The sequence below is a fragment of the Pauljensenia sp. UMB3104 genome (genome assembly GCF_030217285.1).
In the GTDB taxonomy this organism is placed as follows: Bacteria; Actinomycetota; Actinomycetes; order Actinomycetales; family Actinomycetaceae; genus Pauljensenia.
This window is the reverse complement of the sequence record NZ_JASONN010000004.1, coordinates 1-179,757: the sequence shown is the minus strand read 5'-3', so window position 1 is coordinate 179,757 and position 179,757 is coordinate 1. Positions and strand designations below refer to the sequence as shown.

Genomic DNA, 179,757 nt, shown 5'->3' with positions numbered 1-179,757 from the left:
TGTGGAATCACCACGGGTGCGAGTCGCGGAACAGCAATATGCGTCGGCGTCGGAATTGCCTCGGGCTCGGCTGCGGGAGCGACGATGGGTTCGGGCTCGGGCTCCGGTTCGGGTACGACAACGGGTTCCGGCTCGGGTTCGGGCTCGGGAACGACGATCGGCTTGGGCTGCGGAACGACGATCGGCTTGGGCTGCGGAACGACGATGGGCTCGGGCTCCGGTTCGGGGACGACGACGGGTTCCGGCTTGGGCTGCGGAACGACGACGGGCTCGGGCTCAGGCTCGATAACGGGCTCGGGTTCGGGCTGGGGAACGACGATGGGTTCGGGCTCGGGCTTGGGCTCAGGGACGACAACGGGTTCCGGCTCGGGCTGCGGAACGATGATGGGCTCCGGCTCGGGCTGGGGAATCGCAATGGGTTCCGGCTTCGGCTGGGGGATTGCGACAGGCTCAGGTGCAACGGCATGCCGAACCTTCGGGATCAGCATTGTCGCAGGAGCGTCGTCCTCGTCTACAGGCGGAGCCGGAACTGGGACAGCGGCAGGCGACTCGCCACGCTTGCGCTCGGTCGCTTGACGATCGTGGTGTGCCTCGGCCTCGTGCGTGACGGGCACGGGCGTCGAGACCTGGTCAGTGGAGATGCCACGGGCAGGCGTCGGAATATCCGCAGGAGCAGGAGCAGGCGCGGGAACGGGATCGGCCGTGGCTGCGGGCGCATAGCGATCGGTGTGACGCTGAGGGGCGCCGGTAACCGCAGACGCGTCCTGGCCCTGCGGGACAGCGGGAGCATAGTGTGGAGCAGATGCACTCGGCTCCTGCGCCATCGGCTGCATTTGCTGTGTTGGCTGCGCAGGGAAAACGGCGGGGCGGTGCCCGTTGCGCGAACGCCTACGCTTCGGAGGCTTCGCTGCCTGAACAGGGGCCTCGGGCGCGGGAGCGGCAGGTTCGGGACGCGACTTGTGCTGCCAGACAAAGCCGGTATCACGCGGCTTGGGCTGCGGAAGCGACGCGAGGTCGGGCGCAGAGGAAGCAGAGGAATCGGTCGTAGAGGGACGTCGCGCCTCCTCGGGCGGGACCGCCTTCCCGCGACCCTGATTCATCGCGGGGGCGGCGGCAGCCTGTGTCGACATGCCGGCGGCTTGCGCCGGAGCGTAAGGCCTCGAGGCCTGCGTCCCCTGAGGCGTGGATGGGCGACGTGCGGGGGACGGAGATGCGCTCTGTCCTGCGCCCTGGTTGGACTCCTTCGAGCGCTTCGAACGAACCATGTAAATGACGATGACGACGACCAGCACGATGACGATGAGGCCGACGATTAAGCCGATCAGAAGCCCGAGAGAGGGGCCCGAAGAGGAATCGGAATCGGACGAGGCGGGGGCTGAGCTGGCGGAGGGCGCTTGACTGCCGGGAACAGGCGTTGCGCCCCACGGATCCTTCAGAGCGTTCGCTCCGGCCGCCGCGGACGGATTCCCGCCGGCGGCAAGTGTCCCGTTCACCGTGATGACCTGAGGGACAGTGCCCGTCCACGTCGACACGGAGAGTGCTCGTCCCTCGTAGGTTGTCGCAGAGGTCGCTGCGCCCGATGTTGCAGACTGCACTTCGCCCTCGACGCTTAAAGACACGGAGGCGAAAGTGAGGGAAGCGCCGAACGTTTTCCGATACGTGGCAAGGGTCTGGTCGGTGCGAGCGGAGAGTACGAATGTTCCCGAGTCATGGAGGGTGAACTCGGATTCATCCTGGGCGCGGGTGTACATCAGCTGCATGTGGCAGACGGTGGCATCGTCGCGCGTCACGAACTCGACGTGCTGGTCCGTGGAACTACCCGCGTATGGTGTGCATGCGGATTCGCTCATCGTCCGGGAGGGATCGACGACGGTCAAGGTGTCGACGAGCTGGCCGTCCTTGGTTAGGACGTATGCCTCCGATAGGGTCGGGGCGTCCGCTGCGTGAGCGCCGAATACAACCGTCGACGTGATGAGCAAAGCCCCGAGCGTGGCGCACAGGGCGCGAAAGAATCGCATGCAGTCCTCCTGATATGAACCACTCGATTATCGTCTGTTCGTGGATACAAAGCAACGAGGGGCGCGAGTAGTGATCTAGCCTGACCGGTCGTCAAATAAAAGTGTGGGAGCTGTCAAAGGTATGCGTCCCGTATTGACAAGGTGTGATCGTGTCCTGTCACGTAGTATGACAGGTATCTACCTAAGGTCAGGTTTTCGATGACTGGTTGGGTGAAAAACTGGTGAACTGAGGAGGGGCCCTGTGAAGTGTCGACCTGCCACGCGTGCTGATATTCCCGAAATGACACGAATTATCACAGAGGGATTCCTTGACTATCCCTTGCACATCATGCTCAAGCCCTACCTCTACCGTGCGGAGCATTACCCGGAATGTGTCACTGCAATCAATCGGATGCTTGCGGATTCGTACCAGCGGGTCCGTCATGCCCTCGTCGTTGAGCATGAAGGGCGGGTCGTAGCCACGGCTCTCCTGCATGATCGCAAGGTTGGATTCATTCGCAGCTTCCTCAGTGGGGGGTATGAGTTCTTTCGCTATGCTCCGCCGTTGCTCGTGAAAGAGTTCTCGGATGTTGTCGATTCCGCAGACCAGGTGACGATCGATAAAGGTGACTTCGACTGGTATCTCGATGTCCTCTCCGTCGATAAGCGGATGCGAGGACGTGGTGTCGGTCGTTGGCTTGTCTCGCAGGTTCTTCCCGACTATGTGGCCAAGCGCGGTGGGCGCGCGTATGGATTCGTGACCTCGACCGAGGAGAACGCGCACTTCTACCTCAACGGTGGGTGTGAGCTTCTGGATCGATTCGACATACATCTGCGTGATGAAACGTGTCCCATTTGGTCCTTTCAGAGGCGCGCAGAGCTTCTGTGATGAGTGATCAAACGGGCCAATTGCGCTGCGCTCCGGCCTTTCGCGCGGAAACCTGCTTTTTTGCAGGTCGCGGCGCGTGATGCACGTCCCGCAGTTCCGCTTGACTTCAAGGGCTTGAGGTCTTTTAGGGTGAAGCTATGGCAGGAACTGGCTCCGGGCGCACGTACTCCATCAAGGAGGTAGCGGCGCTCGTTGGCTTGCCCCCATCCACCCTGCGCTATTACGAGGATGTCAGCGTTATTCCGGCCATTGCACGCGACGCCTCAAGTGGGCACCGCACATACACCGAGGATGATCTTGAACTGCTGACGTGGGTGTCGTGCCTGTCCGCTTCCGGGATGTCGATCGCGGACATGCGTGAATATGTCCGTTCTGGCCTGGGTGGGGAGAGGGACATCTCCGAGTTTGTGACCCTGCTGGAACAGCAGGATGCCCGCCTCCAGGAGGAGGGGCAGATCATTGAGCTTCGTCGTGAGTTCTTGCGCACAAAGATTGCCTACTGGCGCGCGATTAAACACGAGGATGCCTCAGAAGCTGAGCGCTTGGATATTGATGCGCGCGCGCTCGCGGAGCGCCTCAAGAAGTGGTCAATGCGTTCGTGAAAGCCTAGTGGGGCGGTCTTCATGCCTGCTCCGAACTCCGCCCCGCTAGGGGGCACGGGGCCGCGTATCCGGGTTGGATGCGCGGCCCTCATTCATGATCGCCCAGGAGTCCAGTAGGGGATGTGTTGTCTCAGGTAGGCCATCTCTCGCTCGATCGTTGGGGCGAGGTGCTCCCAGGTGAGCGCGTCGTCCCCGTGCCATGCGATTTCGCCGACGACGAGGAGTCTGGGGAGGAGGTGGTAAAAGAGCAGGTCTGGGGTCGTCACCGATGTGGACCAGGCGACGGCCTCGACGCCTTTGAGTCGCTCCTTGTGAAGCATTGGCGGGAGCTGATCAGCGAGTTGGCGTGCGGTGAGTGGGGGCTGGGGTGACGAGGGGTCGACTGTGGGGTGGCTGAGGGTCAGCAGGTCGGAGTCTGCGAGCACCCATGAGGCGCCCGATGAGGATGCGGCCTCGTCCCCGGTCTCATTGTGGCGTGAGGAGAGGAGAATCGTTCCAGGTGGGGTGCTTCCATAGGCGCGGGTTGCGCTGTCCCATGCGGCTGCGCGTCGGCCGTGGAAGTGGAGGACTCGCGTGGCTCGGTCGATGAAGAGGCGCTCGATGTCTTGTCCCGAGCCTAGGCCTGCCCGTGCGAGCCGTGGGTCGCGTTCCCACTGGCTCCAGTCGGTCCAGGGGACGCCGATGTGGATGATGGGGGAGGGGAATAGGTCGCACGCGTGGTGGAAGGCTGCCTCGACGAATTGGAGGGATGAGGCGAGGGGCCACAGCGTTGAGTTGTCCTCCTGAGGGGAGACGAGGTTGGGGTTTCCCAGGTGTGGGTAGGCTCGGATCGCGGCGCCGGCAGCGGATGGGATTGAGATTTCCGGAATGATGCGCACGTCCCGCTGTGCGGCGAAGCGGACGAGGTGTCGAATGTTTGCGTCGGAGTAGAAACCCTGTGTTGTGTGTGCGGGCGATGTGCGCCATGTGCCCGATCGCTGAGGTGCGCACGTGCGGTCGTACCAGTGCGCGGGATCTCGTGGGATCTGGGCTCCGATCGAGGTGAGTGCTGGGTAGCCGGGTAGCGGGAGACGCCAGCCTGCGTTGTCTGTCAGATGCCAGTGCAGGATGTTCAGGCGGTAACGCGCCATGACGGTGATGATGAGCTCCATGACGGGCACTGGCCAGAATGTGCGTGCGGAGTCAATGAGGAGGCCGCGCCACGAGCATGCCGGTGGCCTCGTGGGATCGTGAGGGAGGGGAGAGGGTGTCGTCGCCATTGCGCTTCCTAGAAGTGGACTACGCAAAGTGTAACAAGCGTCACTTATGTTGGGGGCGGGTTTGGAGGGTGTCAATCCCTTCAGTTCTGGGGGAAATGGCAAATATCTTCCGACTGTAGGGTTTGTCGTTTAGGGATACAATGTCTCTGCTAATGTGAACCTAGTCATACTCGAAGAGGAGTGTTTCATGCTGTCGACTGACACAGTGTCTCTGAACCCCAACCCGCTCGTGCAGGCCCTCGGAAAGCCCGCGAAGGAGTTTACGAAAGCCGACATCATCGGCTATATCGAGGACAATGGCATCCAAATGCTCAACCTCCGCTACGTCGGAGGGGACGGACGCCTGAAGACCCTGAACTTCGCGATCCAATCCAAGGCTCACCTCGATCGGGTGTTGACTCTCGGAGAGCGCGTCGACGGTTCCTCCCTGTTCACATTCGTCGAGGCGACCTCTTCGGACCTGTATGTCGTGCCGCGCGTGGCTACCGCGTTCCTCAACCCCTTCTCGCACATCCCGACCCTCGATATCCTGTGCGGCTTCTACGATGTTGACGGTCGCCCCCTGGCCTCGGCGCCCCAGGAAATCCTGCGGAAGGCTCAACGAGCACTCAAGGAGGAGACGGGCTGCGAGCTGCAGGCCCTCGGTGAACTCGAGTACTACCTCTTCTCGGAGGAAGAAGAGCTGTTCCCCGTCGAGCCTCAGCGCGGCTACCACGAATCCGGGCCCTTCTCCAAGTGGGAGGAAGTGCGCACGGAGACCCTCGCGCACCTCGTTGCCATCGGTTGCTCGGTGAAGTACGCCCATTCCGAGGTCGGTAACTTCGTCGCCGATGGGCGTCAGATGGTCCAGCAAGAGATCGAATTCCTGCCCGTTGATGCGCTCGATGCCGCCGATCAGATGGTGCTCGCCAAGTGGGTGCTGCGCGAAGTCGCTCATTCCTATGGCATTCATGTCTCCTTCTCGCCGAAGATCGCTGTGGGGCAAGCCGGATCGGGCATGCACTTCCATACCCGCATCGTCAAGGATGGCGTCAACCAGTTCTCGACGGGATCTGGTCTCACCGACACCGCGCTCAAGGTGATCGGAGGCTACCTGTCGCACGCAGCATCGCTCACAGCGTTTGGTAACACCGTCCCGACCTCGTTCCTGCGTCTTGTTCCCCATCAGGAGGCGCCAACCTCGATCTGCTGGGGTGACCGCAACCGCTCCGTTCTCGTGCGTGTGCCTCTCGGCTGGCAAAACATCGACGACTCGATGTTCCGCGATGCGAACCCCCTTGAGCCTCCGATTGCCGACCTGCCCAATGACTCTCAGACGGTGGAGCTGCGCAGCCCCGACGGGTCCGCAGCGGTCCACCTGCTCCTTGCTGGTATTGCCGTCGCCGCGCGTATTGGCCTGACTGAGCCGGGCATGGAAGAGTACGCGCGTGAGCGTAAGGTCGACGGCGACGCATCGCAGACTCCCGGCCTCGATCAGCTGCCAGCCTCCTGCTTCGAGGCCGCGGGTAGGCTCCTCGCCCAGCGTGAGGACTACGAGGCGAAGGACGTCTTCCCCGCGGGCCTCATCGACTCGTGGGCATCGCGCCTGATCGAGCTGGGAGACGAACACCTGCGTGATGACCTGGCGGACTCGCGTGTCTCTGTCGAGGAACTCGTGGAGCGCTACTTCCACATCGGCTGAGGCATCAGTATGTGGCCCCGACTTCATCGCCGAGGTCGGGGCCACTGTGGTCAATGGACGCCTACGAGTGGTCGGGCGGGGAAAAGCGTTCAGTGCCCGACTGCGCGTCGCAGCGGTCGTGGGCCTGCGCGCTCGCGGGTGCGTTCTCCTCGGACGTTGACGAGGTCGGAGCGAGAGACCGCCTCCCGTAGGGAGCGGCAGCGCTCTTTCGTGCAGAGGCGGAACGTCGCTGTGCCTCACGTAGCGCAGCATCACGGTCGAACTGCGCGTCGGCAGCCGCCCGGCGCGAACGTGCCGATCGTCGCGCGAGGCCGGTGATAACGGCCAGCGCAAGGACACCGGCCGTGATCGCCATGATCGGTGTGAGTGAGCGTGCGGTGGAGGCGTGCTCGCGTTCCCGAGGGGATGAAGAAGACGTTGAAACGGGCGTCGACGGTGATGGACCGGTGGAGGAACCCGCAGTGGGCGCATCGGCGTCAACGGTGCCCGTCGCGCTCACGTTGCCGGTGACGCCATGCCAGATGACCGTGCTCGCGTCCGTCTTCGTCGATGCCCCGGGGGTGGTGATCTGTCCGTCGTTCGAGGCCTCGACGATGACGGAGCTATGCGCGATCAGGGTGACGGACTCGATGGACGCAGAAGCATCGGGCGATGCGAAGCCCTCCAGGAGACGCGTTGACGTTGACTCGAAGTGGAACACGCCGCCGTCGTCGACGGAGACAATCTCGGCGCCGCCATCGGCAAGGTCCCACGTGAAACGGCACCCGTCCACGCCGTCGACCGTCACGAGGAGAGAAGAGGTAGCCTTGGTGGCCGTGCCCATCGACTGACACTGCTCGCCAATGAGTGCCTGATCCGTCACCAGCGTCACCTGATGGGTCGCGCTGACGCCCGGCGTCATGTCGTAGACCTCGGTGAGGCGGATCTGCGTTGGGTTGTCGGCGAGCGTTGCACTCCCGCCCGCGGTCAGGGCGAGAGCCCCTGCGGTACCGAGCAACGCTCGCACACACCTCATGCGGCCTCGTCCTCCGCGCGCAGGCGAGGAACCGACGTCTTCTCCGGGCGAATGCCCACCTTATCCGCGTAAAACGCGCGGATGACCTCCATGTCGGCGCGCACGTCGCCCGTCAGCTGGTATGTCGGACCCCAACCGAACGTGCGGGTATTGCGGTCGATGAAGCCCAGCTGAATCGGCACGCCCGCCTCCATCGCGATGCGATAGAACCCGGACTTCCAAAAGTCACGGTGCGAGCGCGTGCCCTTGGGAGTGATGCACAGCGTGAACGAGTCCGCCTCGCGGATGCGCGAAGCGACCTGGTCGACGAGGCCGTGCGCGGCGCTGCGCTCTACCGGGACGGCGCCGATCTTCTTGACGAACCAGCCGAGCACAGGCGCCTTGACAACGGAATCCTTCACCAGGAAGGAGAACGTGCGCCCGGACTTCCACATGGAAATCGCCATGAAGACGCCGTCCCAATTTGAGGTATGTGGAGCGCCAATGACGATGACCTTGTCCGGCAGAGGCTGCGTGGAGAGCTTCCACCGGGAAACGGACAGGTAAGCGGACGCGATCGCGGAAGTGAGAGCCATGAGGGCCTTTCTGGTCGTAGCTGGGGCTAATCCTACCCGTGGGGCGGTCAGTCCAGTGACTCCACGGCGAGCGTCTGCGTCATGATGTGGGGATGCCCCGGCCACAGCGTGAGTGCCCGTTCGCGCACTGCCGCTGTTTCCACGCATACGAAGTTCTGCCACTCGCCCTCACCGATGTCGCTCATCGTGGCCGCGCCCTGCGACCAGGGGTTCCACACGATCGTCGAGCCCGAGCCGTTCTTGTCCACGACGATACGCCGTCCCAGCTTCGGGTCGACGACCTGGACCTGCGCCGTGGAGGTGTAGACGCGGTCGGCCCGATAAAAGTGATGTCGCCGCTCTGGGTGGCGTAGCGTTCGCGGACCTTGTCGTAGTAGCGTTCGCCGTTCAATCCCTCCACCGTCACGTCCTTGACGTCGCCGACGTGCAGGTAGGTGTGCAGGGCCGCTTCGATCGCGAAGGGGTGGTCGTCCTCGTTCGTGAGGGTCAGGGTGACGTTCAGTTCGTCCCCCGCGGATATGTCAAGACGCGCGCAGAACGAGTGGGGGTAGAGGGGGGACGTCTCGCCCGTGTGGTGCAGCTCGAAGGTGAACGAGGCCGGGGCGTCGTCCGCGGGTTGCGTGCTTGAGCGCAGCGTCCACAGCGATGTGCGGGCAAACCCGTGCGCACCTGCACCGTCCCCCGGCCTCGTCGGCGAATCGGTGGGGCTACCGAACCAGGGGAGACACAGGGGGATGCCGCCGCGGATTGCCTTCGTGCCATCGAGCACCGCGCGGGAGGAGAGCCACAGGACGTCGGAATGCCCGGTGGGACGCCATGACAACAGATGCGCGCCGAAGGGGGTGACAAGGGCCGAGGCCGTCGAAACGTCAGCGCTGAGCGTCGCGATGTCAGTCATAGTATTCAGTAAACGCCATCGGTCGGTATCGAGCAAATAGACCGGCCGGAGGGCGTCCAAATGAACGCCTGGCATCCGCGACGTGGTGGAATTCGCAGGATGGGGATCGCATTGCCCGTCGTTCAGCCGATATTCTTGAAGGCGTATGTGCGTGAAATCGATTCGAACCGATCGCCTCCGCGACGTGCTCGCCTCCCAACACGCATAAATCTGTATCCACATTTGAGGAGTCCACATATGTCCACGCGTCCCGACCTGCGAAACGTCGCGATCGTCGCACACGTCGATCACGGAAAGACCACGCTGGTTGACGCAATGCTCTGGCAGTCCGGAGCGTTCTCCGAGCGTGACACGGTCGAAAAGACCGGCGAGCGCGTCATGGACTCCGGCGATCTGGAGCGTGAGAAGGGCATTACCATTCTCGCGAAGAACACCGCCGTCCACTATCGTGGCCCCGCGGCGCAGGCCCTCGGCCTGGAAAACGGCGTCACCATCAACGTCATCGACACCCCCGGCCACGCCGATTTCGGCGGCGAGGTTGAGCGCGGTCTGTCGATGGTCGACGGCGTCGTCCTCATGGTCGATGCCTCCGAAGGCCCGCTTCCGCAGACCCGTTTCGTGCTGCGCAAGGCCCTGCAGGCACACCTGCCCGTCATCGTCGTCGTCAACAAGGTTGACCGTCCCGACTCGCGCATCGAAGAGGTCGTCTCCGAGACGACCGACCTGCTGCTCTCCCTGGGCGAGGACCTCATGAATGAGGGCATCGACATCGACGTGGACTCCCTCATGGACGTCCCCGTTGTCTACGCCTCCGCCAAGGCAGGCAAGTGCTCCCTGGAGAACCCGGGTGACGGCCAGCTGCCCACCGAGGACCTCGAGCCCCTGTTCGAGACCATCCTCAACCGTATCCCCGGCCCCTCCTACGATGAGGACATGCCGCTGCAGGCCCACGTCACCAACCTGGACGCTTCGCCGTTCCTGGGTCGTCTCGCCCTGCTGCGTATCCACAACGGCACCCTCAAGAAGGGCGCGGATGTGGGCCTGGCGCGCCACGACGGCACCATCCAGCGCGTCCACATCTCCGAGCTGCTGGCCACCGAGGGCCTCGAGCGCGTGTCCACCGACTCCGCCGCCCCCGGCGACATCGTCGCCGTCGCCGGTATCGAGGACATCATGATCGGTGAGTCCCTCGTCGACCTCGATGACCCGCGTCCTCTCCCGCTCATCACGGTCGACGACCCGGCCATCTCGATGACCATCGGCATCAACACCTCGCCCATGGCCGGCCGCGTCAAGGGCGCGAAGGTCACGGCTCGTCAGGTCAAGGACCGCCTCGACCGCGAGCTCATCGGCAACGTGTCCCTGAAGGTTCTGCCCACCGAGCGCCCCGACGCCTGGGAGGTCCAGGGCCGTGGCGAACTCGCGCTGGCAATCCTCGTCGAGCAGATGCGCCGCGAGGGCTTCGAGCTCACCGTCGGCAAGCCGCAGGTCGTCACCAAGGAGATCGACGGCGTCCTCAGCGAGCCCATGGAGCGCATGACGATCGACATCCCCGAGGAGTACCTCGGTGCCGTCACGCAGCTGATGGCCGCCCGCAAGGGCCGCATGGAGACCATGGCGAACCACGGCTCGGGCTGGATCCGCCTGGAATTCGTGGTTCCCGCACGAGGCCTCATCGGCTTCCGCACGCGCTTCCTCACTGAAACGCGCGGCACCGGTATCGCCTCGTCCATCGCGGACGGTTACGCGCCCTGGCAGGGCACCATCGAGCAGCGCCTCACGGGCTCCCTCGTCGCCGACCGCGCAGGCCAGGCCACCCCCTACGCCATGACGAACCTGCAGGAGCGTGGCTCCTTCATCGTCGAGCCCTCCTCCGAGGTCTATGAGGGCCAGGTCGTGGGTGAAAACCCGCGCGGCGAGGACATGGACGTGAACATCTGCCGTGAGAAGAAGCAGACGAACACGCGCAGCGCGACCGCGGACGTGTACGAGTCGCTGACCCCCTCGCGCAAGCTGACCCTCGAGGAATCCCTCGAGTTCGCGGCCAACGACGAGTGCGTCGAGGTCACGCCCGAGGCCGTGCGCGTGCGCAAGGTCGTCCTGGACGCCCAGGAGCGCTTCAAGATCGCCGCTCGCGAGCGCCGCGCCAACCGCTGAACCGCGCCTGCTTCCCCCGCTCGCTAGATGGTGGGCGGGGGAGGTACGCGCTTGCCCGTCACCATCGTGCGGGCATCCACGCGAACCGGCCCACGCCTCGTCGCAACCGTGACGTGCGTGGGGGCCACCTCGAGCGCCTCTCCCAGGGCGTCGTGCAGTCCGTCTGCCAGACGGTAGCGGATGACGATCCTCTCGCCGACCCTGAAGCTCATCCACGGCAAGGCGGGAATTGCGCCAGGGCCGCGTGCGGAAATTTCCTCGCGCGCCCCATCCGTCGCGCTCGACTGAATTGGCGTATTTCCGCCGCTTGTGGGGCTCTTGGTGACGCGGGGTGACTCGGGGTTGCTCATACGTGAATAATAGAATCAACGAGTCTTTAGAACTGACCAGGAGGAACGTCTCATGACCTACGTCATCGCGCAGCCCTGCGTGGACGTCAAGGATCGCGCATGCGTGGACGAGTGCCCCGTCGACTGCATCTACGAGGGTGCCCGTTCGCTCTACATCCACCCCGAGGAGTGCGTGGACTGCGGCGCATGCGAGCCCGTGTGCCCGACCGAGGCCATCTTCTACGAGGACGACCTGCCCTCCGAGTGGTCCGACTACCTGCGCGCTAACGTCGACTTCTTCAACGACCTGGGCAGCCCCGGTGGCGCCCAGAAGACCGGCGTCCAGGACTTCGACGATCCGATGATCGCCGCGCTGCCGCCTCAGAATGAGGAATGGAAGGCCGAAAACCTCTGACAGTCGATAGGGTAGGGGTATGACCACGATCCTTCCCCGCCCTCTTGACCTGCCCGAATTCCCCTGGGACCAGCTGGCGCCCGCCAAAGCGCGCGCGGCTGGCCATCCCGGGGGAATTTGTGATCTGAGCGTCGGAACCCCCGTCGATGACACCCCGGCGTTCATCCGCGAGGCCCTGGCTGAGGCGTCCAACGCGCACGGCTATCCGACGGTGATCGGCACCGCCGAGGTGCGCGATGCGATCCTCGCGTGGGGCGCGCGCCGACACATGGTCGACGTTGGTCACGGCGGCGTGATCCCCACGATTGGCTCGAAGGAAGCCGTCGCTTGGATTCCCGCCCTCCTAGGCGTGCGCGCGGGTGACACGGTCCTCGTGCCCGAGGTCGCCTACCCGACCTACGACATCGGCGCGCGCCTGGCCGGTGCCACCCCGGTCGCTGTCGACCCGACGACCCCTGAGCGTTGGCCCGAGGCCGCCCTCGTCTACCTGAACTCCCCGGGCAACCCCGATGGCCACGTCATGAGCAAGGACCAGCTGCGCGCCGTCGTTGCCTGGGCCCGCGCCCACGGCGCCGTCGTCGTGTCCGACGAGTGCTACGCGGCCCTGCCCTGGGCCGAGCCCTACGTGAGCGAGGGAGTGCCCTCCCTGCTGGATGCGGACGTGTGCGACGGCGATGCGAGCGGCCTGCTCGTCCTGTACTCGCTGTCCAAGCAGTCGAATCTTGCGGGCTACCGCGGCGCCCTCATCTACGGTGATCCCGCGCTGGTCGCGCCCATCGTGAGCGTGCGCAAGCACTCCGGACTCATGGTGCCCGCTCCCGTCCAGCACGCGATGGCGGTTGCCCTCCGCGACACTGAGCACGTGGAGCGCCAGCGCAGCGTCTACGCTGCGCGTCGCACGCTCCTCCTTGACGCGCTGACCGAGGCCGGCCTCGAGGTCGACCCTGATACGGCGGCTGGCCTGTACCTGTGGGTCGCCGACCCCGCCAATCCGACGGACTCGTGGGCGCTCGTGGACCGCCTAGCCGATCTCGGCATCCTCGTGGCCCCCGGCGACTTCTACGGCACCGCCGCCCACGGGCGCGTGCGCGTGGCCCTGACCGCCACCGACGAGCGCGTGGCTGCCGCAGCCGAGCGCATCCGAGAGGCATGGAACGTGCGCTGATGGACTCTGTCATAGCACGAGGCCGGGGCCACCTTGCGCACTGCGCGCGGGCGGCCCCGGCCTCGTTGTCAGAACACTCAGTTCGACGCGTGCAGAGCGTCGTTGAGCTCGATGCCCACGACGCCCGCGCGGGCGATGGCCTCGATGCGGCCGGTCTGAGAGTTGCGGCGGAACAGGATGTTCGACGCACCCGACAGCTCGCGCGCGGCGATCGTGCGCGGCTCGGCCTCGCCGGAGGAATCAATGAGTGTGACCTTCGCGCCGGCGGTCACGTACAGGCCGGCCTCGACGACGCAGTCGTCGCCCAGAGCAATGCCCAGGCCCGAGTTCGCGCCCAGGAGGCAACGCTCGCCCAGGCGCACGCGCTGCTTGCCGCCGCCCGAGAGGGTGCCCATCGTGGAGGCGCCGCCGCCCACATCCGAGCCGTCGCCGATGACGACGCCCTGCGAGACGCGGCCCTCGACCATCGAACGGCCGAGCGTCCCCGCGTTGAAGTTCACGAAGCCGGCGTGCATGACGGTCGTTCCCTCGGACAGGTAGGCGCCCAGGCGCACGCGAGTGCCGTCGGCGATGCGCACGCCGGGCGGCAGCACGTAGTTGACCATCGGCGGGAACTTGTCGACACCCTGCACGGTCACGGGGTGGCCATCACGGGCGCGCAGGCGCAGGCGGGTGGCCTCGAAGTCGGCGACGGCGCACGGGCCGGCGTCCGTCCACACGACGTTGGGCAGCACCGCGAAGATGCCGTCGAGGTTGATCGTGTTGGGCTCCACCAGGCGGTGGGAAAGCAGGTGCAGGCGCAGGTAGGCGTCCTCCGTCGAGGCGGGGGCCTGCGTCAGGTCGATCGTCGTGGTCACGACGACGGTGCGCACGCGGCGTGCGTCATCGACGCGCTCCAGCACGGACAGCGAGGTTGCCAGCTCCTCGTCGCTGCCGGGTTCGCCCAGGTGCGGGGCGGGGTACCACGTGTCGAGTGTCGTGCCGTCCAGAGTGATCGTAGCGAGGCCGATGCCCCATGCGGTGCTGTTGTCCATGCCCCTACAGTACGGCGCGACGGGCGGGGGATTGGCAGCGAAACTCAGGGGCGCGGCGCATCCCACAGGTCCGGCCAGAAGACCCCGAGCTCGGTGGCCATGGAGCGCAGCAGTGGCAAGGAGATGCCGACGACCGAGTGATAATCGCCCGTCACGCCCTCGATGAAGGGGCCGCCCAGACCGTCCACCGTGAAGGATCCCGCCACGTGCAGGGGCTCGCCGGTGGCCACGTACGCGTCGATCTCGGCATCCGAGATGTCCCCGAAGTGGACCTGGGTCGAGGCGGAGCGAGTGACGCTGGCGCTCACGGCGCGTCCTGCGGCGGTGTTCTCCTGCGTCGACGAGGCCGGGGCGAGGATGGCCGCGCAGTGGCCTGTCCACAGGGTTGCGGTCGTGCGGCGCATGGCGCGGATGCGCTCGCGTGCGACGTCGGGAGTGTGGGGCTTGCCGAGCATCTGGCCACCGATCTCGAGCATCGAGTCGCAGCCGACGACGAGGACGGGCTCGCCGGCGGGAAGCTCGGAAGCCTGGCTGGGGGCGCTCAAGGCCTCGCAGACGTCCGCGCACTTGGCCGCCGCAAGCGCTGCGACTTCGTCGGCAGGGGTGGTTGCGCCGCCGCAAAAGGCTCGCCCTCCGGGCAGCGCGGCGAGGACTGCGTCCTCATCAACCGTTGATACATGAACGATTGGTGTGATGCCCGCCGCAATGAGGGTCGCTCGGCGGGCGGGGGATGCTGAGGCAAGAACAAGGCGCATGAGGACATTGTCGCCCAACGTGCCTCCGGCGTGCAGACAAGGTGCAATTTGGTGCAGGAATCTCAATTTTCGCAGGTAAACGTGCAATTCTCTAGAGAAAAACTCATCAGACTACTACAATTGTCAATGTGCGAGGTCGCATTCCCGATGTGACTTTGAAAAGTGATCTGATATACCGTTACCCGCTGATGTGGTGTTGAGTCAGCCCAAAGAGGAGGGATTTGCGATGGATGAGCGCGCGGCTTCGTCCCCTGCAACTCCTGATGATCTGACCGCAACAAGCTACGTTCCTCAGCTGCTCGGTGGTCATCTGTCGTATTCCGCCCGCGACATTGCTCAGGCGACGGATACACCGATCGAACGCGTCTTCCGTTTCTGGATCGCCCTCGGTTTTCAGGCCCCTACCGCCGATGACAAGGTTTTCTCGCAGCGCGACTTGGATGTTTTCAGTCGCTGGCATGAGCTTGTCGAATCGGGCGGCATTGATACATCGACCTCTCGGTCCCTCCTGCGCGCGAACGCTCACTTGGCTGATCGTCTGGCTCTGTGGCAGTTCGAGGCTCTGGTTGAGGACTCGATGCGTCGTTTCATGCTGGATGACACGACGGCTCGCATGTACGTGCTCGACCATATGCGTGAGTACATCGATGTCTTCCAGGAAATGTTCACCTACGCGTGGCGGCGTCAGCTTGAGGCGACGCTGTCCCGTTTCGACCGCGAGGTGTCGCAGCGTGGGCACGAGGAGCGCCATAATCGTTTCCCGCTCAACCGCTGCCTTGGTTTCGTGGACATGGTGTCCTACACGTCCTCCTCGACGATCCTCGGTGACGCTCTCGTGGGGCTCATTGAGCGCTTTGAAGAGGAGAGTCGTAACGCCGTCATTGAGGAGGGCGGTCGCGTCGTCAAGATGATCGGCGATGCTGTTCTCTATATTGCGGACGATCTGTCGACGGGCCTGCGGGTGGCTACGTCCCTGGTCGAACGCCTTAATGCTGACGATGAGATGCTGCCGGTGCGTGCCTCGTTTGTGCGCGGCGATGTGTTCTCGCGTTCGGGTGATGTTTTCGGCCCCACCGTTAATCTTGCGTCTCGCCTCGTGGACATCGCGCCGGTGGGTAAAATCCTGACGGATCCGACCACGGCCGCCGCCATTGCCGCCGGCGAGGTTGGTGACGGTTATGAGCTTGAAGAGTTCCCGACCGCGGACTTGCGCGGTTTCGGTCCGGTCTCGCCGTACCTGCTATCAAGCGTTGTTAACTAACGTTCATCTCGCAGTGTGAACGAGTGCCGGATTGGCTCGGAGAACGGGTCAAGAAAGGTGCAAGTTTTGGTTCGGAATTGCTAAGATGAACGCGTGACTACAGTTCTCCTCGTTGAAGACGATCCGGCCATCTCTGAGCCCCTTGCCCGCGCACTGGGCAGGGAGGGTTACGACGTGCGTGCACACGCGACGGGCGCTGAGGCCCTCGCGGATGTCCGTGGCGTTGACCTGGTCGTCCTGGACCTCGGCCTGCCGGACATGGACGGCCTGGATGTCGCTCGCGAGATCCGTTCCTCCGGCAACCGAGTCCCGATCCTGATCCTCACTGCCCGCACGGACGAAGTTGACATGGTCGTCGGCCTCGACGCCGGTGCGGATGACTACGTGACGAAGCCCTTCCGTCTGGCCGAGCTTCTTGCCCGCGTGCGTGCGCTGCTGCGCCGCCAGGCCGCGGAACCGGTCGAGGGTGAGCTGCGTGCGCAGGACATCCGCATGGATGTCGCCGCGCATCGTGCCTTCGTCGGTGATGTGGAGCTGAGCCTGACGGCGAAGGAGTTCGATCTTTTGCGTGTCCTGCTGCGTGAAGCCGGTTCCGTCGTCGCTCGCGACACCCTCATGCGCGAGGTGTGGGGGTCGGATCCGACCGGCTCCACGAAGACCCTCGATATGCATGTGTCGTGGCTGCGCCGCAAGCTCGGCGACGACGCGACTGACCCGCACTACATCACAACCGTGCGCGGGATGGGTTTCCGCTTCGAAAACGCTCGCTGAGCGTCGCTGAGGGAGGCTCGTCATGCGCGCACGCGCGGTGAGGATGATCGTCTCGGTCGTCGCCGTCGTGTGCCTCCTGATGGGGCTTCCCGGCGCGTTTTTCGCGTCGGTATCCATCTGGACCTCCGAACAGCGTAGCCTCGAGGTTCAGTCGCAGCTCATCCTGCAAAATATTGAGCGTCGGCGCGCTGCGGGGGAGGGGAACGACCCTGCGACCCTGGCATCGCTGGTGGAGGATCAAGCGAACAGCCGCGGTGGTGAACTGAGCTATCGCATCAAGGTGCCCAACTCCAACATCGCGACCAACGGCAAGGTTATTTCGGGACGCACGTTGACCGCTGTGGCGTCCTCACCCTCTGGAGTGTCTGTCCAGCTCACAGCATCGGCATCGAACGCGCTGGGGCGCATTGCGTGGACGTGTTCGCTGTTTGGCGGTGGCATGGCCCTGTCGATGCTGATCGGCTGGCTCATGGCGCGTGCCTTGTCGCGTGATCTGTCCGCGCCCCTCATCTACCTGGCTGCCCAGGCTGAGCAGATCGGTTCGGGTGGCGTGCGTGCCCGCGTCGAAAAGTCCGGCATTGAGGAAATCGACCTGGTCTCGGAGGAGCTGGCTCGCACCGGTGAGCGTATGGCGGGCCGACTCGCTGCCGAGCGTCAAGCGGCCGCCGATGCCTCGCACCAGCTGCGTACCCCTCTGACGGCGCTGTCCATGCGCCTGGAGGAGATCGAATTGATCTCCACAGAGGACGAGGTGCGTGCCGAAGCCCGCACCTGCCTCGAACAGGTCGAACGCATGACGAACGTCGTGACGGAGCTTCTCGACGTCTCCAAGCGCCAGACCAGCCAGACCGAAGCCATCCACATTCTCGAGGTCTTCAACACGGCCCGCGAGGAGTGGGAGGACCAGTTCGAGGCGGCCGGGCGCTCGCTCGTTTTCCTCGACGAAGCTGAGCGCCCGATCCTCGCTGACGCCGGGAAGCTCGGTCAGGTCCTGGCCACCCTCATCGAAAACTCGCTGCGCTACGGCGACGGGACGACGCGCGTGTGGGCGCACGCGGGCACGTCCAAACGCGGAGTCGTCATTGAGGTGAGTGACGAAGGCGAGGGCATCGATGAGAGCCTCGCCCCCGATATCTTTGAAAAAGGCGTCTCTGGGCATGGCTCGACCGGCATCGGCCTAGCCCTCGCCCATGACCTTGCGCAGGCGATGGGCGGGCGCCTCGAGCTGAAGACGAACAAGCCCCCCGTTTTCACGGTGTCGGTCGCGGCGATCCCCGCATCGCTGGACCCGGACCGTGTGATGCCCGAAGGGCCCCTCATGTCCATGGGACGCCGCTCGCGGCGCTTCTAGCGGCGCGGTAGATTGAAGGAGTGGAACACAAGATGCGCACACCTCCCACCGTTGCCGTCATTGGCGGCGGTCAGCTGGCACGGATGATGCAGGAGAGCGCGATCGCGCTCGGGATTAACCTGCGCCCTCTTGTCGAGGCCGAGGACGGCTCAACCGGACAGGTGACGGTTGATAAGGCCGTTGGGGCTCCCGCCGACCTGGACGCGGTTCGCGCGCTCATCGACGGCGCGGACGTCCTGACCTTCGAGCATGAGCACATTCCCGCAGCCACTATGGAGGAGGCCGCGCGTGTCGTCTCCGTTCAGCCCCCGGCGAGCGCCCTGCTGTATGCGCAAGACAAGCTCGCCATGCGTGAGCGCCTGACCGAGATGGGGATCCCGTGCCCTGCGTGGGCACGCGTCGAGGATGAGGCGCAGCTGGAGCAATTTGGCGCCACGATCGGTTGGCCGCTCATCGTCAAAACCCCGCGCGGCGGCTACGACGGGCACGGTGTGGCTGTCGCCCACAGTCCCGCGGACGTGGCCTCGTGGTGGGGCAATGGTCCCCTCTTGGCCGAAGCCCTGGTTCCCTTCACCGGAGAGGTTGCTGCTCTGCTGGCGCGCACCCCGTCGGGTGACATCGCCTCGTGGCCCGTGGCCTCCACCGTGCAAGTGGACGGCGTGTGCGCCGAGGTGAGCGCCCCCGCCGTGGGAATCCGACCTGAGACGGCTGCGCAGGCCCGTCGCATCGGCGAGCGTATTGCGTCCGAGCTGGGCGTCACCGGCGTCCTCGCCGTCGAAATGTTCGTCGTCGGGGAGGGTGCAGACGAGCGCGTCCTCGTCAACGAGCTCGCCATGCGTCCGCACAATACGGGGCACTGGACCATCGACGGAGCTGTCACCAGCCAGTTCGAGCAGCACCTGCGCGCCGTCCTCGACCTGCCGCTCGGTTCGACCGACCTGCGCGCACCGGAGACCTACTCCGTCATGGTGAATCTCCTCGGTTCCTCCTATGACCAGCCAGCGCGTGCCCTCGCCGAAGCCTTCAGGGCCGGGGGAGCGGGCGCGAAGATCCACCTGTACGGCAAGGAAGTGCGCCCGGGCCGCAAGCTCGGGCACGTCACCGTCGTCGATCAGGACCCCGCTCTCGCTCTCGAGCGCGCTCGGGCTGCCGTGAGTGCCCTGCGCGGCGACGCGCCCACCGACTGACCTTCTCTCCGCTGACGGCTGAGGGATAGGTACCCCGGCCTCGTTCCCTCCCGAAAGGACCGCTCATGACCACCGAGCTCGACATTCAGCTGACCGCCACCGGCGAGGCCCCGCTCGTCGGCGTCGTCATGGGGTCCGACTCTGACTGGCCCACCATGGAGCCCGCTGTTGCTGCTCTCGCAGAGTTCGGCATCGCCTGCGAGGTCGGCGTCGTCTCAGCCCACCGCATGCCCGAGGACATGGTCGCCTACGGGAGGAGCGCCTCGGCGCGCGGTCTGCGCGTCATCATCGCCGGAGCCGGCGGTGCCGCCCACCTGCCCGGCATGCTCGCGGCTCTCACCGAGCTGCCCGTCATCGGCGTGCCCGTGCCCCTCAAGCACCTCGACGGCGTGGACTCCCTGCACTCCATCGTCCAGATGCCCGCCGGCGTGCCCGTCGCGACCGTCTCCATCGCGGGCGCGCGCAACGCGGGTCTGCTCGCTGCCCGGATCCTCGGCGCGGGTGAGGGTGAGCAGGCCGAGGCCCTACGCGCGAAGATGCGTTCTTTTCAGAAGGACCTGCGCGATGTGGCCAGTGCGAAGGGTGCGGCCCTCGCCCAACGCGTCAGTCAGGCACGCTGAGCGAGGCGAACACAAGGACTGCGCGGGTAGCCCTGAAGGGGCGGCGCGTCGTATCCTGGAGCCATGAGCATTCTCGTTTGTGGCGGCGCCGGCTACATCGGCGCGCATGTTGTCCGTCTCCTGCGTCAGCGCGGGGATCGCGTCGTTGTCGTCGACGACCTGTCGAGTGGCAAGGCATCGCGCGTCGGCGACGCCAAGCTCGTGAAGCTTGACGTGACGCTGGACGAAGCCCGCTCCGCGCTGTCTACCCTCATGGTGGACGAAGACGTGACCGCGGTCATTCACTTCTCCGCACGCAAGCAGGTCGGCGAATCCGTCGAACGCCCCGCCTGGTACTACCAGCAGAACATCGGCGGTATGGCCAACGTTCTCCTCGCAATGGAGGACGCCGGAGTCGACCAGATGATCTTCTCGTCCTCGGCCGCTGTCTACGGCACACCCAAGGACCCCGTGGTCACCGAGGACATGGCCGGTCACCCCATCAACCCCTACGGCGAGACGAAGCTGATCGGCGAATGGCTGATGGCTGACTGCGAGCGCGCCTGGGATCTGAAGTGGATCGGCCTGCGCTACTTCAACGTTGCGGGTGCCGGGTGGCCTGACCTGGCTGACGATGCCGTCATGAATCTGATTCCGATGGTGCTGGACCGCGTTGAGCGCGGCGAGAGCGCCAAGATCTTCGGCACTGACTACGACACCCCCGACGGCACCTGCATCCGCGACTACATCCACGTCCTGGATCTGGCGGAGGCACACATCGCGGCCCTCGACGTGCTGGCCGAGGGGCGTCAGCCCGACCACCACACCTACAACGTGGGGACCGGCCTGGGCACCTCCGTCCGAGAGATCGTCGACGGCCTGCGCCGTGTTATCGGCTGGGACTTCCCCGTTGAGGAGCTGGACCGCCGCGCCGGCGACCCGCCCAAGCTGATCGGTGACCCGCTCTCCATCGGCGTCGACCTCGGCTGGAAGGCCAACAACGGGGTCGAGGAGATCCTCACCTCCGCGTGGGAAGGCTGGCAGGCGGGTCCGCGCCCGATCACCGTCCCCGGCGCCTGAGCGCGTTGACGCACGGATAAAGCCCCCGGCCTCGTTCCCTCACAGAGGAACGAGGCCGGGGGCTTTTGTCACCCATTGGAGGACTGCAGGCCGACTTAGAACCCGTCGACCTGGTTGAGGTCCGACGTCGTCAGCGTACCGGCACGCAGCTTGGCGAAGAAGTCGTCGGCGGTCGTATCGCGCAGCAAAACAGCAGATGCTCCCGCGTTCGTTGTGAAGTTCAATGACTCGATCGGCGGGACGCCCATCATCTGATTCGACGAAGCGGAGCGCAGCGCCCACACGAGCGACGCCACCGTGAACACAGAGGAGTCTTCGTCAACCGTGAAGGACTTGGAGCCCGCGCGCTCCACACGCAGGGTCTTCGCGGGATTAATGAGGGTTGACGGCGAGGCCGCCGAGGAAATGACCTTCGAAATCACCTGGCGTTGACGCTTCGTGCGGCCGATATCGCCCTCGGGGTCCTGGTAGCGCATACGCGAGAACTGCAGGGCCGTCGTGCCGTCAACCGTGTGGCAACCCGCGGTCCACTTCAGGCCGGAATACTGGTCGTCGGCGTCGTTGTCGTAGCACAGCTCAACGCCGCCGACGGCATCCACCATGTCGGGCACGGCACCCATGCCGATCTGAACAAAGTGATCGACCGTCAGGCCCGTCAGCTTCTCGACGGTCTCGACGAGCAGCTGCGGCCCGCCATAAGCGTAGGAGGCGTTGATCTTGTCCCAGCCGACGCCCGGGATCTCCGCGTACGTGTCGCGGGGAATCGAGAGCGCAACCGTCTGCCCGTTCGGGGCGACGTTGACGAGCATGATCGAGTCAGCGCGCTCGGATTCGTCGAAACCATCCTTCACGGCGCCGTCCGCGCGCGAGTCCGAGCCAGCCAGCAGGTAGGTCGTGCCGGGCGTATCGGCGGCGCCCGACAGCGCGCTCACGCGACCCATGTTCGTGTTGGCATCCCACAACAGGAAGCCGCCCCACGCCAGGACGATGACCAGGAAGAGGCACAGGGTCTTCAGGATGGGGTGACGGCGCTTGCGTCGCCTCGGCTTCGCAGCCGGGACCGAAGGGCCCGCAGGGACAGCAGTCGGCGCGGGGGCGGCCGCGGGCGCACCCTGGGCGCGATTGATCGTCACCTGACGAGGCCCGTTCCCGGAGGGCGCGTAGGTGTTCGCACCCGTGGAACGGCCAGAGCCCGGCGCGTAGGACGGGGGATTGGAGGCCGACGCCGGCTGGAACGACGGCGGCTGCTGGGCGGGGGTGCGGCGCGGGAAAATCGACTGAGAGTCGCGCTGTGGCTGGTCCAGCGTGCGCGGCATCAGGGGACGCGAGGCGTCGGCCTCGTCGTCGGAGATCCTCCACATCTGTGGCGCGAGGGCCTCGGGTGGGGGAGTGGGAGCGCTGCCGCGCACCTCTTCACCGATGACGTGAGCGTCGTCGGATCCTGGGCGGCGTCGTTTCGGGTCGGGCGTAAACGAGGGGGGATTGCTCATTGGTTCTTCGGCGGGCAGGTGGCGGCTGTCTGCTTGGCAGCTTCCTCGTTCGCCGCGTTATTCGCGACGGACGCGGACTGCTCGGTGTTATCCGTGGTGGTCTCCTCGGAGCTGGGATCGGTCGTGGGAGCCTGCGTCGGATTGGGTGTCGACGGTGCCGTTGTCGCGGTCGGATCGGGCACCACCAGCTGCGCGCCGTTGCCGTCCGTGAACGTCGTGCCCACGGGCAGAGCCTGATCGTTCTTCAACGCGGTCCACACGTTGCGAGCCATTGGCTCGGAGGGGATACGACGATTCGGATCCCAGGACGGCTCCTCAACCGGCATGGTGACGAACTGGATGTTGGTGCGATCCACCTTTTGCAGCACGTTGATGAGCAGGGATGCGTCCGAGCTGGCGTTTCCGAGGTTGTCGGAGACGTTCACGGCGGAAATCGCGGCCTGCAGGAAGTTAATGAGCGCGCCAGGATCGGTCACGTAGTTTTTCTCCTGCAGTTCGCGCAGCATCGCGGAAATCAGCTGCTGCTGGCGGCCGATGCGCGAAATGTCGGAACCGTCGCCCTGCCCCTTGCGCGAGCGCATGTAGGCCAGCGCGTGAGTGCCCGACAGCTTCCAACAGCCCGCGTCGATGTAGAGCTGGGCGGACTCATCTTCGATGTGCTCGGGGATGTTGAACCAGACGCCGCCGAGCGCATCGATCATGTTAATAAAGCCCGCGAAATCAACGACCATGAAGGCGTCGATGGACATGCCGGAGAGCTTTTCAACGGTTGACTTCACGCAGGCGATGCCGGGGGCGATGTCCTCCTGATCATCCCCGCCGTTCGAACCATAGACCATTGCGTTGTTAAACATGTCGTCGCTGGTCGGCTCGCTGGTGGTGCCGTCGCGGTGCTTGCACGCGGGGATGTCAACCAGCGTGTCACGGGGGATGGACACGATCTGCACGCGAGAGCGGTCCGCGCTGACGTGAATCACCATCGTCGAGTCATTGCGCAGGCCGGGGACGTCATCTGCGTCGCCCGCACCCAGCTCGCCGCTGGCGCCGTTGCGCGAGTCGGTTCCGACCACGAGGATGTTGACGGCACGCCCCTCGAAGGAATCGGGGGTCGCCTTGCTCTGCCCATCAACCGAGTATGCGTCGATGTTGACGACGCGGTTGGCGAACTGGCTACTCAAACTGGCGTACACGAAACCCGCCGATGACACCACGAAGAGCACGCCGGCCAGGAGCACGGCGAGCGCGCCGCGCAGGAGGCCGAAGCGTCCGTAGTTGACGGCCGAGTGCTGGATCGGTCGCAGATTCACGTTACTCATCGTTTGTAACCATATCGTTATCTGGCGGGTTTGTCGGGGAATCAGGGCCGTTAGCGGCGCGTTCCACTTCCGGGCCATCAGTGTGAACAGGAGGGTCGATGGCGTTTTCAGGGGTTGTGTCCTCGGGCGGAAGGACGTGTGCGAGGGCGAGCGAGCGAGCCAGCGTCGCCATGCGTGCCTCGGCCCGGGCCTCGCGCCGGTACCCGGTCACCATCTGCGCAATCAATGCGATGACGAGCCCGTAGACGATCAGGTTGACGCCACGCTCCACGCCGATGGCGCGGGCGACCGTGTTGGCCAGCGACGGCACGAGGATCGCCACGATCGCCGCCGCCACGAGGACGCCGATGCCGATGCGGCGCAGAGCCAGGGACGAGGCCGAGGATACCGGGCGCACGAGCCACCACGCGGTGAGTGCGAGGGCGAGGAGTAGGAGGACACGGATAGCGATGTAGGCGCTCATCGTCCCCCCAACGCCAGGTCGACGGCGATATTGACTGAGTTGAGCAGGGGCTGGCCCTTCGCCCGTGAGTAGTCCGTGTAGGAGATCGTCACGGGGTGTTCCGCGCCGGGCAGGCCACAGGCCGCCAGCTGGGAGACGATCTGCGAGGCGTGGGCCATGCGTGAGTGGGTCAGGTGCACATGAGCGAGGGCATCGGCGCGTATCACGCGCAGCCCGTTATGTGTGTCCGTCAGAGCCATGCCGGTGCGCAGGCGGGCGATGAGGGCTCCGAGGCGCAGCATCGCGCGCTTGACGGAGCCGACCTGTGCATGCGCGCCGTCGCGGAAGCGAGATCCGAGGACGAAAGCGAGGTCCTCCTCGCGCGCCCGATCAACCATCGCCGCCGCATCCGCCGGATCGTGCTGGCCATCGGCATCGAAAGTGACGACGTAGCGGGCCCCACGCGCGAGCGCCGCTTCGAATCCGGTCTGCAGGGCAGCGCCCTGACCGAGGTTGAGAGGGTGGGTGGCCGTGTAGGCGCCGGCCGCGCGGGCCAGGGCCGCAGTGTTATCCGTTGACGCGTCATCGACGACGAGGATATGCGGGAAAAGGGTGCGAACGCCCGCGACGACGCCCCCGATGACGGGCGCCTCGTTGAACGCGGGGATGACGACCCACGTGTCGGAGCGCATCTGCATTCGATTAGTGTCGCACATCGGGGTGGGCACGCGCCTATAGTGAGGGTATCTGTGAGCGCGCCCGCGCGTGCAGCAACAAGGAGAGGGAAGCAGCGTGATCGAGCCCAGCGCCGACGTGGCGCCCAGTGCGATGGTGGCCCCCAGCGCCCGCGTGTGGCATCTCGCCCAGGTTCGAGAAGATGCAACTATCGGCGAAGAGACGATCGTCGGTCGGGGTGCATACATCGGCGAAGGCGTACGCGTCGGGAATCGCTGCAAGATCCAGAACTACGCCCTCATCTACGAGCCCGCCTCCCTGGCCGACGGTGTATTCGTTGGGCCCGCGGCCGTCTTCACGAACGACCATTGCCCCCGCGCGATCAACCCCGACGGGAGCCTCAAGAGCGCGAGTGACTGGGAACGCGTCGGTGTCACTGTCGATCGAGGCGCTGCCATCGGGGCTCGCGCCGTGTGCGTCGCCCCCGTGCGCATCGGCGCGTGGGCGTCGGTCGGCGCGGGCGCGGTCGTCACGTCGGACGTGGCCCCCTACGCCCTCGTCGTCGGCGTGCCCGCGCGCCGTATCGGGTGGGTCGGCGAAGCTGGCGTGCCTCTCGTGGCCGCCGATGAGGAACCGACGAACGAGGCCGGGGACCGCACGTGGGTGTGCCCGGCCACGGGACGCCGCTACGTCGAGCGTGGCGGCGCCCTGTCGCCCGAGGCAGCCCACGCCTCGTCCCCGAGCACACCCGCGACACCCGCCCAGACCCGTGAGGACCAGCCATGACGCAGCCGTTCATCCCGCCCGCTCGCCCGCTCATCGGCGAGGAGGAGATCGACGCGGTCGCGGCCGTCATGCGCACGGGCATGATCGCCCAGGGCCCGCAGGTGGCAGCCTTTGAGGACGAGTTTGTGGCCGCCCTCGTGCCCGGAACCCGAGCCGTCGCGGTCAACTCGGGGACCTCCGCGCTGCACCTGGGACTGCTCGCCGCGGGGATCGGGCCGGGCGACGAGGTCATCGTCCCCTCCTTCACCTTCGCGGCCACAGCGAACTCGGTGGCCATCACGGGCGCGACCCCCGTCTTCGCCGACATTGACCCGCTCACCTTCACGCTCTCCCCGGCCGCCGTCGAAGCCTCGATCACCCCGCGCACGCGCGCCATCATGCCCGTCCATCTTTACGGCCACCCCGCGCCCATGGACGCGCTCCAGGCGATTGCCACTGAGCACGGACTCATGATTTTTGAGGACGCCGCACAGGCCCACGGCGCGACCCTGCACGGGACGGCGGTCGGCTCCTTCGGCAGCTTCGCGGCCTTTTCCTTCTACCCGACGAAGAACATGACCAGCGGCGAGGGCGGCATGGTCACCTCCGCCGACCCCGGCATCATCCGAGGCGTACGCCTCGCGCGCAACCAGGGCATGGAGACGCGCTACGCCAACGAAATTGTGGGCCTCAATAACCGCATGACCGACATCCATGCGGCGATCGGGCGCGTTCAGCTCACCAAAGTCGGGGCATGGACAGCCAAGCGCCGCGAGAACGCCGCGTTCCTGAACGCGCACCTGCGCGGCGTCACCGTCCCTCACGTCGCTCCCGGCGCCACACACGTCTACCACCAGTACACGATCCGCGTGCCCGAGGACCGCGACGGCTTCGCCGATGCTCTGCGCGACGAATACGGCATCGGCTCGGGCGTCTACTACCCGATCCCGAACCACGAGCTGCCCTCCTTGGCCCGTTTCGCCCCCGACGCGGAGCTGCCCGCCACCCGTGAGGCCGCCGCCCAGGTCCTCTCCCTGCCGATTTACCCCTCGCTGACTCCCGGCGAGCTGGAACGCATCGCACAGGGCATCAACGCGCTCGCGGAAGCGGGTGCCTGATGACCATTCGCTTGGGAATCCTTGGCATCGGCTCGATGGGTCGACACCATGTGCGCAACGCGCGCGCGACCGCCGGGGTGGACCTCGTCGCGCTCGCTGACCCGGGCGGTGACCGCTTCGGCGTTGCGGGTGACCTGCCCGTGCTGGGTGGCGTCGAGGAGCTCATCGAGGCAGGTATTGACGCCGCGATCATCGCCGCTCCCACCGCTCACCACGAGGCTGCGGCCCTCGCGCTCGCCGAGGCCGGGGTGCACACCCTCGTCGAAAAGCCTCTCGCCACGAGCGTGGAGGCGGGCCGGCGCATCCGCGATGCCTTCGCGGCCGCGGGCCTCGTGGGAGCTGTCGGCTACGTCGAGCGCTGCAATCCCGCGCTCATCGACATGCGTCGGCGCATCGCGGAGGGCCAGCTTGGCGAGATCGAGCAGATCGCGACGCGTCGCCAGTCGCCCTTCCCCGCGCGCATTAGCGACGTCGGCGTCGTGAAGGACCTTGCCACGCACGACGTAGACCTGGCCGCGTGGGTGGCGGATGCCCCCTACGAGAGCATCTACGCGCGCACGTCCGCGCGCTCGGGGCGCCCCCACGAGGACATGATGGTCGCCTCGGGCGTGCTTGCCGGCGGCATCCTCGTCAACCACCTCGTCAACTGGCTCACCCCCTACAAGGACCGAACGACGATCGTGACGGGGGAGCGCGGCGCGCTCGTCGCAGACACCGCGATGGGGGACCTGACCTTCTACGAGAATGGCCACGCGCCCCTGCAGTGGGACGCTATCGCCGCCTTCCGCGGGGTCAGCGAGGGGCAGGTCGTACGCTACGCCCTCACCAAGCGCGAACCCCTCGCCCTCGAACACGAGCGCTTCCGCGACGCGATCCTCGGAGTGGGCGCCGAGCACGTCACGATGGACGAGGCCCTGGAGAACCTGCGCGTCGTCGAGGCCATCCTGACATCGGCCGACACCGGACGGACCGTCGACCTGTAGAGCGCGGCGCTACCGGGTCACGTCGTCGTAGATCGCACGGAGCTGGCGGGTTGCACCACGCAGTGATCGCTCGCGTGTCACCCACGCCCGGCACGCCGCCGCCCGATCCGCGCGCTCATCCTCCGACCAGGCCAAGGCCTCGTCGATCGAACGGACGAGAGCATTCGGTGAGCGCTCGGCCGTGAGCAGCGAGGCCCCGGGCGCGACCATCTCCGGCGTGCCGCCCGTGGAATAGGCGATGACGGGAACGCCGCACGCCTGAGCCTCGAGCAGGACGAGTCCCGCGGCCTCCTGCCGTCCCTGCGTCGGCTTCGTGGGCAGGACGAGGACGTGGGCGCGGCGCATCCAGGCGCGCACCCCCTCACGATCCAGCGGGCCCGTGAACGTCACGTGGGCGGGCGCGTGTTCGCGCAGTGCGGGTGCCAGCGGCCCGTCACCGACGAGGACGAGGCGATGTGGGCGGCGCCCCACCAGAGCCGACGAAGCCCAGGCCAGATCGTCCACGCCTTTCAAGTGGCTCAGAGCGCCCACGAACAGGACGATGGGCTCCTCATGCGAATCAATGGCTGGCGGGGTGGCTGGCGTCCACCAGTCGGCATCCACGCCCTGATAGTGCACGCTCAGCCGCTGCGGATCGGCCCCCGCTCCCAGTGCGACATCCGCCAGGTAGCTCGAGACGGCGAGTAGTCGCGACGCGCCCTCGAAGGCCGCCCGCCGATTGCGCGTGTTCCACGCGGCACCCGCGCCGCGCCCGAGCCTTGGATAGGCGTCCCCGCCGTGCAGCGTCACCACGAGGGGCACGCCCGTCTCTCGCGCCGCCGCCACGGCCGGCAGAGACCAGGTTGCCTGGTGCTGGTGGATAACGTCCGGATCCCACGCGCTGATTGCACGGCGCAACTGTCCCAGGCCTCGTGCCTGCGCCGCGAATCGAAGCGGGAGCGGGCCGCCGAGCGCGCGGGGCGCGGCCTCGTCGATGGGAATCGTGACGGCCGGATCGGTGACGCGCGCCGCGAGCGTGAAAACCTGCCAATCGAGCTGTGGCATCGCCAGGGCGTGCGAGAGCGCGAAGTAGGTCGGGGGAACCAGCAGGGTTCCCTTCGTCAGGGCGACCCTCACGAGTTCCACCCGGCGGCGGGCGCGGAGCGGGGAGCGGGCATGCCACCATCCTAGGGGCAAGCCGCGCGCCCCAGGTGATTAAATGAGTCCATGATGAACGCACCTGCCCGCCCCGCCCGCTCGGGCGTCCTCGCGCAGGTGCTCACCCTCCTTGGCGGCACCCTCCTTGCCCAGGTCATCGCATTCGTCGCCCAGATCGGCATCGCCCGCCTCTACACGGACACGGACCTGGGCTACCTGGGCATCTTCACCTCCGCTGCCACGCTCGGCGCGGCCGTCGCGGGCGCCCGCTTCGACCTCAGCATCGTCCTGCCCGCGCCCGGCGACGAGGCCTCGGCCCGTTCCCTGGCCCGCCTGGCCTCGCGCTGTGTGCTGGTCGCCTCCGCCCTGGCCACCCTCTGTGCTGCCGCCGCCTGGCCGTGGGTGAGCGCGCGCTACGGGGTGGCGCTTGCGGGTTGGATGCTCGCCGTCGGCGTCTCCGTCCTGTTCCTGGCCCAGGGGCAGGTGTGCTCCTACTGGCTGACCCGCCACCGGCGCTTCCAGGCGATTGCAAGCTCGTCGGTCGTGCGCTCTCTCGGGATCGCGGCCCTGCAACTGCTGTGCGGTTTCCTGGCTGGCGGTGGCCTGGGCGCCGCCATCGGTGCGACGATCGCTGGCCAGGGCCTCGCCGTCGCCTACCTGTCGTGGCGCGCCCGCGACGCCCGCGAGCGCGAGGCTGCGGATCCGACCCTGCGTGAGGTGGCTTCGCGCTACCGCAAGATGGCGCTCGTCGGTGTGCCCAACGTCGTCGTCGATGCGGTGCGCACGAGCGCGATCCCTCTGCTGATTGCCACGTATTCCGTGGCCTCGCTCGGACAGTTCAACATGGCGTGGCTGGCTCTGCAGGCCCCGGTCGCCCTCATCGCGGGGGCCTTGTCGCAGGTGTACTTGCCGCGCCTGTCGGATACGCCCGCTGGGCAGATGACCCGCGTGGTCGTGCGCGTCGGCAGCATCGCCCTGGCTTGCTCGATCCCTGTGTTCGCCCTCCTCGCGTGGGTCAGCCCGGCGCTTTTCCCCCTCGTGTTCGGTGGGCGCTGGGAGGCAGCCGGATACTTCGCGCGTTCCCTGGCCCCGTGGCTGGCCTTGACGGTGGCGACCTCGCCGCTGTCCAATGTGTTCGTCGCGACCTACCACCAGCGGCGCATGCTGGCCTTCGCGTGCGTGTACTGCGCGGCGCCGCTGATCTGGCTCGCGTGCAGCCCCTACGGCGTCGAGACGACGGTCGCGGTGCTGGGGGCGCTGATGGCTGCTCTGCTGGCGGGGATGCTCGTGATGGCCGTCCTGACGGCGCGCGCTTACGACCGCGGGGATAGCGCGCGGCCTCAGACCGCGTGATGGCCCTCCCCAAAAGTCGCACGTAATTTCCATATGGTCCATTTCTGTGTAAGGTTAAAAACCTTGATATTCCGTCATTTTTTGGAATGCTAAGAAAAGTTAGTAAACCCAAATTACGTGCGAGATTTTGGGGGAACTATTGATGTGTCGCTCGCGCGGCGAGGGCTTGCTCGTAGGCCTGCCGCAAGCGCGCCGCGCCCTCCTCCCACGTCGGGATTTCCGGGGCTGAAAAAGCCTCGATGTCCTCTCGCGTGATGGATTCCAGGGCCCCAATGAGGTCGCGCTCCGGGTCCTCCAGCACCCACGTGTCGGCCTGATCGCCCAGGTAACGGCGGGCCTCGGCCAGGGGAGAACACAGCGCGGGCACCCCGGCCGCGAAGGCCTCCATCATCTTGTTGGGCGTGGACATGCGGTGCGACAGGCACCCGGACTCGATGAGGCACAACGCCACGTCAGCCCCGCGCGTCATCGCCAAGACCTGATCCGGCTCCACGGGAGGCAGACGGTGGATGTTCGCGTGTTCCGCTGCGGCCCGCTCGACCTCGGGCAACAGGGCACCCGCGCCGACGAAGACCACGTGCGCGCTCTTCACCTGCTCAAACGCCCGCAGAATCAAGGGAATATTACGCCCAGGCGCCAGGTAGCCCGAATGGAGGTACAGGAGCGCGTCCTGCGGGATTCCCAGCTGCCCGCGCAGGTCGATGACCCCATCCGAGCCCGTCGGAGCGTTCGTCACGACCACCGGATCCACGCCGGGGTAGGCCTCGCGGTACCACTGCGCGATCGACTCGTTGACCACGGACACCACGTCCGCGCGGTGGATGTAGCGGCGCTCAATCACGCGCTGGAGGCGCTGGCGCAGGCCCGCCGATCCCACCGTCTCGGTCTCAAGCTCGTGCGCGTTGTACGCAAACACCGCACCCGTTCGCCGCGCCAACGCGTGCGCGAGGGGCAGCAGGAACAAGTTCTGCGCGGAGACGGCCGCGACGCGCTGCCTCGCGAAGCGGCGGTACACGCGCGCCCCCCACGCCCCGACGACCCTCACTCCGCCCAAGGGCGCACCCAGGGACGCACCCCGAATCCTCGTGAGGTGCACGGTGGGGGCCACGGCCTCGTCCGTGGGGAGCCCGCCCTGATCGATGCCGACGATGTGCGTCTGGGTGAAGAGCGGGGACAGTGAACGCGCGATCTTCACCAGTCGCCCGGGCGAGGCCAGGTTCGACGGGTAGAGCAGAAGGTTGAGCGCGCGATACACGCCCCCATTGTAGGTGGGGCGGGGCACTACACTGGAGGGGAACAACGAGGCCGGAGACGGAAAGGGGACCCCATGCGTATCGCGGTCGTCGGCATGGGCAAGATTGGTCTGCCGCTGGCGGTGCACTACGCGCGCGGCGGACACGCCGTCGTCGGTGTGGACGTGAACCCCCGCGTGGTCGACCTTATCAACGTGGGAGAAGAACCCTTCCCGGGCGAGGCGCACCTCGCCGAGTATCTGCCCTCGCTCGCTTCCTCCGGCGCCCTGCGGGCCACGACCGAGTACGCCGAGGCGATCCCCGGAGCCGACGCGGTCGTCATGGTTGTGCCCCTCGTCGTCGATGACGAGAGCCGCCCCGACTTCGCGATCATGGACGCCGCGACCCACTCCATGGCCGAGCACCTGACCCCCGGTACTCTCGTTTCCTACGAGACGACCCTGCCCGTGGGGACGACGCGCGGACGCTACAAGCCCCTCATTGAGGAGGTGTCCGGCCTGGTCGAGGGCTGCGACTTCGACGTCGTGTTCTCGCCCGAGCGCGTCCTCACCGGGCGCGTGTTCGCCGACCTGGCGCGCTACCCGAAGCTCGTCGGGGGCCTGAGTGAATCCGGCGAGGCGCGCGGCGTCTCCTTCTACGAGGCCGTCCTCTCCTTCGATGAGCGCGACGACCTGCCGCGCCCCAACGGCGTGTGGTCCATGGGCAGCGCCGAGGCCGCCGAGATGGCTAAGCTCGCCGAAACCACCTACCGGGACGTCAATATCGGCCTGGCCAACCAGTTCGCACGCTACGCGGACGCTGTTGGCATCGACGTCGCGCGTGTCATTGAGGCCTGCAATTCCCAGCCCTACTCCCACATCCACCGGCCCGGCATCGCGGTCGGCGGCCACTGCATCCCCGTCTACCCGCGCCTGTACCTGGCCGGCGACCCGGAGGCGACCGTCGTATCCGCAGCACGAGCCGCCAACGCCGCGATGCCCGCCTATGCGGTCGCGCGCGCCGCCGCCCTGCTGGGATCCCTTGCGGGCCTGCGCGTCGCGGTCCTGGGTGCCGCCTACCGCGGCGGGGTGAAGGAAACCGCGTTCTCCGGCGTCTTTGGTGTCGTCGATGCCCTGCGCGAGGCCGGGGCGCGGGTGCGCGTCCACGACCCCCTCTACAGCGATGAGGAGCTCGCCGACTTCGGGTGGGACGCCTACCACCTCGGAGAACCGGTGGATGTCGCCATCGTCCAGGCCGACCATGCCGGCTACCGGAACCTGATGCCCGCGGACCTGCCCGGCGTGCGCCTCCTCGTCGACGGCCGCGCGATCACCTCGCCCGAAGCCTGGGCGGGCACGCCGCGCATCACGATCGGCGGGGGAAGCGCTCCCGCATGCTAGTCACTCTGGCGACCCGCACCTTTACACCCGAGCCCACAGCCGCCGCGCTGCGCCTCGGGGCCCTCGCCCGCGCGCTCGCCGTGGGCGGCGATACGGTCCGTGTCCTCACCTCACGCCTGGCGTCCTCCGTCGCCCGCGACGCCCGAGAAACCGAGGAAACCCAGGCTCCCGAGGACGCTAGCGCTCACGCAGGGGAGGGCCCCGGCCTCGTCGAGGTGCACCGTGCCCCCGTCCTGCGAGACCGCACGGGCGCGGTGCGAGGATACGTCTCCTACATGTCCTTCGACCTGCCCCTCCTCGCCCGGCTCCTCGGCGGCCCCCGCCCCGACGTCGTCGTCAGTGAACCCCCGCCCACGACCGGTGTCGCCGTGCGCCTTGCATGCGCGCTCCGCCGCGTTCCCTACGTGTACTACTGCGCCGATATTGTCTCGGACGCGGCCGCGCTCGCGGGGGTTCCCGGCCTGGTCGTGCGCACGGTCGCTGGCCTGGAGTCTTTCGCGCTGCGCGGTGCGCGCCGCGTCATCGCCGTCTCCGACGGGGTTGCCCGCCGTGCCCGTGAGTTGGGGGCGCGCGATGTTGCCGTCGTCCCCAACGGTGTTCGCGTGCCTGAGGCTGTGGCCACCGGCGTGCCCGACGGATTCCCTACCTGCTCAGGTCCCGTCTTCGTCTACGCGGGAACGGTCGCCCAGTGGCTGGCTCCCGAGGTCTTCGTCGACGCCTTCGAGCGTGCGCGTGAGCGGCTCGGCGACGCGCGCCTGGTGTTCGTGGGGCAGGGGAGCGGGTGGGATGCCCTCGCTGAGCATGCAAGGGGCGTGGCCGGCGTCGACCTTATTCCTGCGGTTAGTGCACACGAGGCCGACCGGTGGATGGCGCGAGCCACCGCCACGCTCGCCTCGCTGCGCCCGGGCGGATACGACTACGCCTACCCCACGAAGATCCTCGCCTCCCTCGCGCAGGGAACTCCCGTCATCTACGCGGGGCCTGGGCAGGCGGCTCGAGACGTGGAGGAGAGCGCCCTCGGAGTCGCATGCTCCCTCGATGTCGATGAGATTGCCGAGGCCATGGTCGCCCTCGCATCGGGGGCCGCCTCGTGGGTCGGACGCGATGGTGCGCGCGCGTGGGTGCGCGAGCACCGGTCGGTCTTAGCCTCGTCGCGCGCAGCGGCCGCGGTGGTGCGTTCGGCGCTCGCGTAGGACTGGCGGTTTCTTTTCTCTGCGGCGCTGACACGGCAGCGTTGCCGCGCGGCGTCCTCTGGGGGCCTCGGCCTCGTCTCACATGCGGAAAAGCAATCGTTTTAGTTCGTATTAGTTTATTCATGTAACTATTCTCATGTTTACAGTTACACCATAAGTACCTACAATCACGACTGTCACATCAGCAACTCGAAGGATCACTATGCGCTCCTCGTGGAGGACCATCGTCGCCGGGCTCGTCCTGGCCCTCGGTGCCGCCGTATCGGCCCTCGTGCCGCCGGCGCACGCAGCTGGCATCACGATCGCCATTGACCCCGGTCACGGCGGCTCAGACCCCGGTGCGGTCGCCAACGGCCTGCGTGAAAAAGACCTGACCCTCGCGGTCTCCCTGGCCCTGAAGGAAGAACTGGAAAGCTACGACGGCGTGCGCGTCGTCATGACCCGCACGACGGACACCCGTCCCTCGGAAAACACCAGCGCCGACCTGTCGAGCCGCGTCGACATGGCAGCTGCGGCGGATGCGGACGCCCTCGTCTCCATCCACTTCAACTCGGGCTCGCCCATCGCGAAGGGCGCCGAGGTCTGGTACGGAAACTCTTCCTCGTACAATTACGCCACCCACACGCAGGGACGTACCCTGTCCAACGCCATCCAGAAGCAGCTCACCAGCCTCGGGCTGGCTGACCGCGGCATCAAGACACGCGACAACCCCTACTACGACTATCCGGACGGCTCCACTGGCGACTACTACGCGATCATCCGCCAGGCCCGCGAAGAGAACATGACCGGCATCATCGTCGAGCATGCCTTCGTGACCTCCGCGTCCGACGCCGCACTCCTGCACGACGCGAACTTCGTGCGCTCACTCGGCATCGCCGATGCCACCGGCATTGCCCAGGCGTACGGCCTGAGCAAGGGCACCTGGCGTGCAGACGGCGACTCCTGGAGCTTCATCTCCAACGGCACCGCTAAGACCGGCTGGTTCTCCACCGGCGGCCGCTGGTACTGGGCGGGTGCCGATAAGCGGACGATCCGCGGCTGGTCCACGATCAATGGACGCCGCTACTTCTTCGACGACTCCACCGCCATGGTGACGGGTTGGAAGCAGGAAGACGGCAAGTGGTACTACCTGCGTCCCGACGGCGATATGGCCACCGGATGGGTGAAGGACGGCGGCTCCTGGTACTTCCTCGGCTCCGACGGTGTCATGGCCACCGGCTGGCTCAAGGACGGTGACAACTGGTACTGGCTGCGTGCCAACGGCGCGGCAGCTATCGGTTGGGCCAACGTTGGCGGCGCCTGGTATCTCTTCGAAGACGACGCGCGCATGCTCACCGGCTGGCAGCTGACTGAGGATGATAACCGCTGGTACTACATGCGGCCCAATGGTCAGATGGTCACCGGCTGGCTCCTCGACGGCGGCACGTGGTACTACCTGGACGGGGACGGCGCCATGGTGACCGGCTGGGTCAAGGTCGGCGGCACCTGGTACCACATGCAGTCCTCCGGCGCGATGAGCACCGGTTGGCTCCTCGATGGCGCCTGGTACTGGCTGGACCCGAACTCGGGTGCTATGGCGACCGGCACGGTCACCGTTGAGGGCCGCGCATCCAACTTCGCGTCCTCCGGCGCGTGGTTGGGCTATGCGGATGGTAGCGGTGCTCCTGCGGCTTCTCGTTCGGCCGATCGTAGCGCCTCCGTGACGAACGCCGCGGGTCAGCGCCTCATCATGAGTGCACCCACCGCCTCGCGCTCCGAGGTCATCGATGAGATGGAAGACGCCTGGGATCAGGCGGGCTACAGCTATCCGAGTGCGCTTGCCGCTGGCGGTGCGCCGACGATCCGTGACTTCGCGTCCATCGTTTACGACGAGGCCGTGGCCGAGGGTGTGTCCCCCGAGCTGGTCTTCGTGCAGGCCATGAAGGAGACGGGCTGGCTGCGCTTCGGCGGTGACGTGAGCGTGAGTCAGTACAACTTCTCCGGCATCGGCGCTGTCGGCGGCGGCGCGAAGGGGGCCTCCTTCCCGGACGTGCGCACCGGCATCCGCGCCCAGGTTCAGCACCTGCGCGCCTACGCGGATTCCTCGGTGACCACGGCGTCGCTCGCGAATGCTGTCGTCGACCCGCGCTTCACCTACGTGCGCAAGGGCGCGGCCCCCGTGGTCGAGTACCTCGGCATCCAGGAGAACCCGAACCGCACCGGCTGGGCCGCTGCCAAGAACTACGGCTACGACCTGGTCTCCATGATGAAGGCGTACTTCTGAGGGCTGATTGACGAGGCCGGGGCCAGCTGCGTGATCGAGCGCGGCTGGCCCCGGCCTCGTTGGTGTACGTGCAAGACCGCTCGCGCTTGATGCCGCCTCCCATTTCGCATGCAATTCCCATCAGGTCTGTTTTACCGTATCGAGAAAACGTTGGAATACCAATGATGTGGTTTCAAAGTTTGAAAGAGGTGTCGGGGAATTGCATGCGAAATTGGTGGGGAGGCGTAGTGGTGGTCTGGGGAGTTCCGGTGTTGTGGGGTGTTCCGGTGTTGTGGGGTGTCCCGGTGTTGTGGGGTGTCCCGGTGTTGTGGGTGTCCCGGTGTTGTGGGGTATTCCGGTGTTGTGGGGTGCTCCGGTGATGCTGTGCTCCGGTTCTTGAGCGTCCACAGCTACCCCTCGATCGTGTGCATCCGGATAGGTTGTGCGCATGCGGATAGGTTATTCAGATGTGGATAGGTTACTAACCTATCCGCATGCTTCTAACCTATCCGTATCGTCGTTACCTATCCGGATGTTGGGTGCACATCCGCGTGTGTGCGCCCGGCTGTGCGACAGTCGGCGTTCAGACGCGTGTGGGGCAGCGTCAACGGTGAGAACAGGCGAAACGGGGGCAACACTGAGCCACATACAGCGAGGCCCCGAGTGCTCGCCGTGAGCAACCGGGGCCTCGTACGTGTGGAGGTCAGCCGCGCAGGGAGGCGACGTAGGAGTCGATGTGCTGCGAGGAATCCTCGGGGGTGAAGCCGGTGGCCTTGATCTTCGTCAGATCCAGGACGGAGGACAGGGGGCGCGGAGCCACCTCGCGGCCTGCGAAGTACTCTTCCGTGGTCACGGGCGTGACGTCTTCCGGATCGCGGCCGCACAGCTCGAACACGCGCTTGGCGACCTGCGCCCAGCTCATGACCGGGCCTTCACCCGACAGGTTGTAGGTGCCAAACTCGGCGCCGGTGGTCAGCAGGTGAATGATGCCGCGCGCCAGGTCGGACGTGAAGGTCAGGCGACCCACCTGGTCGGACACGACCGAGGGGGAGATGCCCTGATCTGCCAGGGATGCCATGGTCTTCAGGAAGTTCTTGCCGTCTCCCACAACCCAGGAGGTACGCACGATGTAGTGCTTGGGGGTCGAGGCCACCGCGGCGTCGCCGCCCGCCTTCGACTGGCCGTACGCGCCCAGGGGAGAGGGGGCCTCGTCCTCAAGGTGCACATCCTGAGTGCCATCAAAGACATACTCAGTCGAAATGTGGACCATCGTCACGCCGTGAGCCGTCGCCTCGCACGCCAGGACAGCCGGGCCGGTCGAGTTCGCCTGCCAGGTCGCACGGCGTCCCTCGGGCGTCTCGGCGCCGTCCACGTTCGTCCACGCGGCGGCGTTGATGACCACGTCGATGTCGTCCCACGGCAGCGCGGCCACCTGCTCGGCGTCGGAAATCGACACCTCGGGCAGGTCCACGCCCGTGACCGTGAAGCCGGCCTCGGGCAGGGCGCGCATGAGCTCGCGGCCCAGCTGACCATTCGCACCCGTCACGAGCGCACGGCGACCCACCGGGGCGGGAGCCGGGAAGGGGGTCACCTCCGCCATGCGCGGGTGAGCCTTATCCTTGTCCGACAGGATGGCGCGCTCGAGCGGGATCGGCCAATCCACGGCGGCCGTTTCGTCAGCCAGGTTCAGGAAGGTGTAGCGCGCGTCCGGCGACCAGTGGTCGTTGACCAGGTACGTGTAGGCCGTGTTCGGCTCCAGGGTCTGGTAGGAGTTACCCACGCCCTTAGGCACGAAGACCGCGACACCCGGATCGATGATCGTCGTGTAGACGGTGCCGAAGGATGGGCCTTCGCGCAGGTCCACCCACGCGCCAAACACGCGGCCGGTTGCGACCGACACGAACTTGTCCCACGGCTCCGCGTGAATGCCGCGGGTTACCCCAACCTCGTCGTTGAACGAGATGTTGTTCTGCACGGGGCCGAAATCCGGCAGGCCCAGCGCGACCATCTTTTCGCGCTGCCAGTTCTCCTTGAACCAGCCTCGATTATCGCCGTGAACAGTCAGATCAATGCGCAAAAAGCCGGGGATCGGCGTGGTCGTAATCCCCAGGGGCTTAGCGGTGGGCGCCATGGTTCTTCCTTACGTGCGTGGATTGTGTGCGGACGTAACATTCCATGTAAATACTATCCGATCTACACCCTCGCGGCGGTGTGCGCCGCCCCATGGGCGCGCGCAGGGGCAAAGTTGTGGAAAAATACTCGGTGATAGGGATAATTGTCAACGACGCGCGACCTACTCGAGGGCGCGCCGGGAAGCGGAGGCAACATGAAAGGCATCATCCTGGCGGGCGGCTCGGGCACCCGTCTGAACCCGATCACGCTGGGGACATCGAAGCAGCTCGTCCCCGTCTATGACAAGCCGATGATCTACTACCCGCTGTCAACCCTGATGCTGGCGGGTATTTCCGAGGTGCTCGTCATCACCACGCCGCATGACGCGCCCTCCTTCCATCGCCTGCTGGGCGACGGCAGCCAGCTCGGCGTCAACATCTCCTACGCGGTCCAGCACGAGCCCAACGGCCTCGCGCAGGCTTTCGTGCTCGGTGCCGATCACGTAGGTAATGACAGCGCCGCCCTGGTCCTGGGCGACAACATCTTCTATGGGCCCGGCATGGGCGCCCAGCTGCGTCGCCACGTCGACCCCGACGGCGGTGCGGTCTTCGCCTACCACGTGTCCAATCCGCGTGCGTACGGTGTCGTGGAATTCGACGAGGAGTACAACGCTCTGTCCATCGAGGAGAAGCCCGAGAACCCCAAGTCGAACTACGCGGTGCCCGGCCTGTACTTCTACGACAACGACGTGGTCGAGATTGCCCGCAACCTCAAGCCGAGTGCGCGCGGCGAGTACGAGATTACCGACGTGAACCGCTCCTACCTCGAGGCAGGCAAGCTCAAGGTTGAGGTCCTGCCGCGCGGCACCGCGTGGCTGGACACGGGCACGTTCGACTCGCTCGCTGACGCCACGGCTTTCGTGCGCACGGTTGAGGCCCGCCAGGGCATGAAGATCGGCGCCCCCGAAGAGGTCGCGTGGCGCATGGGCTTCATTGACGACGAGGGGCTGCGCCAGCGCGCCGAACCCCTGGTGAAGTCCGGCTACGGTGCGTACCTGCTTGAGCTGCTTGAGCGCGAGGGGCTCTGAGTGAGCCGTCCCAGCGCTCAATCCCGCCTGCTCATCGTCATCCCTGCGTGGAACGAGGAGGAGGTGCTCGGTGATGTCCTCGAGATGGTGAAGGTTGAGAAGCCTTCTTTCGCGGACATTCTCGTGGTCTCCGACGGGTCGACGGATGCGACCGCCGATATCGCGCGCGCCGCGGGCGTCGCCGTCCTTGACCTGCCCCTCAATCTGGGTGTCGGCGGCGCCATGCGCGCCGGCTTCCAGTACGCCCAGCGCATGGGGTACGAGTACGCGTGTCAGCTCGACGCGGATGGCCAGCATGATCCGCGCGAGATTGAGACCCTGATCGAGACGGCTTCGCGCGAGCATGCGGACGTCGTGATCGGTTCGCGTTTTGCGGGCAAGGGCGACTATCGTGCGCGGGGTCCTCGTAAGTGGGCAATGAACCTCTTCTCGTTGATCCTCTCGCGCGTGTGCAAGACTCGCCTCAGTGATACGACGAGTGGCTTCAAGCTCTACGGTCCCCGGGCGTTGGCGCTGTTTGCGCACAATTACCCGGCTGAGTACCTGGGTGACACGATTGGTGCGCTCGTCATTGCGGCGCGCTCGCACCTGGTCGTGCGTGAGGTTGGCGTGCAGATGCACCCGCGGGCCGGCGGGGAGCCCTCGCATAATCCGATTAAATCGGCGCTGTTCCTGGTGCGTGCGACGATGGCCCTCGCGGTTTCTCTCTCGCGCCCCGGTGAGAAGGTCGCCCAGGCGCCGGAGGAGAACGCATGAGCCCCACCTATGTGCTTGGACTGGTGTTCGCGATCATCATCTTGGTGATGGTGTTCGTCAAGATGCGTAACTCGGGTCTGAAGGAGCGCTACGGTCTGTGGTGGTATTGCATCGCGTTCTTTACCGCGCTGCTCTCCATTTTCCCGCAGACACTGAAGTGGACGGCGATGCAGCTGGGTGTCGTTGTTCCGCTGAATTTGGGCTACTTTGTGGCCGGCGTGGTGTTGCTGCTCCTGTCGCTGCGTTTTTCGGTGGATCTGTCGCGTTCGGATGAGGATCGTCGTCGCCTGACGGAGGAGGCTGCGATCTTGCGCCTCCAGCTGGAGGATCTGCAGCGCCGTGTTGATGCTCTCGAGGCATCGCGGCAGGGGGATGATCGCTCCCGCTGAGGCGTGCGCTGTTGCAACGATCAACGAGGTCGGAGCCCGTCAGGTGGAAACCTGGCGGGCCCCGGTTTGTGACGTCGGAGCGCTCCCGGGCGGGTGGTCCGCGGGCGGCTCGGTGCGGTTAGCGCAGCAGCGTGCCGTCAGGGCCGAGGCTGAGGCGCTCGGTGGGGGCTGCGGGGTCGACTTCGCCTTGTGCGAGCTTGCGCCGGAGTGCGGAGGCAGGGCGCGAGACGGGGACGGTGGGTTCGCCGGTGGCGTCCTCGTCGGCTTCCTCCGGCGCGCTCGGCGTGGGTTCCGAGGCCTCGATCGGCGAGGCGGAGGGGGACTCGACGGGGGTCAGGGAGATGCGGGCCCCCATCGCGGATGCGTGCGAGGGCAGGAGGGGTTCGCCGTCGAGGTCCTTGGCGAGGTCGTCGAGCATGGCGCGTGCCTCGTCGACGACGGAAGCGTCTTCGGCGTGGAGGCCGTGGACGAGCCAGCGGACGAGGGCGATCTCGCTCATGAGCTGGGCGCGTGTGAAGACGTGCAGGTCGGTGGCGCGGCGCTCGTGGCCGTAGGTTTCGCGGAAGCGTTCGAGGAATGCGTCGGATGCGGTGGCCTGGATCCAGGCGATGTCGAGGGCGGGGTCGCCCACGTGCGCGCTGGTCCAACCGCCGATGGCGAGGAGTGAGCCACGTTTGACGGACAGGCAGTGTTCTTGGATGTCGCCGTGGACGGGAGCGGCGGGGAATCGCCAGAGGGAGACGTCTTCGAGGGCGGCTTCCCAGCGGCTCCACAGGGCGGCGGGAATGGTGACCTCGCGGGCGGCCTCGTCGAGGAGGGCGAGGTTACGGTCGCGGCATTCGATGGCCGTGTAGGTGGGTAGTCCGATCGCGGAAAACACGGTCTCGGGGAGGTTGTGGAGGGCTGCGAGGGCGCGTCCGAGAGAGGCGGGCAGGAGCGGGTCGGTGTCGAGGTCCTCGTCCGTGGGGGCGGCGCCGCCCGGATCGCGGTGGACGTAGACGCTTCCGCCATGTGCAAGCTTGGCCTGCCCGGCCAGTCGGGGCACGTCGAAGGGGATGTAGTCGTGGTCGTGTGCCTGCCCGAGGCGGTCGAGGATTCCGGAGGTCGCTTCGAGGGCGGGGCCTGAGACCTCCTCGTGGGGGCAGGTGACGATCCAGCGGTTGCCGGCGGCATCTTCGATGCCGGTCACGGTAGAGAGCTCGTCGCTGTAGGAGGGCGGGCGCAGGGCGGTGACGCGCATGCCGGGGACGGCGGCGGTGGCCAGGGCTGCCAGTTCGAGGGGGCTCTTCGGGGAGGTCATTGACTTAACGTATCGCGTGTGAGGGCGCGCGCCTGCTTCCCCGCGCGGAGTCGGGGGAGATTGGGCGGGTGTGGGTTTGCTCCTTTCTGAAAAACTCTGTTACTTTCGACACATTGGCTTGGTCTGTAGCAAGGAGGCGCAGCGATGGAAGCCATGACGCGTTCTCTCGCCGCGCGTGTCCGGGAGGGATTGGCTGCGGGCGGCATTGACGCGGCTCGCGATCCTGCGGCGGTGCGCGCGCTCATCGAGCGTGCCATTGATCGGCATGCCCCCGACCTGTTGCCCTCTGCCCGAGCGCAGATCGAAGCGGACCTCATGGACGACATCTGCGGCCTCGGCCCACTCCAGGTGCTGATGGATGATCCGTCGGTGGAGGAGATATGGATTAACGCGGCCTCGCGCGTGTTCGTCGCGCGTGGCGGTGTGGCCGAGTTGACCAGCCTGATTCTCACGGACGAGGATGTGCGGGCCCTCGTGGAGAGGATGCTGCACCACTCGGGACGCAGGCTCGACCTGTCGAGTCCCTTCGTGGACGCGATGCTCGCGGGCGGGGAGCGTCTCCATGTCGTCATTCCACCGGTGACGGGTGCGTCGTGGAGCGTGAACATCCGCAAACATATCCAGCGGGCACGCACCCTGGAGGATCTGGTTGCGGTCGAGATGGTCGCTGCGCCGATGCGCGACTTCCTCTCAGCCGCCGTCAGTTGCGGGCTGTCCGTGCTCGTTTCGGGAGGAACTCAGGCGGGCAAGACGACGCTGCTGCGCGCCCTGGCGGGGGAGCTTCCGCGTTCGCGCCGTGTTATCTCCTGCGAGGAAGTCTTCGAGCTGGGTCTGGCTAACTGGGACCACGTTGCGATGCAGACTCGTCCGGCGGGCGCGGAGGGGACGGGGGAGATTACCCTGCGTGATCTCGTGCGCGAGTCCCTGCGTATGCGCCCCGAATGCCTGATCGTCGGCGAGGTGCGAGGCCCTGAGGCCCTCGATCTGCTGGTTGCTCTCAATGCAGGCGTGCCGGGCATGGCGACCGTGCATGCCAATTCGGCGCGCGAGGCCCTCGATAAACTCTCGATTCTGCCTCTCCTCGCGGGCGAAAACGTCACGACGGCGTTCGTCACACCGACCCTGGCCTCGTCGATCGACCTCGTGTGTCACGTTGAACGAGGAGCCGATGGACACCGCCACGTCGCCGAGATTCTCGCGGTTCCCGGGCGCGTTGAAGGTGATCGGATCGAAACTGCGTCGCTCTTTACGTACGACGGGATCCGCTGTGAACGCGGCAGCGGCGGACTGGACCTGCATGACCGTTTTGCTGCGGCAGGGTTCGACCTGGCGTCCCTGCTGGAGTGGGGGACGCTGTGATCGCCATCGTGTGTGGGCTCGTGTTCGGGATCGGGATCGTTGTGGCCCTCTCCCCGTGGTTCCTCCCCGCGCCCGTGTGGAGGCCGTGGGGGCCGTGGAAGCGCGTGCGTGAGGACGTTGCGCGCGCACGCGTTCCGGGGCTGACGGCGGGGCGCCTCGTCTTGCTCAGCGGTGCGATCGGGGCGGTCGTCGCGGTGCTCGTCCTCGCTGTGACCGGCGCATGGCCGGTCGCCCTCATTGTGTCGCTCGGCGTGTCGTTCCTCCCCTACGCCTGGGTCGTCTCCCGGGTGCGTGCCCACGCCAAGACCGTTCGTGCCGCATGGCCAGAGGTCATCGATGCGATGGTGTCCGGCGTGCGCGCGGGCACCTCGTTGCCCCAGGTGCTGTGCGACCTTGCCGAGGAGGGCCCGGTCCCCATCCGCTTTGCCTTCGAGGCCTTCTCCCGCGACTACAGTGCTCACGGGCGTTTTGCTCCTGCGCTCGATCGAATGAAAGAGGAAGTCGCAGATCCCGTCGCCGATCGCATTATCGAGGCGCTGCGGATTGCGCGTTCCGTCGGCGGTGCCGACCTGACGCGCCTCCTGCAGGACCTGGCCACGCTCCTGCGCGAGGATGCGCGCGTGCGCGGTGAGCTCGAGGCCCGCCAGTCCTGGACGGTTGGGGCGGCCCGTCTCGGAATCGCCGCGCCGTGGGTCGTCCTCCTGCTCCTGTCGGGAGGAGGCGCCAGCGCGAGCGTCTGGAACTCCCCGGGAGGCATCGCCGTCCTGTGTTCGGGTGCCGGGATCTGCGTCATCGCCTATCTGGCGATGAAGGCAATGAGCCGGCTGAGCTCCGATCCGCGCAACCTGGGGGGTGGATCGTGAATCCCTGGACCGTGCGCATCCTCGACGTGGCAGTCAGCGCGCTATTGGTGGGAGGCATTGCCCTCTGTGTGGCAGCCTGGTTCGCACGCCGTCCCTCCTTCGCAGCCCGAGTGGCGCAGGGGCGCGTCAGCGAGGAGGCCCCGTCCCCCGTGAGCGCATGGGCTCGGCGTGTCAGCGCGGCCGCCCTCGAATCCCTGGGGTCGACCACGGATTCCGTCTCGCGCCGTCTCGCCCTGGCGGGAATGACACCGGAGGTCTCCGTCTTCCGGCTACACCAAGCACTGGCGGGTATCGCCGGTTTCATCCTCGCCTGCCTCGCCCTCACGGTGCGCCCGGCCTCTTCGCTGCGCGCCTCGCTCGTGCCCCTGTGCGCGTGTGCTCTCGTCGGCACACTGCTGGGAGTCGCAGGTATGGACCGTTTCCTCACGCTGCGGGCCCACGCCAGGCAGCGCGCGATCGACGTCGCCGTTCCCGACTGTGCGGAGCTGCTGGCGCTCGCGGTTGCGGCGGGGGAGTCGATTCCTGCTGCCATCGAGCGGGTTGCTGGGTGTGCGGGTGGGCCGCTCGGGGTGGAACTGTCCCTCACCGCAGGGCACATCCGCAACGGTACGCCCTCCGTGCGTGCGCTCTCCGACCTCGTTGAGCGCACCGAATCGCCCGCTCTCACGCGCCTGAGTCGAACACTCACGACCGCGATCGAGCGTGGCTCGCCCCTGGCCTCGGTCCTGCATGACCAGGCGCGCGATCAGCGAGAACGATCCCTCGCCGCCCTGATGGAGGAGGGAGGCAGGCGTGAGATTGCCATGCTGTTGCCCGTCGTCTTTCTCATCTTGCCCGTCACCGTCATGTTCGCCCTCTACCCGGGACTCATCGCCCTGGATTTCACACCGTGAAGGAAGGAAAACAGTCATGAAGAAACTATTCCTGAGGAAAACTCCCCTCGGGGAGCGCGGTGACGTGCCCGGATGGGTGCTTATCACGCTGATGACGGCCGCCCTCGTCGTCCTTATTTGGGGAGTCGCCTCGGAGCGCCTCGTGGAGATATTTAATCGTGCGATGGATTCGATTTCAGGAATCTGACGCGCATCCCGAGCGAGGCTCCGAGGTCGTGTCGACAGTCCTCGTCCAGGGCCTCGTCGTCCTCGTGATTCTCCTGCTCGCCCAGATTGCCTTCGCCTCGCACGTGCGCACGATGAGTGTGAGCGCTGCGTCCGAGGGTGCGCGCCGCGGCGGTCTCCTCGGCGGCGATGAAGACGAGGCGAGGGCTCGGACGGGAGAACTCCTCGATTCTCTCGTGGGTGCTCCGAAGGATCGTGAGATCGACGTCGGGCGCGAGGATGACGGCGGAGTCGACGTGCTCGTTGTCACTGTTCGTACGCGCCTGCCCCTCGTTGGAGGCTTTGGGCCGCGGTGGCTCACCGTGCACGGTCGTGCTCTCGTGGAGGGGCCGTGAACGAGCGCGGGGACGCCAGCGTGGAATTCCTGGGCATCCTGGTCGTCCTCGTCATTCCAGTCCTCTACATTGTTCTCGCGGTTGGGCAGGTGAGTGCCGGTGCGATGGCGGTGGACGCGGGGGCGCGTGAGGCCGCGCGGATTCTCGCTGAGGACCCCGCTCGCGAAGCCGACGCGTCCCATGCCGTTGCGCTCATCGTGGAGGACTTTGGGATCGATGCTCAGGCGGACGTGTCCCCAAATTGCGTTGGGTGCGAGGGCGATGGGGGCGTCGTCGACGTGCGGGTGTCCGTGCGCGTCCCCCTGCCCTTCGTGCCCGCGTGGCTGGGAAGCGCAGGTGTGGGTGTGTCCTCGAGTGCGCGCGTGCCCGTCCGGGAGGTGGTGGCCCATGGGTGATGAGGGGCGCGTCGGCGTGCTGATGGGGGCAGGTTGTGCGTTCGTCTGTCTGTTTCTCTTCGTCTCCCTCGCGCTGACCGAGGTCGCGATGCAGGATCGCAGGCTTGTGTCGTGCGCTGACGCCCTGGCGAGCGTTGTAGGTGGCAACGCCTCAAGCGGCTCGTTCTTCGTGGAAGGGGACGCGCTCGAAGTCGACGAGGCGGGGGTGCGTTCTCGGGTCGAGGAGGGCCTTGCGGCGCTGTCGGACACCACGTGCAAGGTGGGTGATGGCGTGACTGTGAGCGCGGTGAATGTCAGTGATACCGAGGTGGAGGTCACAGTGAGTGCACGGCCGACCGTGTCGTTGGTGCCTCCTGTCCTGCGTACGACGGCGGTTCCCGAGCTGATGCGGACCTCGAGTGCGCGTCTTCGAGAGGCTCACGGGCAGCGCTAAAGTGGCGTCCGCTACGGTCACATTGTGGGACGGCGAGGGACGCTCGGGTAAACGAAACGTAAACTTTAGGCCATGAGCAGCTTTGATACATCTCGTCTTTCCCCCGCGCTGGCCTCCGTTTTCGAATCCGTTCAGCGCCGTGATCCCGCCCAGGCCGAGTTCCACCAGGCCGTCTACGAGGTCCTCCTGACCATCGCGCCCCTCGCCGAGCGTCACCCCGAGTACGCCGACCTGGCCATCATCGACCGCATCGTGGAGCCCGAGCGTCAGCTCCAGTTCCGCGTCCCGTGGGCAGACGACAAGGGCAACATCCACGTGAACCGCGGCTTCCGTGTCCAGTTCAACTCTGCGCTCGGCCCCTACAAGGGCGGCCTGCGCTTCCACCCCTCCGTGAACCTGTCCATCATCAAGTTCCTCGGTTTCGAGCAGATCTTCAAGAACGCCCTGACCGGCCTGCCCATGGGTGGCGGCAAGGGTGGCGCGGACTTCGACCCCAAGGGCAAGTCCGATGCCGAGGTTATGCGCTTCTGCCAGTCCTTCATGACTGAGCTCTCCCGCCACATCGGCCCCGACACCGACGTGCCCGCTGGCGACATCGGCGTGGGCGGCCGCGAGATCGGCTACATGTTCGGCCAGTACAAGCGCCTTAAGAACCGCTTCGACGCGGGCGTCCTGACCGGCAAGGGTCTGACCTGGGGCGGTTCGTTCGCGCGTACCGAGGCCACCGGTTACGGCCTCGTCTACTTCGCCGCCGAGATGCTCGCCGCGAAGGGCACCAGCTTCGACGGCAAGCGCGTCGTGGTGTCCGGCTCGGGCAACGTGGCGATCTACGCGACCGAGAAGGCCCAGCAGCTGGGCGCGACCGTCGTCGCCGTCTCCGACTCCTCCGGCTACGTCGTGGACGAGGCCGGCATTGACGTCGCGCTGCTCAAGGACGTCAAGGAGGTGCGTCGTGGACGCGTCTCCGACTACGCTGCCGAGCGCCCCGGAGCCGTCTTCGTGGCCGACGGCTCCATCTGGGACGTCCCCTGTGACGTGGCCCTGCCCTGCGCGACCCAGAACGAGCTGCCGCTGTCCGGCGTTCAGAGCCTCATCAAGAACGGCGTCCAGCTGGTCGCCGAGGGCGCGAACATGCCGACCACCCCCGAGGCGATCGAGGCCCTGCAGGCGGCGGGCGTCGCCTACGCCCCCGGCAAGGCTTCCAACGCGGGTGGCGTGGCCACCTCCGGCCTCGAGATGCAGCAGAACTCGGGCCGCACCCAGTGGCCTTTCGAGGAGACCGACGCCAAGCTCCACCAGATCATGGTCGACATCCACGCGAACACCGTCGCCACCGCCGAGGAATACGGTGTGGCTGGCGACTACGTGGCCGGCGCGAACCTGGCGGGCTTCCGCAAGGTGGCCGACGCGATGGTCGCGATGGGTCTCATCTGATCCGCTTCTTGTTGGTGCCCCGGCGTCTTACTGGCGTCGGGGCACCGTCGTCTCTGCCGCTGGCGGGGGAGTAAGCCCTGCCACCACAGCGCCGTAGCATTCCTCGTTGGCGGCCCGATCCGCTACCCTGGATGGGTGGCCATTGAATTTTCTGAAGAGATCCCGTCCCTGCGCACCACCATGGAGAACATCCTCGCGGTCGTGCAGCCGGACAAGCTGCGCGCGCAGATCGCCGAGCTGAATGAGAAGGCGGCCGCGCCCGACCTGTGGGACGACCCGAGCGCCGCCCAGGCTGTCACGAGCGCGCTCAGCCACCGCCAGAGCGAGCTCGATCGCGTCACGCAGATGAGCGAGCGCATCGACGACCTGGAGGCCATGGTGGACATGGCCGCCGAGGACCCGGACGAGAGCGCCGACATCCTGGCCGAGGCCGAGGCTGATCTGGAGAAGCTCCGTAAGGACTTGAGTGACCTGGAGATCCGCACGCTGCTGGACGGCGAGTATGACGAGCGCAACGCTGTCATTACGATCCGAAGCGGTGCGGGCGGCGTGGATGCCGCCGACTTCGCCGAGATCCTCCTGCGCATGTACCTGCGTTGGGCGGAGCGTCACGGCTACCCGACGAAGGTCATGGATACGTCCTACGCCGAAGAAGCTGGCCTGAAGTCAGCGACCTTCGAGGTCCAGGCCCCCTACGCCTACGGCACGCTGAGCGTCGAGGCTGGCACCCACCGCCTCGTGCGCATCAGCCCCTTCGATAACCAGGGTCGCCGCCAGACGTCCTTCGCGGCCGTCGAGGTTATTCCCCTGATTGAGACGACGGACCACATCGAGATCCCCGAGTCCGAGCTGAAGGTCGACGTCTTCCGTTCCTCGGGCCCCGGCGGCCAGTCCGTGAATACGACCGACTCGGCCGTGCGTATGACCCACATCCCCACGGGCATCGTCGTGTCTATGCAGGATGAGAAGTCCCAGATCCAGAACCGTGCGGCTGCGCTGCGCGTCCTGCAGTCCCGCCTCCTCGTGCTGCGCCACGAGGAAGAGCAGGCGAAGAAAAAGGAACTCGCCGGCGACGTCAAGGCGTCGTGGGGCGACCAGATGCGCTCCTACGTCCTCCAGCCGTATCAGATGGTCAAGGACCTGCGCACCGAGTACGAGTCCGGCAATCCCCAGTCCGTCTTCGACGGCGACATCGACGGCTTCATCAACGCCGGTATCCGCTGGCGCAAGAACGAGCAGAACGCCGCCCAGGACTGAGTCGCGCGTCAACGCATCACCCGGCCCCGGCCTCGTCAATCTATGCACGAGGCCGGGGCCGCGCGCGTGTCCAAGGCGCCCGGGGTGGAGGGCTGAGTGACACACCGGCGGTTTTCCGCGTGTCGCAGCCGGGTTGTGACCTGTTCGTTACCTAATCTGACAGGGACTATTGACCCCGATCGGACGGTCCCATGATTCGTTTTGAAGATGTCACCATGGTGTACACGCCAGGTGCCCAGCCCGCGCTGGACCACGTCTCGCTGGAGGTGGAACGCGAAGAGTTCGTGTTCCTCGTCGGCAAGTCGGGTTCCGGCAAGTCCACGTTCCTGCAGCTCGTCATGCGCGAGATGAAGGCGACCAGCGGCAAGGTGTGGGTGCTCGGCAAGGACGTGTCCAAGCTGTCCACCTGGGCGGTCCCGAAGCTGCGCCGCCAGATCGGCACGGTTTTCCAGGACTTCCGACTGCTGCCCTCCAAGACCGTGTACGAGAACGTTGCGCTGGCCATGCAGGTCATCGGTAAGCCGCGTCACGCGATCGAGACGGCCGTCCCGGACGCTCTCGAGCTGGTGGGCCTGTCCGGCAAGGAATCGCGTCTGCCGCACGAGCTCTCCGGCGGTGAGGAGCAGCGCGTCGCTATCGCGCGCGCCATGGTGAATCGTCCCGAGCTGCTGCTGGCGGATGAGCCCACCGGCAACCTGGATCCGGAGACGTCGCTGGGCATCATGCGCCTCCTGGATCGAATCAACCGCACGGGCACGACCGTCGTCATGGCCACCCACGACGCCGACATCGTCAACCAGATGCGTAAGCGAGTCATCGAGCTTGAGGCCGGCGACGTCATCCGTGATCAGAACCGCGGCGTCTACGGGGCCGGGAGGTAACACCAGTGAAACTTCGTTTTATTCTGTCCGAGGTCGGCAAGGGCCTGTCGCGTAACCGCGCGATGAGCGTTGCCGTCATCCTCGTGACCTTCGTGTCCCTCCTCTTCGTGGGCATCGCGGGCCTGACCCAGATGCAGGTGTCCAAGATGAAGTCGGAGTGGTACGACAAGATCGAGGTCACCATCTACATGTGCGCCATCAACGACGCGGCCGCGAATTGCAACGCGACCGAGGCGAGCGACGCGCAGATCGACGCCGTGCGTCAAAAGCTGGCCTCTGCTGAGATGAGCCCGTACGTGGCGAACGTGTACGAGGAGACGAAGGAAGAGGCCTACGAGAACTTCAAGCGCCTCAACGGTAACGATGCGCTGACCCAGTGGACCACGCCGGACATGCTCCAGTTCGCGTTCCGCATCAAGCTGGTCAACCCCGAGCAGTACTCGGTGGTCAAGGAGGAGTTCTCCGGGACTCCCGGCGTGTCCGAGGTTCGCGATCAGCGTGAGGTTGTCGAGCCCCTGTTCCGCGTGCTGGGGGCTGCTCGTACAGCTGCCCTGGGCCTCGGCGCGATCATGGTCGTCGCGGCGATCCTGCTGATTTCGACGACGATCCGCCTGAGCGCGATGAGCCGCGAGCAGGAAACGCAGATTATGCGATACGTGGGTGCCTCGAACCTGTTCATTCAGGCCCCCTTCATGATTGAGGGCGCACTGGCTGCGCTGGTGGGCGCCGTGTTCGCGATCGGCTCGCTGTTTGCGGGCGTTCACTTCATCGTCCAGGGTTGGATGGCCCCCTCCTTTAGGTGGACGAACTTTATCGGTATGGGCGAGGTGGCGATCATGACGCCGATCCTCGTCCTGGCAGCGGTCGCGCTGGCGGTTATCGCGTCGGCGTTCTCGCTCGCGAAGTACACGAAGGCGTAAGTCTCATGTCCCGTTTCCTGCATCATCGTGGCCGTCGCGCGCTGCGCGTCGGCGCGCTCGCTCTGGCAGTGGCGTCCTTCGCGGCGATGAGTCAGGCGATGCCTGCTCGCGCCGACGACGAGCGCGACGCCGCAGCGAACGCAGCCGCAGAGGCTGAGGCGACGGTCAATGCTTTGCAGTCGCAGCTGGAGGGCATCGACGCGTCGCTCGCTCAGGTCTTCATCGACCTGCAGGCTCTCAACGGGCAGATTCCGGTGGCGCAGGCCGCCTACGAGTCCGCGACCGCGACGTACGACGCGAAGTCGCGTGAGCACGCGACGATCCTCGGCGAGCTGAATGCCGCCCAGGGCGAGCAGAACCGCATTGACCAGTCGCTGACTGCGGCCACCACGCAGGCCGACGACGCGCAGCGCGCGATCGCCGATCTGGTGCGCCGCAAGTACCGCGAAGGCAACGTTGATCCTGTCGCCGTGGCCCTGACCGCGGGTGGTACGGAGTCGATTACCGACCGTGCGGCGGCCGCCGACATGGCGCTGCGCACGGAGAGCCAGACGATGACCGCCGCGCTGGATGTCTCCTCGTCCCAGCGCACGCAGGCCACTCGCCAGAACGCGATCACGGACCGTATTTCCGACCTGGAGGAGAAGGCCGCGCAGGCCGAGGCCGAGGCGAAGGCTGCGAAGAGCGAGGCTGACTCCAAGCTCACGGAGCTCAATAACCTGAAGACGCAGGCGCAGGCCAAGCAGGCCGAGTGGGATGCCCAGAAGGGTCAGGTTCAGGCCTCGCTCGACCAGGCCGAAGCGGACTATCAGGCGCGCAGCGCGGAGCTCGCGGCGATCGACGCCGCAAACATTGCATCGGGGGCCTCCTACGTGTCGGCGTCGGGTTTCCGTAGCCCGCTCGATATTCCGATCGTCGTGACCAGCCCCTTTGGCATGCGCTACCACCCGGTCCTGGGCGTCATGAAGGGCCACTCGGGCACCGACATGGCCGCCGACTGTGGCACGATCATTCGCGCTGTGGCTTCGGGCTACGTCAACGCGGTGTCCTCGGACTACTCGGCGGGCAACTACGTGGACATTAACCACGGCCTCGTCGGCGGTAACTCCGTCATCACCGAGTACCTGCACATGCAGGCCCAGTACGTGTCCCCGGGCCAGTACGTGAACGCGGGCGACGCGCTGGGTGAGGTTGGCTCGACCGGCTACGCGACCGGATGCCACCTGCATTTTGGTGTCATTCAGAACGGAAGCTACGTTGAACCGATGGATTATTTGTAATCCGCGTTAGGATGGACCCTCGTAGCGTTTTGCTACGGGGGTCTTTCCGCACGTTGCGCGGAAAACGAGTCTGAAAGGAGGCAGCATGCCCAAGGATTGGAAGAAGCCCAAGCCCACGGAGGGGCAGCGCGCTAAGGCTGCCTCCGACGCGAAGAAGACGATTGCCCGCAACAAGAAGGCGCGCCACGACTACACGATTGAGGACACGTGGGAGGCCGGCCTGGCTCTCATGGGCACCGAGGTGAAGGCGCTGCGCATGGGGCGCGCCTCCCTCGTGGATTCGTGGGTCGAGATCAACGGGGGAGAGGCGTGGCTCTACGGCGCCAATATTCCCCTGTACTCGCAGGGCTCGTGGACGAACCACGCGCCCACGCGCAAGCGCAAGCTGCTGCTGCACCGCGCGGAGATCGACCGTATGCAGGACCGGGTGGCCGCGAAGGGCTACACGATCGTGCCCCTGGAGCTCTACTTCATCGGCGGCCGCGTCAAGGTCGAAATCGCCCTGGCCAAGGGCAAGCAGGAATGGGATAAGCGTCAGGCGCTGCGCGAAAAGCAGGACCAGCGCGAGGCCGAGCGCGCGATGCGCCGCTACGTGAAGCAGGCCCGCCGATAGGGGAAAGAAGGCGATTCCGTGCGAGGTCCCGTCAGGATTTTTCGTCGTGATCTGCTGAGGCTGGTACGTGTACCGGCCGCGTGGATTGTCATCATCGGTATGGCGTTCGTGCCCGCGCTCTACGCGTGGTTCAACATCGTCGGATTCTGGGACCCGTACTCGCAGACCTCCCACATCCGCGTCGCCGTCGCGAACGAGGACGAGGGCGCGACCAAGGACCGGATCGGCACCGTGAACGTGGGTGCGATGCTGGAAACTCAGCTGAAGCAGAACGATCAGCTGGGCTGGCACTTCGTGAGCGCGGACGAGGCCCGCGCGGAGGTCGAGCGCGGCGATTCCTACGCGGCCTTCATCATCCCGGCGTCTTTCTCACGCGACCTGACGGGCATCGTTGACGGCACGTACGTCAAGCCGAACATCCAGTATTACGTCAACGAGAAGAACAACGCGGTCGCCCCCAAGATCACGGGGGCGGGCGCGACGACTCTCGATCGCCAGATCAATTCCGCGTTCATCTCGACGGTGGCCAAGGTTTTGTCGGAAAAAGCATCCGAGGCCGGGGTGAGCATCGCGAACAACGCTGACCAGAAGCGTTCGGACGTGTCCGCGTCGGTGTCCGAGGCCTCGGCCAAGCTCGGCAGCGCCTCGCAGACCCTGGACGGCATGGGGGAGAAGATCGACGCGGCGAAGGCCTCGGTGGCCTCGGCGCGCGGCACCCTGGGTGAGCTGGATAGCGCGGCTTCGGATCTGTCGGCGTCGCTGGACCAAGCGGACCAGCTCGTGAGCGACTCGCGCACGTCGCTGGCCTCATTCTCCGGCCAGATGGGTGGTGCCCTCGACGGCCTGTCCTCGAATGCGGCGAGCGCCCTGGCGGGTGTCTCGGCCGACGCAGGCACCCTTGACGGTGCGGTGCAGGGCGCGTCCGGGCGCGTCGGTGGCCTGCTCACTGAAGGCACGTCGATCAACGAGTCGGTGGGCGAGGTGCTCGCGGATCTGAACGCCCTGGGGATCGGGAACCTTCCTGCGGCAGGGACGGCTCTGACCGACCTGACGAACCAGAACGCCGCGCTGTCCACGGCCCTGAGTAGCCTGACGACCCTCAACTCGGACCTGTCCGCCACGTCCACGTCGATCACGACCGCGCTCGCGTCTGCATCCGATGCCTCCGCTGCGGTGTCGGCCTCGGTGACGAACGCCCGCAGCGGCGTGTCTGCCCAGCTGCCCGCCATTTCCTCGGCCCTCGATGATTTCTCGAGCGCGTCCTCCTCGATGCGCGGCTCCCTCGATACACTGCGCAGCCAGCGCGACCAGGTGTCGGGGCTGCTCGACCAGCTCGACTCCCTCCTGGACGGGGCAAAGACGGCGACCCAGACGAGCGCCACGAACGTCGCAGCTATCACGACCGACCTGAACTCGGTGGCCACGGACATCTCCTCGCTGTCCTCCTCGAACACGCTGCGCGACCTCGCGGATTCCCTGGGAGTCAACGCCGAGTCGATCGCCTCCTTCATGGCCTCGCCGACGCAGATCGAAACGAAGGCCGTGTACCCCGTGGCCGCGTACGGTTCGGCGATGGCCCCGCTGTTCACGAACCTGGCTCTGTGGATCGGCGCGTTCTCGCTCGTCCTCCTCCTGAAGCTCGATGTGGATGAGGAGGGCATCGGCCCGATGTCCTCGGCAGCCAAGTACATGGGCCGGTGGATGCTACTCGCCTTCTTCGGGGCCATTCAGGGGCTCGTCGTGTCGATCGGCGACCTCATCATCGGCGTGCAGACGGTGTCGCGTCCCGCGTTCGTGGGGACGGCGATGATCATCTCGCTGGTGTTTGTGTCGATCGTCTACATGCTCTCGACCTGCTTCCAGCACATCGGCAAGGGCCTGTGCGTCATCATCATGGTCATGCAGATTCCCGGGTCTGCCGGCCTGTATCCGATCGAGATGCTCCCGTCCTTCTTCCGCTTCCTGCACCCGCTGTTCCCCTTCACCTACGGCATTAACGCGCTGCGTGAGATCGTGGCCGGCTTCTATGGGCACACTTACCTGTCGTGCCTGGCTGTTCTGGGCGCCGAGGCGCTGGTTGCCTTCGCGATTGGCCTCGCGCTGCGTCCGTTCTTGGTGAACCTGAACGCGATGATCACGCGCGACCTGGCGTCCTCCGGGCTCTTCCTGGCCGAGGCCACGCGCGTTCCTTCGAACCGCTATCGCCTGACGCAGATCGTGGCGGCCCTGGCCGATCACGATGGCTTCCAGCGCTCGGTGAGCGGCCGTGCCGCGCGCTTCGAGCGTCGCTACCCGACGATTCGCCGCGCCGCGATCATTCTCGGGGTTATCGTGCCGGTGGCTCTGGCGGTGCTGTCCGTCGCGAACGTCGCGGAGGTGCCGATCATTCTGGGCGCCTGGATTGTCTGGGTCCTCCTCGTCATCACTTTCCTGATTGGACTGGAGTACCTGCGCGAGGCCTTGGCGCGTCAGCAGCTCCTCGGTGCCATGGACGAGCAGGACGTGCGTTCCCTGCTCACCCGCCGCGTGCAGGGCGCGCGATCGCGTCTCGCGCTTGGCGCGGCCGCCGTGGGCGCGTCGATCTCGTCGGCGCTTGCCTCAACCCTGGGTGAGCGCGGGGGAGAGGATGCGGACGAGGCCGACCCCGGCCTCGTCGAGGAGGACGGCGCGGGCGAAGCGTCGGAGGCGGCGAAGGGAGAGCAACAGTGAGGACCATCTGGGCTATCTACCGCGCCGACCTGCGCCGCGCGCATCGTTCCCTGATCGCGAGCGTCGTCGTCTTCGGCCTGGTCGTCATCCCGTCGCTGTTCACGTGGTTCAACGTGGCGGCGTCGTGGGACCCGTTCGGGAACACGAAGAGCCTGCGCATCGCGATTGCGAACACGGACGCGGGCTATAAGTCGGACCTGGTGCCACTGCACGTCAACATTGGTGACTCAGTGGTGTCCGCGCTGCGTAAGAACGACAACTTCGACTGGGTCATCGCCTCCGAGGATGAGGCAGTCGAGGGGACGCGCTCGGGTGAGTACTACGCGGCCATCGTCATCCCGTCGGACTTCTCCCAGGAGATGCTCACCTTCTTTGACGGGGGAGCCTCCTCCGCGCCGATGACCTACTACGTCAACGAGAAGAAGAACGGCATCTCGCCGAAGATCGCCGGGCAGGGTGCCGAGGCCGTGAGCGCCCAGGTGAACCAGATCTTCGTGCAGACGCTCTCCGAGGTTGCCCTCGATACGGCGACGTCGGTGGGGGACGCGCTGTCGTCGCCGACCGCAGTCAACACGGTGACGGCCCTCGATAATCGCGTGCAGACGGTCGCCTCGCGCCTGCGTACCGCGGCCGATAGTGCGGATGCCTACGCGTCCCTCGTGGGCTCCTCGGTGACGCTCATCGACTCGACGACCACGCTCGTGAACGGGCTGGGCAGCGCGAAGGGTTCCGCGCAGTCCGCGGTCTCGAGCGCTCAGGCCGGAGCGAGCGGACTCAGATCCGCTGCGTCGGCGGCGGTCTCCGCGGTATCCGACGCGATCTCCTCCTCGCAGTCCTCTCTGTCCTCCCTGTCGAGCGCCGTCGAGAACGTGTACGCGAACGGCTCGACGAGCGCATCGGACGCGGCCTCGACGCTGCGCTCGCAGGCCTCCGTGCTGGACACGCAGGCCGCCAGCTTCGCGTCGATCAAGTCGACGCTCGAGGCGCTGCCCGGCTCGCCCGTCTCCCAGTCCTCGCTGGACCGCCTGCAAGCCGCTTCCGACCGTCTGACCGCGGTTGCGAACGGGCTGCGTTCCTCCGCCTCCGAGCTGGACTCCAAGGTCGCGAACGCGCAGGCCGGGCATGACACGGTGAACGGCCTCATCGCCCAGGCGCGCTCCGCGGTCGACGGTCTGTCCTCCGACTACGAGACCAACCTGCGACCCCAGCTTGAATCGCTGGCCTCTACCCTGGCCTCGGCCCAATCCTCGCTGAGCGCCGCCCGGACGTCCTTGCAGGGCGCGACCTCCACGGCCTCGAACGGCAGCGGGAGCGCGCGCGAGGGGCTCACCCAGCTGCGCGATAACCTGGCTGGCGCGGCCACGAGCCTGCGCGAGGCGGCCGGAAAGCTCGACTCCCTGCACGCTTCGATCAGCGAGGCGCTTGCCAGTGGCGACCTGACGACGCTCGGGACCATCATCGGGAATAATCCCGAGGCCCTGGCGGCGGCCATCGCAGCCCCTGTCGGCGTGGAGAAGACTCCCGTCTACCCGGTCGCGAACTTCGGCTCCCAGCTGGCGCCCTTGTACACGATCCTGGCGCTGTGGGTGGGCTCGATCCTGATGGTCGTGTCGCTGCGCTCGGACGTCACGGACGCCACCGTCGCCGACGGTCTGCCGGAAGGTGACCCGCTGCGCGCGACCCTCACCGCGAAGCCCGTCGGCCTGGCCGCCGGGTACCTGGGGCGTTACCTGATCTTCGGGACGATCGCTCTCACGCAGGCGACGCTCCTGGGGCTGGGAGACCTGTACTTCCTGAAGGTGCAGCACGCTCACCCGCTGCAGTTCATGGGCACGCTGTGGCTGACCGCCGTCGTGTTCTCCTTCCTCATGTACACGCTGATCGCGACGTTTGGAAATGCGGGTAAGGCCCTGGGCGTGCTGCTCCTGGTCCTGCAGATTTCGGGCGCCGGGGGAACGTTCCCGCTGGCGATCCTGCCCTCCTTCTTCTCGTCCGTTTCCCCGTTCCTGCCGGCCACGCACGCGATTACGGCGCTGCGCGCGTCGATCGCCGGATACGCGGGCCACGAGTACGGGGACGCCATGTGGTTCCTGGCTTCCTTCATCCTGTTCACTGCGTTCCTGGGGCTGGCCCTGCGCCCGCTGCTGGTGCGCAACAATCGGCGCATGGTGGAAAAGCTGGAGTCGACGAAGCTGCTCTGAGGCTTTGGTTTTCCCTTGACGGGCGGGGGATGCGGGCGTAGACTGATGTGTCCGACGGTCTGCGGTAACGCTGGGCGTCGGGGAGTTGAAAACTCAAGAGGGGATGATCGGTTTCGACAGTGGTCGTCGATCGAAGTGAAGCGAGCCGAGAATGTACGCTCATCTCGTTAACGATGCGTGCAAACCAATAGGTGCCGAACAGAATCGCACCGACTACGTTCTCGCTGCCTGATATCGCAGCTTGAACCTTTAGTCCGTCAGCCCGGGAGTTGCTTCCGGCCCGGTGTCTGGCGTCGTCTAGGGAGCCACTGGGAGTCGCCCATGTTGGTGGGGCGCCTCCGACACTTCATCAACTGAGCCTATCCAGCGGTGTGTCTACGCAATGCTGGGGGCTGAGAAATAAAACCGTAGACTGCGCTCGGAGAAGAATTCGGGGCCGGCTGCTGGACGGGGGTTCGATTCCCCCCATCTCCACAAACACCCCGGAGTCTCATTGAGATTCCGGGGTTTTCGTTGCCCTCATGCGATTTTCGCCGTCTACCCATGCGCTCATCTATATATCAGGATGCAGCAGGATATATCATTGGCAGTGGCGCAGGCGTGGCGCAGCGTGTGGAAAAAGATTCTGCGCCACTTCCCCGACGAGGAGACAGACATGAGCGGACGCAGAGCCTTCGGCTCGATCAGGAAGGCTCGAAGCGGGCGCTTCGAGGTCCGATACACAGGGCCGGACGGCGGCAAGTACACCGCCGGGCGGTCGTTCGTCCGCAAGGCAGACGCGAGCGCTTTCCTCGCGCACGTCGAGGCCGAGATCAGCGAGGGCACCTGGACCAGCCCAAAGGAGAGTCGCGAGCGCGAGCGCGCGCAGGAACTCGCCGCTGAGCGTGCGGCGATGACCTTCGCGGCGTGGTCGGAGCGGTGGCTCGCGTCGCTCGAGCGACTAGGCCGGACCCCTCAGACGATCCAGACTCACACCTATCGGATGCGGCATCTCGTCCCCACCTTCGGCGCGAAGCCCCTCGGGGCGATCAGCGTCGACGACGTCGATACCTGGTATCAGAGTGTCTGGCAGGCCAAAGGTCCGGGCGTCGTGCGGCCTCTCTATATGACGCTGTCGACCTGTATGAACGCCGCGGTGAAAGCCGGTCTCATCACAGCGAGCCCGTGCAAGGTGCCCGAGGGACAGAAGCATCGGCCCGTCCGCGAGCGCGAGCGCCAGGTCGCGACCCCCGAGGAGGTCCGCGCCGCCGCCGATGCGATGCCCGCGCGCCTTCGCATCGCCGTCCTACTCGCCGCGTGGTGCCAGACGCGGCTCGGTGAGCTGACCGGCTTGCAACGCCGCGACCTCGACCTCGATTCCACGCCCGCGACGCTCCGGATTGAGCGACAGGTGCAGTATCTAGCGGGTGAGGGGCCGGTCGAGCTGCCGCCGAAGAGCGCCGCCGGCGTCCGCGAGATAGTCATCCCCGCGTCGCTGATTCCGGCGCTGCGCTCTCACCTTGAGTCCTATGTTGAGCCTTCGGGCACGTCCTGGCTTCTAGCCTCCGAGCGATCGCCGCGCCTGCCGCTGCACCCTAATAGCCTGCGCGGGGCCTGGGAGCGTGCACGCCAGGACGCGGGCATCCCCTGGTTCAAATTCCATGATCTGCGGCATACGGGCCTCACGATCTTTGCGCAGCAGGGCGCCACGCTTGCCGAGCTGCTTCACCGTGGCGGGCACAGCGACGTCGATGTCGCGCTGCGGTACCAGCATGCGACCCGCGAGCGCGACGCGGCCTTGGCGGCACGTATGGACTCGCACGTCCTTATCTGAGTGCTATTGTTTTGTAGATCACATTCATTCCAGCTTGCACTATGCGTCGCGCGCGATGTATAGTTAAGTCATCGGGAGGGAACAAGCCCCCCGAACCTCAAAGAAGGAGATCAACAATGTCCACCGTTTCCTATATCACCGACACCAACGCCGACCGTTTTGCCCGCTACCTCATCGTCGATGGTGAGCGCGAGACCGCTGAGGAATGGTTTGAAAAGAGCCTCCCCGGCGATGAGATCGAAGATCTGCGCGAAGCCCTCATTGAAGCCGCCGTCCGCATGAGCGGCGAGGATCGCGAGCTGCTCGCCTCCAACGGCTTCAAGATCGCTGAGATTCCACTGGCTTACACCGAGGCCGACGACGCCCGCGTTTTCGGCGAGTACAACGTCTTCGACGGCGGCCTCGACGGCATCTACAACGCGATCGCCGCCGAGTGCGAGGCGTGGGGCCTGACCGACGGCTACGTCAGCGTCTGGGAGACGCTGACCGTCCTCGAGGAGATCGGTGGCGACGTCGAGCGCTTCCTCGACTGACCCTAACCGCTGAGGCCCCGGGGCGCACGCTCCGGGGCCTCCCCTACGACAGGAGACCATATGCCCCGCAATCCACTTACCCCAGTCGGCCTGCGCTGTCGGCGGGAAGCTCTCGGCCTCAGTCGCGCCGACCTTGCTGAGATCTTCGATGTCAATGAGGGGACTATCCGGTCCTGGGAGATCGGCAAGAGTGAGCCCCGAGACCCACTCAGCGTCCACATGACCCTCGGCAATCTTGAGGACACGGCGCTCGAGTGCCTCGACGAGCTTCTCGCACCCATCGAGGACCAGGATGAGACCGTCCGCAGCCTCCCGACTGCGCTCATCGCCTACTCCACACAGGCAGACTATGAGCAGCACACGCGATGGGCGCAGCGCCTGCCCCTCGCTGCCTATCGCGCCTGCGTCGGGCGCGCTTTCCAGCTCCTCAGCGACGATGACATTCCTGTCGAGATCGTCTCTCCCTACGACTGATAGGCCCATCCATGACTACCGAGTACCTCGGGACCGCTGCTGTCGCAGAGCGCGTCGGACTCACCGTCGCGACCATCCGGTCCTATATCCGCAAAGACCTCATGCCCGATGCCGACGTCATCATCACGACCCCCTCCGGGCCGCTGCGCGGCTGGGCGCCCGAGACAATCGACGCGTGGCAGGCATCGAGGCCGGGGCAGGGAGCGCGCACCGACCTCACCAAGTAGCACACGTCACATTCATTCCAGGTTGCACTATGCGTCGCGCGCGATGTATAGTTAAGTCATCGGGAGGGAACAAGCCCCCCGAACCTCAAAGAAGGAGAGACCAATGAACAACATCGAAACCGCCGAGCAGCTCGCCGAGATCATCGAGACCACCGGCTGCGACCAGCGCTACTCCACCATGAGCGACGTCTGCGACGCCGTATCCGATGCCCTCGGCGACTACGCCGACGAACACGACGTCGCGGCAATCGCCGGCGAGACGTTCGCCTGGTACCGCGCCTACGACCCCGAAGCCAATGTCGAATGGCTGAACGACCAGGGCTACTACCAGGTCGTGACCGACGACGACTTCTGGGCCGTCTGCGCCAACCACGCGCTCTGACAGGACGAAGAAGGCCCCGACCCCACAAGGGGCCGGGGCCTTCCCCCACAGCAGGAGACCACACCATGCGCCAAGACGTCGACGCCGTCATGACCAAGACCGAAGCCCGCGAACGCGGCTACCTGCCCACCGCCGAGGTGCCAGCCCTCCTCGGTGTCAAGCGTGATGTACTTCAGCTCTGCCAGACCATGCGCCGCGAGGGCCTGCGCCCTATCCGCGTCGGCCATGCCTACTGGTGGAGCGTCGCCGCTGTCGAGGCGTGGGCTGCTCAGCGCCGCTGGGTCCGCTCCCCAGGCGCCCCGGCCAACCTATGCTCGGCCCCGGGGTGCGACCGCGACGCGATCTCACACGGCCTCTGTCTCATGCACTACAAGCGGGCGCGAGGCCCGCACGCCGACGAGCCCGCACCCCGCGTCGGCCAGCCCGTCGGCGCCGGGGTCTACGGACGCATCACAGAGGACGAAGAAGGACGGCTCATCTGCCACGAGTGCGGCAAAGCCTGCCTGAGCCTAGCCGCACACATCATGCGCACTCACGGCATGAGCGCCGCCGAATACCGCGAGGCCTACGAGCTGCCGCGCACAACGAAGCTCATCGCCGCCAGCCTCCGCGAGCGGACAGGGGCACGAGCAGCCAGCCCAGAGAACCTCGCTCGGCTCGCCCGCGCCCGCGACCCACAAGCAGCAGCCAACGCCCGCACTGACGACACATTCCGAGCCGTCAGCCGTGCCCAGCGACAGCGGTACGCAGCCCAGCCTGAATAGCGAGAGAGGCCCCACCCCGGCAGGGTGGGGCCTCTCAGCTGCTACGGATGCACACGTGACGGGAAGGACGCCATGAGGCCGGACGCGCCCTTATCGAGCGCCGTCCTCGCCTGTCCCTCGTTGGTGATGATGTGCGCGATCGTCGGCTTCCCGGTCGCGTTGATCCGATTCCACACGTCCGCGCTCGCGGACCACTCCATGCCGATCATGTCCCATGAGCCGAGGTCAGCCGCGGGAACTTCTGCGGGGTAGAGCATTGCCATTGTGCGGTATCCGCGTGCTTTCGCGCGCACCGCGCTCGTCCCCTTCGCGAAAATCTTCCAGATGACGCGGCGCTCTGGGTGCCCACCGAAAGCGGTGTCGAGGTACTCAAAGAGCCGTTCCTCGGCCTGCAGATCAGCGGCGTTCCGCTGATCCTCAGAGGATGTCGTCTTGTGGTCGATCGCCAGGACGACGTCATCAGGGATCTGATCGACGATGTCCCGCAGTCGCATAAACGGGCCGGTCCCCTGCTGTAGCGTCCGCAGTGTGCTCCAGGGAGTAGACCAGATCGGCAGATCCGTGCCCGGCACGGTCCTCGTTGTTTTCCAATCGTGGATCGCGATGAACTCTGCTGGCTCGCCGTTCGGCCCCCGGGCGCAGAGCCGGACGGAGATCTCCAGCGCCTTGAAGCCCGCGCGCAGCGAAGCATCAAGACCCCGCTGCGTAAACTCGGGATACTCCGTACCGCTCATCCTATGGGCAATATAGAAGGGCCGCTGCTTGAGGAATTGCTCGACGACGTCCGTCGAGGCCGGCGTGACCGGAGTCGTCGCCTCACGTCGACGCAGGAGGATGTCTCCCCCGTCGCGACGACGGCGGCGTACGACCCCGGGCACGTCACCGCCGACGCGACGACGGCGATAGATCACCAGCTCATCCACGCGCAATCACCTGCACGCCGATACCATTACTCCCCTGCACGTTCGGGTAGGTCACGACCAGATCAGCAGGCGACGCGGCGGTTCGCTTCGCGAGCGTCACCGTCTGATAATTCAGCCCATCCTGAGCCGCGAATTCCAGCTTCTCCCAGCCCTCCGAGACCGTCACTTGCTCAGACGACTCGCCCGCGCTCGTTCGCTCGAACGTGAAGCCGAGCGCGAGACCCGTGCCCGCGAGCGCGGGCGCCGTACAGGTCTTGGTCTCGACCGGCTCGGCCTGACGTTTCTTGACGGTGCCGGCCTCGATGCGGGAGGCTCCGCGTACGGTGGCTGCTGCCCAGCCGATCTCTGCATTCTGAGACATCGTGATCGTGACCGTTGGTGCCCAGGGGCCGGTAATGATGGTCGCGCTCATCGTGCCGACCCAGTACGGATCGACGAGGGTCGTCCAGCCCTGCGGGAGGCTCACGGTCGCGCGACCGCCTTGAGCCTTCTCGTTTATGCCCAGGATGATCTTGTCTCCGGCCTTGCCGTCGAGCTTGACGGTGATTGTCTGGCCGACGATGGAGCCCGAGGTGTGGGCAACGACGGTGGGGCCTGTGGCGGGCGCGGGGCCGGGCGTCGGGGTCGGTGGCTGCGCGGGTGACGCTGCGGCGGCGAGGAAGTACAACGCGCCGTCTGGCAGGCGCTGCGCTTCGGCCTCTGTGGCGACGACGGTGATGCCGACGCCTGTGAGCGCGGACTGCAGCTCAGCCTTGGTCGCGAGGCCGGTCAGGTCCGAGGCGTGCGCGACGCCCGCGACGTCGCCCTTCGTCGCGTAGCCGGAGAGCTCGGCCTTCGTGGCGAGGCCGGTCAGGTCGGAGCGCTTTGCTACTCCGACGACCTCGTCCTTCGTCGCGTAGGCCGTGAGGTCTGCTCGGGTAGCGAGGTCGGCGACCTGGCGAGTGGTCGCGTAGCCGGCCAGTTCCTCGCGGGTTGCGAGGCCCCGCAGTTCGGCCTTCTTCGCGTAGTCGGTGAGGTCCACTCTGCCGCCTGCGGCGGCGGTCGCGACGTCGCCCTTCGTCGCGTAGCCGGAGAGCTCTGCCTTGGTGGCGAGTGGTTCGACTGCGCGGGCGATCGCTTTATCGGTGCCCTGCTTGGTGTAGAGCTTCGGTCGTGAGGCCATTGCTTAGGCTCCGATCTCGAGGGTGTCTCCGTCACCGGAGAGCTTGCCATTCAGGGTGAGTGTGTCTCCGTCACCGGAGATCTCGATACCGCCCGCACCAGGGACAGGCGCGGGAGACGGGGTCGGCGACGAAGCGCCGGAGAAGATCTGCGCCAGATCGTAAGCAACCGATGGGCGCAGCGTCACGGTCGCCTCTCGGAGCGTGCGGCCCGGGATCGCGAGACGCAGATGCACCTGCGTCTCCGCGCGGATGTCAAGCGGGAGGACGATCTGCCCTCGCACGTCGGCCTGCCGGGCCACCGGCCCGCCCGCAAGGACAGCGAAGTTCTCGCCTGTCCCCGCGAGCGTGGCGACGATATACGCCTGCGGCTCGGGAGTACTGTCAAGCCTGCCGACAGTACCCGAAATAGTCGTGGTCACTGGTCATTCATCCTCTCTTCGAGCTTGTCGAGTCGCTCGTGCAGGCGCGCGTGCGCGTCGTGCGAGTGCTCGTCGATTGTCCGCTGAGCGGCCTCTCTAGCGACGCGCTCGTCGTGGATCTCTTCGGCCATGCGACTACCTCTGTCGTCGATCCTTCCGACGCGAGATTCGACGGCTTCGAGGCTCTTGCCGTGATTGCTGAGCGTCGTCTCGACGCGGCCCAGTTGGTCGGCGAGCGTGCCGACGTGGCCGGTCAGCTCGCCGATCTGGTCCGACACAGCGTGTACGGTCGCGATCGCGCGGTCGAGATCGTCTCTGATGTTGGTGTCGTGGTCGTTCGAGACCTGCGCGTCCGCCGAGAGGGCGGCAGCGCGGGCCTCCTCGACACCCTCGAGGACGTGCGCGAATTTCGCTTCGAGCCAGCGGCGCACCTGGCTTGCTACCAGGGCGACGACGCCCGTCATCGCGACGAGGACCGCGACGACGAGCGCGGCGAGCGCGTCTGTCACCTTCGGGTCTGCGAGCAGCTCAGTCACGGCTGTCCAGCTCGGCCCCGTCAACTACCCGGGTAGAAGTGGCAGAATCAGCTGCGGCGCGAACCTCCTCGACGGACTCGCCGCCTGGCGTCACGGCTCCGACCCAGTCAATGATGGTCACGCCGTTAATGCGGATCGCAGAGAGCACCTGGAACACAGACCAGGCGACGCCCAGGAAAACGCTTGCCTGGGCAATGATGAGTCGCCAGGTTGCCGGATAGGTGCCGGCCACCCAGACGGCCAGAGAGACGACGACTGCGACGACCGCGAGCAGCACCTTACGGCGGGCCGGTGTCCAGTACGGGCGATCAAGCGCCGCCTGGACCATCGGCCAGATCAGGCCGACGACGACCGTCGTCAGGAACGGGTCAGTGTGGAGACCGAGCAGAAGATCATTCATCTTCATTCCCCCTTCTCCGCGCCCGCGAGCGCGGTGTTAATCGCGTTGTTGGTGGTGGGGCCGTAGATTTCGTCGTCGTCCACGCCGACGGCGCGCTGGAGGTTGCCGACTACGCGGTCGTGCGCCTCGTCCGAGGCATCGCCCCAGACGCCGTCTGCCTCGGTACCGATCACAGACTGCACGTACTCGATACCGAACGGGAACTGCCGCCCGCCCCAGGAGCTGGCGGCGACCACGGCGTAAATGCGCTTCGTGGTATCGGGGCCGACGATGTTGTCGGCGGTCGCTCCGACCGCAGCCTGCAGCGCCGTAACGTCGGTGTAGCCCGACGCGGTGGCCGCGTCGCCGTAAGACGGGCGGATGACTGCGCAGACGGAGTCCCAGTCTCGGGTGCGGCGCCACACGCCGCCGCCGTTCGACTGCGAGCCCGCAGCGCCCGAGCTCGTGTTGCCCTCGATTGTCTGCACCCACGACCCGTAGTTCGCTTCGACCAGGCCGACGTGGTCGGCCACGCCATCCCCGTCCCAGTCAAAGCAAATGAGGTCACCCTGGGCTGCGTTCGACGGGGCGACGAGCTGGCCGGCCGCCCGCGCAGCGTTGATTCCGTAAGGCACGTAGGCGAAATCGCCGCCAGGGATGACGGATGCGCCGTCGTCGTCAGTCAGGCACCATGAGGCGAACATCGCGCAGAACGGCACGCCGCTCGTCCCGTAGTACGTGCCATGCTTCTTGGCGTACCAGCGCCCATACAGGGAACCTTCCTCGGGGTCGTCCCATCGGGTGTAGCCGATCTGGCTCGCGGCCCACGCGAGGGCCTTGCTTGCGGTCATGCTCATCGCGTACCCTCCGGCTGGTCGTAGGGGATGTAGATCGGTGCGACGACGTCGGGCGGCGTGTCCGTCGCGGGGGTCATCGACGCCATGAGCTGCTCGATATTCGGTTCCATTGTTTTCTCCTCTTTGGGTATGGGAAAGCCCCCGGACGGGCTTGTCCGAGGGCGTGAAAGATCAGGGGGTGTCAGTAGCCGATTGCGGTCCAGGCGTAGGCGTGACGGCCAGGGGTCGTGACCCCCGGAAGCATCGCGCGGAAGCCGTTGCGGCTCATCGAGTCGAGACAGAATTGCTGCGCGTTCTTGAATGTCCACTGGGCCGAGCCGGTTCCATACAGCGGGGTCACGGTGACGGCCACACAGTCATTAGGGAAAGGCGTCTGGAAGGTGATGCTGTCAAGATAGAGATTTCCGAACTGCACCTCGGTCGCTGAGGTCGCGACCTTGCCGGCCTTGATGAGGCCGTTGCGCACGCCGACGCTGAGGCCGGAGCCGACAGGAACGTCGCCGACGGCGCTCATCTCCATCTGCAGATTCGACTCACCAGACCAGCGGCGCCCATCCCACACGCGAACAGCATTGAGATCGGTGCGCCAGACGTAGACCGGCTGCGCGGGGGAGGCCGTGAGGCCCACGCCCGCGAGCGCTGCGACGTACTGGGAGGCGGCGGTCTCGGACGCGCATGCCTTGTAGGAGGGGATCGAGAGTGAGAGGTCGAGGAGGTCTTGTCGGCGGGCCGGGTCGGTGGGGGATGGAACCTTGTGTCCGCGCTGGTCCTGGTAGCTCATTGGGCGCGCCTTTCTGCGGGTTTGACTGGGAGTGTTTCGGTGTAGTCGAGGTGTAGGGCCGCGCTTGCGCCGCCCTTGGTGATGCCGCCGTATGCAGTGCCGACGAGCGCGAGGCCCGCGCCCGCCGTGAGGGTCTTTGCCAGGGCGGTGATGTCGACCTGTGATTGGGCTGCGTTGACGTTGATTGTCTGCGTCGCGCCTGTCGGCAGCGGCCCCGACTCTGAGTAGGACGCCGGTTGAATCACGAGCGCCCACGGCGGGACGTGCGACGCGGGACGGATCGTGAGCAGCGCTCGGGTGATCGTGATCGTTCCGAGCGCTTCGAGCTGGCGACCGTATGTGATGAGACCCCGTAGGCGCTGGCCTGCTGGGTTGGTGCCCTGCCATGCCCCGCCGTCGCCGTAGCGCGACCATCCCGCGTTTGTCCAGGTGCCCATCCACTGCGGCGTGAGCACCGCGTGCCGGGCCACAGGCTTAGGCTCGGGCGTTTTCGGGACCGCCGGGAGCGGCCCCTCGGGGGACGGGGCAGGCCCCAGCGCGTGAACGGGACGCCCCGTGTCCGGGTCGAGGAGCACGTGCGCGGTTTTCACGCCGTTCCAGTTGACGGCGGTCGCTGGGATCTGCACCCCGGCACCGCCGTACAGGGAGACGACCAGCTGTCGCCCGCCTTCGACGAGGTCGACGATCCGCGCGATCGCCGTCGTCGACCTGTCCGACCCGTACCTGGGCGGCAGATCATCCGGCGTCGAAGAGATCAGGTCCATCACACGGACGGTCACAGGGTCACCTCCACGTCGGTTTTCTGCGAGCCCTTGTACGTGAGCGGGACTTCGTAGGCGGTCACCAGACCCCAGAGTGTTTTCGGCTCAGCAGTCAGGACAGGCTGCGTCACGATCTCGATCGGCTGATCGAGCGCGACACGCGGATCCGGCGCATGCTCCACAGGCACTTTGACTTTGCGGCGGATCGACTCGGCGAGCATCGCCTCCGCTGTTTTCCGCGCCTGTTCCTGCGAGGTAATGAGAGGCGAGGAGAAGAAGCGGGGGACGACACCGTAGGGGCCGTCGGTTCGCATCGGTCCGGTCGTCTGATCCGCGACCGCCTGGAACGCGGGTGCTCCCTCGTCGTGCCCGTCCTGTCCCCTGGCGACGACGCGGTTATACACCTTGTCGCGTGAGACCTGGGAGGAGACGCCGACGACGGTCCCGTCTAGGTCATCCGTGAGTCTCAGCTTCGGCGGAGAGACCGGCGGCGAGACCGGCGGGGTCACGTACAGGATGCCGTCGCCGCCCTCACGGATCGATGCCGGCCATGCCTTCGCGATCTCGTACACCGCGTCTATACGGGACTCGCCCCAGGTCATCGACGGGCACCAGCGGTCGACGAGGCCTGTGTCGATGACAACGCCCATGTGCCCTCCGACCAGGCGACGGATCTCGCTCGCGAGCGTGCCGTTCCACATGGGGGAAAGGGGCGTCGTGAGGCGATCTTCCTCAAGGCGGTGCATCAGCGATTTTCCGGTCACCCTCACTGTCGAGGGGCCGGGATCGACCGAGGTGATGAGGAAGCGCCCTAGCTGCACGTCCCACCAGCCGCCGCCGGGGATCACCGACGCGATAGTCAGCGACACGTGCAGCGTCTGCCCAAAGCAGGCGAGCGGATGCGACGGGTCCGTCGGATCCCAGTCCCGCCAGTCCTCACTCTCACTCGCCGAGCCGACGCGCGGGACCGTGAGCGAGAGCGAGCCCTGCACCTGCTGCGTAGCGTCCCAGGCGACCGAGCCGTCCTCGACGGGCACCTCACCGAGATACTCATCGCCGAGCCACGACTCGACCGTCGCCTGCAGCGTGTACGCAGACGACAGCAGATCGTCAGGGATGCGCGCGTCCGGGCCGGTCAAGCTCATCGCTCCTCCTGCCAGATCGTCCTGTCGAAGCCCTCCCACGTGAGGCGTCGAGCATCGAGCGCCTGCCACGTGAGCGCGCGACCGTCAAAGTCCGTCCACGTCGAGAGCGCAAGGAGCGTCGAGGCCTGCGGCAGCGACGTGATCGTGCCTTTGATCGTCCACGCGCGCTCCGCGACATCGATCCGAGCTGCGCGCTCCATCGATACCGCCGTCGGCGACATGAGCGTCACCAGATCAACATCACAGACACCCGCCCTGCACTGCACGCAGTGCTCGGGATTGTGGAACAAAGCGACGGGGGTCGGCGTGCCCAGCAAGAGCTTGAGAGCGGGCGTGTCCTTGAGGTTGGTGCGAGCGGTGAGCGAGACAGTGCCTGCGCCCATTGTCGGTGCGTACACCATGACCGGCGTTCTGCGGCCCGGCACTTCGTGCTCTGTGAGCCGCAGCTTCATCTCGCGCTGATCGGTCCCCTGCCAGAGGAGATTCACGGGCATTTTGCCCGCCGTGTCCGTCATGAGCGATAGGCCGCGCCAGCGGCGCACGACCGGCGTTGACTCGACCTCGACGCCTCGCGACGTCGTCAGCTTGTACCTGAATTCTGTGTTGATCGGCGCGAGCGAATCGCCGATCACACGTTGCTCGCCCGTCCCGGTCCACACGCCCGCGCGCGGGATCCACTTGAAGCCCGTCGCAGCGATGCCCTCGACATAGCAGGCCGTGCCCGCTGGCGCGAGCGCCGCCGGGATGATGACCTGGACGCGCGGGGCCTGGCCGTCCTCGACGACCGCGACCGGCGTGCGCGTCATATCCAGCGCGCCCTCAGTCTCACGCGACGCGGACAGACCCGTTGTGCCCGTCCACTGGTGAGTGATCGCCCGCTGCGAGTACCCGATCCGCTGCTGAGGCGTATCGCCGTCGAAGAAAGTCGCCGCGTCAGCGATAGCCTCCTCGACGGTCGCCGCGGCGACGATCATAACGTCGTCAAGATGCACCGAGCCGGGCTTGTTGTCGCGAGGCCCCGAGGTGTGGACCTCGAAGCGCACGCGCGCCTGCGTGGCGCCCGTCGGGGCCACGTGGACCCAGGTCGGGCGATCGCCCTCCGTACTCGATGTCAGTAGCAGCGGCGCACCCGCGACCTGACTGCGCCCGCCGACCGTCCACTCGACGCGGACGGCGAGGCCGATACCAGGACTCGTGCGGACAAGCGCGGACACTGCCAGCGCCTGCCCCGCCGAAACGGAGACCACGCCCGGTGTGGCGACCTGCCCCTGCAGCTGGGCGGGCACATCGACAGCCAGGTAAGTTGGCGACTGTCGATCGTGCCCGCCCCATGCAGCAGGATCAGACGCGACTCGGAGCGATGACGGCGCGTACCTCGCCCAGCCGTTCGTCCCATACGCGAACGAGGGATTAGGACAGAGGTTTGTCCGCGTCATCATCTGCTCCTTCCTGCGAGCTGCTTCCTGCGAGCGAGAACGCCTGCACTAATCCCCTCGACGTGCGCCCTAAACTGGACGCCGTCATCGAGAACCAGATTCACCTGAGCACCATCAAGCGAGACACCCGCACCCGCACCGCTGGCCGCGAGCGCGGAGACGTCGGCCCACTGTCGGGCTGTGAGGATTGCTTCGCGCTGACCAGTTTGATTGACTGCTGCGGTGACTCCGTCGGGGAGCCAACCGCCACGGTCGTACTTGCGTGCGCCGCCGTAACGTCCGACCGAGGGAGAGCCCCAGATCGCAGTCTTTCGAGCACTCAAGCCTGGGCGCGGCTCCTCGATCATCTGACCATTGCCCGCGTAGACCGCGACGTGCCAGGCGGGAGATCCCCAGTAGAGGAGGTCGCCGGGGGTTGCCGAGCCCCAGGGAACGGGTGTCGAGCCGGACTGGTACCCGGCAGCGGTGAGGCGCGGCCAGCCCAGGCCGAGCTGTTGCGCGGCCCAGTAGACGAGGCCGGAGCAGTCGAGGCCCGGCGGGATGCCCGAGCCGCCCCAGACGTAGGGGACGCCCATGAGTACGGCCTTCATGGCTGCGCCGACGAGGCCTGCACCGCCGGAGAGGCCGGACTCGCTGACCTTCGATGTGAACAGGCTCTTGAGGCCGTCGAACAGCATCGGCGGGATGCCGTATGCTACGGACTCCCAGAAGCTGCCGTCCTTCGGGGAGAGCAGCTCACGCGCGGGCGTGAGCACTAGGTTCGTGATCGCGGCGGCGGGGTCGGTGACGATCTCAGCGACCGCCTCCGTCGTGTCCTTGACCCAGTCCAGCGCGCCGGAGAAGCCGCCCTTCACTGCGTTCCAGATGCCACCGCTTGCGAAAGCGACTTCGCCGCGGCGGCGTCCGGTCTCTCCGACGGTCGCGAGGCCGGAGCCGCGCGATGCGTTGACCCGGTCGAGCCAGGGCTTCCCGCCGAGAGCGCGCAGAGCGTCTGGTCGGATGATGCCCTCGCCTCCGGAGAGACGAAGCGCGCCGCCGCCGTCCGGGCTGTAGAAGTGGTAGATATCCTTGCCCGGGGAGTACCCGGGGGTCATGGTGGAGAAAACACCGCCGGTCGCGTAGGCCGGAATCGCCTTCACGTCGGGCAGACGGACGGAGAGGCCAACCTTCGCGGCGATCGTATCGAACGCCGCCTTAATGCCGTCACGATAGACCGTCGTGATGACAAAATTGATGGGCTTCGCTGCGGCGCCCTTGACCTTCTCGAACACCGTCTCGACCGACTGACGGAACGACTCGAACGAGTCCTTCATGCCGCCGATAGCGTTCTTGATCGCCGGAAAGACGACGTCGATCAGGACGGAGGACGCGACCTGCACCGCCGACGAGATCTGATCCCACACAGGCTTAATGACCGAGTCGTACAGCCAATTGAAGGTCGGGCCAAGCGTCGATGAGATCGCGCTGCCAATCGCAGAGAATATCGGGGACAAAATGCCCCAGACCGTCTGGATCGCCGAGCTGATCCCATTCCAGACCGTCACGACCGTTGTCCACAGGCCCTGGAAGGCCAGGCCGACAGAGCCCGAAATAACCGTCACCAGCAGATCAAACAGCGGGTAGAGCACGTTATCCCACGCGGCCATGATGAACGCGGAAACGTTCGTCCAGACCGGCTCGACTACATCCTGCCAGAAGCTCCACAGCGTGGGCATGAGCGTGTCTCGGAAGAAGGCCGCGAGCGCTTGCATGGCCGGGTAGATGATCGCCCATGCTGACTGTGCCGATGAGGCGAAGCCCTCCCACAGTGGCTTGACCACCTGCTCCCAGAGGGTTTGCAGGACAGGCCAGATGACCCGGGAGATGATGGTCCACAGGGCCATGAGGGTTGGCCGGATGATTGCGGTCCAGGCGAGCGCGAGGCCCGAGCCGATCCCCTCAAACAAGGGTTGGAGGACCGTGCTCCAGAGGTTCTGGAGGCCCGGCCAGAGTGTGCTACTGATCCAGTCCCACGCCGCCTCAAGGGACGGCTTGATCTGGTCCGTCCACGCCGTGTAGGAGATCTCGCCTACCGCGAGGAGCGCGTCCCTCAGCGTGAAGAAGAAATCGACGAGGGCTGAGTCCTCTTCGAGCCCGAAGAGCTGGCCGTCGTAGTCGCCTGTAGTGAGGATGCCCCACGCCGATTCGATAGACGGGACCAGCGTGTTCTTCGTGTAGTCGACGAAAGCATCGATCACGGGTGTGACGTTTGTCGTCCAGAACTCCGCGATACCTGAGCCGAGGGCATTGATCGCGTTCGCTACGTCCTCGTTGGTGTTGTACAGGTAGATCAGACCCGCGACGAGCGCGCCGATAGCCACGACAGCCAAGCCGATGGGGTTCGCAGCCATAGCGGCGTTGAGCCCCTCCTGCACGAGCGTTGTGTTTTTAATCCACTCGATCACGGTCGTGAGCACGGAGAAGCCCCAGTAGGCGGCGACCGCGACCCCGACACCCTCACCCAGGGCGACCAGCAGGTCTTTGTGCTCCTTGATCCACCCGAAGGCGTCGGAGAACATGTCGGAGAGCCAGCCCATGAAGTCCGTAATCGTCGGCTTCATGTAATCGATCAGGTCTTTAAAGCCGCCCATGAGTGTTGCCTGCAGGTTGCCGGCGGCGTTCTCGATACGGCTCGTGTCGCGCGCGGCGTTCGCCGCGACTTCATCGAAACCGAGGCTCAGCAACGCTTCGTTGAATTCCTCTGCGCTGATCTGGCCCTGGGCCATAGCATCCCTGAAATTCCCTGTATATGCGCCAGCGTCGAGGAGGGCCTTCTGGATCTTGCCGGACGCACCGGGGATCGCGTTCGCGATCTGATTCCAGTCTTGCGTTGCCAGCTTCCCAGCGCCGTTGACCTGCACGAGGGCTAAGCCCACTTGCTTGTACGTCTCAGCATTGCCGCCTGCGACGGCGTTGAGGTTGCCCGCTGCTTCGGCGAGCTTGTCGAAGTCCTTGACGCTATTCGCCGCGAGCTGCGACGTAATGCCCTGAATATCCGAGAGATCGTAGACGGTCTCATCGGCGTATTTCTGCGCTGCGGCTCCCAGCTCCTCGATCCGATCAGGCTCAATCCCCGCGAAATTCAGCGTGTCCGCGAACTTCTGCGTCGCGTCGGACGCGGCGATAGCCTCCGAGACGAAGCCACCGATGCCGACTGCTGCGGCCATTGCCGCCAGAGGCGCGATCGCGTTCTGCGCGAAGCCAGCCATAGAGGAGAAGCCCGAGCCCGCCTCGCGCGTGCCCTTAGCCGCTCGCTCCGCTGCCTGCGCGGCTTCGTCGAGGTCACGCGACGCGGACTCGACAGGGCTGCGGCTCCGGCCTGCCTCGGCGCCCATCGTCGTGAAGCTGCGGCCCGCGCCCTCCGCAGCTTTCTGCATGCCGCCGGTCGAGGCCTGCATGCTCTTCGTCATCTTGTCGACGCTGTTTTTCGCCTCAGTGGCGGCAGCGTCGATAGGCTGACTAATGCTCTTGGCGACCTGCGCGCCGCTGGAGCCGACGCCTGAGCGTATGCTGTTCGCTAGATCCTTACCGGCGTTCTTCCCGATGTCTGGCAGCTGAGCCTTAGCGTCGGCCTCTACTGTCTTGAAGAAACCCTTCATGGAGGGGACGACATCGACGTACAGTGTGCCCGCCTTGTAGACTCCAGCCATTCCGGGGTTCCTCTCTCTGCAGTTATTCTTCGGTGTCCTCCCAGTTCGGGAGTAGGGCCTTCATGGCTTCGTCTCGGAAGCTGTGAAGGTGATCTGTGCGCGCATCCTCGAGTGCGAGCTCGACCGCCGAGACGGGACGCGGGTACGGCTCTTTGCCGCCGAAGGCAGCGGACACCAGATCGAAAATGTCCTGGAGCAGTCGCACGACGGGGGTCTGCTCGCGCATCCGCGCCTCGGTGTCGTCGGTGGTTGCCTCGGTCTCGGCGACGGATCTCGCGATCTCCTCGAAGCGGTCGGGGTCGTTGAGGATCGCGACGGTCGTCCTGCTCGTCGACCCGAGGCCGTCGATGAGCGTGAGGAGGAAGCGCCAGCGGCGGGCGCGGAACAGGGCCGGCGCGTCCCAGCCCTGCTCCGCGAGATCGGAGACGATCTGCCTCTCGTACCGACTCAGTCGGTCGTAGAGGCGCTGCCTTCCCCCGCGTCACCCAGCATGCCCTGATAATGCTCGGAAGCCTGACGGATCAGGATGCCGAGCTGGCGCATGTTGAGCTTGCTGAGGAGAAGCTCCGCATCCTCAGCAGTGAGCCAGGTGCGGATCATCTGCGTCGGCGCCTTCGAGGACTCCATCGCAGCCATGAACTTCTCAGCAGCCTCGGGCGTGAGGCTCAGCGGATCAGGGAAGCTGATGACCTGGCTTCCGATCCCGAAAGTGAACGGGGCCGGGGCCGCAGCCTTCTCCAGCTTCGCGAGAGCGTTGAACGTGAACGTGGGCTTCATCTGGTCAGACATGCTTGATCTCCTAGTTATTTGTCTGGCGGTTGGTTACTTGTTGAAGGTGGGAGGCGCAGGCAGCGTCGGCTTCTCGCCGCCGACCTTCGAGTCGTCGGCGGGTTCCCAGCCCTCCGAGATGAGCTGGTTCTGCTCGACGGCAGCGTCGGTCTCGCGCTCAAGCTGGAGCTCGTCGCCGGTATCGGTCTTGACAGTCTTGAGGAACTTCATGAGGGGTCCTATCCGTGAGGGGATCTCCATGCGTGAGGTGTGGACGGGCGGGCCGTGGGGAGATCAACCACGGCCCGCCCGAGATCGAGAGCAGGTCAGTTGGCCTGCTCGAAGCCGATCGCGTCGCGGTGACGGATCGCGCCGGAGCCACCGATGTAGTGGCGGCAGGAAGTGCCGGCGGTCTCGTCCATGAAGGCCGAGAACTCCAGGTCGAACTGGATCGCGTCGCTGGCTGCCCACTTCTCGTCCGGCAGGGACGAGAGCTTCACGCGCGGGTAGCAACGACCGACGATCCACTCATCGGCGGCGGGGCCGTCAGCCATGACCATCAGCAGACGGTATTCGGCGAGAGCCGGGGTCGCGGCCTCGTCGAAAACGATCTCACCCGTGGTCTTGGACGCCTTGGTCTGCGAGAGATCGATACCGTAGACCAACTGCTGAATGGTCTTGCGGATCGGCTCAAGGACCGTGAACTTCACGGTCTTAGGCGCCTTGGTGAGGTCGGTGCGGACGGCCTCGGCATAGCCGAGCGCCTCCACGTCCTCCGTGTTCGCGTCGGCAGAGTTGGTGATGCCGTCCGTCGAGATCAGGCCAAGCGGCAGGAAGTCCGTCGGGATCTCCTTGAGGGCGCCTCCAGCGTCGGTGATCGCCTCCGGGACAGCTGCCGTCATCGGGGCCAGGAACGCGAGTGCGTTCAGTCCCTTACGGACGTTGGTCGTGCGATTGTGCTTCTTCTTGAGGGCTTCGATGGTGGTCATGCGAGCCTTCCCTTCATGTCAGTTGATGTCATTCTGAGATGGGCCTGTGCGTGACCGTGGCCGTCATATGAACGACCTCGACAGCCTCAAAATAAGGCTGCACGCCCAGGAAAGAGTCGATCTCCGCTTCATCTACCCAGCCGGATGCGCCGACGACCGGACGGACGGCGAGCGCCCCCTCTACCTTGTCCGCGAGCGCGGCGGCTCCGACTTCGTCGGGTGAGGCCGGGGTCTTTGCGTAGATGGAGATGGAGATCGTGTCGTCTCGGTCGTAGTCCCCGGTAACGGTTTGCACGAGGGAGACGTGTGCGAGTGGTAGCGGCCCGTCGGTGAAATTGGGCTGCAGTACTCGTGCGGTCGGGATGCCGGTCGCTGCGGTGATCGCGTCACGGATTACCTGAACTGCATCTGTGTATGTCATTTACGACGCTTCCTCTTGCCCTTCGATCCGATCAGCTTGCCGAGCGTGTGCGCGCCCGGGACTGGGTTTCCGGCTTTGCTGCGGTGCCCGAATTCCACCGCGAGAGCGTGGCGCGCATCGTTGTAGACTCTGCCGACGTCGCGTACAGGCCCGCCTTGGTAGAGCGAGGCTTTGGCCGTTTCGGCTTTGTAGGAGTCTGCGAGGTGCCCGCCTTTGTCCGATGAGCCGCGAGGTGCGGCTGCGGCTGCAGCGGCTCTGAGCTGCTCAGCCTCTTTGAGGAGTGCTGGCGCGAGGGCTCCGCTGCGCAGGAAAGCGTCGATCGCTTGCGTATCGCGCTTGAAGCCGCCCACGTCGTCACCTCCGCTTGATCGTCACGGCCACGCCGCGCGGCCAGGGCGCCGGCTTCGACTCGACCTGCCATTTCCCGCCGAGCGGATGGGCACGCGGGACGACGACCGTGTCGCCGACCTCGAACCGCGCGTCCGGCGGGGCGTACAGCGTGGCCTGGTCGTCTGGCTGTTCCGACGTCTGAGACTCCAAGAGGCCCGGGACTGTGAACGCGCCGGGTGCGATGAGGCACCCGGGGATGAGACGTGCCGCGCTGTCCTGCACGAGGTAGCCGTCCGCATCGCGTCGCGTGCGGCCTTCTACCTGCACTGGGGTCCGCCACTTCTGCATCATCAGGATTCCTCCCGTGACGCGAGGAGGTCGATCTCGAGTGCTCGGCCACGGCCGGCGCCGAAAGCCCGGCGCTCAGCCTTAGTCAGGTAGAGGTCGCCGGACGGGTTCGCGAACGTTAGCTGCTGCGAGAACGGTCCGGTCGTCTCCGTTGCTGCTGAGATACCCGTGAGACCTTCATCAGCGAACGGTTCCGTCATCGCGCGCTTGACGATCGCGCAGATGACCCGGATGCGAGTGCCCGAGCTGGTGGCTTTCCAGCTCGGGCACTCGTCCATCACGAGCGACTGCGCGTCCTCGATGAGCATGCTCACGCGCGCGCGTTCAGCGTCGGTCAGCGGTCGCCAGCGGGCCTCCAGGTCTCCTGGTGTAGCCCACGGTTCCACGTCAGGCGGCTTCCTTGACGAGCGCGAAGCGATCGGTGAACACGTACCAGGCGTACACGGTCTCCAGGCGCAGAGCCACCTGGTTCTTGCGCTTGAGATCGCCCTGGCCGTCAGGGTCGCCGAACTGGATCAGCTCGACGGGCAGCTGACGCTGGATACCCCAGCGGACGCCGTTCGTGAAGTCGCCGACGATCGCACGGACCTTGGTGTCGGTCGCCTCGGGGGTCGCGGAAACCGTGTTGCCCTGAGCGACGGGGACGCCGAGGAACTCGGAGACGTTCGTGCCGAAGCCCAGCTGCGGGTAGCGCTGGTCAGAGGTGTCGCCCGCGCCGTCCTTACGGCGCAGCTCGGACAGTGCCCAGGAGAACTTGGGGTCGAAGGCGGCGCCCGTGACCATCGCCGGGTTCAGGCCGTTCACGACCTGACCGACAGCGGCGCGGAAGGCAGCGTCGGCCTCAGCGGTCTTGCCCTTCATCTCGACGACCTTCGTCGACGCGGCAGCGAAGTTCGTCCACGACGCGACCTTCGCACCCGTCAGAGGGTTAATCGCGTGGTAGAGGCCAAGGTCAAGAGCGCGAGACAGAGCCTCAGCGCCTGCCTGCGCCAGCTCATCGAGGACGCCGAGCTGGTAGTCCTCATCAGCCCACATGACCTCCTGATTGAAGCGCATGGTGACCTGCGCCTTGTGGGGTGCCACCGACACGGACGAGAACGAGCCCGTGGTCGAGGCCTTGTCGGCGCCCTCTTCGACGAATTCAGCCTTCGGCAGGTTGTCGAACACGATGATGTCCTGCTTGCCGAAGCGCATCGGCTTCTGCTGGGAGAGCAGCGCGACGGTCGACAGGGACTGAGACTTCTTGACCATGCCGTCCGCGATCTCGCGGGGCAGCAGCACGGACGTGTTGGTGGTGTTGAAAATAGCCACAGTTGGCTCCTTTCGAGAGATGAGAGATTATTTCGAGCCGAAAAGCTCCTGCGCGAAAGCGCGGCGAGCCGAATCAGCATCGGAGACACTCGGGGTCGCCCCCTGCGTCGGAATCACAGGCACCGAAGGCCGCGCGTTCAACGCCTCCGCGAGCGCGGATGCGTGTGCGGTCAGTTCGTCCTTGGTCGAGCCGCGCAGCAGGTCGGCGGGGACTCCGGCTTCCTTGGCGACGTCGTTGCGGATCTTGTCGAGCGCGGCCTGAGCGTCGATCTGAGCGAGACGGGCCTCGGCGTCGGCGAGCTTGCTCGCTGCAGCCTTGAGATCGTCGTAATCGGCGTACTTGTCGCGCTCGCGCGCCAGGCGTGCGCCGATGACCTTGTCCAGATCCTCCTGCGTCGTAATCGGCGTGAAGGCGTGGCGCTCAGCGGGCGCGGCCTGGTTGTCGGCTGCTTCCGTTGCCGTCGCGTCGGCGGTGTCGGTGTTGGTGTCTGCGTTGTGCATGGTGTCTCCTGTTTGTCCGTACTTGTGCGGCGCCCGTCGGCGCTCATGGTTCCGCGATTTGCCCCTCGCGTAGGGGAAACTCAGTTACCGTCAGATGCTTCTTCTGTCGGCTTTTTGCGCCCGCCGGATCGCTTGCGCGTGTCCTCCTCGAACTCTCCGGCGTCGTACCGCTTCTTGATCTCCTCCGGGTCATAGCCCGCGATGCTTGCGGGCTTGCTGGCCCATGAGGGCACGACCTGGCAGTCGCAGTGCGCGTGGTATCGGTCGAACGCGCCAGCGGACTTTTCCGAGGCGTAGATCCACCCGCGCGAGGCGAGCATCATGCAGAACGAGCAGGTGACCGCGCCGGTCGGGACGCGGGCGAAACGCACCTTCGCGGGATCCTTCGCCGCGGCGTCTGAGACCGTCTGGCGCGCTGAGTTTTTCACCCAGCTCTCCGTCGATTCAGACAGCGCCTCCAGCGAGGCCTCAGCATCCCCGGTGCGCGCCAGCGGGTTCAGAGCACTGCGGATCCTGGCATGCACCGTCTCGATAGACGGCAGCGGCGCGGGCTTCGGCGTGTAGTCGCCGCGAGCGCCGGCAGCTCGTCGCAGGCGGTCGTACCACTCGACGGCGAGCTGCCCGCCGACGCTGCCGTATGCCTGCACGAGCTGGGGGAGGAAGTCCTCCAGTGCTTCGCGGCATGCGACGACGTCGGTCGTGTCGAGCTTTTTCCAGAAGCGCTCGAGGTCGCGTTTTGCGAGTCGGGCGCACTGCTTCTGAGCTTTGGCGAACCGCGTGATCTCTTTCCTTGTACGTGACACGCGGCTCGCCACCCTTCACCGTTACTTCGCTTCGAGCTTGTCTGCGTCTGCCTCTGGCATGCGCAGGGATACGGGTACAGCGCCGGTAAAGCGCAGGCCGTCGAGGCCGAGCCTCAGCGCTGCGTCTTGCGGCTCAATGCCTGCGCTGATCGCGACGCCGAGCGCGTCGAACTTGGCTTTCAGCGCGACGGGATCCTCAGCTCCCCCCCCCCGCTTCCTGCGTCTGCTGTTCGGGAGCGGCTGGCGCGTCGAGGTTGCCGGCGCCGGCGAGACGTTCGAGGAGCGACGCGGCCTTGCCGGGCGCGTTCTCTGCTCGGACCTGCTCGATCTCCGCCTGCGTGAAGCCGGCGCGACGCAGGCCGACTGTCGTCGTCGCGACGTCGGGCAGCGCGGATGCGATCTTCGAGATCACGTCAGCGCTTGCCTGCGGGCTCACGTAACGGGTCGGCGTGTAATTGATCGCCATATCCCACGATTCCTCGGGCGGTTCCGTTAGCCTGTCGCGGATCATGAGGACGTCCTGGAGGAGGCGACGCAGCGCAGGCGTGAAGATCCGCCACTGATAATCGGCCTCGTCGGACAGCTGGTACTCAGCGGCCTGCATGGCCTCAGCCGATGCCGGGTTGTCGCCGAAGATTCCGACGGTGCTCATCGGGAGGTTCGTCGCGGCGCAGAAGTTCTGCGCGAGCTGGCGATACATCGCGAGGTGCGGCTCCATCGACAGCTGCGTGAACTGGCCGACCGTCGGCGTTGAGCCTTCCTCGTTGACCGTGAGCGCGAGCAGACGGCCCGTGATCGCCGACCACCGCTCCATACCTGTAAACGCATCCTCGGATGCGCCGAGGACGTATCGCTGCGGGCTGGAGAAGAATTCAGCGCCGGTCTCGGCTCGCATGAGCGTGCGCACTGCTGCGTCCGTCAGGTACCGTACCTCGGTCGTGATCCGCGAGCGCCCGAACGGTCGTCCGAGCTGCGGGTCATAGACCAGCGGTTCGACGAGGACGCGCCCCGTTGGGTTCTCCATGCGCTCTAGGTGCCAGGCTGCGGAGCCGGGCTGGCGGGAGAAGTGAATGATGTACGAGCGCGTGTACATTGTCGCGCCCGTGATCGTGTTCTCGTACTGCTCGGTGCCCTCAGCGGTCGAGGCTTCCAGGGCGAGCGCGGCCTCCAGCGTGCGCGTTCGCTGATCCCACAGCGCGGTTGTCCACTTCGCGTCGCGAGCCTGGATCATGACGGGCGGCTCGCCGCGCGTCACGTCACCAGCTGCGACAGTCAGGAACGATACCGAGTGCTTGTACGCGCTCGTGATTGCCTGCGCGAGCTCCGTTTCGAATTCATTGCGCGCGAGCAGCCCGGCCAGGTCGTAGGTGTCGGTCAGACCGCCGACGGTGTAGCCCTCGAAAACGTGCTTCCGCGCGAGGGCTTGCACGGCTTTCTGGGGCCAGCCGAGAGCGGCGCGGGTGCGCTGCATCTGCGGCGGGATCGAGATGCCGAGATCCTGGAAGGCGCGATGCCCCTCGTAGTACACGTCGAGCAGTGCGTTCTTCGCTTGCTTCGCCGTGATTCGGTCCTGCATGAGGCGCAGCTGGCTCTTCTCAGTTTCGGTCAGCCCCGGCAGCGCCGGGATCCTCGTCAGACTCATAGGACGATCGCCCTCCTTCCAGTTTTCCCTTTAGGCCTACGTCTCGTTGTCTTGGCAGCGTGCAACGCCGCCGATACCGCCTCTAGCGGTGTCTCGTCTCCGTCTGGGGTCGAGGCCGACCACCCGTAAGCGCCGTCGCGGCGGCGGATCTGTCGGTCCACGACAGCCACCGAGGCGTTGAGCGCGTCCTCCGGCTCTCCTGCCGGGTGCGTGACCTGCCCAGCTCGCAGGCCCTCAAAGAGCAGGCCGCAGGCCTCGAAGTATTCACCCGTCGTCATGATGTGGACGAGACGTTTCGGCACGCCTCGCATGTCCAGCGCGTCCGACAACGCCGCTGCGCCCGCGCCGCCGAGAAGATTGATCTGCGCCGTCCTGTCGACGCGCTCAGCAAGCCATTCCGCGAGCGCCGAAACGCCCGCAGCAGTTGACCCCGTGTAGGTGTCGATCGCGTTCACGTGGAAGCGCGCGGACGCTCCCGTGCCTTCCTTCATCGCGCCCGCGAGCGCCATGCGCTTACCGTCGGCGCTGAATGACACGCCGAACGAGCGGATGCCGTCCTCCGGCGCTTCCGCGACGGAGGCGTCCCACGTCGCTTGGTCGATCGCGCGCGAGGCTCCCGCGTTCGCCGGCCACATACCCAGGCGTTCACGCTTGAAGCCTTCTTCGTTGAGCGTGCGCCGCTCGTTTTCGACGAACGCAATTTTCATGCGTCCCGCTGTGATCGCGGGGTTCGTCGCGATCCAGACGCCCTTGTCATCGAGGTTGACAGGCCCGTCCGGGTCTGCTGACCACTCGTGCCAGCACATCGGGCCGGGATGCTCCGAGAGGCCCTGCGCGCGCTGGCGCGTGAACACGGCGCCCGAGGCGTTCGGCCCGGGCGGCGTTCCCGTGTAGAGGATCTGCGAGTTACCGAGGTCGCCAGCCGAGCCCGTCGAGAGCATGGCCTCGATAGCGTCCTCCGTCAGCTCCTGAGCCTCGTCAAAAACGATCACGTCAGCGGTAAAGCCACGGCCTGACGACTTCGAGCGCGCGATGACTCGCAGCTCTGCGCCGTTCGTGAGCGTGATCGACTCCTGGCCGTTCACGTTACGGACGTTCGTCACGAGGCGATTCAGCTCGGGGAAGTCCGCAGACTCGTCGTTCGCCTTATTCCCGAAGAAATGCTTGAAGCGCCTGTAGTGTGCCTGGGCCGTTTTGACTTCATGCGCGGAGTGGAGGATCTTCTCTCCGAGGAGCACCATGCCGAAAAGCTCGCGGATCTCCAGGAGCGCGTTCTTCCCGTTCTGGCGAGGAACGGACAGGCCGCAGGTCATGTGCTTCCACTCGTCCTTTGTGGACGCAGCGAGCCAGTCCTCGAGGACGAGATTCTGCCAGGGGTCAGGGGTCAGCCCGAAGTTCGCGGCGAACTCGCCGGCGATGTCCCCGAAAGTCTTTGCGCGGCGCTTAGCGGCGACCCGCACCCGAGGCGTTTGACCGTCGCCGTGCGAGCTGGTCCTGGAAGTTGACGACATTGTCTCCCTCCTCCTTCGACTCGACCACGACAGCCGGGCCGGCCAGCTCAGAAATCAACGCGCGCGCCTCACGAATCAGCGGCGAGCGCTTGTCAAACTCGGCATACTCAATCGACTGCAACGTCGCGTCCAGCAGCTTTGTGCGCTGAGCGCGAGCATCAAATGCCGGAATCTCCGGTTCCTTCTTCGCCGCGGCCTTCTTCGCAGAAGTCTTACGCCCGCGAGCGCTCGATGCCTTCGCCTTCTTCTCAGCCAATTCCAACCCCCTAGTCCTGGGCGAAACCGCCGAAAATGCCTACCGTCTATCCCAGATGCCCCATAAACGCACTAGGCGCGCCGCCCCTAAACGAAAACCCCCAGCCACCGTTTTTGCGCGACATCCCCGGAAATAACGGGGGGGGTATGGCGCTAAGCGTACCGGGGGCTAGGGGTAGGCGGGGGGAGGGGTAATCCCCCGTACATGATGACTGAATCTGTCACCAGTCTACGTCTACGGAGGCCGCTCTGCGCGGCTTTACCTTCGGGCGCGTCCCGTCTCCGCGAGATTGATTGCATCTGCGGCAAAGGACTCGACCGTTTTCGAGTGTGTTCTTTCCTCCCCATCGGACCGGGAGGATGTGATCCGGCTCGGCGCTGTTTGGTTGCAGGCCGCGCGTGTAGTCCAGGCGCACGCCGCAGTGTGGGCACTGCGCGATGCCGGCGTCGCGAGCTGTGATCAGCACTCGCTTGCGCCAGTGCTTGTACTGCGCGGTACCTGTGCGCGAGGTCGCCACGGGTGACCACCTCCCAGGTATGCGGAGACCCCCGCTCCATCGGGGCCGAGAAGAGCGGGGGTCAACGCATGTGCGCGGATGCCGTATAAGGCAGAAGCCCCATCGCTTACGCGCGGGACCACGTTAGCAAAATACACCGTGACACCCACGCGTGCAAGCGACACGCGCTACGAGCGGGTCAAGTGCTGGAGAGCGAGAGCTTCAATGTCCCCCACCCTGTACAGACGGATGCCCCCCTCCCTCGATGCCGGGGCCACCCTCCCTCGATGCTGCCACTTCCTCACGGTCGAGTCCTTGACCTGCACACCTGCCAGGATCTCAGCGACGCGAGTCGCTCGAGTGCGAGGCAGCAGAGACTCCCGTGCCTTCGTGAGGAGTCGGTCCCAGGCGGCGGCGATCTGCTCGACCGAGTCGCACTCCCGGCATGTCGTCGTCTCCTCATCGGGGTCGCGGACCAGTAGGTCTGCCCCGCAGGCGCTGCACTCTCCGACAAACACGAGACGCTGCCGGCCGGGAGAGGCGAGGCGCTCCAAGCGGGCGACCGAGTAGAGAACCTCGTCCGCACACTGAGCTGCCTCGGGCCAGCGTCGCAGCTTGTCCTCATGAGTCTTGAATACGTCCGCGACGTGCCACCAGTTGCCTTGCTTCACCCAGTAGGCCGGCCCCATCACGTGCGACAGGAGGAGCGTTGCCCAGGTGAGGATCGAGTCGCACATTTCGTCGACCTCGATCATGAGAGCCAGGTTGAGAGGAGCCCGCGACGACGGGACACCAGCGCCGCCGACCTGCTCACCCGTGCGCACACCGTGCGACGCAGCATAGGCAAGATCGCTCATCAGGCCGGGCATCGATGCGGTCGCCACACGGACGCGGGCAGCGCCGCCGCGAGAGAGAAACTCTCCATCGAGGAGAGGCTCACCAGTTACAGGACATGTCCGGTCGTTCATCGTCTCACTCATCTGTCGTGTCCTCTATGCCTTTCCTGTACTGGTCGCGGCACATTTCAATGAGGCCGCGCCGAGCCAGCATCGATCCGTTGCCCTCGGTCATCCAGGCTGTGACGTCCGGGCGCATCGGATCGATCGTCTCGATCATTACCTCCCATGCACCAACAAGTCTGCCCGGCCCCCGTTCACTCACCAGAGCTGCCACTGCATCCTCTAACTTGTCAAAGCCCATCTGCTCATCGCTCATCTTCTTCTCCTTCTACGGTTCCGCTTGCTTGATTGTTGCTGCTGAGGTGTGCGCGGGTGCCCGGCCTGGCCCTTCCCGGCCTGGCCCGTGCCTGCCCTTCCCTGGCCTGCCCGTCCCGTCCCGTCCCTACCCGACCCGAGAGTATTCGGCTTGATACCCTTCAACGTCGGACCAGGGTTCGGACTTGAGTCCGAACTAGGTCGAATACGCGGACCCTCGGACGCGCGTCGCTCGGACGCGCCGGGGTCACGCACAGCGGCCTCAGCGGGGCCGCTGGAGCCGCGCCCGGGGTCAACAGGCACTCCGGACCCTCGGCCCGGGAGAACGCCCCTCGCGGGCGCCTCTGAGGCGGGGTCAACGGGCACACCCGGATCCACGGACGGCGCAGCTTCGTATCCGTACCTAGTCAGGAACTCAGCCGACCACACACCGTAATAAGGCGTAGCCGGGACAGGACGCAGCGGCGAGGCCGCGTCGAACGCCTCCCGCGCGTGCCCGCGCGAGGAGTTGCACTCATAGCAGGCGACCACGAGACCATCGACCGGGGCGTCCCCCAGCGAGTCCGGGTCAACGTGATCGAGCGTGCCGAGGTTGTAACCTTTCGGGCCAGTCCATCGCACGATCTTTCCGCAGTAACGGCACTGATCGCCGTCGCGGAAAATCACAGCAGCCTTTTTATTCGGGTCGCGATTCTCCCGCGACCGCGCACGGCGACGCATGACCTCCTCACGGGGCTGGACGTGAATAAACTCCTCGTCCGTAAAGAGCCTCAGCTTCCGCTTGCCCTCCACCTCAACCCACGTGAGCAGGCCCGCGCCGCACGCCACATCAATCAGGTGCGCACTCCGCGAACGATCGCCGTCGCGAAACGCCGCGCCCCTCTCGATAATCCCATCTGTCAGATGCTTGGCCGAGTAGGTAGCCAGCGCCATAAGGAAGCCGAACATCTCGACGATCGAGATGTCCTCAGCACCCTCCACGTCGTACAAGCTCATGAGCTTCGGGTGGCTCAGCGCCTCATCGCCCACTCTGACCCAGGCCATTACTCGCCCTCCTTCATACTTGTTCTCTTGATCTCCGCCGGTTCCCAGCCGTCCTCCGGGAACAGATCCCGGGGCCGAAACTCCGGAAAGTTGCGCCGCATCCAGTCCCTCTCGGTTTTCCGCTGATACTCAGCCTCAAACCTGCGGAAGCACGGCCTGCAACGCGCATGCCCTGCAGCGAGAACCTCACCGCAGTCCGGGCAATGCCGCTCCATCAGAACGGCGGCTCCGACCCGAACGCCGACCCGCCAGGCTCCCCCCACGGGTCATGCTGCGGAGCCTCCTGCCCCCACCCAGCAGCCCCGCCAGAGGCCGACGCGCTCGCGGACGGCGCGCTCGCGGCCTGTGCCTGGTTGCGGGTGACCTGCGCGCGTGCGCGACGCAGGGAGGGGCCGACCTCGTCGACCTGCAGCTCAACGACCGTGCGGCGCTCGCCATGCTGGGTGTCGTATGAGCGCTGGGTGAGGCGACCCTGAACGATGACGCGCATACCCTTACGCAGCGACTCGGCGACGTTCTCAGCGGTCTCGCGCCACACGGAGCAGCGCATAAAGAGGGTGTCGCCGTCGCGCCACTCACCGGCGTTACGGTCGTAGGTTCTCGGCGTCGACGCGACGGTGAAGTCGGCGACTGCGGCGCCGGACTGCGTCCAGCGCAGTTCAGGGTCAGCGGTCAGGTTACCGATCACGGTGATCGTGGTGTCTCCGGCCATTACTTGCTCTCTTTCTTCTCGGTGTCCGCGTACACGAGGACGCGGACCTCATACATCGGAATGTTCAAGTGCTTCCCTGCTAAGTGCTCCGCGATTACGGTGTGTGGCCCATCGAGGAAACGGTCCGCGTCATCAGGAAGCAGCCCTGCGTCGATCAGTCCATCCATGAGTGCCTTTACCGTCGGAGCGAGGTTGCTGCGGTCACGCCGCCGCCTGTCCGGATATGCGAACTCCATCTCCACTCGAGCGTGCGTCAGTCCGAGGCGTGCGACGCCTTCACCCTCACGGCCAAGCAGGTAGCCCCACTGGCGTAGCTGCTTCGTGAGCCGCGAGCGCGCGGCCCAGTGCATCTTGTCGTTCGCGGTGATTAGCTTGCTGCGAGTCAGTGGTAGGACGCGCGATTCCCACACCAGCTGCGCGCTCATCCCAGATCCTCCTCTGTGAGCTGTTCGCCCGGCCTCGTGTACCAGGCTGTGAAGTCCTCCGGGATGCGGTTCGACAGACGCATACTGCCCGGGCGTGCGACGATCATGTCCCCCTCAAGCGCCCAGATCGTGTAGGTGTGTTCGACGAGCATCACCCGCCCGTCCGGTGTGAAGCCGCAACGCTTGCGCGCGCGGCGGGCGATCGTCTCCGCGTTCTCACGAGTCAGCCGGACTGCGCGGACGAGCGCGCGCTCCTGAAAGTCCTCGACGCCTGGGATGTCCTTCAGTGGGTCGATGCCGCTCATGCTGCCTCCTCAATGGCGATCTTGGTGAGCTGGTAGATAGCGGCGGCGCCCTGCTGTGGGACGACGCCATTTCCGAGCAGTCGGAGCTGCTGCTCGCGCGTCAGGCCGAGATCCTCGCCGGTCACGTGACTGTCTGGCAATCCCATGAGCCATTCGACGAACTTCGTTGAGAGGCGTGCTCGCCCCCCCTCGCGCGTCGGCGGGACAGTCGGAGCCGGAGCCGGACGACTGAGCACCTGCTCCCAGCGCGCGATCGCGGGCGCGTACATTCCGAAGTCGGTGTACTCGATCCGCGTCGCGAGCTTCGTCGCTTTCTCCGGCGGGCGACCGCTCGTCCGAGGAAGGCCCATAATCGCATCCGACGCTGACGGTGTCGGCAGCAGCTCGCGCGCCACCTCGTGGAGATTCGACCCGTAGCCGGTCGAGGAGGCCGTTGCGTTCGTCGCCTGCGGAGTCGGCAGGAGACCCCCCGTTGCCAGCAGGCCATGCTCGACGAGGATCGCTAGGTCTGTGACCTGTGCGCGGCCTGGCTTCTTCCGCAGGTGTGCCTCGGGCGAATTACCCGAGGGCTGCGCGACCGGCGTCGGCAGCATCTGCACCGCCTGAGACAGGCTCATTCCCGTCCCCTCCTGGTGACGACCGGCCTTGTGATCCGACGCGGTCGGCGTCGGAATCAGGGCACCAGGTGCTCGATCTGGTCCGCGAGACTCACGGAGTGCCCCCCGGCCCTCCGCTTCTCCGGCTCCTGCGAGCCCCCGCAGCTGCCAAGGTTCGCCTGCGGGGTGACCAGTAAGGAAAAACCGCTCTCGCTGGTGAGGGGCGCCGACGTCGGAAGCGCGGATAGTACACCATTGCGCGTCATACCCGATGCCGGCCAGATCGCCGACCACACGGCCTGCCGCCCTGAGATCAGGTCCATCTGCTCCGTCTCCCAGCAATCCCTGCTCGGATTCCACCAGACTATAGGCTCCACTTGTTAACGCTCCTCGCACGTTTTCCCACACGACCAGACGCGGCCTTAGCGTCTTGATCGCCTCGAACATTGACTCCCAGAGTCCCGAGCGCGTGCCCGAGGCCATGCCTGCGCGACGGCCAGCGAGGCTCAGATCCTGACAGGGAGACCCGCCGCAGATAATGTCGACCGGCTCCACTGTCGACCAATCGACCTGCGTGATGTCCCCGATGTTCGAGATGCCCGGCCACCGCACCTCAGCGAGCCGGCAGGGCCCCGGCGCGACGTCGCTCGTCCAAGCGACGCGCGCATCCGGATCAAGCGCCATGCGAACAGCCATATCCAGCCCGCCATAGCCAGTAAAGAGACTTCCGATAGTCGTCATTCTGCGGCCCCGTCTCGGTCCCATATCCTGTAATAGCGGTTCTCGAACTCAGCCTCACCGCGCGGGTTTGCGATCTCCAAGAGCACATCTGCATGGCAAGGCTGATCGAGCTTGCACCAGCAAGCCAGATCCAAGCCCCACAGATTCCGGGCTGCGCACGACGCTACGAACCGGCCTTCTCGCGTCTGCTCGATCCACTTGCGATACCGAGCGACAGCCTCATCCGCCGACGCGACAACAAGCTCGCCGCTCTCCTCAAGCTCACGCGCCGACCGTGCGACCCTAAACGGATTGCCGTACAGGCTTCCTCGCCCTACATATTTCGTGTGTGCAGGCATCTTCCACCCGCGAGTGCGGCGGCGCTGGATCCTGATCGGCAGCCTCATCGCTGTTCCTCAGCCCAGACGCCGACCTCCACGAGCTCGGCAGGCGTGTAGCCGCGAGCGCGGGTGAAGTCGATGACGGTTTGTGCGCAGGCTTTGTGCGTGATGTGCTCGATTGCGGTGGCTTCGTTTTCGGCGGCGACGGTGATGCGAACGTTCGAGCCTTTCGGTGCGAGGCGCTGGCGGCAGATAGGGCAGAAGCGGAAGCCGGGGATGTTGCGTGCCTGCTTGATTTCGATCATTGCTCGGCTCCTTCGATGTCGGTGAGGTCGTAGATGTGGACGCCGCAGGCGGGGCAGCGTCGCAGTGTGTGCGGCGGGCACGGCTCCTCGGCGGCGTCGGCAGGCTTGCCGACTTTGCCCGTGACCTGGACGAGCCTGAGACCGTGCAGGACTGTTGGGGTGGGGCCGGAGCGGATGACGAGGCCGCGGCGCTCGACTTCCTCGACGAACGCTGCGCAGGCCGTTGCGACGAGGTGCGGCATGGGTAGATGCTGGTCAGTGATCTCCCATTCGATGCTCAGGAGTCCTGCGGTTCTCATTCTCCAGCCTCCTCGGTGGTGATCGCGGCGCCCTGCGCGATGTTGACGAGCTTGTCGACGGGGTCGACGAGCAGGAGCCGGATCTCGAGCGCTTCGGCGGCGTTGCCGGCGTATCGGTCGGCGATGGTGAGGGCGGCGTCTGCGAGCTCGGCGGCTGCGACGGTGATCGCTTTCTGCAGCTCCTCGACGCGGTCGAGGAGGTACGCCATATCGACGGCGGCGTTCTGGTCGAAGGCCGCGACAGCGTCTCCGTAGGCCTTGGCGACGGCGGCGCGGTCTGCACCTGCGTAGCTGCGACCCGCGAACGCTACGTCGTTCAGCCGGTCCTTGATCTCGTTGATGGTGGTCATTGGTTGTCCTTCTCTAGGGTGTCTTGCCCTGTGCGCTCGTGGCGCGGGCTTCGTGCCCGCCCGGGACTTGCACCCGGGGGTCTGCTGGTCGGGCTGCGCGGTTACTGCCGGTCCCGCCTTGTTTTCTTGGTGGCGGGTGGCCTCCCCGTGGCCGCGCTCATCGGGGAGCAGACGGGGCACTAATCGACGTCGTCGATGTACTCGTACTCGCCGTTGTTGAGCTTCTCGCAGGCTTCCTGAGCCTTATCGGCTATCTCCTGGTAGATGTCCCGCTTCGCGCTGATCGCTTCGCGAGCGAGGCGGCGGGCGTTCACATCGTGCAGCTTCTGCGTGAGCTCCAGATCCTCATCCGCAGCGAGGACAGCCTCCTGCGCATCCCAGCGGATCAGCTTCGCCTGCTCGGCATCGAGGTAGACGGCAACGTGCGCGACCTTCATGATTCGTCCTTGCTCACTCCTGAGACCGCAACTGATGCCCGCATGGCGTCGGCCATCAGCGCGGTACTGCGGGCAAGTGTCCCGGTACTCTGTAAGCCCTGATTGCTCTTCTCACCCATGATCGCGAACGTCAGAGCGTTGCCGACTCTGAGATACGAGTCCGCGAGCGCGCGGTCCCCTCTGTTGGTGGTCCCGCCGATTTCTGCGGTCTCGTCTGAGAGCAGTGCATTGAAGGCTGCGGTGCCGGCGCGCTCTGCTAGCAGGACCGCTGCGATTGCTGCGTCGACCTGATTAAGCTCGACAGTGATCGTGTTCTTGAACCTCATAGTCCTTCTCCTTGCTTAGTTGTGGGTGTTAGAGATGTCCGGCATGCCGGGCACCGTCGCGTCAATCCGCTTTGCTATGGCTTCGCGCACGTCATCTGCGGCAATAGCAACGTCCAGAGCATCGATGACCTTCGCCAGCCGCGCGATCTCGCTGTTGAGCGCAATCTTTGCGGCGCGGATAGCGACGTCGGTGTTCAGCCTCTCGACTTCCTCGTGGTCGATCTCGGCGGCGAGTCTTTCCTCCTTGAGGAAGTTGCGCAGCCACCCGAGGTCGTCGAGCGCGAGGGTGAGTGTCACCAGGTTTGTGAGGTGCTTTGCGCTCATCGGGCGGTCTCCTCTTTGTGCTTGCGACCTTCGAGCAGGCGGAGGATGACGAGGCCAACGCCGATGCCGAAAGCGATGATCCCGACTGCGAGGACGATCCCGTCAGTGGTCGCGCCAGTCTTAGCGAGGTACTCCTGCGGGGCCTGGACGGTAGCGGGCGCAGGTTCCGGCTGAGGCTTCTCGGCGACCGGCGTAGCGGTCGGTTCAGGCTTCGGCGAGGGCTTCGGGAGAGGAGACGGGACCGGCGCGGGCGTCGGCATGCTCGGGTCAGGCGTGGGGACCGGCGCGGGCTGAGGCTTGGTCTTGCCGTCGCCGTCGGTACCGCCCGAGGCCTTGATCGTCGCGGTTGCCTCAAGGCTCTTGCCGTTGATCGTCGCGCGGTTGGTGTAGGTGTCCTGGCCCTCGACGTGCGGGGTCGCCGCAGGATAGACGACGCAGACCAGCGAGCCAGCAGGCGGCGTGAACGTCAGCACGTGCGCGGACTCGTCGAGAGACCCGTCAGTCCAGGTCGTAGTCGCCGGATCCCAGGTCGGGCCCGACGTGCACTTCACGGCCTTCGGGAGAGCGCTCGTCTCGTCCGTCAGCGTGTAGGTCTTGCCAGCTTCGACTGCCCACTTGATGCCCCAGCTGATCGACTTGTCGGCATTGGTCCACCCGAACTTAATCGTCTCGGGAGCCGCGTACTCGAAGTGCGCGGGCGACGCGCAATCGTTCGAGCAGGTGCCCGAGCCGTCACGGTCGCCCCAGACGAGCGTGCGAGTGACTTTGCCGTTGACGACGATCTGCGTGTCCTCGGTGCCGACTGCGGCGTCCGAAAGACGCGCGCGGGCATGGAAGTTTCCGGTCACGTCGGTCTTGTCCGCGTAGGCGGAGGGAACGTCCGTGACTGTGCAGGTCAGCGTCGCCTCGTCGGCGGCGCAGTCGCCGATCTCGGTCCCGTCGTCGAGGACGAACGGGAACGAGGCCAGCCACTTGAAGCCGCCGTCCTTGCTGGCTACCGTGAACTGCTGGCCGACCGCGAGCTTCGGCGCGGACCAGGTGCCCTCGACGGTCACCTCAGACGAGGTCTGCCTGGAGGATGAGGTCGCCTTGGTGACCTGCGCGGTCATGGCCGGCGCGGCCTCGTCGGCGGCATATGCGGCGCCGTAGGGCAGCGCGAGCGCTGCGAGGGTGAGGGCAGTGCCTGCCGCCCAGATCTTCTTCGTGGTCATCGGTCTGTCTCCTTGTGGTGTTTTTTTGTTGAGGGGTAGTAGGTGAGCCCGCGCGGGGCGCGGTTCTGGGAGTCGTGAGCCTCGGTGGGATACGCGAGCGCTCGCTTCCTTGCCTGCCGCACGATCTCCCGTGCGGCTTCGTCGTGGCAGGGGCGGTCGTCGGACGCTTCGAGGCGGAGTGACTGAGGCATCGGCATCAGGCCCGCGCCTCCACGCTCGGCTCATCGAGCCGCAGCACTTCGAGGGTCACGTGAATCTGCTGGCGATCAAGATCGACCGCGATCTTCGGCGTATCGAGCGCGAAGCAATTGTTCAGCTCGGCCTCGATAATGACGTCCTGCGTCGCCAGGCAGATCAGGTGAGGCAGCGGCGCTTCTCCGTCGACGTCGTAGTAGTCGAAGTCGACGTGACGCTCGAGTAGCGTTGTCCCCTTCGCGCGGGCCTTCGATGCGGCGCGCTGCATGCGAGCGGCGATCTCCTCGATGGAGGCCGCGCGCGATGCCCCTCGGACTGCGATCCAGGTGAGCAGTCCGCATCCGACGAAGAGGAGGACAACAGCGAGGAAGATGATCGAGGCGTTCACAGCCGGCCCGCCTTCCAGTCCGCACGGATCAAACAGACCGCGAGCGCGAGGAGGCCGAGGGCGGGGAAGAAGGTCCACTCGGGGAGGCCGTCGGGGTTGTCGAGGCCTCTCATTGCGAAGCCGAGGGTGAGGGCGGCGGCGAGTGACGCGCCTGCGATGAGTGTTCGCCAGGGCCGCAGGTGGCGGCGGTGTGTGGTAGTCTTGTTCACGGAATCTTCCTTCTTTCTCTAGGGGTTCTGCCGCTCCCAGCGCTTCTACCGCTGGGAGCTCTTCTTTTCGGTGAGGCCGGAGCCGAGGCTCTGGCACTGGCGGTTGAGATCGTCGCCGCTGTAGCGGACTGAGCGTCCGATCTTGATTGCGGCGACTTTGCCTTCGACTCCGAGGCGCTCGACGGTTGAGCGGGAGAGGCTGAGGGTGTCCTGGACCTGCTGGGCTGAGTACCAGCGGTCGGGTGCGAACGGGGCGACTGTGGTCATTTCCTTGACACCGCCTTGTCGATCTTTTCGGCGATCCGTTCACCTGCGTCGAGGCCCATATCAGCGAGCGCTTCAAGCGAGTCGAGTGCTGCCTCGAACGCGCGTCCGCCGCAGACAAACAGGAGGTATCCGACGCAGAAGAAGACCGGGATTGCGGCGACCGCGATAATCATGCAGATGATCACCATGTAGGCGTCGCGCATGACGGCTCATCCTCGTCGTAGATACTGCCGTGGGCTGCACTGATGAGAATGACGCCGGTCGGCTTATCCGCTATCGCGTATTTCCCATCTTCGACCTCCTTGTACTTGAGGTCACTGGTGCATTCGGCGCGTTCGCGTTCGACGCGTTCGCGTTCGCGTTCGGCGTGGTCGCGTTCGCGTTCGGCGTGGTCGCGTTCGCGTTCGGCGCGTTCGCGTTCGGCGCGTTCGACGCGGTTGAGGAGGTCTCGGACTGTGATGCCGAGGACTTCCGCGAGGCGCTCAACTTCCGGCAAGGTCAGATCTCGGCGGGCATTGAGCTTGAGGGACAGGCTCGCGCGGCTCATACGAGCGCGGGCAGCAAGCTCCGTCTGAGAGATGCCCAGCTCACGGGCCATGCTCTTGATTACGGCTGCGACCGTCATCTCATGGTTCCTTTCTACATTTGTAGACCAATGACTACTATATAAGTCTACATATAGAGATTTTGCAACTCGTTTTCATGTGACATGGGTCTACAAAACTAGATATGCTTACCTCATGGGGAGCAGATCTCTTAAATCGAGTCCCTTTGAACGCGCTGTCTTAGCTGTACTCAAGGAGCGTCTGCAAAGTCTGGACCTCACTATCGACCGGCTCGCTGAGCGAGCCGGCATCACTCGCGCGCGCTGCTACAAGATCTTCGCGGGTGACACGGTTTGCACGATGAGCGACTTCGGTGCGATGTGCGAGGCGCTCGGTGTTAGCGGCGCTGATGTAGCTGCCGAGGCTGAGCAGCGCCTCTTGGACGAAGCCTCTCCGGAATAGTCTCCACGTCCTCGCACGAGCTGTAGACTGCCCACATAGGTAGGTCGCACTCAAAGGAGGAGCTATGCACCGCCCTAAAGGCGCTTTCCGCCTCTACTCATCCGATCCTGCGGAGATCATCTGCACTGACACTGAGCTCCTGTATGACTCGAAGCGGCGCGGTGAGCCAATCCAGCGGATCCCGCTGACTGATGTCGTCAGCGTTGAGGTCGAGGACGGCGAGGCCATGCAGGCGCGCGTCACCGCGACACGCCTCGTCACGCTCGGGATCCTCGCGTTCGCCGCAAAGAAAAAGAGCGGTGGCGACAAGTGGCTCATGATCGAGACGCGCAACGCCCTGTTGACTCTCCACTTCGAGCGCAAGACTGTTGATGGCCTCATGCGATTTGTAGCCCACACGCGCGCCGCCGTGAAGGCCGCGCAGGCTCAGCCCGCACACGCAGCTCCGCCCGCTCCTATCCACTGGCCCGGCGCGCCTCAGCAGCCCGCCCCTAAGCCTGGCGGCTGGGGTCGCATATTCCGTTAATCATTGTGGCGCTGTAGTGGCGCGCTCCGATCTGCGCACCCACTTTTCGGTGCGATAAGGGGCTTCCGTTTCGATTCCCCCCATCTCCACAATCCCCACCCCGGGCTTCCGTTGGAAGCCCGGGGTTTTCTGTGCCTGGAAGTGGTAGAAGAGCTTGCCGAGACCTCGCGTTTTCAGATTCTCCAGCGGGTATCATCGAAACAGTCAAAGAAGACCCGTCCTCAAGCCAGAAAGTGAGCCGCACATGCGAGTTGTAGTCGTTGGAGGAGTCGCCGGTGGGATGAGCGCGGCGGCCCGCCTGCGTAGGCGCGACGAGGGCGCCGAGATCATCGTTTTGGAGCGCAGCAAATACGTGTCCTTCGCGAACTGCGGGCTCCCCTACTACGTTGGCGGCGAGATCGAAGACCCCGCCAAACTCCTCCTCCACACCCCGCAATCACTCAAGGCAGCCCTCAAACTCGACGTGCGCATCAACTCCGAGGTCACCGCCATTGACCCGGGCGCACACAGCGTCCAGGTCACCAACACGGAGACGGGCGAGGCCTACACGCTCACCTACGACCACCTGATTCTCTCCCCGGGTGCCCTCGCAAGCAGGCCCCCGATCGACGGCCTCGACTCCCCGCGCGTGCACACCCTGCGCACAGTCGACGACGCCCTCGCCCTGCGCGAGGCCTCGGGCACGCGCGCCGTCGTTCTCGGCGCCGGGTTCATCGGCATCGAGGCCACCGAAGCCCTCGCACAGCGAGGCTTCGAGACCCACCTCGTCGAGTACGCCGAGCACGTCCTACCGCCCCTCGAGGTCGAAATGGCCACGCTGGTCACGCAGGAGCTGCGCGCCCTCGGCGTTCACGTCCACGCCGGCGTCGCCGCACAGTCCATCACCCACGGTGACGACCACGACTCCGTGACGCTGTCCGACGGCACCGTTCTAACCGCCGACGTCATCGTCCTGTCGACCGGTGTCCGCCCCGACACCGCCTTCGCCGAAGCCGCGGGTATTGAGACCAGCCGCGGCTACATCCTCGTCGACGAGCACGGGCGCACGAGCGCCGACGACATCTACGCGGTCGGTGACGGCATGATCGGTCGCGACCATGACCGCCCCGTCGCCCTGGCCGGACCCGCGAACCGCGGGGGACGCCTCGTCGCCGACGTGATCGCCGACGCGCAGCACGGCGAGGCAACCGCGCGCCCCATCCCACGCCCCCAGGGCACCGCGATCGTTCGGATCGGGAGCCTCACCGCCGCCATGACCGGCGCTAACCGCGAGACTCTCGATGCCTCGGGCACGGAGTACTTCACGGTGCACACTCACGCCAACCAACATGCGGGCTACTTCCCTGGTGCCACGCCCGTCCACATCCTCATGCACGTGGGCACCGGCGGGCAGATTCTCGGCGCGCAAGCCGTGGGCGCCGACGGCGTGGACCGCCGCATTGACGTCATCGCAACCGCAATGCGAGCCGGCTTGAAGGCGATGGACCTCATCGACCTGGACCTCGCCTACGCGCCGCCCTACGGCCAGGCCAAGGACCCCGTCAACCAGACCGGCATGGTCGCCCACAACGTGTTGACCGGCGAGCTCGTCCTCACCGGCCCGGAGGCCCTCACCGAAGACACGCCGGTCCTCGACGTGCGCACCGTGGGGGAGTATGCGGCCGGGCATACGCCGAACTCCCTCAACATTCCCCACACCCAGCTGCGCGACCGCCTCGATGAAGTCCGCGCCTGGGTGGATGAGAGCGTCGGCGACCAGTCCTTCGTCGTCATGTGCGCCGCGGGCGTGCGCTCCTGGATCGGCTACCGCATCGTGCGGCACGCGGGCTTCAACGTCACCATGTTGTCGGGCGGCATCCAGACGCTGCGCGCGTGGCTCGGAGAGAAGGCCGAGGCCGTGCTGGTGAAGGGAGAGGGCTAAGCATGAGGATTCCTGCCTCGCAAACGACCCCGCGTCGGAGACCGAAGCAGTAGAATCTCTAGTCACAACCGGGAGCGTCCCGATCAACAAACCCGAGCACTCGGTCCTCCGACTGGCCTCATGCGATGGCGCAACCAGCCCGAGAGCGGACGCTCGCAACACCATGCAGCGGGTCCAACGAGGGGCTCGAGGCACGACAACGAAGGAGACGATCATGTGTCGACCCACTACCTGCGAGGTATGCGGAAAGACCACCTGGAAGGGCTGCGGCAAGCACATCGACTCTGTGAAGGAACAGGTTCCCCCGGATCAATGGTGCGATAAGAACCATACCGACGAGGAGTACGCCCTCGCTGAGAAAAAGAGCGGATTCTTCGGCAGCTTCTGCAGCTAGCCTGTAGCCCTGTGGCGGTCTCGTGCGCGCCGCGACGTTCGATGGCGTGCGCCTTTCTCAAGGCATACATGATTGATGTGTCAAAACGGATTATTCCTCGCAGAACACAGATATCATTGAGCCATGAGGCGGGCGACAAAATCAACGTGGATTCGTATCGCCGTGCTGTTCGGCATCTACTTGCTGGTACCCGCAGCGTGGTTTGGCGTCTCGCGCGTCTCGGACTCGATGGAGATCGTGAAGAGCCTCGCGTTCCTGATCCTGCTCGCGATCAATCCACTCCTAGCGATGGGGTTTGGCGCTTGGGACGGGGTTAAGGAGGGGTTCAGCCTCCTGTGGCTGCTCGTGCCCTTCGTGTGTTTCCTGGCGCCGATGTACCTGTTCTTCAACGACAGTGCCCTCATCTACGGGGTCGGGTATAGCCTCCTTGGCTTTGTGGCTCACGGAGTCGGTGCCTTCATCCACGCGCGCCGTGTGCGGCGGGCATAATCGCGTGTAACGAGCTGATCCGCGAGCTGCACGCGACTACGCGGATAGGTGACGAACATGTGGATAGGTTATGACGATGCGGATAGCTTATTAACCTATCCGCAAGTGAATAACCTATCCGGATCTGCACAACCTATCCGCATGCGCCCTCTCGGATTTGTCCCCGCGCCTAGAAGCCCGTTTTGTCCCGGCCCCGCCTTCTTGGGCGTAGCATTCCCGGTATCACGACGGCCCAAGGCTCGCGTCACGCACAAGCACACGGAGGTGCTGAGCATGCTGTGGGATTGAAGCGCCCCGCTCGATGACTTCTTCGACAACGCGTTCAACCGAGCCGCCTAGGACGGTATGAGCGAGGCGGTCGCACGCGATGACTGCATCCACGAAAGCGCGTGCGGCGCCGGTGCGATCAGTACCGCCATTGCTTCAGTCTGCGCGTACCTCGGACTCGGCGCGCCGAGCTATCGCGAATGCCTGTGAGAACAAAATGAGAGTCTGATACCTGGATGGGTGCACAGAGGAACGAAGTGACTTGTTTGTGAGGCACACATTCGTAACAGGAGCGCAAGGTTGCACAGCCTGAACAAGTGTGAAAGTATTTGTGGTCAATGGAAGTGAAAAATTTAATGAGTTTGAGTATTTTTGCTTTCCTTGATCGTTGGGATACTGTGTTGAGCGAGAAAGGGGCTCATCATGGCTCGTAGGCCTGTCTTTGTACCTGACTCTGATAAACCGTATGTTTCGGAACTATCTCTGGATTTTGAGTATTTTCCCGGATCTTCTATTGGACAGAAGCAGCGTTCAGTTGCAAGTTTGCATGCGGCGTATGTGGATAGGTTTCCTTCGTCGCGCGTTCTGGAGGTGTCGTCCAGGAGTAAAAGGGACATTGGAGTTCAGTTAAGCGCGTTTAATTTGATGATTGAGGATCCAGGTCGCGGAAGTTACAGTGTTGAATGTGCTTTCCAGGCTTCAAAAGTCTTTCGGCTTGGGGGTCCGTTTGTTGATCTTCTCAACGCCTCGAGTCGTGCGGCAAAAACAGATCGGCGATTGAGGAATAGTGGCGAGCTTGTTGGATTCAGGTATTTTGCAGATGTTTTCCCGTTAGAGCCGAAGACCTATTTCTACGACTGGTTGTATGCGTCTGCGCTCTGTCGTGATGAAAAGGTCGTCAAGCAGGTTATGACGTTCGATGCATTCACCGATATTGAGCACAATCCGGAGCGGGCGATCAACTGTCAGGCAAGGACTGTGGCCAAAGTGGTGGGTCTTGCCCGGGCGGGGCTTCTGACAGATGCCTTGCAGTCGCCTCAAGCTTTCCTGGAACTCGGGTATCAATAGGTTTTTGTTGCCCTGTCACTTTGTTCGACGGTGGAAGAATAATCTCATCTGGGATCGGGGCGCCGTAATCGCCTACACGGATAGGTTACGAACATGCGGATAGGTTATGACGATGCGGATAGCTCATTAACCTATCCGCAAGTGAATAACCTATCCGTATCCGCATAACCTGTCCGCGTGCGCCTTCGTGGTTCTGTTCCTGTGCACAGAACCCCTTTCCGCCCCGGCATCTCCCACGCAGGCGTATCATGTCCAGCAGCGCGAAGCAGCGTCGGCCTCGTGCGATGCATGGGAATACGGAGGTGTTCAGCATTGTTCTGGGATCGAGTTGCCCCGCTCTACGACCTCGCCGTCAACGCGCTCAACAGGAGGGTGTACGACGGGACGGGCGGTGCCGTTGCCCGGTTGATTCGCCCCGGTGACACCGTGCTTGAATGTGCGTGCGGAACGGGCGCGATTAGCGCCGCCATCGCCCCCGCATGCGCGCGTGTGGTTGCGACCGACTATTCCGAGGGGATGCTCAAGCAGGCACGCAAGAAGCTCGCGAAACACTCGAACGTCACAGTCGAGCAGGCGGATATCACCGACTTGCGCTACGCGAACGACTCGTTCGACGCCGTCGTGGCGGGCAATATCATCCACTTGCTGCCTGAACCGGGCGACGCGCTCAAGGAGCTCAAGCGGGTCGTGCGCCCGGGTGGCATGATCATCGTGCCCACCTACGTGATTCCCAAGAAGCGGGCGCACACCATGTTCCTGAGTGTGATCTCCCGATTCGGCGTGCACTTCCAGGAGCACTTCGACCCGGTGTCCTACCGGGCGTTCTTTGAGCGTATGGGCTGCACGGGCGTCACCTACCGCGTCGTGCGAGGGCGAATTCCCTGCGTGATCGCCTCCTTCACGAACGATCAGTAGATGCTGAGCCCAGGGCGACGTTCCGCAGCATCGCCCCGTAGGCGACCGAATCACGGCTCATGCGCTCACAGTGCCCCCAGCCCGGCCAGACGCGCAGTTCGGCCTCCGGGTAGAGTCGCGGGATCACGCGGCGCGCGAGCCGCAGGTCTGAATCCTTCTCCCCGTACGCGAAGGTGCAGCGCCGCTGAACGGCGGGGGAGAGGGGCGGCAGGCTCACATGTGAGCAGTCGCGCACGATCGCGCGGATGTTCTCCTCACTCATCGCGGAGAAACTGGCGACCATCGCGTGAGCCGCCTCCTCGCCGTAGAGACGTGCGAGCTTGCGTGCCCCGGCCTCGGGGTCGTGCACGGCCTTCCGGTGCTTGGCGACCATCACCCGGCTGAGAACGGCTCCGCCAACGCGTGCCACAGGCCCGCCCGAGTAGAAGCTTACTCCCTCAATAAAGAGTCGATCGAACGAGAGGTCCGGGAATCGCAGCAGCTCAAAGAGGATGACCCCGCCGAGCGACGCCCCAAAACCCAGAGCCAGGCAACGCACCTCGTGGGACGTCAGCCACTCGTGGATCGCCGCCGCCTCGGCCGCAGCTGACACGTAGGGGGTCGAGGCCTCGTCCCCGTGAGCGGACAAGTCCGGAACGAGGAAACGCAGCCCGGGACCCATGTGGTCGCAGAGCGCAGCCTTCATGCTCGAGGCCGAGGACAGCATCGGGTGAATGATGAGGACGGTGGGGCAGTCCCGCCCGCCAGGACCGTAGACGTGCATTTTCATGTCGGCGCTCCGAATGAGCTGTGGGGCGCACCGCTGCGCCCGCGAACGTGGATGACATTCGGATGCTAGCACCGCCGTGTCTGACCGATTGGGTTTCAGGTCCCGATACGAGCGGGGCATCAGGCGCCCTGGGTTCGTGCGCGAGCGGACCTACTAGCCTCCGCGCGGGATGGCGGGTAATGTTGATCCGTTACCCCCGCATGAAGGAGTGAATGATGCTTGTTGTGACGACCCCGACCGTTGAGGGTGTACCGATTAAGCGCTACATCGGCATGGTGTCGGGCGAGACCATCGCCGGTGTGAACGTTTTCAAGGACTTCGGCGCGAGCCTGTCCAACGTGTTCGGTGGCCGCGCCTCCCAGTACGAGGAAGAGATCGGCAACGCCTCCGCGACCGCCGTCAACGAAATGTGTGCACGCGCGCAGTCCATGGGCGCGAACGCGGTGGTCGGCGTCAAGGTCGACTACTTTACGGCCGGCACCGACAACGGCATGCTTGCCGCCATCGCGACGGGCACTGCCGTCATCCTCTGATCTCATCACGCGCCGCAGCACGCGCAACTGACAACCCGCCAGGAGGGGATCCGGACCCCGCGTCCGCACCCTCCTCGGCGGGTTTGTCGTTTCCTGCCGCGACCAGCGCGATTTAAGGGCGACTATTGTAACTAAGGTGATACTAAGAGAAATAGTTTACGGCGGATAAATGTCCACGTAAAGCCCTTGACGGATGCTGAGAAGAAAACCGGGTGGGGCTTTTCAGTAAGGGTAGGGAACCCTACCCTAGACGCTGGGTTATGCCGTATCCACGGCCATGCCCTGACCCAGTTGTCAACCAAGTGAGCCATAGATGTCCCATCGCACAACCTCGGCATTGGTGCTGCTAACCGCGGGCACCCTTGCCATGACCGCCGTGACCACCCCGGCGGCTTTCGCGGCCAACAGCCCCGAGGAAAGCCAGTCGGGCACCCCCGCCCCCGCCTCGTCCGTCGACGCCCAGTCCGGCACCCCGCAGTCGGGAGCTGCCGACGAGGCCGGGGCCCCGAACCCGACCGCCACCCCCGAGACCGTCCCCGCCGACGACACCCCGACGACGATCATCGTCCAGCTCGAGGACGGCTCAGTCGGAATCCCGTGGTACCAGCGGGTCTTCGGCCTGTCGTCCTCAACCAAGCACGAGACGGTCAAGGACCGCATCGAAACCTCGGTCGAGGCAGTGGTCCCCGGTGCGGACATCACCGATGTGCGCGACTACACGCACGCACTGGACGGTTTCGCGATCCAAGCCCCGGCCTCGTCCCTGGACGCCATCAAGGCGACCGAGGGCGTCAAGGCCGCGTTCATTGAGCGCCACCACAAGCCCATGGTCGTCGAGGGGGACGCGGGCGCGCTGGGTTCCGAGGCCGTGGATCCCGCCCTGCAAAACGCCTCCTCCCTGGAGATGACGCGCGCGAACCAGACCACCCAGAAGGGGGATCATCAGGTCGTCGAGGTCATCGACACGGGCATCGAGGCCACCCACCAAGCGTTCTCCGGCTCCATGGATGGCGTCGACGTGCGCCTGAGCCAGGGGGACGTCGAGGCCCTTGTCGGCAAGCTGCCGCACGGCAAGACCGGTGCCTACCTCAACAACAAGATCCCCTTCGTCTTCGACTACGCGGATAACGACGCGGACGTGCTGCCCAAGTCCAGCAAGGACCTGTCGCACGGCACCCACGTCGCTGCGATCGCCGCCGCCAACGCGGCCGACCTGCAGGGCACCGCGCCCCACGCGCAGATCATCGTCGCTAAGGTCGCCTCCGACAAGGATGGATCGATCCCCGACAACACTGTCCTGGCGGCCCTTGACGACGCGGTCGTCATTAAGCCCGACTCGATCAACCTCTCCCTCGGCGAGGACGCGGGTATGGGCACCGAGGCCGGAACCATGTACGCGGAGGTCTACAAGAACCTCGCTGCCGCCGGCGTGACCGTCAACGCCGCCGCGGGTAACTCCTACTCCAGCGCATACTCCAACTACAGCGGCAAGAACAAGCCGTTTGCTACCGACCCCGACGCCGGCACGGTCTCCGAGCCCGGGTCCTACGCCTCGACCCTGGCCGTCGCCTCGGTCAACAACCAGGACGCCCTGCCCTACCTGACGGTGGGCGACCGCCAGGTCGTCTACCGCAAGTCGCGCGGCCTCAAGGACGCCGTCGTGCCGAGCCTCCTCGACATCCCCGAGGCCACCTACACCCTCGTCTACGCGGGCATCGGTGACGCGGCCGCACTCGAGAAGCTCGTCGCCGAGCACCCCGGCGACCTGTCGAAGGTCATCGTCCTCGAAGACCGCGGCGGCTCCGACAGTGCGACGGGCGCGGACATGACCCACGAGGCCAAGGTCAAGGGACTCACCCAGCTGACCTCCAAGCCCGCCGCCCTCATCATCGGCGACTCCGAGGTGGTCGAAAACCCCTACGTGGCGACCATTGAAACCACCCACACGATGCCGACCGTGACCATCACGAAGAAGGAGAAGGACGCGCTCATCGAGGCCATCAAGGCCAGCGAGTCCGGCTCCATCACGATCTCCAATCCGCACGCGGGCCTGAAGCTCGCCTCGACCAACCCGTCGGTCTCCGACTTCACCTCGTGGGGTGTCACGCCCGATCTCAAGCTCAAGCCGGAGATCGCGGCCCCCGGCGGCAACATCGTCGCGGCTGTCCTCGGCAACACGTACCGGTCCATGTCGGGCACGTCCATGGCGACCCCGCAGGTCGCGGGCATTGCCACCCTCGTGCGCCAGCGTGTCAACAACGACCCGGTATTCGCTGCCCTGTCGGAGGCGGACAAGGCAGCGATCGTCACCACCCTCATGATGGGCACCGCCCACCCGCTGCTCGACATCGACCAGAACGACGGCACCTACTACTCGCCGCGCCGCGTGGGCGCCGGCCAGGTGGACGCCCTCGCAGCCACGACCACGACCGTCTACCCGAGCGTCGCGGGCGCGGAAAACCCGTGGCGTCCCAAGGCCGACCTGGGCGAGGGCACGAACGGGTGGACCTTCCAGGTGACCCTGACGAACATCTCCGACGCCGACCACACCTACACGCTGGGCGGCCAGGCGCTCTCCGAGATCGTCGAGGGGGGCCTCTTCACTGAGCACTCCAAGAACTGGGCGGGGCAGGGCATCGACCTGACCTACTCCGCTGACTCGGTGACCGTGCCCGCCAAGGGCACCGCGACCGTGACCGTCACCGTGACCCCGCAGGGCGCCTTCACCTCGTACGCGAATGAGAATGCTCCCAAGGGCACGTTCATCGACGGCGCCGTGACCTTCACAAGTGCCGACGGTCAGCCCGACCTGACCGTCCCCTACATGGGCTTCTACGGCTCCTGGGGTGCGCCTGCCGTCTTCGATGGCAAGTGGTACGACGGCACGACGAGCACCGCGCACGCCTGCTCCTCGACCCTCATCAACCCCGCGACCGAGGTGCCCCTGGGCGCCCTGAACCCGCTCGCCGGACAGGAACTCGACGACGTGCGCGCGGTCGACCCCGCGTACTTCATCATGTCGCGCTCCGCGCTGCCCGAGGCCCCCTCACGCATCCTGCCGCGCACCTGCCTGCTGCGTAACTCGCCGAAGGTGACCTACACCTACACGAACGAGGCCGGCGAGGTCGTGCGCGAGTACACATTCGAGCGCGCCCGCAAGTCGCTGTTCAACTACCACGCCAGCAAGGTCGAGCCCATTGAAAGCCAGGAGGGCAACAACCCGGTCTTCGACGGCTTCGACAAGGATGGCAAGGAGCTGCCCGCGGGCCGCTACAAGCTGACGATCGACGCGGCCTCGGTCGCGCCCTCGAGCGTTGCCTCGCAGCTGACCTGGGACTTCACCCTGGACACCCAGGCGCCCGTCATCTCCAACCTGACGGTGACCGGCGAGGGTGACGAGCGCGTTGTGTCCTTCGACGTCACCGACAACTCGCCGCTGGCCGGCATCGCTTTCTCCGAGTCCCCGACCTCGCGTCGCTACTACGACGAGAAGGAGGCCGTGGGCGCGAACCGTCAGGCCGACGGCACCTACGCCAAGCACTACGAGATCAAGTGGGCTGACCTCATCGACCGCGCGGACTCCTCCGACCCGGCGACCGCCTACCTGTTCGCGTGGGACTGGGGTAAGAACCAGGCCCGCCAGGTGATCCGCTTTAGCACGATCCCGATGACCTCCCTGGCCCTCACCCCGCAGGACTCCGAGGTCGTCGCGGGCGAGACGGTCACGCTGAGTCCCTCTTACGAGCCGGCGAACGCGAACGTCACCGACCTCGTGTGGACGTCCTCGAACGAGGCCGTGGCCACCGTGAACGAAAACGGTGAGGTCCGCACCCTGGCCGCCGGCGAGGCGACCATCACCGCGACTGACGCGTCCCAGCCGACCCTGTCGGCCAGCGCTCGGATCCGCGTGCGCACGATCTCAGAGGACGCGGGCATCGAGCTCGCCGACGCCCAGGTGAACGTCAAGGTGGGCGAGACCGCCCCCGTGAAGGCCTACCTGGCGCCCTCGCTGAAGGACCGAACGGTGACGTGGAGCGTGGAGCCGGCCGACCTGGCAACGGTCGCCGCCGACACAGACACGCGCAAGGCGACCCTGACCGCCGGCGATCACGCGGGTTCGGGCACGCTGACCGCGACCGTCACCACCGAAGCCGGCGTGGCCAAGACCGCGTCCATCCCCGTGACGGTGCGCGCCGCCGACGCCGACGACTTCGACATCAATGAGGACGGCGTCCTCATCGCCTACAAGGGATCGGCCACAGACGTCACCCTGCCGGACACCGTGACCTCCATCGGCGAGCGTGCCTTTGCGAGCTCCACCGTGGAGTCCGTGACGGTCCCCGCCTCGGTGCGCTCGATCGGCCTGGAGGCCTTCATCTACAGCTCGCTGAAGAAGATCACCTTCGTCGACGACGAGGCCCACCCTGCCCAGCTGACCACGATCGCCGACCGCGCGTTCGCCAACACGAGCCTGGAGGCCATCGAGCTGCCGCGTTCCGTGGTGACGATGGGCGTGGAGGTCTTCGACTACAACTCGGCGCTCACCACGATCAAGCTGGGCTCCAACGTCGCCGCCGACTCGGTAACCTCGGGCTACGCTGAGACCACCGCGCTGACCAGCGTCGAGGTCGACCCCGTGAACCCGAACTACGAGAGTGTTGACGGAGTCCTGTACTCCAAGGACCACTCGCGCCTGATCCTGTACCCGGCCGCCAAGAATCCCGGCGGCGCGTACAAGGTCCTGGACGGAGTCGCGACGATCGCGCCCAAGGCCTTCCAGAAGGCTGGCATCACCTCCGTGACCCTGCCCGACAGCCTGCGCGATATCAAGGACGAGGCCTTCCGCCTCTCCGCGCTCACCGCGGTCACCCTGCCCGAGAAGTTCGAGACGGTCGGCACCTGCGCCTTCTGCTCCGCCGACAAGCTCGCGAGCATCGACCTGGGCGGCACGATCTCCCTGGGGGGCAGCGCGTTTGAGTCCACGAGCGCCAAGGCCGGCGTCAACTTCCGGCCCGAGCTTGGCCGCCTGACCACGATCGGCGACTTCGCGTTTAGCCGCACGGCACAGTCCTCGGTGTCCCTGCCGGACTCCGTGACCACGGTCGGCGAGCAGGCATTCTCGGAGAGCACGGCCCTGACCTCGTTCCACATCGGAGCGGGCGTCACCTCCTTCGCCGAGACCGCCCTGTACAACGACCGCAAGATCGCGACGCTGACCGTTGCGGATGACAACCCGGTGTACTCGGCTGAGCACAACGTCCTGTACCGCAAGGCGGATGATGGCCTGCACCTGATGCTGTCCCCGGCCGCCAACACGCTCACCGACTACACGGTGCGCGCGGGCACGGTCGAGATCGGCGCGACTGCATTCGCCAACAACAAGACGCTGACCCGCGTCGTCCTGCCCGAGGGCCTCAAGGTCATCGGCGACGACGCCTTCGCGGGCACCACGGCCCTCACCGAGCTCATCATCCCGGAGTCGGTCGAGCGCTCGAGTGGTGTCACCGGAAACTCCCTGGAGCTTGTCGAGTACGGCTCCAAGGTGACCTCGATCCGCATGGAAGGCAGCTGGGTTCCCATGCCTCGCCGCATCGTCGTGCGTGGCGGTGTGGACGGCTCCTTCGTGTACGACGGTCGCCCGACGAACGGACGCCGCCAGAGCGCCTACTTCGGCGAGGGTATGACCCGCGTGTCCTTCGGTGTGGACGTCCCGCGCGTCCTCGTCCTGCCCTCCACGCTCACCCGACTCGACCTCGAGCCTGAGCTGAGCGACGAGAAGAAGGACGACACCCACGTCTACGTCGCCGCAGCCGAGGGAGAGCCGGCGTGGAATGTCGCCAAGGATGCGCTCGAGTCGGCCGGCATCGATGCATCGCACCTGCACACCTACACGGGCGCGTCCATGACCCTGGCGGGTACCAACATTAACGAGGCCGGGGGAAGCTACACGTACACGGGCGAGGTCGGTGCGTCGGTCGACGTGACCGCGACGGTCGCCGGTGGCATCGCCGGCACGCAGCAGGTGCGCGCCGTGCAGATCGGCGTGGACGGCACTGAGACGCTCGTGCGCGACTGGACGACGGTAACGGACGGCGGGGACCGAGCTGCGGCCTCCTCCGTGACCTTCCCGTGGACCCCGTCCGCCGCGGACGTGAGCCTGCGCGTCCAGGTGCGCGACGCCTCGTACCTGACGAGCAGCCTCATGATCAAGCTCCCGGGTACCCCGGACCCGACGCCCGCGCCCTCGCCGGATCCGACTCCGGCGCCTGAGCCGACGCCCGCGCCTGAGCCGACGCCGGACCCGTCTCCTGCTCCTACCCCGCAGGGAGGCCAGTGGATCAGTGACTCTGTTGGCTGGTGGTACCGCTATGCGGATGGCACCTATCCGGCGAACAAGACGGTACAGCTCGGAGGCTCCACCTATCGCTTTGGCGCGGATGGCTACATGCACACCGGCTGGGCGAGTGAGAATGGCGCGTGGTACTTCCACAATCCGTCTGGCGCTCAGGCGAGCGGCTGGATCAAAGACGGTTCCGCGTGGTACTACCTGGACCCGGCGACCGGACAGATGGCCAGTGGTTGGCTACTTGATGGTCCGACCTGGTACTACCTGACGCCGGGAAGCGGCGCGATGGCGACCGGCTGGGTCAAGGACGGCTCCTCCTGGTACTTCATGGCCCCCAGCGGTGCGCTGACGACCGGTTGGCTGAAGGATGGCGGCTCCTGGTACTACCTGAGCACTGACTCGGGCGCGATGTATACCGGTGGTCATTGGATTGGCTGGAAGTGGTACTACTTCAACGAGTCTGGACAGTGGAACGGCTGATAGAGCTGCGAGACTGCTCGCCCGCGCCCCCGGAGAATCTCCGGGGGCGCGGGCGCATATTCTCCGAGCTCAGTGCGAGCCTGTCAATTGTTCTGTGTATGGGGTTAGAGGTAGGGGGTGATTCGGTCGGGGTAGGCGGTGGTGAGTTGGGTGAGGGCTTGTTTCCAGTTGGTGGTGGTGTGTCCTTGGATGAGGCGTGTGGGGGCTGTTCGTTTGTTGGCGGGTTTTCCTGCGTCTGTGAGGCGCTGGGCAGCTCGTTTGTCTTCGATGTCGCAGATGGCGAGCCGCAAGAGTTTGACGGCGGCTTCTTCGCTGGGGAAATGCCCGCGATTCTTAGTGATTTTGCGCAGCTGGTAGTTCAAGGACTCGATAGCGTTGGTGGTGTACACGACGCGGCGCGCCATGGGCGGGAACGCTAAGAACGGCGTGAAACGCTGCCAGGCGCGCTTCAATGGCTTCGAGCAGACCAGCCAATCCGTCGAAGCACACGATCAGGACATCGCGCACGCCCCGGTTGGCCAGCTCGGCGCACACGTGGGCCCATAAAGCCGCGCCTTCATCGGCTTGGACCCAGATGCCCAGCACGTGCTTGACGCCCTCCATGTCCACTCCGACCGCCAGGTGAGCGGCCCGGTTCTCCACCGTGTGATCGCTTCGGATTTTGATGCGGATCGTGTCCAGGTAGATCACCGGGTAGAACGCTTCTAAGGGGCGGTGCTGTCACTCCAAGACAGCGTCGCACACCGCCTCAGTGATCGTGGAAATCGTTGCGGCACTGACCTCCACGCCGATGGTCGAAGCCAGGTGATGGCGGATATCGCGTACCGTCATCCCCCCGGCGTACAAGCTGATAATCATTGAATCCAAGCCATCGAGGCGCCGCTGTCCTTTGCGTACCAGGCGCGGGGTGAATGAGCCTGCCCGGTCCCGGGGACCTCGATCTTGAAGGCTCCCACCTCCGACATCACGGTCTTCTTCGTCGTGCCGTTCCTCGTGTTCGAGCGCGCCTGCGCGCTGGTCTGGCCCTTCTCATACCCCAAATGCTCAGAAAGCTCAGCAGCCAACCCGCACTCCAACGCCTCCTTGAGCAACGCGGGCAACAATCCCTGGCTGCCCGTCATCTCGACCTCGCCAGCATCAAGACGTTCAAACAACGCATCCAACGCCCCCGAGCGACGCAGGTCCTCCATAGCCTCACGCCCACTAGCGCGAGCCACAACAACATCATCATTCATCATGCATCAATCCTTTCAAACAAAAGACGGATACACAGACAATTAAACATGCCCCGCGATGCGCACTCGCGTAGAGTGCTCGGATACGCCATGGGTGAGCAGCAAAGCACCGACCTGGTCATCACCGCGCTCGACATGGCCGCTACCACCCGTGGTGGCTTCCCCCGTGGGGTCGTGCTCCACGCTGATCGGGGAACACAGTTCACCTCCCAGAAGCTAGCCGACTACATGCGCGCCGTCCACGGGACCGTGTCGATGGGGCAGGCCGGAGTGTGCTGGGATAACGCCATGGCCGAATCCTTTTGGGCCACCCTCAAAACCGAGTACTACTACCGGCGCGCCTTCACCACCCGCGACCAGGTCTACACCGGGGTCGTCACCTGGATCGAAGACTTCTACAACCGCCGCCGCATCCACACCAGCCTCGGCGGCAAATCCCCATCGAATACGAACTACACCAAGCGGCCTGGAGAACAGCCGCACATACAAACCGTCAACAACTTGCACACAGGCCCAGTGATACGGCTTTCTCCTCCTCCCCCAACAGGCCCTATTTAATACATTTGGTCAAACTTGTGGCAAGTCCTTGACAGTGGCCCGATGGAGTGACCGGGTAGATCTCCATCATGCTGGCGTGGGATTCAACAAGGTGATGCAGTATGCGACAAATGGGCGCGAGAACTGTTTGGCGGACGGTGTGAGAAATTCGCGACAACTATCCTGCAATGGGTGATCAGGGCTTACTCTAAAAGCAGGAGAGCTGCGCCTATGCGCTCCCTATTGAACCAGCTGTTAAGGAAGTGAGTTGCAGATGTGTCATCGGCGTTTGTCGGCGCTAGCGTTAGTCGCTACTGGCGCCCTCGCTATCACTACCATGAGCGTGACGCCCTCGTTTGCGGCCGATACGGACAGCGCCGAGGCTTCTGCGCCCGGTGTGGCCGTAGCAGATGAGGCGACCAGCATCATCGTCCAGCTTGCGCCGGACGCTGTTGGCGGCGACCGGGCGGGCGCGTACAGGGACGTCAAGCAGCGCATCGCGCGCTCCGTCAGCCAGGTATCACCGGGCAGCACCATCGGGGACGTGCGGGATTACCACCACGCCCTGGACGGCTTCGCGATCACTGCTCCCGCGTCTGCCCTCGGGGCCATCAAGAGCGTGCAGGGCGTCAAGGACGCGTTCTTCGACGGGCAGCGTGAGCCGGTCTTCTATCCCGAAATGTCAGGGGATGGCGGCGTGGCAGTTGCCGATCCGGCGAAGGAAACTCGCTCCGATCAGGTAGCTGGTCGGGGACGTGGGCGCGTCATCGAAGTCATTGACGCGAGTTTCGATACCTCACACGAGGCCTTCGCCGGCATGATGGACACCGCAGAGCTGCGCCTACCGAAGAACAAGATGGAGTCCCTCACCTCCCAGCTGGATGCCGGTCAAGGCGGCGCATGGGTCAGTGACAAGATTCCTTTCGTCTACGACTATGCGGACCGTGACACGAACCCATACATCGGCTATGGCTATGGTCCGCAAGACTTTACGGTGCACGCTCATGGCACTCGCATGGCGGCGCTCGCGGCAGCCAACGGAGCGACCTATCAGGGGAGTGCGCCCGATGCGCAGCTCATCCTCGCCAAGGTTCTCTCTAATAGCACTTGGACCGTGCGTGACAGTGACCTGTTGGCGGCCCTCGATGATGCGATGGTTTTGAAGCCGGACACGGTCTGCGTGTCCTTCATGGCGAATCGTGATCTCGACGGTGAAGCGTCGGCACTGTACGACGACGTCTTTGCCCGGCTTTCCGGCGCGGGTATCACGGTTGACGCGCCAGTGGGAGACAGCGGGCGAGCCGAGTGGCGCACGGGCGTGCGTGACTTGGGTGCAATCGGTGCACCCGCTTCCTACTCCTCTGTACTCGCCGTGGCTGCCGTCGGCGGATCCACGCTGCAGGGGACAGATGGCCTCGCGCCGTGGAGTTCCTCCTCGTGGGGTCCAGGCCCTGACATGAGGCTCAAGCCCGAGATCGCCGCGCCCGGCGGCAACGTCAACGCTGCCATCCCCGGCAATGACTATCGACGGATGCCGGGTACCGGCGAGGCGTCGGCTCAAGTTGCCGGTGTCGCTGCCCTCGTGCGTCAGCGCATGGCGACCGATCCGATGTTCGCGGGGCTGAGCGACGAGGACAAGTCCGCGTTGGTTCCCAGCTTCCTGATGGGGACCGCGCGCCCGATCGTCGATACGTCTGCAGCGGATGGCGCCTTCTGGTCCCCGCGCTGGGTCGGCGCAGGCATGGTGGACGCGCAGGCAGCCACGACCTCGTCGGTGTACCCGCGCGTTGTGGGTGCCTCGGACCCGTCGCGACCGAAGGCTGAGCTGGGCGAGAGCGCCAGCGGGTGGACCTTCCAGGTGCAGTTGACCAATCTGTCCGACACTGCCCACACATACACGCTGGGCGGACAGGCGCTCTCTGAAAACGTGACAGGTTCGCTCTATGCGAAGCATTCGACGAACTGGGCCGGCAGGGGAATCGACCTGACCTTCTCTGCAGACACGGTCACCGTGCCCGCGGCGTCGAGTGCGACCGTGGCCGTCAGCGTGAACCCGACGCCGCAGTTCGCCTCGATCGTCTCTGAGAAGACGCCCAAGGGCACGTTCATTGACGGCGCGGTGACCTTCGTGAGCACGGATGGGCAACCCGACCTGACGGTCCCGTACCTGGGTTACTACGGTTCGGCGGATGAGACTCCGATCTTCGACAGTCCCGTATACGGCGAGGGAATGATCGGCACGTCCACGATGGCTTTCCACGGGCTGACCCTCGGGCAGTTGAACCCGTTCGACGTCGAAGAAGCTGCGGCGATCAGCACGAATGATCGTCATCTCTACATCGTCTCGCGGTCGACGGAAGAAAACGCCCGGACGTACGCGACACCGGCGACGGTCCTGCTGCGCGACGTCATGTCGTTGACCTACACCTATCGGAACGAGGCCGGCGACGTCGTGCGCTCATACACCTACGGGGGAGCGCCCAAGAGTCGGAATGTCTCGAATGGACGCTACTCCGAGGTTAGCACCGCGGAAGCTGCGTTCGGTAGTCAACCGCTTTTTGATGGATACGACGAGCAAGGGCGTGCGCTGGCCGACGGACGCTATACGCTCACGATCGAAGGCACGACCGGCGGTGCCTCGCCTCGTACCGAGCGCCTCACCCATGTGGTAACGCTGGACACGGCGCCGCCCGTCATTTCCAACGTGAAGATATCGGGCGAAGGAGATGAGCGTACGCTCTCCTTCGACGCCACCGATTCCTCGCCTATCGCCGCGTACGGCTTCTCGTGGAGCGCGGACGGCGAGCCTTTCATGCGCGAGAAGTTCTACGGTTCGGACGAACGCGGGGACGATGGACGGCACGGCGGCCACTTCGAGGTGCCACTGTCTCAGATTGCCGAGCGTTCGGGTGGCGATCCTGCGACCGTGTACCTGCAGGTGTGGGACTGGCCGGTGAACAAGGGGACGGTGAAGGTGGATCTGAAGCCCGTTCCCATGACGTCGCTCGCGCTCTCGCAGACTGGCGCGACCCTGTCCGTCGGGGAGAGCGTCGGGCTGAGCGCCACCCATGAGCCCGCGGATGCGAGCGTGACCGATGTGGTGTGGTCCTCGTCGAACGAGGCCGTGGCCACGGTCAGTCAGGACGGCACCGTGACAGCGGTGGGCGCGGGGGATGCGACGGTGACCGTCTACGACCCGACGCAGCCCTCGCTCGTATCGGCGAGCGCCACGATCCACGTCAGTGCCCCGGCCCCTGCGCACAAGGCGGGCGTCTGGAAACGCAACGGTCGAGGCTGGTGGTACCGATACGAGGACGGTTCCTACCCCTCGGGAGAGGCTGTCGTCATCGACGGGAATGTGTACCGTTTCGATGCTTCGGGCTACATGCGTACCGGCTGGGTGCTCGACGGTGGGCAATGGTACTACCACGCGGCTTCCGGGGCGCAGACCAGCGGCTGGCTGCTCTCCGGTGTGCACTGGTATTACTTGAGCCCGCAAACTGGCGTCATGGCCATGGGATGGGTGAAAGTTGGGGCCACCTGGTACTACCTGTCGCCCGCAAACGGCGCGATGGCGACGGGCTGGCTCAAGGAGGGCGGGCACTGGTACTACCTGAATCGCCCCTCCGGTGCGATGACAACGGGCTGGCTGCGCATCTGGGGTACCTGGTACCACTTTGCTGATAATGGTCAGCTGATCGCGTAGTCAGCGACTGAGATGGCTGATCCTGCCCCGCGCCCCCGGACACTGCGTCCGGGGGCGCGGGGCAATTTCCACGAAAACAACCAAAAGACTTACGGAGGAATCTTTGGCGTCCTATTGTGAGAGAGTGGCCGCATAGTCGCGGTTCACGCCCATCCTTGACCCACGTGTAGCACAAGGGGAGACAACGATGTCCCAACGAACATTGAAGGCGCTGGCGCTCGCCGCGGCCGGTGCTCTAGCTTTTACCATTGTCGGTGTCCCGGCGGCCAATGGTGCCGCTATTGAAGACGACGATCCGGTCGGTCACCGCACAGCGGAATGCAAGATCCCATTTGATCCGGACTTCTATCCGTCTTTGCAGCTATGGCCACACAGCACGGCATTGGCCCCGGGCCAGAGCGTCGCTGTCGAGCCCCTCGGTCATGAGAACCCACGTCAGAATTCCGACTTTCTCACCTGGGAGTCTGCGAACGAGTCCGTGGCGACCGTGGATGCGAACGGTGTCGTTACCGCCCTCACCCCGGGCGATGCGCAGGTAACCGCGATCTACGACGGGGCCCATGACGTAACAGACACTGTTCACATCCAGGTCCGTTCCGTATCCGAGGAGACTGGGATCGAGCTGCCGGAATCCACGTTGACGGTCGCAGGGGGCCGCAAACTGCTCGTCAACGCGCTTTTAGCCCCTTCACTTCAAGGGAGTCACGTGTCTTGGGCACTTGACTCTTCCTCGGTGGGGACGCTGACCACCGAGGAGGACCGGCCGACCGCCACTCTGTATGCCCCTCGTGGGCCGGCGAGCGCGACGCTGACTGCTAGCGTCACGACCCCCGCAGGTGAGGTCAAAGTCGCCTCGGCCGTGATTGACGTGCGTCCCTCTTCGGCCGACGACTTCGTGATTTCGGGCGGCGTCCTCACTGCCTACACGGGTGAGGCGACGGACATTGCGATCCCTGACGGCGTGACCGTGATCGGCAAAGAAGCCTTCAAGAAGAAGGACGTCGAACACGTCTGGGTTCCCGCAAGCGTTCAGGAGGTGAGAGAACGCGCATTCAGCGGTTCCGAACTGAAGACGATCACTTTCCAGGACGACGATGAACATCCATCCCAGCTGAGGCGCATCGAGTACAGGGCATTCGATTTTACGGGGGTTGAGGACCTCGTGCTGCCTCGCTCGGTCGAGCAGCTCCAACAGGGCGCGTTTTACGGCATGGGGTTGCTGAACTCCCTTCATGTTGGGCCCAAAGTTGAAATGGGTTCGCTGAGCGTTAGTTTTGACATGTTCTGGTGTCTGTCCCACCTGGAGGTGGATGCGGATAATCCGAACTACGAGACTGTCAACGGCGTCCTCTACACGAAGGACCATAAGCACTTAGTTTTTTTCCCGAGACGCTTGGACATCGGTAGCTCCTACGAGGTCCTGGATGGGACCGAGAAAATAGACGATTATGCGCTTTCGTACACGAATCTCACCTCTATCACGCTGCCTTCCACGGTGCGTATTCTTGGCGAGTCGAGCCTGGCAGGAAACAGGTTGCTTACGAGCATCAACCTGCCCGATGGCTTGACAACCATTGAAAACACGGCGTTTGAGGGCTGTACCAAGTTGAGTCACATTGTCATCCCCGACTCTCTGCAGGTCGCCAACGGCTTTCATGATGTGGGGGTACAGACCCTTGTGTTTGGGCAGCAGATCAAGGAAATCCAGATATACGATTTGCTTGTGCGACAGGTTCCTCGCCTCGTCGTACGAGGCGGTGTCGATGGCTCATTTGTGCACACTGGGCCAGCAGATGGCAAGCGCGGAGAGAGTGCCTTCTTCGGTGAGGGAATGACGAGTATTTCCTATTTGGGTATCGCCCCGCGCTTCATCATCCTCCCGGCAAGCCTCACGACTTTTGACCTCAGTGGCTACGAGAACCAGGAATTCCGAGACGACACGCACGTCTATGTGGCGGGAACCGAAGGATCTCACGCGTGGTCAGTTGCAAAGGCCGCAATGGTAGCTTCGGGTTACGACACGTCGCAGTTGCACTCCTTCGCTCCTGCGTCTCTGACGCTGTCTGGTTCAGGTATTGCCGAGGCGGGGGCAAACTACGCCATGAGGCCACCGTCGGGCGCGCCTGCGACCGTGACAGCTACCGTGGCGGGCGGTGTTCCGAGCGGACGACAGGTGCGTGTCGTGCAGATCGGTACGGACGGCGCTGAGTCTGTCCTTCAGGACTGGACCGACATGCCTGAGAGTCAGAATGCGGATACTGCCTCGATGGATGTGACGGTGACGCCAGCCGTGACAGATGTTCACCTGCGCATTGACGCGCGTGACGCCTCGTACCTGGTGGCTTCGGCGAACCTAACGATGGGCGCGGTTCCGACTCCTGCACCTGAGCCGACGCCAGACCCGGCTCCGACTCCTGCGCCCGAGCCGACTGTGGATCCGGTTCCGACTCCTGCGCCCGAGCCGACTGTGGATCCGGTTCCGACTCCTGCGCCCGAACCGACGCCAGACCCGGCTCCGAGTGTGGATCCGACGCCTGTTCCGACCCCGGCTCCGACTCCGGATCCGACTCCTGCGCCCACGCCGCAGGGTGGGGCGTGGATCAGTGATTCGGTCGGCTGGTGGTATCGCTATGCGGATGGTTCGTACCCGGCTGGTGTGTCGGTGCAGATTGGTGACTCGGTCTATCGTTTTGACGCTCGCGGGTATATGCGTACTGGTTGGGTGAGTGAGGACGGTGCATGGTTCTACCATCATGCGTCGGGTGCTCAGGCAAGTGGCTGGGTGAAGGATGGCTCGTCCTGGTATTACCTGGATCCGGCGTCGGGTCGGATGGCCACGGGTTGGTTGCTCGATGGTTCGACGTGGTATTACCTGACGTCTAGTGGTGCGATGGCGACCGGCTGGGTCAAGGATGGCTCTACCTGGTACTACCTGGGGTCCAGTGGTGCGATGGCCACGGGTTGGCTGCTCGATGGTTCGACGTGGTATTACTTGATGCCCAGTGGTGCGATGGCGACCGGCTGGGTCAAGGATGGCTCTACCTGGTACTACCTGGGGTCCAGTGGTGCGATGGCGACCGGTTGGCTGATGGATGGTGGTTCCTGGTATTACCTGAGCACTGATTCGGGAGCGATGTACACGGGTGGTCACTGGATTGGCTGGACGTGGTACAACTTCGCCGATTCGGGGCGCCTCCTGAGTTGACAGATAAGGCGCAACACCGAGCTGTGAGACTATGCGCCCGCGCCCCCGGATGACCTCCGGGGGCGCGGGCCTTTTCTCACCCATGCACCAAGCCATCTGGTCGATGGATGTCAGGGGAGTCTGCGCGAGGAAGAGTGGGCAGGGGAGGGACTCGTTCATTGCCTCTTCGACCATTAGGTCGATCCATCGACAAGGGGGACACTTGTATGCGGCTAATCGTTGGACTCTGTCAGCATAATCTGCGCGCCTGGTCGATTTGTCAGATGCGTTGGAAAGATGCTGTAAAACCCTAGATAAATCGGGTGAAATAGTCCCCGTGCCCGGTCCCTGCGTGTTCCCCGATTGCGTGGGTTGATGCAGGGTACTCCATGCAAAGAAGCAATACACTCACCGACACATGGTGAGAAGGTGTGTCTCAGGGGGTATCTGAAAACCCTCCAAAGGGATATGTTTGACACCGGGGATCGTGTTGTGAGCACGGAGCCCACCCTTACCAGCTGTCAATAGAAGGGGTCTCATATGTCCCATCGCAACTCAATTGTGCTGGCGTTTGCGCTCGCCGGCGCCCTGTCCCTGACCGGGGTAGGTGTCCCTGCCGCGCTTGCGGCCGACACGGGCGCATTCGGTCAGGTCAATGCTGCCGCCCCGCTGCGCGCCGATGCCGATGGCTTCACCATCGACGATGGCGTCCTCGTGTCGTACACGGGTAGCGCAACGCAGGTGCGCATCCCCGAGGGGGTGACCGAGATCAGCACGAACGCCTTCAGTGGTGCGCAGCTGACCAGCGTGTGGATCCCCGCGAGCGTGCGCGCAATCGACGACTCTGCTTTCGCGGGCCAGCCGCTGACCCAGGTGACCTTCCAGGATGACGACGCGCACCCCTCGCAGCTGGAGACGATCGGGGACCGCGTCTTCGCCTACACCCCTCTTGAGCGCGTTACCCTGCCTCGATCTGTTAAGACGGCAGGCCTCGAGACCTTCTCCGACATGGAGAAACTGCGCTCCGTCCACGTCGGCCCGAACGTCCAGGCCGACGGCCTGTTCGCAGCATTTGCGCGCACCCCGCTCCTGGAGAGCATCGAGGTTGACGCGGCGAACCAGAACTACCAGAGCCTCGACGGTGTCCTGTACACGAAGGATCTGACGCACCTGGCGACATACCCGCAGGCGAAGAACTCGGGCGGCTCGTACACCGTTGCCGAGGAAACCGCATTCATCGACGAGGGTGCTTTCGCCTCTGCGCAGATCACCTCCGTGACCCTGCCCTCGCATCTGCGTAACGTTGGCAAGGGTGCGTTCGTGGGGGCGCGGATCACGTCCCTGACCCTGCCTGACGCCTTCGAGTCCATGGACGACACGGCTTTCTGGTACATGCCCAAGCTGGAGCGCGTTGACCTGGGTGGCGCCACGATGCTGCCGGATAGTGCCTTCCGCTACGACAAGTCCCTCGCCGAGGTGAATTTCCGTCCCGACCTGAATCGCCTGGCCGAGGTCGGCGACAACGCCTTCGATACCACCGCGCTCACCTCCGCCACACTCCCCGACTCGGTGACCTCGATCGGTAAGGGTGCCTTCTCCAACGACACCGCGCTGACCTCTGTCCACCTGGGCTCGGGCATTGCCACCATCGGAGAATCCGCATTCGTGGACGCGAACAACCTCGCCTCGCTGACCGTGGACCCCGCCAACACGGTGTACTCCGTGGAAGACGGTGCCCTGTACGGCAAGGGCGACGCTGGCCGTACCCTGGTCCTGTACCTGCCCACGAAGACAGACACCGACGTGACGGTTCCCGACGGCACGGTCGCTATCGCCGACACAGCCTTCGCGCACAACACGTCCCTGCGTCGCGTCGTCCTGCCCGAGGGCCTGACGACCATCGGCTACGGTGCTTTCGACGGCGACGCGAACCTCACCGACCTCGTCATCCCCGACTCGGTGACGGTCGCCCGCGGCCTCGTTGGCAACGGCCTGGACACGATCGAGCTGGGTTCGAAGGTCACGGAACTGTGGATGACCCCGCGCGAGAGCGCAGCCCCGCGCCACATCATCGTGCGCGGCGGTAACGACGGCGAGTTCTACTACGAGGGCAAGGCCTCCAACGGGCGCCCCGACAGCGCCTACTTCGGTGAGGGGATGACCCGCTTCACCTTCTGGTTCGACACGCCCCGCGTCCTGGTCCTGCCCTCGACAGTCGAGGAGATCAAGCTCGCCGCCGACATGGACGACGACCTTAAGGCGGGCACCGAGATCTACGTCGCCGCCCCCAAGGGCTCGAAGGCGTGGACGCTCACCGAAACCGCGATGAAGGACGCCGGCTACAACACGGCCAACCTCTTCGAGTACACGACCCCCCAGGTCACGGTCTCGGGCACCGGCATCAACGAGGCCGGGGCCGGGTACACGCTCACCAGCTCGGTGGGCACGCCGACGACCATCAACGTCTCCGCGCAGGGCGGCACCCTGGGCGGACGCGAGATGCGCGTCGTGCAGATCGGCGCCGACGGCACCGAAACGGTCCTCCAGGATTGGGACTCGATGCAGGGCAGCTCGGACGAGAGCGCGTCCACCGACTCCTACACCTGGACCCCGACCAGCGCTGATGTCTCCCTGCGCGTCGACGTGCGTCAGGACCCCCACGCCGTCACCTCGACGACCGTGACCCTCAAGGCCTCGTCTGATACGACGCCCGCCCAGGGCGCATGGGCCTGGGGCGCTCGCGGCTGGTGGTACCGCTACGCGGATGGCACCTACCCGACCAGCACCACCAAGACCATCGACGGCCAGGTGTACCGCTTCGACGCGGATGGCTACATGCGTACCGGCTGGGTCTTCGAGCAGGGCAACTGGTACTACCACACCCTCTCGGGCGCGCAGGCCAGCGGTTGGGTCCTTGATGGCGTCTCCTGGTACTACATGGATCCCGCCACGGGCACCATGGTCACGGGATGGGTCAAGGATGGCGCGCACTGGTACTACCTGAGCCCCGCCAACGGCAAGATGCTGACTGGCTGGGTGAAGGATGGCGACGCCTGGTACTACCTGAAGCCCGGAAGCGGCCAGATGGTGACGGGCCGCGTCTGGATCGGATGGAAGTACTACCGCTTCTCCGACTCGGGCCAGTGGATCCACTAAGCGCCTGACGACAATGCATACCCACGCGTCGCGCCCGCCCTCACCGGACTCGTTCCGGGGGAGCGGGCGCGCCCGCGAGGGGAACACGTGAGGCGCAACCTCTCGCTGCGCCCGCCACATCGTGCGTCCACGGGGATGTGCCGCGCGATCACCCACCCTCATGCAGCTCAACACTTTAGGTGTGAAGAAAGTGAGCCGACAATGTTCCACTACCGACGCGTAGCGCTGACGCTGATAGCGGCCGGCGCCCTCGCATTCACGACGGCCGGCGTGCCCGCGGCCTTCGGGGCCGACGCCGACGCAACCCAGGCCTCGTCGTCCCAGCAGGCCGGCGATGACTCGCCCAGCACGATCATCGTCCAACTCGACGCGCGTGATGACGGAGTCGACCGCGCCGCGTACTACGCGCAGATGAAAACGCGCATCGGCGAGGCCGTGGCCGCGGCCAGCCCGGGCGCCACCATTTCCGATGTGCGCGACTACCTCCACGCCTTCGATGGATTTGCCATCCAGGCACCTGCCTCGACTCTCGGTGCGATCCGGGCGACGGCTGGCGTCAAGGGCGCTTTCCTCGATGGAGACAACTCCTTCGTCACCGACGAGGAGATCAACGGACAATACCGCGCCGCTGCCGGCGGTGGAGACTCCGGCATCACGCCCGGGTCGGCGGCGCAGATGATGCGAGCCAACGCGGCCTCCCAGAAGGGGCAGGGCCAGGTCATCGAGCTCATCGACAGTGGTATCGACACCTCGCACGAGGCCTTTGCCGGCGACATGGATGCCGCGTCACTGCGCCTCACGCAGGATGCGGCAGCTTCCCTGACCTCCCAGCTGGGCGTGGGCAAGGCGGGAGTCTGGGTCAGCCCCAAGATTCCTTTCGCCTACGACTACGGTGACGGGGACACGAACGTGCTCGCCACGGACGAAGGAGACGACCATGCGCGCGCTGCGAACACCCAGGGCACGCGCGTCGCCGCGCTCGCGGCGGCCAACGGGGGACAGTTCTCCGGGGCGGCACCCCAGGCGCAGCTCATCGTCGCGAAGGTAACGAAGGATCCGGGCAATCACGCCAGCGATGTCGACCTGCTGGCGGCGCTCGACGACGCGATGGTCCTGCGCCCCGACGTCATCTCCGTGTCTTTTTCCAAGACCGAAGGAATGAATGACGCCGCCGCGTCCCTCTATTCTCAGGTCTATGAGACCTTCGGTGCGCAGGGCACGACCGTCTACGCGCCCGCCGGGGACGTTGAGCGCTATGGGCGCGCGGACGACCCGGACAATGGCGCGCTCGGTTTCCCGGCCGCCTTCTCCTCAACCCTCGCGGTCGCCTCGGTCAACGAGCAGGAGATCATGGGAGCCATCACCTTCGGCGATCACCTGATCGGATATCGCCCCGTGACCCGCATGGGCAAGGGCGACGGACCGGGCTTTGACTCCCTTGCCGAAGGAACCTACCGCGTCGTCTACGCCGGAAACGGCTCGAGCGAAGACCTGACGAAGAACCTGGGCGCGGACTACGGGGACCTGTCCCACACGATCCTCCTCGAAGAGCTGGGAGGCACCGACTCGCGGGGCAAAGACGTGGAGGTCAAGCACAAGATCAAGGCCCTGAAGTCCCTGACGAGCAAGCCCGCCGGCGTTCTGCTCGGCCACTGGTACGACACCGAAACCCCCGTGAAGTGGTCGGTCGACCGCTGGTTTAGCATCCCGATGGGGACCATCACGACCTCGGATCGCAACCGCCTCTACGACGCGATCAAGGCCTCCGGCACTGGATCGATCGAGGTTGGCGTCTCTGCTTCCACGACCCTCACCGTGCCCGAGGGCCTGTCCGCGTCGGACTTCTCCTCCACCGGCGCCACCCCTGACCTGCGGCTCAAGCCCGAGATCGCAGCACCCGGTGGCAGGGTCGCGTCCGCCACGCCCGGAAACGACTACGACAACGAGTCCGGTACGGCCGAGGCCTCGGGTCAGGCCGCCGCGGTCGCTACCCTCGTGCGTCAGCGCGTGGCATCCGACCCGGCGTTCGCGGGTCTGTCGGACGCCGAGAAGAACGCCGTCGTCACGAAGCTCCTGATGGGCACTGCCCGCCCGATCGCGGACGCGCAGCAGGATGACGGTACCTTCTACTCGCCTCGCCGAGTGGGTGCCGGCCTGGTTGACGCTGCGGGGGCCACGACCTCGTTTGTGTACCCGACCGTCGTCGGCGCGGCCAATCCGTCGCGTCCCAAGGCCGACCTGGGTGAGGGTACCTCCGGCTGGAGCTTCCAGGTCACCCTCACGAACGTCTCCGACAGTGCGCGCACCTATACCCTGGGCGGCCAGGCGCTGTCCGAAAAGGTCGAGAGCATGCTGCTGTCGCACCACTCGACCAACTGGGCGGGGAAGGGCATTGACCTGACGTTCTCCGCGGACTCGGTGACCGTGCCCGCCAAGGGGGAGGCCACCGTGACCGTCACCGTGACCCCGCGCGAGGCCTTCGCCTCGTACGCGGCCGCGAACACCCCCAAGGGAACGTTCATCGACGGTGCCGTGACCTTCACGAGCGCCGACGGAGCTCCGAATCTCACCGTCCCCTACATGGGCTTCTACGGCTCCTGGGGCGCGCCCGCCATCTTCGACCAGGTCACCCCGAACAACCACATCAGCGGCTACGGGTCGACCTTCATGGACGGAAACCTCCCGTTCGGGCAGCAGAGCCCCTTCGACGTCGAGGACGAGCGGATGATCAACGGGGTCGATCCCGACCTCTTCATCATCACCCGTTCGACGGATGAGAATGCGCGCAGGGGCGTGCACCCGGGCACTGTGCTGCTGCGCTCCGTGTCCTCCCTGACCTACACCTTCGCCAACGAGGCCGGACAGACCATCCGTACCTTCACGTGTGGGCGCGCGGATCGGTCCATCTACGACGTGCAGGAGCGCTCGCCGCGCACTGTCGAGGACTCTGTGCCCGGATGCGACCCCTGGTTCTCCGGCTACGCGCCCGATGGAAGCGAGCTGCCGGATGGACGCTACACGCTGACGATCGAGGGCACGACCGAGGGACCCTCGCCCTCAACCCAGCAGATCAGCTACGGTCTCACGCTGGACACCAAGGCCCCCGTCATCTCGAACGTGACGGTGAGCGGTGACGGTAACGACCGCACGCTCTCCTTCGACGTCGCTGACTCCTCGCCCATATCGGCCGTCGGCTTCTCGGCCACCGCCGATGGCCCCATCGTCGAACGCGGAGCCGAGGTCTACCCGACCGAACGCGGGGAGGACGGGCTGGTTCACCGCCACTTCGACGTCCCACTGAAGGACGTGCTGACGAGCATCGGCGGGGACCCATCGTCCATCTACCTGCACGTGTGGGACTGGCCCGCCAACAAGGGGACGGCTCCGGTTGCCCTCAAGGTGATCCCCATGACGTCGCTGGCACTCTCCCAGACGTCCGCGACGCTGCGCGTCGGTGAGACGCTGACGCTGAGCGCCACCCACGAACCCGCGGACGCCAACGTGACGGAGCTTACCTGGTCCTCCTCGGACGAGGCCGTGGCGACCGTCAGCGCGACCGGCGAGGTCAGCGCGGTGGGCGCGGGCGACGCGACCATCACCGTGACCGACCCGACGCAGCCCAGCGTGACGGCCAGCGCCACCATTCACGTGAGCGCTCCCGCCCCCGCCGCGAAGGCGGGAACGTGGAAGCGGGATGGCCGCGGCTGGTGGTACCGCTACGAGGACGGGACCTACCCGGCCGACACGACCCTTGTCATCGACGGGGCCACCTACCGCTTCGACGCGCACGGCTACATGCGTACCGGCTGGGTCAAGGAACAGGGCTCCTGGTACTACCACAAGGCCTCGGGCGCCCAGGCGAGCGGATGGATCCTCGACGGCGTCTCCTGGTACTACCTGGACCCGGCCACGGGCGCCATGGCGACCGGCTGGGTCAAGGACGGTGAGACCTGGTACTACCTCAATCCCTCCACCGGCAAGATGATGACGGGATGGCTCAAAGACGGCGGCGCCTGGTACTACCTGAAGACCGGAAGCGGCGCGATGGCCACGGGTCGGCTGCGCATCTTCTGGACCTGGTACACCTTCTCGGAGACGGGACAGCTGATCAGCTAGATCACCTCTGAGCCTGCCCCAGGCCCGCGAACCCAGCGTGACGCCGGGTTCGCGGGCCTGGGCGTCTGTCAAGGACGTGAGCGCTAAAATTCCCAGGGTTTTTTCAGGTTGTCTTGTCGTTGTCGCAAGGTTCGGCCCTTACACTGAATGTCATCACAAGGGAATATGGCACGGACCACGAGGGTCCGGGATATGCCGACGAGACTTTTACGAGGAGCTTTCTGGGAAAACTTGCACTGTGTTGATGGGATAGGCTGAGGGGTCGACCGCGAGGTCGGCCCCTCAGCTTATGCGCTGCCGTGCACAAAATGTCAGTGGGCGGACAGGGTGATGCTCCAGCGGACATGCATACTGCACAACTGGCAGAACTTTCGCATAATGGGACGGCGCGCCACACGGACGCGCATGTCATCGCCACCTTATCGATACGTAAGTGAGCCCTTGATGTCCCATCACTCCACCCCGGCACTCGCACTCGCCGCCGCCCTCGCCCTGACCGGCGTGAGCGTCCCGGCGCTCGCGGTGAGCCCCCAGCCGGGCGGTGTCCTCCCCGCCAACCCCGCCCAGGCCTCGTCCCCCGAGGCGCGCACGGGTACGCGCGTCGAGGACCCGCTCCTCTCCATCCGTCAGGCCGAGGCCGGGGGAGTGACCCTGCCTGACGCTGCCTCCGCGCAGGAGGCGGCTGACGACACCCCGACGACGATCATTGTCCAGTTCGAGGAGGCCGCGGTCGGCGGCTCTGCACCGGCCACGCGCGACGAGGTCAAGGCCCGCATTGCCTCGGCGGTTCAGGCGGCCGTGCCCGGCGCGCAGGTTACCACCGTGCGCGACTACACGAACGCGCTCGACGGCTTCGCTATCGAGGCGCCGGGTTCCGCACTCTCCGCCATCCAGAAGGTCCAGGGCGTGAAGGTCGCGTTCATCGAGGGGGTGCACAAGCCGCTGGAAGCCAGCGCGGATGGAGCGGGTACACCCGTCCTCAAGAACGCCTCCTCCCTGGCGATGACGCGCGCGGCCGAGGCTGCCCAGAAGGGCGACCGTCAGGTCATCGAGGTCATCGACTCCGGACTGCAGACCGACCACGACGCCTTTGCCGGCTCGATGAACGGTGTTGATGTGCGCCTGAGCCAGGCCGACGTCCAGGCCTTCGCGAGCAAGCTGCCGCACGGTAGTTCCGGCACGTACGTCAACAGCAAGATCCCCTTCGCCTACGACTACGCCGACAACGACGCTGACGTCGTTCCCCACTCCGAGAAAGACCTGTCCCACGGCACGCACGTCACCGCGATCGCAGCCGCCAACGCCGACGTCCTGCAGGGCACCGCGCCCCACGCGCAGATCGTCGTCGCCAAGGTGGCCTCCGATGCGGATGGGTCGATGCCCGATAGTGCCCTCCTGGCCGCCCTCGACGACGCTCTCGTCATCAAGCCCGACGTTATCAACCTTTCCCTGGGCGACGACGCCGGCATGAGCAGCGACGCCGGCAGCGTCTTCGCGGGCGTCTACGAAGCGCTCACCAATGCCGGAATCACCGTCAACGCCGCTTCGGGCAACGCATTCTCCAACGCGTACGGCAACAACAGCGGCCAGAACAAGCCGTTCGCGACCGACCCCGACACGGGCACGCTCGGCGAACCCGCCTCCTACAAGTCCACGCTGGCCGTCGCCTCGGTCGACAATCAGGAGGCCCTGTCCTACGTGACCCTGGGGGACCGTAAGATCGCCTACCGCACCGCGCTCGACGGTCAGGGAGAGGCCGTGCGCGGCCTGCGCGACATCCCCGAGAAGAGCTACCGCGTCGTTGATGCCGGCGCGGGCGGCGGCGACGAACTCGACAAGTACGCGGGCACTAACCGACTGAGCCTTGCTGACGCGATCGTCCTCGAAGACAAGGGCGGCACCGACACCCGGACCGGCACGGCGATGACCGACGACCTCAAGGCCTCGTACCTGACGGGCTTCCCGTCAACGCCCGCGGCCCTCATGATCGCCGACACCGACGACTCGGCCACGCCCTACCAGTCAATCCTGGGCGCCACCACCTCGATGCCCACGGTGACCATCACCAAGAAGGACGGCGAAGCGATCCGTGAGGCGCTGGCCGCCGCGGGCGGCGCGGACGTGTACCTGACTGTCACTCACTCGGGTATCGTGCTGGCCTCGAATAACCCCACGGCCTCGGAATTCTCAGCGTGGGGTGTGGCCCCCGACCTGACGCTCAAGCCCGAAATCGCGGCCCCCGGCGGCGACATCATGTCCGCATACCTGGGCAACGAGTACCAGCGCCTGTCGGGCACCTCGATGGCCTCCCCGCAGGTTGCCGGCATCAGCGCGCTCGTGCGCCAGCGCATCTCGGGTGACCCCGCATTCTCCGGCATGAGCGCCAAGGAGAAGAACGCCGTCGTTACCAACCTCCTCATGGGCACCGCCCACCCGCTCATCGACGTCGAGCTGGGGGACGGCACCTACTACTCGCCGCGCAAGGTCGGTGCGGGTGCCGTTGACGCGGTCGCTGCCACCACCGCGACCGTCTACCCGACCGTCGTCGGAGCCGCCGATACCTCCCGACCCAAGGCCGACCTCGGCGATGGAACGAACGGTTGGACCTTCCAGGTGCGCCTGACCAACCTCTCCGACGCCGCCCACACATACACGCTCGGTGGCCAAGCGCTCTCCGAAATGGTCGAGGAGGGCCTCTTCCTCGAGCACTCGCAGAACTGGGCGGGCGCGGGCATCTCGCTGTCCTTCTCCGGCGACGGCGTGTCCGAGGCCGGGGACGCCCAGCAGATCACGGTCCCCGCGAATTCGACCGCCACCGTGAGCGTCGCGGTGACCCCCGAGTCCGAGTTTGCGGCCTTCGCCTCGGCGAACACGCCCAAGGGAACCTTCATCGACGGCGCCGTGACCTTTACGAGCGAGGACGGGACGCCGAGCCTGACCGTCCCCTACCTGGGCTTCTACGGCTCCTGGGGCGCCCCCAACGTCTTCGACGGCAAGTGGTCGGATGACGAGACGACGCCCGTGCACGTCTACCGTTCCGCGCTGGTCAACGCGCACTCGTCCATCCCGCTGGGCGCGCTCAACCCGCTGTCGGACAAGCAGGATTCGAACCTGGTCACCACGATCAACACGCAGCGCCTCATCACCTCGCGCGCCAAGTGGGCGGGTGCCCCCGACAAGATCGCGCCGATGACCGGCATGCTGCGTTCCGTCCCCTCGATGACGCTCACCTACCGCAACTCCGCGGGCGAGTCTGTGCGCTCCTACACGATCAACCGCGTGCGCAAGTCCCTCTACGACCTCGAGACCGGTTGGACGAAGCCGGGCGAGTTCGCGGGCGAGGAACCCTTCTTCGATGGGCTTGATGAATCCGGTAACGCGCTGCCCGACGGCCGCTACACCCTGACGATTGAGGCCGCGACGGACGGCCCGTCCTCGCAGACGCAGCAGATGAGCTACGAGTTCACGCTGGACACGAACGCACCCGTCATCTCCAACCTGGCGGTGAGCGGCGAGGGCGATGCCCGCACCGTGTCCTTCGACGTCACCGACGCCTCGCCCGTGGCCGGCATCGACTTCCACGAGGATGCCGACGGCGCCTGGTACTACCGCAAGCTCGTCGAGGACGATGGCGAGGTCCTGGCCGACGGCACGCACCGCTACCACTTCGACGTGCCCGTCTCGGAGCTCACGAGCGCGTGGGCGAAGCAGGGGCGCACCGACGAGGCCCCGGTGACCCCCTACCTGTACGCCTGGGACTGGGGCGTCAACCCCGTGAAGCAGGAGGTTCGCCTCCAGGGTGACCCGACGCCTGCGCCGAGTGTGGACCCGACTCCGGCTCCCACGCCCGATCCGACGCCGGCTCCGTCTCCGGATCCGACCCCGGCTCCCGCTCCTCAGGGTGGGGCGTGGATCAAGGATTCTGTTGGTTGGTGGTATCGCTATTCGGATGGGACTTTCCCGGCTGGCCAGACGGTGCGGATCGGTAATTCGACGTATCGCTTTGGTGCGGATGGTTACATGCGTACTGGTTGGGTGAGTGAAGATGGCGCGTGGTTCTACCATGACGCGTCGGGTGCTCAGGCCAGTGGTTGGGTCAAGGATGGTGGTTCTTGGTATTACCTGGATCCGGCGTCTGGTCGCATGGTCACGGGTTGGTTGCTTGATGGTCTGACCTGGTACTACTTGATGCCTGGTAGTGGTGCGATGGCGATTGGTTGGGTCAAGGACGGGGTGTCCTGGTATTTCATGGCTCCCAGTGGTGCACTCATGACCGGGTGGGTGCAGGATCGGGGTGCCTGGTATTACCTCAGCACTGATTCGGGTGCGATGTATACCGGCGGTCACTGGATCGGCTGGAAGTGGTACTACTTCGCCGAGAATGGCCAGTGGAACGGCTGATGCCCTACACAACACGCTGAGTGTGCGTGACACGGTGTGCGCTCCCGGTCTCCCGGGGGCGCACACTCGTTTTGTGTCCAATTATCTGTGGGGTCAAAATCCCAGGGTTTTCTCAGCTGCCCTTGCCGTTGCCGCAAGGTTGGCCTCCTACAGTAGGTGTCATCACAAGGGAATACGGCACGGGCCACACGGGCTCGGATAATGCCGACGAGAGACATTTTGAGGAGCTTACTGGGACTACTTGCACTGTGTTGATGGGATACGCCGAGGGGCCGACCGCCAGGTCGGCCCCTCGGCGTATCTGCATCTGGAGCGACTCGTGGGAACTGTGGGTGAAGAGCGTGATGTGTTGGCGGTGGCTTCGTCGTCCGTGCAGCTGAGTGTGTGCGGTGGGGTTTTGTGTGACGGGTCTGTAGTACGGAGTGTGGTGAGGAGCCTGCGCCGCGGAGTGTCGTGAGGAGTTTGCGCTGCGGGAAAACCCCTGTTGTGGATCTGTTTCCCAGTGCCCACCAATTTCGCACGTAATTCCCTCGCGACTGCTTCAAACATTGAATTGTGGTCGTTGGAATTGCAACGTTTCTGGATGTTGTTGAATGTTCACGCAGTCGAATTACGTGCGAGTTTTGTCTGGTTGTGGTTATGGCGGGGGTGTTGTAGGCCTATCGGTGGCCTCCGCGCTGGGCGCCGTTGGGGGTTTTGCACGACACGAAGCCCTCTGACGGCGTGTCGTCGTGTCGGACCCTTGTGTAGCGCAATTCCCCCCGTCTCGGTCTCCTCCAGCAATTTCGCATGCAATTCCCCTGAACGATCTTGTTCGTCTGTATCAGTACGTGTCGCCGTGTCACTTGTGTTTTGGAATTGCATGCGACTTTGTATAGCTAGGGGCGCATGAGGTGAGGGCTTTGCTGCGGGTCTTGCTGCGGGCTGTGCTGGGCATGAAAAACCGGGGCGCGCCAGGCATATCGCCCAACGCGCCCCGGCCTCGTCAATGAGAGACGCTGAGTGCTACTCAGAGGCGCTCAAAACCAGCGTCCCACGCGGCGCGCACGGGGTTCGCATCGGCGACCAGCTGATCGAAACGCAGGTCGGCGATGTCGATGACCTCGCCGAGCGCGAAGCGAGCCTCGCGGGCGGGGGAGTGCTCGACGCGACGCCAGCCCGAGGACAGCAGATGCTTGCGGTCCACCACGTTATCCACGCAGATGACCAGCGGGCGATTGAACTTCTCGCGGTAGGCGGCTGCCAGAGCACGCAGCTCCTCGGCTTCCTCAGAGGACACCTCGCCCACGGATAGCGACGAGGTATCCGAGCTCGCCTGCTCGTCGCCTGCGCCGTCGAGGACCAGGGAAACGACGTCCGTGTAGGAGGCGATGAGCTCCTCGGCCTCTTCGGGGGAAGCCGACAGGACGGCGTCCTCGAAGGAGGAGCGCAGCTCGGAGACGGATGCGAAGGGACGGGACTCCCAGGCACGCTCGACCGGCCACGTGTGCGAGGAGAACATCGACGAGAAGGTGGCGACGAACTGGTCGCGATCCATCGCGTTGACGTCGTCCAGGTTGATCTTCCTGCCGTCCACCACGGCCACGTCCGGCGAGGCGGGGCGTCCGATGTGGAAGAACAGCAGGTTCAAGATGATCGCCGTCAGCGAGCCGATGGTGACGCCGGAACCGAAGATGATCTGCAGCCAGGAGGGCATCACCGTGACGATGCCGGGCTTCAGCGTCACGAGGAGGGCCAGGCCGATCGAGGTGGAGACGATGACCGCGTTGCGGTTGTCTCGCAGATCGACCTTCGACAGGGTCTGGATACCAACAACCGCGACGTTCGCGAACATCGCCAGGGACGCGCCGCCGATGACGGGCTGCGGGATGGCTGCAACGATGGCTGCGGCCTTGGGCAGCACGCCCAGGATGATCATGAAGACGCCCGCTGCGGTCACGACCCAGCGAGACTTCACGCGGGTCAGGCGCACCAGGCCGACGTTCTGCGCGAAGCAGGTGTAGGGGAAGGAGTTGAGGACGCCGCCCAGCAGGGTGGACAGGCCGTCGGCGCGCAGGGCGTTGGCGATATCGCGTGGGGCGATGCGCTTGCCCACGACCTCACCGGTGGCGAAGACGTCGCCGGTGGTCTCCACGGCGGTCACTGCCATGACGATGATCATCGCGATAATGGCGGTCACCGAGAACTTCGGGATGCCGAAGTAGAAGGGGGTGGTAATAGCGACCCAGCTGGCCTCGCCGACGCCGGAGAAGTCGGTCTTGCCCATTGCGAAGGCAACGGCCGTCATGATCAGCAGCGCGAGGAGGACGGAGAGCGTTCCCATGAAGCCCTTGAAGAGGCGCTGAATGATGATGATGATGGCGATCGTGCCGAATGCAAGGCCGAGACCCTCGTACGTGAGCGCCGTCTTCGCTGCGTCGTCGGTAGCCTTGTCAGCCCAGGCGACAATGTCTCCGGCGGAGACGGACAGGAGGGTCGTGCCCATGACCGTCAGGAGGGTGCCCGTGACGATCGGCGGGAAGAAGCGTAGGAGCTTGGCAAAGAACGGGGCGACCAGGAAGACGATGAGGCCGACGGCGATGATGGAGCCGTACATGGTGACCAGGCCGGTCCTGGGGTCTGCGCCGGCGGGCGTGGCCGCCGCGCCGATTGCGATGAGTGGGGAGACGGCAGTGAAGGTGACGCCCTGAATAAGGGGGAGCTTCACGCCGATGAATCGGCCGATGCCAGCCGACTGGATGATGGTGGCGATGCCACAGGTGAGCAGGTCTGCGTTGATGAGGTGGACCAGCGTGTGATTATCGAGTCCGAGTCCGGAAGCGATAACGAGCGGGACGACCACGGCACCCGCGTAGAACGCGAGGACGTGCTGAATGCCCAGAATGGTGAGTTTTCCAAAGGGAGGAACTTGATCGACGGGATGGGGAGCGGACGAGGGGCTTGATGCCATCTGTGTCTCCTGGACCTTTATCCAAGTGTTGAAGGGACGCATCCATTCTCTGTGATCGGGCAGCAGATTTTACGAGTTATTTAGAAAGTGTGGCGAGTTATATCTTGTATCTGCTCGTCGTGGCTGGCGTGAGGTGGGCCAGTTGTTGGAGGTGGGCGCTGAAATGTCGCGCTTTGTCCCTCCGCCGATGGTCGTGAAGGTGGTTGATTGAGTCGTCGCCCGTCGTTGGCCTTCGTCCCGCTTCGTGAACGATGAGGCGGGGAGTTGGGGATGTTCGGATGCCCTCGGGGGAGTGGTCGACACTCGATGTTTGTCAGGCGTTATGAGAGGGGTTTAGCCTCGGTTGTGGGAGGTCTTGCCGTTACCGGGAAACGTGCCGGTGGAGCAGTATTTGGGTGCCGTGGAATGACGACCACCCGGCAAGTTTGAGTGATCTGATGCACAGAATTGACGGTTTTCGAGCAAAAAATCGAGAATTTTTCGTGAAATCCGCGAAATCTGGCCCTAAAGTCGGCGAAATCGTCGAAGATTTCGTAGTGTGTCATTCGTGGCCACGAAAGTGGTAACCAAGAACGAACAGGAATGAGGTTTCTCAATGTCCGTGAACCGTACCGAGCTTGTCGCTCAGATTGCCGAACGCGCCGACCTGACCAAGGCGAAGGCCGACGAGGCCCTGGCCGCCTTCCAGGCCGTCCTCGTTGAGTCCCTGGCTAAGGGCGAGGCCGTCAAGGTCACCGGCCTGCTCTCGGTCGAGCGTGTTGAGCGCGCCGCCCGCACCGGCCGCAACCCGCGCACCGGTGAAGAGATCAAGATCCCCGCTGGCTACGGCGTCAAGCTCTCCGCTGGCTCCACCCTGAAGAAGGCCGTCTCCAAGTGACGCGCTGACGACAGCGAAGCGTGTGGGGCGTGACCGCGTGGTCGCGCCCCACACGCGTCTTTGTGGCCATGATGCCGCCGCGATGGGCAGTGGCGCCCCGGCGCGGTCGTGGCCGTTGGAAGCGCATCGTGTTCTGCCCTGCATGACGGTGCCCCCGGCCTGATGACTCAGGCCGGGGGCACCGCTTGGAGTTCGCATGAACGTATGTGTCAGGCGTCCACCTTTTCCTTCACGCTCAGCGACAGGAGCGGGTGGTGGCAGGCCACGCGGTGCGTCTCATCCGTGAGCATGGGCTGCACCTTGCACTCCTCGCCCGCAAACGGGCAGCGCGGGCGGAAACGGCAACCCTCAGGCGGGTTGACGGCGCTCGGCGGCTCGCCGGTGAGCTTGATGGCATTCTCGTCGTGCTTGAACTCCGGGTCGGGCACGGGGATCGAGTCGATGAGCGCCTTCGTGTAGGGGTGCTTCGGGTTCTTGACGACCTCGGAAGCCGGGCCCTCCTCGACGATGCGGCCCAGGTACATGACGCCGATACGGTCCGCCATGTACTGGACGACCGCCAGGTCGTGGCTGATGAACAGGTAGGACAGGCCCAGTTCCTGCTGCAGGTCCTTCATGAGGTTGAGGACCTGTGCCTGGACGGAGACGTCCAATGCGGAAACGGGTTCGTCCGCCACGATCAGGTCGGGTGCCAGGGTCAGCGAACGGGCGAAGCCGATGCGCTGGAGCTGTCCGCCCGAGAACTCGTGCGGGTAGCGGTCGAGGATCTCCTCGGTCAGGCCGACCTGCTCGAGGATCTCCATGATGCGCTCGGCGATCTGGCGAGCGTTGCCGGTCTTCTGGATGCTCATGGGCTCGGCCAGGATCTGGTCGATGCGCATGCGCGGGTCCATCGCCGCGTAGGAGTCCTGGAACATCATCTGCACGTCGCGGTGGATGCGTACGGCGTCGCGTCCCTTGAGCGTGGCCAGGTCGCGTCCATCGAGCTCGATGGCGCCACCCGAGGGCGGCTCGAGGCCGGCGATGAGTCGGCCCACGGTGGACTTACCGCAGCCGGACTCGCCGACGAGGCCGTAGGTCTCGCCCTTCTTCACCGTGATGGAGACGCGGTCGACGGCGGAGACAACGCCCTTTTCGCGCTTGAAGAAGCCCGATCCGGCCGACTCGTACTCGCGCGAAGCCTCCTTGACGTCGAGCAGTGTTTCGTGGGAGATCTGCGGGACGTTCTCGGCCGCACCGTCGGTCTTGTTGGAATCCAACTTGCCCTGGAGGACCGCGGGAGACTCGTCGCCCTCCTGAACCGGGTGGAAGCAGGAGAAGGTGTGGGTCTCGTCGCCGCGCAGGTCCGGGTATCCCGCGCGGCACTCGTCAGTGGCCCACAGGCAGCGGGCTGCGAAGCGGCAGCCCACGGGCAGGTTGGTCAGCGATGGGGGAGCGCCGGGGATGGAGAAGAGCTTGGTGCCGGCCGCGAGGGCGCGCTCGGGCAGGGCCGCCATGAGCGAGCTCGTGTAGCGGTGCTTCGGCTCGGTGAACAGCGTCTTCGTTGGGGCGGTCTCAACGATGCGTCCGGCGTACATGACGGCAACGCGATCGGTGTGACCGGCCACAACACCCAGGTCGTGAGTGATGAGGATGACGCCCATCTTGTATTCGTCGCGCAGCTCGTCGATGAGGTCGAGGATCTGCATCTGCGTCGTCACGTCCAGGGCCGTCGTGGGCTCGTCCGCGATGAGGATGCGCGGCTTGCACACGAGGGCCATGGCGATCATGACGCGCTGGCGCATACCGCCGGAGAGCTGGTGTGGGTAGTTGTTGATAACCACCTCGGGACGAGGCATACCAACGCGCTTGAGGATCTCGACGGCGCGCTCGAGGGCTTCCTTCTTCGAGAGGCCCTCGTGCACGCGCAGAGGCTCGCACACCTGAAGGCCGATCTTCATGGTCGGGTTCAGAGAGGTGAGCGGATCCTGGAAGATCATGCCGACCTTGGTGCCGCGCAGCTTGCGCTTCTCCTTGAGCGGCAGCTGGGTGAGGTCCTGTCCGTCGAGGATGATCGAGCCGGAGGAGACCTTGCCGCCCTGGGGCAGGAGCCCCATGAGAGACAGAGCGGTCATGGTCTTACCGGAGCCGGATTCGCCCACGATGCCGAGGGTTTCGCCGGGGTTCACGTGCAGGTCGACGCCGGAGAGGGCACGGACCACGCCGGAACGGATCTCAATGTCGGTGTGCAGATCTTTGATCTGAAGGAGTGGAGTATTCATAGTTCAGTGCTCACCTCTTGCGCAGTCGAACTTCGAAGGCGTCACGCAGGCCGTCGCCGATGAAGTTGAACGACAGGACCAGGAGGATGATGAGGACGCCCGGCGGGTAGAGCAGCCACCAGTTGCCCGAGTAGACGTGCGACTGGCTGTTGGAGAGCATGGCTCCCCAGTCAGTGGCGGGAGGCTGCGCGCCCAGGCCGAGGAACGACAGGTAGGCGACGTAGAGGACGGCGTCGGCGACCTGGAAGGTCGCGTTGACGATGACGGTGCCGATCGTGTTGCGCACGATGTGCGTGCGAATGGCTCGGGGCATCGATCCACCCATGCCGCGCATCGCGACGACGTACTCGCGCGTGCGCAGGGAGAGGGCCTCGCCTCGAATCAATCGGGATGTGCCCAGCCAGGACAGCGCCGACATGATGATGATGAGGACCGGGACGGTCGGGGGGATCATCGTGGCGATCAGCATGAAGAGGAACAGGACGGGCACGGACATGAGTGCGTCAACGATACGCATCATGACCGCATCGATCCAGCCGCCCACGAAGCCGGCGATCGCACCGTAGAGGGTGCCGATCGTTGTCGCGAAGATGCCTGCGAAGAGGCCGACGATAATCGAGGTCTGGCCGCCCTTCATGAGGCGTCCGAGCTGGTCGTAACCGACCATATCGGTGCCGAGCGGATGCTCTGCGGAGGGGGCCAGCGCTGAGTTCGCCAGGTCGGTGTGGACTTGGTCGGTCACATAGAACATGGGGCCGATGAACGAGAAGGCCATCAGGATGAGGATCAAGCACACGCCGAAGACGGCGAGCTTGTTTTCCATGAAGACCTGCAGGCCCTGAAGCTTCGTCGACTTCCGGGCGGTGCGCGCCTTCGCTGGCGCGCTCACTGGTGCGGTTGCTGTGGTCATTTGGCACGTCCTGCCAGTCGGATGCGGGGATCAGCGAGGGCGTAGAGGAAGTCTGCCAGGAGCGCGCCGATGACGGTCGCGAAGGAGACGATGAGGGCGACGCCGAGGAGGATCGGGTAGTCGCGCCTGCCGGTCGCCTGGTAGTACAGGTAGCCCATGCCGTTGAAGTTGAAGAGCGTCTCGATGACCAGGGCGCCACAGAACATCGCGGGGATGTACAGGCCGATCATCGTGATGACGGGGAACATGGCGTTGCGCAGGGTGTGCACGAAGACAACGCGGAACTCCGACAGGCCCTTCGCGCGGGCGGTGCGCACGTACTGCTCGTTGAGGTTGTCCACCATGGAGGAGCGCACGTAGCGCGCGTAGGCGGCGATCGTTCCAATCGAGAGGGCGCACACGGGCAGAATCAGGTGATCCCACTGCTCCCACATGACCGCGAGGTCCTCGCCCTGTGGCGCATCGTTGGGCAGGATGGGCCACACCTGGGAGAAGAGGACGATCAGCAGAAGGCCCGCGAAGAAGATGGGGGTCGAGTAGGCGAGCAGACACGCGATCGTGACCACGTAGTCCGGCGCTTTATTTCTTTTCACTGCCTGCCATACGCCGAGGGGAATCGCGACGATGAGGGCGAGGATGGTGGACAGGAGGGACAGGAAGATGGTGCGCGGCAGGCGGGCGGCCAGCAGGTCGTTCACGGACTGGTTGTGCTGGTAGGAGTATCCGAAGTCGCCGTGCGCAATTTTGTTCAGGTAGGTGACGTACTGCTCGGGGATCGGGCGATCGTATCCATTCTCATGGTCGAAGGCCGCGAGCTGTTCTTGGGTCGCATCCTTACCGAGGGCAGCTCGGGCTGCGCCGCCCGGCTGGGACTGGAGAAGGATGAAGGTGATGATGGTGACCAGGAAGACGACGATGACTGCCTGGCCGAGGCGTTTGAGGATGAATTGGATCATTGCGAACTCCACAGTAAGGGGGCAGGCGCCCGCATGTGCGGGTGCGGGCGCCTGCCCCATGAGGCGTCAAGGCGAAGGTTTACTTACCTTCGGTCGACCACGACCAATCCTCGGGCCAGGTGTCGCCGGTGGCGTCGATGTCGCCCAGGTTGAGCGTCTTCTTCACCGCGGTGATCTGGTAGTACGGGTTGGGCATCCACAGAACGGGGAGGTCCTCCGCGAGGTAGTCGTTGTATGCCTGGAGGGCGTCGGGCTCGGAGGAGCGTGTCGACTCTTCGATCAGCTTGTCGGCCTCGGGGTTGGAGTACTGGCCGAGGTTGACGGGTGCGTCAGTGGCGAAGAGGCGCTCGCCGGAGGCGTAGATGGGGAAGCCCCACGAGGTCTGGGAGCCGAAGAAGGACATGTCCCACGTGCAGGGGGTCTCGTCGTCGCATGCCTGCGAGGCGCCGACCGAGTCGGGAACTTCGCTCATGTCGATCTTGATGCCGACCTTGCCGAACTGGGAGATGATCTCTTCGAACATCTGGTGCGTGGAGACGAAGCCCGACTGGGAGACGAGCTTGAAGTTCAGCGCGTCGCCGGCCGCGATGCCTTCACCGCACTGGTTGTCACCGGTGCCGGGGTTCTCGCAGGTGCTGGCGCCGTCGGGGTTGATCTTCCAGCCGTGGTCCTCGAGGAGCTTCTTGGCGTTGTCCGGATCGAACTTGTAGGCGCAGCCCTCGGTGGTGCCGACCTTGTCAGCCGCCATGGGGACGGGGCCACAGGTCGGGGAGGCGGTGCCGGACCAGATCTTGTCAGACAGGGTCGGCTGGTCGATGAGCTCCTGCATGGCCTGGCGGATGTACTTCTGCTTGATGAACTTCGAGCCGGGGGCCTTGTCGTAGAAGTTCAGGGCCAGGTAGGTGATGGAGTTGCCGGGCCAGAGGAAGACCTGGTAGCCCTTGTCCTCAACGGCCTTGCGCTGGTTGTACTGAGCAGCCGGGATGTAGCCGAAGTCGATGGCGCCCGAGCGCACGGAGTTGAACTCGGCGTCGTCACCCGTGAAGGCCTTGTAGATCAGCTTGTCGATCTTGGGCTTGTCCTCGCCCCAGTAGTTCTCGTTGGGAACGAGCTCGAGGCCCTGGTCGGGGGTGAAGGAGGAGAGCTTCCAGGGGCCGTTCACCGTCTGCCACAGCGGGTTGGTGGCGTAGGAGGAGAGGTTCTTGGCCTCGCCCTGCAGGTAGGAGAAGACCTTCTGGGCGCCCTCGGGGGTGCGGTCGAGGTCGGAGACGGCCTCGTCGGCGCTGGACTTGTCCCAGGCGTGCTGGGGGAGGAGAGCAACCTTGTTGATCTGGTTGTCAATGAACCAGGCCGGAGCGAACTTCTCTTCGGTGGTGATGGAGAAGGTGTGCTCGTCGATGATCTTCAGCTCGGCGCCGTCGGGGAAGAAGCCCTTCTTGTAGGAGGCCCACTCGTCCTTGTTGTTGGTGACGAGGTTCCACCAGAACTCAACGTCGCGGGTGGTGACGGGGGTGCCGTCGGACCACTTGGCGTCGTCGCGCAGCTTGATGGTGAAGGTCTTACCGTCTTCGGAGACCTCGGGGACCGTGCCCAGGGACTTGGGCAGGTTGATCTTGTAGGGGGTGTCGGAGGTGGACTTGTAGGCGAAGAGGGGACGGTACATCGCCTGGATGAACTGTCCGTTTTCGCCCTGGGTGTAGCCCTTGGCGGAGACCGGGAAGATCCAGTTCGGCGTGCGCGAGGCCATCGTGACCTCGTTCTTTCCGGTTTCCGAGGTAGCCGCGCGGTTGCTGCCGCCACAGGCGGACAGGCCCAGAGTGGCGACCATTGCGAGCGCCGCTCCGGTGGCGATCCACCGCTTCTTACTGAGATTCATGACTGCTCCAAATCAACGTTGATCGGGGGACACTGACGGGAGTGGACCCTGCCAGATGGCATACATCATATGACAGTTTGTCGGCCGATGTTGCCACTATGACCAAAATTCGGAATGTTGCGAAAAAATAACGAAGAATTTTGGCGAAAGAAGTGCCACACTTTCTTCGATGGGGCATAATTAAGGTGTTCTCGACGATGAGCGCTGTGTAACGTTGAAGTTACCGCATATCTATGTGAAGGAGGTGTCATGGCCACGCATGACGTCGATGAGACCGTCCTGACGCTGATCGGATCCGGTCAGGCGGATACGCGTCCCGCAATTGTCAAGCAAACTGGCCTTGCACCGTCAACGATTTCGGCGGCCGTCTCCCGCCTCGTTGAGGCGGGCAAAGTCGCGGAAGCGGACGAGTCTGTCTCGACCGGCGGGCGCAGGGCGCGTCGACTCGTTACTTCTGACGGAGCCGGCGCTCTTGCTCTCGTTGAACTGGGAGCCCACCACGGCCTCGTCGCCCTGACGGGTCCCACGCGCGGAATAGGTGTGGCGAGCAGCCTCCTCATCGATATTGCGGAAGGCCCCCAGGTGGTGCTGGACGCCGTCATGGAGGAAGTGGCGCGCCAGGAAGAAGCTGTCGGCGTGCGGGTCGGCGGCCTTGCCCTGGCGGTTCCAGGCCCCGTGGACGCTGACCGTTCGCGCGTCATCCGCCCCGCCCGCATGCCCGGGTGGGATGGAATCAACGTCGCCGAGGCCGTGACGGAGCAAAGCGGTCTACCCGCCCTCATCGAAAACGACGCGCGCGCGGGAGCCATCGGCGAATCCGTCTACCGGCGCCGGCTGGAAGGCGTCGCCCCCATCGACACGCTCATCTACATCAAGGCTGGCTCCGCCATCGGTGGCGCCTACCTCGTAGAGGGCGTGCCCCAGGTGGGTCAGGGCGGACTGGCCGGGGATATCTCGCATATCCCCGTCGAGGCCGCCGCCGGACGCCCCTGCAAGTGCGGTAACGTCGGCTGCCTCGAAACAATCGCGTCCGCCGACTCGATCCGGGCAGACCTGGCCGCCACCGGCCTCGTCTATGAGAACAACGCACAGCTTCTCGCCGCCGCACGCGACGGTATTCCCGAAGTTGCGACGGCCATCCGCCAGGCGGGAACCCTTCTGGGCCACAGCGTCGCCCACCTCGTGTCCTTCCTGGCGCCTCAGGGAGTCATCGTCGGAGGAGCACTCTCCGCCGTCGATGCCTTCACCGCGGGAGTGCGCGCCGCACTCCACCAATCCTGCCTCCCCTCGATCATGGAACACCTTGTGATCGAATCGTCTCGATCAGGGCGCGAAGCCGCGCTCTGGGGACTCTCCACACTTACCCCCTCGAAGATCTCAAAGGAGAATCGCTCATGACCAAGCCCCGCATCGCGGTTGCCGGCATTCACATCGAATCCTCGACGTTTACCCCCTACATCTCGACGGCCGACGACTTCATCGTCACGCGCGGCGAGGAACTGATGGATCGCTTCTACTGGCGCGACGAGGACTGGGCCACCCAGATCGAGTGGATCCCCGTCCTGCACTCGCGCGCCCTGCCCGGCGGCGTCGTCGAGCGTGGCGCCTACGACGCCTGGAAGGCCGAAATCCTCGAAGGCCTCGCAGCTGCCGGTCCCCTCGACGGCCTCTTTTTTGACATCCACGGTGCCATGAGCGTCCAGGGCATGGACGACGCCGAAGGCGACCTCATTAACGCCATCCGCGGTGTCATCGGCCCGGAGCCCATGGTCAGCGCCTCGATGGACCTGCACGGAAACGTCTCCCAGGACCTCTTCGACGGCTGCGACATCCTCACCTGCTACCGCCTCGCACCCCACGAGGACGCCCTCGAGTCGCGTCGTCGTGCCGCCTACAACCTGGGCATGCGCCTCCTGAACGGGCAGCCCAAGCCCGTCAAGGCCCTCGTCCACGTCCCCGTCCTGCTGCCGGGCGAGAAGACCTCGACCCGCATCGAACCCGCCAAGTCCCTGTACAAGATGATTGACCCCATCGAAGCGATGGACGGCATCCTCGACGCCGCAATCTGGATCGGCTTCGCGTGGGCGGACCAGCCGCGCTGCAAGGGCGCGGTCGTCGTGACCGGCGACGACGCGGAACTCGTCAAGGAGCAGGCCGAGCGTATTGGCCAGTACTTCTGGGATGTGCACGACCGCTTCGAGTTCGTTGCCCCCGTCGCCTCCATGGAAGAGTGCCTGGCTGCCGCCGAGGAGGGGCCCAAGCCCTTCTTTATTTCCGACTCCGGCGACAACCCGGGTGCTGGCGGTGCCGACGACGTGACGGTCGCGCTCGCGGCGCTGCTTGCGTGGAAGCCTGTCCAGGAAGCGACGCTCGACGTCATCTACGCCTCGATCATCGACCCCGCCGCGGCCGCGGTCGCGTGGGAGGCCGGTGTGGGTGCTGAGGTGGACCTCGAGGTCGGTGGACACATTGACACCCGCGAGCCTGGAACGCTGAGCGTGCACGCCACGGTCGAGGCCCTGGCCGACGACCCGATGGGTGGCCACACCGCCCTGCTGCGCACGGGTGGCCTGCGCTTCATCGTCACCACGAACCGCAACCAGTACACGATGTACTGCCAGTTCGAGCTGCTCGGCGTGGACATCACGACCGCCGACGTCGTCGTCGTCAAGATCGGCTACCTTGAGCCCGACCTGTACGAGACCCAGAAGGGCTGGCTCATGGCGCTGACTCCGGGTGGTGTCGACCAGGATCTCATCCGCCTCGGACACCACAAGATCGACCGCCCGATGTTCCCCTTCGATCCCGACATGGCCGATCCTGATCTGCATGCACAGGTCGTTGAACCATGAGTGCCGTGAAGGATTCCCAGGGGCCGGTATTCGCCGGCATCGACATCGGCGGCACGTCCATAAAATGGATGATCGTCGATGAGGCGGGATCGATCCTCACGCAGGGACACGAACCCACCGATCGCGAGGCCGTGGCCGATCAGGTGGGGCGCATCGGTGCCCGGCTTGCCAGCGGCTACCCGGGACTGGTCGGTTTCGGCCTGATCTGCCCCGGCCTCGTCGATGAGGAGAGTGGGACCGTCGTGTATGCGGCGAACCTGGAGCTGCGCGGCGTTCAGCTGGCCCGCGCGGTCGAGGAAGCGACGGGTGTGCCCGCCGCGCTCATGCACGATGGTCGCGCCGCCGGCCTGGCCGAGGGTCTTCTCGGCGCGGGCCGTGGGGCCTCCTCCTTCCTGATGATGCCCATCGGCACCGGTATCTCCGTGGCCCTCATGCTGGGCGAGCGCCTGTGGAGCGGCGCGACGTTCAGCGCCGGAGAGGTCGGGCACGCCCCCGTCTTCCCGGGCGGTGAGTCCTGCCGCTGCGGTTCGCGCGGCTGCCTGGAGGTCTACGCCTCGGCGAAGGGCATTGCCCGGCGCTACGAGCAGGCGACCGGCGAGGATATCGGCGCGAAGGCTGTCGAGGCTGGCATCGGAAACGACCCGGTCGCCACCGAGGTATGGAACACCGCTGTGCGCGCCCTCGCCCTCTCGCTGACCCACATGACGCTCACCGTCGACGTCGAACGCATCATCATCGGCGGCGGCCTGTCGCACGCGGGTGAGCACCTGCTGGCGCCGCTGCGCGAAGAGTTTGCCTCGATGCTGACATTCCGTGACGCCCCCGAGATCGTCCGTGCTTCCCTTGGGGGAGCGGGCGGCCGTTGGGGTGCGGCGATCCTGGCCGCCCGCGTGGGTGGCTCGACGTGCTACGAAAGGTGGCAGCCGTGACCGTTGTTGAGATTTGCGTGGAAGATGCGCTCGGCGTGCGCCGTGCGCGCGACGGGGGAGCGGATCGCATCGAGATCTGCACCGACTTGTCGTGCGGTGGCCTGACCCCCGCATTCGACGAGGTGGCGGCCGCCCTCGAGGTGGCTCCCGCTGGGGGCGTGCAGGTGCTTGTGCGCCCGCGCCCCGGGGACTTCGTGCACACGCGTGAAGAGGTGGACCGAATCGCCTCGGACATCGTGACCCTGGCGTCGATCGGTCGGGGAGCGTCGGTGCCCCTCGGCTTCGTCGTCGGAGTCATCACGCGTGACGGGCAGATCGACGTGGATGCGGCCGCACGCCTGCGCGATGTGGCCGAGGATGCGCCGCTGACCTTCCACCGTGGCTTCGACCAGGTCGTGGACCAGGATCGCGGCCTCGACGTGCTGATGGAACTTGGCTACGACCGAGTGTTGACGACGGGCGGTGATCCGGCGGTCGCGCAGCCGGGGGCTCTCGCTCGGCTCGTTGAGCGCGGGGGAGACGACATCATCATCCTGGTGTCGGGTGGCCTGCGTGCTCACAATGTCGCCGAGGTTGTGGCAGCCTCGGGCGCTCGGGAGGTCCACATGCGTGCTCCGGGGACCTCCGGTACCGATCAGGCTGAGGTCGAGCGAATCGTCGCTGCCCTGCACGGATAGCCCAGCTCACACATTTGTGGAAAATCATCGTCGATTCGTCTGACAAATCGACGTCAGCAGTGTAAGGTTAAACACATGAGAATTGGAATTTTCAACGACGAAGATCAGATCGCATCCCTCGCAGCGGACCGCATCCTCGAGGTCTACCGCGCTAAGCCGAACTTTGTGCTCGGCCTGGCCACCGGTTCCTCGCCGCTGAAGCTCTACGCAGAGCTCGTGCGCCGCTACGAGGCCGGTCAGATCTCCTTTGCCCAGGTTCGCTCCTACAACCTCGACGAGTACGTGGGCCTGCCCCGCGACCACTACGAGGGCTACGCGAACTTCATCCACCGCAACCTCGTCGACCTGGTCGACATGCCCGAGGGTGCGGCACACGGCCCCGACGGCTGGTGCGATGACCTCGATGCTGGCGCTGCCGCCTACGATGAGGCCATCAAGGCCGACGGTGGCATCGATATCCAGGTCCTCGGCATCGGAAGCGATGGCCACATCGGCTTCAACGAGCCCGGCGGCACCCTCGCGTCGCGCACCCATGTGGGCGTCCTGACCGAGCAGACCCGCCGCGACAACGCGCGCTTCTTCGATGGCGACATTGACCAGGTTCCCACGCACTGCGTGACCCAGGGCCTGGGCACGATCATGGACTCGCGCGCCCACATCTTCATCGCCACCGGTGAGGGCAAGGCTGACGCGGTCAAGGCCATGATCGAGGGCGGCGTGACCCAGCGCTGGCCCGCGTCCATCCTCCAGCACCACCCCGATGTCACCGTGCTCCTCGACGAGGCCGCCGCCTCCAAGCTCGAGCTCGCAGACTTCTACAAGGAGGTCTGGGAGAAGGAACACCTGTGAGATAGGTTCCCCATCCGACCGTGCCCCGGCCTCGTGAATGCGAGGTCGGGGCCTTATTGTGAGCGTCGCTTCTTCGCTTCGAGCGCACGCGTGCCACCCGTTGGAAGCATCCCCAGGCACGTACAATGGACACCATGCGTAATGCCCTCGACGAACCCACCGGCCCCTCCGCGCCCTCCGGTCCCTCCACCGCGTCCTCGACCGGTCTGCTGGAGCGTACCGAGACCCGCAAGGAGCGCACGGACGGGGACGGCGACCGCTTTGCCCACTTCGTGCGCAAGGACAAGGCGAACTCCTCCATGGTGACGGGCCAGCCCGTCGTCGCCCTGTGCGGCAAGGTGTGGATCCCCACCCGCGACGCCTCGCAGTACCCGGTGTGCCCCACCTGCAAGGAGCTGCGTGATTCGATGGGTAAGAACGGGCGTAACTGGCCCTTCTCCGATGGAGGAAAGGGCTCCGACAAGTGAGCGAGACGACCCGGCGCGCACCCGTTGGCAGGCTGCGCGCCTGGCAGGCCGCTGCCTTGGACCGCTACATGGCCTCGTCCCCGCGCGACTTCCTGGCGGTCGCGACCCCGGGCGCAGGTAAGACGACTTTCGCCCTGACCCTTGCAACTGAGCTGATTGCGCGCGGAGTTGTCGACAAGCTGACCGTCGTGTGCCCCACCGAGCACCTCAAGGGGCAGTGGGCCTCGAGCGCCGCGCGTTTTGGCATCCACATCGACCCCGACTTCACGAACTCCCAGGGCGTGGCCGGCTCGCACTTCGACGGTGTGGCCGTCACCTACGCGCAGATCGGTTCTAATCCGGCCGTCCATGCCGCCCGTACCCGCGCCTACCGCACCCTCGTCATCCTCGACGAGATCCACCACGCCGGCGACTCCCTGTCGTGGGGCGATGGCGTGCGCGAGGCCTTCACGGACGCGACGCGCCGCCTGGCCCTGACGGGCACGCCCTTCCGATCTGACACCTCGCCGATCCCCTTCGTCACCTACGAGGAAGACGAGGAGGGTATACGACGTTCGCGCGCGGACTACACCTATGGCTACGGCGACGCCCTCAAGGACGGCGTCGTGCGCCCCGTCCTGTTCATGTCCTACTCCGGACAGATGGCCTGGCGTACCAACGCGGGTGATGAGGTCAGTGCCCGCCTGGGCGAGCCCCTCACCAAGGACATGATGAAGCAGGCGTGGCGCACCGCGCTCGACCCCAAGGGCGAGTGGATCCCCGCCGTCCTGCGCGCCGCCGATCTGCGCCTCGAGGAGGTGCGCCGCGCCGTGCCTGACGCGGGCGGCCTCGTCATCGCATCGAACCAGGAGCACGCGCGCGCCTACGCCCGCCACCTGCGCCTCATCACCGGCAAGGCCCCCACGATTGTCCTCTCCGACGATGCGGATGCTTCCGACCGTATTTCCGAGTTCGCGGATTCCACCGACAAATGGATGGTCGCCGTGCGCATGGTGTCCGAGGGTGTCGACGTTCCACGCCTGGCCGTGGGCGTCTACGCCACGAATGCGTCCACGCCCCTGTTTTTCGCCCAGGCGATCGGTCGCTACGTGCGAGCGCGCCGCCGCGGTGAGACCGCCACCGTCTTCATCCCCTCCGTCGTGCCCCTCCTGACCCTCGCCGGCGGCATGGAGATCGAGCGCGACCACGCGCTGGATCGCCCCAAGCGCGAGGAAGCCAGCGAAGACGACATGTGGAACCCCGAGGATGCCCTCGTCGCGGCCGCAAACCGCGAGGAAAAGGCATCTTCTGACCTGCTCTCCCAGTTCGAGGTCTTGGGAGCGGACGCCGAGTTCGACGGCGTCCTCTTCGACGGCGCCGCATGGGGCGCCGGTGCCGAGGTCGGATCCGAGGAGGAGCAGGAATACCTGGGCATTCCCGGCCTGCTGGACGCCGACCAGGTAACGACCCTGCTGCGCGCCCGCCAGGCCGACCAGGTTGCCGCCCAAAAGAAGAGCCGCGCCGCCCAAAAGATGCGTGAGGAGAACGCGGGCATCCCGGCTCACAAGCTGCGCGCCGCCAAGCGCAAGGAGCTCCAGCACCTGGTCTCCACGTGGTCGCGCCGATCCGGCGAAACCCACGCGACCATCCACTCGCGCCTGCGCTCGCGCTGCGGCGGCCCCGAGGTCGCCCAGGCCACGACCGAGCAGATTGAGGCGCGCATCGCCCTGCTGCGCGAATGGTTCGTCGGCCGCCACTGACGCGCGGCCGCGTCGCACTCGGCGCACACTGACGTATCACGAGGCCCCGGCCTCGTCCCTCTGAGCGAAGGACGAGGCCGGGGCCTGGCCGCAGTGCGTGAAGCGGTCAGTCGACCTTCTCGTAGCGCGTGGGGATCGCGGCCTCGCCCTCGGAGAGGCGCCACGCCTGGTAGGGCAGCTCGTTGCGGGCACGCAGGTGGTGCTCCTGGGCGCGGGACAGAGCCTCGGAACCCCATGCAGCGGCGTCGATCTGGCCGCCGCGAACCAGCTGGACCTGCAGCGGGCGGGCGCCGCGCTCGGCGAGGAGTGCCTGGCCTTCTTCGAAGGACGTGCCGACGAGCAGGAGCTCCTCGGTCGCGTAGCCGTCCTCGCCCAGGACGCGGCCGGCGACCTTGCGCCCGCCGACCGTGGACTTCGACTCGGCCTTCTTGGCAACGAGCACGGTCTCGCCGTTGGAATCCTCGCGCTGGACGACCTTGTAGACCAGGGCGGCCGTCGGGACGCCAGAGCCCGTCACCAGCTTGGTGCCCACGCCGTAGGAGTCCACGGGGGCCGCGCCGAGGGCGGCGATCGCGTACTCGTCCAGATCGGAGGTCACCGTGATCTTGGTGGTCGTCGCGCCCATCGCGTCGAGCTGTCCGCGCACCTTGAAGGCCTCAGCGACCAGATCGCCAGAGTCCAGGCGAACCGCGCCCAGCTCGCCGCCCGCAGCGCGCGCGGCCTCGACCGCGTTGATGACGCCCTGCCTGATGTCGTAGGTATCCACGAGCAAGGTCGTGCCCGCGCCCAGCTTGGCGACCTGGGAATCGAAGGCATCGCGCTCGGTGTCGTGCAGGAGCGTGAAGGCGTGGGCGGCCGTGCCGATGCAGCGGATCCCGTAGCGCTTCGCGGCCTCAAGGTCGGAGGTGCCCTGGAAGCCACCGATGACGGCGGCGCGCGCGGCGGACACCGCGGCGCGCTCGTGGGCGCGGCGTGCACCCATGTCCATGCAGGGGCGGCCGTGGGCAGCGATCGTCATACGCGAGGCAGCCGAGGCCACCGCGCAGTCGTGGTTGAGGATCGACAGGAGCAGCGTCTCCAGGAGCGTGCAGTCCGCGAAGGTGCCCTCAACGGTGAGCAGAGGCGATCCGGAGAAGTAGCACTCGCCCTCGGCGTAACCCCAGATATCTCCGGTGAAACGCCACGAGGACAGGAACTGGGCGGCCTCCTCGGAGATGATCCCCTGGTCGCGCAGCCAATCGATCTGCTCGGCGTCGAACTCGAAGCGTTCCAGGGCCTCGAGAATGCGACCGGTACCGGCCACGACGCCGAAACGACGCGTGGCGGGCAGGCGGCGCCCAAACAGCTCAAACGTGCAGCGACGATGCGCGGTGCCATCCTTGAGGGCGGCGTCGAGCATCGTGAGCTCGTACATATCAGTCAGCAATGAAGTAGATGTCGATGCAGGCATACTGTGAGCCTACCCTGAGAACCGTGTCACCGGGGTGCGAATTCGCTTCCCAGACACGTTCATTGCCCGTAGTGTTGACATATGACAACGATCCTCCAACCAGCGTCCCGCGCGCAGGAAGCACCCACCGCGGTGCCGCGCTGGCGTGCCGTCGTGTGGGACGATCCCGTCAATCTCATGAGCTACGTGAGTGCCGTTTTTCGGCAGTATTTCGGCTATTCCGCCGCGCGCGCGGAGGAGCTCATGATGGCCGTCCATACGCGCGGGCGCGCCACCGTCTCCACGGGAGTGCGCGAGCGCATCGAAGCCGACGTCATGGCCATGCATTCCTACGGGCTGCGCGCCACCATCGAAGAAGACAGAGACTAAACGATGGAAGGTTTCGCTCCTCGAGACGGCGGCTTTGCTTCGTCGATGAGTAGTGGCGAAGCGCTTCTCCTGCGCCAACTTGCCACCGAGGTCCTCGTTGTCCTTGATGACCCGGGAGACTTCGGCGTGACTCCGTCGACGCTGAGCGCGTTGACGGAAACCGAACAGCGTCGGGAAGCTCCGCCAGAACGAACGTTGCGGATGCTCCTTCCTTCCATGAGCGAGGACAAGGACGATGCCGCCCGGATGCGTGCCCTCACCGAGGATCTCCTGCGTCGTGAGAAGTCGGTGCGACTGCGCTCCATCGTCAGCGATCTTGACCACATCGTTCACGGCGAGACGGACACCCTCGTGATACGGCCCGGTGACGTGTGGTCGTGGCTGGGCGCCCTCAATGACATTCGGCTCGGCTTGGCTGGTGAACTGGACCTATCCGATGAAAGTGACGCGCAGCGGATCGAAGAACTGGCGATGAGTGAACCGACCGGGGAACGTTCGCAAACTGTCGCCGCCATCTATATGCTCATCACATGGTGGCAGGACTCACTCCTGGAAGCCGTCAATAATTCGCAGTAACGCATAAGGTCGGATACATGAACAACGCCCCGATCGGAATTTTCGACTCGGGCCTAGGTGGGCTGACGGTGGCGCGCGCAGTCATCGATAAACTGCCCGATGAAGAGATCATCTACCTGGGCGACACCGAGCACACGCCTTACGGTCCTCGCGCTATTGCGCAGGTGCGCTCGCTGACGCTCTCCGCTCTCGACGAGCTGGCCTCGCGCGGCGTGAAGGCCCTCGTCATCGCCTGCAATACAGCGACGGCAGCTGCCCTCGCGGATGCTCGCGAACGCTACTGGATCGATGCCGGCATCCCCGTCATCGAGGTCATTACTCCGGCCGCCCGACAGAGCGTCATCGCCACCCGCAACCACCATGTTGGCGTTATCGGAACGAAGGCAACCATCCAGTCCGAGGCATACCTCCGTGCGCTCGCGGCCGTGCCCGGGCTGACGGTGAGCCAGCAGGCGTGCCCGGCTTTCGTCGACTTCGTCGAGGCCGGGGTGACCACGGGCGAAGAAATTGAGTCTGTGGCGCGCGAGTACCTCACTCCGCTGAAGGAAGCGGGCGTGGATACGCTGATCCTGGGCTGTACGCACTACCCGCTTCTCACCGGCGTGATCGGGCGCGTCATGGGCGAGGGCGTCACCCTGGTCACCTCCTCGGAGGCGACAGCGAACGTGACCTACAACGAGCTGGTGGACCGGGGGCTCTTGCATGACCCATGGCCTGCCGGGCAGGGGCCGCAGCATCAATTCCTGGCGACGGGTGCATCCGACGCTTTCCCGCGCTTGGCCAGGCGATTCCTCGGCCCCGAGGTGGGATCCGTTGTGCGCGTGAGCACCGGCGGTGGTGTCGCGTGAAGCTGACCGTCATCGGTGCGACAGGCTCGATGTCGGGGCCCGAGTCCCCCGCATCCTCCTACCTCATTCAAGCGCGCGGCATCGACCCGCAATCGGGCGGGGAACGCGTGTTTTCGCTCGTGTGTGACCTGGGACCTGGTTCTTTTGGGGCGCTGTGGACGCACCTGTGTCCGTGTGACCTGGATGCGTTGGCCCTGTCGCACTGCCATGCCGACCATATGGGTGACATCATTTCGCTGCAGGTGTACCGCAAGTGGGGTCCCGGCTCCTGCGCCCTGCGGCCCGTGTCCCTGTTTGGGCCCGCGGAGACGATGCATCGTGTCCGTCAGATCGAGGGCGCCGCGCAGGATGAGTGCTACGAGGCTGAATTCGCTTTCACTCACCTGCAGGTGGGGGAGTCCTACCAGGTTGGCCCGATGACGATTCGTCCGTTCCGCGCCCTGCACCCGGTTGAGGCTTTTGGCCTGCGTATTGAGGGGCCTTCCGAGGATGATCCCTCCCGCCGTGTGTCCCTGTTCTATACGGGCGATACCGATCTGTGCGACACGATCGTCGAGGGGGCATCCGGTGTCGACGTCCTCCTGAGTGAGGTTGGCTTTACCTCTGAAGCCACCGAGCCCGACATGCATATGGACGGTGTGCGCGCGGGGACTCTCGCGACGAGGGCTGGGGTCGGGCGCATGATCGCCACCCATATTCAGCCGTGGACGCCCCGTGAGCAGGTCTCTTCGGAGATTCGTCAGGCGTGGAGCGGGCCTCTCGAATTCGCGGTTTCCGGCATGGAGGTCAGCCTCTGAGCAGTCCCTCGCCCCGTCGATCGGCGGGGCGAGGCCTGTGCGAACGTGTCAGTCCGAGGGCGTCGAGTAGGTGGCGTTGTGGCGCTTCCACTCGGCCAGATAGGCGGCGACGCGCGCGGGGCCTGCGGCCTTCGACCAGCCGTGATTCTTGTGCCGCAGCAGGATCTTGCGAGTACCCAGTGACGGGAGGGGCGTGATGCGCATGCCCTCCGTATGTGCTCCCGCCAGTGCCATCGCCGGAAGGATCGTCGAGCCCGTGCGTGCTCGCACGAGGGAGCGGGCCGCCTCGTAGGTCGTGTACAGGTGGGGGGCCCAGCGTGTATCTGGGAATGCCTTGGTGATACGGCGCATGACGTGATCGCCGCTGGTCCCGGGATTGACGCGTAGCCATGTCAGGTCGGCCAGGTCTTCGATTGACCCGATCGGGGGAGCGGAGTCGGGGGTGACGAGCACCCAGGGTTCGTCGAGGAATGGAATATCCGTGTATCCGCGCGGGGGTAGGCCCGGGTCCTCGTCTCGTTCGATGACGAGGATGTCGTAGTGGCCGGTGCGTAGCGCCGCCATGCCGGGGGTCTCTTCGGTTTCCTCAATGCGCAGGTCGACGCCCGGGAGAGCCTCGACGAGGTCGGGGAGTGCGGGAATCAGGGTGGAGCGGCAGATCGTCAGGAAAGCGCCGATAGTGACCGTTCCCGTGACCTGTCCCGTCAGGGGGCGCAGGGCCTTGAGGGCTTCGGCGATGTCTGCGTTGATGCGTTCCCCGGCCTCGGCGACGATGGTGCCAGCGGGGGTAAGGATGGCTCCCGAGGTGGTGCGCTCAACGAGCTTGAGGCCGACTTCTTCCTCGAGTTTTTGGATCTGCTGGGATACTGCTGAGGGCGAGACCATGAGGATGTCTGCGGCGGCAACGATGCCGCCCTCACGTGCGACGGATAGCAGGAAAGGCAGGCGGCGAGGGTCGATGTCCACGCGAACTCCTTTGTTAAGTGAAACTGTAAGATAACTATAGAACCATTCAATTGTGCTTGACTAGCGGAAGGTGCATCATATGAGTCATGACGATCTTCTCTCTCGCAATCACGATCCTCGGATGGGTTGGCGCGGCCGCCTCCATCGCCGCCTATTACCTGGTCTCCTCCAAGCGCTTCGCCCCTGACTCGCTGCGCTACCACTCCCTGAATGTCTCCAGCTGCGTCCTGCTGGCGATCGCCTGCGCCTCGACCGGCGCATGGCCCTCCTTCCTGACGAACGCCATCTTCATTGGCGTCGGCTGCACCATGATCTGGCGTGTGCGCGACCGCCTCGCGCGCCGCATCATGCAGGTCGTTCGCTTCTTCGATGTGCGCCGCTACCTGCCGCGCCGTGTGCGACTGGCGCGCGCCCGCTGACTCGACGTTGAATTGGGGGTAGTGAGGGGGTGGGCCCAGGGCCTGCCCCCTCACTGTGTCCACGGGAGCGTCTCCAACAGGCTGTATCCACCGGCGGATTAATTAAGACGATCAGCGTTTCATGGTCAAGACTTTCTCAAGTGTTATCAAGGGAAAGTCTGTAAGTTGCACTTCACAGAAAAATTAGAAAATGTCGATGGAAAACGCGCGATTTTAGGCGCACTATATCAGTACGACGCGGTGACAGATCCATCGCACGGTACTCAAAGAGGAGCACACCATGTCTCGTTTTGTCGCAGATATCCTTCGTCGCTTCGCCCATCACTTCAGGGTGCGTCAAGAGACCAATCCCCTGCAGTTCTCGATGGACCGCCCCATCTTCGGTAACCTCGTCGCCCGTTGATGGCGCGCCTGCGGGCGCATCACACAAGTGCCGGACACCCTCGGGTGCCCGGCACGATTGTGTCTGCGCTGCGTGTCAGCCGCGCAGATACTCCACGATGTGGGGCATGAGCGCCCGGAAGGCGATGCCGCGGTGGCTGATCGCGTTCTTCTGCTCGGCGCTCATCTGCGCGGTCGTGACCTCGAAGCCCTCGGGGACGAAGATTGGGTCGTAGCCAAATCCGCCTTCGCCGCGCGGGGTGCGCGTCAGGGTACCGCGTACCTCGCCGCGCTTGACGAATTCGCGGCCATCGGGGGTGACGAGGACGGCCGCCGACACGAAGGCGGCGCCGCGGTGGCGGTCGGGCACATCGGAGAGCTGATCAAGCAGAAGATGCAGGTTCGCTTCGTCGTTCCCGTGGGATCCGGACCAGCGCGCGGAGAAGATGCCGGGTGCTCCACCCAGCACGTCCACGGTGATTCCGGAGTCGTCGGCGATGGCCGCCAGGCCGGTGGCGCGAGCCAGGGCGCGGGCCTTGATCAGCGAATTTTCTTCGAAGGTCACTCCGTCCTCAACCGGGGAAGCCACGTCGAAATCGCTCATGCGAGCCACGCAGCCTGTCTCGAAGCCTTCCCACGCGGGGGCCAGGATGGCCTCGAGTTCGCGCACCTTGTGAGCGTTGGAGGTCGCGAAGACCAGGCGCGCGCTCACGGGCGCACCTCGACGCGCTCCATGAGGGGCGCCTCGAGCGCGAGCCTCTGCGCGCGGGCGAGCTCGGCATTGCCCAGGGTCGCCAGGTCGAGGAGCTCGTTCAGCTCATCGCGGTTAAAGGGGGCATGCTCGGCGGTGCCCTGCACCTCGATGAAGCGGCCGTCGCCGGTCTGTACGACGTTCATGTCGGTCTGTGCGCGCACGTCCTCAACATAGGGAAGGTCCAGCATCGGGGTGCCGTCGATGACACCCACGGAGATCGCGGAGATCGAGTCGGTGAGGACCTTCGCGGAGGGCTTGAGCATGCCCTGGTCCTTCGCCCAGGACACCGCGTCGGCCAGGGCCACGTAGGCGCCGGTGATGGCCGCAGTACGCGTGCCGCCGTCGGCGCGCAGGACGTCACAGTCCAGGACGATGGTGTTCTCCCCGAGAGCGGCCACGTCCACGATGCCGCGCAGGGAACGTCCGATGAGGCGTGAAATCTCCTGGGTGCGTCCGCCCACCTTGCCCTTGACAGATTCGCGGGAGGAGCGCTGCTCGGTCGCGCGCGGGAGCATCGAGTACTCGCCGGTCACCCAGCCCTCGCCGGAGTCGCGCTTCCAACGCGGCACGCCCTCAGTGAAAGAGGCGACACACAGGACACGGGTGTTGCCGAACTCGATGAGGGCAGAGCCCTCGCCGGTACCCGACCAGCCGCGGGTAATGGAGACGGGACGGAGCTGGGACGGGGTGCGCCCATCGGCGCGCAGGGGAGTATCAGTCATAGTGCCTAGGGTAGCCCACCGCGTTACCGTGGAGTTATGAGTCTTGATCTACCTCTCGTTCGCGGTCACGTTGATCCGGCGGTCGCGCTGCGCGATTCCGTGGCTCCCGCCGCCCTCGTGCGCGCCGGTGAGGCCGACGTTATCGTCGTTGACGCTGCCGGTTTCGTCCTCCTCGACGAGGCCGGGGCGCGTCGCACGGATACCCCGGTCCTGCGGCGCCTGCGTGGGGATGAGGCTGCGCGCGGCCTCGAGGGGGCCACTGCCTCGTTCATCGGTGTGGCGGGTGGACGCAGTGTCGTCGCGATCGAGACCAGCCGGGACGAGGTCCGAGGTCACTGGGAGCACCTGCGTGCGGTTGGGTGGTGCCTCGACGGAGATGATGCTGCCCTGGCGCTGACCGCGCTCGCTCTGGCGGGGTGGCACGCAAATTATCGCTACTGCCCGCGCTGTGGGGCGCAGGTGCAGCTTGTGTCCGGCGGGTGGGCCGCGCGATGTGAGACGTGCGACCGCCTGGAGTATCCGCGCCAGGATCCCGCGATCATCGTCCTGGTCCAGGACCACGATGGGCGCGTGCTCCTCGCGCATAACGCGCTGTGGCAGCCCGGTTTCGTCTCGATCATCGCCGGCTATGTCGAGGCCGGGGAGTCCCCGGATGTGACGGTTGCGCGTGAGGTTGCCGAGGAGGTTGGCGTCGATATCGAGACGCCCACGTACGTTGCGACGCAACCCTGGCCTTTCGGGCGTTCGCAGATGATGGGATATCGTGCGCGAACCCTCGAGGAGCACCCGACTCCGCAGGCGGACGGCGTGGAAATCGAGTGGGCGCGCTTCTACAGTCGCGAGGAGCTGACGCGCGCGCTCGAATCCGGTGAGATCAGCGCGCCCGGTCGCGCCTCGATCGCTTACGCGCTCCTTCGGGAATGGTATGGCGCCGACCTGCCGAGCGGGCCCGAGGGTGCGGGACGCAAGTGAGCGTGGGCGATGAAAGAATGGGGGCCATGAACCCCGAGGAACTGCTGAACGCCCTGGATCCTGATCAGCGCGCCGTCGCCACGCAGGTGGCCGGGCCGCTCGCCGTTCTGGCCGGTGCGGGCACCGGCAAAACTCGCGCGATTACGTACCGCATTGCCTACGGGGCGGCCGTCGGTGCCTTCGATCCATCGAACGTCTTGGCCGTGACCTTCACGCAGCGCGCGGCCTTCGAAATGCGCCACCGCCTGGCCCAGCTGGGTGTTCCAAAGGCTCAGGCGCGCACCTTCCACTCCGCGGCGCTGCGCCAGCTGCGCCACTTCTGGCCCACCGTCGTGGGCGGGCCGCTGCCCGACGTCATCCCGCATAAGGCATCCCTCGTCGCGGCTTCCGCTGCGCGCCTTGGGATCACGATCGACCGCACGAACGTTCGCGATATCGCGGCCGAGGTCGAATGGGCGAAGGTGTCGATGGTCGACGCCGCGCACTACGCGTCGCGTGTGGCTCGCCTGCGGCGTGACGTGCCCGCCGGGCTGGACGCGGGCGACATGGCGCGTCTCCTTGACGTGTATGAGGATGCGAAGAACGAGCGCGGTGTCATCGACTTTGAGGACATCCTCATCTACCTGTGCGGCATGCTGCAGGAGCGCGCGGACGTCGCCTCCATCGTGCGCAAGCAATACCGTTCCTTCGTGGTTGACGAGTTCCAGGATGTCAACCTCCTCCAGGCCCGTCTGCTCGACCTGTGGCTGGGCGGTCGCCACGATGTGTGCGTCGTCGGCGATGTCGCTCAGACCATTTATTCCTTCACGGGGGCGTCCCCGGATTACCTGACGGGTTTTGGACGCAAGCATCCGGGTGCTCGCATCGTGGAGCTGACCCGCGACTACCGTTCGACTCCGCAGATCGTGAGCTTGGCGAACGACGTCCTGGCTCACTCGTCCCAGCGCGAGGGTACGGTGCGCCTGTCGAGCCAGCGCGAGGGCGGCGCCCAGGTCACCTATCGGACCTACGACGATGATCGGGCAGAGGCGGAGGGTGTTGCGGCCTCGATCGCCGACCTCATCGACGCGGGGATGGCGCCCCATTCGATTGCCGTCCTCATGCGCACCAACGGCCAGTCCCAGGCTTTCGAAGAGGCCCTGGGGGCGCGCGGAATCCCCGTGGCCGTCGCAGGAGGCAAGCCCTTCTTTGCGCGCGACGACGTGCGCACCGCCATCTCGCGTCTGCGTGCCGCGGCGGCGGCAGCAACCGACACGGGGAGCGTGGGCGAGATCGTGCGCGACGTCCTGTCGGGCGTCGGCTGGGCGCCCGAGGCCCCCTCCGGTCAGGCGGGTTCCGAGCGCTGGTCGAACATGAACGCGATCGTCGGCTGGGCGGACGACAGTCAGGCGCAGACGCTGCCAGCCTTCGTCGCCGAACTCGACGAGCGCGTCGCCTATCAGGTCGAACCAGACAAGGCAGGAGTCGAGCTGGCCACCATCCATGCGGCCAAGGGCCTCGAGTGGGACGCCGTTTTCCTCGTTGGCGTCGCCGAGGGTCTCCTGCCGATCTCCTACGCAAAGACAGCCGCGGCGCGCGAGGAGGAACGTCGCCTGCTGTACGTGGCGATCACGCGTGCGCGCGACCTGCTGACCGTGTCGTGGGCGCGCTCGCGGGGGGCCGATGGGCGCGGCAAGCGCAAGCGTAGTCACCTGCTCGACGGTATCTGGCCCGAGGAGGCGCGTGTGGGCGCCCCCAAGAAGAGGGCTCGTGCCTCCACGCGTGCCCTCAACCAGGCCTTCGAAGAGGAGGCCTCACCCCAGGCGATCGAGCTGTTTGGGCGCCTGAAGGCCTGGCGCCTCGAGGTGTCACGCCAGGCGGGGGTGCCTCCCTTCGCGGTCTTCACGGATCAGACGCTGCGCGACATCGCGCAGGCCATGCCAAAGAACACGACGCAGCTGCGCATCATTCGCGGCATCGGAGACGTGAAGGTGCAGCGCTTCGCCGCCCCCGTTCTCGCACTTGTGCGCGGTGAAGAAGTCATCGTCGACGAAGGGGCGTGAGCGAGGAAGCGAGCCCGTCGATGCCGCACACGCAGTCGGTTGCGGGCTCCACCTCTTCGACGCGCACCAACCCGTCCTCGCCAATCGTCGCGACCTGCGCGCACTGCGATTCGGTGAGCGTTCCCGAGGCGAAGTCCATGACCAGTTGGCCGATGCGTTGAGCGGCCGCAAAGTGAGCGAGCAGAGCCAGTGGCGCGAGCGGCCAGCTTTCCAGCTCGCGCAGGTGTGCCAGGTGGAACGGGTCCGCTGCAGCGTGTGCGTGCTGCGAGCACTGGTAGCAGGGGGTGACGCCCGGGATGACGAACGGACCCACTTCGTAGGAGTGTTCGCCGCGCGTGACGATGAGGTGCGCAGCATCGTGCGCGGTCAGCCCGAAGGGGATACCTGGGTCGACGACCCTGTCCGCGGAAACAATCGAAAGCTCGGGTGTTCCTTGTGCGTAGAGCTGCGAGAGTGGGATGAGATCGCGCAGGGTGCGGCGTACTGCCCGATGGCGCGGTGTGCCCGTGTAGTGGCCTCCGAATACGCGGTCCCAATCCTCGTCGACCAGGGTGTGGGTCTCGATCGATAGCGACAGTGAGAACGTGTCGACGAGGCTGTGGAGGGCAAGGAGGGTCGCGGGCACCGCCCCGACGATGCCGAGTGCCAGGTGGGGGAGTGCCTCGCTACAATCCGTCAGGCGCGCCTGGGTGAGGGCCGCGAGAAGCTCCGGCGAGGCCTGGGTCTCCTCACGCTCGTGGGCGGGGTGCGCCTGATTGCTGAGCCAGATCTGGTCGCCCGCGTGCAGGTTGTCGAGCAGGACGTGTCGGCTGCGGTCGCCGCCGACCTGGACGCTGCCCGGGCCGCGCCAGAGGATCGCCGTATTGTGTGCCAGGTTCATGTTAGTCTCCTTCAGTTTGTACCTGATGGAGCCATGATGAACCTCAATGGCCATCGTGTGTGGGCGTTTGGAAAATCTGTGGAAAACTTGTCAGATCTCTTTAGAACGTCTCAGTTCGTCTCGTCCGGATCGTCCGCTTCCCCCGCGTCCGATGAGGACTCATCCGAACCGGCCGAGGCCTCGTCCCCGGGCTGCAGTCCGTCCGCCCAACCGAGCGTCCCGTCGAGAAGAGAGGTCAGCGCAGCGTCGATATCCGCGTCCTCCTCCGCAGCCGCACGGCGCAGGGTCAGGAACGTGTCGGGCGTGGCCAGCTCAGTCTCCGTGGGCACCATGTCCGGATGCGACCACAGGGCTTCGCGGGCCTCGCGACCGCCGTCTGCCTCCACCAGGGTGAAGATGGACGCTGCGCCGCGAGCCTGACGCGGGCGCATCTTCAGTCCCATGAGAGTCCCCAGGATCTCTTCGGCGGGACCGCCCGAGGCGCGCCGACGGCGCATCATTTCGCGCAGCGCATCCGCGTGGGGCAGGTAGGGCAGGGTGGCCTGGGCCGTGACGACCTCGACCCAGCCCTCAATGAGGGCGAGCATTGTCTCCAGGCGCGTCAGGGCACGGCGCTGGTCCGGCGTGGTCGATAGCGCAAACACGCCGCCGCTGAGCGCCGATTCCACGGACTGCGGATCCGAGGGGTCAACTGATCGGGCAGCCTCGGTTATCGCCTCTGTGTCGATCGCGATCTGAGAGGCGTAGCGCTCGACAGCGCGCACAAGGTCGCCCTCGAGCCACGCCACGGACGCGAAGAGGCGCCGGTGTGCAGCCTCGCGTACGGCGAGGAACTGGCGCACCTCGTCGAAGGGGACGTCGAGCCCCTCGGAGAACTGGGCGATGTTGTGGGGGAGAAGAGCCGCGTGCGAGGTATCCGACAGGGGAATGCCCGTGTCAAACGTGCCGAAAGATTCGCCCGCCAGAGCAGCCAGGACGCGTGAAATCTGAGCGGAGAACATCATCGCCGACAGGCGCGGCATCATCTCCTGAGTCTTGCCGAGCATCGCCGCCATGCCGTCGGGAAGCGAAGCGGAATCGTCGAGGCCGCCCTGCCCGAACTGCTCAGACAGCGCTGCAGACAGCGCGCGCGACACGTTCAGGGCAATTGGCTCGCAGATGCGCTTCCAGGTGGGGATCGTGTTTTCGACCCACGACACCCTGCTCCACACATTGCGCGTCACCGGGCCCGAGGCGAAATCCGTGACCGCGTCGAGCCACAGGTCCGCGACCGTCATCGCCTGACGTGCAGCCTCTGCCTCGGTGGCCGTGGGGGCAGGGTCGCCGCTGGCGTACGCGGCCTGCTTCGCGCCGTCCTCCACCAGGCGCCAATTGACCGGGCCGGCCGTCGTGTTCATGAGGAACTGGAACTGGCCCATCGCGGCGCGCATGCGCGCAGGATCGGAAAACTCCGCGGGCAGGTTCGCGGGGTCAAAGCCCTGCGCCTGTAGCGCGCGAGCGGCCTCGGCCGCGGCCTCGTCGCCCAACATGGAGCGCAGGAAATCCTCAAAGGGGGTGCCGGACTCGTTCTCGTTCATGAGCTCAGCCTAGCGAGCGCTCGTGCGACTCAGCTGGCAAATCCCTGCGAAAACGCTGAGAGCTGAACGCGTTGGGCCCGGCGCGCGTGCAACCGCGCCGTGCGTGGGACACAATGACACGGTGAGTGACACGCACATGACCTCGTCAGCCGATAGTTTCTTGCCCTTCGAGCAGGCTCCAACGAAACGTGCACCAATCGTTAGCTGGCGTATCCTCACAGCCATCCTGGCTGCCCTCGCGATGGTCGTGATCCTTTTTGTGATCCCCGTTCCCTTCGTGGTCAATAGCCCCGGCCCGACCTTCAATGTGTTGGGGTCCGACAAGGGTGTTCCGATCCTCGAGATCGACGGGACTGACCCGACGACGGGAGAACCGGTCGAGCAAGATGAACCCGAGTCCGCTTCGTATCTCGATCCCGCGAAGCCCGGGCAGGGTCAGCTGCGCATGGTGACGGTCTCCGAGTCGGGCAGTCCGGACTCCCGCCTGAATTTCGCTCAGCTCATCGCCGCCTACCTCGACCCTCACAGCAAGATCATGGACTACGAGTCGGTGTATCCCGAAGGAACCACACGCCAGCAGGTGAGCGACGCTCAGCTGGCCATGATGCGTAACTCGCAGACGACGTCCCAGGTCGCAGCCCTCGAGTACCTCGGATGGAACGTTCCCGCGACTGTCACTATCGAGGGGGCGGTGGAGGGCTCGAACGCCGAGGGGATCGTCGAGCAGGGCGATATCTTGCGTGCCATCACCACTCCGGACGGCACCCGCCACGAGGTCGCGGACGCGGTCACGCCTTTCTCGATCATGCGCACGGTTCCCGCGGGATCGACGATGACGCTGACGGTCGAGAGGAACGGTGAGACCCAGGATCTCTCCTTCGACTCCGTGGCAGCATCGGCGACGGAAAGCGGCTCGAAGCTGGGTATCTACCTCTCCGTCGATCCTTCCCTGCCTGTCACCATCAGCGTCAACATCGAGGGTGTGGGAGGCCCGAGCGCCGGCATGATGTTCTCGCTCGGCATCATCGATCGCCTCACCCCCGGAGATATGACCGGCGGCAATTCGATCGCGGGCACCGGAACCATGTCCTATGACGGCCAGGTCGGCGCCATTGGAGGGATCCAGCAGAAGCTGTGGGGTGCACACCGCGACGGAGCCCAGTGGTTCCTCGCCCCTTCCACCAACTGCGACGAAGTCGTTGGGCACGTCCCCGACGGCATGCACGTCGTCTCGGTGTCCACCCTCGACCAGGCAGTCTCCGCCGTTCACTCGATCGCCGACGGCACCGGGGATAGCTTGCCGACCTGCCAGTAGCGCTTGTTAGCCCACCCACCGCCTTCGGCCGGTAGGGTACGAGAGGGCCCCGGCCTCGTCCTTCTGGTCCGGGACGAGGCCGGGGCCTCCTCGTGATTCTCAGGCTTGCTCGTCCGTCACCGGCTCGAGGGACGCGCGCAGGGCGTCAACCAAGGCGGGAACGAGGTTCGAGCCCTGCCCGACCTTGTCATCGGAGTCGAAGGCGCGGGTGCGCAGCGCACACCAGGACTCGCCGGTGCGCATGACGCCCACCGCCAGGCGCACGTCGGTGCGCAGCGGGTGGTTGGCCACGAATGCGAGGGCTTCCTCGGGGTCCTCGGGGGCCTCGTCCTCAACCTCCGGGGGGACGACGATGCGCTCGACCGTGATCGCCGCACCGGGCACCGTCTCGGGCCACGCCAGGTGCGCCAGGACCTGCTCGATGTCGTCGTCGGCCAGGTCCTCCTGGATGATGGCGCTCAGGTGATCATCGCTGCCATCCCAGCCAGAGCGCAGCTGTGCGGCGATGTCGGCGGGCAGATTCGGGTCAGCCAACAGCGTCGCCGTGGGAACCAGCGCATAGATGGAAGGCGCGTGGTCCCAGCCCACCCGGGCAGCGCCCTTCTCGATATCGACAACCACGTTGGCCAGCGCGATCTCGCGCGCACTCGGCATCATCTCAACAGTCATGCCTCCCATAATCTCACGGAGAGCGAATAAGACCGAGGCGAAGTTACCTCTGTGCGCCGCTACACTGGATTGAAGCTATCGGTTTGACAGAGAGGAATGCCGTGAGCTTCGATTTTTCAGTCTTTCCCCCGGGCGGAGCGCGCGCTCCGCGAGACCCTGATCGTGCGCCCAGGCAGCTGACCGTCCGCAAGCCGGGTCCCGCTGGTATCACGATCGTGGCGCTGGCGATCATCGGAGCCATCATCTACGCGGCATCCATCGTGTGGACCGAGATCCTGTGGTTCCGTCAGATGAGCGCCACACGCGTCATCCTCACCCAGTGGGGAGCGCACATCGGCCTATTTGTCGTTGGCTTCGTCGTGGCGACGGCCCTGATCTTCTTCTCGATGTCCTTCGCCTACCGGCATCGTGCGTCCTCTACCCGCGGCGAGGCCTCGGCTGCCCTGCGCGGCTACCAAGAGGCACTCGAACCTATGCGTCGCCTCGCGTTCTGGGGCGTCGCTCTCTTCTTTGGCTTCTCCAACGGCGCGCGCCTGGCCACCGAATGGCGCACACTCCTGCAGTTCCTCAACCGTTCCTCCTTCGGGCAGGTTGACCCCCAGTTCGGGCTGGACATCTCCTTCTTTGTGTTCGTCCTGCCCGCACTTAAGGTGCTCGTCTCCTTCCTCATGACGGTCACCAGCATCGGCCTGGTCGCAGCAATCATCGTGTCCTACCTGTACGGGACGATTCGCCTCGCCCCGCGTCCTCACGCCTCCAAGCAGGCGCGCTTGCAGACCGGCATGATGGCGGCCTGCCTGTCCCTGTTTATCGGCGTGAACTACTGGCTGGGCCGCTACGAGCTGCTCACTTCGGATTCCGGCTCCATTCACGGCGCCATGTACTCCGATATCAACGCGACGCTGCCGGCGCACTCGATTCTGGCGGTCATCTCCGGCCTCGTCGCGGTCCTCTTCGTCGTCGCGGCCTTCAAGGGCACGTGGCGCCTGCCGGTCACCGGCGTGGCGGTCACCGTCGTCGCCGCCCTCGTTCTGGCTGGCGCCTACCCGGCCCTCGTCGAGCAATTCCGCGTGCGCCCCAATCAGCGCACCCTTGAGTCGCCCTACATTCAGCGAAACATTGATGCGACGCTGGCCGCATACGGGCTCGATAACGTCGACTACCAGACGAACTACGATGCGGCGACGACGGCCTCTGCCGGTCAGTTCGACAACGACGCACTGACCTCCCAGGTGCGTCTCTTGGACCCCAAGGTCATCACGAAGACCGTCCAGCAGCTCCAGCAGTCGCGCCTCTACTACGGCTTCAACTCCGGCATGAAGGTCGATCGCTACAACGTGGGCGGGGAACGGCGCGACACGGTGATCTCCGTGCGCGAGCTCAACCTCTCGGGCCTGTCCGCCGAGCAGCAGACCTGGGTCAACCAGCACACCGTCTACACGCACGGCTACGGCGCTGTCGCCGCCTACGGCAACCAGCTGACCAGTGACGGCCTGCCGTCCTACTGGGAGCAGTCCGTGCCCTCGGTCGGTGAAATGGGTGACTACGAGGAACGCGTCTACTTCAGCCCCGGTTCGCCCGACTACTCCATCGTCGGAGCTCCCGAAGGCGCCGACCCGCAGGAGCTCGACTACCCGGATGACACCGCGGTGGGTGGCCAGGTTTCCACGACGTTCACCGGCAACGGTGGCCCGTCTGTGGGCAACGTGTGGAACAAGCTCCTGTACGCGATCAAGTTCGGTTCCACGGACCTCTTCTTCTCCTCTCAGACGAACGAGGCCTCGCAAATCCTGTATGACCGCGACCCTCTGCTGCGCGTGTCCAAGGTCGCGCCCTACCTGACGCTCGAGCAGTCCGCCTACCCGGCGGTTGTCGACATGGACGGGGACGCCTCGACCCCCAAGCGACTCGTGTGGGTCGTCGACGCGTACACGACCACGAACAACTATCCCTACGCCCAGCACGAGTCGCTCTCGGACGCGACGGTCGACTCGCAGTCCACGCAGATGGGCCAGTACGTGCAGGCGAACAAGATCAACTACATGCGCAACTCCGTCAAGGCCGTCGTCGACGCCTACGACGGGTCAGTGCGCCTGTTCCGCTGGGACGATCAGGATCCGATCCTGCGCACGTGGGAGAAGATCTACCCCGGCAGCGTCGAGCCCATGTCCGCTATCTCCGGCGACCTCATGAGCCACCTGCGCTACCCCGAGGACATGTTCAAGGTGCAGCGCAACCTGCTGGCCACTTACCACGTCACCGACGCGGCTGGCTTCTACTCCGGCGGTGACCGCTGGCGTCTGGCCGAGGAGACCTCCACCTACGGCGCGGCTTCGTCCACCGACACGAGCCCGCGCATGGACGCGGCAGGCAACCCGCTGCCCGCACCGACCGCCCTGCAGCCCCCGTACTACCTGACCATGCAGATGCCTGGCCAGGATAGCGCCGAGTTCTCACTGACCTCCGTCTTCGTCCCCGGTGGCGGCGGCGAGGGACGTCGCGAGGCCATGGCGGGCTTCCTCGCGGTGGACTCGGAGACGGGAAATACGCCGGGCCAGGTGCGTGAGGGATACGGCAAGCTCCGCTTGCTCGCGCTGCCCTCGTCGACGACCGTGCCCGGACCCGGCCAGGTCCAAAACAAGTACGACTCTGACGAGAAGATCGCCACCCAGCTCAACCTGCTCAACCAGGCCGATTCGACGGTCATCCGAGGCAACCTCCTGACCCTGCCGGTCGGCGGCGGTCTGCTCTACGTGCAGCCCGTCTACGTGCAGGGCACCGGGTCGGCGTCATACCCCGTGCTTCGCTCGGTGCTCACCGCCTTCGGTGACAAGGTCGGATTCGCGCCGACCCTCGAGGAGTCGCTGCGCCAGCTTGTCTCGGACGATTCAGGCTCGTCAACCTCTCCCGGTACGACGACTCCACCGTCGGGGGACACCTCGCAGTCGGGTGCGAGCTCATCAGATGCGAGCACCCAGCTGTCCCAGGCCGTTAGCGACGCTGCGCAGGCCATGCGTGACGCGGATGCCGCGATGAGCAAGGGCGACTGGACGGCATACGGCGAGGCTCAGACGCGTCTGCACGATGCCCTGACTCGTGCGGAGGCCGCGCAGGCGGCGCTCGGTACATCCTCGTCGGCGACCCCGAACTCAGGTACGCCGACGCCCACTCCGAGCCCGAGCGCATCCGCCACGAGCGGAGCACAAAGCGGCTCATAGGCGCTCTGCGCCCGTTGCGCGCCCGGCCCTGCCGATCACGTTGTGAGGTGGGCCGGGCGCGTCCCATGTGCGGTGGTGTTTGTGCACGATCGGGAAAGCCCCTCCGTGTGTTTCGTCATGTCGGTAGCGCGCTGCCGATATGATGAAGATCATGCGTGCTCACGCGCCACCAACACACGTGGAAGGAACCTGACAGTGAGCAATTCTCAAATCCCGAACCCCCTGCCCAACCCTCCCGGCGGTGCACGTGGGGTTTTCACTGCTCCCGGTCAATTCTCCGGTGCTGCTCAGGGGGGCCCGTACCAGGGTGGCGCTCAACCGATGCCCGCACCGCAAGCCTGGGGACAGCCGGGCCCCTACGCGGCTGCGCCGAGTCCGAAGCGTCCACCGCTCTCCACGCGCGTGCGGGTCTGCCTGAGGCTTGAGCTAATCCTTTCGGTAATCGCGCTCGTTAACCAATTCATTCCCTATTTCTTCGACGACTTGAGCATCTTCTTCGAGCGTTTTACGAGCGTCTGGTTCTATGAGTCAGTCATTATGTACATCGTGGCGATCGTGCTGTCCGCTGTCGCGCTCCAAAAACGAAGCAACGCAGTGCGCTACGCTCTGGTCGGCGTCGTTCTCGTGTCCTTCCTGCTCATTGACCCGGTGCTCGCCGTCCTGGAAGGCGGGCGCTGGTACTGGCTATTTATGCCTCCGACGCTCCATCCGTCGGTCTTTGGTGATGTTTGGTATGCCTCCTTGCTCGTTGTGCGTATGGTTCTGATCTGGCTGATCGTGCGCTCGATTGTCATCATTGCCATTGTCCTTGCTGTGCCCGACCGGCGTCCCTCTGCTTCCACCCCCGTCGGTGCCCCCTTCGGTGCTCCGGTCGGCTATTACCCTCACGCGGCAGCACCGGCGCAGACTGTGTCGCCGCAGGGAGCTCCGATGCAGGTGCCGACGAATCAGCCTGCACCCCCTCAGGGAGCTCCGATGCAGGTGTCGACGAATCAGCCTGCACCCCCTCAGGGAGCTCCGATGCAGGTGTCGCCAACCCAGCCCGCGTCGCCCCAAGGGATGCCGGTGCAGACTTCGAGTCCCACCCTTGCGCCTCCGAGTGGAGCGCCCGTCGTGCCCGGGACTCCGGATGATTCCGCGTCGGCCCCGCAGTAGAGCTTCGGTTCGACTGCTCCTGACAGCGTCCCGTAGCTAGGACGTACATCACCGCGTTCGGTTTGTGTCCTCCCGTTGGATGCTCTAAAGTATCTAAAGCCGACGCGGGGTGGAGCAGTTCGGTAGCTCGCCGGGCTCATAACCCGGAGGTCGCAGGTTCAAATCCTGTCCCCGCTACCACCACAGACCCGGTCCCGTAAGGGGCCGGGTCTCGTCGTATCTGAGCGGTCCCGGCGGGCACGTATGGCGCGGGCACCCAACCGCCCGACCCGTCCGGGGTGGGCATGAGGGCATCGACAGGGATGCCAAAGTGGGTTGCAAGTAGTGCTAGTTCTTCCGCGCTCCACTTCGCCTTGTCGTAGAGGCGGTTTGAGACCGATTGCGGCAAGGTTCCGAGGAGGGTGCCGACGCTCGCTCTAGAGAGTCCGTGTGCCATGAAGTACTGCGAAAGAGTGAGGCTCACAGCTCCATTGAAAGTGAGCTGCGCAGCGGCACCAACTGTCGAATGATCAAGCATGCAATAAGTGTCACAGATGAAAGACAAAATTGCAAGTGTAAGAGCTTGCCCACATCTGAAATATGTCATAGTCTTGACGCATGAAAGAAAATCTTTCGCACGAGTCGCAAACGCTCACCGCCAAGGAGGCGGCGGCGTTGCTTCCAGGGATGACCTATGCGCGGCTGATGCGTCTTGCTAAGCAGGGTGAGATTCCCTCGATCCAGTATGGGGCGGGCGCGCGTCGATTCTTTCGCATCGTGGATCTTGCCGAGTACGCACGTGCGTCAGGTGTCGAGTTGTCTGATTCGATTGGGCAGGCGCGAGATGTCCCGATTCCTGGTCTTGGGAGGGCCGGGCGATGAAGCTGAGACTCTCCAGGCCGGTAGATACGTTGCTGCGGCATGCGGATGAGGACCTCATGGATCTGGTTGATGCCTTGGGCGTTGAGGGGACGAACCTGGGGGAGAGTCTGGAGAGCGTGCGTCGCATGCTTGCCCAGGCCACGCGAGAGTATGCCGCTGACCGAGAGGCGCGCGGCGTTGCGTATGGTCAGTGCATCGCCGCGCTGACGAAAGCGCGCACGGCGCTCATCATCGGTGACCGTGACGCATGCACTGATTCCCTGACCTCTCTCGACACTCGCCTGCGCGATTTCCTTGCGGAGAAGGGGAGTGAGGGGCGATGAGCGTCAAGGTCTCTAGCTGGGTGTGGGGCTTGGAAACCCTCACGGACAATGCCCCGTTGCTTGTTCTGCTGGCACTGGCGGACGCCGCAAACGATGAGGGCTACTGCTGGCACAACCAGAAGACGTTGTGCAAGAAGTCGCGGCAAAGCACCTCGACAGCGCGCCGCGCGTTGCGCAAGCTCGAAGCAATGGGGCTTGTGACGACATTTCGTCGCATGACCTCGAAGGGCCTGGCGTCCAACCTGTACCTGCTCAACGTGGGAGCGGAACCTGATCACACGCTCCAATCCGACCAGAGCGTCACGCTCAACGTGCCCGACGGCGCAACCATCGACGAGGTTATCGCCGAGGTGGAACGGTATCGACTTTTCCGCATGATTCCGCGACCGGTCAAAATGACCGGAGGGGGGTCCGGTCAAAATGACCGGGGGGTCCCAGGCGGTGCGACTTTTCCGCATGATTCCGCGACCGGTCAAAATGACCGCAGGGGTCACGATGACCGGAGGGGTGCGGTCACCCATGACGGGACCCCCCGGTCACAGGTGACCGGTCCCTATAAGGAAGAACCATCATATGAACCGTCATTAATGAACCAGACCCTACCCAACCCTCCCCAGCCCCCACGCGATCCGGTCGGGTCGGGTGCCATCCAGGATGATCTCTCAGCACAAGGCGCAGTGCCCGGCTCGGCTGACGCCGACGCCGAGGCGGCCACGGCTCGCGGAGAACTGGCGGCCGAAATGCTCGCCTCAGGAGAGAATCCCGCGAGCCTGCTGGTGGAAGGCTGGTGGAACGCTGGCCAGCTCGCCGAGGCCCTGGCGTGGGCAGCCGAGCATCCCGCACCGGCGCGGGCGCCGGAAATAGCCCAGCAACGCCAGGAGGTTGGCCCCCAGGCCGCCCGTCAGGAATCCGGCCACGTCGACGAGGCGAGCGCGCTCATTGGGGCGTGCCTGCCCGAGTGGATGCAGGCCATGGACCGCACCGGTGCCCGCCAGGTCGCAGACATGCTGGCTGAGCGCATCGCTGCGGGATGGACACCCGCTCAGATTCGGGGACTCATGGGCGAAAAACCCGCCAATGGCGTGCGCCGTATGAGTTCGCTTGTGGCCTACCGCCTCGACCAGAACGCGGGAATCGCGGACGCGCCCCAAGCTCGCACGGCTGCGGCGCGCCAGGCGCAAGCAGCCGCAATCGACGCCGCGCGCCAGGCGCAAGCAGCCGCGATCACCGCCGCCGCCGAAGCTGCCAAAACCCCCGAAGAACGCGCCCGAGAAGAGGCTCACAAGCGGCTGTGGGAACACATGCGCGCAGCCCATCCCCAGGCCAGCAACGCCGAACTCGCTGGCCTCGTGCACGAGGCCATGAAACAGGTGAACGACCTCTCAGCAGTGCGTAGCGCCTGAACTCTTTTTCCGCTGGTCAGTCCAGATCCCCAAACCAAAACCACACAGAAAGGTTCGAAATCATGACTACCCACACGTTTGTCGGTAATCTCACCGCTGATCCTGAGTACCGTCCCGCTTCGGATGGGCGCGCGAGCGTCCACCTACGGATTGCATGCTCGGAACGCTACTACAGCATCAAAGCACGCGAGTGGCGATCAAAGGACCCGACTTTTTGGGATAGTTATGCCTGGGGCGATCGCGCCGAGGCCATCGCGGCAGCCGGGTTCCGCAAGGGCAACCCCGTTGTGCTCGTGGGCGAGCTCGTCGCTAACTCCTGGATGGATGAATCTGGGCAGACACGCCACCGCACGACGGTCGCAATCGAGGCCGTTGGTCTCAACGTCGCGATCCCGCGCCGCAAGAGCGCTTCCGCCCCGGCCACACAGACACCGCCTGAATGGTCTGAACCCCAGCCAGAGGTTGAAGATCCTTCGGGCGTGGTCGATGCGGCTGCGGAGGCAGGACTGTGAGCCTGCCGTCAACGCCTCCGACGGGCGAGAGGGTCGCGGGGATCCCCGCGCCCCCTCACCATGCTCCCGATCCCGACCCGACCGTATCCCAGCCCACCGCTGTCGAGCCCACCGACAGCGAGGGGGGAGTGAGCGAGACGGAGGAGAAGAGCTCGCGGCGGCGGGTGCTGCCGTGGGAAGTGGCAACCCCGTCACGTCGACAGCGCGTGGCGCGCGCTGTCGTGATCGCATCGGTAGGGTTCTTCGCATTCGTGGGCGCGTGGCGCGTGTTCGTTGCGCCCCCGCGCGCCCCCGAGGCCCAGGCTCCCACAGAGGTGCCCCAGTCATGGGGGATCGACATGACGGCCGCCGCGTCGGTGGCCGAACGTGCCGCCCGCGATTACGTGGCGGTGGGTGAGGGCCCTGCCCGCACGGAGGCCCTGTCGCAGACGTGGGCGGGTGCGGGTAATGCCGGATGGGACGGAGCAGGCAAACTCTTGGTTACTGATTCATACGTCGCTTCGACTACCGTTGAGGGAGAACGCGTCAACGTCCTGGTAGCCGTCGAGGTTGCAACTCCACCAGAGGCGAAGACAGCAACAACCGGGTGGGTGGGTGTCTTGGTGCCGATCACCAACCCCACCACGACCCCATCGGTGGCCGGGGCTCCGGCACTGGTGGGACTCCCGACGGCCCCGACATCGAGTAGCGCCGCGATCGCTCACGAAACCGATCAAGAGCTCACGGAAACCACCCGCGCCGACATCGAGGCGTTCGCGCGCGCGTGGCCGGGCGGGGACGTCGACGCCTTGGTCGCTCCAGGCGGCAGCGTGGATGCCCCCGCCCTGACGGGAGCGAGTGCCAAAATCACCTCCTGGCGTGTCTACGCCGGGAGTGAGGAGAGCCGCCAGGCAGAGATGAGTGTCGCCTGGAAGCTCGGGGACGCAACCCTCACAAGCCAGTACACCGTCACGATCGTACCGGTGAAGGCCCATGACGCCACACGCTGGCAAATCTTCTCAATCACCACAACCAACTAAGGAGACTCTCATGTTCGGTGGCCTCAAAGACTGGACCCTTACGGGTGCAGGCAACATCTTCGTCATCATTCTCGCGGTGGGAGGCCTGTATTTTTGGGCATCCGATCGCCACGGCAAACTCGCGGCATACGTTCTTTCGGGGGCGGTTGTTGCAGCGATCATCTTCAACTACGACACCGTTTTCACGTTTTTGGAGAACCTGGCTAACAGGATCTTCAATGTCTGAAGCACGCATCCATACGCGGAGCTTTGAGTTTCCGCGCAAGCTCTACCAGATTGGCCCGATGGGCCTCAAAGATGGTCTAGAGGTCGACTTCCTCAAGATCGGCGGGCTCTTTCTGGTGGCCTGGTTCGCGGCCCTCACGCTCGTCTTTGGTCTGCCCACGCAGGCAACGTTCCCTCTGTACGTGACCATCCCCGTGGTCATCGTGTACTGGGGGTTCACCCCCGACCCCAAACATGCGCGTCGCCGTCGCCTGGTGGCATGGATGCTCGCCGCCCGCTACGCGTTGGTTGGCCACATCCCGATTGTGGCCGGGAGACGAGTGGGAGAGCGCGGAGGTGTTCTCACTCCCCGTGAGCGCATCGACGTGGCCACCTGGTGGCGTACTCGCGTCCTCCACAAGGACGACGAACACCTGTGGGAATCCGCGACCAAGGGCGCGCGCCGCCCCTTCCCCGCAGGTCAGCCGATCACGCCACGCGTTGAGGTGCGCCTGTACAGCTTCGAGCACATGCAGACAGTTAGGAACCGCCGTCATGTTTGACTCACTCAAACGGGCCGTTGGCCTGTATCCGCAGATGGGGCGCTCATTCCCGACCTATCGTGCGATCGCTGACGGCATCATCGTCACTGCTGATCGTGCGACGGTCTGGATGGAGATCACGCCAGCGTCGACACAAACGGCGACGACCGCTGACCTGGACGACGAGGTTATGAGCGCGATCGCCCAAGCGCAAGGAGCGCTGGCTGATTACGATTGCCAGCTCAAAATCGTGTGGGGCGCCATCACATCGGACACCTACAGAGAGGACGCCCCCACGTTCACGCAACCACAGGCCATGGCGTGGGCGCAGGCGCGAGCGGATTCGATCGACTCCTGGGAACTGCCCGAACGCCACGTGTTCATCGGGGTGGACGTGGAAGACCGCACCACGCCCGGCGCGGTCGCCACGATTAACGCAGCCGCCGACTGGATCAGCGGAAATCGCAACGCGATTCCCGTCAAGGAACTGGAATACCTCGACGGAAAAATGCGCTCAATCATCGGACGCATGACCGGAAAACCCTTCCAGGCCCTGCCCGTCCCAGCGGAAACCCTGGCATGGCTGGTGGGCCGCGAGACCTTCCGAACGAGTGAAGCCAAGCCTCGGGAGGGAACGATCACCGGCGCGCCCCTGGCCAGGCTCGGGCGCGGCCGCGTCGTGCCTTTCCGGGATCACCTGCGCTTCTACGACGCCCAAGGCACAGAAGTGGCCTACACCGCGTGCCTGCTGATCACCGAGTTCCCCGAGACCGTCGACACCCTGAGCAACGGGCAATGGCTCCTCGCGCTGTCAAATATCGCGCGACCCACGATGGACGGCGCACAAGCCGTGCTCCCAGAAGCGTCCGTGAGGTTTAGCTTCATGAGCCAGGCTAGTGCGCTGAAACGCGTCGCTAAGACACAGAAGCGGGCCAAGCACCAGCGCAGGGACGCCGAAGAATCTCACGTCGAGGAAGCCGACGAAGACATCTTGCTGGCTGAGGAAGAGATGCGCTCACTCGGTCTGGAGATCAAGCGTGGCCGCACGTCCCTGGTGGAGGCGTGGCCGATCCTCACGGTCACCGAGACGACGCTTGATGACCTCTACCTAGCCGTTGATGCGGTGGTTGAGGCCTATGCGCAAGCAGGAATCACGGTAGACGTATGCGCCGACGAACAAGACGCAGCATGGCTATCTAGCCTGCCTGGTGACACGGTGCGCATCGAGGACATGAACCACGTCATGGACGCCACAGCATTCTTTGGGTCCTGGTTCTGGGGTGGATCCATCACCGGCGACCGCGAAGGGCCGGTAATCGGGTACACCACGGGCGCCACACGCTCCCTCGTCCATTTCCACCCCACCGAAGCACCCTTGCGAGGCGACACGACCACCATCGCTCTCATTGGGAAAAGCGGGCGCGGGAAAACCACAGGCGCGCAGCTCATCGCACTAGATGCAGGAGCGGAGGGAGCAATGACGATCGTTTTCGATCTCAAAGGCGACCTTAACAACGAACACGGCGGGCTAGTTGCAGCCGCCACTAGCATGGGTATCAATGCGCGCCGCATCGACATGTCGGCCCGCTACGCGGGCACCTGCGACCTCCTGGCCACAATGGACCCCGAGGACGCGCGCACGCATGCGCACAGCCAGCTCATGCTCCTGATTTCGGACAGCCTGCGGCTGGCGGCTCATCCTGTGCTCATGGAGCACATCGCCGCCCTCCTTGATTCCGGTGACGAACGATCGAGCCACCGGCTCATCGAACGCATGGAGGCAGGAGATGAAATTGCCCAGCGCGTGGCCCGAGAACTGCGCTCGTATGAGGGAGATGCGATCGGTCGCATGATCATCGGCCAGCGCACAGAAGAAACGCTGACAGCAGAACCTGGCATCACGTTGATTCAGTTCCCCAAGCTCGACCTGCCACAAGTGGGCACCGCACCCGCCGAGTGGACCACCACCCAGCGCGTGGGTGCGGCCGTGGCACGCGGGGCGCTCGCGTGGGTTATGACGGTGGCAAAAACGCAAGCTATGCGCAGCCTGCGCAAGCTCGTGGTCATTCCCGAAGCGCACCTTCTTACGGCAAACCAGGACGGTGCGACATTCCTTAACCAGATTGCGCGACTAGGGCGCGCTCTGGGCGTCTCGCTTGTGATTGATAGCCAAGATCCATCTTCGATTGCCGATCACGACGGAATCATGGAACAGATTGTAACCACCTTCGTGTTCAGTCAGAGTACAGAGAAGCAGCAGGACGCGGCCGCACGCCTACTCGGGTTGGAACCCTCACCCGACGTGCGAGCCATGATCGACACTGTCTCTGTCGATCCCGCCAGCGGCGACGTGTGGCACGGGCACTGCCTCATGCGCGACGCCCGCCGCCGCGTGGCCACCATCCAAATCGCTATCCCCAATGACCGAGTGCGCCAAGCTCTCGACACCACGCCACCTAGGAAGGAGACTCGACATGACCTCGACACCGCCGCCTAAACGCCGAGAGCTCGGCATCGTGTGGGCAGCCGTTGTAGGAGTGATCATCGTGGCGGCCGTTGTGTATGGGATTGGACGAATGGCCACGCAAACGCCAGCCCCCGTGCCCTCGCCAGCGGCACAGGTGACCACCTCCCACGACGAAGCTGGCGCGCAAACGGCAGCTCGCGCCGCATGGGACTACATCCACGCCTCCTACAGGACGGCCGACATGGTACGTCAGTACTGCGACACGCTCATCACCCGCCGTTTCGCTAGCACGTATGGGATGCAGCGCACGTGCGCCAATCCCGTCGACGCCCATGGAGACAGCCCAGGCACTTTCATCGACACGGACACCGTGAGCTACAACGAAACCACGGCCGTGATCCGTATCCGATACATCAACGCCAAGCAAAAGACCGTAGAAGACCGCTACACGATGATCTGGGAGGAAGGCTCATGGCGCTTCGACACCGACGAATGGTGAAGACCGCTCGTCTGATTCTGGCAGCCGTCGTGGTTGCGATCGCTGTCATGTGGTCGGGATCTGCTGCATGGGCAGACGACGAGGACGCACAGAGCGGGCAGTACGAGGTTGACGGGATTGGGAGCCTGATCACCGTCCCCGACCTCAAAGACAGCGACGAACCAACCCTGTTCGAGACCTATCCCGTGTGGGCCTACCAGTGGGACTACGTCGATAAGAGCGGCGTCACCCAAGTCGTAGATAACACCGTTGATCGCAACACAAACACGCTGGCGAACTCAACGTTCATGCAAGCTCAGTCCTGGACACTCGCCGCGATTGCCATGAGCTGGCAGACCATGAGCTTCGATTCATACACGGCGCTTGGAACCCAGCTCACCGGCTCGATCGGCTCCGTCTCAAACGCGTTCGTCCAATGGCTTTTGCCCTCCACTCTCGCCATTGGAGCGCTGGTGGCATGGGTACGGGGATCCTCATCCCCGTCCCAGCTCGCCACCCAACTGGGGTGTTGCCTGGCCGCTGGCGTCGTGGCGATCAGTCTCGCGAATACGCCAGAGCAATACGTCAACGGTATTAATGCCTTCCGTGACGCTGGAACACAAACAGCGGCGGCCGCCGCCGTCGGAGCCAGCGAGGGGCTAACCGAACCCATCGAGGCCGCCACCCCGACCTTCACCGGCACCGAGCAGAACAACGCCATGCGCCAAATGGGCGACGCGATCTGGCGCACCTTCGTCGTCACCCCCTGGTGCCAAGGCGAGTTCGGAAGCATCGAGGGCTGTAAGAAACACGGGGAAACCGTGCTGAGTAAACCCCTATTCTCCAGCGACGCGGAGACCAGAAGCGCTTACCTTGACAGCGCCGCGTTCAAGAGCGCCGTAGGCGAAGACTCTGAAGCATACGCAACGATTACCGGCCACAACGCCCCCATACGGCTTGTGACAGCAATTACCGCCCTAATCGCCGCGTTTGTATTTGCCGTCATGGTCCTGGTCCTGAACTGTCTCGTGGCCTTCAACCTCATGCTGGCACTCATGATGCTGGTCGTCGGAGGACTCTTTGCCTGCCTATGGGCAATCCCCGGAGCACCACGACAATGGGCCAACAATTGGCTGACACTACTGTTCAATTTCACGGTCATGAGCTTCCTCGTTCAGCTGGTCCTCACCATCGTTCTTGCTGTAGCGATGGCAGCTATGAGGCTCACCTCATCCATGGGATGGTTCACCTCACTGATCCTGACAATCACAGCCATGATCGCTTCGCTCGTTCTCCTCGCCCACCTTAAACGCATCTTCCAGGCCAGCGATACGGGGCTTGCGTCCAAGGCGCGAGGATTACTCGGGGCCGCGTTCGCCGTCCGATACCTGCTGCGGGGCCTGGGGCGCAAACGCCCGCGCCCCCGCGCCCCCAAGCAACCACGTGACAAGACGCAAGGAGCGACGCTACCCGACGCGCCCGACGGAGGTATTGTGCGCCCACGCGGCATGGGTGGAGCGAACAAGCCGCGCCGCCTAGGACCAGCTCCCACAGGCGGTACCACCGGTGCAACCGCCGCACCCACGCCCGAGCACACCACCGAGCAAGCCACACCCGAGCACACGCCCCGAGGCCGTTACACGCGAGCGAGCGGCGAGGTGCCCAAAGAGGCCAAGGCCCCCACGGAACGACAGAAAAAGCCAACGGGCGCGCCCACCGCTCCTGAGCGCACCACACCCACGACTCCCGCTCCCGAACGCGACAGCCGCCTGGGACACGTTGACCCCACCGCGATGCGGCCCCAAAATACCGGGCGTACCCTTCCGCCGCGCACCTACCAGATGCCCCGCACAGGGAATGCGGGACGACCCGAATCGGCACGCCCCGCGCCTCGCGTTGGATCAGGTGTCGGTAACGCACACCTGCGACGTAACGCGCCGCGTCGACGCACCATCGACGTTACCGCCAAGAGGGGAGCACGCGCATGACGCCAAGCAAGTGGGATGGGCTCCTCGACGAGGCCGGAACGCACAAACCCTACCAGTGTGCCCCGGCCCCCAGGCGTGGCCCTACCATCATCGCCCTGACGCTCCTTGCTGTGATTGCGGCGGGGGCGGCCGTCCTCGTATGGAGACAGTGGACTACCGCCCCCACGCCCGAGCTTGCGGCATCACCGTCAAGCACACCAGCCATGGATCCGACAACACCCCCCATGCCAGCACCTGCCTCATCAGCACCGAGTACGCCTGAGACACCAAGCGCCTCGCCAGACGTGTTCGAACCCGCCCGCAACACCGCTGAAGCATGGATGCACGCATTCATGGACAACCGAACGGTCGACACCCCATGGGCGAATATCGAAGAAGCGATCAGCCCATACACCGCCAAACCCCTGGCCGTATATCTCGTGAACACGCCCGAGGCACAAACCGCGGGTGTCACCCCCGGCACACGGCTCGTGTCAGTCGAGTTCTCCCAGATCGAGGAAGACCCAGCACACCCGTCGACATGGAGCGCCACCGTGAGCTACACGCGCACAGACAACACGACCGGAACCGGCCGCATCACCCTAGAACCAGCCCAAGGAGGCTGGCGGGTCACGAGATGGAGCGCCCAATGAACGACAACGCGCGCGGAGCCCTCGCCTTGGGAGCACGCCTCATTAGCATCAAGGCGTGGGCGTTAGGCGCCCTGGTCGCCTTCATCGCCCTGATATTCCTCATGGCCCCGGCCGCCCTCGTAGCTCTGACAAACACCGGATCAGGGACCGGATTAGGCGCTGCGGCTGCCACCGGCGTCAGCGACGCCGTACCAGCCACCTACCGCGACGACGTCCTCAAAGCAGGAAACATATGTGAAGGAATAACACCCGCACTTATTGCTGCACAAATTGCAGCCGAATCCAACTGGAATGAATCAGCCGGTTCGGAAGCGGGCGCGCAGGGCATCAGCCAGTTCATGCCTGCCACCTGGAATAGTGGCGCAGGAATGGACGGAGACGGAGACGGAAAAGCAGACATCAATAATCCGCATGACGCTATCTACAGTCAAGGGCACTATATGTGCGCGAAACTCAAAGAAGTAGACGCCCTGCTTACCGCTCAAAGTGTAGCCGGGAACCGCATTGAACTGGCGCTTGCCGCGTACAATGCAGGCACGGGAGCCGTCGAAAGCGCGGGCGGGATCCCTATCAACGGCGAAACCGAAAAATACGTGCCTAAAATTATCAATGCAATTCCCATGTACCAAGGAGCTGATGGAAGTCTGCTTCTCGCCTCCCAAAGCGGCATTGGAAGCGGAGATGATGCAGAAGCAATCGCATGGGCACAATCAATAGCCAACGATGACTCCCACGGATACGTATGGGGAGCAGAAGGCCCCGAACACTACGATTGTTCAGGCTTTACCATGCAATTCATGGCTCGCAGAGGAATAACTCTCCCACACTATGCAGACACACAAGCCAGAATGGGGGTCGAAATACCGGAATTTCAAGCAAAGCCCGGTGACCTCATTTTCTGGTCTAATGACAATGGTCGCTCGTATTACCATACCGCGATCTACATCGGAAATGGTCAAATGATATCCGCCGATTCGCCCACCCAAGGGATCAATGTTGAACCCATTTGGGGTCGCGATCAACACGTTATATTCCGAACCTACGCAAACAACTGAAAGGACCATCATGGCTGATGCACGACGAGAATATAAGCCCTATCGAGACCAGATTACCCGCGCTCTGAGCGCCGATGTTTCAGAGCGCTGCTACTACATTCTCAGATGGAAAAAACTCACCACCGGTACCGCCCTATACAGGCTCATTGAGGAGGCCGTTGAACAAGCCTGGGGCAACGAATACGATAGCGCAGAACATATTCACCTCCCCAAACAATAAGTCCCGCACCGGCGAGTGTTTCGCCACCAGTGTCAAGCATCCCCGTCGCCACTTCCCTCCTCACTACCACACCAAGACCCATGACAACCCAGATGACAACAGAGTGACAATCTGAGTTGTCATCACACCCACGAAACCCCAAGGGGTATCCTGCCCTCCCGACGCTCGACCCCCCTCACCCAACGACAAGCATTGTGCGAGGGGGGTCGAGCGTCGGGAGGGCAGGAAGAAAGAAAGTGGGTGTGAAGAACGAGGATAAGGATAGATGGTGTGGTAGTGAGGAGGGAAGTAAGTGGTTACGTATCGTTGGCCGCGCGGCAAGTCAGCAGTATAAGAGATGTAATAGGCAAAATACAGCAGACAAAGATCTGCATAGCGAATGTTAGTCTTGTAAGCAGATGAACAATCGCGTGAATACAAAACGTTCCGTTCAATCTCAGGAGGCACCATGCTAGTGAGTGAAGCCGATCAACGAATCTTGTCGTTTCTCGCGAAGTTCCGCTTTGTTCCTGTTGAGATTATCCGAGCCGAGTTATTTGCGCATCAGCGCGCATCGTCGGTGAAGCCATATGTCTCACGTCGCTTGAAACATCTTCGCGACCTTGGGTTCGTGCAGTCCGAGTACGTTCTCGGGAAATCGCAGGTTCATTCCCTCACCCCGGCAGGAGCCGAATTTATGGGTGTCGAAGGCGGATCGGGTGCGGGCGTTAAGCTCGCAGAATACGCGCACGACCGCGCATGCATTGACGCCTACCTCGCTTTACTGCATAGAGGAGATAGGACGCATCTCATAACGGAACGAGAGGCGCGAGCACTTACAACAGACCCCGCAGAGAATCCATACGCGATTGCTATTACACGACCGAGCGGCAAAAGAGGAATAGCGTGGCCGGATATCGTAAGCGGTGAGCGAGGAAGCTGCATCGGATATGAGGTTGAGTGGAGCCCCAAAACCAAACGGCGACTCATCTACCTTATGCACGGATACGCATACTCAGAGAATTACCGAATTGGCGTCTACTTGACAACGCCGGACTCGCATCGCGTCGTCAGTGAAGCCGCAGAAGAAGCCAACACAACATTAGAAGCCAGAGGAATGGGCAGACCCATCGCGGTCTATCCTCTCGCAAAGATATTAGACAACGAGACCGGACGGGAATCATGAGTGCGCCACGAATTCGATTCACTCGAAATGTCGTTCACACCGAAAAGCAACAAGTCGCGCGATTCATTTTCGGCGCGGCCGTCATTCTGAACCCCCTGACCGCGACAATTGCAGGCGCAATTGTCGCGCTGGGCCGGATCGGCCGCGACCGCATCCACGCCTGGTGGGTATGCGCCGCCGGAGCACTCGCCACCGGTCTGGGAATCTGGATGGGCTGGGCCACCACCTACGGCGACACCTACATCACCGTCCTACACGACCTGTGGAGCGCTTTCCTTCGGCGCGAAAGCACAACCAGCGTCATCCACGCCAACTGGCAGACATGGGCGATCGCCCAAGCACCTTTCGCGGCATGCGCCGGGATCCTCGTCGCGGGCATCTACCTCGCCTACCGCAGGCGCTTCGACGCCACCTGGCGTGAGATCGACGACGATGCGGGGCCGCGAGCTCGCACCAAGCGGCCGGCCAGCGCTAAGCGCGTGCATCGAGCTAAGGCCAGGCAACGCGCGGCCACAGCAACCGCACCGGCCGCAGCGACCGTGAACGACCTCGACGTGCCAATCGGCGTCGACGAGGCAGCCCGCCCCGTGAGTCTCGACGCAGCCGCCCTGCGCACCCACGGCGTCGTCATCGGCCCGACCGGCGTCGGGAAAACCCAGGCGCTCGAAAGGGTCCTTTACGGGTTCACCGGCGCCCCGGCCTCGCGAGACCTACATCTGCCAGCCGTCGTTATCGACATGAAAGCCGACCCCGACCTCGCGGCCACCCTCGCAGCTATCGCCAAGCAAACTGGTCGCCAATTCCGCCACGTCACCGTCGACGCCACGGGCACCAGCTACAACCCCCTCGCCGGACTCACCGCCGACGAAATGTCTGACGCCCTTTATGAAACGCTGTTCGCGGCCGACAAAAACGTCAACCTCCACTACGCAACCCTCTCGCGTCGCCTGCTACAGCAAGCATGCCGTGTGTGTGTCGATCTCGCCGACGCCCGCGTCGCTCGCGTCGGGGGCGGCACATGGCAGATCGGCCTGGCCGACGTGGCAGACCTCCTCAGCATCAAGACACTGCGGTCAGTGACGCCGTTCGTGTCCCCAGCCGTGGCCGCGTCCCTGACTCGATACCTCGACGACCTCGACGCCTCGAAAAACGAGGGCGACGTAGGCGACGTGAGAGACCGCGTCGCCGTCATCGTCGACACCGCCGCAGGCCGCACTCTCGACGCCACAGGGTTCCAGTTAGAACACGCGATACGTGCCGGGGACATCGTGTGCCTTTCCCTCGACGCCGCAGGAGCACCCCAAACCGCTCGCACCATCGGCACCCTCGCAGTGCAAGACCTTTGCGCGACGTTCGGACGCCTCGCACGCGACGGATGGGGCAAAACCCACATGTGCCCCGTCATCCTCGACGAATTCGGCGCCCTGGGCACACCCAGGGTCGCCGACCTGTACGCCCGCGCCCGCAGCGCAGGCGGAGCCGTCCTACTAGCTACCCAAGACCTCGACGCCGACCTCGAAGCCGTCAGCCCCCAGTTCGCGGCCAGCGTGCGCACCAACGCCAACGTCTGGCTAGTCCTACGGCAGACCAGGGGAGAAGCCGCAGACGCAATCGCCCGCGACATCGGCAGCCGCCTCACCTGGAAAGAAACCGTCCAGGTAGAGGACGACTGGGACGCACTCGGAGGCATGCACGCCGCAAGCGGCGTCGGCAGCCTCCGGGAGGTTGATGAATTCATCCTTCATCCCAACGACATCAAATCCCTACCCCAGGGCGGCGCATACCTTGTCGTGAAAGTCCCCTCTGGCACGATCAACGCCGCCGAAGCCGACACCCGCATCGAGCGCGTCCACATCAACGCCCTCACCGACGAATGTACAGCAAATATAGCAATGCCAGCGAAACAGGCAAATATAGCAAATGTAGCATCCCAGCCCGTCCGCACCACGCCAACGCCAGAGCCACAGCCCGCCACAACACCAGCGACAGACATGCCCGAAGCATGGCCCGACGCCCCCGACTGGGAATGAACGCTTCACGCGACCGTGGTTTGCAGGCACCCAACGGGGTACCTGCAAACCACACGCGCAACCAATCACCACGACCACAGGCGGCGGCGTCTTCGCCCCTGGTTGTCCACAGCGTCCCGACGGCGCGGCCGTCGGCTGTGGACAACCAGGGGCTTGCTTGGGTGGGTGGTGGTGGCTGGGGGCGGCGCACCCAGTGTGGACGGCCGGACACCTCGGGGGGG

The 179,757-nt window shown here is 65.1% G+C and carries 169 protein-coding genes, 1 tRNA gene, 1 other RNA gene and 4 pseudogenes; 95 read left to right on the top strand and 80 right to left on the bottom strand.

The annotated features are described in order from the left end of the window. On the bottom strand, nt 1-2,018 hold a 2,018-nt coding region (locus QP415_RS03890), incomplete at its 3' end, for a hypothetical protein (protein WP_285098833.1). Nucleotides 2,019-2,298: 280 nt separating this feature from the next. Between QP415_RS03890 and QP415_RS03885 the strand changes: the two genes are divergently transcribed. Together QP415_RS03885 and QP415_RS03880 are read left to right on the top strand one after the other, a co-directional pair. Further along, complete coding sequence (locus QP415_RS03885; RefSeq protein WP_048677286.1) at nt 2,299-2,886, top strand: GNAT family N-acetyltransferase; 588 nt, start codon at nt 2,299-2,301, stop codon at nt 2,884-2,886. 137 nt (nt 2,887-3,023) lie between these two features. Further along, complete coding sequence (locus tag QP415_RS03880; protein WP_016460161.1) at nt 3,024-3,488, top strand: MerR family transcriptional regulator; 465 nt, start codon at nt 3,024-3,026, stop codon at nt 3,486-3,488. A gap of 92 nt (nt 3,489-3,580) precedes the next feature. On the opposite strand, the gene QP415_RS03875 is transcribed toward QP415_RS03880, so the two are convergent. After that, a complete protein-coding gene (locus tag QP415_RS03875; protein ID WP_285098830.1) occupies nt 3,581-4,747 on the bottom strand; it encodes a family 20 glycosylhydrolase in 1,167 nt (388 codons plus the stop codon). 187 nt (nt 4,748-4,934) lie between these two features. Between QP415_RS03875 and QP415_RS03870 the strand changes: the two genes are divergently transcribed. After that, entirely contained in the window at nt 4,935-6,428 is a 1,494-nt protein-coding gene (locus QP415_RS03870; RefSeq protein ID WP_016460159.1) for a glutamine synthetase family protein, read from the top strand. A gap of 61 nt (nt 6,429-6,489) precedes the next feature. On the opposite strand, the gene QP415_RS03865 is transcribed toward QP415_RS03870, so the two are convergent. From QP415_RS03865 to QP415_RS03850, 4 genes and pseudogenes are all read right to left on the bottom strand, one after another. Then, entirely contained in the window at nt 6,490-7,443 is a 954-nt protein-coding gene (locus QP415_RS03865; RefSeq protein WP_285098828.1) for a hypothetical protein, read from the bottom strand. After that, nucleotides 7,440-8,018: a 1-acyl-sn-glycerol-3-phosphate acyltransferase gene (locus QP415_RS03860; protein ID WP_016460157.1), complete on the bottom strand. Its 579-nt coding sequence runs from the start codon at nt 8,016-8,018 to the stop codon at nt 7,440-7,442. The genes QP415_RS03865 and QP415_RS03860 overlap by 4 nt, the downstream gene beginning before the upstream one ends. 47 nt (nt 8,019-8,065) lie before the next feature. Further along, entirely contained in the window at nt 8,066-8,410 is a 345-nt protein-coding gene (locus QP415_RS03855; protein ID WP_285098842.1) for an aldose epimerase family protein, read from the bottom strand. Between the two features lie 38 nt (nt 8,411-8,448). Next, a pseudogene (locus QP415_RS03850) lies at nt 8,449-8,916 on the bottom strand (aldose epimerase family protein); the annotation flags it as partial. Nucleotides 8,917-9,153: 237 nt separating this feature from the next. On the opposite strand from QP415_RS03850, the gene typA reads away from it, so the two are divergent. Then, the gene (gene typA, locus QP415_RS03845; protein WP_016460155.1) at nt 9,154-11,073 is read left to right on the top strand and encodes a translational GTPase TypA; all 1,920 of its coding nucleotides are present in this window, start codon (nt 9,154-9,156) and stop codon (nt 11,071-11,073) included. Between the two features lie 23 nt (nt 11,074-11,096). Here typA and QP415_RS03840 read toward each other — a convergent pair whose 3' ends face one another. Continuing rightward, nucleotides 11,097-11,423, bottom strand: a complete 327-nt coding sequence (locus tag QP415_RS03840; RefSeq protein ID WP_016460154.1) for a putative acetyltransferase — start codon at nt 11,421-11,423, stop codon at nt 11,097-11,099. A gap of 52 nt (nt 11,424-11,475) precedes the next feature. On the opposite strand from QP415_RS03840, the gene fdxA reads away from it, so the two are divergent. Continuing rightward, nucleotides 11,476-11,817, top strand: coding sequence for a ferredoxin (fdxA, locus tag QP415_RS03835; RefSeq protein ID WP_003790208.1), 342 nt, complete (start codon nt 11,476-11,478; stop codon nt 11,815-11,817). Between the two features lie 19 nt (nt 11,818-11,836). Then, the gene (dapC, locus tag QP415_RS03830; protein ID WP_285098824.1) at nt 11,837-12,982 is read left to right on the top strand and encodes a succinyldiaminopimelate transaminase; all 1,146 of its coding nucleotides are present in this window, start codon (nt 11,837-11,839) and stop codon (nt 12,980-12,982) included. Nucleotides 12,983-13,059: 77 nt separating this feature from the next. Here dapC and dapD read toward each other — a convergent pair whose 3' ends face one another. Next, the gene (dapD, locus tag QP415_RS03825) at nt 13,060-14,016 is read right to left on the bottom strand and encodes a 2,3,4,5-tetrahydropyridine-2,6-dicarboxylate N-succinyltransferase (RefSeq protein WP_048677281.1); all 957 of its coding nucleotides are present in this window, start codon (nt 14,014-14,016) and stop codon (nt 13,060-13,062) included. A gap of 44 nt (nt 14,017-14,060) precedes the next feature. Next, entirely contained in the window at nt 14,061-14,771 is a 711-nt protein-coding gene (locus QP415_RS03820; RefSeq protein WP_285098821.1) for a Maf family protein, read from the bottom strand. Nucleotides 14,772-14,997: 226 nt separating this feature from the next. Between QP415_RS03820 and QP415_RS03815 the strand changes: the two genes are divergently transcribed. The 6 genes from QP415_RS03815 to galE all read left to right on the top strand — a co-directional run bounded on the left by QP415_RS03815 (nt 14,998) and on the right by galE (nt 21,020). Beyond that, nucleotides 14,998-16,032, top strand: coding sequence for an adenylate/guanylate cyclase domain-containing protein (locus tag QP415_RS03815; RefSeq protein ID WP_016460150.1), 1,035 nt, complete (start codon nt 14,998-15,000; stop codon nt 16,030-16,032). 93 nt (nt 16,033-16,125) lie between these two features. Further along, nucleotides 16,126-16,803, top strand: a complete 678-nt coding sequence (locus QP415_RS03810; RefSeq protein WP_003790196.1) for a response regulator transcription factor — start codon at nt 16,126-16,128, stop codon at nt 16,801-16,803. Between the two features lie 22 nt (nt 16,804-16,825). Beyond that, entirely contained in the window at nt 16,826-18,154 is a 1,329-nt protein-coding gene (locus QP415_RS03805; RefSeq protein WP_285098819.1) for a HAMP domain-containing sensor histidine kinase, read from the top strand. Between the two features lie 32 nt (nt 18,155-18,186). Next, complete coding sequence (locus QP415_RS03800) at nt 18,187-19,341, top strand: 5-(carboxyamino)imidazole ribonucleotide synthase (RefSeq protein WP_285098818.1); 1,155 nt, start codon at nt 18,187-18,189, stop codon at nt 19,339-19,341. Between the two features lie 65 nt (nt 19,342-19,406). Beyond that, nucleotides 19,407-19,961 carry a 5-(carboxyamino)imidazole ribonucleotide mutase gene (gene purE / locus QP415_RS03795; RefSeq protein ID WP_285098817.1) on the top strand — a complete coding sequence of 185 codons (555 nt, stop codon included), beginning with the start codon at nt 19,407-19,409 and terminating at the stop codon, nt 19,959-19,961. A 63-nt stretch (nt 19,962-20,024) separates the two neighbouring features. Further along, complete coding sequence (galE, locus tag QP415_RS03790; RefSeq protein ID WP_285098816.1) at nt 20,025-21,020, top strand: UDP-glucose 4-epimerase GalE; 996 nt, start codon at nt 20,025-20,027, stop codon at nt 21,018-21,020. A 95-nt stretch (nt 21,021-21,115) separates the two neighbouring features. Here the strand turns inward: galE and QP415_RS03785 are convergent, their stop codons facing one another. The 4 genes from QP415_RS03785 to QP415_RS03770 are packed head-to-tail and all read right to left on the bottom strand — an operon-like array spanning nt 21,116 to nt 24,966. Next, nucleotides 21,116-22,510, bottom strand: a complete 1,395-nt coding sequence (locus tag QP415_RS03785; RefSeq protein WP_285098815.1) for an LCP family protein — start codon at nt 22,508-22,510, stop codon at nt 21,116-21,118. Further along, a complete protein-coding gene (locus tag QP415_RS03780) occupies nt 22,507-23,826 on the bottom strand; it encodes an LCP family protein (RefSeq protein WP_048677277.1) in 1,320 nt (439 codons plus the stop codon). The genes QP415_RS03785 and QP415_RS03780 overlap by 4 nt, the downstream gene beginning before the upstream one ends. Next, a complete protein-coding gene (locus QP415_RS03775; RefSeq protein ID WP_285098814.1) occupies nt 23,819-24,289 on the bottom strand; it encodes a DUF2304 domain-containing protein in 471 nt (156 codons plus the stop codon). Before QP415_RS03775 ends, QP415_RS03780 begins: the two co-directional genes overlap by 8 nt. Then, entirely contained in the window at nt 24,286-24,966 is a 681-nt protein-coding gene (locus tag QP415_RS03770; protein ID WP_285098812.1) for a glycosyltransferase family 2 protein, read from the bottom strand. Before QP415_RS03770 ends, QP415_RS03775 begins: the two co-directional genes overlap by 4 nt. Nucleotides 24,967-25,060: 94 nt before the next feature. Here QP415_RS03770 and QP415_RS03765 point away from each other — a divergent pair, with 94 nt between their 5' ends. Genes QP415_RS03765 through QP415_RS03755 form a run of 3 tightly spaced genes read left to right on the top strand, consistent with a single transcriptional unit; the run spans nt 25,061 to nt 27,809 of the window. Next, the gene (locus tag QP415_RS03765) at nt 25,061-25,729 is read left to right on the top strand and encodes an acyltransferase (RefSeq protein WP_285098810.1); all 669 of its coding nucleotides are present in this window, start codon (nt 25,061-25,063) and stop codon (nt 25,727-25,729) included. Further along, nucleotides 25,726-26,826, top strand: a complete 1,101-nt coding sequence (locus QP415_RS03760; RefSeq protein ID WP_285098808.1) for a DegT/DnrJ/EryC1/StrS family aminotransferase — start codon at nt 25,726-25,728, stop codon at nt 26,824-26,826. The genes QP415_RS03765 and QP415_RS03760 overlap by 4 nt, the downstream gene beginning before the upstream one ends. Beyond that, a complete protein-coding gene (locus tag QP415_RS03755) occupies nt 26,826-27,809 on the top strand; it encodes a Gfo/Idh/MocA family protein (protein ID WP_285098806.1) in 984 nt (327 codons plus the stop codon). Before QP415_RS03760 ends, QP415_RS03755 begins: the two co-directional genes overlap by 1 nt. Before the next feature lie 9 nt (nt 27,810-27,818). Here the strand turns inward: QP415_RS03755 and QP415_RS03750 are convergent, their stop codons facing one another. Then, nucleotides 27,819-28,925 (bottom strand): glycosyltransferase, encoded by a 1,107-nt coding sequence (locus QP415_RS03750; protein WP_285098804.1) that lies wholly within the window; start codon nt 28,923-28,925, stop codon nt 27,819-27,821. A gap of 90 nt (nt 28,926-29,015) precedes the next feature. Here QP415_RS03750 and QP415_RS03745 point away from each other — a divergent pair, with 90 nt between their 5' ends. Continuing rightward, nucleotides 29,016-30,299 carry a lipopolysaccharide biosynthesis protein gene (locus QP415_RS03745; protein WP_285098802.1) on the top strand — a complete coding sequence of 428 codons (1,284 nt, stop codon included), beginning with the start codon at nt 29,016-29,018 and terminating at the stop codon, nt 30,297-30,299. 136 nt (nt 30,300-30,435) lie between these two features. Here QP415_RS03745 and QP415_RS03740 read toward each other — a convergent pair whose 3' ends face one another. Next, nucleotides 30,436-31,581, bottom strand: coding sequence for a glycosyltransferase (locus QP415_RS03740; RefSeq protein ID WP_285098800.1), 1,146 nt, complete (start codon nt 31,579-31,581; stop codon nt 30,436-30,438). Between the two features lie 45 nt (nt 31,582-31,626). On the opposite strand from QP415_RS03740, the gene QP415_RS03735 reads away from it, so the two are divergent. The 3 genes from QP415_RS03735 (at nt 31,627) to QP415_RS03725 (ending at nt 36,387) form a co-directional block, all read left to right on the top strand. Beyond that, nucleotides 31,627-32,931, top strand: a complete 1,305-nt coding sequence (locus tag QP415_RS03735) for a nucleotide sugar dehydrogenase (RefSeq protein WP_285098798.1) — start codon at nt 31,627-31,629, stop codon at nt 32,929-32,931. Next, the gene (locus QP415_RS03730) at nt 32,925-34,124 is read left to right on the top strand and encodes a glycosyltransferase (protein ID WP_285098796.1); all 1,200 of its coding nucleotides are present in this window, start codon (nt 32,925-32,927) and stop codon (nt 34,122-34,124) included. Before QP415_RS03735 ends, QP415_RS03730 begins: the two co-directional genes overlap by 7 nt. Nucleotides 34,125-34,326: 202 nt before the next feature. Beyond that, a complete protein-coding gene (locus QP415_RS03725; protein ID WP_285098795.1) occupies nt 34,327-36,387 on the top strand; it encodes an N-acetylmuramoyl-L-alanine amidase in 2,061 nt (686 codons plus the stop codon). 682 nt (nt 36,388-37,069) lie between these two features. Here the strand turns inward: QP415_RS03725 and QP415_RS03720 are convergent. Continuing rightward, nucleotides 37,070-38,497, bottom strand: coding sequence for a bifunctional dTDP-4-dehydrorhamnose 3,5-epimerase family protein/NAD(P)-dependent oxidoreductase (locus tag QP415_RS03720; protein WP_285098777.1), 1,428 nt, complete (start codon nt 38,495-38,497; stop codon nt 37,070-37,072). Nucleotides 38,498-38,692: 195 nt separating this feature from the next. On the opposite strand from QP415_RS03720, the gene rfbA reads away from it, so the two are divergent. The 3 genes from rfbA to QP415_RS03705 are packed head-to-tail and all read left to right on the top strand — an operon-like array spanning nt 38,693 to nt 40,710. Further along, complete coding sequence (gene rfbA / locus QP415_RS03715) at nt 38,693-39,565, top strand: glucose-1-phosphate thymidylyltransferase RfbA (protein ID WP_016460130.1); 873 nt, start codon at nt 38,693-38,695, stop codon at nt 39,563-39,565. Further along, nucleotides 39,566-40,321 (top strand): glycosyltransferase family 2 protein, encoded by a 756-nt coding sequence (locus QP415_RS03710; protein ID WP_016460129.1) that lies wholly within the window; start codon nt 39,566-39,568, stop codon nt 40,319-40,321. Next, on the top strand, nt 40,318-40,710 hold the full coding sequence (locus QP415_RS03705; protein WP_048677266.1) for a DUF2304 domain-containing protein: 393 nt from the start codon (nt 40,318-40,320) through the stop codon (nt 40,708-40,710). Before QP415_RS03710 ends, QP415_RS03705 begins: the two co-directional genes overlap by 4 nt. Nucleotides 40,711-40,828: 118 nt before the next feature. Here the strand turns inward: QP415_RS03705 and QP415_RS03700 are convergent, their stop codons facing one another. Further along, on the bottom strand, nt 40,829-42,010 hold the full coding sequence (locus QP415_RS03700; protein ID WP_285098773.1) for a phosphotransferase: 1,182 nt from the start codon (nt 42,008-42,010) through the stop codon (nt 40,829-40,831). 144 nt (nt 42,011-42,154) lie between these two features. On the opposite strand from QP415_RS03700, the gene QP415_RS03695 reads away from it, so the two are divergent. The 22 genes from QP415_RS03695 to QP415_RS03590 all read left to right on the top strand — a co-directional run bounded on the left by QP415_RS03695 (nt 42,155) and on the right by QP415_RS03590 (nt 62,001). Further along, entirely contained in the window at nt 42,155-43,369 is a 1,215-nt protein-coding gene (locus tag QP415_RS03695; protein ID WP_048677264.1) for a CpaF family protein, read from the top strand. Further along, a complete protein-coding gene (locus QP415_RS03690) occupies nt 43,366-44,232 on the top strand; it encodes a type II secretion system F family protein (protein ID WP_048677263.1) in 867 nt (288 codons plus the stop codon). The genes QP415_RS03695 and QP415_RS03690 overlap by 4 nt, the downstream gene beginning before the upstream one ends. After that, complete coding sequence (locus tag QP415_RS03685) at nt 44,229-45,125, top strand: type II secretion system F family protein (protein WP_048677262.1); 897 nt, start codon at nt 44,229-44,231, stop codon at nt 45,123-45,125. The genes QP415_RS03690 and QP415_RS03685 overlap by 4 nt, the downstream gene beginning before the upstream one ends. A 16-nt stretch (nt 45,126-45,141) precedes the next feature. Further along, on the top strand, nt 45,142-45,312 hold the full coding sequence (locus QP415_RS03680) for a hypothetical protein (RefSeq protein WP_016460123.1): 171 nt from the start codon (nt 45,142-45,144) through the stop codon (nt 45,310-45,312). A 28-nt stretch (nt 45,313-45,340) separates the two neighbouring features. Beyond that, complete coding sequence (locus QP415_RS03675) at nt 45,341-45,685, top strand: hypothetical protein (protein WP_016460122.1); 345 nt, start codon at nt 45,341-45,343, stop codon at nt 45,683-45,685. Continuing rightward, a complete protein-coding gene (locus QP415_RS03670; RefSeq protein WP_016460121.1) occupies nt 45,682-46,080 on the top strand; it encodes a hypothetical protein in 399 nt (132 codons plus the stop codon). Before QP415_RS03675 ends, QP415_RS03670 begins: the two co-directional genes overlap by 4 nt. Then, on the top strand, nt 46,073-46,513 hold the full coding sequence (locus QP415_RS03665; protein WP_285098768.1) for a hypothetical protein: 441 nt from the start codon (nt 46,073-46,075) through the stop codon (nt 46,511-46,513). Before QP415_RS03670 ends, QP415_RS03665 begins: the two co-directional genes overlap by 8 nt. Before the next feature lie 72 nt (nt 46,514-46,585). Then, nucleotides 46,586-47,947, top strand: a complete 1,362-nt coding sequence (gdhA, locus tag QP415_RS03660) for an NADP-specific glutamate dehydrogenase (RefSeq protein ID WP_016460119.1) — start codon at nt 46,586-46,588, stop codon at nt 47,945-47,947. 135 nt (nt 47,948-48,082) lie between these two features. Further along, the gene (gene prfB / locus QP415_RS03655) at nt 48,083-49,204 is read left to right on the top strand and encodes a peptide chain release factor 2 (RefSeq protein WP_016460118.1); all 1,122 of its coding nucleotides are present in this window, start codon (nt 48,083-48,085) and stop codon (nt 49,202-49,204) included. Nucleotides 49,205-49,395: 191 nt separating this feature from the next. Then, nucleotides 49,396-50,085 carry a cell division ATP-binding protein FtsE gene (ftsE, locus tag QP415_RS03650; RefSeq protein WP_048677254.1) on the top strand — a complete coding sequence of 230 codons (690 nt, stop codon included), beginning with the start codon at nt 49,396-49,398 and terminating at the stop codon, nt 50,083-50,085. Nucleotides 50,086-50,090: 5 nt separating this feature from the next. Then, entirely contained in the window at nt 50,091-51,005 is a 915-nt protein-coding gene (gene ftsX / locus QP415_RS03645) for a permease-like cell division protein FtsX (protein ID WP_048677252.1), read from the top strand. A gap of 5 nt (nt 51,006-51,010) precedes the next feature. Beyond that, a complete protein-coding gene (locus QP415_RS03640; protein ID WP_048677250.1) occupies nt 51,011-52,285 on the top strand; it encodes a M23 family metallopeptidase in 1,275 nt (424 codons plus the stop codon). Nucleotides 52,286-52,370: 85 nt separating this feature from the next. Then, nucleotides 52,371-52,898, top strand: a complete 528-nt coding sequence (gene smpB / locus QP415_RS03635) for an SsrA-binding protein SmpB (RefSeq protein WP_016460114.1) — start codon at nt 52,371-52,373, stop codon at nt 52,896-52,898. An 18-nt stretch (nt 52,899-52,916) separates the two neighbouring features. Beyond that, nucleotides 52,917-55,607, top strand: a complete 2,691-nt coding sequence (locus QP415_RS03630) for a YhgE/Pip family protein (protein WP_285098762.1) — start codon at nt 52,917-52,919, stop codon at nt 55,605-55,607. Beyond that, on the top strand, nt 55,604-57,808 hold the full coding sequence (locus QP415_RS03625; protein ID WP_285098761.1) for a YhgE/Pip domain-containing protein: 2,205 nt from the start codon (nt 55,604-55,606) through the stop codon (nt 57,806-57,808). The genes QP415_RS03630 and QP415_RS03625 overlap by 4 nt, the downstream gene beginning before the upstream one ends. Before the next feature lie 99 nt (nt 57,809-57,907). Beyond that, nucleotides 57,908-58,285, top strand: a transfer-messenger RNA (tmRNA) gene (ssrA, locus tag QP415_RS03620). 112 nt (nt 58,286-58,397) lie between these two features. Further along, nucleotides 58,398-59,621 carry a site-specific integrase gene (locus tag QP415_RS03615; protein ID WP_285098840.1) on the top strand — a complete coding sequence of 408 codons (1,224 nt, stop codon included), beginning with the start codon at nt 58,398-58,400 and terminating at the stop codon, nt 59,619-59,621. 116 nt (nt 59,622-59,737) lie between these two features. Further along, nucleotides 59,738-60,154 (top strand): hypothetical protein, encoded by a 417-nt coding sequence (locus tag QP415_RS03610; protein WP_285098759.1) that lies wholly within the window; start codon nt 59,738-59,740, stop codon nt 60,152-60,154. Nucleotides 60,155-60,214: 60 nt separating this feature from the next. Next, nucleotides 60,215-60,628 carry a helix-turn-helix domain-containing protein gene (locus QP415_RS03605; protein WP_034463936.1) on the top strand — a complete coding sequence of 138 codons (414 nt, stop codon included), beginning with the start codon at nt 60,215-60,217 and terminating at the stop codon, nt 60,626-60,628. 11 nt (nt 60,629-60,639) lie between these two features. After that, a complete protein-coding gene (locus QP415_RS03600; protein ID WP_285098754.1) occupies nt 60,640-60,855 on the top strand; it encodes a helix-turn-helix transcriptional regulator in 216 nt (71 codons plus the stop codon). Between the two features lie 103 nt (nt 60,856-60,958). Beyond that, complete coding sequence (locus tag QP415_RS03595) at nt 60,959-61,237, top strand: hypothetical protein (RefSeq protein ID WP_034466105.1); 279 nt, start codon at nt 60,959-60,961, stop codon at nt 61,235-61,237. Nucleotides 61,238-61,302: 65 nt separating this feature from the next. Next, on the top strand, nt 61,303-62,001 hold the full coding sequence (locus QP415_RS03590) for a MucR family transcriptional regulator (RefSeq protein WP_285098751.1): 699 nt from the start codon (nt 61,303-61,305) through the stop codon (nt 61,999-62,001). A 41-nt stretch (nt 62,002-62,042) separates the two neighbouring features. Here QP415_RS03590 and QP415_RS03585 read toward each other — a convergent pair whose 3' ends face one another. From QP415_RS03585 to QP415_RS03355, 48 genes and pseudogenes are all read right to left on the bottom strand, one after another. Further along, nucleotides 62,043-62,924: a glycerophosphodiester phosphodiesterase gene (locus QP415_RS03585; protein WP_285098748.1), complete on the bottom strand. Its 882-nt coding sequence runs from the start codon at nt 62,922-62,924 to the stop codon at nt 62,043-62,045. Further along, nucleotides 62,917-64,086, bottom strand: coding sequence for a hypothetical protein (locus QP415_RS03580; RefSeq protein ID WP_285098747.1), 1,170 nt, complete (start codon nt 64,084-64,086; stop codon nt 62,917-62,919). Before QP415_RS03580 ends, QP415_RS03585 begins: the two co-directional genes overlap by 8 nt. Nucleotides 64,087-64,089: 3 nt before the next feature. Continuing rightward, nucleotides 64,090-64,506, bottom strand: coding sequence for a hypothetical protein (locus QP415_RS03575; protein WP_285098745.1), 417 nt, complete (start codon nt 64,504-64,506; stop codon nt 64,090-64,092). Then, the gene (locus QP415_RS03570; RefSeq protein WP_285098743.1) at nt 64,503-65,042 is read right to left on the bottom strand and encodes a hypothetical protein; all 540 of its coding nucleotides are present in this window, start codon (nt 65,040-65,042) and stop codon (nt 64,503-64,505) included. The genes QP415_RS03575 and QP415_RS03570 overlap by 4 nt, the downstream gene beginning before the upstream one ends. Then, entirely contained in the window at nt 65,035-65,448 is a 414-nt protein-coding gene (locus QP415_RS03565; RefSeq protein WP_285098742.1) for a hypothetical protein, read from the bottom strand. Before QP415_RS03565 ends, QP415_RS03570 begins: the two co-directional genes overlap by 8 nt. Further along, nucleotides 65,445-66,278 carry a CHAP domain-containing protein gene (locus QP415_RS03560; protein WP_285098741.1) on the bottom strand — a complete coding sequence of 278 codons (834 nt, stop codon included), beginning with the start codon at nt 66,276-66,278 and terminating at the stop codon, nt 65,445-65,447. The genes QP415_RS03565 and QP415_RS03560 overlap by 4 nt, the downstream gene beginning before the upstream one ends. A 181-nt stretch (nt 66,279-66,459) precedes the next feature. Beyond that, a complete protein-coding gene (locus QP415_RS03555) occupies nt 66,460-67,059 on the bottom strand; it encodes a gp53-like domain-containing protein (protein ID WP_285098740.1) in 600 nt (199 codons plus the stop codon). Then, nucleotides 67,056-67,838, bottom strand: a complete 783-nt coding sequence (locus QP415_RS03550) for a hypothetical protein (protein WP_285098739.1) — start codon at nt 67,836-67,838, stop codon at nt 67,056-67,058. The genes QP415_RS03555 and QP415_RS03550 overlap by 4 nt, the downstream gene beginning before the upstream one ends. After that, nucleotides 67,835-68,965 (bottom strand): hypothetical protein, encoded by a 1,131-nt coding sequence (locus QP415_RS03545; RefSeq protein WP_285098738.1) that lies wholly within the window; start codon nt 68,963-68,965, stop codon nt 67,835-67,837. Before QP415_RS03545 ends, QP415_RS03550 begins: the two co-directional genes overlap by 4 nt. Next, nucleotides 68,962-70,401: a hypothetical protein gene (locus tag QP415_RS03540; protein ID WP_285098736.1), complete on the bottom strand. Its 1,440-nt coding sequence runs from the start codon at nt 70,399-70,401 to the stop codon at nt 68,962-68,964. The genes QP415_RS03545 and QP415_RS03540 overlap by 4 nt, the downstream gene beginning before the upstream one ends. Beyond that, nucleotides 70,401-74,090 carry a tape measure protein gene (locus tag QP415_RS03535; protein WP_285098734.1) on the bottom strand — a complete coding sequence of 1,230 codons (3,690 nt, stop codon included), beginning with the start codon at nt 74,088-74,090 and terminating at the stop codon, nt 70,401-70,403. Before QP415_RS03535 ends, QP415_RS03540 begins: the two co-directional genes overlap by 1 nt. Before the next feature lie 22 nt (nt 74,091-74,112). Continuing rightward, a complete protein-coding gene (locus QP415_RS03530) occupies nt 74,113-74,316 on the bottom strand; it encodes a hypothetical protein (RefSeq protein ID WP_285098733.1) in 204 nt (67 codons plus the stop codon). 221 nt (nt 74,317-74,537) lie between these two features. Then, nucleotides 74,538-74,879 (bottom strand): hypothetical protein, encoded by a 342-nt coding sequence (locus QP415_RS03525; RefSeq protein ID WP_285098731.1) that lies wholly within the window; start codon nt 74,877-74,879, stop codon nt 74,538-74,540. A gap of 33 nt (nt 74,880-74,912) precedes the next feature. Next, nucleotides 74,913-75,089: a hypothetical protein gene (locus QP415_RS03520; protein ID WP_285098729.1), complete on the bottom strand. Its 177-nt coding sequence runs from the start codon at nt 75,087-75,089 to the stop codon at nt 74,913-74,915. A gap of 95 nt (nt 75,090-75,184) precedes the next feature. Next, nucleotides 75,185-75,847, bottom strand: coding sequence for a hypothetical protein (locus tag QP415_RS03515; RefSeq protein ID WP_285098728.1), 663 nt, complete (start codon nt 75,845-75,847; stop codon nt 75,185-75,187). A 28-nt stretch (nt 75,848-75,875) separates the two neighbouring features. Then, a complete protein-coding gene (locus QP415_RS03510) occupies nt 75,876-76,268 on the bottom strand; it encodes a hypothetical protein (protein ID WP_285098727.1) in 393 nt (130 codons plus the stop codon). After that, on the bottom strand, nt 76,265-76,618 hold the full coding sequence (locus tag QP415_RS03505; RefSeq protein ID WP_285098725.1) for an HK97 gp10 family phage protein: 354 nt from the start codon (nt 76,616-76,618) through the stop codon (nt 76,265-76,267). The genes QP415_RS03510 and QP415_RS03505 overlap by 4 nt, the downstream gene beginning before the upstream one ends. 4 nt (nt 76,619-76,622) lie before the next feature. After that, on the bottom strand, nt 76,623-76,925 hold the full coding sequence (locus QP415_RS03500) for a hypothetical protein (protein WP_285098722.1): 303 nt from the start codon (nt 76,923-76,925) through the stop codon (nt 76,623-76,625). A 23-nt stretch (nt 76,926-76,948) separates the two neighbouring features. After that, nucleotides 76,949-77,332 (bottom strand): hypothetical protein, encoded by a 384-nt coding sequence (locus tag QP415_RS03495; protein WP_285098721.1) that lies wholly within the window; start codon nt 77,330-77,332, stop codon nt 76,949-76,951. A 1-nt stretch (nt 77,333) separates the two neighbouring features. After that, nucleotides 77,334-78,257, bottom strand: coding sequence for a phage major capsid protein (locus tag QP415_RS03490; protein WP_285098719.1), 924 nt, complete (start codon nt 78,255-78,257; stop codon nt 77,334-77,336). A gap of 27 nt (nt 78,258-78,284) precedes the next feature. Next, nucleotides 78,285-78,758 carry a hypothetical protein gene (locus QP415_RS03485; RefSeq protein ID WP_285098718.1) on the bottom strand — a complete coding sequence of 158 codons (474 nt, stop codon included), beginning with the start codon at nt 78,756-78,758 and terminating at the stop codon, nt 78,285-78,287. 80 nt (nt 78,759-78,838) lie between these two features. After that, nucleotides 78,839-79,561: a VG15 protein gene (locus QP415_RS03480; protein WP_285098717.1), complete on the bottom strand. Its 723-nt coding sequence runs from the start codon at nt 79,559-79,561 to the stop codon at nt 78,839-78,841. 196 nt (nt 79,562-79,757) lie between these two features. Beyond that, nucleotides 79,758-81,203: a phage portal protein gene (locus tag QP415_RS03475; RefSeq protein WP_285098716.1), complete on the bottom strand. Its 1,446-nt coding sequence runs from the start codon at nt 81,201-81,203 to the stop codon at nt 79,758-79,760. Further along, nucleotides 81,200-82,714 carry a hypothetical protein gene (locus QP415_RS03470; protein WP_285098714.1) on the bottom strand — a complete coding sequence of 505 codons (1,515 nt, stop codon included), beginning with the start codon at nt 82,712-82,714 and terminating at the stop codon, nt 81,200-81,202. The genes QP415_RS03475 and QP415_RS03470 overlap by 4 nt, the downstream gene beginning before the upstream one ends. Further along, nucleotides 82,647-82,970: a hypothetical protein gene (locus QP415_RS03465; protein WP_285098712.1), complete on the bottom strand. Its 324-nt coding sequence runs from the start codon at nt 82,968-82,970 to the stop codon at nt 82,647-82,649. The genes QP415_RS03470 and QP415_RS03465 overlap by 68 nt, the downstream gene beginning before the upstream one ends. 220 nt (nt 82,971-83,190) lie before the next feature. Then, a complete protein-coding gene (locus tag QP415_RS13745) occupies nt 83,191-83,436 on the bottom strand; it encodes an HNH endonuclease (RefSeq protein ID WP_442953462.1) in 246 nt (81 codons plus the stop codon). Between the two features lie 218 nt (nt 83,437-83,654). After that, nucleotides 83,655-84,446 carry a hypothetical protein gene (locus tag QP415_RS03460; protein ID WP_285098710.1) on the bottom strand — a complete coding sequence of 264 codons (792 nt, stop codon included), beginning with the start codon at nt 84,444-84,446 and terminating at the stop codon, nt 83,655-83,657. Continuing rightward, nucleotides 84,439-84,681 carry a hypothetical protein gene (locus QP415_RS03455; protein ID WP_048672041.1) on the bottom strand — a complete coding sequence of 81 codons (243 nt, stop codon included), beginning with the start codon at nt 84,679-84,681 and terminating at the stop codon, nt 84,439-84,441. The genes QP415_RS03460 and QP415_RS03455 overlap by 8 nt, the downstream gene beginning before the upstream one ends. After that, complete coding sequence (locus QP415_RS03450; protein WP_285098706.1) at nt 84,678-85,724, bottom strand: HNH endonuclease; 1,047 nt, start codon at nt 85,722-85,724, stop codon at nt 84,678-84,680. Before QP415_RS03450 ends, QP415_RS03455 begins: the two co-directional genes overlap by 4 nt. A gap of 214 nt (nt 85,725-85,938) precedes the next feature. Further along, the gene (locus QP415_RS03445; RefSeq protein WP_285098705.1) at nt 85,939-86,436 is read right to left on the bottom strand and encodes a single-stranded DNA-binding protein; all 498 of its coding nucleotides are present in this window, start codon (nt 86,434-86,436) and stop codon (nt 85,939-85,941) included. After that, the gene (locus QP415_RS03440) at nt 86,436-86,861 is read right to left on the bottom strand and encodes a hypothetical protein (RefSeq protein WP_285098703.1); all 426 of its coding nucleotides are present in this window, start codon (nt 86,859-86,861) and stop codon (nt 86,436-86,438) included. Before QP415_RS03440 ends, QP415_RS03445 begins: the two co-directional genes overlap by 1 nt. After that, complete coding sequence (locus QP415_RS03435) at nt 86,858-87,166, bottom strand: hypothetical protein (protein WP_285098701.1); 309 nt, start codon at nt 87,164-87,166, stop codon at nt 86,858-86,860. Before QP415_RS03435 ends, QP415_RS03440 begins: the two co-directional genes overlap by 4 nt. Next, nucleotides 87,163-87,783 carry a hypothetical protein gene (locus tag QP415_RS03430; RefSeq protein WP_285098845.1) on the bottom strand — a complete coding sequence of 207 codons (621 nt, stop codon included), beginning with the start codon at nt 87,781-87,783 and terminating at the stop codon, nt 87,163-87,165. The genes QP415_RS03435 and QP415_RS03430 overlap by 4 nt, the downstream gene beginning before the upstream one ends. Nucleotides 87,784-87,839: 56 nt before the next feature. Then, entirely contained in the window at nt 87,840-88,085 is a 246-nt protein-coding gene (locus QP415_RS03425; protein ID WP_285098844.1) for a hypothetical protein, read from the bottom strand. After that, nucleotides 87,988-88,446, bottom strand: a pseudogene (locus QP415_RS03420) (DNA cytosine methyltransferase); the annotation flags it as partial. The gene QP415_RS03425 and the pseudogene QP415_RS03420, both read right to left, overlap by 98 nt. A 53-nt stretch (nt 88,447-88,499) precedes the next feature. After that, entirely contained in the window at nt 88,500-88,889 is a 390-nt protein-coding gene (locus tag QP415_RS03415) for a DUF4326 domain-containing protein (protein ID WP_285098699.1), read from the bottom strand. After that, the gene (locus QP415_RS03410) at nt 88,886-89,128 is read right to left on the bottom strand and encodes a hypothetical protein (RefSeq protein WP_285098697.1); all 243 of its coding nucleotides are present in this window, start codon (nt 89,126-89,128) and stop codon (nt 88,886-88,888) included. The genes QP415_RS03415 and QP415_RS03410 overlap by 4 nt, the downstream gene beginning before the upstream one ends. Further along, complete coding sequence (locus tag QP415_RS03405) at nt 89,125-89,427, bottom strand: hypothetical protein (RefSeq protein ID WP_285098695.1); 303 nt, start codon at nt 89,425-89,427, stop codon at nt 89,125-89,127. Before QP415_RS03405 ends, QP415_RS03410 begins: the two co-directional genes overlap by 4 nt. Further along, nucleotides 89,424-89,777, bottom strand: coding sequence for a hypothetical protein (locus QP415_RS03400; RefSeq protein WP_285098693.1), 354 nt, complete (start codon nt 89,775-89,777; stop codon nt 89,424-89,426). The genes QP415_RS03405 and QP415_RS03400 overlap by 4 nt, the downstream gene beginning before the upstream one ends. 179 nt (nt 89,778-89,956) lie before the next feature. Further along, nucleotides 89,957-90,214 (bottom strand): hypothetical protein, encoded by a 258-nt coding sequence (locus tag QP415_RS03395; protein ID WP_285098691.1) that lies wholly within the window; start codon nt 90,212-90,214, stop codon nt 89,957-89,959. Continuing rightward, entirely contained in the window at nt 90,211-90,540 is a 330-nt protein-coding gene (locus QP415_RS03390; protein ID WP_285098689.1) for a hypothetical protein, read from the bottom strand. Before QP415_RS03390 ends, QP415_RS03395 begins: the two co-directional genes overlap by 4 nt. A 15-nt stretch (nt 90,541-90,555) precedes the next feature. Then, entirely contained in the window at nt 90,556-90,864 is a 309-nt protein-coding gene (locus QP415_RS03385; RefSeq protein ID WP_285098688.1) for a hypothetical protein, read from the bottom strand. Further along, nucleotides 90,861-92,075, bottom strand: coding sequence for a hypothetical protein (locus tag QP415_RS03380; protein ID WP_285098686.1), 1,215 nt, complete (start codon nt 92,073-92,075; stop codon nt 90,861-90,863). The genes QP415_RS03385 and QP415_RS03380 overlap by 4 nt, the downstream gene beginning before the upstream one ends. A gap of 196 nt (nt 92,076-92,271) precedes the next feature. Then, complete coding sequence (locus tag QP415_RS03375) at nt 92,272-92,658, bottom strand: hypothetical protein (RefSeq protein ID WP_034463766.1); 387 nt, start codon at nt 92,656-92,658, stop codon at nt 92,272-92,274. After that, on the bottom strand, nt 92,655-92,867 hold the full coding sequence (locus QP415_RS03370) for a hypothetical protein (RefSeq protein ID WP_285098684.1): 213 nt from the start codon (nt 92,865-92,867) through the stop codon (nt 92,655-92,657). The genes QP415_RS03375 and QP415_RS03370 overlap by 4 nt, the downstream gene beginning before the upstream one ends. 45 nt (nt 92,868-92,912) lie before the next feature. Next, nucleotides 92,913-93,134, bottom strand: a complete 222-nt coding sequence (locus QP415_RS03365) for a helix-turn-helix domain-containing protein (RefSeq protein WP_034463771.1) — start codon at nt 93,132-93,134, stop codon at nt 92,913-92,915. Then, a complete protein-coding gene (locus QP415_RS03360) occupies nt 93,131-93,337 on the bottom strand; it encodes a hypothetical protein (RefSeq protein WP_285098680.1) in 207 nt (68 codons plus the stop codon). Before QP415_RS03360 ends, QP415_RS03365 begins: the two co-directional genes overlap by 4 nt. Then, nucleotides 93,316-93,759 (bottom strand): helix-turn-helix domain-containing protein, encoded by a 444-nt coding sequence (locus QP415_RS03355; protein ID WP_285098678.1) that lies wholly within the window; start codon nt 93,757-93,759, stop codon nt 93,316-93,318. Before QP415_RS03355 ends, QP415_RS03360 begins: the two co-directional genes overlap by 22 nt. A gap of 115 nt (nt 93,760-93,874) precedes the next feature. Here QP415_RS03355 and QP415_RS03350 point away from each other — a divergent pair, with 115 nt between their 5' ends. From QP415_RS03350 to QP415_RS03320, 7 genes are all read left to right on the top strand, one after another. Next, a complete protein-coding gene (locus tag QP415_RS03350; protein WP_048673169.1) occupies nt 93,875-94,141 on the top strand; it encodes a helix-turn-helix domain-containing protein in 267 nt (88 codons plus the stop codon). Between the two features lie 64 nt (nt 94,142-94,205). Beyond that, nucleotides 94,206-94,667, top strand: coding sequence for a hypothetical protein (locus tag QP415_RS03345; protein ID WP_285098673.1), 462 nt, complete (start codon nt 94,206-94,208; stop codon nt 94,665-94,667). A 244-nt stretch (nt 94,668-94,911) separates the two neighbouring features. After that, entirely contained in the window at nt 94,912-96,588 is a 1,677-nt protein-coding gene (locus QP415_RS03340; RefSeq protein ID WP_285098672.1) for an FAD-dependent oxidoreductase, read from the top strand. A gap of 214 nt (nt 96,589-96,802) precedes the next feature. Beyond that, nucleotides 96,803-96,982, top strand: a complete 180-nt coding sequence (locus QP415_RS03335; RefSeq protein WP_048675397.1) for a hypothetical protein — start codon at nt 96,803-96,805, stop codon at nt 96,980-96,982. A gap of 123 nt (nt 96,983-97,105) precedes the next feature. Beyond that, nucleotides 97,106-97,471, top strand: a complete 366-nt coding sequence (locus tag QP415_RS03330) for a hypothetical protein (protein WP_048675394.1) — start codon at nt 97,106-97,108, stop codon at nt 97,469-97,471. Between the two features lie 690 nt (nt 97,472-98,161). Further along, nucleotides 98,162-98,806 carry a DarT1-associated NADAR antitoxin family protein gene (locus QP415_RS03325; protein WP_285098668.1) on the top strand — a complete coding sequence of 215 codons (645 nt, stop codon included), beginning with the start codon at nt 98,162-98,164 and terminating at the stop codon, nt 98,804-98,806. Nucleotides 98,807-99,118: 312 nt separating this feature from the next. Then, complete coding sequence (locus tag QP415_RS03320; protein WP_285098667.1) at nt 99,119-99,721, top strand: class I SAM-dependent methyltransferase; 603 nt, start codon at nt 99,119-99,121, stop codon at nt 99,719-99,721. On the opposite strand, the gene QP415_RS03315 is transcribed toward QP415_RS03320, so the two are convergent. Then, nucleotides 99,705-100,490 (bottom strand): alpha/beta fold hydrolase, encoded by a 786-nt coding sequence (locus tag QP415_RS03315; RefSeq protein ID WP_285098666.1) that lies wholly within the window; start codon nt 100,488-100,490, stop codon nt 99,705-99,707. The two genes, QP415_RS03320 and QP415_RS03315, sit on opposite strands and share 17 nt — an antisense overlap. A gap of 215 nt (nt 100,491-100,705) precedes the next feature. On the opposite strand from QP415_RS03315, the gene QP415_RS03310 reads away from it, so the two are divergent. Both QP415_RS03310 and QP415_RS03305 read left to right on the top strand, forming a co-directional pair. Next, nucleotides 100,706-101,023, top strand: a complete 318-nt coding sequence (locus tag QP415_RS03310; RefSeq protein WP_016460102.1) for a YbjQ family protein — start codon at nt 100,706-100,708, stop codon at nt 101,021-101,023. Between the two features lie 313 nt (nt 101,024-101,336). Then, the gene (locus QP415_RS03305) at nt 101,337-107,849 is read left to right on the top strand and encodes a leucine-rich repeat protein (RefSeq protein ID WP_285098665.1); all 6,513 of its coding nucleotides are present in this window, start codon (nt 101,337-101,339) and stop codon (nt 107,847-107,849) included. A gap of 104 nt (nt 107,850-107,953) precedes the next feature. Here QP415_RS03305 and QP415_RS03300 read toward each other — a convergent pair whose 3' ends face one another. Both QP415_RS03300 and QP415_RS03295 read right to left on the bottom strand, forming a co-directional pair. Continuing rightward, a complete protein-coding gene (locus QP415_RS03300; protein WP_016460100.1) occupies nt 107,954-108,253 on the bottom strand; it encodes a transposase in 300 nt (99 codons plus the stop codon). Beyond that, nucleotides 108,183-108,970: pseudogene (locus tag QP415_RS03295) on the bottom strand (IS256 family transposase). Before QP415_RS03295 ends, QP415_RS03300 begins: the two are co-directional and overlap by 71 nt. Before the next feature lie 162 nt (nt 108,971-109,132). On the opposite strand from QP415_RS03295, the gene QP415_RS03290 reads away from it, so the two are divergent. The 6 genes from QP415_RS03290 (at nt 109,133) to QP415_RS03265 (ending at nt 128,184) form a co-directional block, all read left to right on the top strand. Further along, nucleotides 109,133-109,642, top strand: coding sequence for an integrase core domain-containing protein (locus QP415_RS03290; RefSeq protein ID WP_285098662.1), 510 nt, complete (start codon nt 109,133-109,135; stop codon nt 109,640-109,642). Nucleotides 109,643-109,895: 253 nt separating this feature from the next. Further along, complete coding sequence (locus QP415_RS03285) at nt 109,896-113,327, top strand: S8 family serine peptidase (protein ID WP_285098661.1); 3,432 nt, start codon at nt 109,896-109,898, stop codon at nt 113,325-113,327. A gap of 187 nt (nt 113,328-113,514) precedes the next feature. Continuing rightward, nucleotides 113,515-116,532 carry a leucine-rich repeat protein gene (locus QP415_RS03280; RefSeq protein ID WP_285098660.1) on the top strand — a complete coding sequence of 1,006 codons (3,018 nt, stop codon included), beginning with the start codon at nt 113,515-113,517 and terminating at the stop codon, nt 116,530-116,532. A 519-nt stretch (nt 116,533-117,051) separates the two neighbouring features. Continuing rightward, the gene (locus QP415_RS03275; RefSeq protein ID WP_285098659.1) at nt 117,052-119,667 is read left to right on the top strand and encodes a leucine-rich repeat protein; all 2,616 of its coding nucleotides are present in this window, start codon (nt 117,052-117,054) and stop codon (nt 119,665-119,667) included. 201 nt (nt 119,668-119,868) lie between these two features. Further along, the gene (locus tag QP415_RS03270; RefSeq protein ID WP_285098657.1) at nt 119,869-123,783 is read left to right on the top strand and encodes a S8 family serine peptidase; all 3,915 of its coding nucleotides are present in this window, start codon (nt 119,869-119,871) and stop codon (nt 123,781-123,783) included. A gap of 444 nt (nt 123,784-124,227) precedes the next feature. After that, nucleotides 124,228-128,184 carry a S8 family serine peptidase gene (locus tag QP415_RS03265; protein WP_285098656.1) on the top strand — a complete coding sequence of 1,319 codons (3,957 nt, stop codon included), beginning with the start codon at nt 124,228-124,230 and terminating at the stop codon, nt 128,182-128,184. Nucleotides 128,185-129,193: 1,009 nt separating this feature from the next. On the opposite strand, the gene QP415_RS03260 is transcribed toward QP415_RS03265, so the two are convergent. Next, nucleotides 129,194-131,134, bottom strand: a complete 1,941-nt coding sequence (locus QP415_RS03260; protein ID WP_285098655.1) for a solute carrier family 23 protein — start codon at nt 131,132-131,134, stop codon at nt 129,194-129,196. Between the two features lie 595 nt (nt 131,135-131,729). Between QP415_RS03260 and QP415_RS03255 the strand changes: the two genes are divergently transcribed. After that, the gene (locus tag QP415_RS03255; protein ID WP_003790058.1) at nt 131,730-132,011 is read left to right on the top strand and encodes an HU family DNA-binding protein; all 282 of its coding nucleotides are present in this window, start codon (nt 131,730-131,732) and stop codon (nt 132,009-132,011) included. Between the two features lie 209 nt (nt 132,012-132,220). On the opposite strand, the gene QP415_RS03250 is transcribed toward QP415_RS03255, so the two are convergent. The 4 genes from QP415_RS03250 to QP415_RS03235 form a co-directional block, all read right to left on the bottom strand. Then, nucleotides 132,221-134,272, bottom strand: a complete 2,052-nt coding sequence (locus tag QP415_RS03250) for an ABC transporter ATP-binding protein (RefSeq protein ID WP_285098649.1) — start codon at nt 134,270-134,272, stop codon at nt 132,221-132,223. A gap of 10 nt (nt 134,273-134,282) precedes the next feature. Then, the gene (locus tag QP415_RS03245; protein WP_016460089.1) at nt 134,283-135,182 is read right to left on the bottom strand and encodes an ABC transporter permease; all 900 of its coding nucleotides are present in this window, start codon (nt 135,180-135,182) and stop codon (nt 134,283-134,285) included. Beyond that, nucleotides 135,179-136,138 carry an ABC transporter permease gene (locus QP415_RS03240; RefSeq protein WP_016460088.1) on the bottom strand — a complete coding sequence of 320 codons (960 nt, stop codon included), beginning with the start codon at nt 136,136-136,138 and terminating at the stop codon, nt 135,179-135,181. Before QP415_RS03240 ends, QP415_RS03245 begins: the two co-directional genes overlap by 4 nt. A 79-nt stretch (nt 136,139-136,217) precedes the next feature. Continuing rightward, complete coding sequence (locus tag QP415_RS03235) at nt 136,218-138,014, bottom strand: peptide ABC transporter substrate-binding protein (protein WP_016460087.1); 1,797 nt, start codon at nt 138,012-138,014, stop codon at nt 136,218-136,220. A 249-nt stretch (nt 138,015-138,263) separates the two neighbouring features. Here QP415_RS03235 and QP415_RS03230 point away from each other — a divergent pair, with 249 nt between their 5' ends. The 7 genes from QP415_RS03230 (at nt 138,264) to QP415_RS03200 (ending at nt 145,527) form a co-directional block, all read left to right on the top strand. Then, the gene (locus QP415_RS03230) at nt 138,264-139,412 is read left to right on the top strand and encodes an ROK family protein (RefSeq protein ID WP_285098647.1); all 1,149 of its coding nucleotides are present in this window, start codon (nt 138,264-138,266) and stop codon (nt 139,410-139,412) included. Next, nucleotides 139,409-140,866: a M81 family metallopeptidase gene (locus QP415_RS03225; protein ID WP_048677464.1), complete on the top strand. Its 1,458-nt coding sequence runs from the start codon at nt 139,409-139,411 to the stop codon at nt 140,864-140,866. The genes QP415_RS03230 and QP415_RS03225 overlap by 4 nt, the downstream gene beginning before the upstream one ends. Continuing rightward, nucleotides 140,863-141,795, top strand: a complete 933-nt coding sequence (locus QP415_RS03220; protein WP_285098645.1) for an ROK family protein — start codon at nt 140,863-140,865, stop codon at nt 141,793-141,795. The genes QP415_RS03225 and QP415_RS03220 overlap by 4 nt, the downstream gene beginning before the upstream one ends. Next, nucleotides 141,792-142,472 (top strand): copper homeostasis protein CutC, encoded by a 681-nt coding sequence (locus QP415_RS03215; RefSeq protein ID WP_016460083.1) that lies wholly within the window; start codon nt 141,792-141,794, stop codon nt 142,470-142,472. Before QP415_RS03220 ends, QP415_RS03215 begins: the two co-directional genes overlap by 4 nt. Before the next feature lie 75 nt (nt 142,473-142,547). Next, a complete protein-coding gene (nagB, locus tag QP415_RS03210) occupies nt 142,548-143,321 on the top strand; it encodes a glucosamine-6-phosphate deaminase (RefSeq protein WP_048677466.1) in 774 nt (257 codons plus the stop codon). 134 nt (nt 143,322-143,455) lie between these two features. Next, nucleotides 143,456-143,788, top strand: a complete 333-nt coding sequence (locus QP415_RS03205) for a DUF3039 domain-containing protein (RefSeq protein ID WP_009647810.1) — start codon at nt 143,456-143,458, stop codon at nt 143,786-143,788. Further along, the gene (locus QP415_RS03200) at nt 143,785-145,527 is read left to right on the top strand and encodes a DEAD/DEAH box helicase (RefSeq protein WP_016460081.1); all 1,743 of its coding nucleotides are present in this window, start codon (nt 143,785-143,787) and stop codon (nt 145,525-145,527) included. Before QP415_RS03205 ends, QP415_RS03200 begins: the two co-directional genes overlap by 4 nt. A 106-nt stretch (nt 145,528-145,633) precedes the next feature. On the opposite strand, the gene QP415_RS03195 is transcribed toward QP415_RS03200, so the two are convergent. After that, the gene (locus tag QP415_RS03195) at nt 145,634-146,977 is read right to left on the bottom strand and encodes a nicotinate phosphoribosyltransferase (protein ID WP_016460080.1); all 1,344 of its coding nucleotides are present in this window, start codon (nt 146,975-146,977) and stop codon (nt 145,634-145,636) included. 81 nt (nt 146,978-147,058) lie between these two features. Here QP415_RS03195 and clpS point away from each other — a divergent pair, with 81 nt between their 5' ends. Genes clpS through QP415_RS03175 form a run of 4 tightly spaced genes read left to right on the top strand, consistent with a single transcriptional unit; the run spans nt 147,059 to nt 149,567 of the window. Then, nucleotides 147,059-147,346 carry an ATP-dependent Clp protease adapter ClpS gene (gene clpS / locus QP415_RS03190; RefSeq protein ID WP_016460079.1) on the top strand — a complete coding sequence of 96 codons (288 nt, stop codon included), beginning with the start codon at nt 147,059-147,061 and terminating at the stop codon, nt 147,344-147,346. Nucleotides 147,347-147,349: 3 nt separating this feature from the next. Then, the gene (locus QP415_RS03185) at nt 147,350-147,922 is read left to right on the top strand and encodes a DUF2017 family protein (RefSeq protein ID WP_048677468.1); all 573 of its coding nucleotides are present in this window, start codon (nt 147,350-147,352) and stop codon (nt 147,920-147,922) included. Between the two features lie 17 nt (nt 147,923-147,939). Then, on the top strand, nt 147,940-148,770 hold the full coding sequence (gene murI / locus QP415_RS03180) for a glutamate racemase (protein ID WP_016460077.1): 831 nt from the start codon (nt 147,940-147,942) through the stop codon (nt 148,768-148,770). After that, nucleotides 148,767-149,567: an MBL fold metallo-hydrolase gene (locus QP415_RS03175; protein ID WP_016460076.1), complete on the top strand. Its 801-nt coding sequence runs from the start codon at nt 148,767-148,769 to the stop codon at nt 149,565-149,567. The genes murI and QP415_RS03175 overlap by 4 nt, the downstream gene beginning before the upstream one ends. Nucleotides 149,568-149,615: 48 nt before the next feature. Here the strand turns inward: QP415_RS03175 and QP415_RS03170 are convergent, their stop codons facing one another. Further along, entirely contained in the window at nt 149,616-150,533 is a 918-nt protein-coding gene (locus QP415_RS03170) for a LysR family transcriptional regulator (protein ID WP_048677471.1), read from the bottom strand. An 86-nt stretch (nt 150,534-150,619) separates the two neighbouring features. On the opposite strand from QP415_RS03170, the gene QP415_RS03165 reads away from it, so the two are divergent. Continuing rightward, nucleotides 150,620-150,952, top strand: coding sequence for a CBU_0592 family membrane protein (locus QP415_RS03165; RefSeq protein ID WP_016460074.1), 333 nt, complete (start codon nt 150,620-150,622; stop codon nt 150,950-150,952). A gap of 280 nt (nt 150,953-151,232) precedes the next feature. Next, nucleotides 151,233-151,355 carry a hypothetical protein gene (locus tag QP415_RS03160; protein ID WP_016460073.1) on the top strand — a complete coding sequence of 41 codons (123 nt, stop codon included), beginning with the start codon at nt 151,233-151,235 and terminating at the stop codon, nt 151,353-151,355. Nucleotides 151,356-151,430: 75 nt separating this feature from the next. On the opposite strand, the gene rdgB is transcribed toward QP415_RS03160, so the two are convergent. Together rdgB and rph are read right to left on the bottom strand one after the other, a co-directional pair. Further along, nucleotides 151,431-152,045 (bottom strand): RdgB/HAM1 family non-canonical purine NTP pyrophosphatase, encoded by a 615-nt coding sequence (gene rdgB / locus QP415_RS03155; RefSeq protein ID WP_285098637.1) that lies wholly within the window; start codon nt 152,043-152,045, stop codon nt 151,431-151,433. After that, nucleotides 152,042-152,809: a ribonuclease PH gene (gene rph, locus QP415_RS03150; RefSeq protein WP_285098635.1), complete on the bottom strand. Its 768-nt coding sequence runs from the start codon at nt 152,807-152,809 to the stop codon at nt 152,042-152,044. Before rph ends, rdgB begins: the two co-directional genes overlap by 4 nt. A 36-nt stretch (nt 152,810-152,845) precedes the next feature. On the opposite strand from rph, the gene nudC reads away from it, so the two are divergent. Continuing rightward, nucleotides 152,846-153,781 (top strand): NAD(+) diphosphatase, encoded by a 936-nt coding sequence (nudC, locus tag QP415_RS03145; protein ID WP_285098634.1) that lies wholly within the window; start codon nt 152,846-152,848, stop codon nt 153,779-153,781. Between the two features lie 26 nt (nt 153,782-153,807). Beyond that, the gene (locus QP415_RS03140) at nt 153,808-155,823 is read left to right on the top strand and encodes an ATP-dependent DNA helicase UvrD2 (RefSeq protein ID WP_285098632.1); all 2,016 of its coding nucleotides are present in this window, start codon (nt 153,808-153,810) and stop codon (nt 155,821-155,823) included. On the opposite strand, the gene QP415_RS03135 is transcribed toward QP415_RS03140, so the two are convergent. Together QP415_RS03135 and QP415_RS03130 are read right to left on the bottom strand one after the other, a co-directional pair. After that, nucleotides 155,801-156,703: a hypothetical protein gene (locus QP415_RS03135; protein ID WP_285098630.1), complete on the bottom strand. Its 903-nt coding sequence runs from the start codon at nt 156,701-156,703 to the stop codon at nt 155,801-155,803. The genes QP415_RS03140 and QP415_RS03135 overlap by 23 nt on opposite strands. Before the next feature lie 110 nt (nt 156,704-156,813). Continuing rightward, nucleotides 156,814-158,280 carry a zinc-dependent metalloprotease gene (locus tag QP415_RS03130; protein WP_285098628.1) on the bottom strand — a complete coding sequence of 489 codons (1,467 nt, stop codon included), beginning with the start codon at nt 158,278-158,280 and terminating at the stop codon, nt 156,814-156,816. A 136-nt stretch (nt 158,281-158,416) separates the two neighbouring features. Here QP415_RS03130 and QP415_RS03125 point away from each other — a divergent pair, with 136 nt between their 5' ends. Beyond that, nucleotides 158,417-159,595: a YlbL family protein gene (locus QP415_RS03125; RefSeq protein WP_285098837.1), complete on the top strand. Its 1,179-nt coding sequence runs from the start codon at nt 158,417-158,419 to the stop codon at nt 159,593-159,595. A 99-nt stretch (nt 159,596-159,694) separates the two neighbouring features. Here the strand turns inward: QP415_RS03125 and QP415_RS03120 are convergent, their stop codons facing one another. Continuing rightward, nucleotides 159,695-160,264, bottom strand: coding sequence for a PPA1309 family protein (locus QP415_RS03120; protein ID WP_034474752.1), 570 nt, complete (start codon nt 160,262-160,264; stop codon nt 159,695-159,697). A 176-nt stretch (nt 160,265-160,440) separates the two neighbouring features. Here QP415_RS03120 and QP415_RS03115 point away from each other — a divergent pair, with 176 nt between their 5' ends. The 19 genes and pseudogenes from QP415_RS03115 to QP415_RS03030 all read left to right on the top strand — a co-directional run bounded on the left by QP415_RS03115 (nt 160,441) and on the right by QP415_RS03030 (nt 179,536). Continuing rightward, nucleotides 160,441-163,482 carry a UPF0182 family membrane protein gene (locus tag QP415_RS03115; RefSeq protein WP_285098835.1) on the top strand — a complete coding sequence of 1,014 codons (3,042 nt, stop codon included), beginning with the start codon at nt 160,441-160,443 and terminating at the stop codon, nt 163,480-163,482. Between the two features lie 195 nt (nt 163,483-163,677). After that, nucleotides 163,678-164,637, top strand: a complete 960-nt coding sequence (locus tag QP415_RS03110) for a hypothetical protein (RefSeq protein ID WP_285098625.1) — start codon at nt 163,678-163,680, stop codon at nt 164,635-164,637. A gap of 103 nt (nt 164,638-164,740) precedes the next feature. Beyond that, a tRNA-Met gene (locus QP415_RS03105) sits at nt 164,741-164,817 on the top strand. A 417-nt stretch (nt 164,818-165,234) separates the two neighbouring features. Continuing rightward, nucleotides 165,235-165,498: a helix-turn-helix domain-containing protein gene (locus QP415_RS03100; protein ID WP_285098623.1), complete on the top strand. Its 264-nt coding sequence runs from the start codon at nt 165,235-165,237 to the stop codon at nt 165,496-165,498. After that, the gene (locus QP415_RS03095; RefSeq protein ID WP_285098621.1) at nt 165,495-165,821 is read left to right on the top strand and encodes a hypothetical protein; all 327 of its coding nucleotides are present in this window, start codon (nt 165,495-165,497) and stop codon (nt 165,819-165,821) included. Before QP415_RS03100 ends, QP415_RS03095 begins: the two co-directional genes overlap by 4 nt. Continuing rightward, nucleotides 165,818-166,009 (top strand): annotated as a pseudogene (locus QP415_RS13740) (helix-turn-helix domain-containing protein); the annotation flags it as partial. The gene QP415_RS03095 and the pseudogene QP415_RS13740, both read left to right, overlap by 4 nt. Before the next feature lie 399 nt (nt 166,010-166,408). Continuing rightward, on the top strand, nt 166,409-167,224 hold the full coding sequence (locus tag QP415_RS03090) for a hypothetical protein (RefSeq protein ID WP_285098619.1): 816 nt from the start codon (nt 166,409-166,411) through the stop codon (nt 167,222-167,224). 62 nt (nt 167,225-167,286) lie between these two features. Then, entirely contained in the window at nt 167,287-167,736 is a 450-nt protein-coding gene (locus QP415_RS03085; protein WP_285098617.1) for a single-stranded DNA-binding protein, read from the top strand. Further along, nucleotides 167,733-168,755, top strand: a complete 1,023-nt coding sequence (locus tag QP415_RS03080; RefSeq protein ID WP_285098615.1) for a conjugal transfer protein — start codon at nt 167,733-167,735, stop codon at nt 168,753-168,755. The genes QP415_RS03085 and QP415_RS03080 overlap by 4 nt, the downstream gene beginning before the upstream one ends. 10 nt (nt 168,756-168,765) lie before the next feature. Next, nucleotides 168,766-168,981, top strand: coding sequence for a hypothetical protein (locus QP415_RS03075; RefSeq protein WP_285098613.1), 216 nt, complete (start codon nt 168,766-168,768; stop codon nt 168,979-168,981). Beyond that, entirely contained in the window at nt 168,974-169,522 is a 549-nt protein-coding gene (locus QP415_RS03070; RefSeq protein WP_285098611.1) for a hypothetical protein, read from the top strand. The genes QP415_RS03075 and QP415_RS03070 overlap by 8 nt, the downstream gene beginning before the upstream one ends. 169 nt (nt 169,523-169,691) lie before the next feature. Next, a complete protein-coding gene (locus tag QP415_RS03065) occupies nt 169,692-171,998 on the top strand; it encodes an ATP-binding protein (RefSeq protein ID WP_285098610.1) in 2,307 nt (768 codons plus the stop codon). Continuing rightward, complete coding sequence (locus QP415_RS03060; RefSeq protein ID WP_285098609.1) at nt 171,976-172,467, top strand: hypothetical protein; 492 nt, start codon at nt 171,976-171,978, stop codon at nt 172,465-172,467. The genes QP415_RS03065 and QP415_RS03060 overlap by 23 nt, the downstream gene beginning before the upstream one ends. Beyond that, entirely contained in the window at nt 172,440-174,434 is a 1,995-nt protein-coding gene (locus QP415_RS03055) for a hypothetical protein (protein WP_285098608.1), read from the top strand. Before QP415_RS03060 ends, QP415_RS03055 begins: the two co-directional genes overlap by 28 nt. Further along, complete coding sequence (locus tag QP415_RS03050; RefSeq protein ID WP_285098606.1) at nt 174,431-175,066, top strand: hypothetical protein; 636 nt, start codon at nt 174,431-174,433, stop codon at nt 175,064-175,066. Before QP415_RS03055 ends, QP415_RS03050 begins: the two co-directional genes overlap by 4 nt. Further along, the gene (locus QP415_RS03045) at nt 175,063-176,121 is read left to right on the top strand and encodes a C40 family peptidase (RefSeq protein ID WP_285098605.1); all 1,059 of its coding nucleotides are present in this window, start codon (nt 175,063-175,065) and stop codon (nt 176,119-176,121) included. The genes QP415_RS03050 and QP415_RS03045 overlap by 4 nt, the downstream gene beginning before the upstream one ends. A gap of 10 nt (nt 176,122-176,131) precedes the next feature. Continuing rightward, a complete protein-coding gene (locus QP415_RS03040; RefSeq protein ID WP_285098604.1) occupies nt 176,132-176,341 on the top strand; it encodes a hypothetical protein in 210 nt (69 codons plus the stop codon). 454 nt (nt 176,342-176,795) lie between these two features. Beyond that, nucleotides 176,796-177,506, top strand: a complete 711-nt coding sequence (locus QP415_RS03035) for a hypothetical protein (RefSeq protein WP_285098603.1) — start codon at nt 176,796-176,798, stop codon at nt 177,504-177,506. After that, nucleotides 177,503-179,536 (top strand): type IV secretory system conjugative DNA transfer family protein, encoded by a 2,034-nt coding sequence (locus tag QP415_RS03030; RefSeq protein WP_285098602.1) that lies wholly within the window; start codon nt 177,503-177,505, stop codon nt 179,534-179,536. Before QP415_RS03035 ends, QP415_RS03030 begins: the two co-directional genes overlap by 4 nt. The last annotated feature ends 221 nt before the right edge of the window (nt 179,537-179,757 follow it).

Coding starts and splice junctions, on each gene's coding strand:
- QP415_RS03885 (WP_048677286.1), top strand. CDS start 2,299: ATGACACGAATTATCACAGAGGGATTCCTTGACTATCCCTTGCACATC.
- QP415_RS03880 (WP_016460161.1), top strand. CDS start 3,024: ATGGCAGGAACTGGCTCCGGGCGCACGTACTCCATCAAGGAGGTAGCG.
- QP415_RS03875 (WP_285098830.1), bottom strand. CDS start 4,747: ATGGCGACGACACCCTCTCCCCTCCCTCACGATCCCACGAGGCCACCG.
- QP415_RS03870 (WP_016460159.1), top strand. CDS start 4,935: ATGCTGTCGACTGACACAGTGTCTCTGAACCCCAACCCGCTCGTGCAG.
- QP415_RS03865 (WP_285098828.1), bottom strand. CDS start 7,443: ATGAGGTGTGTGCGAGCGTTGCTCGGTACCGCAGGGGCTCTCGCCCTG.
- QP415_RS03860 (WP_016460157.1), bottom strand. CDS start 8,018: ATGGCTCTCACTTCCGCGATCGCGTCCGCTTACCTGTCCGTTTCCCGG.
- typA (WP_016460155.1), top strand. CDS start 9,154: ATGTCCACGCGTCCCGACCTGCGAAACGTCGCGATCGTCGCACACGTC.
- QP415_RS03840 (WP_016460154.1), bottom strand. CDS start 11,423: ATGAGCAACCCCGAGTCACCCCGCGTCACCAAGAGCCCCACAAGCGGC.
- fdxA (WP_003790208.1), top strand. CDS start 11,476: ATGACCTACGTCATCGCGCAGCCCTGCGTGGACGTCAAGGATCGCGCA.
- dapC (WP_285098824.1), top strand. CDS start 11,837: ATGACCACGATCCTTCCCCGCCCTCTTGACCTGCCCGAATTCCCCTGG.
- dapD (WP_048677281.1), bottom strand. CDS start 14,016: ATGGACAACAGCACCGCATGGGGCATCGGCCTCGCTACGATCACTCTG.
- QP415_RS03820 (WP_285098821.1), bottom strand. CDS start 14,771: ATGCGCCTTGTTCTTGCCTCAGCATCCCCCGCCCGCCGAGCGACCCTC.
- QP415_RS03815 (WP_016460150.1), top strand. CDS start 14,998: ATGGATGAGCGCGCGGCTTCGTCCCCTGCAACTCCTGATGATCTGACC.
- QP415_RS03805 (WP_285098819.1), top strand. CDS start 16,826: ATGCGCGCACGCGCGGTGAGGATGATCGTCTCGGTCGTCGCCGTCGTG.
- QP415_RS03800 (WP_285098818.1), top strand. CDS start 18,187: ATGCGCACACCTCCCACCGTTGCCGTCATTGGCGGCGGTCAGCTGGCA.
- purE (WP_285098817.1), top strand. CDS start 19,407: ATGACCACCGAGCTCGACATTCAGCTGACCGCCACCGGCGAGGCCCCG.
- galE (WP_285098816.1), top strand. CDS start 20,025: ATGAGCATTCTCGTTTGTGGCGGCGCCGGCTACATCGGCGCGCATGTT.
- QP415_RS03785 (WP_285098815.1), bottom strand. CDS start 22,510: ATGAGCAATCCCCCCTCGTTTACGCCCGACCCGAAACGACGCCGCCCA.
- QP415_RS03780 (WP_048677277.1), bottom strand. CDS start 23,826: ATGAGTAACGTGAATCTGCGACCGATCCAGCACTCGGCCGTCAACTAC.
- QP415_RS03775 (WP_285098814.1), bottom strand. CDS start 24,289: ATGAGCGCCTACATCGCTATCCGTGTCCTCCTACTCCTCGCCCTCGCA.
- QP415_RS03770 (WP_285098812.1), bottom strand. CDS start 24,966: ATGCAGATGCGCTCCGACACGTGGGTCGTCATCCCCGCGTTCAACGAG.
- QP415_RS03760 (WP_285098808.1), top strand. CDS start 25,726: ATGACGCAGCCGTTCATCCCGCCCGCTCGCCCGCTCATCGGCGAGGAG.
- QP415_RS03755 (WP_285098806.1), top strand. CDS start 26,826: ATGACCATTCGCTTGGGAATCCTTGGCATCGGCTCGATGGGTCGACAC.
- QP415_RS03745 (WP_285098802.1), top strand. CDS start 29,016: ATGATGAACGCACCTGCCCGCCCCGCCCGCTCGGGCGTCCTCGCGCAG.
- QP415_RS03735 (WP_285098798.1), top strand. CDS start 31,627: ATGCGTATCGCGGTCGTCGGCATGGGCAAGATTGGTCTGCCGCTGGCG.
- QP415_RS03730 (WP_285098796.1), top strand. CDS start 32,925: ATGCTAGTCACTCTGGCGACCCGCACCTTTACACCCGAGCCCACAGCC.
- QP415_RS03725 (WP_285098795.1), top strand. CDS start 34,327: ATGCGCTCCTCGTGGAGGACCATCGTCGCCGGGCTCGTCCTGGCCCTC.
- QP415_RS03720 (WP_285098777.1), bottom strand. CDS start 38,497: ATGGCGCCCACCGCTAAGCCCCTGGGGATTACGACCACGCCGATCCCC.
- rfbA (WP_016460130.1), top strand. CDS start 38,693: ATGAAAGGCATCATCCTGGCGGGCGGCTCGGGCACCCGTCTGAACCCG.
- QP415_RS03705 (WP_048677266.1), top strand. CDS start 40,318: ATGAGCCCCACCTATGTGCTTGGACTGGTGTTCGCGATCATCATCTTG.
- QP415_RS03700 (WP_285098773.1), bottom strand. CDS start 42,010: ATGACCTCCCCGAAGAGCCCCCTCGAACTGGCAGCCCTGGCCACCGCC.
- QP415_RS03695 (WP_048677264.1), top strand. CDS start 42,155: ATGGAAGCCATGACGCGTTCTCTCGCCGCGCGTGTCCGGGAGGGATTG.
- QP415_RS03680 (WP_016460123.1), top strand. CDS start 45,142: ATGAAGAAACTATTCCTGAGGAAAACTCCCCTCGGGGAGCGCGGTGAC.
- QP415_RS03665 (WP_285098768.1), top strand. CDS start 46,073: ATGGGTGATGAGGGGCGCGTCGGCGTGCTGATGGGGGCAGGTTGTGCG.
- gdhA (WP_016460119.1), top strand. CDS start 46,586: ATGAGCAGCTTTGATACATCTCGTCTTTCCCCCGCGCTGGCCTCCGTT.
- ftsE (WP_048677254.1), top strand. CDS start 49,396: ATGATTCGTTTTGAAGATGTCACCATGGTGTACACGCCAGGTGCCCAG.
- QP415_RS03640 (WP_048677250.1), top strand. CDS start 51,011: ATGTCCCGTTTCCTGCATCATCGTGGCCGTCGCGCGCTGCGCGTCGGC.
- smpB (WP_016460114.1), top strand. CDS start 52,371: ATGCCCAAGGATTGGAAGAAGCCCAAGCCCACGGAGGGGCAGCGCGCT.
- QP415_RS03610 (WP_285098759.1), top strand. CDS start 59,738: ATGTCCACCGTTTCCTATATCACCGACACCAACGCCGACCGTTTTGCC.
- QP415_RS03605 (WP_034463936.1), top strand. CDS start 60,215: ATGCCCCGCAATCCACTTACCCCAGTCGGCCTGCGCTGTCGGCGGGAA.
- QP415_RS03600 (WP_285098754.1), top strand. CDS start 60,640: ATGACTACCGAGTACCTCGGGACCGCTGCTGTCGCAGAGCGCGTCGGA.
- QP415_RS03595 (WP_034466105.1), top strand. CDS start 60,959: ATGAACAACATCGAAACCGCCGAGCAGCTCGCCGAGATCATCGAGACC.
- QP415_RS03590 (WP_285098751.1), top strand. CDS start 61,303: ATGCGCCAAGACGTCGACGCCGTCATGACCAAGACCGAAGCCCGCGAA.
- QP415_RS03580 (WP_285098747.1), bottom strand. CDS start 64,086: ATGGCCTCACGACCGAAGCTCTACACCAAGCAGGGCACCGATAAAGCG.
- QP415_RS03565 (WP_285098742.1), bottom strand. CDS start 65,448: ATGAAGATGAATGATCTTCTGCTCGGTCTCCACACTGACCCGTTCCTG.
- QP415_RS03560 (WP_285098741.1), bottom strand. CDS start 66,278: ATGAGCATGACCGCAAGCAAGGCCCTCGCGTGGGCCGCGAGCCAGATC.
- QP415_RS03555 (WP_285098740.1), bottom strand. CDS start 67,059: ATGAGCTACCAGGACCAGCGCGGACACAAGGTTCCATCCCCCACCGAC.
- QP415_RS03545 (WP_285098738.1), bottom strand. CDS start 68,965: ATGAGCTTGACCGGCCCGGACGCGCGCATCCCTGACGATCTGCTGTCG.
- QP415_RS03540 (WP_285098736.1), bottom strand. CDS start 70,401: ATGACGCGGACAAACCTCTGTCCTAATCCCTCGTTCGCGTATGGGACG.
- QP415_RS03535 (WP_285098734.1), bottom strand. CDS start 74,090: ATGGCTGGAGTCTACAAGGCGGGCACACTGTACGTCGATGTCGTCCCC.
- QP415_RS03530 (WP_285098733.1), bottom strand. CDS start 74,316: ATGCGCGAGCAGACCCCCGTCGTGCGACTGCTCCAGGACATTTTCGAT.
- QP415_RS03525 (WP_285098731.1), bottom strand. CDS start 74,879: ATGTCTGACCAGATGAAGCCCACGTTCACGTTCAACGCTCTCGCGAAG.
- QP415_RS03520 (WP_285098729.1), bottom strand. CDS start 75,089: ATGAAGTTCCTCAAGACTGTCAAGACCGATACCGGCGACGAGCTCCAG.
- QP415_RS03515 (WP_285098728.1), bottom strand. CDS start 75,847: ATGACCACCATCGAAGCCCTCAAGAAGAAGCACAATCGCACGACCAAC.
- QP415_RS03510 (WP_285098727.1), bottom strand. CDS start 76,268: ATGACATACACAGATGCAGTTCAGGTAATCCGTGACGCGATCACCGCA.
- QP415_RS03485 (WP_285098718.1), bottom strand. CDS start 78,758: ATGCACAACGCAGACACCAACACCGACACCGCCGACGCGACGGCAACG.
- QP415_RS03475 (WP_285098716.1), bottom strand. CDS start 81,203: ATGAGTCTGACGAGGATCCCGGCGCTGCCGGGGCTGACCGAAACTGAG.
- QP415_RS03470 (WP_285098714.1), bottom strand. CDS start 82,714: ATGTCGTCAACTTCCAGGACCAGCTCGCACGGCGACGGTCAAACGCCT.
- QP415_RS03460 (WP_285098710.1), bottom strand. CDS start 84,446: ATGAGTGAGACGATGAACGACCGGACATGTCCTGTAACTGGTGAGCCT.
- QP415_RS03455 (WP_048672041.1), bottom strand. CDS start 84,681: ATGAGCGATGAGCAGATGGGCTTTGACAAGTTAGAGGATGCAGTGGCA.
- QP415_RS03450 (WP_285098706.1), bottom strand. CDS start 85,724: ATGGCCTGGGTCAGAGTGGGCGATGAGGCGCTGAGCCACCCGAAGCTC.
- QP415_RS03445 (WP_285098705.1), bottom strand. CDS start 86,436: ATGGCCGGAGACACCACGATCACCGTGATCGGTAACCTGACCGCTGAC.
- QP415_RS03440 (WP_285098703.1), bottom strand. CDS start 86,861: ATGAGCGCGCAGCTGGTGTGGGAATCGCGCGTCCTACCACTGACTCGC.
- QP415_RS03435 (WP_285098701.1), bottom strand. CDS start 87,166: ATGAGCGGCATCGACCCACTGAAGGACATCCCAGGCGTCGAGGACTTT.
- QP415_RS03430 (WP_285098845.1), bottom strand. CDS start 87,783: ATGAGCCTGTCTCAGGCGGTGCAGATGCTGCCGACGCCGGTCGCGCAG.
- QP415_RS03425 (WP_285098844.1), bottom strand. CDS start 88,085: ATGGACCTGATCTCAGGGCGGCAGGCCGTGTGGTCGGCGATCTGGCCG.
- QP415_RS03415 (WP_285098699.1), bottom strand. CDS start 88,889: ATGAGGCTGCCGATCAGGATCCAGCGCCGCCGCACTCGCGGGTGGAAG.
- QP415_RS03410 (WP_285098697.1), bottom strand. CDS start 89,128: ATGATCGAAATCAAGCAGGCACGCAACATCCCCGGCTTCCGCTTCTGC.
- QP415_RS03405 (WP_285098695.1), bottom strand. CDS start 89,427: ATGAGAACCGCAGGACTCCTGAGCATCGAATGGGAGATCACTGACCAG.
- QP415_RS03400 (WP_285098693.1), bottom strand. CDS start 89,777: ATGACCACCATCAACGAGATCAAGGACCGGCTGAACGACGTAGCGTTC.
- QP415_RS03395 (WP_285098691.1), bottom strand. CDS start 90,214: ATGAAGGTCGCGCACGTTGCCGTCTACCTCGATGCCGAGCAGGCGAAG.
- QP415_RS03390 (WP_285098689.1), bottom strand. CDS start 90,540: ATGAGGTTCAAGAACACGATCACTGTCGAGCTTAATCAGGTCGACGCA.
- QP415_RS03385 (WP_285098688.1), bottom strand. CDS start 90,864: ATGAGCGCAAAGCACCTCACAAACCTGGTGACACTCACCCTCGCGCTC.
- QP415_RS03380 (WP_285098686.1), bottom strand. CDS start 92,075: ATGACCACGAAGAAGATCTGGGCGGCAGGCACTGCCCTCACCCTCGCA.
- QP415_RS03365 (WP_034463771.1), bottom strand. CDS start 93,134: ATGACCACAGTCGCCCCGTTCGCACCCGACCGCTGGTACTCAGCCCAG.
- QP415_RS03360 (WP_285098680.1), bottom strand. CDS start 93,337: ATGCGCGACGCCTACATGGTGATCATCTGCATGATTATCGCGGTCGCC.
- QP415_RS03355 (WP_285098678.1), bottom strand. CDS start 93,759: ATGACGGTCGCAGCCGTAATCAAGAGCATGGCCCGTGAGCTGGGCATC.
- QP415_RS03350 (WP_048673169.1), top strand. CDS start 93,875: ATGGGGAGCAGATCTCTTAAATCGAGTCCCTTTGAACGCGCTGTCTTA.
- QP415_RS03345 (WP_285098673.1), top strand. CDS start 94,206: ATGCACCGCCCTAAAGGCGCTTTCCGCCTCTACTCATCCGATCCTGCG.
- QP415_RS03340 (WP_285098672.1), top strand. CDS start 94,912: ATGCGAGTTGTAGTCGTTGGAGGAGTCGCCGGTGGGATGAGCGCGGCG.
- QP415_RS03335 (WP_048675397.1), top strand. CDS start 96,803: ATGTGTCGACCCACTACCTGCGAGGTATGCGGAAAGACCACCTGGAAG.
- QP415_RS03330 (WP_048675394.1), top strand. CDS start 97,106: ATGAGGCGGGCGACAAAATCAACGTGGATTCGTATCGCCGTGCTGTTC.
- QP415_RS03325 (WP_285098668.1), top strand. CDS start 98,162: ATGGCTCGTAGGCCTGTCTTTGTACCTGACTCTGATAAACCGTATGTT.
- QP415_RS03315 (WP_285098666.1), bottom strand. CDS start 100,490: ATGAAAATGCACGTCTACGGTCCTGGCGGGCGGGACTGCCCCACCGTC.
- QP415_RS03310 (WP_016460102.1), top strand. CDS start 100,706: ATGCTTGTTGTGACGACCCCGACCGTTGAGGGTGTACCGATTAAGCGC.
- QP415_RS03305 (WP_285098665.1), top strand. CDS start 101,337: ATGTCCCATCGCACAACCTCGGCATTGGTGCTGCTAACCGCGGGCACC.
- QP415_RS03300 (WP_016460100.1), bottom strand. CDS start 108,253: ATGGCGCGCCGCGTCGTGTACACCACCAACGCTATCGAGTCCTTGAAC.
- QP415_RS03290 (WP_285098662.1), top strand. CDS start 109,133: ATGCCCCGCGATGCGCACTCGCGTAGAGTGCTCGGATACGCCATGGGT.
- QP415_RS03285 (WP_285098661.1), top strand. CDS start 109,896: ATGTGTCATCGGCGTTTGTCGGCGCTAGCGTTAGTCGCTACTGGCGCC.
- QP415_RS03280 (WP_285098660.1), top strand. CDS start 113,515: ATGTCCCAACGAACATTGAAGGCGCTGGCGCTCGCCGCGGCCGGTGCT.
- QP415_RS03275 (WP_285098659.1), top strand. CDS start 117,052: ATGTCCCATCGCAACTCAATTGTGCTGGCGTTTGCGCTCGCCGGCGCC.
- QP415_RS03270 (WP_285098657.1), top strand. CDS start 119,869: ATGTTCCACTACCGACGCGTAGCGCTGACGCTGATAGCGGCCGGCGCC.
- QP415_RS03265 (WP_285098656.1), top strand. CDS start 124,228: ATGTCCCATCACTCCACCCCGGCACTCGCACTCGCCGCCGCCCTCGCC.
- QP415_RS03260 (WP_285098655.1), bottom strand. CDS start 131,134: ATGGCATCAAGCCCCTCGTCCGCTCCCCATCCCGTCGATCAAGTTCCT.
- QP415_RS03255 (WP_003790058.1), top strand. CDS start 131,730: ATGTCCGTGAACCGTACCGAGCTTGTCGCTCAGATTGCCGAACGCGCC.
- QP415_RS03250 (WP_285098649.1), bottom strand. CDS start 134,272: ATGAATACTCCACTCCTTCAGATCAAAGATCTGCACACCGACATTGAG.
- QP415_RS03245 (WP_016460089.1), bottom strand. CDS start 135,182: ATGACCACAGCAACCGCACCAGTGAGCGCGCCAGCGAAGGCGCGCACC.
- QP415_RS03240 (WP_016460088.1), bottom strand. CDS start 136,138: ATGATCCAATTCATCCTCAAACGCCTCGGCCAGGCAGTCATCGTCGTC.
- QP415_RS03235 (WP_016460087.1), bottom strand. CDS start 138,014: ATGAATCTCAGTAAGAAGCGGTGGATCGCCACCGGAGCGGCGCTCGCA.
- QP415_RS03230 (WP_285098647.1), top strand. CDS start 138,264: ATGGCCACGCATGACGTCGATGAGACCGTCCTGACGCTGATCGGATCC.
- QP415_RS03225 (WP_048677464.1), top strand. CDS start 139,409: ATGACCAAGCCCCGCATCGCGGTTGCCGGCATTCACATCGAATCCTCG.
- QP415_RS03220 (WP_285098645.1), top strand. CDS start 140,863: ATGAGTGCCGTGAAGGATTCCCAGGGGCCGGTATTCGCCGGCATCGAC.
- nagB (WP_048677466.1), top strand. CDS start 142,548: ATGAGAATTGGAATTTTCAACGACGAAGATCAGATCGCATCCCTCGCA.
- QP415_RS03205 (WP_009647810.1), top strand. CDS start 143,456: ATGCGTAATGCCCTCGACGAACCCACCGGCCCCTCCGCGCCCTCCGGT.
- QP415_RS03195 (WP_016460080.1), bottom strand. CDS start 146,977: ATGCCTGCATCGACATCTACTTCATTGCTGACTGATATGTACGAGCTC.
- clpS (WP_016460079.1), top strand. CDS start 147,059: ATGACAACGATCCTCCAACCAGCGTCCCGCGCGCAGGAAGCACCCACC.
- QP415_RS03185 (WP_048677468.1), top strand. CDS start 147,350: ATGGAAGGTTTCGCTCCTCGAGACGGCGGCTTTGCTTCGTCGATGAGT.
- murI (WP_016460077.1), top strand. CDS start 147,940: ATGAACAACGCCCCGATCGGAATTTTCGACTCGGGCCTAGGTGGGCTG.
- QP415_RS03165 (WP_016460074.1), top strand. CDS start 150,620: ATGACGATCTTCTCTCTCGCAATCACGATCCTCGGATGGGTTGGCGCG.
- QP415_RS03160 (WP_016460073.1), top strand. CDS start 151,233: ATGTCTCGTTTTGTCGCAGATATCCTTCGTCGCTTCGCCCATCACTTC.
- rph (WP_285098635.1), bottom strand. CDS start 152,809: ATGACTGATACTCCCCTGCGCGCCGATGGGCGCACCCCGTCCCAGCTC.
- nudC (WP_285098634.1), top strand. CDS start 152,846: ATGAGTCTTGATCTACCTCTCGTTCGCGGTCACGTTGATCCGGCGGTC.
- QP415_RS03140 (WP_285098632.1), top strand. CDS start 153,808: ATGAACCCCGAGGAACTGCTGAACGCCCTGGATCCTGATCAGCGCGCC.
- QP415_RS03135 (WP_285098630.1), bottom strand. CDS start 156,703: ATGAACCTGGCACACAATACGGCGATCCTCTGGCGCGGCCCGGGCAGC.
- QP415_RS03130 (WP_285098628.1), bottom strand. CDS start 158,280: ATGAACGAGAACGAGTCCGGCACCCCCTTTGAGGATTTCCTGCGCTCC.
- QP415_RS03125 (WP_285098837.1), top strand. CDS start 158,417: ATGACCTCGTCAGCCGATAGTTTCTTGCCCTTCGAGCAGGCTCCAACG.
- QP415_RS03120 (WP_034474752.1), bottom strand. CDS start 160,264: ATGACTGTTGAGATGATGCCGAGTGCGCGCGAGATCGCGCTGGCCAAC.
- QP415_RS03100 (WP_285098623.1), top strand. CDS start 165,235: ATGAAAGAAAATCTTTCGCACGAGTCGCAAACGCTCACCGCCAAGGAG.
- QP415_RS03095 (WP_285098621.1), top strand. CDS start 165,495: ATGAAGCTGAGACTCTCCAGGCCGGTAGATACGTTGCTGCGGCATGCG.
- QP415_RS03090 (WP_285098619.1), top strand. CDS start 166,409: ATGAACCAGACCCTACCCAACCCTCCCCAGCCCCCACGCGATCCGGTC.
- QP415_RS03085 (WP_285098617.1), top strand. CDS start 167,287: ATGACTACCCACACGTTTGTCGGTAATCTCACCGCTGATCCTGAGTAC.
- QP415_RS03075 (WP_285098613.1), top strand. CDS start 168,766: ATGTTCGGTGGCCTCAAAGACTGGACCCTTACGGGTGCAGGCAACATC.
- QP415_RS03070 (WP_285098611.1), top strand. CDS start 168,974: ATGTCTGAAGCACGCATCCATACGCGGAGCTTTGAGTTTCCGCGCAAG.
- QP415_RS03065 (WP_285098610.1), top strand. CDS start 169,692: ATGAGCGCGATCGCCCAAGCGCAAGGAGCGCTGGCTGATTACGATTGC.
- QP415_RS03060 (WP_285098609.1), top strand. CDS start 171,976: ATGACCTCGACACCGCCGCCTAAACGCCGAGAGCTCGGCATCGTGTGG.
- QP415_RS03055 (WP_285098608.1), top strand. CDS start 172,440: ATGGCGCTTCGACACCGACGAATGGTGAAGACCGCTCGTCTGATTCTG.
- QP415_RS03050 (WP_285098606.1), top strand. CDS start 174,431: ATGACGCCAAGCAAGTGGGATGGGCTCCTCGACGAGGCCGGAACGCAC.
- QP415_RS03045 (WP_285098605.1), top strand. CDS start 175,063: ATGAACGACAACGCGCGCGGAGCCCTCGCCTTGGGAGCACGCCTCATT.
- QP415_RS03040 (WP_285098604.1), top strand. CDS start 176,132: ATGGCTGATGCACGACGAGAATATAAGCCCTATCGAGACCAGATTACC.
- QP415_RS03030 (WP_285098602.1), top strand. CDS start 177,503: ATGAGTGCGCCACGAATTCGATTCACTCGAAATGTCGTTCACACCGAA.